Consider the following 222,997-nt stretch of genomic DNA (forward strand, 5'->3'; position numbering starts at 1 on the left):
TGGCCGCACCCGTTACCCCCCGCGCCCACCCCCCCCCCCCCCCCCCCCCGCAACAGGCTACCAGCTCGGCGCAACAACGATCACAACGCGCCGGGTGAAAGCGATACTGTCCGCCATCAGCTCCCTTCCTCCCGCATGAGCGCCACTGCTATCATGGGAAAACTTGCAGAGCGGAACATGTCAGCACTGCGGATCGGGGAGCGCGGATGCAATCAAGGCAACACCAGTTGGCCAAACTGCTGCAGCACCGGCACGTCAAGGGCCTGGCCATCGGCGCCGGCCTGCTGACGCTGGTGCATATCGCCGGCACGCTGGGATACCATTACCTGGGGCGGCCCAACGCCTCCTGGATCGACAGCTTTTACATGACCTTTATTACCGTGGCCACCATCGGTTATGGCGAGACGGTCGACTTGAGCCACCATCCGATGGGGCGCCTGTTCACCGTGTTCATCGCCGTGCTGGGGATCGGGGCGATGAGTTATGTGTTTTCCACCGTGGTCGCACTGCTGGTGGATGCCGATTTGAATGCGCAACGAAGGAGAAGGCGGATGGAAAAGGAAATCGCCCGGCTGTCCGGCCATTACATCGTCTGTGGCATTGGCCGCGTCGGCAGCAATGTGGCCAAGGAGCTGGTCACCACCCGGCGCCGCTTCGTGGTGGTCGAAAGCGAGCGGCCGTCGCTCGATGCGTGGCTCGAGTACCACCCGCACTGCCTGTACGTGCATGATGACGCGGCCGATGACGCCGCCTTGCTGCGCGCCGGCGTGATGGGGGCGACCGGCGTGTTCGCCGTCACTGGCGACGACAGCCACAATTTGATGATCGCCATGTCCGTCAAGATGCTCAATCCCCACGCTCGGGTGGTGGTGCGCCTGCACGATGTGCGCAATACCAAGAAGGCACGCCATGCCGGCGCCGACGAAATCGTCTCGCCCGATTTTACTGGCGGCATGCGCATCGCCTCGGCCATGGTGCGCCCGCACGTCGTCAATTTCATGGACCAGATGCTGCGCAGCGAAGGCGCCTTGCGGGTGGAAGAACTGGTGTTGCCAGACACCATGACGGCGCTGCCACTGGGCCAGCTGTTGCCGCGGTCACCCGCCTACATGCTGATGGCGACCTACCAGAACGACCGGTGGACCTTCAATCCCCCCGACGACTTGCTGGTCGGCGCCGGCGTGACGCTGGTGCTGATGGCCGATCCGGACGGGCGCGCATTTGCCGAAGAACGGGTCCGCAAGCATAGTTGAACGGCGCCTGTGCCGCCACGCCACAGTGCCATTTGTTGTCCGACCGGCATGGTCGTGCGCACCAGCGGAGGCAGTTTGTTGCGCCGTGTTCTCAACAAGTAAGAAATACTTCGGTGTAATTGTTCGTAAGTGTAAGATCCAGCGAGACATGAAACGATTCCATGGTGTGATCCACTGGGACGGTTTCATGGCGATCACTTAACGTACTCGAGGAACTGAAAATGATGCAATCGTTGAAGAAAATGTTCGTCCACACCATGATCACCGCACTGGTGTTCGTCGGCTTCACCCAGACTGTACAAGCAGCCATGATCAGCACCGAGCAAGTCGTCTCGGCCGCCGCCGCCCAGCAAAACCGGGTGAAAATCGCGGCGACGTTTGATCGCGCCGATGTCCAGGTCGAGCTGCAAAAGATGGGTATCAGCGCTGACGAAGCCAAAGCCCGCGTGGCCGCGCTGACCGATGCCGAAACCGTCTCGATCGCCCACCGCGTCGATTCGATCCCGGCCGGCGGTGATGGCATCATTGGCGCGATTATTTTCATCTTCGTGCTGCTGCTGGTAACCGACATCCTCGGCCTGACCAAGGTCTATCCATTTACCCGCTCGCTGCGCAATTAACTTTGCTGCAATTAAGAATGCAATGAGACGGATGCAATGAGGCGTACATGGTGTCGCTCGCTGCCGGGGCTGGCCCTGGTGCTGGGACTGCTGTCCGGTTGCGCCGCACCGCAAACCACGGCGCTGCTGTCCGCGCCGCGCGTGGGGATGGCGCGCCAGATCGAGCTGCAGGCGACACCTTTCATTGCGCAGGAGCGTTACCAGTGCGGTCCGGCGGCACTGGCCATGGCGCTGCGTGCGGCCGGTTTTGCCATCGATGCCGACACCCTGGTGCCGCAAGTCTACCTGCCGCAACGGCAGGGCAGCCTGCAGGTGGAGATGATCGCTGCCGGCCGCCGCAACGGCGCCATCAGCATGACGATTGCCCCGCGCCTTGAGGCGCTGCTGTCAGAACTGGCGGCCGGCAACCCGGTGCTGGTCCTGCAAAATCTCAGCCTGCCGCTGGTGCCGAAATGGCACTATGCGGTGGCGATTGGCTACGATCTGGATCGCCGCGCCATTATCCTGCGCTCGGGCACCACCGAACGGCTGGTGATGCCGCTGTCCACCTTCGAGCATACCTGGGCGCGCAGCGCGTTCTGGGCCATGGTGACCCTGCCACCGGGCCGGCTGCCGGCGACGGCAGAACCGGCAACCGTGGTCGATGCCCTGGTCGCCTTCGAAAAAAGCAGCCCGCCGGGCGCTGCCCGCGCCACCTATGCGCTGGCGGCACAGCGTTGGCCAGAGAACCTGACGCTGGCACTGGGCTTGGGTAACAGCGCCTACGCCGCCGGCGACCGCGCGGCAGCGGCCGCAGCGTTCAGTCGCGCCAGCGAACGCCACCCCGACAGCGGCGCAGCATTGAATAATCTTGCAGTGGTCCTGATGGACTTGGGCCAGTTGCCGGCGGCCCGCGCGGCGGCCGAACGGGCGCTGGCGCTGGGCGGGCGCTGGCGCGAGGCGGCGCAAGATACCCTCAACACCATTGCGCTGGCAGAAAAAAACCGGCAACAGTGACCGCCTCGCGGGGAAGACCCTATACAGGCGCTCGCGTTGACGCATCAAACGGGCGAGCCGCCGTCCCAGCACGGTCACGCCGATACCCGCAGCCCCCGGCACGGCAATGACGCCATCGTCGCTGGTACTCTTGGTCTTGCTGATGTTGACCTGATGCAATATCTTTCCATCCGGCATCCTGCTACGATGTCAGCTCCGCTTCATGCAGGGAGATAACGTGGCTGTGATTATCGGTATTATCATCGTGCTAAGCGCGATCTTCGGCGGCTTCATCCTCGAGGGTGGCCATCTTGGGCCGCTGTTTCAACCCTATGAACTGTTGATGATCGGCGGCGGCGCGCTCGGTGCATTTGTCATATCGAATGACCGCGAATCGCGCAACGCCACCTTCAAGGCGTTGTCGACGATATTTCAATCAGCCAGGCAAAGCCGGGAACTGTATCTTGAATTATTGTCCTTGCTGTTCGAGATATTTTCAAAGGTCCGCAAGGAAGGACTGATGTCAATTGAGTATGATATGGACCATCCGTATGAAAGTCCGCTGTTTGAAAAATATCGCCTGGTAACCGCAGATCACCATTTGGTCGAATTCATCTCCGACTATTTTCGATTAATGGTATCGGGGAATATGGACCCGTTCCAGATTGAAAATTTGATGGACAATGAAATCGAGGTGCATCATCAGGATGGCGAAATTGCCATTCATGCCATCAACAAGCTGGCCGATGGACTGCCTGCCTTCGGTATCGTGGCCGCCGTCATGGGGATCGTGCACACCATGGGATCAGTCGGCATGCCGCCGGCTGAACTGGGCAGCTTGATCGGCGCAGCACTGGTCGGCACATTTCTGGGGATCTTGCTGTCCTATGGCGTCTTTAGTCCCCTCGCCAATTTGCTCGATCGCAAGCTGCAAGAATCGACAAAAGTGTATCAGTGCATAAAAGTCGCCATGATCGCCAGCATGAATGGCTACGCCCCGACGCTGGCGGTGGAATTTGGCAGGAAACTGGTGTCGAGCAGCCGGCGGCCGAATTTCCGGGAACTGGAAGAGCATCTGCGGCCAGCGAAGAAAGCCGGCAACCGCTGAATCAACGCGTGATCCCGTGCAGGCCTGAGCCTGAGATCACGCTCGACCGCCTGGCGAATGCCTTTGGCCGTCGACCTTTATTTCTGCGCTAACACCCACTTCACCAGCGTCGTCGCTTCCGCTGGCGACACCTGGGCATTGGCCGGCATCGGCACCGGCCCCCAGACGCCGCCGCCGCCCTTCATGACTTTCTGCGCCAGCTTGCTCTCGGCATCTTTCTGGCCGGCGTATTTCGCTGCGACGTCCTTGTAAGCGGGGCCCACCAGTTTCGCGCCAACCGCATGGCACGCCATGCAGTTTTTCGCTTTGGCCAGGTCGAGGCCAGGATCAGCGAGGGCGACATTGGCCGCCGCCATGCTGACAAACATGCCAGCGCTGAGACACAACAGGGTAGATCGTTTCATGTATTTCTCCAATGGGGAACCGAACCTCCATCATGGCCTATTTTCGGGCTCAGCTGGCAGCGTCGTTGCATTTTTCGCCGTTCCAGCACGCAGACGGTCGATGCTTTGTCTTGCCTCGCACATCATCGGCGTACGTCAGATGCTTGCCATGCGCCTTGTTGGCTGGATGCCAGATCAGTGTCTGCAGGGGCCGTGCGCGCTCCCCGGTCGCCGCTTGACCGCTCGTCAAACCGGTGTTTGTCTGATAGACCCGGGCGCGATCGTATTGCTGCACGACGCGAAAGCCAAGCGCATGCGGACCGAGGTCCAGCAGCAAGCCGCTTGCACTGACCGTGGCTGAGGCGGCTTGTACACTGGCTGTGAACGCAAGCAGGACCATTGCAGTAAAAGAGCGCATCGAATCTCTCTTTTTGGCGGGTAATTGGATAACAAGATTCGAAAGATAACAGTTCAACCGCTGACGCACGGCAGCATGCGATGAGCTGCACAAACACCATACTGAACTGCAGCGGGACCGGCTTTGCTTGCGCGTGACTGCTGCGCGCGCTGGCCTGATCGGCTCGGGCTGGTCTTAGCCGGCGGCGCTGGCAGGCGTGGCTGGCGGCGCTGCAAAGGTCGTCGCCAGCCACGCCTGCCAGCGCGGCCGCTCGCGCTCGAGCGCCGCCTGCGCCTGCGCGCCATAGTGATAGACGTTGATCGCCACCATGCTCTGCCCGCCATAGTTAAAGGCGCCGAATGCGGCCACGCCGGGCCCCGGCTGCGCCAGGCGCAGCAGGGCGTCGTACGGATCTTCGCTGAGGTATTCGACGACCCCGCCCAGCGTCGGCACACCGGCGCGCGCCTGCCATGGCTGGCCAACGGTGATATCGTGCAGTCCCAGCGCCGTGCACAGTGCCTGCCAGGCTTGCGCCGCGCTGCCGGCAACCGGCACCACCAGTTGCAGCAGGCTTGCCGGCTGGCCGCGGAAATGGCGCAGATACAGCTGCAGGGTGCGAAAGAACGCGGGCCAGCCCTGCGCTGTGGCGTCGAGCTGGGCGTCCCAGTCGGCGACCTCGGTCAGCATGCTGTTAATGACGTGGACGGTGCAGTGGCCGTCGGCGCCGGCTTCCACCCGCCATTGGCTGGCAATCGGCGGCGAGCCGCCCCAGCCATCGCCCTGCACGGTGAAGGCGTGCGGCGGCTGCCACGCGGTGATGGCCGAGCGCGGCGCCATGCCGGGGCCGAAATTGAACTGCACCGCAACGGGCGTGCCGTCGACTTCCTCGAACGCGGTGGGCACGAACCACGACGAGATGCCCGGTCCGCTGGCAATCGCCCGCCATACTTCCTGCGGCGTGCCGGGAACTTCGACCGAGACGTGCACTGAACGACGCCCTGCTTCGATGGTGACAGGCATGATGGCTCCCCGACGTAGTGGTTGTGAGGCGATTTTAATGCGTATGGCGGTGATGGGTATCGGGAAAATGCGCATGCGTGTGCTGCAGTTCTTCATGCGCGTGCGCGTGCGCATGCGGCTCGACCCCGTCCCAGTCGAAGCCATGCTGATGCTGGTGGTGGGCGTCGTGGCGGTGGCTGTGCGCGTGGGTCTGCGGCAGGTGGGTGTGCGGATGGGCGTGGCGCTCGGTCAGGTGCAGTGCGATGCCGGCCGCCATCAGCGCGCCACCGAGCCAGAAGCCGGCGGCGGGCGACTCGCCCAGCAGCAGGGCGACGGTGACGCCGACAAACGGCGCCGCCGAAAAATACGCGCCGCTGCGGGCGCTGCCCAGCGTGCGCAGGGCCAGCACGAATAGCACCAGGCTCAGGCCATAGCCACAAAAGCCGACCACGCCGATCGCTGCGATGGTCGGCAGCGGTGGCATGGGGGTGTGCAGCGTCAGCGCGATCGCCAGGTTGACGGCGCCCGCTGCCAGGCCCTTGATGCAGGCGATCTGCACGGCGTCGCTGTCGGCCACCTTGCGCGTCAGGTTGTTGTCGATGGCCCAGCACAGGCAGGCACCGAGCACGGCCAGCGCCCCCCAGCCGGGCGTTGCCAGCGTCAACAGTGTGCCTGCCGCCGCCGGTTGCCACGCCAGCACGGCGCCGCCGGCGACGATCAGCAGCATGCCCAGCAAGATGCGGCGGTCAAAATTTTCCTTAAAAACGCACCAGGCCAGCAGCGAGGTCAGCACCCCCTCCATGTTCAGCAGTAGCGACGCCGTCGCCCCGCTCAAGGAGCGCAGTCCCACCATCAGCAGCACCGGCCCGGCCACCCCGCCAAAGGCAATCGCCGCCGCCAGCCATGGCAGGTCGGCCGGGCGCAGATGGACGGCAGTTGCCGGCGCCCGCTGCAGCGGGCGGCCCGGCAGGCGGCCGAGCATGCGGCGCAGCAGCGTCAGCGCCAGCAGGCCAAGGCCGCTGCCCAGGTACAGCAATGCCGCCAGCGCCAGCGGCGCCACGCTGCCCACCAGCAGCTTGGCGAACGGCGTGCTGGCGCCAAAAGTGGCGGCGGCCAGCAGCGCATACAAGATGCCGCGGTTCATGGACTGCATCCTTGCGCAGCCGATGCTGGCATCGGCGCCGCGCTGGCCGCCTGCTTCAAAATCTGCTCGACGCTGACCAGGTCGGCCGGCTTGGTCAGGTGGCAGTCAAAGCCGGCCGCCTGCGAGCGCTGGCGGTCTTGCTCGGCGCCCCAGCCGGTCAAGGCCACCAGCGTGGTTTGCGCCAGCCCCGCCAGCTGGCGCAAGCGTGGTGCCACCTCGAAGCCGCTCTGGTCGGGCAGGCCGATATCGAGAAACACCACCTGCGGCAGGAAGTGGGCGGCCAGCGCGATGGCGGCGGCGCCGTCGTGCACCATGCGCACCGTGTGGCCGTGCAGGTGCAGCAGCTCGGCCAGCATGTCGGCGGCGTCGACGTTGTCGTCGACGTTGTCGTCGACCACCAGCACCCGCAGGGCGGCGCCAGCGGCCGGCGCGCCCGCTGCGCCAGCCGCATCGAGCAGCGCCAAACCAGCTGCTGCAGTGGCGCCATCGAGCGGCAGGCGCACGGTAAAACAGCTGCCCTGGCCGGCGCCGGCGCTGTCGACCTGCACTGTGCCGCCGTGCAGTTCGACCAGCCGCCGCACCAGGTTCAGACCCACCCCGAGGCCGCCGATTCCCACGCCTTGATGGCGGTGCGCCTGGGCGTACATGTCAAATACCAGCGGCAGCATGGCGGCGTCGATGCCGATGCCATTGTCGCTGACCGCCACGGCGATGCTGCCGTCCTCGATCGTCGCGTTGATGCGGATGCGGCCATGCGGCGGGGTGTACTTGGCGGCGTTGTTGAGCAGGTTCGACAGCACCTGGGCGATGCGGTGGCGGTCCACTGCCAGTGACAGCGGGGTGGCCGGCAAGTGCTGCTCGAGTTGATGGTGGCCGCCATCGATGAGCGGCATGCTGATCTCGATGGCGTCGGCGATCACCTGCGCCAGCGTGACCGCTTCGAGCCGCAGTTCGACCTTGCCCTCGGACAGGCGCGCCATGTCGAGCAGGTCGTCGACCAGATGGACCATGTGGTCGACCTGGCGCCGCATCATCGCCTGCACTTCAATATTGCCCTGCGCCGCCGGCCGCAGGCGCATCAAATCGAGGCCGCTACGGATCGGTGCCAGTGGATTGCGCAGTTCGTGCGCCAGGGTGAACAGGAATTCGCTCTGCATGCGGTTTTTTTCCGCCAGCGCATCGGCCAGCCGTTGCAGTTCGTCGGTGGCGTGCCTGTGCGGGCTGATGTCGAAAGTGACCCCGTCAAAGCGCGTGGTCTGGCCCTGGTCGTCCAGATCGCACCAGCCAATCGCGCGCAGCGAGCGCGCTTCGCGGACATTGTAGAACTCCAGGTCGAGCGCGGCGCCGCCCTGTTGCGCGGTGTCGATGGCGTCGCGCAGGCGCGCCTGGTCGCCCGCCGCCAGCGCCGCCAGCAGCGCCGCCAGCGACACCGCACGCGCCGCGCCCAGGCCCAGGTGGCCGGCCATCTGCTCGTTGATTTGATAGTGGTGGAACGGCGCGTCGGCATACCAGACGCCGATGTCGCCGGCGCGCGCCACCTGTTCGAGGCGCTGCTGCAAGGTGGTGCGCGCGTGGATGTCGGCGACGGTGCCGACGAAGCCGGCGAAGCGGCCATCTTCGTCGAAGCGCGGATTGCCGGTGTCGACGAACCAGGCATAGCTGCCATCGCCGCGGCGCAAGCGGTAATCGATGGAGAACGCCTGTTGCGCCGCATTGGCCGCCATGAACAGGCGGCGCGCTGCCACGCTGTCGTCGGCATGGAGGTTGTCGAACCAGCCGAAGCCGAGGTCGTCGGCGGCGCTGCGTCCGGTGTAGTCGCACCAGCGCTGGCTCAGGTAAGTGCAGGCACCGCTGGCATCGGTGGTCCACAACATCACCGGCGCCAGATCGATGAGCGAGCGGAAGTAGGTTTCGCGCAGGCGCAGGGCCTGCTGCTGCAGGCGCCGTTCGCGACCCAGTTCAACCTGGCGGCGCACCCGCGCCAGCAATTCGTTGGCGGCGAACGGCTTGACCATGTAATCGTCGGCGCCCGCCTGCAAGCCTTCGATCTTGGCTTCTTCGCCGGCGCGCGCCGACAGCAGCATCACCGGCAGCGTCTGCAGGTCGGCATCGGCGCGGATGCGGGCGATCAGGCCGAAGCCATCGAGCCTGGGCATCATGACGTCGCTAAGTAGCAGGTCATACGCGCCCGCCTGCAGCAGTGCGAAGGCCGCTTCGCCGTCGGCGCAGGCAGTGACCTGCCCGTGCGGCGCCAGCAAAGCCGCCAGGTAGGCGCGCATGTCGTTGTTGTCGTCGGCGACGAGCACGCGCGCGGCGGCGCCGGAGGGCGCTGGCGCCGCCGTCGCTGCGACTGCCAGGGACGCCGGCAAGGGCGCCGGCACGCTGTCCGGCAGCCAGCGCAGCGCTTCTTCGACGAAGGCGGCGCCGGTACGGTCTTCGAGGACGGCACCGGCGGCCGGCGCTTCGAGCAGCCGTTCGGCCGGCAGGTGCGCATGGCCGAACGGCAGGTCGACATCGAAGCGGGTGCCTTCGCCCACCACGCTGTGGACGCTGATGCTGCCGCCGTGCAGACGCACCAGCTCTTCGATCAGGGCCAGGCCGATGCCGGTGCCTTCGTAGGTACGCCCCGGTGCGCCCTCGATGCGGTGAAAGCGCTCGAACAGGCGTGGCAGTTCGTGCCGGGCGATGCCGCTGCCGCTGTCGGCCACCGACAGCCGCGCCATGCCGCCATGCTCGCGCAGCGTCACGCTGACCGCGCCCTGCAAGGTGAACTTGAAGGCGTTCGACAGCAAGTTAAAAACGATTTTTTCCCACATGTCGCGGTCGACCCACACCGGCTGCGGCAGGGTATCGAGTGCGACGTGGTACGCCAGGCCACCCTTGGCCATGGCTGACTCGAACACGGCGGTCAGGTCGGTGGTCAGGCGCGCCAGGTCGAGCGGCATGTAGGCCGCCTGCACGCGGCCAGCTTCGATGCGCGAAAAATCGAGCAGCGAATTGACCAGTTTGAGCAGCCGCAGGGCGTTGCGGCGGGTCACTTCGATGCGCTGGCGCTGCGCCGGTGCCAGCGCATCGTCGCGGTCGGCCAGGGCGTCGTCGAGGGGGCCGAGGATCAGGGTCAGCGGGGTGCGAAATTCGTGCGAGACGTTGGAAAAAAACGCCGTCTTGGCACGGTCGATCTGCGCCAGGTCGTCGGCACGCTGCTGCTCTTTTTCGTAGGCGACGACGTTGCCGACGGCAGTGTTAATCGTCGCACCCAGCAAATCGTAAAAATGCAGGTAAGCGGCGTCGATGGCGCGCGCGGCGCTCACGCCTGCGACCACGAAGCCATACAGGTCGAGCCGGCCCGGCACCGTAATCGGCAGCACCAGTGCGGCGTCAGGGGCATTGTCGTACGGCCCGCACGGCGCCGCACCGAGGCGCGCGGCCAGGCCTTCCACCAGCTGCGCCGCGCGGCTGGCGGCAACGCCGGCAAACGGCCAAATGGTGTCGTCGATGGTGGCCACCGGCGGCGCCATGGCGGCATGCGCTTCGAGGCCGGCGCCACCGCGCAGCAGCAGCTCGCCGCTGGCGGCATCGATCTGGTAGAGCAGCATGAAGGGCAGGTCGAGCAGCGCGCCCGGCTCGTCGCCCTGATACTGCGCTTCGATGTGGCGACCGATCGCGCCGATGGTGCGGGCGTCGGCAATCGCCGTGCTGAGCTCGCGCAGGCAGCGGCTGCGGCGGGCGTTGAGCACCGCCGCGGTTGCCTCTGTGATCGGATGGAAAATGCCGCCCACCTCGCCCGACTCGTCGCGAATCGGCGAGAACGAGAACGTCATGAAGGCTTCCTCGCGGTAGCCGTAGCGATCGAGGAACATGCGCTGGTCCTGGACGAAGGCGCCGGCGCCCTGGCGCGCGCTGTCGAAGGCGTCGCCGACCACCGGCAGCGCGCTGACCCAGGTGTGCTTGAACGGCGCGCCCATCGACGCCGGGTGCAGGCCGCCGCAGATGGGACGGTAGGCGTCGTTGTAGATCTGGATGTCGCTCGCCCCCCATGCCACCATAATGGGAAAGGTCGACGACAGGCACAGGCTGACCGAGGTGCGCAGGCTCTGCGGCCACTGCTGCGGCGGTCCGAGGGGCGTGCTGGCCCAGTCCATCGAGCGGATCAGCGCGCCCATCTCGCCGCCACCGGACAGCCAGCTGAGGTCATCGTTCGATGGGGAAGGATTGCTGGTCAGGGACATGAACAAACGCCGATCAAATGGGAGAGGACGGTTTGCGTGCCCCGGGCGCCCATTGTAAGACTTCCGCCTGGCGGGCGCGCTGATTATCGCGTCTGCCAGCGACGCCTTTACAGCCGCAGGCTGCCGTCGACACAGGTGACGGCATGACCGCCGACGCCAATGGCGGCTTGGCTGATCGACAGCCGGATCAGGCCCGCGCGCCCGACCACGGCGCCCTGGCTGGCCAGCAGGTCGGCGCCGAAACGCGCGCGCTGGCCGCTGTGGCGGATGAAGGCGGCGATGGCGCCATTGCCGCTGCCGCAGACGGGGTCTTCGGCGATGCCGTGGGCCGGCGCGAAGGCGCGCACTTCGATGGCGCTGGCGTGGCCGGGCGCATGCGGGCCAAACAGGGTGACACCGGTGTGGCCGCCATTGGTGTCGAACAGTTTCATGCGCTGCAGATCTGGCACGCAGGCCAGCACCGCGCTGGCGCTCTGTAACTGCGCCACCACCCAGCGCGGTCCCACATCGACCAGCTGCGGCGTGCCGACGATGGCGCAGTCAGCGCCCAGCAGCGCTTGCAGTTCCAGGGCCGCGGCCGGCGCCAGCGCGCTGATGCGCGCCGCGGGCAGGGTGAAGGCGATGGCGCGCTCGCCGTCATCATCGACACTCACCGTCAAGCCGATCAGACCAGCCTTGCACTGCTGGAGCAGCACGCCGTCCGTGGGCGCGATCAAGCCCGCTTCCAGCAGGGCGTGGGCAGTGCCGATGGTAGGGTGACCGGCGAACGGCAATTCGGCGCCCGGGGTAAAAATGCGCAAGTGGTAGTCGGCGCCGGCCGCAGTGACCGGCACCACGAAGGTGGTCTCGGACAGGTTGGTCCAGCGGGCGATCTGCTGCATCTGCGCAGTCGAGAGGGCGCCGGCATCGAAGACGACGGCGACCGGATTGCCCTGAAAAGGAACGCGGGTAAACACGTCGACGGTTTTGAAGGGGAGGGTGGTCATGGGGCGATCTGTAATTGCTAACGGTGATAGACACTGGTGTGGCGGTCCGACGGCGTCAATTTTTATGGCGCCGGCTGCGCCCTGAGTTACCATTCTGCCATTGCCGCAGCGCGGCGGCTTCGTTTGATTCACCCCCTGACCACGCCCACCGACCACCGCCCACCGACCACCGACCACCGACCCCTGACCATGCTCCCACCATTTCCGCGTCACCCCTTGCTGCTTTGCCTGTTGAGCGCCGTGCTTGCCGCTGCTGCCTTGTTGACACCGGTGGTGGCGGCGCCGCTGGCACCGTCAAGCGCTCAAGCCAGCGCCCAGGCCAGCAGCCGCCTAGACGGCCTGGCCGTGGCCTTCTACAAAGCGCGCGCCAGCTTCGATCCGCTGATGATCACCGCCAATGGCGACGCCCGCTACGACGATCAGCTGGGCCTGAATATCAGGCCGGCCGTGCGTGCTGCCCACTTCCAGCGCTACCGCCAGTTGCGCCGCCAGCTGGCGGCGCTGCCGCGCGCCCGCCTCGATCAAGCGCAGCAGCTCAATTGGGATCTGCTGGCCTATGAGCTCGACGCCGAGCTGGCGCTGGCGCCATTCCCCGCGCACCTGCTGCCGCTCGACCAGTTCGACAACGTGCCCGGTACCCTGGCCAATTACGCCAGCGGCGCCGGCTCGCAGCCCTTGACCAGCGTCGCCCAGTACCGCGCCTATCTGCATCGCCTGCGCCAGTTGCCTGCCTGGCTGGACCAGGCGGTGCGCAATATGCGCGAGGGTATCGGCCGCGGCATCGTGCAGCCGGCCGCGATCAGCGCGGCGATGCTGCCGCAGATGCGCGACATGGGTAGCAGCACGATTGAGGCGAGCGTGTTTTATACGCCCATCAAACAGCTGCCAGCGGGTTTTTCGGCGGCCGACAAAGCGGCCCTGACGGCGGCTTACCGCCAGACCATCGCCGCCGGCATCAACCCGGCGCTGGCGCGCCTGGTGCGCTTTCTCGACCAGGACTATCTGCCGGCCAGCCGCGCCAGCAGCGGCTGGAGTGCGCTGCCTGACGGCGCCGCCTGGTACCAGGCCTTGATTACCCACCGCACCAATCTGGCGCTCACGCCCGAGGCGATCCACCAGACGGGTTTGCAGGAAGTGGCGCGCATCGAGCAGCAGTGGGCGCTGCTGGGCCCCCGGCTGGGCTACACGGGCGACCCCAAGATGCTGCCGCAGTGGGTGGCCGCGCAGCCGCAGTTCAAGCCGTTCGACAGCGAGCAGCAGGTGCTCGACGTTTATCGCCAGCTCGATGGCACGGTCAAGGCCAGGCTGCCCGCCTACTTCAAGCACTTGCCAAAGTCGGCGCTGGAGATCTTGCCAGAGCCGGCCTTGAGCCGCGCCACCGCGTCCGATCATTACACGCCGGCCGCCGCCGATGGCTCCCATCCGGGCGTATTCTGGGTGGTCGTCAACGATCCCAAAGATTATGGGCGCGCCAGCATGGCCACCCTGTTCCTCCACGAAGCGCAGCCGGGCCACCATTTGCACGCCGGCCTGCTCAAGGAACTGGCGCTGCCCGATTTCCGGAAATTCAATACCGAATACATGAATAGCGCCGCCTTCACCGAAGGCTGGGCGCTGTATGCGGAGACGCTGGGCAGCCAGTTCGGTTTATATGACGATCCGCTGTTTTATTTTGGTCACCTCAACGACGAACTGCTGCGCGCGGTGCGGCTGGTGGTTGACACCGGCATCCACGCCAAAGGCTGGAGCCGCGAGCAGGCCATCGCCTACATGCGCGACACCCTGGGCGTGAGCGAGGCGCGCGCCACCAACCAGGTGCAGCGTTACATGGTGTGGCCGGCGCAGGCGCTGAGCTACAAACTGGGCGCCATGCAGATCCTGGCGCTGCGCGAGAAGGCGCGCGCCGCGCTCGGTGACAAGTTCAGCCTGGCCGACTTCCACGACGTCGTGCTCGGCGAAGGGACCGTGCCGCTGCCAGTGCTGACGCAGCGGGTCGAGCGCTGGATCGCTGCCAGCCGCTAACGATCGGGGGGCATGCTGTCACGCCGCCTTGAGCTGGGTGCGTCGTGCCGGCGACTTGAGCGCCGGCCGCGTCGCACTGGCGGCGCCGCCCACCTTGAACACACTCACTGCCAGCGCCAGCCGCACTGCCTGGTCGTTCAGGGCAGCGGCAGCGGCGGCAGCTTGTTCGACCAGCGCCGCATTTTGCTGGGTCACCTCGTCCATATGGACCACCGCCTGGTTGACCTGATCGATACCGTCGCTCTGTTCGCGCGAAGCGGCTGAAATGTCGCCGAGGATGACGGTGACGCGTTCGACCGCTTCGACGATATTGCTCATGGTGGCGCCGGCGCGGTTGGCCAGTTCGGTGCCGGTTTTGACCTTTTCGGCGGAGACGTCGATCAGCGACTTGATCTCGCGCGCCGCCGCCGCCGAGCGCTGCGCCAGGTTGCGCACTTCGCCGGCGACGACGGCAAAGCCGCGCCCCTGCTCGCCGGCCCGGGCCGCTTCCACGGCGGCATTCAAGGCCAGGATATTGGTCTGAAAGGCGATGCCATCGATAAGCGAAATGATTTCGGCAATTTGCACGGACGAGGTGCGGATGTCTTGCATGGTCGCCACCATGTTTTGCACGGCGCTGCCGCCTTCGCGCGCCACCGTCGAGGCCATCGCCGCCATCTGGTCCGCTTCGACGGCCGAGGCGGCATTGTTTTTTACGGTCGCTGAAAACTCTTCCATGCTGGCCGCGGTCTGCTCGAGGCTGGCTGCCTGCGCTTCGGTGCGCTTGGACAGGTCGAGGTTGCCCGAGGCGATTTCGCCGGTGCCCTGCTGGATCGAATGGACGTTGGCGTGGACGTCGCCGATGATCGCCGTCAGGTTCACCGTCATTTGCTGCAAGGCGCGCAGCAACTGGCCCACATCGTCATTGCGCAGGGTGCTAAAGCGGCTCGACAGATCGCCGGCGGCAATCGCGCGCGCCAGCGAGACGGCCTGGCGCAAGGGCGCGATGATGCTCGAGTGAATGCTGGCCCACAGATACAGTGCGACGCCGATCGACAAGGCGCCGGTGCTGGCTACCAGCACGCGGTCGGCACCCGAGGAGATGGCCGATACGCCCAGCAGCACGATCGCCAGCATCAACACGCTAATTGCACCGCCCATGCGCTTGGCCAGGCTGAGGTCACGCCAGCGCTGGCCGATGCTGGTCAAGCCGACCGGCACCAGCGCGCCGTGACGGATCGCCATGCCGTGGGCTTTTTTCTCGCGCACCAGGCGGTAACCGTGTTCGGCGCTGTCGATGGCGCTGCGGCTGGCGCGCGTGCGCACTGACATATAGCCGACTGCCTGGCCGTCTTCGCGCACCGGCGTGACATTCGCCAGAATCCAGTAAAAATCGCCATTCTTGCAGCGGTTCTTGACCATGCCCGTCCATGGCTCGCCCGCTTGCAAGGTATGCCACATATCGGCGAACGCTTCGACCGGCATGTCCGGGTGACGCACGATATTTTGCGGGGCGCCCAGCAGTTCGAGCTCGCTGTAGCCGCTCACTTCGACAAAGTAAGGATTGACGTAGGTAATATTGCCCTGCAAATCTGTTTTGGAGACAATCGATTCGCCCTCGCGGATGAGACGCTCGGTGGCGGTGACCGGAAGATTTGTGCGCATGGTGTTCCCTGGGTGATAAGAATGTGCGATTGGCGCCAGCGGCGGCGCGGTGGCACAAGGCGTCGTCTCACGCTGAGCGATCGGCGCGGAGTCGAGGCGCTTGGGATGTTGTCCTAGGACAATATAAGCGTCTTGAGTAAATTCGACAACAATCCAAACGGATTAGTGTGTTGCCGCACATGCACGTTCAGCGTGCCGAGTATCTTGCTTGCCGAAAAATCTATCTTCATGAAGTTCAATTACTCCACAAAAAAATTACCCCAAAACTATTGAACCAAATCAATTTCCCTACGTCAAAGTATTACACCCACCCGATGTAAGGAAGTTCCAAATGAACACCATCAACACCATCAACACCCTCAACACCCTCAAGACCGTCGCCCTTACCGTCGTCATCGCCGGTACTGTCAGCGTGGCCCACGCCCACGTTCACAGCCGCGCTGGCGCTGGCGTCGTGCCAGCCAGCCCGGTCGCGGACGTCGCCGCCAGTATTTACCACTTGTATGTCTCTCCCAGCGGCAGCGATAGCAATTCCGGCAGTATCAGCGCACCGTTTCGCACCATCGGCAAGGCCGCTGGGGTGGCCAAGCCATCGACCACGGTGCACGTGGCGCCTGGCAGCTATGGCAATGTCAGCAACAGCAAATCGGGCACCGCCGTCGGCCGTCTGCGCTTTGTTTCCGATACCAAGTGGGGCGCCAAGATCGTCGGCACCGGCACCGAGGCGCATTTCACCAACAGCGGCAGCTATGTCGATATCGTCGGTTTTGATATTGCCGGCAGCGGCCGCCTCGGCATCCTCAACTATGGCTCCTTCACCAGCATCGAAGGCAATCACGTCCACGACCTGAAGATTTCCGGCGGCTGCAACGGCGATGGCGGCGCCGGCATCGTCGATGCCAATTACACCGCCACCGACGACGATATCATCGGCAATGTGGTGCACGATATCGGCGTGCCGGGCAGCTGCAACGGCGTGCAGGGCATTTATCACTCTAATTTACGCGGCAAGATTTACAACAACATCGTCTACCGCGTATCGGCCTGGGGCATCCATTTGTGGCATGCCGCTAATAATGTGGTGATCGCTAACAATACGGTGTTCCGCAACGGCAGCGCATCGATGGGCGGCGGTATCGAGGCCGGCAGCGGCGATTCGCCCGGCGGCATCGTCCTCAACAACACCACGATTGCCAATAACGTGGTCTATGACAATCCGGGCGCCTCGATCACCCAGTATTGCTACGACGGCGTCGCTTGCATCGGTTCGAGCAACGTCACTGAAAACAACCTGGTGTACGGCAATGGCCGCGGCGTTGCGCTGCGGGTGGGCACGGCAGTCGCCACCGTCGCCAGCAACCCCCAGTTCGTCAATTACCTGGCCACGGGCGCGGGCGACTACCGCCTGAAAAGCACTTCGCCGGGCGTCAACAGGGGCTCGTCGCGCAATGCGCCGCTGGTCGATATCGATGGCCGCGCCCGTCCACTCGGCGGCGCAATCGATATCGGTGCCTATGAAAATTACTGAGTGACAAAGGCTGGCGCCGGACGCGGCGCTTGTTGACTTGGGTTTTGACGAAAAAAAACGATGGCAGCGATGCCATCGTTTTTTTGTGAGGGCCGGCGGCGGGCCGGCCGTGCTCAGGCGGCGATGGCCGGGCGGCGCGGCGTTGCCCGCGGCCGTGCAGGCGCGCGCTGTTGCCGGGTTTGCTGGGCTTCCTGGTGCTGCAGTTTGAAAATACTCACCACTGCCGACAGCGCCTGGGCTTCGTCCTGCAACTGGGTGGAGGCGGCGGTGGCCTGCTCGACCAGGGCGGCGTTGCGCTGGGTGGCGTCATCCATCTGGCCGATCGCTTCATTGACCATGACGATGCCTTCGGTCTGCTCCTGGCTGGCCACGCTGATCTCGTTCATGATGTCAGTGACCCGTTTGACGCTCTGCACAATATCTTCCATGGTGCTGCCGGCCTGGTCGACCAGACGGGCGCCGCTCTCGACGCGGCGCACCGAATCGCCGATCAGCGACTTGATTTCCTGCGCCGCCGCAGCCGAACGCTGGGCCAGATTGCGCACCTCGGTAGCGACGACGGCAAAGCCACGGCCTTGTTCGCCAGCACGGGCCGCTTCGACGGCGGCGTTCAGCGCGAGAATATTGGTCTGGAAAGCAATGCTGTCGATGACGCTGATAATTTCAACAATCTTCTTCGACGAATCGTTGATCGAAGCCATTGTCTCGACCACTTGCGACACCACGCTGCCGCCCCGCACAGCCACTTCCGAGGCCGATTCGGCCAGCACATTGGCTTGCCGCGCATTGCTGGCATTCTGGCGCACCGTCGCCGTCAACTCTTCCATGGCGCTGGCGGTTTTTTCCAGGGTATCGGCCTGCGATTCGGTGCGGCCGGACAAATCCTGGTTGCCGGCGGCAATCTCCACCGATGCCGTGGCAATATTCACCGTGCCCGCGCGGACCTGGGAAACGATATTGACCAGGCTGTCGCGCATGCCCTTCATGGCAAACACCAGGCTGCTGTTGTCACCGGCGCGGGTATGAATCTCGACTGCCAGGTTGCCGGCGGCGATGTTGCCGGCGATTTGCACGGCGTAGCCGGGCTCGCCACCGAGTTCGCGCAGCAGGCCGCGGCTGATAAACCAGGCGGCCGTTGAACCGATCGCCACGGCGATGGCGCACAGGGCGAACATCCAGTACTGGAACGAGTGCGCCAGTTCAGTCGCGTTGGCGGCTTCGCCCTTGTTCATGTTCTCTTCGAGGTCGATCAAGCGGTTAATGCTGGCCAGCCAGGCGACGAAGGCGGGACCGGCCTGTTTGGCCAGCACGCCATTTGCTTCGGCCACATTGTCGGCCTGGCGCAGGGCGATCACCTTGGCGATCAGGGGCTGGGCCTGCTGCTCGGCGGCCTTGATGCCGGCCAGTGCTGCCTTTTCCTCGTCCGATACCACGCTGCCGGGCGCGAACATGGCGTCCAGCGGCCCTGAGGAATCCGTGTATTTTTGCGCCAGCCGCTTGATCAGTTCCAGATTGCTGTCGAGGGTGGCCGCCTCGCTGGCCAGCACCACATCGCGCACGGCGATGGCACGGTCGTGCACGCTGCCACGGAAATTGATGGCGTAGCGCTGCTTGACGTTATTGAGGTTGTTAATGCGGTTGAGCGTGTCGTCGATGCGGTTGACGCGCATGCTGGCAAGCAGGGTGAGAATCAGGAGCAGGGCGAACACCGCGCCAAAGCCCCAGGCGAGGCGGGTACGAATGGTAGTGCCGTTCATAGTATTTTTTTCAGGTGAGGTTCAGAGGGTGCTGGTCGCAGAAACCAGTGACTATTGCTTATTGATAAGTGCCGCGACTTTAGCATGCCTGAAAGAAAAATACTTTCCGCACGGAAAACTAAGTGTGTTAAACAGACATAAAATTGTTAGTTATGCAAACTATCGAAGGTTTGTTGTGGTGTCGCAAGAAACTTTGCGCTTGGGCGACAGTATCTGCCATGTCGTACGCATGGCCAGACTGGCGCTGGCAGCGGTGCCGCTGTCAGCGTTGTCGCTACGACCCTGGTGCTGCTGCGCCGGCCGTAGCGACGATGATCAGTTCGTCATCAGTTCGTCGCTGGCGGTGCGGCCACGTCCGCTGCCGGTTTAACGGCGCCCCGCTGGCCTTGCATGTCCTTGTGATGGCGCATGCCGTGTTTGCGCATGTGGTGACGGTGCATGCGATCGCCACGGCCCGTGTGTTCGCCAGCGGCTGGCGCTGCCGTGGGCTGGGCGCCCAGTTCCTGGGCATGGCGCTCGATGGCGGCGATGCGTGCCGGATCGGTGATTTCAACGGCGGTTTGTGCGTTGGCCACACCGCACAGGGTCAGGATGGATGCCGATAACAATATGTTGAGTTTCATGGTTCGCCTCGCTGGTAGATGCACAATCTGAACGATCTGAACAATCGTGGATACGGTTTTCGTCGACGCCAGCTGGCGTGGCGAAAGCGACGGTATCACCTTACTCCGATTGTCAAAACAACAGCGCACGGCGCGGTTCAAGGCGCGAGGACGACGGCAGCGCTCAGCCACCAGCGGTATAGCAGCGCCGAGATCAGCAGAAAAATCCAGTAATCGGCCGGTGCCACCCACCACCAGATCTTGTGCCAGTGGGCGAACTGGCGGTTAAAGCGGCGCCAGCCGGCTGCCGGGTTAATGACAAACCACAGAAAATCTTCCGCTACCCAGAACAGCATCAGCGAGGCCAGCACGCGCGCTTCGGCGTGCCAGGTCCAGATCCCGCTAAATACCAGCGGCAAGTGAAAAAACAGGGCGATACAGGAAAACACCCAGGCATGGTAGCCGGTCATGGCACGGCCGCCCCAGAACAGGTCGAGCAGGATGTGTTGCTCGATGCGCCAGGTGGGCAAGTTGGCGGCCCAGCCGTGCGGACCTTCGATGTGCACTTCGACCTTGGCGAAGAAAAACGCCAGCAGCACAGTAAATACGATGGTCGCGGCCAGCTGGGCGGCGGGAGAACTGAGGATCACGGGGCAGCTTTCAGTTGGGTGACGATGGTGTCGATGGCATCGATGATGTGGCGGGCGGCGTCCGGCCGGCCCAGCGCGCGCGCCTGCCGCGCCATCTGGCAGCGCTGCTGCGGCTGCGCGAGCAGATGGCGCAGGCGCCAGGCGAGGGTGGCGGCATTGATTGCCTTGAGGGCCACGCCCTGTTCGAGGAGGTAATCGGCGTTGCGCTCTTCCTGGCCGGGAATCGGCGCATTGACGATCATCGCCACGCCGACCGCCAGGCACTCGGCGGTGGTGAGGCCGCCCGGCTTGGTGATGACGATATCGGCGTCGGCCATCAGCGCGGCGACCTGGTCGGTGTAGCCGAGTGCGCGCAGGCGGCCCGGCCAGTGTGGCGCCATCGCCTGCAGGGCCGCCAGGGCAATGCTGTTGCGCCCAGCCACCACCACCAGCCGGAAGCCGTCGGCGTCCTGTAATAATTGTTCGGCCACCTGCGCCAGGCCGCCGAAGCCGCCGCCGCCGCCCATCAGCAACACCGTCGGCAAAGTTTCCACGTCAGCGTCGTTGCCGTCAGCTGGTCGCTGGGGCGGCGTCAGCGGGCGAAAAGCCGGCATCACCGCCAGGCCTGTGACCGTGATGCGCGCCGCCGCCACGCCGGCGCGGCGCAGTTGAAACGCCACTTCCTCGCAGGCGACAAAGTAACCATCGATGGCGGGCTGCACCCACATGGCGTGCAGATCGAAATCGGTGACGTGGACAAACAGCGGGCACGGACAGCTGGTGGCGAGCAGTTCGGCTGGCAAAAAATGGGTGCAGACAATCGCATCGGGTGCCAGCGCGCTGACCTCGGCCAGCCAGCGCGCGCTGACCCGGCGCTCCAGCAGGCGCCGGCAGCGCTGCAGTATCCCGCTGCCGGCGCTGTGGTTCATCGATCCGTACAGCCAGGCCCACAACAGCGGCGCGCGGTTCACCAGCAGTGCGTACAGGTCGGCGTACAGCCAGCGAAACCAGGCGGGCGAGCGCTGCATGACATCGATGTGGGTGGTCAGCAGGCCGGCTGCCTGCGCTTGCTCGCAGAGGGCGGCGGCAGCGCGTACGTGGCCAGCGCCAGCCGAGACGCTCAGCACCACCAGATGGCGGGGCTTCATCCCTGCGCGGAAATAGCCAGGCCGTTGAGGACACGCTGGCAGAGGGCGTCGGGGGTGCGCGAAATGAGTTCATCGGGCACCTCGAACTTGCTGGTCAGGCGCTGATGATCTTCGAATCCATAAGACACCATGAAGGGATGCATGCCAGTCTGCACGGCGGCAAAATAATCCTTGTGTTCATCGCCGCAGATATAGCTGCGCGCCGGGTTGATGCCATAGTGTTCGCGCAGCGCGCGGAAGGTGGCGGTTTTTTCCTGCTTGAGGGGAATGTGGGTGAGAAAGCCCAGCTGGTCGACATCGATGCCGTGACGTTCGAACAGCATGCGCAGGGTGTCTTCGGGGGCGTTGGTGATGTTGCGGGTGACGATACCCACCACCAGGTCGGGGGTGGCGATCAGCCGCTGGATCAGGTTGGCGATCCCCGGGTACAGGCGCGCCTCGCTGCGGTACACCTCGGTGAGGGTGCCAATCAATTCGCGCCGGCTTTGTTTGCCCAGCTGCTTTTTGAGATTGGTAGGAAATTCGCGCAGGCCGCCCAGGTACTTGAACAGGCGGTGGCGTTTTTGAAAACGGTCTTCGTCGCCCAGCGTCATGCCATGTTGCAGGAAAGTTGCTTCAATGGCGCTGTAGGCATCGATGGTGGTGCCATCTGCATCGAGGATCAAAAGGCGCTTGGGGTGGGTGGTCATAGTCACCGTACAAAGGATCGAAGCGGACTCGCACAGGCGAGGTACTAGGCTTGATCATAAGTGGCGAATATGACTGCGGCGTGACATGCACAACCGTTCAGATGACCGGGTGCAGGCGCGGCTTCGCTGGCGGCGCCTGCAGTCCCGTTGGTAACTACTTACTTCTTTGGCGGCACTGTTGGCGCTGGTGCTGGCGCGGCCGTCTGTGCCTGGGCTGCTGCCTGTTGTTGTGCCGCTTGCTCTTTTTCTTTTTTCTTGCTCATGTGATGGCCGACGGCGCAGCCAGCGGCGGCGCCCACCAGGCCGTGGCTGCCCGCCACGTGCCCGGCGACGCCGCCGACGACGGCGCCTTTCAGGCAGCCTGCACTGGCGAAGCCGGAGGTGGCGGCAAGGGTGAGGGCGAGAGTGATTGCAGCGAAGGCGGTTTTCATGACAGATGTGCTTTCAGAGTGGGGCGGGATGGAATGATCGGCGGTGTGGAGGTGGTTGTGTTACTTGATTGTGTTACTTGATTGTGTGACTTCGGACTTAGGCCGTGCTTAACAGTGCAGTGGACGTACGTTGTCATGCGCAACTGGCTGTGAGCATACTGGGCGCGTCGTCACCAGTATGTGCGACAGCCCACTTATTCAATAAAGCAAGCACGCCAGCTTGCACGCGGGTGGCGGCATTACTGCCTGTTCATGGCGGTGGCGTGGTGGCCGCCGCGCTGCGTGGCGGTAGTGCGAACTGGGCGCAGAGGAAGGCGGCGATGCGGGTCTGGGTGGCGTCCAGATAGGGAATGTTCAGATGATCGGAATCGGGCACGATTTCGTCGAGGTGCAGGGTGCCCAGTTGTGCCACCAGCAAATCGGTGTGCGAGTGGGGCACGATGTCGTCGACGGCGGCGCGCAGCACATAGGTGGGGGCCAGCAGCGCGGCGGCGTATTTGATCGACTCGAAACGGTGGCGCAGCACGTATTCGATGGGCATCGTGCGAAAGCGCCGCTTGGCGATGGCGAGGATGGAATCGTAGGGGGTGATCAGCACCAGTGCATGGGCTAGCCGCTGTATCGCCACCTGCACGGCGACGCCCGAGCCGAGGCTGCGGCCCACGATGGCCACGCGCTGCGCATCGACATGGGGGCGCGCAGCGAGCCAGTCGAACAGCATGCAGCCATCGTCGACCATCAATTGTTCATCGGGATTGCCCTGTGAGTTGCCATAGCCGCGGTAATTCACGGCCAGCACTGTCATTCCAGGGAATAACTTGCCGGCATCGCGTGCCACCCACGACACTTCTTCCGAGCGCCCGCCAAAATACACCACGGCCGGGCGCGGGCCGACCACCGACGGCGTCATCAGCCAGCCCGCCAGCTTGGTGCCGTCGTGCGCACGCAGCACCACCGAGCGGGTGCGGTGACCGCTGCTGCGGGGCCGTTCCACTTCGCGCTTGATGTTGGGATTAAATACCAGTCGCCGCTGGCTGGCGGCAACCGCCGTGACGAGGCCGAGCCATACGACGCTGGCCAGACCTGCTAAACCGGCAACTTTTTTCGTATTGTTCATAGGCATTAGTCTACTCGTCAGTGCATGATGGTGGCGCCAGATTGTGGCAGGATCGTGGCGGCAGCGCCACGCCGGCAGGTACTGCGCGGATGAGCGGTACGCCAGCAAAACGGCGCTAACCAACACAATCTTGTCGTGATAGACTTTAAAAAAACGCTTAAGGTGCGGCGATGATGGTTGATTCGGATCAGGCCGGATAAAGGGGGCTGTATGGCCGATGTGGTGCTACTCACGGTGCATGGCATGGGTGAAACCCCACGCGACTACGCGGCTGATCTTGAACAGCGTCTGCTGGCGCAGATCGGCGCCCGTTTTAAGCAACAGGTTGATCTGCGGCCGGTGTTTTACCAGGACATCCTGCAGCCCAATGAGCGCGAGGTATGGGAGCGCATCACTGCCAGCGCTGGCGGCCAGAAGACCGTGCGCTTTGCGAATTTGCGCAAATTTTTGCTGTTCGGCTTCGGCGATGCCGCCGGCCTGGAAAATCGCAAGGAAGATGCCGGCTCCGTCTACGAACTGGCACAGATGGAAATCGCCAAGACCCTGCTCGACGCTTTCCGTGCCAACGGCGCGGACACCCCGCTGGTCTTGCTGGCCCATTCGCTGGGCTGCCAGGTACTCTCGAGCTATATTTACGATGCCCAAAAAGCCAAATCCGGCCTGCCCGTGGCCGCCGGCGTCTGGCGCGACATCGATCACTGGTCGCATGCGCTGCAGGGGCGTGCCCTGAGCGCGGCCGAAAAAAGTTTTCTGCGCTGTGAAAGCGCGCTGGGCTGGATCACCACGGGCTGCAATATCCCGATCTTCGTTGCCGCTCACAAGGAAATGACGATCATCCCCATCGCGCCGCCGCGCGCGAGTTTCAAATGGCTCAATCTGTACGACCCCGACGACGTTCTCGGCTGGCCGCTGCAGCCTTTGTCGCAGGGCTACCGCCAGCTGGTCGAAGACCGCGCCATCAATGCCGGGCACGGGGTGATCGACCTGATCGTGCGCAGCTGGAATCCCTTATCGCACGAAGTGTACTGGCGCGACAAGCAAGTCCTTGCAGCGCTGGGGCTGATGTTGACGCAGCTGATGCGCTGACCGTAGCGTGCAGCGCTGCCCCATCAAGTTAGCGCAGATCCTGCAGGTGGACGATGGCGCGTAGCTCGCCTACTTTTCTGCCGCGCACGTTCAACAGGGGCGGCGCCCGATAGGGTTCGAGCAGGGCGCGCTGACGGCCATCAAGCAAGCCCAACTGGTCGAGCACGGCGAAGGTCGCCGTTTGCAGGCTGCCCGTCGCACCATCGGCCAGTTTGATGGCGATGCCCAGGCCGGCCGAACGAATACCGATGGTTTGCACGGCATCGGCGCCCACCTTGCTGACCCAGTCACCAGCGCCGGCTTGCATATACGCCAGATCGCAGCGGGCCTGACCGGACACCAGGTCTGGCCGCGTCGTCATCGCCTCGAACAGGTCGCCGAGTGGGGCGCCCAGTTGCGGATCAGCCGCACCGTGCGCCAGGCGGGCGTACAGATGGGCCAGGCGCGACAGCGGCAAGGCATAGTTGGGTGCCGAACAGCCGTCCAGTCCCACCGGCATGGCGCTCGCCGGCAAGCCGGTCAACTCGCTCATGGTGGCGCGCACCGCTTGCTGCAGGGGATGGGCGCGATCGACATAGCCGTCGATGGGCGCGCCATGCAGCCGGCACCATGCGAGAAAGCCGCTGTGCTTGCCCGAACAGTTGTGGTGTACCTGCCGCCAGGGCTGGTCGGTGGGCGCGGCGCGGCCGACGCTGTCGTAGTACAGCGGCGCGTGGCAGCCGCAGGCGAGGCAGTGTTCGTCAAGACCAATCTTGTTGAGGATGGACTCGACCGCCGCCACGTGCATGGCCTCGCCCGAATGACTGGCGCACAGCAGGGCCACTTCGGCCACGCTCAAGCCGTAGCGCGCCGGGCCGTCGGCGCGCAGGAAGGGCAGCGCCTGAAAAGGTTTGATCGCCGAGCGCGTGAAGGTCGTGGTGTGCGGATCGCCCGCCGCCCACAGCAAGGTGCCGTGGCGATCGACGACGGCGACGGAGCCGAGGTGGACGTTTTCTACGGTGTAGCCGCTGTCGGCAAAGCCGCGCGTTGTTTCGACGAAAGGAACCGCAAGCATGACGCTACCTCGTGACTGAAAACAGCTACTGTAATCGAGTTTGCGGTGCGTGGCCGGCAGACGGTGGACGCAAGCGCGGCCAACAGAGAACCATGGCAGACAAGTTGCCGCTGGCATTCTCCGCAACGGCACGCCGCGCAGCCGGACTGATCGACCGGCGCCGTCGCGCCAGTGGCCGCAGGTGCGCCGTGGCGCCGTTGTGGGGGATCAGCTCAGGGGCCAACAGCTGGGCCAAAAGCTGGTCTAAAAACTGGGCCAAAAGTTGATCTGAAAGCTGATCCAAAAGCTGATCTAAAAGCTGGTCTAAAAGCTGATCCAAAAGCTGATCTAAAAGCTGGTCTAAAAGCTGGTCTAAAAGCTGGTCCAAAAGCTGGTCTAAAAGCTGGTTGGGATGCGGATGGTCAGCGAGACATCAGGGGTATCGCGGGTCAGGCCAGCACCGATGGCGACATTGATGGTGCGCCTGTCGTTGAGGCGGTAGGAAAAGCCGACCAGCAGGGTGCCCAGCTGGGTGCGCACGGCGCCCGGTACGGCGACACCGTTTTGCTTGGTGCGGCCGATGGTGCTGTGATCGTAGCCGAGGCTAAATGAGGCCTTGTCATTGAGTGCCATGCCCATGCCGAAGTTAAAACCAATCACATCGCCCGGCTTGATTTCGCCCAGCGGCTCGCGCTCGCCGTCCAGCACCAGGCGGCTGATGCCGCTGCGCTTGAGATTGTGGAGATAGCTGACGCTGCCGAAAAACACTGCCGGGTCCGACGGCAGCAGCCAGGTCAGGCTGGGCTGCAGTGAATAAAAGCCCGAGCCGGTCGGCAGCGCCAGCGGCAAGCCGGTACCGGTGGCGTTATCGCCGACGCAGCGGCGCGTGCAGTCGGTGACGACGCTAAACGGATCGCGACCGCTGCGGCTTTTAAAGCGCAGCCCGCCCACAAAATATGGCTTGTCGGCACCACCATCATTGAGCTGATAGCGCAGCGCCGCCTCGATGTCGCCCAGCGCGTGGCCGCTGCTGTCAAACACGCGCTCGACCGCCGTCCCGGTGAACAGCTCGCGGCTGACGGTGGAGTCGGATCGATAGACATAAGGCACCTTGATTTCAGCCTCGAGACGCTTGCTCAGACCGACACGACCGGTGAGGGCGGCGGTCAAGGTATTGCGTTTGACTTCGCGCACGTCGATCAGGCCGATCAGCAATGCCGGGATGATGGTGTAGCCGACCAGGGCCACCCGGTTGCTCGAAGAGTAAGCAAATTGCAACGATGGTTCCAGTACGTATTTGCCGCGCGGCGTCAGCACCCCGGGTTGCTCGAACAGGGGCGCCACGGCGGGCGGGCGGCTGTCGCGTGGCGGTGCCTGACCGACCGCGCCCGCTGCGGTCTGTGGGGCGCCGTTGATCGCTGCCTGCCGGCGTGCCGCTGCACGCGTGGCAACGGCGCCGGCGGCGCCAGTCATCGTTGCCTCGCTCACCTCGACAGCAGCGACAGCAGCGACAGCGGGCGATGCTGCGCCTGCGGCTGCAACCGTGCCGCCGGCGGCCACCGTGCCCGGTGCTGTTGCCGGTGCTGTTGTCGCTACTGTTGCAGGCACTGCAGCCGCTACTGCGCTGGCGGACGCTTGCTCAACCGGTGCGTCCGGCGCCCCTGCTGTGCCGGCGCCGCGCAGGCTTTGCAGTTCGCTGGCGCTGCTGCTTGCGGCGTCCGTCGCCCATGTTGCCGGCGCCGCCGTCTCGGTGGCCAGCGCTGCCTGCAAGGCCTTGATGGCTTGCTGCTGTTGCGCCAGTTGCGCCTTCAACTGCCTGATTTGCGTCGGCAAGTCATCGCTGACCGGCGCTGCTTGTGGCAGCGCTTGCGGCCGTGCCAGCGCGAGCGGCGTCAATAGCAGCGCCGACAGCGAGGCCCGCCGTAGTCGAACCGCGGATAGTGTCTGCATGCTTCCTCCATAGCGCTAAAAAGCTCAGGGTTGACCGACGACGCGGGTGAGCGCATCGTGCACGGTGGCGTGAAAATTGAGCGTGTTGAGCAGGCCAGCACTGTTGACCGTCGAACGGATGACGGTGTCGGTGCGGATCAGCTGGTTGTCCAGACTGTTTTGCACGACCATGCCGCCCAATGCCGCGCCCGGGTCGCCAGCCCGATAAATATTCTCACCACCGCTCTGAACCAGTTTGACGGCCGACAGTGCCTCGCTGGTTTGCCTGGCCTGCTCCGCGCTGATGCGGCTCAGATCGGCAATATCGATACGCGTGTGAGCGAGTACATCGCCATTGATCGACACTAGCCGGTCGATACCGAGCGATACCAGCAAACCGTCGGCGCTGGTGAAGCCGCCGCGTGCACCTTCGAGCGTGCCATCGTCGACCCGCGACCAGTCGCCTGGGGCGATGGCCCTTGTTGCCATGTTGTGCAAGGCTGCGAGGCTGACCGTGTCCATCGCATGAATTGCGTCGGCGTCGGCGGCGTCGGCGGCGTCGGCGGCGTCGATTGCATCGACGATCGCGGGCGCATCGAGACTGTCCGCGATATCGGTTGCCCCGAGCGTTTGACCCGCATCGAGCGTATCACCCGCATCGAGCGTCATGGCCGTGTCGGCCGTCCCATCCGCAACAGTGGCATCAGCTGCGCTAGGCAGTGCGGTGGCATCGTCAAGGTTGTCGCGCTGCAGGACCACCAATGGCACGGCGCTTGCCATTGTCGACGCCTGGTGCGCAGGCGTGCCGGCGATGGTGGGCGTCGCAAAGCCGGCTGCGGCCAGCCACATGCCGACGTGCCACAAGCCGAACTGACGGCCATCTATTTTGTGCATTGCTCTCTCCACGTTAGTAGTCGCCCGGGCCATTGCGGCCGAGGGCCAGGCCGCGCAGGGCATCCTGGTACAAGGCCGTATCGAGCGGTGCAGCAGGCGCGGCGCGCCAGTGTTCGGGCTGGTTGAACAGGGGACGCTGGGGGCTGCCGTGAATAAGGAACAGAAGTTTGTTGGTCCACAGCTGTTCAAACGCCGCACGCGCCATCGCCCGCGTGCCGGTGGCAGGATCGCCCAACAGGATGCGGCCATCGGCAGCGCCCTGGATGACGACGAAATGCTGATAGCCTTTTTCGGCGATCAGCACAATGGCAGGCAGTTCGGCATCGAGCAGTTTTTGTAAGGGCTGGCGAAAGCCGTCCGCCGTAAAACCGCGGCGTTCCAAAAAGCGCTTGATGTCCAGCAGAGAAAAACCTTCACGACGAATTTTTGCCTGGTCGCCCCGCACAAACATGTCGGAGAACACGGTGCGTTCGTCGATCGGGGTGCCGTAGTGGAAGGTGAGCAGCGTTGCCACTGCGGCCGAGCCACAGCTGAAATCGTACTGCTGGTGCAGGGTGTGCGCAAAGCGTACCGCCTTCAGGCTGGTGACCGGCACATTGAAGCGGCCGCCGCCAAGAGACAAGTCGAGCGCGCTGGCGTTCGGGCCCAGGCCGCCCAGCGCGGCGCCGAGCAACGCTGTTTTGAGCACGGCGAGGACAGGGCGGCAAGCCATGGCTATTGCAACTGCAGGTGGATGACGGTGGCGTTTTGGATCAGCACGTTCGCACCGGAGTTTTGCACGATGATCGGGATGCCCGTCATGTTGGCGAACGCGCCGCCGTTGATGACGTTCCAGCCCGTTTGCACATTGTTGGCAACGTTGCCGCTGACTTCGCCCGTGAGGCGGGTATCGACCGTGGTGCCGTTGCCGCCCCGTGCAGTGTCGAGCTCGGTATCGCCCGCCAGCGCAGGCGCACCGACAAAGGGTGGCGCTGCCGCTGGCGCCTTGGTGACTGCGGCGACATTGCTGTCTGTTCTGTCTGTTGTCGACGCGCTGTCAGACGGCGCAGTGGTCGACGGCGCCGCATCAGCCCGTGCGCACACGGCGGCCAGAGCAGCATAGCAGAAGGCATGTCGCCAATTGCAATGGGTATGAATATTCATGGCGCTCCTTTGTTCAATGCGGCCGGTGTTGGCGTTGCCTTGACGGCAGCCTCACCGGCCTTCGGGTGCATATTAACGGCCGCCCACGTTCAAGTTGGCTTGCACATTGACGCTTTGCTGGACGAGCGAGGAGATGCCGCTGTTCTGGCTCATGACGACAATCCCGGCGGCGCTGGCAGCGACGTTGCTCATGTTGTTGGACAGGTCGAAAGTGCCCGCATCGACGGTCGTGGTACCGGCATTGCCGCCTGCTGCGCCATTACCGGCACCACCAGTGGCGGCACCGCCCGTATCGGTGCCGCCGCCGCCGCCCGCGCCGCCGGTATTGCTGCCGCCGCTACCACCAGCGCCGCCATTGCCGGCGGTGGCGTCACCGACGACCGGACTGCCGTTGGTGGCGCTGCCGTTGGTGGCGGCGCCACCTGCCGCACCATTGCCAGCAGTATTGGCGACAGTGCCGGAATTACCGCCCGTCGCGCCGGCGCCACCGGCACCGGCAACGCCGCCAGTGGTGCTCGCGCTGGCACCAGCGCCGCCGCTGCCAGCCGTGGCGGCAGCGCCAGCGCCGCCTGTGCCGCTGGCAGCGCCGCCCGGCCCACCGGCGCCACTGGTGCCGCCGCTGCCGCCTGCACCACCGGCACCGCCGTATCCGCCAGCGCCACCGGTGCCGCCGGTGGCGGCGCCACCGCTGGCAGTCGCACCGCTGCCGCCGTCGCCATAGCCAATCGCCAGGCCGCCCCAGGTGGCACCAGTGCCACCACCGGCGCCACCGGCACCGGCGGCCGCGCCGGCAGCGCCATTGGCCGAGCCGCTGCGTCCGCCCAGTCCGCTCGTGTTGTAACCAGCGCTGCCACCGGCGCCACCAGTGGCCAGGCCGCCGGCGCCGCCGGCGCCACCCGTGGACGGACCGACGTCGCCATGCCCACCACCGGCGCCGCCATAGCCGCCGGCACCGCCAGCGCCGCTGCTGGCATCGCGGGCGGCACCACCGCGTCCGCCAGCACCACCGTTGGCGTCACCGACATAAGCATCGCCATTGCTGGCCCAGCCGTTATTGGTGGCATTGCCACCGGTTGAGCCAGAGGCGGCGTTGGCGCCGCGGCTGGCACCGCCCGCACCGCCCGCCGCGCCGGCTGAGCGGCCGCCGACGGCGATGCCGCCAAGGCCGGCGCCGCCATTGCCACCCACGCTGTCGCCGTTCTGATGGGCGACGTTGCCGATGTTGTAGACGGTGTTGCCGGTGACGGTGCCGGTGAGTGCTGAGCTGGCGGTGGCAGTGGAGGTGTTGAAGGAGTCCGACAACGTGGCGGTGGCGGTAGCGCCGTTGTTGGCGGCAGTGCCGTAGGCTTCGCTGGCAGCGTAGCCGCTGCTATTGTTTTGCGCGCTGTTGTCCTGGGTCGAGGTGGAATTTTCGTTGGCCTGCGCGCCCGTGCCTTTTTGCGCATTGGTGGCGACGGCGATCTGGCCCAGGGTGGCGCTGCCAGCATCGCTGCCTGTTGCAGCGGCGGCAGGAGCGGTGATGGTGCCGGTGTTGGTTGGATTGGCGCTAGCGCCAGCGCAATAGATCAGCGCGATGGCCGCAGCCAAAATGCTTGGTTTCATGTTATCCCCTTTAAGATAGCTGTCTGGTAAAAGATTGAACCGGTCGTCGACGGGCAACTGGTCCGGCAAGGGAAGTGCTTGCAAATTCGATGCCAGCGCTATGGCGGCGTCGCCGGCCCCCGGACGCTGGGCGGGGGACGCTGGGCGGGTTGACCAACTGGGCGCGTGCCCTCGCGGAAAACGACTGCAGAAATGTATCGATGGTGTGACGACTCGGCCGTGGCGGCGGGCACGCTCTCCCACCCGTTGCTCAGGGATCTGTGCCATTGTTCCGGCCCGCTGCCCAGTAAGACGGCGCTGTATCGATGGCGTGACAATGCGCTGCGCGCGGCTACTCTGCAGGGCCGACAGTGGTAACGAAGTTGAGACAGACCGACCCTATGGTTCGATGCCGTGTTTTGCCAGCAGGCGATACAGGGTCATACGCGAGACGCCGAGGTCGCGCGCCGCCTGGGTGATATTGCGGCCGGCGCGATCGAGGCTGGCGCCAATGGCGGCGCGCTCGGCATCGATGCGCGTGGCGTCGAGGCCGCCTGCGCGGGTGGGCAGCGGGGCCAGCCCGAGGTCGTGGGCGCCGATCAATCTGCCCTCGGAGAGCACCATGGCGCGGCGGGTGCGATTGATCAGTTCGCGCACATTGCCAGGCCAGTCGTGCTGGCGGATGGCGTGCAGGGCATCACTGGCGAAGCCCTTCAGGCGCGGCGCTTTTTCTGCCGCATACGTGTGAAAGAAGTGGTAGGCGAGCATGTCGAGGTCGGCGCGCCGTTCGCGCAGGGGCGGCACATCGATGGGCAAGACGTTGAGGCGGTAATACAGGTCTTCGCGGAAGTCGCCCCGTGCCACTGCCTGCTGCAAATTGACGTGCGAGGCGGCGATCACGCGCGCGTCGACCGTGATGGCACGGGTGGCGCCGACCCGATAGATGGTCTTTTCCTGTAAAAAACGTAGCAGGTTGGACTGCAGGTCTTTGGGCAGGTCGGCGATTTCATCGAGAAAAATGGTGCCGCCACTGGCCGACTCGATCAGGCCGGCCTTGTCGCGGGCGGCGCCGGTGAAGGCGCCGCGGGCGTAGCCAAACAGCTCCGACTGAATCAGCGACGGCGGCATGGCGCCGCAGTTGATCGGCACGAAGGGGCCGCCGGCTCGCGGCGAGCGCGCATGGATCGCCTGCGCCGTCAGTTCCTTGCCACTGCCGCTTTCGCCCCAGATCAGTACCGGTGCATGCGACTGCGCCACTTTGACGATGTGGGCGCGCAGGCGCGCGATCGCCGCACTGCAGCCCGTGAGCGCCATGGTGTCGTCGCTGGCGGCCGCCGCGCTGTGCGGCTGCGCCCGCAGCATGGCGACGCCGTGCGCATGGCCGATGGTGTAAGCCAGGCGCACGGCATCGATGGGGTGGGTGTAGTAGTCCATCAGGTAGTTGGCGGCCACTGCGCGACAGGCCGGCATGGCCAGCGCGGCGCGCTGAAAGGCGCCGATCCATTCGATATTCCAGTGTTCGCGAAAAAATTGTTCGGCTGCGGCGACGCCTTCGGCGCCCGGCAGATCGAAGGCGACGCCGACCAGGCAGGGGTTGCTGCGCAACAGGCGGCCTGCTTCGCGCCAGCTGCTCGCGTGCAGCAGCTGCCAGCCGGCCAGCGCGTCAGCGAGCGTGTCGATGATTGTGGCACTGCAGGCATCACCCAATAGCTGGTCGCATGCGGCGCCACGTACTGCTGACGGCTGCGCCCGCGGCGCAGCAATACAGAGCAATGATTTGGCGGTCATGACGGACTCGGAGAGGTGCACTCAGATGAGATTTTCAGTGCACTTATAAGTTCGTCCCACACCATTGATGCAGGCCCCGGTGTCGAATCGATTTTAAAGGAAGGCAATTCCACGCTGGTGCGCTTGCGCGTGGTACCGGTCCAGATAATATGCATGGCAGTCCATCGGTCATGGCATTTTGACGTTCTGTCGCGCCATTCGACGCTTTGGTCGATGGGGCAGGATGAGATCGGGGTAGCGCCCTAGACTGGTTTCATCGCCAGGCCATGCAAGGCCCTGGCGAACCGCGACCGGGCCAGCGAGCGCAGTGCAGTTTGCCACGGCAAACACGGCAACCGCCAGCCATCACTCACTTTTATATGGATTGGAATAATCATGCGTATTTTTGTTCAGCTTGCCATTGCCACCGTCCTTGGCGTCGCTGCCAGCAGTGCCGGTGCCGCCCGCGCCACGCAGGTCGACGCCGCGCCGTCGTCGATGTCGCTACAAGCCATGGTTGCCGTCCCCGGGCATCGGCCGGCTGCCGATGCCGCCAGTCTGGCCGGCGTGTACGGTTTGCCGAGCGGGCAACTGTTGCGGGTCTCGTACCAGGGCCGTCGCCTGTTTGCTGAACTGGGCGAACGCAAGGGCGAGCTGGTGCCTGTCGGTGGCGACCGCTTTGCCATCCGCGGCAGCAGCGTGCGCCTGACGTTCGAGGTGGCGCCGTTTGCCACCGATGTCGTCATCACCGGTCATTGACGCCACGCCGTCACAACGGTGCGCCGAAACGTCCCGCCTGGTAGTCGGCGATCGCCTGGTTGATTTCCTGGCGGGTGTTCATGACGAACGGACCGTGCGACACCACCGGTTCGCCGATCGGGCTGGCGTGGCCGAACACCACCAGGCTGTCGTCGTCGGCAACCAGATCGATGGCGTCGCCTTCTTCGTTCATTTCGACCAGGGTGGTGCCGGATACCCGCTGGCCGACGATGGTGACGGCGCCCCTGACGACGTACAGGAAAACGGTGCGGGCCCGCAGGGCGTCGATGCGCAGTTCGGCGCCGGCCGGCAGTTCGATGGTACTCATGAAAACGCCGGTGAGCGAGGCGACCGGTCCGTCCTGGCCCTGCCAGTGGCCGGCGATCAGGTGCATGGTGGCGCCAGTGCCAACCGCCAGCGCCGGAATCTGTTCGCGCTGCAAGCCCGTGTAAGCTGGTGGGCTCATCTTCAAAAGACCAGGCAGGTTGACCCACAGCTGCAGCAGTTCGATGGGGCCGCCGTGGTCGAGGAACGCTTGCGGCGAGATCTCGGCGTGCACGATGCCCCGTCCGGCCGTCATCCACTGGACGCCACCGGCGCGGATGATGCTTTCGTGGCCGGCGCTGTCCTGGTGCGTCAGCATGCCATCGAGGATGAAGGTGACCGTTTCAAAGCCCCGGTGCGGATGGGGCCCGAACGGTAGTCCATGGTTATGGGCCGGATACGTCTGCGGGCCGTGGTGGTTGAGGAACAGGAAGGGATCGAGTTGCGCCAGGTGCGCATTGGGAAGGGGGCGCTGCGTGAGCAGGTCGCCGATATCGTCGCGCACCGCCTGATGCAGTTTTTTGATGGTCTTGTCGCTCATGCCGTCGTGGTCCCTACATTTAAAATGGTATGAACAAGACAGTACCTCAAAGTGCCGGCGCGTGGCGCAATGGGCCGTGCGCGTGCCTTGCGCAAATAGCCAGGCGGGCGGGCACGCAACAGCGGCGTCGCGGTGGCTGCTGTTGCACCGCGACACCGGGGGCGCGCTATGCCGCCCTGATTTGCTATTTGCTATTTGCTATTTGCTATTTGCTGTTGGCTCTCTGCTATTGGCTGATGGCGCCGGCAGCCAGGTTGACGCGGTCGCCCGTGCGGAAACCGGGTATGCCGTCCTGGTTGATGACGCGGGTGGTGCCGTCATCCATGCGCACGGTGATGCGGTACATGCGGCCTTCGCCGGCTGCAGTACCGGCGCTGCTAGTGCCGGTGCTGCTACTGCCGGCAGTGCCGCTGCTGCCACTGCCAGCGCCGCTGGCGCGCGGTACCGATTCGATCAGTGTGACGGTGGCGTTGGGCATGGCGGCGTGCGAGGCGCCGCTGGCGCTGGCCGGTGTGGACGACTGCGCGCTGGAGGCAGCGTCCGCTGCCCCGGTGTTGCTGGCGCCCTCCGTGCTGCTGCTGCCAGTCATGCTATTGGTGGAACTCGTGCTGGCGGCGCTGCTGCTACTGTCGCCACCGGGGCTGGCCGCCGCTGGGCTGCGGCTCATGGCGGAGGTGCTTGCGCTATCGCTGCTGCCGTAGGTGCTACAGCCTGCCAGCGCGATCGCCAGCATGCCCGCCAGTACGACGCTCTTTGATTTTCGATTCATGTTCGACTCCTTCTGTTGGTATCGCTACAGTGGGTGTGCGTGACGATCCTGCTGGCCACCTACATCAGAGCGACGAAAGCCGGCGGCGTTCAGGCGTGACCAGCAGGTTCTGACCCGCATCAAATAGTTGTTATCGCAAGCTTGCAGCGCTGAAGCAGATGGCGACAGCGTTACAGTTGCCGAACGTAACTTGGTGCGTGATGCGTGATGCGTGATGCATGGTGCGTGGCGAAGCATGCAGCGTGACGGTGCGACCGAGCCACAGCTCTAGGAGTGGCCGGTAGCGCATCAGGTTCAGTCAGCTTTGGCGGGGTTTGTGGCGGATCAAATGCCGGCTTGGACGGCCGACGCCTGTCTCAGGGGCGGCGGGCGGGCGCCAGCGCCAGTCGGTTCAGGCGCGGCCACAACAGGTAAAGGATGGCCGCACTGCCCAGCGCAGCGCTGCAGTCGACCAGCCAGTCACCGATGGCAGCGCCGCGGTAGGGGAAGAAGCTTTGCACGAATTCGTCGAAGGCGCCCATGGCGGCCACCGCCAGTACCGCAGTGAGGGCGCGGCGGCGTGCACTGCCGTCCGTGCCGCAATAAATCAGCATGGTCAGACCGGCGTAGGCAGTCAGGTGCAACACCACGCCGCTGGCGACATGGCCGATGTCGGCGCGCGCGCCGGGGACCGATCCGAGAACCAGGATGGTAAGGTAGGCAATGGCAGCGATCCGGATGCGCATGCGTGCGAGTGCAGGATCAACCAGCAGAAAGCGTAACAGGGTCGTCATGCAAGTGGTGGTGGCGGCAAAGCGCGAGGATACCATGCCCGCCTGCAGGCGCGCTGCGCCCGCGCGTGCGCCGGCCCCGGCAGATCGTCAGATCGTCAGGGCCGGGGCGCCGCCCGCATAGTGGGCGTCATAGCAGCTGCGGCAGTCGGCGCAAAACAGGTGGGCGGTGCGCACAGTGTCCTGGCGCAAAATCAGATTCAGGCGGTTGGTGTGGCATTTCGGGCAGGGTTCCCGCACGGTACCAAAACTTTGCAGTTCGATCACGGTGTTGTGCGCGGCCGCATGGTCGACCACCGAATGGGGGTTGAGTTCGGTCAGCAGCAGCGGCTCGCAAGGTTGACCGCGGCGACGACCGAGCAGCGCGTCGGTGGGATTGGCGAAAGCGGGGGGAAACGGCGGTTGGCTCATACGATCACTCCTTCGCTCGTTGGATGAGGCGGACAGGGCAACTGCCGCGCTTCCACTTCACTATAGTGGATCGGCGACAGCCTTCAAATACTTTCGGAGAAAAATGTCACCTTAAGTCGTTGAACGGTGGCGCGCGGCGGCAGGCGCACACCGTTCCCGCAGACGGGGAAGGCAGCCTGCGGGTGACGGTCCCCCCTGCGGCGCGCTCAACGATAGAGCGGAGAAAATTCGGATGGCGCGCCACTGGGGCGCGCCTGGCTGCGACCACGCATATCGGTTACGTGTATGGCAGATGAGTCGAGTATAGGCAGCCAATATGACGCTGGAATGACATTGTTCGTCAAAACGGCAGGCGCGGGTGGGACGTACTCGGGGCAAAAAAAAAGCCCGCTGATCAAAGCGGGCTGAAGACTATTTTCTTGGAGGAGAATAGTGGAGACGAGTAGATTATGCTGCAACGCACGATATTCGTCTAATTGTCATTTCAGATAACAGATATATATTTTATCTATGTCATCACACTGCCGAGATGGCAACCTCGATGTTGCCGCGTGTCGCGTTCGAATACGGGCACACTTCGTGGGCTTTGGCGACCACGGCTGCTGCGGCGGCGGCGTCCATGCCGGGCGTGCTCACCTGCAGGCGCACGGCCAGGCCAAAGCCACCACTGCCGTTCGGGCCGATATCGACCTGAGCGGTAACGGCCGCATCCTGCGGCAAGGGGGTTTTGAGGGCGCCGGCGACAAACTTCATGGCAGAGAGGAAGCAGGCAGCATAGCCGGCGGCGAACAGTTGCTCAGGATTGGTGCCGACACCACCAGCACCACCCAATTGCTTGGGTGTGGCCAGTGCAACATCAAGGGCACTGTCGCTGGAGGCGACGCGGCCGTCACGGCCACCGGTGGCGTGTGATTGTGCGGTGTAAAGAACTTGCATGAGGATCTCCTTGGGGGCAATGGGGACGCTGTCACTGCAGCGCCGATAGATCAATGATAGTACACAATTTAATTGTGTGCAATTAAATTGATTTATCGCAGCTGCAGGGCGCGCTGCCTGAAACTTTAGCGGGCGGCGGCGTCCGCTTCGTCGATCGTTTTTAGCATGCTGTCACGCACGCTCGACAACGCCTGGCGCAGGGCGATCAGGGTGGGCGCATCCTTGCCGGTGGCGCAAAACATTTGTTGCGGCACGCTGCTGGCGCGGCTGCGCAACTGGCGGCCGGCGCTGGTAAGAGAAATACGCACCTGGCGCTCGTCGTGGGGATCGCGGCGGCGTTCCACCAGTCCGTTGCTTTCGAGACGCTTGAGCAGGGGAGTCAGGGTGCCGGAATCGAGAAACAGGCGGCTGCCGATCTCCTTGACGAGGATGGCGTCCTGCTCCCACAGCACCAGCATCACCAGGTATTGCGGGTAAGTCAGGCCGAGCTGGTCGAGCAGCGGCTTGTACGTCTTGGTGACCGCATGCGAAGCCGAGTACAGGGCGAAGCAAAACTGCTCGTCGAGTGCCAGCAGGTCAGCGGCACTGCGCTGGACGGGCTTGTCCGCTTCGCTCATGGCTTGACCTTGACGGTGTAGTTGAGCGCCAGCCGGCCGCCGTCGGCATAGATGGTTTGCCCGGTCATGTAGGAAGCGTCGTCGCTGGCGAGGAAGGACGCCAGTGCGGCCACTTCTTCCGGTTCGCCGCAGCGTCCCATGGGGGTGCGCGAGAGGATGGTGTGGCGGGCTTCTTCGCTGCCCAGCACGGCCTGCTTTGCCAGTTCGGTGAGGATGGTGCCGGGGCCGATGCCATTGACACGGATGCCGTGCGGCGCCAGGCTCAGCGCCATGACCTTGGTCAGCTGATTGACCCCGCCTTTTGACACCACGTAGGGTACCTGGTTGGGAATGGCCAGCTGCGCATTGACGCTCGACATATTGATGATCGCGCCGCTGCCCTGTTTGACCATCGCGCGGGCGGCGGCCTGGCCGCACAGGAACATCGATTTGAGGTTGACGCGCAGCACGCGATCAAAGTCTTCTTCGGCCAGCTCAAGAAAATCGGCGGCGTGGGTGACGCCAGCATTGTTGATGAGGATATCGATGCTGCCAAACTGTTGCAGGGTGCTGGCGATCATGGCGTCGACGTCGACCTTCTGGCTAACGTCGGCAGCAAAAAAACGCGCACCCTCGCCCAGTGCGGCGGCGGCGGCGGCGCCCTCCGGCTTGATATCGACCAGCATCACGCGGGCGCCATCGCGCAGCAGGCGCTCGGCGCAGGCCAGGCCAATGCCCTGGGTGGCGCCAGTCACAATGGCAACCTTGTCGGCTAATTTCATCATCGCTTTCATTCGATAAACACGCGCCAATTGTACTGGACGCCGCCTGCCTGCGTGGCCGTCGTCAGGGTCACATCAGCAGCGGGCGGTCAGGCAGCTCGTTGCTGCGCGGTCCCGTGCTGGGAAATTGTTCGCGCAACAGCTGATTGACGCGCTCGATGGCGGCGAGGGTGCTGGGCAGGAAGTCGCTGCGGGCGAAACCGGCCGCCAGGTCGGCGCACACGGCATTCCAGGTGGCGCCATCGATGCAGCGGCCAACGGCGCGGTCGGCGACGATGTCAACGGCGCGCTCAGCCAGGTTGATGTAGATCAGGATGCCGCAATTGTCTTCGGTGTCCCACACGCCGTGCTCGGCGAACAGGGCCAGCGCGCGCTGGCGGTTAGTGACGCCGGCCCAGACCAGCTCGACCGGCATCGCAGCCTCGACGATGAGACGCAGTTCGCTGCGGTGGGTCTGTTCGCCGGCGGTAATGGCGCTGGCAATGGCGGCCAGCGCTTCCTGCGGGAAGGCACGACGACCGGCGCCGCTGCCGCTGCGCAGGTGGCGCAGCGCGCGGCTGAGGCGGTTGACGGGCGGGGTGAGGGCGTTCATCACCAGTTCCCCGAGGCGCCGCCGCCATCGAAACCACCACCACCGCCGCCACCGAAGCCGCCGCCACCGAAGCCGCCGCCACCGCCACCGCCAAAGCCGCCACCACCACCACGGCCCAGACTGCCCAGCGCGGTGCCAAGAATAAAGCCGGTGGCATTGCCGCCCCAGCCGCCGCGCGAGAGCCGCGCGCCGCGCGGACGGAAGATGCTACCGATAAGGAAGATGCCGATCAGGATCATCGGCAGCCAGCCGATGGCGCCGCCGGCTGCCTTCGCTGGCGCGCCCTGCGCCGCCGGAAACTGTTCTTGATTGAGCAGGGTCGCCACCGCGCCGACCCCTGCCACCAGGCCCTCATAAAACTGGTCTTTTTGAAAGTAGGGGGCGATCACATCCTGCAGGATTTGCTTGGATTTGGCGTCGGTCAACACCCCCTGCACGCCGCGGCCCGCCTCGATGCGCAAGCGCCGCAGGCTGGCCGGATTGTCCTTGGCGACCAGGATCAGCACGCCGTCATCGACTCCCTTGCGGCCCAGCTTCCAGGCGTCCGTCACGCGGATACTGTATTGCTCGATCTGCTCGGGCTCGGTGGTCTTGACGGTCAGCACGGCGATCTGGCTGCCAGTGCGCGTTTGATAGTCGGTCAGTACGGTGTCGAGCTTCTGGCGCTGTTCGGCGTCCAGCATGCCGGCCTGGTCGGTGACGAGGGCTGTCAGTTTCGGCACCGGCTGCTGTGCCATGACGGCGCCCGCCATGCCGGCCAGCAGGCACAGGGCGATCAGCCAGCGGATGGCACGCAGCGTGGTCATGGCCTTATTTGCCGAAGTTGACGGACGGCGCGGTGGAAATGGCTTTTTCGTTTTCCACCGTAAACGCCGGCTTCGCCTTGTAGCCGAAGATCATCGCCGTCAGGTTGTTTGGAAAGCTGCGTACCGACACGTTGTAGTCCTGCACGGTGACGATGTAACGCTGGCGCGCCACGGTGATGCGGTTCTCCGTGCCTTCGAGCTGCGATTGCAGATCGCGAAAGCCGGCGTCGGCCTTGAGGTTGGGATAGGCCTCCGTCACCACCATCAGGCGCGACAAGGCCTGCGTCAATTGTCCCTGCGCTTGCTGGAACTTGGCAAAGGCGGCGGGGTCATTCAATACGTCGGGCGTGACTTGCATGCTGGTGGCCGAGGCGCGCGCCCGGGTGACTGCTTCGAGCGTGTCTTTTTCGTGCGAGGCATAGCCCTTGACGGTGTTGACCAGATTGGGAATCAGATCGGCGCGGCGCTGATACTGGTTGACCACTTCGCTCCACGCCGCCTTGGTCGCTTCATCCTTGGACTGGAACTGGTTGTAGCCGCAGCCGGACAGGAACGCCGACACCAGCGTGAAGGTAAGTAGCAGACGGGTCCAGCGCGCATATCCTGAAAAAATCATGGTGTAGTCCTGGCTCGTTGTCGAATGCATAAAAATATACCTGAATTGGGCAGCGGCCGTCGTTTTAATGGTGTGCGCTGGCGCGGTACAATGCGGCGGGTGTCACTTAACAGAAAACAGAAAGGCCGGACGTGAAATTCATCGACAAGCTGTCCACCGCGTGGACCGGCAACAATTCCTTGTTATGCGTCGGCCTCGATCCCGATCCCGCCCAGTTTCCCGGCGCCTGGCGCGGGCGGCCGCAGGCGATCGTCGATTTTTGCAAGGCCATCATCGATGCCACCGCCGATCTGGCCTGCGCCTTCAAGCCGCAGATCGCCTATTTCGCTGCGGTCGGTGCCGAAGACCAGCTCGAAGAAGTGTGCGTCTACCTGCGCAGCCGCTATCCGCACATCCCGCTCATTCTCGATGCCAAGCGCGGCGACATCGGCGCCACCGCCCACCAGTACGCGCGCGAAGCCTACGACCGCTATGGCGCCGACGCCGTCACCCTCAATCCCTACATGGGCTTCGATTCGATCGAGCCCTACCTGGCGTGGCAGGACCGCGGCCAGATTATCCTGTGCCGCACTTCCAACCCGGGCGGCTCCGACCTGCAGTTTCTCGATGTGGGCGGGCGTCCCCTGTACCAGCGGGTGGCCGAGATGGTCGCTGGCAGCTGGAACCGCAACGGCCAGTGCGCGCTGGTGGTCGGCGCCACCTACCCGCAGGAACTGGCGCAGGTGCGGGCGATCGTCGGTGACATGCCGATCCTGGTGCCCGGCATCGGCGCCCAGGGCGGCGACGTTGCCGCCACCGTGGCCGGTGGCAAGACGGCAGCTGGTAGCGGCTTGATGATCAGTTCATCGCGGGCGATTCTGTACGCCAAGCAGCAGGGCAGCGAAGACTTCGCTGCAGCGGCGCGGCGGGTGGCAATGGACACCCGCGACGCGGTCAACGCCTGCCGCTGAAGGCGCCGGCAGGCGCTTGAAGCCCTAGCGCCGGGTTGGGGCGATCGACTCGGCGTAGTCGTACAGCTCGCCCAAAATCCCCTCGGCGCGTTCGTCGGCGTCTTCCGACAGCAGATCGATTTCGGCGAACAACTGTTCGATGGTGCGGGCGGCGCCGGCGCCATCGAACAGGCGGGCGGCGCGGTGCTGTTCCCACGAAAACAGTTCAGCCTCGCCCAGGGTCTCGGGAAAATTGCGGGCACGAAAACGGAACAGCAATTCGTCGAGCCGCTCGTCATCGAAGGCGGGACGGGCGGCGGCCAGCTTGGCCGGTGTCAGCGCGCGCAGGGTGTCGAGGGTGCGGCGGTCGCTGTTGCCGATGAAGCCGCCATACAGGTCTTCGTCGACATCGAGCGGCGCCAGCGCCGGCCGCCGGTACACCTCCGCCCACAGGGCAGCCAGATCGGGGCCGTTGGCCACCGCCAGCGCATTGGCACGGTTCGCTTCGACGTCGATGCCCCAGCGCGCGGCCATGGCCGGACTCAAGGTCTTCAGGTTGGCCACCAGCATCGGCGACTTGTTGATATGGACGCTCTTGATGGGCAGCCGCGTTATCCCTGCCGGCAACTCGGCACTGCGCGTGAACATGCGCTGGCGCACCGTTTCGGCATCGAGCGCGAACAGTGCGGCGGGGTCGTGGGCGCAATCCCACACCAGGATTTCATTCTTGTTGGTGGGGTGGGCGGCGAGCGGAAAGACGATCGCCAGGCAGCCACGCTCAACCGGGAACATGCCGGAGACGTGCAGGAAGGGCTGGCGACTGGCGGGCGCCAGGTGCAGGCCGATTTCGCTGGCGACCTTGTCTTTCTTGTGCAGGCTCAGGCAAAAATCAAACAGCTTCGGCTGGCGCTGGCGGATCAGGCGCGCCAGCGCGATGGTGGCACGGACGTCGGACAGGGCGTCGTGCGCCGCTTCATGCAACAAGCCATTGGCGCGCGCCAGGTCTTCCAGCCGGAAACTTGGTTTGCCATCGTCGCGCAGCGGCCATTCGATGCCGTCCGGCCGCAGCGCATACGTCATGCGGACGACATCGAGCAAGTCCCAGCGCCCGCACTGGTGTTGCCATTCGCGCGCGTACGGGTCGATCAGGTTGCGCCAGAACATGAAGCGGGTCACTTCATCGTCGAAACGGATGGTGTTGTAGCCCACCCCGATGGTGCCCGCCTGGCTGAACGCGGCTTCTATGGTGGCGGCGAACTGGTGTTCGGGCACGCCCCGTTCGAGGCATTGCTGCGGGGTGATGCCGGTGATCAGGCACGCCTGCGGGTCTGGCAAAAAATCGGGCGCCGGCTGGCAGTACAGCATGATGGGCTCGCCAATTTCATTGAGCGCGGCATCGGTGCGGATGGCGGCGAACTGGGCCGGGCGATCGCGACGCGGCACGGCGCCAAAGGTTTCGTAGTCGTGCCAGAGAAAGCTGTTCATGGTGATTTTTTTCGGCGGTCAAAGTGGGCGGCCATATGGTGTCATGAATCGCGCCGCGCCGCCAGTGCCGGCCCGTGCCTCGGTTGCAACTGCGCTGGCGCCTAGCCGCTGACCCGGTTGCGTCCGGCTGCCTTGGCCCGATACAGGGCGGCGTCGGCGGCGGCGACCAGCGCACTGTCATCCATCGGCAGCAACAGGTTGGCCACCCCCAGCGAGCCGGTCAGGTGCGGCAGCGGCAGGCGCATGTCGCGGAACACCACCATCTGGCGCAGGCGCTGGCAGAGCCGCTCGGCCACCATGGTGGCCAGCTTTTCGCTGGTGTCGGGCAGAATCACCAGCATTTCTTCGCCACCGTAGCGGACGGCGAAATCGGACGGCCGCAGTGCCTTGGCGATGACGGCAGCGGCGCCGCGCAGGGCGTCGTCACCGGCCTGGTGGCCGTGGCTGTCATTGAAATGCTTGAAGTGGTCAAGGTCGATCATGACCAGCGAGAGCGGACAGCCCGTGCGCTGCGCCTTGCCCACCATTTTCGGCAGCATGTCATTGAGCCAGGCGCGGTTGTACAAGCCGGTCAAGCCATCGTTCATCGATAGCTGGCGGTAGAATTCGCCCACTTTCTGGCGCTTGCGGGCGGTGGCGCTGGCGGCGCGGATGCGAAAGGCGAGCATGCGCAGCAGGTTGCGCGCCACGCCATTCGAAGTATCGATCAGCTGCCAGACCAGGTCGCCATCGATGACCAGCAGGTCGCTGTCCTGCACCGCGCGGATCTCGGCCAGGTTGGTGCTCTCATCGAGCACCGATTGCTCGCCCACGCTTTCACCGGGCAGGATTTTGCTGACGGTGCCGTCGAGGGCAGTTTCGGCCAGCGCGCCACTGAGGACGATGAACAGGCGCGCTTGATACGTGTCTTCGAGGCGCTCGTCGCGCGGCAGGCGGCAAATGCTGCAGCCGGCCAGCAGCGCCTTTAACTGGTGTTCATCGGCGCCGTCAAACAGTTGCAGATCGCTCAGGCGATAGGAAGAAGTAGCGAAGGTGCCGATGTGATCCACAATGAGCCTAATAATTTCTATTCACAAAGCACGATGCTGGTTGGTGTCAGTATCATAACGCATTGCAAGGGAAGCAATAGGATAAGCATATCGACGCCGTTTTGCCGCTCTGCTAAAACGGCGCTGGCAGCGCGCGGCCATTGGTGTTTCAATGCGGGTGGTTGCATATGTTCTTTTTGACTCACCACACTGGCCCCCTCCATGGACCTTCGCACGCTCGCCCTCACAGACGCCATTGGCACCGTCCACAAACCGGCCGCCGGTGCCCGCATTGTCTGCCTGGTGCCGTCGATCACTGAATTGCTGTGCGAGCTGGGGCTGGCGCAGCAACTGCTGGGACGCACCGGCTTTTGCATCCATCCTGCCGCGCTGGTGGCCGCCATCCCCAAGGTGGGCGGTACCAAGGATGTCAACCTCGGCAAGATCCGCACGCTGGCACCGAGCCACCTGATCGTCAACATCGACGAGAACGAAAAGCCGACGGTCGAGGCGCTGGCAGAATTTGTCCCGCACATCGTGGTGACCCACCCGCTTGCGCCGCGCGACAACCTGGCGCTGGCGCGCCTGCTGGGTGCCATCTTTTGTGTGGACGAGGCGGCTGCGCGCTGGTGCGCGCAGTTCGAGGCCGAGCATGCGCTGTTGCGGGCCGCGCCGAAGGGGCCGCCGCAGCGCGTGCTGTATTGTATTTGGCAAGATCCGTGGATGGCGGTGTCGGCCGACACCTATATTGCGCGCATGCTGGCCGAAATCGGCTGGCGCGTGGCGCCGCTGGCCGATCCCGGCCGCTATCCGACATTTCAGTGGTGTGCCGCGCTGGTGGCAGGAATCGATCAAGTGCTGCTGTCGAGTGAACCTTACCGTTTCACGCAGGCGCATGTCGATGCGCTGGAACAGCAGATCGGCAAACCGGTGCAACTGGTCGATGGTGAGATGCTGTCGTGGTATGGCAGCCGCTCGGTGGCGGGCTTGCGCTATCTGCGCAGTCTGATCGGCTCAATCAGCTGAGCCGCCGGCGCGGCGGCGCTGGCGGCGCATGTTGTTATTCTTCTTCGTCGACGATGACGGCGGTTTTATGCAGCTGCTTGTCGTGCACGCGCCCGAGGGCGCTGTCGACGGCGCGTTTGAGTTTTTCGGCGGCACCGCTGATGGCCTGGTGCAAGGTGGCGGCATGTTCGGTGACGGCGATTGGCTGGTAATTGGTGACACGCGCTTCGAGCATGCAGCGGTTGCCGCCGTCAGCGGACTTGTGGCTGTTGTCATCGGACAGATGCACTTCGACGCGGGTGATCTGTTCGCCGAAGCGGGCGACGGCTGCCTTGACGACCGTTTCGACGTGCTCGTCGAGGCCGTTGTTGCGCTCGATGTTCTTGTCGGCATTGATGTGAATTTGCATAGTGGACTCCTTGGTTGTGTTCAACAGGCCCCAACCATGGGCTTGCTCAGGCGGCGGCGCGCCATCATCGGCGGCACCGCACGCTTCGAATCAATCTTACACCGATCTGCGCGCACGCCGGCGTACGCCAGCGCACTCAGGTTTTCAGCAGGCCCGCGGCGATGTTGATCGACAGTCCCAGGATCACCAGATTGAAAAAGAAATTGAGCACCGAGTGGCCCAGCACCAGCTTGCGCAGAGGCTTGCTCATCACTTGCACATCCGAGGTCTGCGCCGCCACCGAGATGGTGAAGGCGAAGTACATGAAATCCCAGTAATCGGGCTCGACGTTATCTTCGGGAAATTTGAGGGGTTTGTCGGGGCCGTCGCAGCGATAGTAGCTGTGGGCGTAGTGAAAGCAGAACAGCACGCCGACCAGCAGCCACGAACCGAACAGTGTCGCCACTGTCAGCAGATAGCGGCCGGCGCGCTCGCTGCCCTTGGCGTCGGACAGCTGGCCCAGCTCAAAAAAGATTGCCGTTAGGCTGCAGACGGAGGCAATCACCAGTAGCAGCAGCACCACGCCGGCGTTCTCGTCTTCGCTGTCGGCCTTGCGGTTGACGCGGTCGCTGTCGGCGACCATCACCACCCGCAACATGATCGCCAGAAAACACCAGACGGCGACATCCCACGCCGTCAGCGCCCGCGTCAGCCAGCGCATCTCGGCCGGCAGCAGGGCAGCAGTGACCAGGCCGACGATGGTGGCGGCCAGCAGGTTGGGGCGGCTGGTGACGATGCTGTGCCAATTGTTTGTTTGCATTGCGGGCCCGCGCGAGGAATGGAAGTAGCGAATTATTCCACAGCAATGATCCGTCGCACGGTTTAACTGCGGGCCTGGGTGCCTGCGCTGCTGTTCGGGCGGCGCAACAGTCACTGCTGGTGTCGGAATTCTTTACATCGGAGACATGAAAAGCCAGCGTGCCGTTTGCAAGTTGATGTTTCTATTGGGTAAAAATAGTTGGGCATGGTTATTGCTAAATACCTTTTAGAAATATTCGACTACGACATAACCCAGGAAACGCCATGAAGATCACCACCGTACTGCGCACTTTTATCGCCGCCGCCGCTTTCGCCAGCGCCTCCATCGCCAGTGCCACGGCGCTCTACTCATCGTATGCGGACCAGAGCAGTTTTTTGAGTGCGGTGAGCAATGCAAAAACGGACAACTGGGGTGGCGCATCGCAAAATTTGAACAATGCACAGATTAAGGCGATCTCGGCTGGCAGCATCGGCTACACGTCGACCGGTTTCAGCAACCATAATCTGGTGGGCAGTTACGGCCTGTGCTGGGGTTGCAATGGTTCCGGTGTCATGAACTTGACGAGCACCAACGTCGGTAGCGCAGACGGCGTGTACGGCTTTTCAACCACCTTGTCATTTGACAATGGCTATAACGCTTACATCACGTTTGGCGACAACAGCATCCTCAGTCTCACCAATTTGTCGGCCAACAGTTTCATCGGATTCACCTCGAGCAGCCTGATTAAAAGCGTGGAATTTGCCCATGCCATTGGTCAGCACTCCACCGATGGCTCGGTTGGGTTCAGGCAAGTGACGGTGGCAGCCGAGGGCGCAGCGGTGCCGGAGCCGACCAGCGTGTTCTTGTTGGGAATCGGCATGATTGGGGTGGTTGCCGCGCGCCGCCGCAAGCAGTGAGCGCTGCGCAGATCGTTGAGTGCAAAACAACCCCGCTTCGGCGGGGTTGTTGCTTGTCTAAGGCGCTTTCGCGCTAGCGGACGGGGCGCTTTCTTTGTCGTGATGGGGAAACCGGTCCATGCGCGAAAGCACGGGAAACAGCCAGGCCCACAGGCCCGTCACCACCAGGGTGGCGGCGCCGCCGACGACGATGGCGCGCACCAGGCCCAGCCAGCCAGCCGCCAGCCCCGATTCGAATTCACCGAGCTCATTGGAGGCGCCGATGAATACCGCGCTCACCGCGCTGACGCGGCCGCGGATCTCGTCCGGCGTTTCGTACTGCACCAGCAGGTGGCGGATGTAGACGCTGACCATGTCGCCGACCCCCAGCAAAAACAAGGCGCCGAGGGCGACCGGCAGGCTGGCGGTGGCGCCCAGTACCACCGTGGCTACGCCGAACAGGCCGACGCCGCCAAACATCCACAGTCCCACGCGGCGGCGGATCGGCCACAGCGCCAGCGCGATCGAGCAGATGGCGGCGCCGGCACCAGGGGCGGTGCGCAGCAGGCCCAGTCCGGTCGGCCCCGCCTGCAGCACGTCGCGCGCATACGCCGGCAACAGCGCGGTGGCGCCACCAAACAGCACGGCGAACAGGTCGAGCGAGATGGCGCCCAGGATGATGGGCCGCGAACGGACGAAACGCAGCCCTTCGAGCACCGTGTGCCAGCTGGCCGGCCCGCTGCTTTTTAGCTGGCTGGTGCTGCGGGTGCGCGTCATCAGCACGGCGGCCAGCAGCAGCAGGGCGCCGGCCACCAGGTAGACGCTGGTCGGCCCGGCCAGATACAGCAGGCCACCGAGCACGGGGCCGGTGATGACGGCGACGTGAAAGCTCGACGAACTGAGCGCGACCGCCTGGCTGAACTGGTCGAGCGGCACCAGGTTTTTCAGGATCGCTTGTGAAGCCGGCATCATGAAGGCGCGCGCGCTGCCAAACAGGACCAGGATAGCGAACACCGGCCACACCACGCCGCCGCTGTTACTGAAATTGAGGCTGAACAGCAGTAGCAGCAGCGACACCAGAAATTGCAGACCAAGGCAGGCAGCAATCACGCTGCGGCGGTTATAGCGGTCGGCGACATGGCCGGCTGGCAAGATCAACAGCAGGAAGGGCAGAAACTGGGCCAGGCCAATCAAGCCCAGATCGTACAGGCTGCCAGTGATGTCATACACCTGCCAGCCGATGGCCACACTTTGCATTTGCACGGCCAGCGTGCCCAGCACGCGCGACGATATATAAAAGGCGAAGTTACCATTGCGCAGGACGGCAAAGCGGCTGGCGGAGTCCGCCGTGGAATGTTCGGGCATGCTGGCTTTCGGAAAAGATTGCAGCACGGAATTATGCCCGAACTGGCCGCCCTCTGCAGCCGGCGGCAACCGTTGGACGGCGTGTCAGGACGCCGCCAGGTCCGCTTCACTGGTAAATGCATCGGCAAAAAACTGCTCGGCTGGCAAGCCACGGTGACCGATAAAATCGCGCTGCGCCGCTTCCACCATGACGGGGGCGCCGCAGGCATACACCTGGTAGCCCGACAGGTCGGCCAGGTCGTCCATGACGGCGGCGTGGACGAAACCGCGGCGGCCGCTCCAGTGGTCTTCGGGCAGCGGCTCGGATACCACCGGCACATAGGTAAAGCGCGGCAGAATTTGCGCCCACTGCTCGCACAGGGCATGCATGTACAGGTCGTGCGGCCGGCGGCCACCCCAGTAGAGGTGGACGGGGCGGGTCGATTTCAGGTGGATCAGGTGTTCAATGAGTGCCTTGACCGGCGCGAAGCCGGTGCCGGAGGCCAGCAGCACGATGGGCGCAGCGGCTTCTTCGCGCAAATAGAAGGTGCCCAGCGGTCCTTCGAAACGGACGATGTCGCGCTCTTTCATGGTCGAGAACACCTGGTCCGTAAACAAGCCGCCAGCCAAGTGGCGGATATGCAGGGTCAGCGGTGAGTCCAGGCTCGACGGTGCATTGGCGATGCTGTACGCGCGCCGCTTGCCATCCCTGAGCATGAATTCGATGTACTGGCCGGCGCGGTAGGCGAGCGCTTCGTTGGCTGGCAGTTGCAGGCTGATGACCATCACATCGGGCGCCAGCCGTTCCAGTTTGCTGACGCGGGCCGGCATCTTGCGCACCGGGTAATCGCTGCTGCCGGCCACTTCGCGCGCTGCAATGACCAGGTCAGCGTCGGTGGTGGCGCAGCAAAACAGGGCGAAGCCGGCGGCCGCTTCGTCGGCCGACAGTGCGCGCTGCTGGTGCGCACCGTGGCTGACGGTGCCAGCGATGACCTTGCCCTTGCAGGAACCGCAGGCGCCATTCTTGCAGCCGTAGGGCAAGCCGACGCCGGCACGGATTGCCGCGCCCAGCACGGTTTCGCCGGCCTCGCAGGCAAATTGGTGGCCGCTAGGCTCAACAGTGATCTGGAACGTCATACAATCTCCAACATGAAACAATTTATCAAACAAAAAAACCAGCAAACATTCAAGCGGCCCCGCTTGCTCATCATCGGTTGCGGCGATGTCGGCCTGCGCCTGTTGCCGCTGGTACGCGAACGCTTTCGCGTGTTTGCCGTCACCAGCAGCGTGGAACGCTGCGCGCCATTGCGCGCCGCCGGCGCCGTGCCGATCGTGGCCAATCTCGACGACCGTGCCAGCCTGGCCCGCCTGAAAGGGCTGGCGCCGTATATCGTGCATCTGGCGCCGCCGCAAGGGCAGGGCGCACGCGACCAGCGCAGCCGCAATCTCGCCGCCATTTTACCCGACGGCGCGCGCCTCGTTTATGTCAGCACCACCGGCGTGTATGGCGATTGCCAGGGGCAGCGCATCGATGAAACGCGGTCGCTGGCACCGCGCAATGCGCGCGCCATTCGCCGCGTCGATGCCGAGCGCGTGTTGCGCCACTGGGCCCGGCGCAGCGGCAGCGCGCTCGCCATCGTGCGCGCGCCCGGCATTTATGCGCGCGAACGCTTGCCGCTCGAACGCTTGCGACTGGGCACCCCGGCGCTGCGCGCGGCCGACGATGTGTACACCAACCATATCCATGCGGACGACCTGGCGCAGATCGTCGCCCGCGCGCTGCAGCGGGGCTTGCCGGGGCGTGTCTATAACGCCGTCGACGATAGCGACATGCAGATGGCGGCGTATTTCGATGCGGTCGCCGATGCGTTCGCACTGGCGCGGCCGCCGCGGCTGGCGCGTGCCGCGCTGGCGCAACAGGTGTCGCCGCAACTGATGAGTTTCATGAGCGAGTCGCGGCGCATCGATAACCGCCGCATCGGCCAGGAACTGGGGGTGAGGCTGGCGTATCCGCAGATCGTGCCGGCACTGACGGCGATGGCTGCAAGCGGCCCGGCCCGCTAACTGCGCGCTTACTTCTTTTGCTGGGCGCGGCGCTGCTGCTGCTTTTGCTGGGTTAATACCTTGTGCTGGCGCTGTTCGTACAGGGCCTTGGCATCGTCCTTGGCGCGCTCGAGCGTGCGCATGGCCTCGTGGTCATCGTGGGCGACAAAATAATCGGCATCCTGGGCGTCGACCACCAGCTTGATGGCGGCGGCATCGTCGAGTTCGTATATTTCGGTCAGCAGGGTGGTGACCTCGTCGAGGAATTCTTCGTATGTCATGGGGCGCCTTTTAGTGTGGGAGAGAAAACCCGGTGCGCGCCATTTTAACCGCAAGCGGCCGACCGCGCCGGCCAGCAATTGCCATTCGGAAATCCTAAATGCAAGCTGGGTCTTGCCAATAAGCTTCGCTTAAGTAATCGGCATTCGTGCGGTGTATGCTGGTTTTGTCTGCTGAGGCCAGCGCTACCCTGCAGTAGACACCCCCGTTTAATATGGCGCCGCTTGATCGGGCGCCAGCGATCACGAAAGGATGACGAGTATGAACAAGCAAGTTGCGAACATGGCCGTGTACAACCCGGCCAAGGTGCTCGATGCGATTATCGCCAAGCTCAAGTTAAAAAACGACGCCGCGCTGTCGCGCGTGCTGGAAGTGGCACCACCGGTGATCAGCAAAATCCGTCACCGCAGCCTGCCGATCGGCGCGACTATTTTGCTGCGCATGCATGAAGCGAGCGCCATCAGCATCCGCGAGCTGCGTGCACTGATGGCCAGTCCGATGGAGCCGTCGCCAGCCTGAGCGGCGCCGCCTTAACTGACGGCGGCGGCCATACTGCGGCGCGCCGCGGCGGCGCAGTATGCTACCGGCCGGGCCGGGCTGGCGCAGTAGGCTGCTGGTCTGGCCGGGCTGGCACAATAGCCTGCGCTGCTGGCGTCGCTGGCGGCGTCGGCCAGGGCGGCGGCGCGGGCAGGACTTGGCATCCTGTCGCGGGCACAATACGCCGCGGCGCCGCGCGCCGGTGCCAGGCGGCCGCCGGCGCCATCGTCGAACTCGACCTCCGGCTGGTGGTGCAGGAAATAGCCGAAGATGCGCGCGCAGTCGTCTGCATACTTCTTGGTGTCGAGAATGTGGAAGTGCCAGAAGTAATCGACATCGGCGCTGGGCACCGCCGCTTTCTGCGGCAACAATTTGGCAAACATCAAGAACTCCCGATAAGCGCTTTCGGCCGCCCGCGTGCGCGCCTCACTCCAGCCCAGTCCGGCATGGGGGTGCATCAGTCGCGTGCGTATGGTCGACAGATCAAGTGTTGCGATAGGGGCGATGGTTGCATCGATCTTCATCGTTTTCTCCTTGGATGGAAAAGCTGGTGGGTATGTGTGGAAAATCCGTCAAGTCTTGCGCTAGCCGAAATTGTTAGCCGGTTCAGAGTGACGCAAATCAAACTATCTTCCAGTTTGTTCCCGTAACATTGATTTTGATCAATGGTCGAATCATCCCGTGTCAAACTCAGCCGGATGCCGCAGCGCCAGCATGAAAACGCCATGGTTTTATTCGGCGCAATGTTGTTTTTATCGCGTGCGGGGCAGCACAGGGACGGGCAGTGCGGGGAGGATGGTGCGGCGCTGACCGCGGAGCAATCGCGGCGGTGCGCAGGGCGCCGGTGGGGCCGGCGCCCTTGTTACGTTCAAGCGGCCAGCAGTGTTACCTGGTTGGCTGCTGACAGCCAGGCGCTTTGCCTGAAATCGGGGCTGTGCGATTGCCAGGCAGTTTGCTGCGGGCGGGTGGCGGCTGGTGCCGAGCAGTACGCGGTTTGCAATGCGTGACCCGTTGCCGAGCAATACGCGGTCATTGGTGATTGGCCCACTACGGAGCAATACGCAATCTGCTTCGACTGCACCATTGCCGAGCAATACGCCGTGTGCTGTTTTCCGGTCACCGAGCAATAGGCCGTTTGCTGCTGGTCCAATTTCGAGCAATACGCCGTTTGCCGCTTGCCCAATTTCGAGCAGTACGCCGTTTGCTGCTTGCCGGTGACCGAGCAATACGCCGTTTGCTGCTGCTGGCCCGGTGCCGAGCAGTATGCCGTCGGTTGCACTTGCTTCAGCGCGTCGTCGGTGCTGGCGCCGACCAGGCACGGTTCGCCAAACGTGGCCTGATACAGTGCATGCATGCACGTACCGAACGCCTGGTGATCGGCGCCATCATCTGCGCCCAGACCGACGTAAGGATGGTGGTGAATGAAGCGGCCAAACACCTGCTGGCAATCGGCAGCGTACTTGCGGGTGTCGAGGATGTGATAGTGCCAGAAGATATCGACATCGAGCAGCGGCGCGAAATCTTCGTGCGGATACATTTGCAGCAGGCACAGGAAGCGGCGGTATTCCACTTCGACGGCGTCGGCGTGTTCTAGCGTCCAGCCCTCGCCCGACTCCCGGTGCATCAGTTTGAGCTTGATGGGTGTGAGGTCGAGTTCAGCGCATGTGCGCATTGCAGTGGTCGAGTCCATGTCGTCATCCTTCTGGTTGGCAATCGTATTTGTCGGTGAATTCCTGGCAGTGTCGGTGCGGCGGCTGGGACGATTACTTGCCTTCCTACCCTTCACGCTGCGACGCGTCACCACTTGGTCAGTCCCTGCTGTGGCGCCGTGTGCGCTTGGCAGTGAAGGCATTGTTGCTCACGGGAAGTTGTCCCGGCTTGAGCTTCATCAATGAATTTTGGGAAGTATTCCGATTGCGACGGAATGGTCCTATGTCGCGTTGCTGACTAGCGCGCTGGTCGTGTTGACCCTGCGCCGCCGGCAAACGAAGGCGGAAGGCATGCCTTAACCCCGCGGAAACTTAGACGAGCGCCAGTTGCGCCGTCTCTTCGTCGACGAAATGCAGGCCGGCGACGTCGGAATCGGCATTGACTGGCACCGAGATATGCACCGTGGTGCCGCCGCCCGGTGTGCTGACGAGGCGGAATACACCGTTGAGGATATTCATGCGCTCTTCGATGCCGACCAGGCCGAACGAGCTCTGTTTGCCGCGCGCGCCCTGTTGCAGGCCGACCCCGTTGTCGCTGACGGTCATGGAAATCCAGCCGCCGTCCACCCGCAGCTCCACCTTGACCCGGGTCGCCCTGGCATGGCGCGAAATATTACTGAGCGACTCTTGCAGGATGCGGAACAGGGCAGTGGCGCACTGGTCGCTGACCTTGATTTCGCCATGCGGCTCGATCAGCTGGCACTCAATCCCGGCGCGGCGCCGGAATTCGTTGATTTGCCAGTCGACAGCGGCATTGAGACCCAGGTCGAGGACGGTCGGCCGCAAGTCATTGATGATCTGGCGCACGCTGCGGATGGTGGCGTCGATCTGGTGCAGGGTCATTTGCGCGCGCGCATGCAGGCGCGGCTGGCGCCCGCTGGTGCGCACCGACAGCATGTCAGCCTCGATGCGCAAGGCCAGCAGGTTTTGGCCCAGATCGTCGTGGATCTCGCGGGCAATTCTCTTGCGCTCGTCTTCGCGGATGTTGTTGGCGTGCGCCGCCAGGCGCCGCAGGTTTTCGTTCGACCATTGCAGTTTTGCCTCGCTGGCGCGCAATTCTTTGGTCATGTTCTGGGCCAGCGCGATGGCGTGGCGGCGCGAGGACGAAAAGGTGCAAAACACCACGTACAGCAGGCCGGAGCTGCAGGCCCCCAGCAGCATGGCCACCCACGGCAGCCACAGATCGAAGTTGCTCATCAGGCGGCGCTTCTCCACGCTGATCTGCGCTTGCCAGCGGCGCTTGCCGAAATTCATTTCCAAGGTCTCGATGAAGGTGTCGCTGCGGGCCACCAGTGGCGTCTGCGGCACGCCAGGGCGGACCGCACTGTCGAACAACTGGCGCTGTTTGCCGTCGTCGTTGCGGCTGCCGCGGTCGTTGGTGATGTCGGTGATGACCATGCGCACGTCGCGCGCCGGTAACTGTTCGATGATGCCCACCACCAGTTTTTTGACCGAAAAGCCGATGCCGACCGAACCGAGGTAATAGGCGCGCCGGCTGGCAACGCTGTTGTCAGGCAAGTCTCTGCGGTAAATGGGCAGGCGCAGCGCCAGCCCCACCTTGAAGGGGCCGGACAGGGGGGCGATGGGGATGCCCGAGGCCGACAGTTCGCCCGTATCGCGCGCCAGTTCCAGCGCTTGCGCATTGCCGCGCGCTGAAATGTCCCAGCCGAAGCGGCGCGACGCGGCGGAAATCGGCTCGATATAGGTCAGCGCCGTGTAGTACGGCCGCCGGCCGGACGGGGTGATGTCAAAGCGCGGATAGCCTGCCGCTGAATTGGCCACTTCCCGGTTCATTTGCGCTTCGAAGCGCTCGCGTTCGGCGCCATCGATATAGCGGGCAAAGTTGATGGTCTCGATGCCGGGGAATTCGCGCTCGAGCTGAAGGCCTTCGACGTAGCGGTGGAACTGCTCGCGGGTCAGACCGTCGGACGTGGCGAACAGGCTGGCGCTGCCACGCAGCACGTCGGCGTAACTCTTGATGCGGGCGTCGAGTGTTGCCTTGACGCCACGCGACATGTTGGCAAAGCGCTGCTGGGCATCGCCCTCGATGCGGCCGGCAGTCATCGAATAAAACATCGTGCCCACCACCGTCGACAGCAGCAGCCCACCGGCAAGGGCACGCTCGCTGCCGAAGGAACGTGGCAAATAGCTGAGCAAAGGTCGCATGAGGCACCCTGCAGACGTGGTTGAACGGATGCTGTGCTACCAACATACGCGCCGGCCGGCAAGACCGAACCTAGCAGTTCTGCTAGTGAAGCGGGAGCGTCGATCACCCATGCAAAACGCCGGCAGCGCCGGCGTTTAATGCAACATTCGCTGAGCGCCACCCGGGCTTATTTTTGCTTGACCGCCCAGCCATCCTTCAAGGTCGTGATGCGGTTGAACACCGGCTTGCCCGGCGCGCTGTCGACGCGGTCGGCGACAAAATAACCGTGGCGCTCGAACTGGAAGCGCTGATCGGCCTTCGCCTCGCGCATGCCTGGCTCGAGGTAGGCGGTGATCACTTCGAGCGCTTGCGGGTTGAGGGCGGCGATGAAGTCCTTGCCGCCAGCATCGGGCTGGGCTTCGACGAACAGGCGGTCATACAGGCGCACCTCCGCTTCGACGGCGGTGGCGGCGCTGACCCAGTGGATATTGCCCTTGACCTTGTAGGTGTCGGAGCCGGGCGTGCCCGATTTGCTGTCCTCAAAATAGCGCACGTGGACGGCGCTGACGTTGCCGTCGGCATCCTTGTCGACGCCGACGCACTCGGTGACATAGCCGTGGCGCAGCCGGACCCGGCTGCCAGGGGCGTCGCCGATCGGTGGGAAGTAACGGAAATAACCCTTGGTCGGCACTGCCATAAAATCTTCCTGCTCGATCCACAGTTCGCGCGTGATGGGGAAATGGCGCACGCCCCGTTCCGGGAAATGGGGGTGCACGGGCGAGCTGCAGTCTTCCGAATGGTTTTCCGGGAAATTGTCGATGATCAGTTTTAATGGACGCAGCACGGCAGTGGCGCGCGGCGCCTTCGGATCGAGGTCGTCGCGCAGCGCCCCTTCGAGGGTGCTCATATCGATCCAGCCATCGGCCTTCGATACGCCAATGCGCTCGCAAAACAGCTGGATCGCCTCGGGCGTGTAACCGCGCCGGCGCAGGCCGACGATGGTCGGCATGCGCGGGTCGTCCCAGCCGCTGACGATCTGTTCGTCGACCAGCTGGCGCAGCTTGCGCTTGCTGGTGACGACGTAGGTCAGGTTGAGGCGGGCAAATTCGTACTGGCGCGGCACTGGCTGGGCAAAAAAGCCGCCCGCCGACAGGGTCGCCAGCAGCCAGTCGTAAAACGGCCGGTGGTCCTGGAACTCGAGTGTGCACAGCGACTGGGTGATGTGTTCGATGGCATCCGAAATCGGGTGCGTGTAATCGTACATGGGGTAGATGCACCAGGCATCACCGGTGCGGTGGTGGTGAGCGTGGCGAATCCGGTAGATGGCCGGGTCGCGCAGATTCATGTTGGGCGCGGCCATGGCGTCGGCGCTGATTTTGGCGCGCAGGATGTGTTCGCCATCCTGGTACTTGCCGGCCTTCATGTCGCGGAACAGTTGCAGCGATTCGGCCGCAGGGCGCTCGCGGAACGGCGAATTGGTGCCGGACGTGCCGAAATTACCACGGTTGAGCCGGATTTCGTCGGCGCTCTGGCTGTCGACGTAGGCAAAGCCGGCCGTGATCAGGTATTCCGCCATGGCGTACAGCTGCTCAAAATAGTCGGAGGCGTAGTGCAGGTGACTCTGACCGTCTTTTTCCCAGCTAAAACCGAGCCACTTGACGCTGTCGATGATGGTGTCGACGTATTCCTGCTCTTCCTTGGCCGGGTTGGTATCGTCAAAGCGCAGGTGGCAGACGCCGTGGTAATCGCGGGCGATGCCAAAGTTGACGCAAATCGACTTGGCGTGGCCAATGTGCAGATAACCGTTCGGCTCCGGCGGGAAGCGGGTGATCACTGGTGGCAAGCCCGTGTGGGCATGGGTGCCAGCTGCCAGGTCCGCTTCGACGATGGCGCGCAGGAAGTTCGAGGTCAGCGGCGGGGCTACCGTATTGTTTTTATCAGTGCTCATGGGAGGGGCGAAGGTGGATCGGATGGCGCCATTTTACCGTATTGAAGGGTGAACTTGGGCGCCGCCACGGCCTTGGTTCGGGCAGTCGCAGCGGTTCTATAGCATAATCTGCCTTTATGGGTTTTGGCTTGTTGCCGGAGTTACCACTTGGAAAATTTATACGCAGTGCTGGGCGTGGCGCCAAACGCCACGATGGACGAGATCAAAAAAGTCTACCGTTCGCTGGCCATGCGCTACCACCCGGACCGCAATGACGCCCCGGCCGCCGAGGTGCGTTTCAAAAGCGTCACCAAGGCGTACGAGATCCTGTCTGATCGCGCCAGGCGCAACGACTACGACCAGAGCGTCAATCACCGCATCATCCTCGACGCCGAAGCGGAAGCGTACGAGCTGGTGCGCTCCCTGTTCAGCCTCAACGGCGTGGCCTTGCCCGCCTGATCCACTTGTTTTGAAAGTAGTTAATGAGAAAAGTACACCCTGAATTTGCTTACCAGTCGCGCGAACTCGAAGGCCAGATCGACGGCATCCTGGGCGATCCGCCAGACCGCAAGAACTACAAGCTGATGCAGGATGCGCTGGCCGGCGAATACGCCGCCGGCGGTGGCATCGAAGACGTCAACATGATGAGCTTCGCGCTGGTCGACCATATCCAGTTCAGCGATCCCAAGGGCTTGCTGGCGGCCGCCGAAGACTACGACGAAGGCGACGCTGCCGCCGTCATCGGCATGGCCTCGTGCGAGGGTGACGCCGCCAAGATGTTCGAAGGCATGACCAGCGCCCACCCGGCGCTGGCGCGCCAGGCCATCATCACGGCCTTCCTGTTCAAGCACCCGCGCAAGTGGGACGACGACGACCAGTCGCTCGAACAACTGAGCCGTGATGACGACGGCGACGACGTCCACGACGACGACGACGTCACCGACGAATTCTCGCAAATGTTCGACAAGGAGGACTGACATGAGCCGCAACGCCTTTTTGCCAGCGCTGTCCAAGCAAGTCAGTGAACTGGTGCTGTCCGGTTCGCTGTCGCATGCCGAACAGGCGTTTTCCGACGCCGTCGAGGAACACGGCGATCTGGCCGTGGTCGAAGTGCTGGGCAACCTGCCACCGCAGGTGACGTCGCTGCACCTGTCCGGCTTTGATGGCGGCAAGACGTCGCTGGCCACCCTCCTGGTGCCGCCGCAGGCATGGGCTGACAGCCTGGCGTATTTCGCCGCCACCTGGTCGGACGACAATATCGAGGACGATCCCGAGCGCGTGGCCGAAAGCCTGTTTTCGCACGTCCACGGCATCGTCTTTTCCAGCGACGATGACGAGCGCCGCGCGGCCCTGCTGGAAGCGGCCTCGGCGAGCGACCATGGCGCCACCATTTTCGCCATCCTGTTTTCCATGGCACCGCGCGAGATTCTCGAAGTGGCCGAAGAAATCCTGTCGAAGGGCGTCTACATGACGGGCCAGACCTCGTCCGACAGTGACCTGGTGCCGCTGGCCATCGAACTGGCGCGCGCCAGCGAAGACGGCTGGGACCGCGCCCTGTTTGAACTGTTCCCCGACTTCCGCCACAGCGCCGACCTGGCTGACGCCGAATTTTCCGACGATCCCGACGACGAGCCCAACTTCATGCAGCGCTCGACCAAGGAATTGTTGTATCGCCTGCGCAAGCAGGTGCCGTCCACCCGCAGCGCGGTACCGCGGCGCGGCGCCCGCAAGAGCCTCGGCACGGACATCTTTTCGTGATGGCGGAACCGAGCTCATCCATCGCCCTGGTCGAAGAGCGCCTGCCGCGCGTGGTGCGGGCGATCCGCGCCGCCGCCAGGCGCAGCGTCGACGACGATGTCATCAATCTGGCCGACGAACTGTCCGGTATCACCGCCATGGTGGCCGAGAAATTTACCAACGATAAAACGGCAGAGGGCATCCAGCGCGCCTTTTTTCTCGCCATCGGCGGCGTCTCGCTGGGACTCGATCATGCGCTCGAGCACGAAGGTGACGAAGCGGCGCTTGATTTTCTGATCGAGCATGGCGCCGAGCACGCCTTTCAGGCCGGCTTCCGGCTGGTCAAGGAATTGTCCGGCCTGCCCGAGGACAGCCTGGTCAGCGAGTACGACGAGGATGTAGTGTACATGCAGCGGCGCCTGAAAGAGCTGTTTGTCGACCTCTGCTATGCCGATCCTGGCCAGAACTGGACCGGCTACGAGCGTTACCAGCGCCAGCTGAGCGAGCGCCAGGGCGTGCAGGCGATCGTGCGCGCCGCCGCCTGGCTGCGCCGTCACCACACGCGTGGACCGATCACCGATCCGGACCTGAACGCCGAGGGCGTGATCGCGGTGGCGATCATCTTCGCCGTCGACGGCAGCGGCCAGATCGTGGCCCGCACGGGACAGAAGGATTTTGAACGACTGGTCAAGTCGGTGCGCGCCAACAAGCCCGATTTCGAGGCCGGCTGGGCAGCGCTGATGGCACAGATTCCGCCGCAGCACCAGGCGGTGATGGCCGAGCGCATCAACAATTACCGCGAACACTGCACGGTGCTGCAAAAAATGCGCACGCGCACGGCCATGAAGACGCTCTTTGCCGAGCTGGAAAATTATGCGGGGTCGGAGCTCGAGGCCGATTATGACTAGGAGGACTGGCAGCGCCGGTGCCTGTCCTCCTCACTTGAACCGCCTTTGCCTTTGACTCAAACATCGGGACAGCCACCGCAGGTGCCGGTCCCCCCGGAGAACAGCTTTCCATGACCGTCCACGCTGGCAGCGCCGCCTTCAAGCGCATCAATCGCGCCATGGTGTTCGGTGGCTTTTCCACCTTCGCGCTGCTTTACTGCGTGCAGCCGCTGATGCCACTGATGGCAGCCGAATTTCATTTGACGCCGGCGCAGAGCAGCCTGTCGCTGTCGGTGTCGACCGCCGCCCTCGCCGTTTCCCTGGTACTGAGTAGCATCGTCTCCGACCGCGTCGGGCGCACGCCGATGATGGTCGGCGCCATGCTGGGCGGCGCCATCCTGACGCTGGCCTGCGCCTTTGCCCACACCTATCCGCAGCTGCTGGTGCTGCGCGCGCTGCTGGGGGTGGCGCTGGGCGGCATGCCCGCCATTGCGATGGCTTACCTGGGCGAAGAAATCGAGCCCGCCTCGCTGGGCCTGTCGATGGGTTTGTATATCGGCGGCAGCGCCTTCGGCGGCATGCTGGGGCGTGTACTCACCTCCATCGTCAGCGACTTTTATTCGTGGCGCTACGCGATCGCCGGCATCGGCATGGCGGGCCTGTACGCCGCCTGGGAATTTCGCCGCAGCCTGCCCGACTCGCGCAATTTTCGCCAGGGCCAGCGGGGCCTGGCGGCGCTGCGCGCCGGTCTGCGCCAGCACCTGCTCGATCCCGGTCTGCCGTGGCTGTTCGCGCTGGCGTTCTTGTTGATGGGCTGTTTCGTCAGCCTGTATAACTTCATCGGCTTTCGCATGCTGGGCGCGCCGTTCGGCTGGCGCCAGAGCGCCGTTGGCCTGCTCTCGGCCATGTACCTGCTGGGTATCTTCAGTTCCGTCTGGGCCGGTCGCCTGGCCGACCGCCTGGGCCGGCGCAATGTGCTGTGGCTGGTGATGGGCCTGATGCTCGCCGGCCTGCTGCTGACGCTGGCCAGTTCACCATGGCTGATCGTGCCCGGCATTGGCCTGTTCACCTTCGGCTTTTTCGCCTCCCACTCGGTGGCCAGCAGCTGGGTCGGACGGCGCGCGCAAGAGCCGAAGGCACTTGCCTCGGCCCTCTACCTGCTGTTTTATTACCTCGGCTCGAGCGTGGTCGGGTCCGTGACCGGCAGCGTCTGGAGCGCCGCTGGCTGGAACGGCGTGGTCGGCATGCTGGGGGCGATTCTGGCGGCCAGCTTTGTGATCGCACTGCGGCTGCGCAGTCTGCTGCCGCTGGCAGCGCCGCCGCTGGCAGCGGTGGCCTGAGCGGCAGCGCAGTAGCGACGTGCGCTGCGTGCGCTGCCCCTAACGGCAGGCGCGCATAATCGTTCGACGCTGTTCGTCCATGCCGTCCAGGCGAACGAAGCACAACACGGCGGACGGCTTACCTGAACGGGAGCCTCATCATGTTACAAATGAACGAAATTGCCCAACGTTTCAGCAGCATCCGCCGCACCATCGGCGACGCCGAACGCGCCAGCGAAGCGGCGCGCGATACCTCTGCCGCGCTGCGCGAACAGCTGCACAAGCTGGCCGACGAAGCGCGCGCGGCCGACACCATCATCGGCGCCGGCCAGCAGCAGCGGGTGGTCGAATGGATCGACCGTCTCGAAGACATGGGCGACGAAGCGCGCCGCCTGAGCCGCTGCGACGATCACATGTCGCCGCAGCTGGAAACGGCGGTGTCGAAAGTACACGCGGAACTGTCCTCGCTCAAGCACCAGCTGCACTGAGGTCAGCAGGGACGCTGCCAGCTACACCACGCCGCGCCCGCGCAGCGCCGCAATCTGTTCGGCGCTGCGCCCCAGCACCTCGCGCAGCACTTCATCGGTGTGCTGCCCCAGCAGCGGTGGCGCGGTGCCGGCACCGACCGGCGTGGCCGACAGTTTCATCGGATTGCGCACCAGCTTCACCTTGCCGGCAGTCGGGTGGGGCAGTTCGACGGCGATGCCGCGCGCACGCACCTGTTCGTTCTCGAAGACGTCGTCAATATCGTTGATGGGCCCACACGGCACGCCCACCGCTTCCAGGCGGGCGATCCAGTCATCTCTGCCATATTGCGCCACCATGGCGGCCAGCAGCGGCACCAGGGTCGCGCGGTGCTTTACACGCTGGGGATTGCTGGCAAAGCGTTCATCGTGCGCCAGTTCGGGGCAGCCGCCCGCCTCGACGAATTTGACATACTGGCTGTCGTTGCCGGTGGCGACGATGATGTGACCATCGAGGCAGGCGAAGCTCTGGTAAGGCACGATGTTGGCGTGGGCATTGCCGAAGCGCTTGGGCGCCACCCCGGTGGTGTGGTAGTTGCTCGCCATATTGGCCAGCATGGCCACCTGCACGTCGAGCAGCGCCATGTCGATGTGCTGGCCCTCTCCGCTGCGGTCGCGGTGGGTCAGCGCGGCCAGGATGGCGACGGTGGCGTACATGCCGGTCATCAGGTCGACGATGGCGACGCCGGCCTTTTGCGGGCCGCCGCCGGGCAGATCGTCACGCTCGCCCGTGATCGACATGAAGCCGCCCATGCCCTGGATCAGAAAATCATAGCCGGCGCGGTGCGCATACGGGCCGTCCTGACCAAACCCGGTCACCGAGCAGTAGACCAGGTCCGGCTTGATGGCTTTTAGTGAGGCGTAATCGAGACCATAGCGGGCCAGGTGGCCCACCTTGAAATTTTCCAGCACGACGTCGGCATGCGCGGCCAGTTCGCGCACCAGCGCCTGGCCTTCGCTGCTGGCGATGTCGCAGGTGACCGAGCGCTTGCCGCGGTTGGCCGCCAAATAATAGGCCGCTTCGCTGGTGTCGGCGCCAGTGGCGTCTTTGGCGTAGGGTGGCCCCCACGCGCGCGTGTCGTCGCCGCTGCCGGGGCGCTCGATCTTGATGATGTCGGCGCCGAGGTCGGCCAGGTTTTGCGAACACCAGGGACCGGCCAGCACGCGCGAGAGGTCGAGCACGCGGATGTGGCCGAGGGCCTTGGGCTGGCTGTGATGGATCGTGCTGCTCATATACATGCTTTCGTTGTCATCGCCACGGCCATGCCGCGACCAATGTGATTGACGTCGACCCGGCCTGGTGCCAGTGCTGCTTCGATGACGGCCAGCGCCAGTTGCGGCGCGCCGGCGCCGCACAGGAACATGTCGAAGGCGGCAAAGCCGAATTCGGGCCAGGTGTGAATCGACAGGTGCGATTCGGCCAGCAGCAGCACCCCCGTCACTCCCTGCTGCGGGCCGAAGCTGTGAAAGTGGCCGTGCAGGATGGTGGCGCCGGCGGCCAGCGCGGCGCGCCGCAGCAGCGTGTCGATGGTGCTCACTGAGGTGAGCAGGGCGGCGTCGACGCCGTGCAAATCGGCCAGCAGGTGCTGGCCGGCCGGCCGGTGGGTGGTGCTGCTCACTTGTGACCGCCACCACCACCGCCACCACTGTAGCCGCCGCCGTAACTGCCGCCACCGCCACCGCCGCTGGACCAGCTGCTGCCGCCCGCGCTGCCGCCGCTGGACGGCGCCGAGAACAGTTTGACCCAGCTGGTGCCGGTGGTGACAACGGTGACCAGCAGGGCGAACAGGAAGTATTTGGAATTCATGAACCCTCGGCGCCAAACAGATGTTCGGACAGATAAATGGCGACGATGGCGAGCACCACCCAGAAAATCGTGCCGGAAAAATTAAACAGCAGGGGAATGGCATTCAGACCGAGGATCCACAGGGCGAAGCGGCTGGCCAGGCGGGTGCCCGCTGGCGCTACTGCCTTGCGGGCGACGTCGCCGCGCAGGGCGGCGCCGAACCACGCGCGCAGCTGGTCGAGCGCCACCGGCGTCGAGCGCGACCAGGTCAGCTCGTCGGCGCTCAATTCCGCCGCCAGCGCCGCTTGCCCGCGCTGGAATTCATAGACCTGGACGACGTCGCCCGCGGCCACGCGCCAGTTGAAGGCGCCGGCAGCCCAGGTCACGGTGGCCGGATAATCAAACAGCTTGCTGTAGCTGGCCTGGTCGAGCTCGACGTGGTCGGCCTCCAGTGAAGGCCACTGCGGCCACGTCGCCATCACGCTCGAACGGCGCCATCCCTGCTCGCTGTCGACCAGCCAGAAAAAGCCGCCAGTGGTGTTGTAGAGCAGGTACTCGGTCCAGCTGCTGCCTTCGTTGTCACGGCGCGTCATGGCGCCGATCACGCGCCAGACGACCTTGTTGACGGTGGCGCTCGCCCCCAGTGGCAGGGCGGTGCGCACCTGTTCGACGCTGGCGCCGCTGGCGAGGATCTGCGCCTGCGGCCCGGCCGCATCGAGCTGCGCCTGGCAGCTCGGGCACACCAGCGAGGTGGTCACACCGGGCAGATAATGGATCGCGCTGCCGCACGAAGGACAGTCGAGCGCTTCGACGCGGCCGCGGTATTTGCCGGCGGTGGCGCGGATCTGTTCATCGTCGCGCAGCAGCTGGCAGGCCATCTGTTCGAGGGTTACCGAGACGCCCTTGTAGAGCTGCGGGCGCTCGCCGTCGGAATAATCGAGCGTGATAAAAGCGCCGCCCTGGCGCAGGTCGACCACGCGTGCCTGCCAGCCGTCGCCCACCTTGAACGGCAGCTCGCCCTGGCCGCCGATGCAGCTGGCGCGGCGCTTTTCGGCGGCCGTAAACCGCTCGCCATTGATGTCGTAGCAGCGACCGGGCGTGATGGCGTCGAAGTCGGGCAGGGTAGCGCTGGCGGCCAGTTCGGTGGTGACGGTGTACAGGCCTGACGAATCACCGAGCCAGCCGTTGCTGCCATCGTCGAACAGCAAAAACCACTCGTTCCAAATGCCGGCCGCGTACTTGAGCTGGATGCGTCCGACCACCGTGAAGCCGCGTCCACCCTGCACGCCGGCGCTGCCGATCTGGATGCGGCTGAAGTCTTCCAGCACGGCCGACATCTTGCCGAGGTCGCGCACGGCGTCGGCATCTTTCATCACGGTGGTGCGGCAAAATGCGCACACCGCGACCACCGCGGCGTGCGACTTGAACTCGACCTGGGCACCGCAGCCGGGGCAGGCGACGATCTGCATGAAGCGCTTAACCGATCAGTTTTTTCAGCAGTTCAGCCTTGCTGCGGTCGTAGTCGTCGGCCGAGATCAAGCCCTTGTCGAGCAGGCCCTTGAGCTGGCCCAGGCGCTGTTCGATGGACTCTGCCGCCGCTGGCGCTGGCGCTGGCGCGAACGCCCCCGCCAGTCCCTGCGCCATCGCCTGTCCCACCGCCACCCCGGCGCCGAGACCGGCGCCGATGCCGGCCAGGCCGCCTTCGTTTTGCGCCGCCAGCGGAATGCTGCTGGCCACCTGGAACTGGGTAAAGCCTTTCACCTTGTCGGCCGCCAGGCCACCCTTCATGCCGGCGCCGATCCGTTCGTCGAGCGCCGCCTGCAGTTCTTCCGGCAGGCTGACCGAGCTGACATTAAATTCATCGAGGCCGATGCCGTAGCGGGCAAAGGCGGTGGCCAAATCGCCCTTGACCTGCTGCGCCATCAAGCCCTGGTTGGCGGCCATGTCGAGGAAGGCGACGTTCGAGCTGCCCAGCGAACTGGCCATGGTGGCGAGCATCAGGCCGCGCAGCTGGTCTTCGACCTGGTCGCCGGTGAAGATTTCGCGGGTGCCGCTGATCTCTGTAAAAAATATACGGGCATCGGCCACCCGGTACGAAAACATGCCGAAGGCGCGCACCCGGATCATGTCGAAATCCTTGTCGCGGATGGTGATCGGCTGCGGCGTACCCCACTTGCGGCCGGTCTGCACGCGGGTGCTGAAAAAATACACGTCCGATTTAAATGGCGAATCGAACAGCTTGTCCCAGTTTTTCAGGTTGGTCAGCAGCGGCAGGGTGTTGGTGGTGAGCTTGTGGGCGCCGGGGCCGAAGACGTCGGCGATGGTGCCTTCATTGACGAACACGGCGACCTGCGATTCGCGCACATTGAGGACGGCGCCGTTCTGGATTTCAAAGTCCTGCATCGGAAAGCGCCAGGCCAGCACGCCCTCGGTTTCTTCGTTCCATTGAAGGACGTCGATAAACTGCTTCTTGATGAATGAGCCAAATGACATGGTGGTCTCCGGTGAGGACTGAGCGGGATGGTGGGCAGAAAGCGCTTATGAAATGCAGCCGGCGTTGATCAGGCCAATCGATAACGAGATGGCGCCCAGCAGCACGCCGAAGGCCTTGTTGTCGGCCTCGATCTGGTCCTTCGACATTTTCAGCAGGCTGGTGGCGACCGCGTACACCAGGATCTGCACCAGCATGGCGCCGGCGGCCCAGCCAGCGAACTGGTAATAGTCGGCCGTGTGCAGCAGGCTCGAAGCGAGCGTCACGGCGAAGCCGACCAGCGCGCCACCGAGCGAAAACGCGGCCGCCTGATTGCCCTGGCGGATCAGCGTGACTTCATCAAAAGGGGTGACCCGTGTGTAGATCACAAAAAATACCAAAACCATGGCGGCAGCCGTCAAAAGGTGCAGCAGATAGGCTAGGATGGCGGGCATGAATTTTTCCCTAATAAGTATAGACAGGGTGACAGGGCGGAGCAATATTAGTTCAAAAGACGATTTATGACCAAACGAATTCTCATTCTCTCCGTCTTTGTGGTGGCCTCGTGCGGCCTGGCCTACGAGCTCATTGCCGGCGCCTTGTCGAGCTATTTGCTGGGCGACTCGGTGCTGCAGTTTTCCACCATCATAGGCTGCTACCTGTTCGCCATGGGCGTCGGCGCCCACTTTTCCAGGTACGTGCGCGACCAGGATGTACTGTCGCGTTTTATCGACATCGAGCTGGCCGTGGGTTTGATTGGAGGCCTGTCGGCAGCCCTGCTGTTCATGACATTCTCGTGGATGGCGGCGCCGTTTCGCACGCTGCTCTACGTGCTGGTGTTCATGGTCGGCGCGCTGGTGGGCATGGAAGTGCCGCTGGTGATGCGCGCCCTGAACGAGCGGCAGACCGAATTTAATGAGCTGGTCAGCCGCGTGCTGACCTTCGATTACCTCGGCGCGCTGGCGGTGTCGCTGCTGTTTCCGCTGGTGCTGGCACCGCAACTGGGACTGGTGCGCACCGGCTTTTTGTTCGGCATGCTCAATGTCGCCGTCGCCTTCTGGACCCTGCACACCTTCAAGCGCGAGCTGACCGGCGTGCCGGGTCGCGCGCTGCGCGCCGGCCTCGTCATGCTGGTACTGGTGGCCGGATTCGCGCTGTCTGACCGCATGGTCAAGTGGGGCGAGCACGGCCTGTTTGGCGACGACATCGTGTATGCCACCACCACCCCCTATCAGCGCCTGGTGATCACCCAATGGCGCGACGATACCCGCCTGTACATCAACGGCAACCTGCAGTTTTCGTCGCGCGACGAATACCGTTATCACGAAGCGCTGGTGCACCCGGCCCTCGAACGGCTGCCGTGGGCGCGGCGGGTGCTGGTGCTCGGTGGCGGCGACGGCCTGGCCCTGCGCGAAATTCTGCGCTATCCGAACATCGAACACGTCACCCTGGTCGACCTCGATCCAGCCATGACGGCGGCGTTTACCAGCCGGCCGGCGCTGGCAAAGCTCAATCACGGTGCGTTCTCGGACAAGCGCGTCACTGTGGTCAACGCCGACGCTGCCATCTGGCTGCAGCGCAGCGACGCCATGTTCGACGCCGCCATCATCGATTTTCCCGACCCCTCCAGCTTCGCTCTCGGCAAACTGTATTCGGTGCCGTTCTATGGCATGCTGAAAAAGCATATCGCCGCCAACGGCCTGATGGTAGTGCAGTCGACGTCGCCGTTTTTCGCCCCGCACGCTTACTGGACCATCGATGCCACCTTGCGCGAAGTCGGCTTGAAAACCTATCCGTACCACGCTTACGTGCCGTCGTTCGGCGAATGGGGCTTTGTGCTGGCCTCGCCCCAGCAAGACTACCTGCCGCCGGCCAGCTACCGGCTGCCGCTGCGCTTTTTGAATGGCGCCACCACGCGCGAAATGTTCGCCTTCCCGCCCGACATGCAAAAGCTGGAGATGGCGCCGAATCGCCTCAACACGCAGTCGCTGGTGCACGAATTCGAGCAGGACTGGCGCCAGGTGATTCGCTGATGGAGCGGCGCTCCTTCATCGGCGCCGCCGGTGGCGCCGCGCTGGCGGCAGCGGGCGGTGCTGCGCTGTTCCAGCGCTGGCAGGAAATCGACGCCAGCGTCCATTACCCCGGCCGCGCCGAGGGCCACTTTCTGCGCGATGGCGGCGCCGTGCCGCCGCCATCATCGGTGATCGATACCGATATCGTCATTGCCGGCTCGGGGATCGCCGGCTTGAGCGCCGCCTGGCAGCTGGCGCGCGACGGTCACCGTGACGCCCTGATGATCGATGGGCCACAGCCGTTCGGCAACGCTGCCGGCGGCAGCTTTGCCACCAGCGACGGCACGCTCGAATTTCCCACCGGTGGCCACTATCTGCCACTGCCATCGCCAGAATCGACCCATGTGCGCGCGATCCTGTTTGATCTGGGCATTCTGCAAAAGGACCCGTACGGCGACAAGCCCACCTACGACGAGCGCTATATTTTGCACGGACCGGAAGAGCGCCTGCTGTATCGCGGCGTGTGGCAGGAAGGGTTTTTGCCGACCCAGGGTGTGGCGGCGGCCGAACTGGCCCAGCACCGGCGCTTTTTTGCTGAAGTCGAGCGCCTGCGCGCGCTGCGCGGCAGCGATGGCCGCCGCCTGTTTGTGTTCCCTACCGTGCTCTCGTCCACCGACCCGGCCTTCGACGGTTTGGACCGCATCACCCTCAAACAGTGGCTCGAGCAGCGCGGCTACACGGCGCCAACCTTGCACTGGTACCTCAATTACTGCTGCCGCGACGATTACGGCAGCCGCTACGACAAGGTGTCGGCCTGGGCTGGCCTGCATTATTACTGCAGCCGCTGGGGGCAGGCGGCCAACGCCGGCAATGGCGCCTGGCTGACCTGGCCCGGTGGCATGGCGCCGGTGGCGCGGGCGCTGGCGCAAAAGTCCGCCATCGCCCGTCGCGCCGGCTCCGTGGTGTCGCTAAAAACCGTCGGCGGCGGCGTCGAAGCGCTGTGTTTGCGTTTTGATGATGGTCAGCCCGCCAGCTACCTGGTCAGGGCGCGCAAGGCGATTTGCGCCATGCCCTTGATGGTGGCGGCGCGGGTGGTCGAGAACATCGGTGCACTGGGCTTTGATGCGCGCCGCCACATGCCGGCTTACGCGCCATGGCTGGTAGCGAATTTCTTGATGAAGGATTTCCCCGCCGAGCTGCCGGCGCAGCCGCTGGCCTGGGACAACGTGGTCTACCAGGAACCGGGTCTTGGTTACGTGGTGTCGACGCACCAGGATATTCGCCAGACGCCGCCGGCAAAAACCGTGTTCAGTGCTTACGTGGCGCTGTCGGATCGCAGCCCCGAACAGGCGCGAAAATGGCTGATGATGGCGACGCCGGACCAGCTCGTCGAGCTGGCCAGCGCCGATTTGAAAAGCGCCTACGGCTGGAAGTTCGCGCCCTGTGTCGAGCGGGTCGACATCACCGTGCGCGGCCACGCCATGGCCGCGCCGCTGCCGGGCTTCCGCAGCAACGCCGGCGCACACGCGCTGCGCCAGCTCGATGGGCCGATCACCTTCGCGCACGCCGACCTGTCGGGCTTTTCGGTGTTTGAAGAAGCGGCATGGTGGGGCTGCGCGGCGGCGCAGAAGGCGGTCAAGGTTTAAAACCCTGCCAGCACCACCTTGCCCTGGGCCGCGCCGCTTTCAATGAAGGCGTGCGCGCGGCGCAGGTTGGCGGCGTTGATCACGCCGAAATTGTCGTTGGCGGTACTGCGGATGCGACCAGCATCGACCAGCGCCGCCACCTGCGCCAGCAGTTGGCCCTGCTGGTCCATGTCGGCGGTCTGGAACAGCGAGCGGGTAAACATCAATTCCCAGTGCAGCGAAATCGATTTGAGTTTGAGCTTGGTGGCGTCGAGCGTGACAGGGTCGTCGATCACCGCCAGCTGGCCCTGCGGCCGCAGGCATTCGATGATTTGTTCGTAGTGCGCTGCCGTCTGGGTCAGTGCGGCGACGGCGTCGACCGCCTCGATGCCGGCGCCTTTGAGTGCTGTCGCCAGCGGTTCGCGGTGATCGATGACGGCGTGCGCACCGAGATCGAGGCACCACTGGCGCGTGGCCGGGCGCGAGGCGGTCGCCACCACCCGCAGTTGGGTCAGCTGGCGCGCCAGCTGGATCAGGATCGAGCCGACGCCACCGGCACCGCCGATCACCAACAGGGTCTGGCCACTGCCGCCCCCCATCGGCATGCGCAGGCGGTCGAACAGCAATTCCCAGGCGGTGATGGCGGTCAAGGGCAGGGCGGCGGCGCTGGCGTCGTCGAGCGAGGCAGGAGCACGGGCGACGATACGCTCGTCGACCAGCTGCAGTTCGCTGTTGCTGCCGGGGCGGTCGAGCGCACCGGCGTAAAACACGCGCTCGCCCGGCTTGAAGGCGCTCACTGCGCTGCCGACCGCTTCGACGATGCCGACGGCATCCCAGCCGATGACGGCGGCCTGGCCAGCGGCGGGCGCGCGGCCGGCGCGGATCTTGACATCGACCGGATTGACCGACACCGCGTGGACGCGCACCAGCAGGTCGCGCGCGCCCGGGAGCGGGTCGGGCAGGGTGAGGTCTTCGAGCGCGTGCTCGGCGCTGATGGGCAAACAGGCGTGGTAGCCGACGGCTTTCATGGAGGGGCACCTTGGGTAAGTTGGACAGGCCGATACTGTAGCAAATGGGCGCCGATTGTGCTGCCGGCCTGCTGGCGCCCAGCGGACCGGCCCTCTTTGGGGCTGGCCCGGCGGCGAGCGGCCGCTTCGATTATCATTGCACGCAAGTCGGCCAGCCGGCCGGATATAAAGGAGATAGGAACTATGTTTAGTCACGTCATGCTCGGGTCGAACGACATCGAACAATCGAAGCGCTTTTATGACGCCGTGCTGGGTACCCTCGGTGCCGGCGAAGGCATGCGCAATACCGCCGATTCGGGCCACAAGCGGTTGTTTTATCGCCACGAAGGCAACAGCTTCGGCGTCAGTGAGCCGATCAACGGCGACAAGGCCTGCTTCGCCAACGGCGGCACCATCGGTTTTAAATGCAGCTCGCCCGAGCAGGTACAAACCTTTCACGACGTCGCCCTGGCCAATGGCGGCAGCACCTGCGAAGCGCCACCGGGCCTGCGCCAGAGCGGCATGGGTGCGATGCACCTGGCGTATGTGCGCGACCCCGATGGCAACAAGCTGTGCGCGATCTACCGCGTTAAATAAAGCCCGGTCACTGCTGCCGTCAGCAGGCCAGACTGGCCGCCGCTGGTGCTGGTGCTGGTGCCGCTGGCGCAGCGGCAAACAGATAGCGGCGCTCCAGCAGCGCCGCGATATCGTCGGCCGGCAGTGGCCGCGCAATGAAATAGCCCTGCACCTCGTTGCAGCCGAGCTTTTGCAGGATCGCCAGCTGTTCGGCGGTCTCCACCCCTTCGGCCACCACCGCCATGCCGAGCGCATGCGCCATCGACACGATCGCCTGAAAAAACACCTTGCCTTCGCGCGAGGCGTCGAGCTCCGAGGTGAACGCGCGGTCGACTTTGAGCACATCCATTTTCAGCCGCTGCAATTGCGACAGCGACGAGTAGCCGGTGCCGAAATCGTCGATGTGCAGCTTGATGCCGAGGGCACGGATGCCGGCCAGTTCGGCGACGATATCATCCTGGTCGCCGATCATGGCTGACTCGGTGATCTCCACTTCGAGCAGGGCCGGGGCGATGTCGTGGCGGCGCAGGGCATCCTGCAGCTGCTGGCGCACGCCACCGCGCTGGAACTGGGTGGGCGAGACATTGATCGACACCGGCACCGGCAGGTGACCGGCCTGGCGCCACGCGGCCAGCTGGGCGCAGGCGCGCTCGATCACCAGTTCGCCGATCGGTAAAATCAGGCCGCTCGCTTCGGCCAGCGGGATGAATTCGGCCGGCGGCACCATGCCCAGGCGCGGATGGCGCCAGCGCAGCAGTGCTTCCATGCTCACCAGTTCCCCCGTTTGGGTGTCGACGCGCGGCTGGTAGTAGAGCAGGAACTGGTCGTGGGCGATCGCTTCGAGCAGGCCGTGCTTGAGCTGGGCGCGCGTCTTGATGGTGGCTGACAGCGCCGGATCGAAAAAGCGGAACTGGCCTTTGCCTTCGCTTTTGCCGGCATACATGGCGATGTCGCTGTGGCGGATCAGGGTGCCGGCGTCAAGGCCGTCGCGCGGGAACACGGCGACGCCGATCGAGGCGCCCACCGCCTGCACATCCTCGCCGATGGCAAACGGCATCGATAGTGCATCGATGACGCGCCGCGCCACCGCGGCAATCTGCAGGTCGCCGCCGGTGGGCGCGAGCATGATGATGAATTCGTCGCCACCAAAGCGCACCACATGGTCGCTCGGGCGCAGCAGGGCGGTCAGGCGGCGTGCCACCGCCTTGAGCAGCTGGTCGCCGATGGTGTGGCCCTGGGTGTCGTTGACGTGCTTGAAGTCGTCGAGGTCGATGAACAGCACGGCAAATTCGCTGTCGTGCGCCGCCGCATCGGCGATGGCGCTGTCGATGAAGCCGAGGAACCAGTGGCGGTTGCGCAGGCCGGTCAGGCTGTCTTCATTGGCCAGGCGCTGCAGTTCGGCTTCATGGGCCTTGCGTTCGCTGACGTCGCGCAGGGTAACGGCCAGGCCGTTGCCGACCCTGACCAGGCGGCGGTGCCCCCAGCGGATGTTCAGGCGGTTATCGAGCGGCATGCGGCGGTCGTCTTCCAGAAAGCCCTGTTCCATGGCGCCGCGGTAGGTCTCGACCAGGTCTTCGCCGAAGCGGCCGCGGTCGATGTGCGACAGGCGCCGGCCCAGCAGGTCATGGCGGTCCATGCCATAAAAGAAGGCGCCCCGTTCATTGCAGTCGATGATTTCAAAGTCGACGATGGCGCCCTGGCGGTCGCGCACGGCGGCGGCCATATAAAAGCCGTCGTTGGCGCTTTCAGTGGCGGTGCGGTAGGCGCTGCGCACTTCTTCCTGCTCGCGCATGCGGGCTGCGGCGCGCGCCGCCAGCACGCTCGCCAGCGCCGCCAGCGCCAGCAGGCCGATGGTGGCGATGATGGCACTGGTGCGGCCGTCGACGGCTGACTGACGTGCCGCCGCCAGCGCATCGGCGCGCGCCAGACCGACCACGGCGAGCAGCGGATAGGCCGACGAATGGCGCCAGGCCAGCGCCCGTTCGACGCCGTCATCAAAATGCGGTTCGCTGTCAGGCAGCTGGCGCGGCACCCCGCCACCCCAGGCGGCGTCGCTCGGCAGCGTGGCATTCGGTTCGACGCGGGCGACGCCGTCGCCGCGCCGTTGCAGGCGCAGGCCGCTTTCGATGGCGGCGACGGCGACGATGCCGCGCGCGCCGAGGGTATCGGCGCCGACGAAGGTGGTGAAATAACTGGCGCGCACGGCCAGCAGCACGACACCGGCGAAGGCATCGCTGCTGCTGTCGAGGCGGCGGGTGAACAGCACGACGTCGGCTGGCAAACCGAGTTCCGGCGGCGCCGCACCGATGCGCAGGGCGGACGAATTGTTGTTCTTGTGATCGGTGAAAAAGCGGGTGGCGGCCAGGCTGACGGCGGGCCGCGTGGCCTGGGTTGACGAGACGATGGCGCCATTGGCGCCGACGATGCTCACGGCAGCGTAAGCGTCGTCGGTGAACATGCCATCGCGGCGCTGGCGTTCGAGCAGTTCAAGCACGGCCGCATGCTCGGCGCTGTGCTTGAGCTGCATGATGATCTGGTCGATCTGGCCCACCGAGCGCGTCACATACTGTTCGTAGGCGTCGGCCAGCGCACTGGCCTCGCGCTCGACCAGCGCACTGGCGCGCTGCTGCTCGGTGTCGGCATGGTTCCAGGTCAGGCACCAGACCAGCACACACACCAGCAGCGCCAGCAGGGGCCAGAACAGGCGGTGGAACAGATTGATGGTCTTGAAGGTGGGCATGGGGAAGCTTGCAGCGCCCGTGTTTTGGGGGCAAAAAAAAGCGTGTAAAAGAAAATTCTGACGGTGATTTGCTACCGGCTCATGACATCGCCAGGCGCTGCCGGCGCAAGGAAGGGGCGCTGGCGGTGCTGGCCATCGTGGCGCTGTGCGTCTGCGCGGGCGCCTGCATGGGGCCATCGTCGATGCTGAAAAAGCCGACCAGCTGCGCCAGGCTGGCCGCAGCATCCTGCACGGCGGCGGCGCTGGCGGTGGCCTGTTCGACCATCGCGGCGTTTTGCTGGGTGTCGTTGTCCATGGCGGCGATGGCGCCGTTGACTTCACTGATGCCGCTTTGCTGTTCGGCGCTGGCGGCGGCGATGTGCGCCATGATCGCCGTCACCCGCGCCACGCTGTCGACGATGACGGCCATGGTGTCGCCGGCGGCGTGGGCCAGCACGCTGCCGCTGTCAATCTGGCTGACCGATTCATCGATGAGCAGTTTGATTTCGCGCGCGGCGGTGGCCGAGCGCTGCGCCAGGTTGCGCACTTCAGCGGCGACGACGGCAAAGCCGCGTCCCTGTTCGCCCGCGCGCGCCGCTTCGACGGCGGCATTCAAGGCCAGGATATTGGTCTGGAAAGCGATGCCATCGATGACGCTGGTGATCTCGACGATTTTTTTGGCGGCGGCGCTGATCGCATCCATGGTGCGCACGACGTCGCGCACCACGGCGCCGCCTTCGCTGGCCACCTGTGACGCCGACAGCGCCATGTCGTTGGCCTGGCGCGCGTTATTGGTGTTGTCGCGCACCGCCGCCGTCAATTCTTCCATCGACGACGCCGTCTCTTCCAGCGCGCCGGCCTGGTGTTCGGAGCGGCGCGACAGGTCGAGATTGCCGGCGCTCAGTTCGCGGGTGGCGGTGTCGATGGTGACGGCGCCATCGCGTACCTGGCGCACGGTTTGCTGCAGGCGCGCGCTCATGTGGCGCAGGGCGTCGAGCAGCTGACCGAGTTCGTCGCTGCGGCGTGGCGCATCGATGGCGCGCAGGTCACCCTCGGCGACGCGGGCGGCGATGGCGACCGCCTGGCGCAGCGGTACCACCACGCTGCGCGTCAAGGCCCAGGCCAGCGCAGCGCCGGTGGCCAGCGCCACCACGCCGAACGCCAGCAGGGTGGCGACGCTGCGCTGGTATTGCACGGCCGAGGCCAGCACCAGCTGGTGCGCCTGGGCCGACTGGTAATCGAGCATCTTGGCCAGGATGGCGGCGTAGCTGGCGAAGGTGGTTTTGAGCGTGCTGTCGGCCAGCTGTTCGACTTCCTGGGTGCGGCCGCTGTCCTTGAAGAGGAACAGCTGGCGGCGCACCGCCAGGTAGGCTGCGTGGGCCTTGCCCAGATCCTGCAACAGGGCCGCTTCCTCGGCGCTGTGCGGGAACGCCGCCAGTGCCTTGGTCAGTGTGGCGCCGCGCAGGTCGCCGGCGTCGAGCTGGGTCTGGAAGTATTCGGCAGTTTCCGCGCTGTCGCTCTTGGCGATCGACAGTGCGCTGTTGCCATTGAGGGTGGCGGTGCCCAGCAGTTCTGAGGTCAGCAGCTGCTTGGCCAGCTTGTCCTTGACCAGGTATTCGGTGTTTTGTTGCGCCGCCTGCAGGCGCCAGACGGCGATGCCGGTGATCAACGCCATGACGATCAGCACCAGGGCGAACGACCACAGCACGCGTGGTCCGGTTTTTAATTGTGGAAAGGTCATGGGACGCAGCCGGGAAGAGAGCGGGATTGGGGATCAATGCTCGGAAGGTGGCAGCGTAACGGCTGCGTGTGACAAGATCATTACATCTGGTCACTTAAAATTGACTATTAGAAAGTTTTGGTCGTCGCCGTCGGCATTCAAAAAAAACGGCCCGCAGCGCGTTTCGCGTACTGCAGGCCCAATCACATGTCGAGGGACAGGTAGATCGTAACGTGCGCGTGTGACCGCAGCATGACCTGGGCGCATAATGAATCGAGACGCTAGGGGGGGGCTACAGTTCCGCGTCGCTGCTTCGGCTTTGCGTCGCGTCAAGGACAGTGCAACGCTGCCGCCGTGGCCCGCACTTCAGGGCCGGCCGACGGTCGAACATCGATGTAAAAACGCCAGGAGATCGCCATGGAAGTAGAGCTCAAGCTGCAGGTCGATGCGCAATACAGCGACGCCATTCTGGCGCACCCGCTGCTCAGCAGCCCGAACGCCGCGGCGCCGCGCGAACAAAAGCAGGTCGACATCTATTACGACACGCCCGAGCGGCGCTTGCAGCGCAAACATATTGGTTTGCGGGTACGGCGCATCAAGAATCGCTGGGTGCAAAACATCAAGGGCATGGACGCCAATGGCGGCAATGGTGGCGGCGGCCAGGGCAGCAACGGCGCCGGCCTGCTCAGCCGCGGTGAATGGGAGTGGCCGGTGACGGGGCCGGCGCCCGAGCTGGCGCATGTGCGCGATCTGGTCGACGACAAGCAGGTCAGGCGCAGCCTCAGTGCCGCCGGCTCCCTGCAAAAGCGCCTGGTGGCCGTGTTCGAAACGCGCGTCAAGCGCACCGTGTGGGATCTGCGCCTGCCTGAAGGCGTCCACATTGAATGTGCACTCGACCGCGGCACGCTCGAGTGTGGCGAAAAGGAAGTGGCCATCAGCGAACTCGAGCTGGAACTGAAAGCGGGCGATGCACGCCAGCTGTTCGACCTGGCGCTCGGTTTGCAGGAAGATATTCCCCTGCAGCTGGGTACCCGCAGCAAGGCTGAACGGGGCTATGCGCTGCTCGGTGCCGCCGATGCGCAAGCGGTCAAGGCGGCGCCCGTCACCCTGACGCGGCAGATGACGGTGGAACAGGCCTTCGTCGTCATCGCCGCCAATTGTTTGGCGCACATGCAGGGCAACGACCAGCGCGTGGCGAGAGAGCTCGATGTGGAAAGCCTGCACCAGATGCGGGTGGGCATGCGGCGGCTGCGCTCGGCGCTATCCATGTTCAAGGAGTTGTTGCACCTGCCGCAAGACATGCAGACCGAACTGGACTGGCTGGCCGGCGAGCTCGGTGATGCGCGCGACTGGGACGTGCTGTCCGGCTCGACGCTGCCGGCCGTGGCAAAAAAATCGCTCGACGGCAGCGACATCGCCGGCGTTCAGCATGCCGCCAGCGAGCAGGCCCATGCCCATCACTTGCGCACCGCGCAGGCGGTCGCATCACCCCGTTATGCGCGCCTGATGCTGCGGCTGGCGCGCTGGGTTACCACCATGGGCTGGCGCGAAGACAAGGTGGCAATGGCGGCGCACGGCGCCTCCCTGCAGCAGGCGGTGGGCAAATTCGCCCGCCAGGTGGTAAAGCGCGACCAGCGGCGCCTGCAGCGGCGCGCTGCCAAACTGGCAGGGGCGACCGCCGAAGCGCGTCACCGGCTGCGCATTGCCGCCAAAAAAACCCGCTACGCCGCCGAATTTTTCGCCTCGCTATTTGCGGCCAAAACAGTGCGTCCCTATGTCAAGGGCTTGAGCAGCTTGCAGGACGAGCTGGGCCTGATGAACGATTTCGCCGTCGCCGAGCGCTTGTTGTCGGGCCTGACGTCGACTTACCCCGACATCGAAGAGGGGGTCGGCTTTGTGCGCGGGGTGCTGGCGGCCGACAGCCACAGCGACGATAAAAAAATCGTGCGCTTGTGGAAAAACTTGGCGCCGCTGGCGGTGCCGTCATAGCAGGTGCTCAGGCCGGCAACGCTGGCGTCTACAGCGGGCGGGAGATTGCCGCATCAAACACTGCGCGCTCGCTGCTGATCACCTCGTCGAGTGCGGCCTGATCGAGCCCCATCGCCTCGAGCACGAAGGCGGACAATTGCAGGCTCGCTTCCAGCGTTTCCGGCACCACCACGGTGGCACCGGCCCCTTTGAGCAGGCGTGCCTGCTGTTCATCGCGTGCCCTGGCGAACAGGGGAATGGCGGGAAAGGCGCGGCGAATTCCTTCCACTGCCTGCAGTGACGATTGCGGATGGTCCATCGTCAGCACGATGGCGCGCGCGTGGCCGGCATCGACGCGGCGCAGCAGCTCGGCACGTGCGGCATTGCCAAAAAACACCGGGTGGCCCTGGGTGCGCAGGGCGGCCACCAGTACCGCATCTGCTTCGAAGGCCAGGTAGGGCAGGTGTTGCGCCGTCAATAGCTTGCCCAGCATCTGGCCGACTCTGCCATAACCGGCAATGATGATGTGACCGCCCGCCAGCGGTGGCGGGCCGTCGCGCTCGATGGCGCTCTGGTGTTGGCGGCGGGCGGCGGCGGCGCCCAGGCGCCGGCCCCAGCGCGCCAGCAGCGGCGTGATAAACAGGCTCAAGGTCACCACCAGCATCACCCGCTGCGCCAGTACGCCATCGAACAAGTGGCTGGCAACGCCGTAGCCAACCGCAATGAAAACGAATTCGCCGCCCTGCGCCAGCAGCAGGCCGCCTTCGAGCGCGCCGCTCCAGGGCAGGCCGCTCAGACGCAGCACCACGGCGGTCACCGCGGTCTTGAGCAGCACCAGGGCGAGCAGGGCGGCGGCCAGCAGGACGGGCGCCTGGGCGATCTGCGCGCTGTCGGTGCCCATGCCGACGGTCATGAAAAACAAGCCCATCAGCAATCCGCGAAACGGCTCGATCATCAGTTCGATCTCGTGCTTGAACTCGGTCTCAGCGAGCAGCACGCCGGCAATCAGCGCGCCCAGCGCCATCGACAGTCCGGCCGCCGCGCTCAAGGCGGCGATTCCCAGGGTGGTCAACAGGATCAGGGCCATGAACACATCGCTCTGGTGGTGCCGTACCAGCTGGCGAAACAGGGGCCGCACCACGCGTGCGCCGACCAGGTAAATCAGTGCGATGGCGGCGCCGGCCCTGGCGACGGTGCTCAGGGCCAGCATGACGGGGGCATCGCTGGCGTGACCGCCCAACACACCGATCAAGATCAGCAGCGGCACCACCGCCAGGTCTTGCAGCATCAGGATGGCAAAGGCGGCCTGTCCCAGCACGCTGGTGGTGGTCTGGCGCGCCGCCAGCAGCTGCATGACCACGGCGGTCGATGACAGCGACAGCACCAGGCCCAGCACGACGGCCGCGCGCCAGCCAAGGCCGCAGGCGGCGAGGGCGCTGCCCAGCACGGCCGCACTGATCAAAACCTGCGCGCTGCCGCTGCCAAAGACCTGGCGCCGCATGGCCCACAGGCGGGCCGCCGACAGTTCCAGGCCGATCATGAACATCAGGAACAGCACGCCCAGCTCGGCCAGCACATTGACCCCTTCCAGGCTGGGGACGGTGACATAGGCGAGCAGCCGATAGCGCTCTGCCAGCAGACCGAGGCCGAACGGACCGACGACGGCGCCCACCGCCAGAAAACCGAGCACCTGGTTGATGCGCAGGCGCTGCAGCAGTGGCATCAAAATACCGGCCAGCGCGAGAAACAACAGGATTTCGCGCAGGAAGGGGAAGGCGTGTTCTTGCAATGGGGCTCCGGCGGCGTCGATGGTGACCCATTCTAACGCTAGGGTGCGATCTGGCCGCTGGACGCCGCCGCCCGAAATGGGCTTGCTGTATCATGCGCCTTCCCCCGCGCTACCGAGAATCCGCATGCAAACTTTTATCCTTGGCAAAGACGCCGCCCTTGAGTCCACCATTGAAACCATGCAAGCCAAGCTGGCCGAGCGTGGCTTCAAGCTCAACGAATCGTCGCTGCTGCACGAAGTGGATGGTATCTGGTCCACCCACATGAAGGACAACGACTGCCCCATGCTGTTCTCGAACGGCAAAGGCGCCACCGAACTGGCGGCCCGCGCCAGCGCCTACGGCGAATTTTTCGAGCGCCTCGGCACCCATTATTTCTGGACCCACTTTCACCTCGGTGCAACGCGCGCCAACCGGCCTTTTGTGCACTACCCGCAAGAGCGCTGGTTCGCTCCCCTCGAAGACGGCGCCTGGCCGGCCGAACTGCTCAACCCGGAACTGCAGGCGTTTTATAACCCTGATGGCGACATCGATGGTGAAGTGCTGGTCGACCTCAATTCCGGTAACGTCGAGCGGGGCATTTGCGCGCTGCCTTACGTGCGCCTCAGCGATGGCGCCGAAACGCTGTTCCCGGTAAATATCATCGGCAACCTGTACGTCAGCAACGGCATGGCCGCCGGCAATACACCGAACGAAGCGCGTACCCAAGCCTTGTCGGAAATTTTCGAGCGCCAGGTCAAGTACCGCGTGATCGCCGAAGGCCTGTGCCTGCCCGAAGTGCCGGACGAGGTGGTTAACCTCTTCCCCAGCATCAAGGCCGGCATCGCCGGGTTGCGTGCGGCCGGCTTTGGCATCCTCGTCAAAGATGCGTCCCTGGGCGGCAAGTATCCGGTGATGAATGTCACCCTGATCCACCCGAAAGACCAGGGTGTGTTTTCCAGCTACGGCGCGCACCCCCGTTTTGAAATCGCGCTGGAACGGGCGATGACCGAATTGCTGCAGGGCCGCGCCCTCGATTCGCTGGAGGGATTCCCCGAGCCCGGCTTCGACATGAGCGAAATTAATGCCGTGGCCAACCTGGAAATTCACTTCGTCGATTCGAGTGGCGTGATCAGCTGGAATTTCATGGGTGATACGCCCGATTTCCCCTTCGTCGACTGGAACTTCAGTAACACCACCGACGAAGATTACCAGTGGCTGGTCGATTGCCTGCATGGCGAAGGCAAGCAGATTTATGTGGCCGATTTTGCCGAGCAGGGCGCATACAGCTGCCGTATCCTGGTGCCCGGTTTTTCGGAAATCTATCCGGTCGAAGACCTCGAGTGGGAAAACAATAGCGTCGGCAACGCCATCCGCCCGCAACTGGCACGCCTGCACGATTTGACCGAAGACGAATGCGCCGATCTGCTCGAACTGTTGCAGACCATGAACGTCAACGATGAGCGCCCCTTGTGGGAAATCCTTGGCCTGGCCATTCCGCTCGGCACGCCCTGGAAGTTGCTGCGCATCGGTGAGCTGAAAACCCTGCTGGGCTTGGCCACCGGCAACCAGGAAGCGGTGCTTGAAGGCTGCGACTGGATCCACCATTTCAAGGACTTGCCGCCAGCGCGCCGCCTGGTGTACCGCTGCATCGAATCGATGCTCAATGTCGACGATGTCGAGAACTACCGCCGCTCGCTGTTGCTGCTGTACGGTGCCGATACCGTGCGCCAGGCCGAAGCCCTGATCGACCGCAGCGAGCGTTTCTTTGGCTTGCAAACGCTGGGAGCCGATTTCGAAGGCAGCGACATGCACCAGACCTTGCTGGCGGCCTACGATAAACTGTTCAAATAAAACGGTTTAATTACAAAAAAATCCCCGCCGTACGTGAAGTAGCCGGGGATTTTTACCGTGGTGCCGGCCAGTCCCCCTGCTGCGCGCGGCAGGGCATGCAAGTGGCATGTTGCGACACTGGCGGTGGCGTTTGCTGGCGCAGCGGCGCATTTGCTGGCACCGTGGCGCCTTTAATAGCAGTCTTGCGTTCATTGTGGACAACACGGAGAACAGTATGGCCAAAGGATTGCGCTTGACCCAGACCTGGATGGAGCGGGGCTTGTGGCTGGTGGCGCTGGTGTTTGCAGCGTTTTTGATCGGTCTGGGCGGGAAAATCGTCGAGAACCTGTGGCAGGTGCAAGCGCCGCCGCCGGTCGAGAGCTATATCGCGCGGGCGCCAGGCGACGCCGCCCAGGCGGCCATCGGCCAGGCGCGCGACCAGCAAAAGCGCGCCGAAGCGGCGCTCGAGCAGGCGCAGCAGGCGCACAAGGTGGCCGTTGCCAATACCGCCAGCGCCCAGCAAAGTTTTCAAAACTGGCTGGCCACGCGCAGCGTCACCGCCCGCGCCGACCAGGATAGCGATCTGGTCGCCCGCACCCGCGGCCTCGACGCCTTTAAGGCCGCCGAGCGCAAGGCACTGGCCGCCATCGAGGCGCAGGAGCAGGTGGTGCTGGACGCCCGCCAGGCGCGTGAACGTGCCGACCAACAGTGGAATGAACTGGTGCGGGTGGCCGAGAACCGGCACGAGCTGGTCGAGCAAGCCCATGAAACACGGGTGTTCCTGTACCGGCTGGCGGTGACCCTGCCGCTGCTGTTGCTGGCCGGCTGGCTGTTCGCCCGCCAGCGCAAGAATGCCTACTGGCCGTTTGTCTGGGGTTTTATTATTTTTGCCCTGTTCGCGTTTTTCGTCGAGCTGGTGCCCTACCTGCCCAGCTATGGCGGCTACGTGCGCTATATCGTCGGCATCCTGGTCACCGCAGCGGTGGGGCGCTATGCGATTACTTCGCTGCAGGCTTACCTGGAACGGCAGAAACTGGCCGAAGCGCAACCGGAGTATCAGCGGCGCGACACCATGAGCTACGACATGGCGCTGGGACGGCTGGCAAAAGGAATTTGTCCCGGTTGCGAGCGCAGCGTCGATTTAAAAGATGGCAAGACCGATTTCTGCATCCACTGCGGCATCGGCCTGTATAACCACTGTCTCAAGTGTAGCGCGCGCAAAAATGCGTTTGCCAAATTCTGTTTTTCGTGCGGGACGCCGGCCGCCAGTCGGGAAACACTGCGCAACCCCGGCGAGCCGTCCGGCGCCACTGCCCGCAATTAATCCTTGAGATCGGCCGGCACCGTGCCGCCATTGGCCGCCACCTTGTTCATCACCTGGCGGTGCAGCCAGATGTTCATGGTGGCCGAATCACTGGTGTCGCCCGTGTAGTGCAGTTCCTGCGCCAACTCCTTGCGCGACTGCAGGCTGCTGTCAAGGCCAAGCAGCTTGAGCAGGTCGACGATCGAGGTGCGCCAGTTCAGGCCCGCCGCGCCAGGCATGTTGTTGAGAATGGCGGCGACATCGACGGCGGCGATGGCTGCTGCTGGCGCTGCTGCTGGCGGCGCTGCCGGCGCAGCGCTCGCCGGCGTGACCGGCGCGGCCGTCTCGGTAGTGGCGGGGTGCGACGCGGGGAAAATTTTGTGGAAAATATTGCTCAGTATGCCCATGGTGATCTGCCTTGTAGGTGAGGGAACGGTGCACTCAGTGAGTGCTCAGGAAAGCAAGGGTAGGGCGCTTGCGCGGCGCACTCTGTTCGCTACTGCACCGTGGGTGATGAAAGGGTATTGCTTGCTGTGCGCTGGTAAGATCAGGGTTTGAGGGGAGCGCCATGCTGCTTTTTCTTGTGGGTCTGTACGGAGTTGCCAGCCTGGTCAGTTTTGTCATGTACGCCATCGACAAGCGGGCCGCGCAGGCGGGGCGCCGGCGTCTTTCCGAGCGCAGCCTGCTGTGGGTGGGAGCGGCGGGCGGCTGGCCGGGCGCGGCGCTGGCCCAGCGCGTGTTGCGCCACAAGAGCGCCAAGCCATCGTTTCGCTGGCGCTTTATGGCGTCGGTCGTGCTCAACCTGCTGTTGCTGGCGGGGCTGGTCTACCTCACCCTGTACCTGGAGCAGACCTGAATGTGGCCTTACCCGACCATGCTGGCGCACCGCGGCGGCGGCACGCTGGCCCCTGAAAACACCATTGCCGCGCTCGCCTGCGGCTTCGCCTACGGCTTTCGCGCCGTGGAATTTGACGTCATGCTCGCGCGCGACGGCGTGCCGGTGCTGATGCACGACCCGTATCTGGGTCGCACGGTGGCCGCTGCCGGCCATGTGTTCGATTACGCCGCCGCCGAGTTGCAGCAGATGGATGCGGGCAGCTGGTTTGCCGCCCGCTTTGCCGGTGAACCGGTGCCGCTGTTTGCCGAGGTGGCGGCGTTTTGCCAGGCCCATGGCATCTGGATGAATATCGAGATCAAGCCGGCGCCCGGCTTTGAGGCCGCCACCGGCGCCGCCGTCGCCAGCGCCGCCGGCCGCCTTGCGGGCGCCCCCCTGCTGTCATCGTTTTCTGAAACTGCGCTGGCGGCGGCGGCGGCCGCCGCGCCGGCGACGGCGCGCGCGTTGCTATTTGACGCCGTGCCGGCCGACTGGCTGGCGCGCGCGCGCCGGCTCGGTGTGGTGGCCATCCACTGCAACCACAAGCGCCTCGATGGCGCCACTGCAGCGGCCATCAAGGACGCCGGTTTGGGTCTGCTGTGCTACACCGTCAACACGGTGGCGCGCGCCCGCAGCCTGTTCGCCATGGGCGTCGACGCTATCTGCACCGACCGGATCGACCTGTTGACGCCTGACCTGGCCTAAGCCGTGGCGGTCACCGGGCCCGCGCCCTGGGCTATAATCGCTGTTTTAAAGCATGCCGCTTTCACCGCCCAACTGCCTGCCAAGACTCCATGAAATCATCTGAAATCCGCGACAAATTCCTCGGCTTCTTCGCTTCGAAAGGCCACACGATCGTCCGTTCGAGCCCGCTCGTGCCGGGTAACGATCCGACCATGCTGCTTACCAACAGTGGCATGGTGCAGTTCAAGGACGTCTTCATCGGCACCGACAGCCGGCCCTACTCGCGCGCCACCTCGGTGCAGCGCTGCGTGCGCGCCGGCGGCAAGCACAATGACCTGGAAAACGTCGGCTACACGGCCCGTCACCATACTTTCTTTGAAATGCTGGGCAATTTTAGTTTTGGCGATTATTTCAAGCGCGACGCCATCCATTACGCCTGGGAGCTGTTGACCAAGGTCTACGGCCTGCCGGCTGACAAGCTCACCGTCACCGTGTATTTCGAGGACGATGAAGCCTATGACATCTGGGCCAAGGAAATCGGCGTGCCGGTCGAGCGCATCATCCGCATCGGCGACAACAAGGGCGCCCGTTACGCCTCCGACAATTTCTGGCAGATGGCCGACGTCGGCCCGTGCGGCCCGTGCACTGAGATTTTCTATGACCACGGCGCCGATATCCCCGGCGGCCCGCCGGGCTCGCCCGACGAAGATGGCGACCGTTTCATCGAAATCTGGAACCTGGTGTTCATGCAGTTTTACCGCGATGAAGCGGCAGTGATGAACAAGCTGCCCAAGCCCTGCGTCGATACCGGCATGGGCCTCGAGCGCCTCGCCGCCGTGCTGCAGCATGTACACAGCAACTATGAAATCGACCTGTTCCAGGCACTCATTGGCGCTGCCGCGCGCGAGACCGGCGCCGTCGACCTCGAGAGCAAGTCGCTGCGCGTGATTGCCGACCATATCCGCGCCGCCGCCTTCTTGATCGTCGACGGGATCATTCCCGGTCCCGAAGGCCACGGCTACGTCCTGCGCCGCATCATCCGCCGCGCGCTGCGCCACGGTCACATGCTGGGACAAAGCAAACCGTTCTTTTACAAGCTGGTCGACGACCTCGACGCCGAGATGGGCAGCGCCTATCCGGAATTGACGCAGGCGAAGCAGCGCGTCATCCAGACCATTCGCCAGGAAGAAGAGCGCTTTGGCGAGACGCTGGAAAATGGCATGAAGATCCTCGAAGCGCAACTGGCCAGGGATGGCAAGAACCTCGATGGCGCCACCGCTTTTACGCTGTACGACACCTACGGCTTCCCGCTCGACCTGACCGCCGACATTTGCCGCGAACGGGGCGTGACCATCGATGAGGCAGGCTTTGCCGCTGCCATGGAACAGCAAAAGAACACCGCGCGCGCTGCCGGCAAATTCAAGATGGCCGCCAGCGTCGAGTACAACGGCGCCAAGACCGCCTTTGTCGGCTACGATGCGCTGGTCCACAAGGCGGCCGTGATCGCCCTGTATACCGATGGCACTGCTGTGCAAAAACTGCACGCGGGCCAGAGTGGCATCGTGGTGCTCGACACCACGCCGTTCTATGCGGAGTCGGGCGGCCAGGTCGGCGACCAGGGCGTGCTGCGCGCTGCTGGTGGGCGCTTTGCGGTGGAAGACACGCTCAAGGTGCAGGCCGATGTATTCGGTCACCACGGCGTGCTGGTCGAGGGCGTGCTGCGCGTGGGCGACCAGGTCGACGCCGTAGTCGATGAAGCACTGCGCGGCCGTACCATCCGCAACCACTCGGCCACCCACCTGATGCACAAGGCGCTGCGCGAAGTGCTGGGCAGCCACGTGGCGCAAAAGGGCTCGCTGGTCGATGCCGACAAGACCCGCTTCGACTTTAGCCACAACGCCCCCGTCACCCAGGAACAGATCGCCCAGGTCGAAGCGATCGTCAACCGCGAAATTCTGCAAAACCATGCGACCAAGGCGCACAATATGTCGTTCGACGACGCCGTCAAGCACGGCGCCATGGCGCTGTTCGGCGAAAAATACGGCGACGAAGTGCGCGTGCTCGATATCGGTTCGTCGAAAGAGCTGTGCGGCGGCGTCCACGTCAATCGCACCGGTGACATCGGCCTGTTCAAGATTATCGGCGAAGGCGGCGTTGCCGCTGGCATCCGCCGCCTCGAAGCGGTGACGGGCGAGGGCGCGCTGGCGCTGGTGCAGACGCTCAACCGCCGCCTGCACGAAGCGGCAGCGACCCTGAAAACCCATCCGGAAGAGCTGACCACCCGCATCGGCCAGGTGCAGGAGCAGGTCAAAACGCTGGAAAAAGAACTGGCGGCGCTCAAGTCGAAGCTGGCCGCCGGGCAGGGCGATGAACTGGTCACGCAGGCGGTCGATGTGAATGGCATCAAGGTGCTGGCAGCGACGCTCGAAGGCGCCGACGTCGCCACCCTGCGCGAGACCATGGACAAGCTCAAGGACAAGCTGAAAACCGCTGCCATCGTGCTTGCCAGTGTCAACGACGGCAAGGTCAGCCTGATCGCCGGCGTGACGGCGGACGCCACCGCCAGGGTCAAGGCTGGCGAGTTGGTCAATTTTGTTGCCCAGCAGGTGGGCGGCAAGGGCGGCGGTCGTGCCGACATGGCGCAGGCCGGCGGTACCGATCCAAGCGGCTTGCCAGCGGCGCTGGCGGCGGTCGTTGCCTGGGTCGCACAACGCGCTTAAGCAAGGTCGCAAGGTTCCCGGCCAAAAAAGGCTGCCACCGCACCGTGGCAGCCTTTTTCTTTGGACAACCCCGGCGGGCGCCATTGCTATTTTCCAGCTGCAATTCCCTACTTAACGGGTAAAGCGCCAAAAAACCACAAGCATCACAAAAAAATCCATAAGGGCTTATATAAGTGCTTTAGTATTGAACCATGAAACAAGGACTCGGAACCCAATTGCGCCATCTCATCGACTTGCTCGACGGCGATGTGGCAGCCGCCTACGTTGACGCGGGGCTGGCCTACCGGCCGCGCTACACGCCGGTGATGCGGGTGCTGGGCGAGCATGGCAGTGCCTCGGTGGGCGAGATTGCCGCCTATGCCGGTATCAGCCAGCCGGCCGCCACCCAGACCGTGGCGCTGATGAAAAAAGAGGGTCTGGTCGACACTCGCAGCGGCGTCGATGGCCGCCAGCGGCGCGTGCAGCTCAGCCGTGCCGGCCAGGCCATGCTGCCCCGTCTGCGCCTGTGCTGGGCGGCCACTGCCGCTGCTGCCGCCAGCGTCGATGCCGAACTTGCCTTTCCGCTGTCGCAGTGCCTGGCCGAGGCCATCGCCGCGCTGCAGCGCCGTCCATTCAGTGCGCGCATCCGCGCTGCCCGTTCTACCAACGAGGAGTCTGCATGAACAGTCCATCCTTCAACCCTGGCGCCATGGCGCCGCCTGCCTCGTTCGCCAGGCGCATGCTGTACGCTGCGCCGGTGCGGATTGTCATCGGCATCCTCGCCATTGGCCTGACGGCGGCGCTGGCGTACGCCGCCGCCCGCGCGATGGCGCCGGCGCCGCGCCTGATCTGGCCCCATTTGCTGGCCGCCGTGCTGGTCACGCTGGTGTATGTTGGCTACGTGCGGCTGTTCGAACGGCGCGCCGTCACCGAGCTGGCGGCGGCCGGCGCGGCGCGCCAGTGGGGCGTCGGCACAGCGCTCGGCGCGGGCGCCGTGCTGGCGGTGATGGCGGCGCTGGCCGCCAGCGGCAGTTATCACTTCACCGCCTTGCGCCCGTGGTCGCTGGCGATCATCGCGCCACTGGCGGAAATGTTGTTTGCCGGGCTGTTCGAAGAAATCCTGTTTCGTGGCGTGCTGTTTCGCATCACCGAACGGGCGCTGGGCAGCTGGCCGGCGCTGCTGATCTCGTCCCTGCTGTTTGCAGCCGCCCACCTGGGTGACAGCATCACGGTAATCGGTCTGATCAATACGGCGCTGGCCGGCCTGATGTTGTGCGCCGCCTTCATGCTCACGCGCCGCCTGTGGCTGGGCATTGGCATTCACGCCGCCTGGAATTACACATTGGGTTCGATCTGTTCAATCGCCGTCTCCGGCCATGCCGGCAAGGGCTGGATGGCGGGAACCGTGAGCGGGCCCGACTGGCTAACTGGCGGCGCCTACGGCCTCGAGGCATCGCTGCTGACGACCGTGGTAATGGGCGTGCTGTTCGCCGCCCTGTACGGTCGCGCGCGCCGTGCTGGCCAAGTGCTGCGGCGGGGCGCGGCGTCACCAGTCATAACATGATTTAACTACAGCAAAGTTTTCATTTTGGATATGGTCGTTGTGCTTTCACAACGACCATGGTTTATTTTGGTGCGCTGCGTCATAATCCGGCAATTGGAGTAGTATGAATGAATGACTACCGCAACCAACATGAGCCCCCAAGCGATGAGCACAGCCACTTTTGATAACGACGTCACGGTTTTCCAAAAAGAACTCGATGCGCGCGGCCTGAATTGCCCTTTGCCTATCCTCAAGGCCAAAAAAGCGCTGGCCGAGATGCAAACGGGAGAAGTGCTGCGCATCGTTGCCACCGACTCCGGTTCGGTCCGTGATTTCCAGGCGTTTGCCAAGCAGACTGGCAACGCCTTGCTGGCGCACAGCCAAAACGGTCTCGAGTTCACCTTCTTGATGCGTCGCAAGTAAGCAGGCGCACATGTCCTGCGCTGCTGCCGGCCCCACGCCGGTGCAGCCCTGCACCGACAATGACCCCGTTTTAGGGGTTTTCTTCTACCCTGGAATCGCACGATCGTGCTTTAATTTCGTCGCAGCGGCGTTTTTCTCTTATAATCTAGGCCACTCGTCAGTCAACGCATTCCATTTTCAAAAAAGGTCCCCCATGAAAGTCCTGGTCCCCGTTAAGCGTGTGGTCGACTATAACGTCAAGGTCCGCGTCAAATCCGATGGCAGCGGCGTCGAAACCGCCAACGTCAAAATGTCGATGAACCCGTTCGACGAGATCGCGCTGGAAGAGGCCATGCGGCTCAAGGAAGCGGGCAAGGTCACTGAAGTGATCGCCGTCACCTGTGGCGTCACCCAGGCCCAGGAAACGCTGCGCACCGGCATGGCCATTGGCGCCGACCGCGCCATCCTGGTGGAAACCACGCCCGACCTTGAACCGCTGGCCGTGGCCAAGCTGCTCAAGGCGGTGGCCGACAAGGAACAGCCGCAATTGATCATCCTGGGCAAGCAAGCCATCGATGATGACTCCAACCAGGTCGGCCAGATGCTGGCGAGCCTGCTGGGCTGGCCGCAGGCGACTTTCGCCTCCAAGGTGGTACTCGAAGGCGACACCGTCACCGTCACCCGCGAAGTCGATGGTGGCCTGGAAACGCTGGCCTTGACCCTGCCCGCCATCGTCACCACCGACCTGCGCCTGAACGAGCCGCGTTACGTGACGCTGCCGAACATCATGAAGGCAAAGAAAAAGCCGCTCGACGTGTTGACCCCGGAAGCGCTCGGCGTGGATGTCACGCCCCGCCTGAAAACCCTGAAAGTGGTCGAACCGGCCAAGCGTTCGGCCGGTATCAAGGTGCCCGACGTCGCTACCCTGGTCGCCAAGCTGCGCACCGAAGCCAAAGTCATCTGATTGCGCGCGCGCCGTCTCACAAAAAGCATAGAAACAGACACGAATAGGACATTGCCATGGTCGCCTTAGTCATCGCTGAACACGACAACGCATCCCTGAAGGGAAGCACCCACCACACCGTCACCGCCGCCACCGAATGCGGCGGCGAGGTGCACATCCTGGTCGCCGGCAGCAATTGCGGCGCCGCCGCCGCGCAAGCTGCGGCGATCGCCGGCGTCAGCAAGGTGCTGGTGGCCGACGCCGCCCATTTTGCCGACGGCCTGGCCGAGAACGTCGCCGCCCAGGTGCTGGCGATTGCCGCCGCCTACTCGCACATCCTGGCCCCGGCCACCGCTTACGGCAAGAACATCCTGCCACGGGTGGCGGCGAAGCTCGACGTGGCGCAAATCTCGGAAATCACCAAGGTCGATGCGCCCGATACCTTCGAGCGCCCGATTTACGCCGGTAACGCCATCGCCACCGTGCAGTCGGGCGATGCCGTCAAGGTCATCACCGTGCGCGGCACCGGCTTCGATGCCGCGCCAGCGACGGGCGGCAGCGCCACCGTCGAAGCCATCAGCGCAGTGGCCGACAGCGGCAGCTCGCGTTTCGTTGCCCGTGAACTGGCCAAGTCGGACCGGCCGGAACTGACCGCCGCCAAGATCATCGTCTCCGGTGGCCGTGGCATGGGTTCAGGTGACAATTTTAAAATTCTCGAGCCGCTGGCCGACAAGCTCGGCGCCGCCATGGGTGCCTCGCGCGCCGCCGTCGATGCCGGCTTCGTGCCGAATGACTGGCAGGTGGGACAGACCGGCAAGATCGTCGCACCGGCCCTGTATATCGCCGTCGGTATTTCCGGCGCCATCCAGCACCTGGCCGGCATGAAAGATTCGAAAACCATCGTCGCCATCAACAAGGATCCGGAAGCGCCGATTTTTTCGGTGGCCGATTACGGCATCGTCGGCGACCTGTTCGACGTCGTCCCCGAGCTGGTCAAGCAGCTCGGCTAAACGCCCCGCGCTACGCCCTACCATGCTGACCACGACGTCGTTCCCGCTTCAGGCGCGAACGACGTTGTTCCATCCAGAACCGAATTGGAGACACCAGTGAGCTATCAGCCCCCCCTCAAAGACATGCTGTTCGTGATGAACGAACTGGCCGAACTGTCGACCATCAATACCTTGCCCGGCTGCGAAGACGCCACCGCCGACACCGTCGAAGCGGTGCTCGAAGAAAACGCCAAGTTTTGCGCCAACGTGGTGGCGCCGCTGAACTACCCCAGCGACGTCAAGCCCAGCTTCTGGCACGACGGCCAGGTCACCACCGCCGCCGGTTTCAAGGACGCCTTCAAAAGTTTCGCCGAAGCGGGCTGGCAGGGCGTGCAGCACCCGGTCGAATTTGGCGGTCAGGGCTTGCCCAAGCTGGTGGCCACGCCGTGCATCGAAATGCTCAATGCGGCGTCGATTTCGTTTGCCCTGGTGGCGCTGCTGTCGGACGGCGCCATCGAAGCGCTGATCACCGCCGGCTCCGATGCGCAGAAGGCGATTTACTTAGAACCGCTCATTTCCGGCAAATGGACCGGCACCATGAACCTGACCGAGCCGCAGGCCGGCTCCGACCTGGCCGCCGTGCGCACGCGCGCGGTGCCGCAGGACGATGGCACCTATAAAGTATTCGGCACCAAGATCTACATCACCTACGGTGAGCACGACATGGCCGACAACATCGTCCACCTGGTGCTGGCGCGCACCCCCGACGCCCCCGCCGGCGTCAAGGGCATCTCGCTGTTCGTGGTACCGAAATTCCTCGTCAACGCCGACGGTTCGCTGGGCGCGCGCAACGACGCCCACTGCGTGTCGATCGAGCACAAGCTGGGCATCAAGGCCAGCCCCACCGCGGTGCTGCAGTTCGGCGACCATGGCGGCGCCATCGGCACCCTGGTGGGCGAAGAAAACCGCGGCCTCGAATACATGTTCATCATGATGAATGCGGCCCGCTTCGGCGTCGGTTTGCAGGGCATCGGCCTGGCCGAGCGCGCCTACCAGCAGGCGGTGTGGTTCGCCAAGGACCGCGTGCAGTCGCGCGATGTGATCGGTTCGGCCGGCCCCGTCACCATCATTCACCACCCCGACGTGCGCCGCATGCTCATGTCGATGCGCTCGCAAACGGAAGCGGCGCGCGCGCTGGCCTATGTTGGCGCCGGCCTGTCCGACCTGGCCCACCACCATCCGGATGCCGCCACCCGCGCCAGCAACCTGGCGGTCTACGAATACCTGGTGCCGATCATCAAGGGCTGGTCGACCGAGATGGCGCAGGACGTCACCCGCGACGGCGTGCAGGTGCACGGCGGCATGGGCTTTATTGAAGAGACGGGGGCCGCCCAGCATTACCGCGACGCCAAGATCCTGACGATTTATGAAGGCACCACGGCCATCCAGGCCAATGACCTGGTCGGACGCAAGACAGTGCGCGATGGCGGCGCCGTTGCCAAAGCCATCCTGGCCCAGGTGCGTGCCACCGAAGCGCAGCTGGCCGAGGCCGGCGGCGCCCACTTCAGCGCCATTGGCGCCCAGCTGGCGCTGGGCAGCAGCGCCCTCGAAGACGTGGTCGACTTCATGGTCGCCAACATCAAGAGCGATGTGCAGGCGGTGTTCGCCGGCAGCGTGCCTTATCTGCGCCTGGCCGGCATCGTGCTGGGCGGCTGGCAAATGGCGCGCGCCGCCCTGATCGCCCAGCGCAAGCTCGACGACGGGCAGGGCGATGCCAGCTTTTATCAGGCCAAGATTGGCACCGCGCGCTTTTTTGCCGACCACATGCTGTCGCAGGCGGGCAGCCTGCGCGCCAGCATCGTCGGCGGCAGCGCCGGCGTGATGGCCTTGACCGAAGCGCAGTTTTAAACCGCTGCAGCACGCTGCATGCACGACAGGGCGTCCGCGAGGGCGCCCTTTTTTTCTGGCAAATGTGAACTCGCGCTGCAAGGCGGGAAGACAGCGCCGACCCACCTGTCTGTCGCCTTCACTAATTTATTCGCGTTGTTACCTTTCACGCATATTGGCGCTTTCTTTTGCGGTATCTTAACGGTCTTAACGGTCGGGTAAATTATTTTGAGCAACTCTTCGCTTCCCTTCCACGAGACAACAGGATTCTTGTGAACACCATCAAAACTGCATATCCGTATTCTTTGCGCGCGCTGGCCTGCGCCGTTTTTTTTGGCAGTGTGTTGAGCGCCTGCGGGGGCGGCGGCGGCAGCGGCGGCAGCGCCGCCACTCCCAGCCCGACGCCCAATCCGGGCAATTGCGTGGTGCGCATCGTCGCCGATGCCAGCGTGGCTGCCGGCAAGACCGCTGGCGCCACCGTGCAAGCCTGCAGCGGCCTTCTGGCCGACGTCAGCTGGGTCCAGGACAGCGGCGCCACGGTCGAGCTGCAGGCGGCCCGCAGCGCCACCGTGGCCTTCGAGCCAGCGGTGGCCGGCAGCGTGCGCCTGCGCGCCAACGTGGTGCTGGCCGATGGCGCCACTGCCAGCGCCACCGCCGACATCGCCGTCAGTGCGGCGCCCACTGGCAGTTTTGTGACCGTGCGCGCCGATCACTCGGTACGCGCCAATACCACCACCTCGCTGCGCGCCTGGCCGAGCCTGGCCGGCAGCGACACTGTCGCCGCCATCACCTGGACCCAGACCGCCGGGCCCAGCGTGACGATGGACACCAGCACGCCGCGCCTGCTGATCTTTACTTCGCCGCAGGTAACGGCGGACACGGTACTGAAATTTCGCGCCGTCATGACCACCAGCAGCGGCCAGCAGGATGCCGACGATGTCAGCGTGGGCGTTGAAGTGCAGGCTGCCAGGCCCAACGGTTATCTGTTCGATGCCACCGAGCGCGTGCACCCGTATCGCACCGCCAGTACCTATGCTGGCGTGCTGAGCCGTTGCACCTACGATATCGGCGTGTATTACGTCAACAGTAGCAACACCAACTTTTGCAGCACCGCCACGCTGCCGCTGTTGCAGACGGAAGCGGGCGCGGGCGCCATTCCCAGCGTCGCCCAGGTGATGGGGCGGGTGCTGGTGTCGCACGATTTCCTTGGCGCGAACTTTGAAAATTTCTTGACGACCCAGGACGTCAATGGCGACTTCCGCCGCCTGCTCGCTGGCGTCACCGCCATCGTCATTGGCTCGCACGTGCGGCCCAGCTATTACACCGAAGCGACCGGCGCCATTTACCTTGACGCCAACAACTTGTGGCTGACGCCGGCGCAGCGCGATGTCGTCACCGAAGTGCCCGACTATCGCATCGCTTTTGCCAACGGTCTCAATTTCAGTAATCTGGGCCGGCAAATCCGCAACAACGAGTATGCCCGCGCCAGCTACCCCACCACCAGCCGCAGCAGTCGCGCCACGGCTGACCTGATCAGCGATCTTGGCAGCCTGCTGTATCACGAACTGGCCCATGCCAGCGATTACTTCTCACCGGCCGACCGCGCCGTCAACCCGGCCCTGTCGGTGTACGCCAACGTGGCGCCGCGCGAAGCGGCGCTGAGCCTGCCGTCGGACGCGCTGGCGTTCCAGTATCCGCTGCAATCGAGTGAAATGAAGGCGCTGGCGCAGGTGCTCTACCAGGGCGCCACTGCCACTGCCCAGCAAAAGGCCTACAGCGCCACCGACATCGGCCGCCTGTTTGCAGCCGACCGCGCCTCCGACGACTACGCCTATTCGGTCAGCGGTAGCGGCAATTCGCGCGAAGACCTGGCCATGCTGTTCGAGGAATTCATGATGAGCTACCGCCACGGCATCGTCTTCGACTATGCCTACACCGACCTGATCCTCGATGGTCAGACGGCCCAGCAAGTACTGGTGCGCTGGGGTGAGCGCGGCCGCATTGGTGAGGCGAGCATCAAGCCGCGCCTCAAGCTGGTGCTGGCGCGGGTGGCGCCGTGGATCGACCTCAGCGCCGTCGACCGCCTGCCCGCGCCGATATTGATGACGCCGGGCGTGAGCTGGGAAGGCAATCGGGTGATCAGCCCGGTATTCGGGGTCAGCGCGTCAAGCCTGCGCGCCGGCACGCCGGCGAGCGCGCCGCGCAGTGTCAGCGAGGACCTGCAGGGGCGCCGTCGCCATTAAAAGGGGGGGGCAGCCCCCCTTTAACCGTAAGCGCCGCCCGTATAGAGCAGGTCAAACAGTCTCGCCATGGTCGAGATGAGCACCGTCGCCCCCACCAGCATGGTCGTCACCAGCAGCAGCGCCAGCGGCCAGCGCGAATTGCTGCGGCCTTCGCTGCCGGCATTGAAAGCGACATCGAAGGTCTCGTCCGGCATCACCCCCAGCACCAGCGCCTGCAAAAAGCCGGCGATCATCGACACCGTCAACGGCAGCAGCCGGTAAAACAGGTTTTGCGCTGGCACCAGCAGCAGCAACAGCAGCGCCGCCGCCAGCAGGGCCAGGTGCAGCCACAGCAGTACGTCGCGCACGCCGCGCAGATACAGGCGGTGCGCACCGGCCGCCCCCAGCACGGCGGCCAGCAGGGTGGCGAAGGTCTTGTTTTTATGGGGGCGCGGCAGGGCCATGGTGGCAGCGATGGATGTCTGTAAAGCATGCAGTATCGGCCAAATCCGGCGCCTGCCGTGATTTATTCGACAAAATGGCTTTGCCCGCCGGTGCCGAAATCGGCGATAATGTTTGACTTCGGACCGAATTGCGCGCCCTGATATCTTTACTGCTTGCTGCTGTGCGGCGTTGCGCGCTATAATAATCGGCTTTTTCCGCCCAGCATACGGGACGCACAAATTACCTGCTGCGCGTTGCACTGCAGGCTTGCGATGCTCGCTGTACCAGTCGTACAGTGGCGCTTCTCAGCCAGCCTTGCAGCCGCTCGCGACGGTGCTTTGAGCATCCCACAACTTTTTGGATTTTACTATGGTCGTTATTCGTTTAGCTCGTGGAGGCGCCAAGAAGCGCCCGTTTTTCAACATCGTTGCAACGGACTCGCGCAATCGCCGCGACGGCCGCTTCATCGAGCGCATCGGTTTTTACAACCCGATGGCATCCGGTGCCGAAGTCGGTCTGCGTATCACCGCTGATCGTCTGGCCTACTGGCAAGGCGTTGGCGCACAACTGTCGCCAACCGTTGCTCGTCTGGTTGCTCAGCAGCCAGCCGTCGCAGCAGCATAATTTAGCCAGGCAATCTTGACCGATTCAGCGGCAGCAGCGGGCGCACTTCCCGCCGACCTGGTTCAGGTTGGCTACGTGTCGGGTCCTTACGGTGTCGCCGGTTCGATCCGGGTCACGCCGTTTTCGACCGATGCCGATGCCCTGATGAGCGTCAAAACCTGGTGGCTGAGCAAGCCAGCCATGCAGGCCGTGCAAGTGCGGACTGCAAAAATCCACGGCGGTGACGTCGTGGCCCAGCTGACCGGCGTGGTGGGGCGCGACGCTTCGGAAGCACTCAAGGGTGCAGCCGTGTCGATTCCCCGCAGCGAGTTTCCGGCGCTGGCAGCTGACGAATTTTATTGGTCCGACCTGATCGGATTGAACGTCGTTAACCTGCAGGGCGAAGCGCTCGGCACGGTCAGCGACATGATGGACAACGGCGCGCAGTCGATCTTGCGCATCACCCCGGTGGCAGCAGACGATGCGCCCGCCGAGCGGCTGGTGCCCTACGTCGACCAGTACGTCAAGTCGGTTGACCTGAACGGCAAGTTGATTACCCTCGACTGGGGCCTCGATTATTAAGCCGCAGTCGCAGTGGTGCAAGGCACCGTCCTGGCAGGGAGTTGGCGATGCAATTTGATGTCATTAGCCTGTTTCCTGAAATGTTTGCCGCGTTGACGCAGTCGGGTGTCACCCGCCGCGCGCACGAGCAGCAAAAATGGGGATTGACGGTGTGGAATCCGCGCGATTTCACGCTCGACAATCACCGCACCGTGGACGACCGCCCATATGGCGGCGGTCCCGGCATGGTGATGCTGGCCAAACCGCTCGCCGCGGCCATCGCGGCGGCCAAACAGCGCCAGGTCGACGTCGGCTTGCCGGCGCCGCGGGTGCTGTTCATGTCGCCGCAAGGCGCGCCGCTGAACCATGCCAGGGTGATGGCATTGAAAGACGAGCCGGGCCTGATCGTGCTGTGCGGCCGCTACGAAGCGGTCGACCAGCGCCTGCTCGACAAATTGGTCGACGAGGAAATCAGCCTCGGCGACTTCGTGCTGTCGGGCGGCGAATTGCCGGCGATGGCGCTGATGGACGCGGTGGTGCGGCAGTTGCCCGGCGTGCTAGGCGACGATGCCTCGGCGGTCGAAGACAGTTTTGTCAACGGCCTGCTCGATTCGCCCCACTACACCCGTCCGGAAATGTACGAGGGCGTGGCAGTGCCGCCGGTCTTGATGGGTGGTAATCACGCCGAGATCGTCAAGTGGCGCCGCCAGCGCATGCTGGAAGCGACCGCCCGCAAGCGCCCCGATTTGCTGGTGGCAGCGCGCGCGGCAGGCCAGCTGAGCAAGCTCGACGAAAAGTTTTTGGCCGATGTCGCGAAAGCGGCCGATTAAGCAGTAATAGCAGTCGCACGGCAGTACCCGGCGGGCATGTTGCCCGTCCGTTGCAACCCCATCCTCTACTGGGCATGTGTACGCAGCGCCAGCATGATGGTAATAGGAGTTTTATAAAATGAATCTGATTCAAATCCTCGAGCAGGAAGAGATTGCCCGTCTGGGCAAGACCATCCCTGACTTTGCACCAGGCGATACCGTCATCGTCAACGTCAACGTCGTCGAAGGCACGCGCAAGCGCGCCCAGGCATACGAAGGCGTGGTCATCTCCCGTCGTAACCGTGGCCTGAACTCGAACTTCATCGTTCGCAAGATCTCGTCCGGCGAAGGCGTCGAGCGTACGTTCCAACTGTATTCGCCACTGATCGCTTCGATTGAAGTCAAGCGTCGCGGCGATGTCCGTCGCGCCAAGCTGTACTATCTGCGTGAGCGTTCGGGCAAGTCGGCACGTATCAAAGAAAAGCTGCCACAACGTCGCGTTGCAACGCCAGCAGTCGCCAAGTAATCGCGACAGCGTTGCAAACCGAAGACACCCCCCGGTGTCTGGAAAAGGCATCTTCGGATGCCTTTTTTGTTTATCAAGGACACGGTTTTGCCCAAGCTACCATTCGACCCCGAACAGCTACCCATCGATAGCATCGCCGGTGAGGCGCCCGTCGCCGCCGCCTTGCTGACCGCCGCCGCGCTGCGCCAGCGCTTCGCCACGCCGCCGCCGTGGCTGCCGGAGCAGCTCGATGAGTCGGTGGGCCGGCGCGCCGTGATGACCCCGGCAGCGGTGCTGGTGCCGCTGGTCGAGCGCGCACACGGCTTGACCATGCTGCTCACGCGCCGCACCGCCCACCTGCAGCACCATGCGGGCCAGATCAGCTTTCCGGGCGGCCGTGCCGAAGCGTGGGATGACGGTGCCGCCGCCACCGCCCTGCGCGAAGCGCACGAAGAAATCGGCCTCGACGCCCGCCACGTCGACATCCTCGGCACCTTGCCCGATTACCTGACCGGCACCGGCTACCATGTCGTTCCCGTGGTGGGATTAGTCACGCCGCCGTTCGCGCTGGCCGCCGAAAGCAATGAAGTGGCCGATATTTTTGAAGTGCCGCTGGCCTTCCTGATGGATGGCGCGCACCACCGGCGCCTCTCGTACGTGCTGCCAGCGGGCGACCGCCGGCGCTTTTATGCCATGCCCTACCAGCAGTATTTTATCTGGGGCGCCACTGCCGGCATGATCCGTAACTTGTTCCATTTCCTGCGAGCCTGAGCGGCGCCCGCCGCCCGCACCGGTATGCCAAGTTGATTCCGCACCTGCTCTGCGCTATCGTAGCGGGGCCGGGCAGGTTGCCGCCCATCAGTGTTGCCGCTTTTTACCAAGGACGTTCATGACTTTTCTCTCCATTCTGTGCGCGCTGCTGATCGAGCAGTTAAAACCGCTGCGCTCAGATAACATGATTTACGCCGAGATCAAAAGTTTCGCCATTCGCATGGAAGCCTGGTTCAATGCAGGCAGCCCGGCCGATGGCCGGCTTGGCTGGCTGCTGATGATGGCCGCCCTGATGGTGCCAACCGGCGCCATTTACTGGGTGCTCAGCCACTACCAATGGACCTTTGCGGCGTTCGCCTGGAATGTGCTGATCGTCTACCTGACGCTCGGCTTCCGCCATTACAGCCATTATTTTACTTCGATCCAGCTGGCCCTCAACAATGGCGACGAAGCGCTCGCGCGCAGCTTGCTGGCCGACTGGACCAAGAGCGACACGGTCGGCATGGAAAGCGGCGAGATTGCCCGCATCGCCGTCGAAAAGGCCCTGGTGACCACCCACCGCAATGTGTTTGGGGTGTTCTTCTGGTTCCTCATGCCGCTCGGCCCGGCCTGCGCGGTGATGTACCGCGTGGCCGAATACCTGGCGCGCGCCTGGAACGAGCCCGATCACATGCACAACGAAGCGTTCGGCCAGTTCGCCGCCCGCGCTTTTTACTGGATCGACTGGCTGCCGGTGCGGATGACGGCGGTGGCGTTCGCCGTGGTCGGCAATTTCGAGGACGCCATTTACGCCTGGCGCAATTTTGCCCAGCGCTGGTCCGAAGAAGCCAAGGGCATCATCCTGACGGCCGGTGGCGGCGCCATGGGTGTGCGGCTCGGTTCGCCCCATGAAAACGCCTCTGGCGTCCCCTTGACGGCCGACGCCGCCACCGTCGATTCGGCCGAGGCTGATGCCGATGTGCTGCCCGGCGTCGAGCCGACCGTGCGCGCCCTGCAAAGCACGGTGGGGCTGGTGTGGCGCGCCTTGCTGCTGTGGATGATGATACTGTTGTTGCTGTCGGGCGCCGTCTGGCTCGGCTGATAGCGCAGCACTGGCGGGCAGGGGAGACAGGCCGGCGTCGATGCAGCGCGCCGGCCATAAAGGGTACGTGAAGGGGACTTCAACTCTTCTATAAGATATAATACTGCGTCAGCTGCCCGAAGACTGTTTCGGGCCCTTCCACGCCGTATGCTCTCCGAGATCCGCCTCCCATGGCCGCAACACCGCAAACCAAGATCGATGTCGCCGAGGAGTTTTTTATCCTTGGCCTCACCAGCGACGGCAAGCAATTTCGTCCCAGCGACTGGGCCGACCGCTTGAGCGGCGCCATGTCCTGCTTCCAGCCGGAAGGCGCGCGCAATGCGCGCCTGGCGTTCTCGCCTTACGTGCGCCCGACCATGCTCAATGGCGTGCGCGCGGTGGTGGTCGACAAGGCCCTGCAAAGCATCGAGCCGCTGGCCTATCACTTCGTCGTCGACTTCGCCAAGGACAACGATCTGCAAGTGGTCGAAGCGTGCGAGCTGCCCGACAATCAACCGAGCACGCCGGCCACGCCGCGCCGCTAAGCCGGCAGCCACCGTCACGACGCCCGCGCGGCGCTCTGTCTGCTACTATCGAACCAGGCGCCAGCACAGGCGCCGCCCCGTCAATCGGCGCCAGCACCCTGTGCGGGCGCCAGTATTTGCTACGCGAGAATCCATGACTGTTTCCGTCTACGGGCGCCGGGTGCCTGCCTGCCTGCTGGCCGGCGCCCTCAGCGTCGCCGCCTGCCTGCCTGTCGTCGCTGCGGCGCTGCCGCTGCAGCTGCCGAAGGGCGTCACCGCTGGCCCTGCCGTCGAAGGCATCACCGAATACCGGCTGGCCAATGGCCTCAAGGTGCTGCTGTTCCCGGATGCCTCAAAGCCGACCATCACCGTCAACGTCACTTACCTGGTTGGTTCACGCCACGAGAATTATGGCGAGACCGGCATGGCGCACCTGCTCGAGCACCTGATGTTCAAGGGCGCGCCGCGCAACACCGACATCACCCGCCAGTTCGCCGAGCGCGGCATGCAGTTCAATGGCACCACGGCGCTCGACCGCACCAATTACTACGAAGTGTTCCAGGCCACCGGCGACAACCTGCAATGGGCCCTGCAGATGGAAGCGGCGCGCATGACCGGCTCGTTCATCGCCCGCCAGGATCTCGACAGCGAGATGACGGTGGTGCGCAATGAATACGAGAGCGGCGAAAACTCGCCCTCGTCGGTGTTGATCAAGCGCCTGCAAAGCGTCGCTTACGACTGGCACAGTTACGGCCGCGCCACCATCGGCAATCGCAGCGACATTGAAAACGTCGGCATCGGCAACCTGCAGGCCTTCTACAAAACCTGGTACCAGCCTGACAACGCGGTGCTGCTGGTGGCCGGCAAATTCGACGTCGCCAGCACGCTGGCGCAGATCGCCCGCCAGTTTGGCGCCATCCCCAAGCCGCGTCGCGCGCTGCCGAAGTACTGGACGGTCGAGCCGACCCAGGATGGCGAGCGCTCGTTCGAAGTGCGCCGCCAGGGCGATGTGCAGATCGTCGCCCTCGGCTATCACGTGCCGTCCGCGCTGCACGACGACAGCGATGTGCTGGCCTTCAGCGCCGACATCCTCGGCAACGGCCCCGCTTCGCGCCTGCACAAACTACTCATCGATAGCGGCATGGCCAGCGATGTGTTCTCGTTTGGCCAGACCGGTTACGCCCCCGGCCTGCAAGTGTTTGGCGCCGTTGTCAAGAAGGGCGATCGGCTCGACAAGGTCGCTGCCGTCATGCGGCAGGCGATTGAAAACTTCGCCGCCCAGCCGCCCACGGTGGAAGAAATGGAGCGCGTGCGGCGCAACATCAATAATGCGATCGACAAGAGCCTGAACGATCCGCAGCAGGTCGGCGTGGCGCTGTCGGAAGCGATCGCGCTGGGCGACTGGCGCCTGTATTTTGTCGGCCGCGAGCGTGTCAACACCATCACTGCGGCGCAGGTGGCCAGCGTGGCCGACGCCTATCTGCGGCGCGACAACCGCGTCAGTGGCTATTTTGTGCCCGATGACGCCCCGCGCCGCGCCGCCATCCCGGCCGCACCGGCGGTGGCCAGCCTGCTGGCGAACTTCAAGCCGAAGGCGGCCTCGCTGGTCTCGGAAGACTTCGATCCCAGCCAGGCCAACATCATGCGGCGTACCCGCCTGCTCACGATCGGCGGCGTGCGCGTGGCGCTGCTGCCAAAGAAAAACCGCGGCGAAGCGGTGTCGGTGGAACTGGTGCAGCACTTCGGCGACGCCACCAGCCTGTTTGGCAAGGGCGCAGTGCCAGCACTGACGGCGTCGATGCTCGCACGCGGCAGCGCTCAGTACGACCGCGTCGGCCTGACCGATGCGTTTGACCGCCTGCGCATGACGGGCGGGCCGCACCAGTTCGAAACCACCCGCGCCAACCTGGCTGAGGCCTTGAAACTGGCGGCCCAGGTGCTCAAGACGCCGAGCTTTCCGGCCGCCGAATTCGAGCAGCTGCGCGCGCAAATGCTGGTAGCGATCGAAGCGAACCGCAGCGAACCGCAGGCCTACGCCGCGCGCGCGCTGGCCGCCCATTTCAATACCTACCCGCGCGGCGACGTCCGCTACGAAACCACCATCGACGAAGACCTGGCCGACACCCGCGCTGCCACGCTCGAACAGGTCAAGGCCTTCCACCGCGATTTCTATGGTGCGGCGCCGGCCGAACTGGCCATCGTCGGCGACTTCGATGCCGACGCCATCGTCCCCGTCATCGAGCAGCTGTTCGGCCAGTGGCGTAGCGCGACGCCGGTGGCGCCGGTGCTGCGCCGCTTCGACGCGGTGGCGCCGCTGCGCCAGCAGCTCGACACGCCGGACAAGGAAAACGGTTTTTATATTGCCCGCCAAAACCTCGACCTGCATGTCGACGACGCCGATTACCCGGCCCTGATGATCGCCAATTACATTTTCGGTGAGGGTGGCCTCAAATCGCGCCTGCTCGAGCGCATCCGCCAGAAAGACGGCCTGTCGTATGGGGGCGGCTCGCAACTGTCGGCCGGTGAACTCGATCGTGCCGGCGCATTTACCGTCAGCGCCATCGCCGCCCCGCACAACCTCGCGCGGCTGGAAACGGCCGTCAGCGAAGTTCTGGCCAGTACCCTCAAGGGCGGCTTTACCCGGGCCGAACTGGCGGGCGCCAAATCGGGGCTGATGCAGCAGCGCCTGCAAAACCGCGCCGAAGACGCCGTGCTGGCGGCCGGCTGGACCGCCTATTTGTACCGCAATCAAACCTTCGACTGGAGCCGGGAATTTGAACAGCGGCTGATGGCGGTCACGCTGCCGCAGTTGAATGCGGCCTTTCGCAAGGCCATCGATCCGGCCAAACTGAGCGTGGTGACCGCGGGCGACCGTAAAAAGATTGCAACTGCAACAAAATAGCAGAAAGGGTGTTGCTTTACGGCACTAGCCTGATTGCTTACAACCGAAAGTAGCAGTATCATGTTGCGTTAAGGAACTCATCTGTTCCATGGCTCAACAACGGAGTAAGCGATGGTTGGCAAGATCAAGCAGCAGCACGAAAGAACATTTGACGGCAAGGTCGTCATGGTGACGGGAGCGGCAGCCGGCATCGGTCGTGCCGCCGCGCTCGCCTTTGGCCGTGCCGGTGCCTGCGTGGTGGTGGCCGACACCTCGGTCGACGGTGGCCACGCCACCGCGGCCATGATCGTCGAAGCCGGTGGCAAGGCCCTGTTCGTCCAGGCCAACGTCGCCCGCGCTGCCGAGGTCGAAGCGCTGGTCGACAAGACGGTGGCGTATTACGGCCGCCTCGACTGCGCCTTCAACAATGCCGGCATCGAAGAAGAATCGCAGCCGCTGGCCGATTGCGAAGAAGCGTTGTTCGACCGCATCATCGACGTCAACGTCAAGGGTGCCTGGCTGTGCATGAAGTACCAGATTCGCCAGATGCTCAAGCAGGAAGGCGGCGGCGCCATCGTCAACACGGCGTCGGTGGCCGGCCTGGTGGGCGCACCCACCCAGGCGGTGTACTCGGCCAGCAAGCACGCGGTGGTCGGCATGACCAAGACGGCGGCGGCTGAATACGGCCACGCCGGCATCCGCATCAACAGCGTGTGCCCGGGCGTGATCAACACCGCCATGCTCACGCGCGCGCTGGTCCGCGAGCCCTCGCGCGAAAAGCGCCTGAAACATTTGCACCCGATCGGTCGCTTCGGCGAAGTGTCGGAAATCGCCAATGCGGCGCTGTGGCTGTGCTCCGATCAAGCGTCCTTTGTCACCGGCCACCAGCTGACGGTCGATGGCGGCCTCACCGCCATCTGACTGCGAGCCGCCTGAACGGCCCGCCCGGTTGCATCATTTCGGGCGCGGCCGCCGCAAGTTGCGGTCCGGCGCCGACAGGCGGCCGGCGCGCAGCTCGCCGACCGCCGCCGACACGGCGCGCGCGACATTTCTCACTTCTTCCTGAAAGGCCTGGTCGGCATCGAACACGTCGTGACTCTCGGCGTAGGATTCGTAGTAGCCGATAAAGCGGTCGAGCCGCGCTGCGGCGCCGGCGTCGATCAAGCCCATCCAGTCGAGCCAGTCCGACAGCCCGCGCCGCACCCCTTCGATGCCGGCGACGTCGCCGTGCACCACCACGCCGTAAGCGCGTTCGGCCAGGTGCTTGGGATAGTCCCAGCCAGCCAGTTCGAGGTCCTTGGCGACGACCGCGTTCTTGCCGTGGGTGCTGCTCGGATCAGGATTGCCGCCGTCGGCGCACACCAGCCGGTCGATCATCAGCTTGAGCACGGACGGTGTCTGGTACCAGTAGACCGGGGTGACGATGATGATGCCGTGCGCGGCCACCCATTTTTCGTAGATCTCGTTCATCCAGTCGCCGGTCTGCTGCAGCGCGTGATTCGGGTAACAGCTGCACGGCCAGTGGCACAGCGGCATGGCGGTCGAGGCGCAGCCCTTGCAGGGGTGGATGCGGCGCTCGTAGTCGGAGGTCAGCAGGCTCAGGTCGAGCAGGTCGACCTCGATGCCGTCCGCTTCGAGAATTTTGCGCGCCAACACCGTCATGCGGAAGGACTTCGACATCTCGCCGGGACAGCTGCCATCGTTGCGCGCCGAGCCATTGATGAGTAGCACGCGCGAACGCGTGGCCGGGTCTTGCTGGCGCGCTGCGAGCGCCAGCAGCTTGTCGCGGCTGGCTTTCCATTCGATCGACAGGTCGTAATCCGGATCGGCAAAGCCGGCGCCGGCCTTGACGGTGACGGGGGCTTTTCGTGACTTTTGGTAGTTATCAAAAGCGATAGTTTCCACCTTTTGCAGTTCGTCGCGCACGGCGTCGAAGCGCGGGTCGGTGAACGAGCGCTGAAAACGCAGGTGGAATTCATCCTTGTCCAGCTTGGCGGGGGCTTGCCCGGTGCGTACGTTGGTCATCGCGGTCTCGATCCATGGTCAATAGTCTGGTATCGAGTATCGGCGATGTCGGCGCTGCACAAGGTACGCCAGCGCACGCAGGCGAGCACAGCGGGCGATTCAAGGTGGGGAGGGGGAGGGCCGTGCAGTTAAGCAACAATGGGGACCGGCGCGCAGGTGCCTGTCCCCATTTTCAGTCAACGCTGGTGCGGATCAGCCGGCAACGGCTGCCGGATTACTTGGCGGCGACCGCCATGCGGTTGACCCACAGCGTCCAGTAACGCGCCAGTTCGGTGGCGCCGTCGTCGCCCTTGATGGCGTCAAAGGTTTTCAGCGCATCGGCCTTGCGGCCGGCCTTGGCGTAGGCAATCCCCAGGCGCAACTTGTAGTCGTCGGGGCGCTTGTTGATGCCCTTGGCGATGCCCTGTTCCATCAGCGCGATGCCCTTGTCGAACTGGTCCATGGTGACATAGGCGTAGCCGAGGTTGACCAGGCCGACGCCATCCTTGGCCTTGGCGGCCGCCGCTTCGCCACCGGCGATATTCTTGGCGTCGTCGAGCGCACCCTTGGTAGCGCGGTCGCGCAATTGCTTGTGCTTGGCGGCGCTGGTGCCGGTGCCCAGCACGCCAGCAGCGTAACCGGCATCGATGGCTTTTTTCGCTTCGGTGGGGAAGCCGGCCAGCAGGCTCAGCTCGCCCAGCTCGACGTATTCTTCCGGCGCCATCTGCTTTTGTGCCAGCGCTTGCAGGCGCAGGATATCGATGTCATGGGCCTGGTTATAGCCAGCCTTGCCTGGCAGGCGATGCAGCAGGTCGGTCCAGTAGTCGTCGCTCGGGTACAGCGCCACCATTTTTTCCAGCGTGCTCACGTACACCGCATTGTCCTTGACCTTCGAGGCGGCGCTGGCAAGCAGGCGCAAGTCTTCCAAGGTGGGCGCCTGGCCGGCTTTTTCGGCATCGGCCACCAGCGGCAGCAGCATGGACTTGGCGGTGGCGAAGTCGTTGCTCAGGTAGTAGGAACGGATCAGCGCCGGCGTCGCCTTGGCCGGGGTGGCGCTGTCTTTCTGGTAGCGCTTGAACCATTCGATGGCTTTTGGATAGTTCTTGGCGTTGTAGTGATAATTGCCCAGCGCCAGCACGAATTCGGCCTGGTCCGGGGCCGGCATGCGGCCCGAGCCGATTGCCGCTTCCAGCCCCGCCATCACCATGGCTTCGTTGTTGGTGGCCGAGCCGAGCGCGATCTTCATGCGGTCGAGCACGTAGATTTCGTACGGGGTCTTGGCGGGGAAGGCATCGGCCTGGGTCACGCGGTTTTGCAGTTCGGCGTAATTCTTGTCGGTCAGCAGCTGCTTGACGGCGACCGGGTCGAGCAGCTTGTAGAGCTCAGGGCGCACGGTGTCGGCTGGGGCGGCGGCGGCCGGCGCGGCAGCCGGGGTTTTCTGCGCGTGGGCGCTGCTCATCAATGCAGGTGCTGCATTCAAGCCAATGGCGGCAAGCATCAGGCTGATGCGGGCAAGGCGGAACTGGGACATGGAAAACCCTTCATTCAAAGACAAAAAATAAAATGTGCTGGCAGCGCCTGTCTTCGCTGGTGCCAGTGTGGCCGGCAAAAAATGGCAAAAAGACAACGACGCGCGAAAGAGCGTATTGTCCCATAAAGGCTGGGTGCGCCGCTCGCAATTGTGTGCAACAGAGTGTGTCGGCCGCCGTCAGGCCAGGCCAGGCACCGGCGCCGTGCCGCTGGCTTCAACCTGGCCAGCCAGCCAGTCGTTGACGGCGGCCAGCGCCGGCGCGGCAAATCCATAGGTGATCAGTGCGGGGGCGTCGATATCGAGCGCCTGGTAGGGGTTCCACAGGGCCAGGTGCAAATCCGGCTTGAAGCGCGCGCGCGCCTGCGCGCCGTAGCGCAGCCGCGAAGTCGACGCCAGCACGGTGTACCTGCCATCGGCGGGCAGCGTCGCCCAGTCGAAGGTGTCGGCGTCGGCATAGGTATGCAGCTCGACCTGGTACAGCTGGCCGAGCGACGCCGCCAGCTGCGCCGCCGACACGCCAGCCTCGGAGACGCCGTCGCTGACGCGGTCCTGGCGCATCACCAGGCGCAGCGCGCTGCCGGCCGGTGGCCTGCGCACGGATCCGCGCACGGTCAGGGCGCGTTGCCAGCCCTCGGCCATCAGCAGGCGGTCAGCCGCTTCCTCCGGATAGGCGCCTGGCGCGCACGGATAGCCGGCGGCGAGCGCATCGAGCCGTGCCAGTTTGGCGGCGACGGCATCGGCTGTGAGGGTGCCGTCGCCGATGGCAGCGGCGATGGCGGCGATGGTTTGTTCCTGCGCCGCCGGCGATCCCAGTGCCATCACCATGTCGGCGCCGGCCAACAGCGCGCTGACGGCGGCGTCGCCGACACCGTAGCGGTGGGCGATGGCGTGCATGTCCATCGAATCGGTGATCACCACGCCCTGGTAGCCGAACTGCTCACGCAGCAGGCCGCTGATGATTCTGGGCGAGAGCGTGGCCGGCAGGTCGGCATCGAGCGCAGGGTAAATGATATGCGCCGTCATCATCGCCGGTGCGTGGGGTGCGGCCTGGCGAAATGGCGCCAGCTCGAAGCGTGCCAGTTCGGCAGCGCTCTTGTCGACGCTGGGCAGGTCACGGTGGGAGTCGACGCTGGTGTCGCCGTGGCCGGGAAAGTGCTTGACGCAGCAGGCCACGCCGGCGCTCTCGCTGCCGGCCATCCAGGCCAGTGCCAGCGCGGTGGCGCGCGCCGGCTCGGCGCCGAACGAGCGCTCGGCGATGATGGGGTTGTGCGGGTTGTTGTTCAGGTCGAGCACGGGCGCGAAGTTCCAGTTAAAGCCGAGCGCCTTGACCGCGCGGGCGACGCCAGCACCGGTGCGGCGCGCCAGATCGAGGTCGTCGGCCGCGCCCAGCGCCATCGCCGACGGTGGCGCCGGCACCCAGGTGGCGCGCACCACGGCGCCGCCTTCCTGGTCGAGGGCAATCAGCGCGCGCTCGCCCATCAGCGCGCGCAAGTCGGTGTTCAGGCGCGTGAGCTGGGTGGCGTCGACCATGTTGTTGCGAAACAGGCAGACGGCACGCACGCCATTGGTTTCGATAAAAGCGCGGCTGCTGGCACTGAGCTCGCTGCCGGTCAGGCGCACCATGATCAGGCGGCCGGCCTGCTGACGGCAGGACAGGGCAGCGGTGGTGGCGGTGGTGGAGGGCATAGGGTTGTAGATCCTAATTGGTGCGGGTGACTTTGCTCAGGTGGCGCGGGTGGTCCGGGTCCATGCCGCGGGCGGCGGCTAACTGCGCGGCCATCACATAAAACGCCTGCACGGCGACGATGGCATCGAGGTCGGCGCTGGCGGCGACCGGCAAGGTCAGGTCGCGCCCGGCGACGTCATTGGGCGCGGCCAGCAGCACGCGGGCGCCGCGTCCGCGCATCTCGGTCGCCAGCTGCAGCAGGCTGGCCTGGGCCGGCCCGCGGGTGGCAAAAATGAGCAGCGGGTAGCCGTCTTCGATCAGTGCCATCGGACCGTGCTTGATCTCGGCGCCGCTGAAGGCCTCGGCCTGCAGGGCCGAGGTTTCTTTCAGCTTGAGGGCCGCTTCGAGGGCGACCGGAAAGCTGATGCCGCGGCCCACCACCATGATATTGCGCGCCGGCGCCAGTACCTCGAGGGCGGCCGACCAGTCGGCACGGGCGCCTTCCGCGAGCGCCTGCGGCAGCGCCTCCAGGCCGGCTTTCAGTTCGGCGTCGTTCTGCCAGTGCGCCACCAAGCGTGCGCTGGCCACCAGGCTGGTGATGAAGCTCTTGGTGGCCGCCACGCTGCGCTCGGTGCCGGCATGCAGCGGCATGGCCCACTCGGCCGCCGCCGCCAGTGGCGAACCGATGTCGTTGACCAGTGCGACTGTGGTGGCGCCGCCATCGCGAAAGTAGGCGGTCGGTTCGACCACGTCGGGACTCTGGCCCGATTGCGAGATGGCGATGGTGAGGGTGTCGCGCGTGACCAGCGGCGATTTATACAGCGTCAGCAGCGACATCGGCAGCGAGGCGACCACCCGGCCCAGGCGCGCCATGATCAGGTAGGCGCAGTAGTTGGCGGCGTGGTCGGAGCTGCCGCGCGCAATCGTCAGCGCCGTATTGAAATTGGTCGAGCGCAGCTTGCGGCCCAGTTCAGCGTACCGCTCGCCGTCCTGCGCCAGCTGGCGCGCCACGCATTCGCCTGCGGACAGGGCTTCTTCCAGCATCTTAGAGCTCACAGGCTTCTCCTTCGGTGTAGACGGCGGCGATGGTCAGATCGCGTTTGAGGACCACGATATCGGCGTAGCAGCCGGCCGCCAGGCGCCCCCGCTCGGCTTCGCCCAGGTAGTCGGCGGCATTGGTCGAGACGCGCCGCGACGCTTCGGCCAGGTCGAGACCCAGCGTGTGCACCAGGTTGCGCAGCGCCTGGTCCATGGTCAGGGTGCTGCCGGCCAGGGTGCCGTCGGCCAGCCGCACGCCACCCATGCACTTGTGGACCACCTGGCGGCCCAGCATGTACTGGCCGTCCGGCATGCCGGTGGCGGCGGTCGAGTCGGTCACGCAGTACAGGCGCGGAATGGCGCGCAGGGCCACCTTGATGGCGCCCGCGTGCACGTGCAGCAGGTCGGGAATGATCTCGGCGTACTCGGCGTGCGCCAGCGCCGCACCGACCATGCCGGGGCTGCGGTGGTGCAGCGGGTTCATGGCGTTGAACAGGTGCGTAAAACCGGCAGCGCCGTGCGCCAGCGCCGCCACGCCATCTTCGTAGGTGCCGCTGGTGTGGCCGATCTGCACGCGCAGGCCGGCGTCGGTGAGCGCGCGCACCAGTTCCAGGTGGCCCGGCATTTCGGGCGCCACCGTGATCAGGCGCAGCGGCGCTAAAGCCTGCAGGGCGGCGACGTCGGCCAGGCTGGCAAGGCGCGCAAAATCGGGCTGCGCGCCCAGCTTGCCGGGATTGATGTACGGCCCTTCGAGGTGGACGCCAAGGATGCGGGCGGCGCCGCGGCGCGGCTGGGCGCACGCTGCGCCGACGGCGCGCACGGCGGCGAGGATGTCGGCCGGCGGCGCCGTCATGGTCGTCGCCAGCAGGCTGGTGGTGCCGTGGCGCGCGTGCACGGCAGCGATCAGGTGGGCGCTGTCGCCCCCTTCCATCACATCGCGGCCACCACCGCCATGCACGTGCAGGTCGATAAAGCCGGGCACGATGTAGGGCGCGTCATTGGCGTCCGGGTGATTGCTGCCGCCATCGATGGCGATGATGCGCGCATTGAAGTCGATGCTGCCGTGGACCCAGCCGTGCGGGGTGAGGATGTTACCGGACAGAGTGGTGTTCATGCGCTGGCCTTGATGGGTGGGCGTTCAGGCGAATCGAGGTGGGCGGCGATCAGGCGCAGGGCGCCGCTGGCGGCGTCGCCGCGCGGCGCCTGGCAGCGCGCCGCCAGCGGCGGCGGCAAATACGCGCGCAGCGATGCACCGAGGCCGCCGCACAGGGCCAGCGGCAGCACGCCGGCCGGGTCGAGCGCGTGCGCCAGCGCCGCCACTTCGGCGGCGGCGGCGTCGAGGATGGCGCGGGCGGCACTGTCGCTGGCGGCATGCGCCACCACGATCGGCGCCAGGCTGGCGTAGCTCGTTTGCGTGGCCTGGCCGAGCCAGCGGAAGATGGCGTCGCGGCTGCCGCCGCAAGCATCGATGAGCTGTTGCGCAAACGCTGAAGGGGCGGCGCGGCCATCGAGCACGCGTTCTGCCAGGCTGACCGCGCGCAGTCCCATCCAGCCGCCACTGGCTTCGTCGCCGGCCGGGAAGCCCCAGCCGCCCGCTTCACGCACGCTGCCATCGGCCAGCAGCGCCTGCGCCACGCTGCCGGTGCCGATGGCGACGATCACCCCGGCGGCGCCGCCATGGGCGCCCAGCAGGGTGGTGCTGGCGTCGGTGTCGAGCACGATGGCGCCGTAGCCCGGATCGGCGGCGATGAAGTCGGCCGCCCAGCCCTTGTGGTGGACCCCGGCCAGACCCAGGCCGATGGCAATGCTGGCGCGTGGCGCGGCGCTCAGGCCGGCGCCGGCCCAGGCGGCGTTGACGGCGGCGTCGACGGCGGCCCAGGCCGCGGCGATGCCGAGGGCCAGGCCGGACGGGCCGGCGCGGCCCTGTGACAGTTCAGTGCCGTCGGCACGCGCCAGCCGCACGCGGGTGCCGCTGCCGCCGCCGTCGACGCCGATCAGATAATCGATCATGGAAGGGTCTTGAAGAATGAAGTCGGGCCACTATAGGTAGGACACAATAGCCTGTCAACAGGTATTTAATTGGTATTAACTCAGATAAAGTGGTATTGCTTTTGCTTATCCATTTAATTTTCTAAGTCATTGATTTAAATATAGATAAAATTTATTCTAATCAAACTGGTTTGTTTGCTGGTATCAAGTGCGATAACGAAAAAAAACCGGGGCTGGCGCCTTGCGGCGCCCGCCCCGGTTGCGTCTTGCCCCACGCTGGCGTGGTAACGCTTAGCGCGCCGCTTCCACCACGGGCAGTTCGACAAAGCTCGAATGGTAAATCCGCTGGGTCGCCTTTTTGTAATCGGCTGGTGTGGCGTCGAAAATACTCGGCACGAAGGTTTGCGGATTGCGGTCGTACAAGGGGAACCAGCTGGACTGGATCTGCACCATGATGCGGTGACCCGGCAGGAACACGTGATTGGCCGTGGGCAGGCCGAACTTGTAGCTCAGTGGTTTGTTGGCCACCAGTGCTTTGGCCGTTTGATAGCTCTCGCGGTAGCGGCCACGGAAGATGTCGGCCGAGATCATCAGCTGGTAGCCGCCCATGGCCGGATTGCTGCCGACCTGGTCGGGATACAGGTCGATCACCTTGACCACCCAGTCGGCGTCGGTGCCGCTGGTGGAGGCGATCAGGTTGGCGATCGGTTCGCCGGCGATCTTGACGGGCGCCGTCAACACCTCGGTGGTGAAGGTCAGCACGTCGGTGCGGCCGGACGCTTCGCGCTGGTCGTCAGCCAGCCAGCGCGGCCAGGTCTGGCCTTTCGCTTCGTCGTAGCCGTACGTCATGGGGCGGGCACGGTAGGGCACCGGCTTGGCCGGATCGGCGACGTATTCGTCAAAGGCGCGCTCGGCGCCGGCGGCGGCGGCACCGCCCAGCAGCAGTTTTTGCGAGGCCGCCAGGCGCAGCGGCGTCGGCTTGATGGTGCAGCCGCTGGCGCAACCAGCTGGCCATGAGGGCAGGCTGCGCCACTTGTTGGTGCCCGTCTCGAACGCCGATACCGGCGCAATTTGCGCTGGGGCCGTGCTGCCCGCCGGTGCATCTTTCAGGTAGCGGTCGAGGAAGGGACGCAGGATCTCCTGGCGAAATTGCAGGGCGGTGTCGGCGTTAAAATTGATGGCGCCGAGTTTGCTGCCGTCGCCGATGCCGCCACCGTGCGACCATGGTCCCATCACCAGGAACACCTTGTCGTTGGCAGTGTCTTTCGGTTTGATGGCCTTGTAGACGGCGATGGCGCCGTAGATGTCTTCGGCGTCCCACAGGCTGTGCACCAGCAGGGTCGGCACGGTGACCGGCTGGCGCGCCAGGATCTTGTCCATCGCCTGTTCCTGCCAGAAGCTGTCGTAAGCCGGGTGGGCCACCAGTTTTTGCCAGAAGCCGCTTTGGGTCACGCCGCGCTGGCGCGCCAGCGCGCCCGCCGAACCGGCGCGCAGATAGGTATCGTAATCGTCGAAGGTGCCGGTGAACCACTTGGCGTCATTGCGGCGGGTGACCACCTGCTCGAGCACATACGACAGATTGATCTGGCGGAAGGCGCCGTGGTGGAACCAGTCGTCGCCCATCCAGCCGTCGACCATGGGATTCATCGGCACCGACACCTTCAACGCCGGGTGCGGATTGACCAGTGCCATCAGCGGCAGGAAGCCGTCGTAGGAAATGCCGATGATGCCGACCTTGCCGTTCGATTCGGGCACGTTCTTGGTCAGCCACTCGATGGTGTCCCAGGTGTCGGTCGAATGGTCGACCGGGGTCGGATTGAGGGCACCAGCGAGCGGCCGGTTCATCACGTAGTCGCCTTCGGAGCCGTATTTGCCGCGCACGTCCTGCACCACGCGGATGTAGCCGCCTTCGACGATGACGTCGGCGGCGTTGTCGTAGCCCTGCAGGATGGCCAGCATGTCGGAGCTGTCGGCGTGGCTGGTCAGGCCATTGGCGTCATACGGCGTGCGGGTGAGCAGCATCGGCGCGCCTTTGGCGTTGCGCGGGATGATGACGATGGTATTGAGCTTGGTGCCATCGCGCATGGGCACCATCAGCGTGCGCTTGATGTAATTGAAGCTGTCGGTGACGGGCTTGAATTCGGCCGGCGTCTCCGATGGGTAGTTCTGGTACAGCGTGGCCGTCGACGGCACCGTCTGGGCGTGGGCGGCAGCGGCCAGCACCATGACAGCGGCGAGCGCGATGGGGGTGAGGCGGCGGGCAAAACGTGACTGCATGGTGGGCCTTGTTAAACGGTTGTCGATGGGATGCGGCGGTAAATATGCCCTCGGGGCCATGCACTCGGCAGGCCGCGAATACAGTATCACAAACACAAGCGCCGGTGCGAGCTACTGGCGGAAGGTGACGGTATCGATAGCGCCATCACCAGCGGCAGCGGCGCCAGCCTCGCGCAGGCGTGACATGTCGCGCGTCGGTGCGCTGCCGAAGTGCCGCGCATACTCGCGGCTGAACTGCGAGGCGCTCAGGTAGCCGACCTTCTGGCCGGCCACGCCAGCATCGATGCCGGTAGCGAGCATCAGCCGGCGTGCTTCCTGCAGGCGCAGGGTCTTTTGAAATTGCAGGGGGCTCATCGAGGTATGCGACTTGAACTGCTGGTGCAGCGACGACGCGCTCATGTGCGCCATGGACGCCATGTCGTCGACCCGCAGCGGCTGATCGAAATGGTCGCGGATCCACGCCACCACCCTGGCCACCCGGTGCGACTGCGCACGCCCGAGTTGCGCCAGGCGCGGGCCGAAGTCACTGCGCAGCAGGCGAATCAGGATTTCATCGACGATCAGGGGCGCCAGCAGGGCGGCGTCCTGCGCTTGTCCGGCCAGCGCCGTCAGCCGCGCGGCGGCGTCGACGATCGCCGCGCTGGCTTTGACCACGTACACGGCGCGCTGCTGGCGGAGCGACGGCACACCGTCCGGATAAACCTGCAGGATCAGGGCAGCCAGGCGGTCGAGGTCGAAGTCCAGGCGCAGCGACAGGTAGGGCGCCGCCACGCTGGCCTGGCGGATCATGGCGGCGATCGGCACATCGAGTGAAAAAATCAGCATGCGCGCGGGATCGTAATCGACCGCTTCGTCGCCCAGCATCACCGTCTTGGCGCCCTGGGCGACGATGCACAGGGCAGGGCGGTGCATGCCGTGCACCAGTTCGCGGCTGATGGTCGAGGTGCGCACGGCGTGGGCGCCGCCCACCCCCAGCGCAAAGCTTCCATCGCGCGGCGCGGCCGCCTGCAGCAGCGCCGCCAGGCGGCGCAGGCCGACGTCGAAGGGGAGGGGGGCGGCAAAGGCATCGGCGTCCATGGCGGCAGCATACACGGGGCCGGCCTGCAGAATCAATTGCGATGATCGGTCGACGCTGACCACTGCGCGCTCGCCTGCGCCTCGGCGTGGCGCGCCGCCAGCGCTGCGGTGGTCATGGCGACGGCGTCGCTACCGGCGAGGAACTGGCGCGGCGGCCTGGCCATCGCCGCCAGTGCGACGATGGCCGTCGCCAGCCTGACCGGATCGCCCAGCTGCTTGCCGTGATAGGCGCCATACGCCTCGGCCACGCTGCCATGGGCGGCGTAGTCGTCGATCGAGGCGGCGCCGTAGCGCACCGACGAGGCGTCGAGAAAATCGGTGCGGAAGAAGCCCGGTTCGACCGCCGTGACAGCGATGCCGAAGCGCTGCAATTCCAGTGCCAGCGATGCCGACAGTCCTTCGATGGCGTATTTGCTGGCGCAGTAGACGGCTGCGCCGTCAAAGCCGGTGACGCCGGCCACCGATGAGATGTTGATGACGTGCCCCGCGCGCTGCGCGCGCATGACCGGCAGCACCACGCGCAGCACGTGCATGACGCCGTGGACGTTGACGGCGAACTGCTGCTCGATCTGCGCGCTGCTCAATTCTTCGAAATGGCCAAGCAGGCCGTAAGCGGCATTGTTGACCAGGACGTCGATGCGGCCGAAGCGGGCCATTGCCACCTTGACGGCATCGAGCGCGTCCTGTTCACTGGCCACATCGTGCTGCACCAGGGCGATGCGAGCGTCATCGATGTGACCATAGGCGGCCTGCAAGTGCGCCAGCTGGCGGGCGCTGGCGAGAACCCGATCACCCGCCGCCAGCGCCGCTTCGACGACACGCGCGCCGATGCCGCGGGCGGCACCGGTGACGAACCATACTTTACTGTTGCTCGATTTATTCATGTTGCTGCTCCGTTGATGAACCACCGGGGTGGCGACGACGAGCATGGTAAAAGGCGGCACGGCGCGCCGTTTGCCTGAAACTCCAGGGTGCTGACGCATTTGTGCGGATCGGCGCCGATCAAGACAGTGCAGCTAAAAAAAGGGCCCGGTCATAGTTGAGCGGGCCCTTGCGCGTGTGGTCGGCGACGCACGCTGGCGCCGCCGTGATGGATCGGTGTAAATTAATTTTTTGCCAGTTCCAGCTGCACTTCCAGCATGGTTTTGTAGTGGGCGACGAAATCGACTGCTTCGGCGTGCACGTCGGCGCGGCTGCGCGAAGCGGGCACGTTCACGCTGGTCATGCCGTTCACGCTAGGCAGGTTCAGGGCCTGGGCAGTGGCGCTGATCGCGGCAGCACTGCTGACGGGGGCAGCGCTGGCGCTCTGGCCGGCATCGGCGGCGAATGCCGGGCTGGCAATGATGGCAAACGCAGCGGCGGCAATGAGGGACTTGGTGTGCATGGTAGAGCTCCTGAAGATGGATGAGCGTGCAGCCAGCGGCTGCGGCGCGGAAGGCCGTTCGCCTTTCCATGTGAATCAGTCTACGCCTTGCAGTATCTGCAAAAAAGCCTAATAATCGCAATGCACAATTTCGTAATCCGCAATAATACTGCAGCCAGCCTGAGGGAAATACCATCGACCGCCTGATTTCCATGCGCGTATTTGTCCGGGTCGTTGAACTGGGCAGCTTCGCGCGTGCCGCCGCCGCCCTCGATATGTCGGCTGCCGTGGTCACCCGCAACGTCGCCGATCTGGAGGCGCACCTGGGCACGCGCCTGCTCAACCGCACCACACGCCGCCTGTCGCTGACGGAAACGGGTACCCAGTATGTCGAGCGGGTGCGGCACATCCTGGCCGACATCGACGACGCCGACGCGGTCGCCGCCAGCAGCGCGCGCCAGCCCAGCGGCACCTTGCGTATTTATTGTCAGCCCGGCTTCGGCAACGCCCAGCTGGCCGCGCTGCTGCCCCGTTTTGCCGCCCTGATGCCGGGGGTGGTGCTCGATGTCACCCTGTCCGATCACGATGTCGACCTGGTGCAGGAGGCCTATGACGTCGGCATTTTCATCGACCTGCAAAAATTCGACAGCAGCCTGATCGCCCGCCGCCTGGCCATGTCGACGGTGGTGCTGTGCGCCTCGCCCGACTACGTGGGGCGCCATGGCGCACCGGCCACCCCGCTCGAGGTGGCGGCCCACCCGTGCCTGAACTTCGCCTATGAACAGTTGCGGCACCACTGGATGATCGAGTGGCAGGGCAAGCAGGTCAGCGTGCCGGTGCATAGCCGCATGGTCTCGAACAGCGGCGAAGTGCTGCGCCAGGCGGCGCTGGCCGGCCTCGGCGTGATGCTGCAAACCTCGTATATGGTGAAGGACGATTTCGATCGCGGCCGGCTGCTACGGCTGCTGCCGGTACAGCGCCTGGGCCAGGTGTCGGTGATGATGGTCTATCCCAGCCGGCGCCTGCTGTCGGCCAAGGTGCGCGGCTTTGTCGACTTCATGAGCGCGCAGTTTCCGCAACCGGAGAGCGATCCGTGGTTGAGTGCCGGCGTGGCATAATGCGCCAGCAGCGAGCCCACCGTCCGGATATTTGCATGCCCCAGCCTATCGCCATGGCGCGCGCCGGCGTCGCACCGCGCCGCCTGGCCGCCCTGTTGTCTGTATTATTTGCCGTGCTGTGCCCGAGCGCCGCGCGCGCTGCGCCGTCCACTTTCGGCCCGGTGATCGGCAGCGCGCTGCTGTGCCGCAGTGGCCTCGACAATGCCTATTTTTACCGCTGGCTGATCGATAACGTCGGCCCCTCTTACAAGCATGAAGGCGGCGCCTACTGGTTCAAGGTCGACGCCACCCTGTGGGGCGCCGCGGTCAAAGAAGTGATGGTCAGCGACGACAGCAGCGAGGTGGTGTTCCTCGCCGCCGTCATCGATATGGCGCCCGACAAGCTCGATGAGGCTATCCGGGTCGCGGCCGGGCCGCGCCACCGCGCGCAGGATGCCGCGCGCTACCCGCAGCGCGAATCGCAGCCGGGCAGCCAGATTGTCTACTTCAAGGAAAAGGCGAAAATCTACTGCCTCAAATACAAGCCGCTGCCGACCCTTCCCTAGATCCGCCCATGTACACCCAATTTTTCAATCTCAGGCAGCCGCCATTTTCGATCGCCCCCGATCCGCGCTACCTGTTCATGAGCGAGCGTCACCGCGAAGCGCTGGCCCACCTGCTCTACGGCGTCGGCAGCGGCGGCGGCTTTGTGCTGCTGACCGGCGAGATCGGCGCCGGCAAGACCACGGTGTGCCGCTGCTTCATCGAGCAGATTCCCGCCAACTGCAGGCTGGCCTACATCTTCAATCCGAAGCTGTCGGTGGAAGAGCTGCTGCTGTCGATCTGCGACGAATTTGGCATTGCGCTGGCGCCCGCGGGGGCCGGCGCGGTCAGCGTCAAGGTCTACGTCGACGCCATCAACGCCTACCTGCTCGACAGTCACGCACAGGGCTTGAACAATGTGCTGGTGATCGATGAAGCGCAAAACCTGTCGGCCGACGTGCTCGAACAACTGCGCCTGCTGACCAACCTGGAAACGAGCGAGCGCAAGCTGCTGCAGATCATTCTGATCGGCCAGCCGGAATTGCGCACCATGCTGGCCCGGCCCGAGCTGGAACAGCTGGCGCAGCGGGTGATCGCGCGCTATCACCTGGGCTCGCTGTCGGCGCTGGAAACGCGCAGCTACGTGGCGCACCGGCTGGCGGTCGCTGGTGCTGGCGCTGGCAATCCGTTTTCGGCGCGGGTGACGGCGCTGGTCCATGCGCTCACCGGCGGCGTGCCGCGCCGCATCAACCTGCTGTGCGACCGCGCCTTGCTGGGCGCCTATGTCGAGAATGTGGCGCAGGTCAGCCGGCCTATTTTGCGGCGCGCTGCTGCCGAAGTATTCGGTGCCGGCGCGGGCGCGCCAACAGGGCGCCGCTGGCCGCTGGCGGCGGCCGCGCTGCTCGCCTGCGCTGTCGCCGCTGCGGCCGGCTGGCAGATCGCGCTGCAGACGGCGCCTGCGCCGCGCCCGCTGGCGCAGGCGCCCGTTAACATGCCGATGCCGGCGCCGATGCCGGCGCCGCGCACGCTCGCCGCGCCCACGGTGCCCAGCAAGGTCGAGCCAATTTCCGCCTACGGCAGCGTCGACGATGCCTTGCCTGAACTGGCCCTGCTGTGGCATGCCACGCTGGGCGCCGATGCGCCCTGTCAGGCCGCGCTGAAGGATAATTTGCACTGCTATCAGGGCAAGGGCGGCCTGTACGAACTGCGTCTGCTCGACCGCCCCGCCATTTTGAGCCTGCACGAGGGGGCGCAGGTGGGCTATGTGGTGCTGGTTAAACTGACGGAAACGACGGCCACCGTGCGCATGAAAGGGGTGACCCGGGAGTTGAGCGTAGCCGCGGTGGCGGCGCGCTTCGACGGCCAGTACACCACCCTGTGGGCGGCGCCGCGGGCGTTTCGCGATCAGTTCGGCGTCAGCGACAGCGGCGCCGATGTCGACTGGATCGGCGCCCGCCTGGCTGAACTCAATGACCTGAAAGCGCCGCCACTGGGGCAAGCGTTCGACAGCCGCACGCGCGCGCAGCTGCGCAAGTTCCAGGGCCAGCAAAATTTGAAGGCCGATGGCGTGGCGGGACCACGCACGTATATGCGGCTCAACCAGTTGAGCGGGGTGATCGAGCCGCGCCTGCTGGCGATGACACCGCGGGGACGCTAGATGTCGTACATTCTCGAAGCTTTGAAAAAGGCCCAGGCCGAACGGCAGCTGGGCACCGCGCCGACCCTCACCGCGGTCGCGGTGGGCGCGCCGACAGCGGCGCCGCGGCGCCGCGTGCCGCTGCCCGCCATCGGCGCTGGCGCAGTGGTGGCAGTGGCGCTGGTGGCGCTGGCGGCGGCGCTGCTGCGGCCAACGCCGCTGCCGACACCGGCACCAGCACCGATAGCTGCGCCGGCGCCGGCAGCACCGGCCCCGAGCGCGGCCGCGCCGGTGAAGGTGGCGGCGCCAGTGCTGGCAGTCGCGCCGCCGTCGAAGCCGCTGCCACCGGCGGTGTCCGTTGCACCGGCGGCGCTGCGCGCTGCGCCCGTGCTTGCCACGGCAACTGCCACGCCCGCCAAGCCGAGCGCCGCCAGCGCCGATGACGGCGTGCCAGCCCTGCGCGATTTGCCCGAGCAGTTACGCGCCGCCATTCCGCCACTCCACTTCGGTGGCTATATGTATTCGAACAATCCGGCCGACCGCCTGGTCCTGATCGACAAGGTGCTACGGCACGAAGGCGAAGAAGTGGCGCCCGGGCTGGTGCTGGAAAAACTGCTGCCGAAGGCGGCGCTGATGAATTACAGGGGAACCCGCTATAAAGTCGCCTACTAATACCAACATCACCACCATCCTGGGCGTGGTTGGCTGGTCCGGCAGCGGCAAGACCACGCTGCTCGAATACCTGGTGGCGGCGCTGGCCGCGCGCGGGCTGCGCATCAACGTCATCAAGCACAGTCACCACGACGTCCTGCTCGAGCCGCCGCACAAGGACAGCGCGCGCCTGCGCATGGCCGGCGCTGCCGAGGTCATGCTCGCTTCGCCGTTCCGGCTGGCGGTCATGCGCGAACTGCGCGGGACGCCTGAACCGTCGCTAATGGAACATGTGGCGCGGCTGGCGCCGGCCGACCTGACCGTGGTGGAAGGCTATAAATGGGAGCCGATCGACAAGCTCGAAGTGTTCCGTCCGGCGCTCGGCAAGCCGGCCCTGTACGTCAACGACAGCCATATCGTGGCGGTGGCGTCGGATGCGCCGCGGCCGGCCGATGCCGGGCCGGCGCTGGTCTGGCTCGACCTCAACGATCCGCACACGGTACTAGCCTGGTTGAATGCACGGCTCGCCTAAAGTTCTGGCGACGATCGTCGTTAACAGTGCAGAAGTCCACCACTGGAGACTGCCATGGATATCACCGGAATTGCAAAACTGTCAACGAGCATCGCCGAAACCGGCAATGCCCAGGAAATCGGCCTGGCCATGCTGAAGAAATCGCAGGACATCGCCGCGTCGACCGCCACCCAGCTGCTCGATGCCGTGCAGGCGGCGCCGTCGGTGCAAAATTTGCCTGCGCACCTGGGTAACACCATCAATACCAAAGCCTGAGTCATACAGCAGGCAGGCAGGGCGCCCGACGGCGGGCGGCCAGCGCGCTGATCGGGTACGGCAGGTGAGCGGCGTCAGTGTAAAATTGCGTCATCTTGATCAGGAGTCTGCCATGAACCAACGCCATCTTCTTCTCGCTGCCGCCCTCGCCAGCGTGTGCACCGCTGCCGCTGCCGATGAGAAAAAAATCGACAATGAACAGTGCTTTGGCGTTGCCAAGGCCGGTCAAAACGATTGCGCCGCCGCCGACGGCTCGCATGGCTGCGCCGGCATGGCCAAGACCGACAACAGCGTTCACGAGTGGAAGTATGTGGTCAAGGGCAGCTGCCTGAAAGCAGGCGGCAAGCTGGCCAGCGCCAAGGGCGGCCCGGTGATGGGCGACGGCGCCAAATAAGTCGGCAACGCTGGCAGCCGTCGATGCCGAAGCCGATGTTTGCGGGCGGCGTCGGTGTCGGCCTGCGCGCGCCGCACTACCGCGAGTTCCTGCAGGCGCCGCAGCGGGCGGTCGACTGGCTCGAAGTTCACGCTGAAAATTATCTGCACCTGTCCGGCTGGGATGGCCATGTGCTGCAACGGCTGCGGCGCGACTATCCTGTCAGCTTGCACGGCGTCGGTCTGGGCCTCGGTTCAGTACACGGCTTTTCCAGCGCTCATCTGGAACGGCTGCGCCGGCTGGCCGGGCGCATCGAACCGGTCCTCATTTCCGAACACTTGAGCTGGAGCGCACTGGCCGAACAACAGCTGTGCGACTTGCTGCCGCTGCCCCTGGCGCGCAGCGCCTTTGACCTGTTGGTCTGCCGCATCGATCAGGTGCAGCAGGCGCTCGGCCGCACCATCCTGCTGGAAAACGTCTCGACCTACGTGCGGTATCACGCCGATGCGATGAGCGAGGCGCAGTTTCTCGCCGAGCTGGCGCGCCGCACGGGCTGCGGCGTGCTGCTCGACCTGAATAATCTGTACGTCAACCAGTGCAACCATGGCGAAGACGCCTTGTCTGCCATCGCCACCCTGGCCAGGCTGGCGCCGGGCGCGGTGGCGGAGATCCACCTGGCTGGCCACCTGGTCACGCCGGTGGCGCTGGTCGATCATCATGGCGCCCCGGTGTGCGCCGCCGTCTGGGAACTGTACGGGGCGGCCCTGCGCGCGTTCGGCCCGACCCCGACCCTGATCGAGTGGGACACCGATATCCCTGCCTTGTCCGTGCTGCTCGCTGAAGCGGACAAGGCGCGGGCGCTGGCGGCCACGCTGACTGACGCTCGACCAGTCTCGACATGGCGTACCGATGCCGCTGCACCTGCATGGCCGTCGACCAGCACCGGGTTGGCCGCCAGCCAGCGCCAGTTTGCTGCCGCCCTGCGCGATGCGGCCGCCGCCGACATCAGCAGCTTTGCCGGTTCACAAGTGAGCCAGCGGCTCGCCATGTACCGGGGGCAGCAGCGCGGTACATGGCACAAGACCCTGGCGGCAGCCTTTCCCGTGCTGCAGCAACTAGTGGGCGACGAATTTTTCGCCGGCGCCAGCGCGGCCTTCGGACTGGCGCAGCCGCCGCGCGAGGCCGACCTGAATGCCTTCGGCGCCGCCTTTCCTGATTTTTTGGCCAATTTTGCACCGGCGGCCGACTATCCCTACCTGGCCGACATGGGCCGCCTCGAATGGGCGCTGCATTGCGCGTATTTTGCCGACGATGCCGTCGCCGTCAGCGCGCTCGACCTGGCCGGCTGGACCCCGCAACGCTTCGATGACGCCCGCTTTGTTCTGGCACCGGCGGTCACGCTGATGGCCGCGCCCTGGCCGCTGGCCAGTTTGTGGCACGCCCACCATGGCGGCCCCTGGCCGTCAACGATGGCCGCTTCTGAACAGTGGGTGGTGGCGCGGCCGCGCTGGCAGGCCACCCTGACGCCATTGACGCTGGCCAGTCTGGCGGCCCTGCGCAGCGTGCAGCAGGGCACAACCATGGGCGTTGCCATCGATGCCGCACTGGCGCTCGACGCCGGCTTCGACCTCGGCGCCGCGCTGGCCCAATGGCTCTCGCTGGGACTGCTGGTGCAGCGCCAGCACGCCACTTGCTAGCCGGCGCTGGCGGCCAAGGCGAAAAAAACGGCGCCACGCGGGCGCCGTTCATCAATGCGGATAGAGCGTTAGTGAAACGCCCGCAGCACGCGCGCTTCGCCGGTGCTGTCGGCATGCTGCACGCTGGCCGCATGGGTCGCTACCATCATCCGCTCGAGCTGGGCGTCTTCGAAACGGGCCAGTTCTTCGGTGGCGGCGTTCAAGGCCTGAGCCAGCTTTTCGCGCGCATTTTGGTACAGTCTGCTGGTGTACTGGTCCGTATTTTTGAGTAATTCTTCCGCATTTTCGATCACGACGCGCAGGTCGCCGATCAGCCGTTGCTGGCTTGGCTCGTTATCGTTGGGCCCGTTCATGGCATCCCCTTTGGCCGGTTAGTGACGTCTTATGATATGAGCAAGCAAGCCCGCGCGATGTTGTGACGCCGCAAACCGAAAGGTCTCCCGCTGTCCCACTTACCTCGAGCATGATAAATCGCAGCCTCAACCGCCTTCGGCAGCCGCTACCACGCTGATGCGCACATCGCCAAGGCTGACCGTCTGGCCAGCACGGATCTTGGCGGTCTTGCGCAGTTCCGTCTGGCCGTCGACATTGATGGCCCCGCTGGCCACCAGATTCTTGCCGGCACCGCCGCTGTCGACCAGGCCGACCAGCTTGAGCAGCTGATTGACTTCGACAAAGTCATCGTTGAGTTCGAATGTAAGTGATTGCATAGTATCTTATTGAAATATTAATCTTCGTTAAACCACGCACACATGGCTGTACATTAAACCATTATCCTGGACGGGTCATGGCGATCGGTACAATCCAGTCATCGAACTGTTGTTCGCTTACAAAACCCAGTTGCAGGGCGGCCTGCTTGAGGGTCAAGTCCTCGTGCTGGGCCAGCTTGGCGATCTGCGCCGCGCGGTCGTAACCGATGTGCGGCGTCAGCGCCGTCACCAGCATCAGTGAGCGATCCATCAATTCGGCAATGCGGCCGCGGTTGGCGCTGATGCCCTGCACGCAATGGCGGTCGAACGACAGCATGCCGTCGGCCAGCAGGCGCGCGCTTTGCAGGAAGTTGTGGGCAATCATTGGCTTGAACACATTCAATTCAAAGTTGCCCGAGGCGCCGCCGATGGTGATGGCGACATCGTTGCCGAATACCTGGCAGCACAGCATGGTCAGCGCTTCGCACTGGGTGGGGTTGACCTTGCCGGGCATGATGGAACTGCCCGGCTCGTTTTCCGGGAGACTGATTTCGCCCAGGCCCGAGCGCGGCCCGGATGCCATCCAGCGCACATCGTTGGCCATTTTCATCAAGGCGGTGGCCAGCGTCTTGAGGGCGCCGTGCGCCGCCACCAGTGCGTCGTGGCCAGCCAGGGCGGCAAATTTGTTGGGCGCCGTCATGAAGCCGATGCCGGTGCGCGCCGCCAGTTCGTTGGCGATGCGGCCGGCGAACTCGGGATGGGCGTTCAAACCCGTGCCCACCGCGGTGCCGCCGGCGGCCAGCAGCAGCACGCCGTGCAAGGCTTGCTGCAACAGGTGACCGGCGTACTCGAGCTGGGCGCCGTAGCCGGAAAACTCTTGCCCCAGCGTCAGTGGCGTGGCGTCCTGCAAGTGGGTGCGGCCGATCTTGACGATGTCGGCAAACTCGCCCGATTTCTGCTCGACCGTGCCACGCAATTGCGCCAGCGCCGGCAATACCGCGTGCACCAGAGAAATGGCGGCGGCGACGTGCATGGCCGTAGGAAAGATGTCATTCGACGACTGCCCCATGTTGACATGATCGTTGGGGTGCAGCAGGCGCCCCTCGCCCCGTTCACCACCGAGGATTTCCGAGGCGCGGTTGGCCAGCACCTCGTTCATGTTCATATTTGACTGGGTACCGGAACCGGTCTGCCAGACGGCCAGCGGGAACTGGTCGGCATGCTGGCCAGCGAGCACTTCGTCGGCGGCGGCGATGATGGCGTCGGCCAGCCGGTCGTCGAGCTTGCCCAGCGAGCGGTTCACTGCGGCGGCGCCGCGTTTGACCTGGGCCAGTGCGGCGATCAGTTCGGGCGCCATGCGCTCGGTGGAAATATGGAAGTGGTGCAGCGAACGTTCCGTCTGCGCGCCCCACAGGCTGGCGCCGGCCACCTCGATGGGGCCAAAGCTGTCCTTCTCGATCCGGTGTGTCATCGATGATCCTTTCTTTTAATTTTGCGCGGAACTAAAGAGTTTACTCCAACGCGCGTTAACGACTATGGGCGGCAGCGTTTGCCGTCCGCCTACCGACGTCAAAGATCATCTTAATGTATTTTCGCTATTGTTTATCGCTTGTCATGGTGATGCTGGCCGCTGCCGGCGGCCACGCCGCTGCCGTCGAGCTGGGCGAGCCTCAGGTGCGCTCCTTTATGGGCCAGCCGCTGTCGGCGGACATCGAACTGACCGGCCTGTCCAGCGACACGGCCACCATCCAGGCCGGCGTGGCGGACGCCGAGGTGTATCGCGCCGCCAGCCTGCAGATGCCGGCCGCGCTGGCCAATGCCATTGTCACCACCTTCCGGCGTGAGGGCCGCCGCTATCTGCATATCAGCGCGGCCACGCCGATCCGCGCCGATCATCTGCCGATTTTCTTTACCCTGACGGAAAATGGCCAGAAATCCGTGCGCCAGGTGACGCTGTGGCTGAGCGCCGATCCGAATCCGCCGCCGCCGCCGCCCGCACCACCGGCGCTGGTGATAGCTCCAGCTGTGCCCATGCCGCCGCCAGCGGTGGCAGCGGTGGCAGCGACCGTGCCGCCCGCGCACGTGGCGCCGCCGCTGCGGCCCTTGCAACTGGCTGCCCACGCCGATAGCGGGCGCCGGCTGCTGCAGTTGGCGCGGCCGGCAAGCGCCGCATGTCCTGCGCGCAACAACGCGACCGACACTGACGGCGACAGCTGCGCCGCGCTGGGCGCCAGCAATGCCGCCCTGACGGCCCACCTGAGCGAACTGGAAGACAAGGTCAAGCAGCTCAGCGTGGCCCTGCAAGGAACGACATTGCCGACAGTGGTGATAACGCCGCTCGCAGCGGTGGCGAAGGCGGCACCGCCCAAGCCGCTGCCACCCAAACTGGTGCCGATGGGCAGTAAAGCAGTCGAAACGACCAGCAAGCCATGGCTGGTGATCGCCATTGTCGCCGCCATCATCCTCAGCCTGATCGCCGGACTGGTCGTTGTGCTGCTGCGCCAGCGCGCCAAGGCCAGGCGCCGCCGCGCCGCCGAGACGCCGGCGGCCGCATCGGCGGCAGTGCGCATGCCCAATTTCATTGCCAAATTAAAAAGTCGCCTGATGCCGCGCCGCGCCGCCGCCGAAGTGGTCGCCGGTACCGAAGTGGCCAATACCGCGCCGGCGGGCTAATCTGGCCCGCCGATTCGGTACGGCAGAATTTGTCTACACAAGATTGTTTTTTCCGCTATACTTTATTTCATCACGCGACACGGGTCTGCGCAGTCACCAACGATAGGTGGCGCGAGTCACAGACAACCGTTGAGGAAACGCCTGTCGTGGAAGCAGTCCCACAGCCGGCCATGTGCTGCGGGGCGCCGGATGCAACCGGCCAGAGACGACGCCAGGAGATACCTGGCGCTCGGTCTCCAGAATTCGGATTGCGTCCGCCATCGCGGCGAATGCGACAATCCCGAGCCAGCATCAACGCCACGTTTGAATATTTTCCCAGGCTTTCCGCGCGTCAGCAGTGCAAGAGACGGGTTCGATGGCGCCTGGCGGCATCAACGGTCCTTCATGCGTTGAAGGTGACTTGCGCTGCACTTCCATTGAATCGGCGCCCGTCGACGTTGTTTGTTGTCACCGACCTATTTAGGCAGGCAGTCCGCCGCCCCGTGTTGGCTGGGCCATTCTTTCATGCGACGCGATATGAATTGGCGTGCCCTGTAAATTCTGGTGCGTACAGTATTCACAGACATCGTTCGCAGGCTTGAAATTTCCGCATAGCTGAGCCCTTCCATCACCCGCAATATCAGGGCGTCGGCAAATTTCTCAGGCATTTCCGCCAATATTCTCTCAACCGTCTGCAGTGCTTGCTTATACTCCAGCGCCAATGGTGGCGGCGGGCGTGGGCAGATCCGCTCCGTCGCCGCGAGGATGCCAGCTGCGTTGTCCCGTTCAGTTGAAAAATGCGCTTTGACCAACCAGTGGTGGCTACGGCGGTTTAGCGCGCGATTTAGGGCGATACGATACAGCCATGTGTAGAAGGCGGCCTCGCGGCGAAAAGTTGCCAGGGCCCTGAAGGCATGGATAAAGGTCTCTTGCGCGATGTCTTCGGCATCCTCGCGTTGCTTGAGCACGCCGAACGCCAATCGATAGATTCGTCCTTCATATTTTTCTACCAGTTGGGAAAAGCTCTCAAGATCGCCTTCGAGTGTTTTCTCTACGAGCACAAGATCATCCATGCAATCGTTCATTGCAGCCTCCCGCTTGCGTTTCGCCTTGGTGACAGTCAGATCGAATTTATATGTTGGAAAAATGACCAAGTAGAGATACCCCAAATTATTTTATATATTTTTTGATCGGCGCCATGTTTGAATTTTCTGATTAAAAAACGTCGCTTCGCGTCACGCTTTATTTGATGCACCTCAATGTAATGGTCAATCATTTATTTTTGATTTGGTGTATTTTTTTAACAGAAATATAGAATAACATATAATAATTTTATTTTCTAAAAAGAAATTAACTGGGTTTTATAGTGTCAGAGATGTAAATATTATTAACAATAAAGTAACTTAACCGAAAAGTTACGTGATTTTTTTTATTCAAAGAATGTTGAGCTAGGTGCCGAATGATGCGATTGGCATAATGAAGTGATGTTTTTTTGATTGAAGTCTATTTTTTTATGTCGTAAGAGTTAGTAGATCGGGTTAATCTGGTCACCCTCACATTTGACAGTAGAAAATTTCTCCGGCATAGAAGGACTAGCAGATTTCGAAGAAAAAACGAGAAACAATTAAGTTTACATTTTACAATATTTATGTTTAAAATAAAACTGTCAGATGATTTGTTAAATGTAAAATCCTATATTTCTTATTTAAATAATTTTATCAGAATTTATTTTAGAAAATTCCCTAATGTAAATTTCGCTCATCTGCCACTCTGCTTTAAAAAACGGAGATGTTATGAGATATTTCGATAAGTCTTTAAAAGCGCGGTTGAGTCATATTTTCTTTAGTCCATTGCTGGAAAAGGCCATTGAATTCCTTGCGGATCCAGTATTGATTATTGATAAGAATAAAAATATTGCTTGGGTGAATCGTGATTTTGAAAAGCTGACTGCATTTATGTACGACCAGGTCAGCGGCGTTTCTGTAAATTCCCTTATTTTCCAGCGCGGATCAGAAACATTGTGCAGGGATGTCTATTGTGCACTTAGCGAAGCCGTCCAGGACAAATCAACTCTGGATGTCAATGTGCGGTGCGCTGATGGATCAGTTTTTCGCGCAGATCAGGTTATTACCGTGATCCGCGATATGAATGGCGTCATCAGCCATTGGGTCTGCGTGCTACACGACCGTACTGAAGCGGATCATGTTTTGCAACTTGAGCGGCTCCGTGCCAGCCAAGATCCGCTCACGGGCTTGCCTGGTCGAACGGGGATCTTCGAATCCTTGCAATCAGGATTACAAAAAACGATGCCGACTCGAAGTCTGCTAGCCGTGATTTTTATCGATCTCGACGATTTTAAGTTGGTCAACGACCATTTTGGTCACTTGACCGGCGACTCGCTGCTGCAGGCAGTCGGCTTGCGGCTGCAAGGCGTGGTACGCAGCACCGATACGGTGGGCCGCTTCGGTGGCGACGAGTTCGTCGTGGTGCTTCCTTTATTAGGGTACCGTAGTGTCGCCCTCGATATTGCCAATAAATTGCTTGAACAATTGGCGCGGCCTTTTTCCATTCAAGCAAATGTCCATAGAATCAGCGCCAGCCTTGGTTTGGCATTTTGTCCCGACCATGGCTGCGGCGTCGATCGCTTGATCGAACGAGCCGACGCCGCAATGTATGAGGCAAAGCGCTTGGGCGGTCGTCGGCTGGTGGTGGCTGGCGAGGCATGCGGGATGGCGGCGGCTTGCCAGGAGCCAATCGGTTCGCCCGCAGTGTGCATCTCTGCGCCGCTGCGTGACTCCGCGATTGGGTCTTTTTTGTTCGATTGAAGTGGCGCCATGAAAAATAATAGCCAACTTACTGCCGGCGAATCGGCGACGCGCACTTCTTCGTCGAACGCTCGCTTCGATCGAATATCTGTCTCTGTGCTTGGGGACGATGGTTACCTGAAGTCGCGGCGCCGCACTGCCAGCAGGCGCCGGCAGGATGTCGCGCGGCAAGGTTTTCTTTCCTGCGAGCGCCGTCAGTTGGCTCAGCAAATCCATGATGACCTTGGCGCCGTGCTAACCGCCATCAAGGCGTGCATTTGTGTCGCTATTGCACGACAGACGCAGCTCGGCCTCGTCGCCAGTGATTTGCTGGAGGATGCTGCGGTGCTTGCCGATTGTGCGTTTGCCACAATTCGAAAGATCGGCGTTGATTTGCGCCCTGTTTTGCTTGAGAAAATGGGTGTATGGGCGGCACTCGAGTGGCAGGCGAAAAGCCTGGCAAGACGCAGTGGTTTGGCGGTGACGTTCTATACCGATGCCAGTCTTGAGGGACCTATTCTCCTCGACGAATTTGAACGCCTTGTGTACCGTGTTCTGAGTGAAGCAATGATTAATGCGGAGAAACACTCCGGGGGGAGTTGTTTGACGCTACGAATTTATCAATGTAACGGCACTGTGGTGTCCGTAGCCCAAGACAATGGTGTTGGTGCTCCAGTGGAAGAACTCGATGGCTTGAACTCACTCGGCTTGGTCAGCATGCGCGAACAGGCGACTGCGCTCGGTGCGAGCTTGACGGTCAGTATTCCCGCTGGTCAGGGCATTTGTCTGTCACTTGAATTTCCGTACGAGTATGCATATGCGCGCTGAACCAATTCGGGTGCTGCTGGTTGACGATCATCCGCTGGTGATTACCGGACTTCGTCAAATGCTCGGTACCGCTGATGACATTATTGTTGTGGGGCAGGCGCTGAGCGCAAATGCGGCAATGGCTGAACTGGACTGTCGCATGATCAATGTTGCACTGGTCGATATTGACTTGCCAGATGAAAACGGGCTGACCCTGTTGGCCCGCATCAAACGTCTTATGCCACACATTGGCGTCCTTGTCATCAGCGCCTACGGGGAAGAACTATATGCGTTGCGCTCTTTGCGGGCGGGGGCAGACGGCTATCTGAGCAAAGGCGCGTCCTTGCCTGACCTGGTCAGTGCAGTACGCAAGGTCGCCGATGGTGGCAAACACTTCAGTGAATTTCTGAGCGAATTATTGTTCAGGCAAGTACAGGGCCATTCGAAAAAAGGCCATACGGTGCTGACAGGACGAGAATTCGAAGTGATGATGCGAATCGTCGCGGGCGATAGCACAGGTGACATTGCTGCCCATTTACATCGAAGTCCAAAGACTATTTCGACTCACCGTACCCGCCTGTTTGAGAAATTGAACATCCATAGCAACGCGCAACTTGCCCGCTATGCGATGGAGCAAGGTCTGATCAGTTCGGTGATGGTCAACGAGAAAAACAATGATGGCTGGGAGGACAGCGATGATGCGTAAAGACGTCAAACATGGCAACACAGCAGGCAGTTTTTCCGCTGAGTCAGTAGATCAAGGCGCGGTACATTGTGCATTGTGTGGTGCCGCCAAGAGCTGCTTGCCGATGCTGTTTCATACCGGTGATGCCGAGATCCTCGACACGGTGCTAACCGGAAAGCGACGTGTCGAACGTAACGCAGTGCTGTGTAGAGAGAACGATAGATTTGACATGCTCTACGTTGTCCGTTCAGGTCAATTCAAGGTCTTAAGCCGCGATCCCGGCGGTACTTTACATGTAGTGAAATTCTATATGCCGGGTGACATTATCGGCATGGAGGCGATTGCTGCAGGCGTGCATGTGGCTCGGGTGATGGCCCTGGAAGACAGCGAGGTTTGCGAAATATCTTATCGGAATGTTAGGCAGGCGATGGCGAGCGCACCACAGTTGGGTGAGCAATTTCTTAAAATCATGAGCGGAGCGTTAGCAAATAATTACGAAAGGTCGTGTTTACTTTCCATGGCAAGCCTGGATGAGCGTTTTGCTGGCTTCTTGCTTGATCTGAGTAATAAATATGAGCGGCGAGGTTACTCGAGCCGATCATTCCGGTTGAGCATGACACGTAGCGATATCGGCAGTTATCTTGGGACTACCGTCGAAACGGTGAGCCGCTTGATTGCGCGATTTAACACGCAGCACGGGGTATCCATCAGCGGTAGGCTGGTTGAATTACACGACCGCGAGCAGCTGCGCGCAGTGCTCGACGGTAGTGTCGCATCGCTCCTACGCGGGCGAGGACAGCCTACTTGCGCTGGTTGATGCGACCTTGAAAAGTCGGAAATGTGGGCGCCTATCCCATCTCCCTGAAATACCTTAGCTGATCAAAATCGCGCTACCAATGCGACAGCAGGACGCTCGTGACGGTTATTCGAGCGTGCCTTGAGTGGCCCTTTGTCCGAAGCGGCAGTCAGCGCATTGCAGTTTCAAAAGCTGGCTGGTCACCGGCACGGCGGCGCTGTGCACTTTCCTGTGATCGACGGTGCGCCATCTCATGGGCTTTTGCCCACTGTGGCTGACAAGGCGTGGCCGGCAACACCGCAGGAAATCCCAAGGGCACGGTCCAGCTTTCGCGCATTGCAAAATTGGCATAGTCTGCGCAGAATCTATCAATGTCGAAGTTGCTAATCTTAAATTTTCGCAAGTTCACGATATGGCTTGCAAGTGAGGTAGCGACCGATGTAATCATTTCCTTGACGGAGCAGTTGGCAGGCACTTCCAGATTTGCATAGATATGCGCGGTGTGCGAGGCTTTCGCGTATTTTTTGGTCTCGCCGACAATTTCATGGGGTAAGGCGTGATGCCGCGCGCAATACTGTAGTTCAACCAGGCCGCTGCCATACGCCAGTTCGCCAAAGCGCTGATTGAATATCGGTTCCATGCGCGCTTTCGCCAAGGCGAACGTGGCCGCAAATTCGACGCTTTCGGTGCTTGAAGTCATCCAAATTTCCATGTGTCCTCCGCAGTTTTTAACAGCTGGCCCCGACAAGTGGCGCGCGCTCCAGCGTGCACGAACGGGAAGGTGCCGCGACAGCGGCGCTGGGGAATTTCCCCCCTTACTTCGTGATGCGTTCAAGGCGACCTTGAACAAGGTGCTGCGCACTTTGCCATCGTATCTACGTTACTCACCGCACATTCGTACAGTTCCGTTGATTAATGCAAGAGCCCCCTACCTGCTACGGTGTGTCAGGGCCGCCTGAAGTAAATATCTTTTATGAAAGTTGCGCCGACCATTTTCGGGAAGCAATAATTCAACGTGCTGCATTGATGTCCAGCCTGGTCGTAAAAAAATTATGCTATTCCCGTCGAACGACAGCTTGATGCATTCTTGTTCTGCAAAAAAATTTTTTGCGATCAGTCAAAATCCTGCAAGAAATTGCAGTGAAGAATTTAGCGGCTCTCAACCAACAGCTGGCACGACGGTCATCGCGCCTGTGCTCCATCAACGTAGGCCGCGCGAGCTTATGACGTTGCCGGCGATCCATGCAACGTCGGGATGCGGAGGTTTCAGGTCGTTGCGGTAAAGCCGTGCACTTGTGATGAACCGAAGGCGGACCTTGGGGTAGTCGCATGGAGCGGCCGCGGGGACTGCTGCGGAAGGGAGAGCGAATCACCGACGCGGTCGATGGCCGTCAGCGGCAGGGCGCTGGGGCGCCAAGCGCGACCACGGGCAGCTCCCGGTCTGTCGGGGACAAAATCGTTGCGCGGCGACGCCAGATGACGTGAGAAGGTACTTGAGTCGACTTTGAAAATTGTTATGCGAGTCCGCTGTGTCCGGCCCCTTACTCACCGTACATTCGTACTAATGTGCTAGAAGACCCGAATCATTGCGATTAGGCGCCGCCCGCCACGGTGTTTCGGGGACACCTTAATGGACGACGCCGGGGATCGCATGGTTAATCCAGGATTCCGTGACATCACGGATGGCGCGGTCGTTGGCCATGATCTGCTTGAGCAGGGCGATCTTGCGGCTGCGCGCTTCGCCCGTCAGCGGCGGCACACCCGCCTGCACGGCTTGCTGATGGCTGGCGCACTGGCGCTCGAGGGCGGCCAGCGACGTCCAGTCACCAGCCTGCGCGGCCAGGCACATCTGGGCGCTCAAGCCAGCAAGTTGTTCATACATGCTTACTACGTCGTTCGAAGTCATGGTCGCACCACTGTCTGTTCAATCGGATTGCCGCGTGTCTCTCCATAACGGCCCGTTCCGGCCAAACTTTAGGGTGGCGACGATAAAAAATCCAATTTCTTTCAATTTGTTACGAAGGTGCGAGGACGGTGCTATAAACGGGCAAAATATTTCCAATTTGCATAATTAGCGTGGCGATATCGCGTTCATGCCCTTTTATTGACGTTTTGCCCTCATTATTCGCATTCCATCGCGTCGGCCCCGAACTCTGCCCGGCGCGGCGCTACAGTGCTGGCTGGGTTATGTCGCCACAATGGTGACCGCGCCCAGCAACCATACCCGAGACCCGTATGAGAATGTTCCACCGAATGATGAGCGTGGCCGTGCTGGCATGCGCTGCGCTGGCGGCGCGTGCCGAGGCACCGTTCAATTTCGCCACAACGCCGGGCACGCTGCCAAAAGAAGTGGTGCCGGTCCAGTACGCCGTCCATTTGACGCCGAATTTGAAGGACCACACCTTTCTGGGCGCCGAAACGGTGGCCATCGACGTCCTGGCGGCGACCTCGATCATCGTGCTGAACGCCGTCGACCTCGACATCGATAGCGCCACCCTGGCCGGCCGCCAGATCGGCGAAGTCAAGCTCACGCCGCTGCTCGATGCCCAGCAACAAACCCTCAGCTTTCACCTCGACAAGCCGCTGGCGCCTGGACGCTACGCGCTGGCGCTGAAGTTTCGCGGCCTGATCAATCGCGCAGCGCGTGGCATGTTTCAAGTGACATATCAAGTCGCTGCGCGCGAAAAAATCCTGCTGGCGACGGCCTTGGCAGCGCCCGCCGCCCGCCGCCTGCTGCCGAACTGGGATGAGCCGGCGTTTCGCGCCACGTTTAAACTGACCGTCGATTTGCCAGCGACCTTCAAGGCGTATTCGAACACTCCCATCGACAAGCAGGAACGCCTCGAATCGGGCCTGCAACGCAGCTCGTTCGCCATCACCCCGAAGATGCCCAGCTACCTGCTGGTGCTGGTGGCGGGCGAACTCGAGCGCCTGTCGGGCAAGCAGGATGGGGTCGATATCGGCATCGTCACCACCGAGGGCAAACTGGGCGCCGCCGCCTACCCGCTGGCGGTGACGGCCGACGTCCTGCAGTATTACAGCGACTACTTTGGCGTAGCGTATCCGCTGGCCAAGCTCGACCAGATTGCCATACCCGGCGGCTTGCAGGGCGCCACGGAAAACTGGGGCGCCGTCGTCTACAACGAATCGGCCCTGCTGGTCGATGCGCTCAGCAGTCCCGACGCCGTCCGCCAGCTGCGCTTTGCCGTCAACGCCCACCAGGTGGCGCACCAGTGGTTCGGCGACCTGGTGAGCATGGCCTGGTGGGACAACCGGTGGCTCAACGAAGCCTTCGCCGGCTGGATGGCAGTCAAGGCAAGCGAGCACTTTCACCCCGAGTGGCGGTCCGCACTCGATGCCCAGCTCAGCCGGGAACAGATGCTGGACCTCGATGCCGGAACGACCAGCCGTCCGATCCACAGCGCCATCGCCACCGAAGCCCAGGCCAGCGATGCCGTCGATGCCATCGCTGACGACAAGGGGCAGGCCTTGCTGCGCATGCTAGAAGCCTATCTGGGCGAGGCGCCATTTCGCGCTGGCATCCGCGCGTATCTGGCGCGCCACAAGTATTCGAACACCACCAGTAACGAGCTGTGGGCCGCACTCGAAGCGGCCGCCGGCAAACCGCTGCAACAACTGGCGTCCGACTGGACCACCCAGGCCGGCTTTCCCGTCATTCAAGTGAGTCAGCAGTGCAAGGATGGCAAGCGTGAAGTGACCCTGCGCCAGCAGCCGTTTCGTCTTGACGAGCCGGCCGCCGACGGCATGCTGTGGCGCGTGCCGGTGCAGGTCGGCAAAGTCGATGGCAAGGCCAGCACCGTGTTGTTATCGAGCGCCAGCGCCACCGTCAGCCAGAGCTGCGATGGCGTGCTGGTGGTCGACGCCGACGCCGTCGGCCTGTTTCGCGTGCACTACGACCCCGCCTCGTTCGATGCGCTGGCACGCCAGGTCACCCGGCTGCCCGACGCCACCCGCCTGAAGTTGCAGGCCGATGCCTGGGCGATGGTGCTGGCCGGGCGTTTGCCACTGGCATCGTACCTCACCTTGGTCGGTCAGTATGCCAAGGAAAACCGTGGCGCCGTCTGGGGCGCCATCCTCGCCAATCTGGGCAGCCTCGACGCGCTGGCCGCTGGCACCCCCGAACAGGCGCTCATCCGCCGCTTCATCATCAAGCTACTACAAGCAAAATTTGCCAGCCTGGGCTGGGAAGAACGCAACGGCGAACCGGTCGATGAGCGCGCATTGCGCGCGCAGCTCGCTGCCATGCTGGTGCGCGCCGGCGACCCCGCCGCGATGGCCGAAGCGCAGCTGCGGTTTGAGCGCTACGTGCGGCGGCCGGCCAGCGTCAGTCCATCGATGCTCGACGTCGTACTCAGCGCGGCCGGCCACGATGCCAATGGCGCCACCGTCGACCTGCTGATCGCGCGCCTGCAGGCAAGCTCCAGCGACGCCGAGCGCAAGCGCTTGACGCGCGCCCTGGTGCAGGTGGCCGATCCGCGCCAGGCGGCGCGGGTGCTGCAACTGGCGCTGTCGCCGCAGTTGTCGCCGCAGTTGTCGCCGCAGTTGTCCGTACAAGCAGCAATGCCCGTCGTTGTCGCCGTCGCCGCCAACGCGCACCTCGCCCAGGCCTGGGACTTTGCGGTCGCCAACCGCGAGCGCCTGATGCAAGACCAGGATGCGATCGGCCGCGGCCGGGCGTTTGCTGACATCGTCGCCCCGTCTGCCGATGCGGGCGACGCCGCGCGCATGGAGGCTTATGTCAGCGAGCACTTTGGCGCCGCTGCCCTGGTCGAAGCGCAACGGATCGGCAATGGCGTGCGCATGCGCGCGGCACGCAAGGCACGTTTGCTACCGCAAGTACGCGCCGCATTACAATAACGTGACGGCGCAATAAGGGCGCTCGATACCGTCTATTTCATTTCTTCAAGGGACACCATGAACACCAGCTGGACTCCGCTCAAGACCGCCATCACCGTTGCCCTGTGCAGCGCCGCCTGCAGCTTCGCCCAGGCGCAAACGCCAACGCCAGCCCAGGCTGCGCCGGCTGCCAGCAGCATCGTCCGGCCGGCCGCCACGGCCTTGCTGCCGGGCGACGATTTTTTCACGTACGCCAATAGCGAGTGGCTGGCGAAGACGGAGATTCCGGCCGATCGCAGCAGCTGGGGCGCGTTCGCCTCGATCGCCGAAGACACCAATGCGCGCATCGTCAAGATGTTCGACAGCATCAACGCCGACCCCAAGGCCAAGCCTGACGCCCGCAAGGTGGCCAGTTTTTACCAGACTTTCATGGATGAGTCCGCCATCGAGGCGAAAGGCGCCGCACCCCTCAAGCCGCTGCTGGCGAACATCGCTGCGATTTCCAGCAAGGCGCAACTGACGCGTGCGCTGGGGGCATCGCTGCGCGCTGACGTCGATCCACTGAACAACACCAATTTTTTCACTGAAAATATTTTTGGTTTTTGGGTGGCACCGGGCCTGGCCGACCCGACGCGCAACGTGCCCTTCCTGCTGCAAGGGGGCCTCGGCATGCCCGATCGCGCCTACTATCTGACCGACAACGCCAACATGGCTGAGCTGCGTAGCAAGTACCAGCAGCACATCGCCGCCATGCTGGCGCTGGCCGGGTTCGGTGACAGCGAAGCGCGCGCCGTCAAGGTGATGGCGCTGGAAACGGCGATCGCCCAGGCCCATGCCAGCCGCGAAGATTCCGCCGACGTCTTAAAAGCCAACAACAGCTGGACCCTGAAAGACTTTGCCAGCAAGGCCCCCGGCATGGACTGGGCGGCGTTCTTCAAGGCCGCCGGGTTGTCCGGCCAAAGCACGTTCATCGTCTGGCATCCGGGCGCCGCCACGGGTGAAGCGGCGCTGGTGGCGTCGACCGATCTGGCCACCTGGAAGGATTATTTGGCTTTCCACCAGATCAACCATGTCGGCGGCAGCCTGTCGAAGGCCTTTGTGGATCAGCGCTTCGCCTTTTATGGCAAGGCCTTGTCGGGCACGCCGCAACAGTCGCTGCGCTGGAAGCGTGCGCTCGCTGCCACCAACAGCGCCCTGGACCAGTCAGTCGGCCGCGTCTATGTCGAGCGCAATTTTGCCGCCGCCGACAAGCTGCGCATCCAGCACATGGTGACCAATATCATTGCTGCCTTCAGCCAGCGCATTGACAAGCTCGACTGGATGGCACCGGCCACCCGCGCCCAGGCGCAGGAAAAACTCAAGACCCTGTATGTCGGCGTGGCTTACCCGGACCGCTGGGATTCCTACGCCGGCTTGCGCGTGGTGCCGGGCGATGCCTTCGGCAACGTGGTGCGCGCCGAGGCATTCCAGACGCGCCAGCAGCTCGCCAAGCTGGGCAAGAAAGCCGACAAGTCGGAATGGGCCATGCCGCCGCAGCTGGTCAATGCCGTCAACATGCCGCTGCAAAATGGCATCGTGTTCCCGGCAGCCATCCTGCAGCCGCCGTTCTATGATCCGAAGGCGTCCGACGCCACCAATTACGGTGCCATCGGCAGCGTGATCGGCCATGAAATCAGCCACAGCTTCGACGACCAGGGTGCGCAGTTCGACGCCCAGGGCCGCCTGCGCGACTGGTGGACCACGCAGGACAAGGAACATTTTACGCAAGCCTCGGCCAGGCTGGCGACGCAGTTTTCGGCGTATAAACCGTTTGCCGATCTGGCCGTCAATGGCAACCTGACGCTCAGCGAAAACCTGGCCGATCTGGCCGGCGTCGCCGCCGCTTACGATGCCTACCGTACCACCCTGGCGGGCAAGAGCGCACCGCTCGATGGCGACAAGGATTTCTTCCTCGGCTATGCCCACAGCGAGCGCAGCAAGATGCGCGACGCCCAGTTGCGCCGCATCGTGCTCACCGATGGCCATGCGCCGTCGCAGTACCGCGCTGCCACCGTGCGCAATCTCGATGCCTGGTACCAGGCCTTTGACGTCAAGCCGGGGCAGTCGCTGTATCTGGCGCCGACAGAGCGGGTGCGGGTCTGGTGATGCCTTAGGATGGCCGCTGCCATGAACGACGCGCTCGACGCCATTGCCCGCAGCACCGTGGCCCATTACAACGATCGTGCCGAGAGCTTCTTTGCCGGCACCATCGGCCACGATGTGAGTCAGAACATCGCGGCCTTTTTAGGCGCGCTGGCGGCGCCAGCGCCGCTGTGCCTGCTCGATCTTGGCTGCGGCCCGGGGCGCGACCTGAAAACCCTGGCGGCGCTTGGTCACCGTGCCATCGGCATCGACGGCGCCGATCAGTTCGTGCAGATGGCGCGCCACTACAGCGGCTGTGAAGTGTGGCAGCAAGAGTTTCTCCATCTTGCGCTGCCGGCGGCGCAGTTCGATGGCGTCTACGCCAACGCTTCGCTGTTTCACGTTCCCCGCGCCGCCTTGCCGGCCGTATTGCGCAAGCTGTACGACGCGCTGAAAGCGGGTGGCGTGCTGTTCAGTTCGAATCCCCGTGGCGACAACCAGGAAGGCTGGAGCGGCGAGCGCTACGGCAGCTATCATGACCTGGCAGGATGGCGTGCTTTTATGGAAGAGGCCGGCTTTCTCTATCTCGACCATTACTACCGGCCCAGTGGCGTGCCGTCGTCCGAGCAGCGCTGGCTCGCCAGCGTCTGGCGCAAGCCTGATCGGGCCGTTATGTTAAGTGGCGAACAGAAGTAGCGAAGGCGTGGTCGTAAGGTGGTGCTCCCAACCACCAGCAAGCGAGGTACCCGAAATGAACGAGGACCAAGTCAAAGGCAAGGCCAAGGATATCGGCGGCAAGATCCAGGAAAAAGTCGGCCAAGTTGTCGGCAGCAGCGAGCAGCAAGCCAAGGGGCAGATCAAGCAGGCCGAGGGCAAGCTGCAGGAAAAAGCGGGCGACGCCAAGGAAGTTCTGAAGGACGATTTGCCCAATCGCGGTAACCGCTGAGTGAGCGTATGGTAGTGCCATTGAGCCGCGTTCGACGCGGCTTTTTTTTGACGCTTTCACCGCTAACTCCGGAAAACCCCCAGCGCCGCTCTGAGGAAGCTTTCGGCGCAGTCGATGCGGTTGCCGTCAATGGCCCAGCGCCAACCCAGATAATTCGCCACATAGCGGGTGGCGACGCCATTAAAATGGCCTAGCCAGCCCTTAAAACGGCTGTGATAACCATTGACGTTTTGCACGTGAATAGCGCCATCGACGCGGATTTTGCGCTTGAGATTGACGGCGCGGTGGGCAATGCCGGCGTCACGGGTAAACCGGCGGTAGACCGGATTGCCATCGCTGACCAGCAGCACATCTGTCTGCAGTGTTGGCAGCAAATGACGCTGCAGACTCGCCGTTTTTAAGGCGCCACGGCCGCCGATAAAATCAATGGTATTGCCGGCGCGGTCGCGCGCCACCACGATCGTGACCTGGTCGGCCGAAATGCCGCGCCGGCTGGCGACGCCGCCGCGCCGGCGCGCAGGTCGTGTTAACTGCTTCGCGCCCTTTTGCGACTCGAATAAAAACGTCTCGTCAACTTCGACGATGCCCTGCAGGCTGCGCGGCCGGTCGTACTTGGCCCAGTCGAGAAAACGGTGGCGCCACCGAAAACTGGTGTTTGCATGCACCCCCACTTTTTCTGCCGCCCGGTGCACGGTACACGCCTGATCGCGCAAACAATCAAAATAACTGAGCCAGCGATCTTTATGGCGCAGACGCGCCAGCAGGGTGCCGGTCAACGCATTAAATGAGCGGCCGCATTGGCGGCAGCGATGGCGTTGCAAGCCATTGGCGCTGCCGTCGCGATACAGCCTGGTGTTCTGGCAACGTGGACACTGCAAGCGGTCCTGGCCGGCCTGCTCGATCAGGGCGCAAATGCGCTTGCCGTAAATCGAGTGGGCCATCTCCAGGCACACTTCCTCGCGCTCGTGCAGGCCCAATGCCCGCAGGCGTCGCAACAGCCGGTCGAAGGCGGCGCGGTCCATATCACTCTCCTGATCGATGGTCGAGTAACTTGGAGTCGCGTTTTAAAAATGAAGTTCCAGCGCTGCCCGGACTTAACGGGTAATGCGCCCTTTTTTGCCGGCCTGTCCGCATCGCATCGTCAACTTATTGTTGAGCCAGCGTTCGCTCGCTAACAGACGCCATGCCGCGCCTGCCATATTCTGAACCCACTGCATGAGCACATCGCCATGCCCTTACCAAACACAGGAGCTCCACCATGAACAGCGATCAAGTCAACGGCAAAATGAAAGACATCGGCGGCAAAATTCAGGAAGAGGCTGGCAAGCTGGTCGGTAGCACCGAACAGCAGGCAAAAGGCCTGGCCAACCAGGTTGAAGGCAAGACCCAGGAAAAAATCGGCGACGCCAAAGAAGTACTGAAAGACGCCACCAACTAAGCATGGCCCATGCTGGTTGGAGCAGATAAAAAAAAGCCGCGATATCGCGGCTTTTTTGCAGCGATGAAGCAAGGCAAGATTTAACTGCCGTCAGCCTTGTCACCAATATGCTTGCGGAAAAATGCTTCGATGGTTGAGTACACATGACGCTGGCCGGCGCGCGAAGAAATACCATGCTTGGCGCCGGGGTAAGTCATCAGTTCGAACTTGATGTTGCGGTTCACCAGGCTATCGATCAGCTTGGTGGTATTGGTAAACAGCACATTGTCATCGGCCATCCCATGCACCAGCAACAGGGGCGACTTCAAGCCATCGAGGTGGGCAAACACACCGCTGTTGGCGTACGCGGTCGGGTCCGACTTCGGCGTGGCGCCGACGAACTGTTCCGTGTAGTGGGTGTCATACAGCGACCAGTCGGTCACCGGTGCCACCGACACCCCCATGGCGATCTTGTCCGACGCTGCCGACAGCAGGCGCAGGGTCATGAAGCCACCATAGCTCCAGCCGAACACGCCGACCCGCTTGGCATCGACAAAACTCTGCTTGGCCAGCCAATCGATACCCGTCACCTGGTCTTCCACTTCGTGCTTGCCCAGTTCCTTGTAAATCACATCGGTGAACTGGCGCTCGCGCCGCGAGGAGCCGCGGTTATCGAGGCGGAACACCACATAGCCCTGCTGCGCCATGTACTGGTAAAACTGGTTATCCCACTTGCGCGTGACTTGCTGCGCGTGCGGGCCGCCGTAGGTGTACAGGAACACCGGGTAGCGCTTTTCCGGATTAAAATTGGCCGGCTTGATCATCGAGTAGTACAGGGTCTGGCCATCGTTGGCCTTGATGGTGCCAAACTCGGTAGGCAGCATGTCTGCCTTGTACTTGCCGTACGGGTGCTTGTCGTTCAATTCATTCTGCTCGACCCAGCCCACCATGGCGCCATCGGCGCTGCGGATCGACACCTGCGGCGGCGTCGATGGATCGGAGAAGGTATCGACGAACACTTCGCCGTTGCGGGCGAAGTTCGCTTCGTGCCAGCCGTCCGCCTTGGTGATCCGCAGCGGCTTGTCGGCCAGGCTGCCATCGAGTGCCAGTGCATAGATCTGCTTGTCGACGACATTGTCGCGGTTCGACGACACGAACACGCGGCCGGTCTTTTCGTCGACCGCCTGGACGTTATCGATGCCCCATTCGCCGCTCGAGACGGTGCTGAGCAGCTTGCCATCCATGCCGTACAAATACAGGTGATTGCGGCCGCTGCGCTCGGACGACCACAGGAAGGCGTTCTGGTTTTTCAGGAAGCGCAGGTCGTCGCTGATGCTGACCCAGGTTTTCGACGTTTCGGTCAGCAGGGTGCGCTGCTTGAGCGAACTGGCATCGACGGCGATCAGGTCGAGCGTCTTCTGGTCACGGCTCTGGCGCTGGTAGACCAGGGTCTTGCTGTCGCCCGACCAGTCGGCGCGCACCAGGTAGATATCCTTGTTGGCGCCGATGTCGACCTTGCGCGGCGCGCCGCTGACGGGCGAGACGATGAACAGTTCAGCGATCACATTGGCATCGCCGGCGGCCGGGTAGCGCTGCTCGACCACATCGGTGCGGTCGGCAAAAATTTCAAAGCGGCGCACCACGGGCACCGGCGCTTCGTCAAAGCGTTTATAGGTCACGGCCGAATCGTCCGGCGCCCAGTAGTAACCGGTGCGCTGGCCCATTTCTTCCTGCGCCACGAATTCCGCTTCGCCATTGTGGACAGTGCCCTTGCCGTCGTGGGTCAGCTGTTTTTCCTTGCCGGTGGTCAGATCGATGACGACGATATTCTGGTTGCGGATGAAGGATACATAGCGTCCCTTTGGCGAAATTTTCGGGTCAGCCACATTGCCCGAGGCAACTTTGCGGGCCTTGTCCGGATGGGCGGCCTCGACCAGATAGAGGTCGCCGGCGATCGGTACCAGCAGCTGCTTGCCGTCCGGCGACCAGCTGTAATTCAGGATGCCCGACAGGCTGGCCGTACGCGCCCGTTCGCGGCGGGCTTTTTCTTCCAGCGAAATTGATTCGTTCGGTACCAGCACTTTCGAGTCGACCAGGCGGCGCGTGGTCTTGTCTTTGGTGTTGAATTCCCACAAGTCCAGCTGGAACTGGTTGTCATCGCGGCCGCGCAGAAAAGTGATGTGCTCGCCATCGGGCGACACGCGCAGATTGCGCACGCCGGGACCGGACAGGGCGGGATCGGCCTGGATGCGGTCCAGGGTCAGACGTTCAGCGAAAGCGGGCGCGGCCAGCAGGGCAGCAATAAGGCATAGCGAAAGGCGCATGGATCGTCTCGGTAATGGTTGAACAAGAACAACTCAGGACGATACCAGAGTCCGCCCGCAAAAGCTGTAATTACGCCGCCGGGACGCTGATAGCGGGCACGCGCGCCCGCGCCAGCCGCGCCAGCGCGGCCGTCAGCAGCACGGCGGCGACACTCAAGCCCAGCACCAGGCCGATCCAGAAACCGAATACCTGCATGGGCGCCGCCGGGCCGAATGGCAGCCAGGCGGGCGCCAGCCCCAGCACGATGCCCAGCGGCAGCGAGACGAGCCAAAACGCCACCAGCTGAATCACCATCGGTGCGCGCGTCACCTTGTAGCCGCGAATCGCGCTCGAGGTGGCCACCTGGATGGCGTCCGACAGCTGGAACAGGGCGGCAAACAGCAGCAACTGCACGCACATGGCTTGCACCGCAGGGTCGGAGGTATAGGCGCGCGCGATCGGCCAGCGCAACAGCGCCACCAGCACCGCCGACAGCAGCCCGAAGCCGGCTGACATCGCCACCCCCACCCAGGCCACATGGCGTGCCTTGCGCGGCGCCCCTTCGCCCAGCGCCTGGCCGACGCGGGTGATCAGGGCGATGCCAAAGCTCAGTGGCACCATGAAGGTCAGCGAAGAAAAATTCAGGGCGATCTGGTGCGCCGACACTTGCACCACGCCAAAGCGCGCCACCATCAAGCCGACCAGGCCGAAGGCGCTCACTTCGGCAAAATACGTCACCCCGATGGGCAGGCCGAGGCGCAGCATGCTGCCAATTGCGTCCCAGTGCGGCCCCTCCCAGCAGCCGAAGGGATTGGTCTGGCGGTAGGCCGGGGCAATTTTTATCCACCACAGCATGGCGCCCAGCATTAGCCAGGTGCCGACCGCCGTGCCCACCGCGCAGCCGAGCGCACCGAGGCGCGGCAAGCCCAGGTTGCCAAACACCAGCAGCCAGTTGACGACAATATTAAACGCCAGGCCGCCCAGCGCAATCACCATCACCGGCTTGGTCTGGTTGATGCTGGCGGTGTAGCCATACAGCGCCCGATAGCAGGCAAAGGCTGGCATGCCGATGCTGATGATGTGCACGAACAGTGCCGCCTCGGCCGCCACCGCTGCGTCCAGCCCCAGGTGAGAAAATAGCAGGGCGCAGCCATTGGCGGCGGCGCAGGCGACGATGCCGACCAGCAGTCCCTTCCACAGCGCCTGGCGCACCGCATGGCCGATGGCATCGAAGCGGCCGGCGCCCACTTCGTGCGCCACCACCGAGTTAATCGCCATCATCACCCCCATCACCGTCACCAGGACGATCGACCAGATCGACGTGCCCAGGGCAACGGCGGCCAGTTCATCGGCATTTACATGGCCCGTCATGGCAACGTCGGCCACGGCCATGCCGATGGTTGCCACCTGGCCCACCAGCACGGGCCAGGCCAGTTGCCAGATGGCGCGGATTTCGGCAATGACGGCGTAGCGGGAGCTGGCGGAGGACGGCATGAGGGCGGATGTATAAGTAAAAGAACTATTTTACTGGCAATATCCGGCCATCGAATATACTCCTTGCCACCTTTGCCACCACCAGCGCCACCGCCATGTCCACCGACCAGCCCGTCATCACCGCCCGCTTCAACCCCCTGATCAAACCGTTTTTGGTGATGTCGATCGGCTTGACGATGATGGCCACGGTAATTGGCATCCCGCTGGCGCTGGTGTGGTTCCTGGGCGTCGGCCGCTGGTGGGCGCAACATTATTTCGACCGCCTCGAATGCCAGCTGGGGCCGCACAGCCTGCGTTACCGCAAGGGCATCCTGGTCACCACTGAAAAAACCATCCCGCTGGAAAATATCCAGGATGTGACCTTCGTCGAAGGGCCGATCCTTCGTCATTTTCACTTGAGCACCTTGAAATTCGAGACCGCCGGGCACAGCGCGGGGCAGGCGTCCGACATGCACCTGACGGGGATTATTGATGCGCAGGCATTTCGCGCGCAGATCATGGCCGCGCGCCAGGCCCTGCGGCACAGCGTGCCAGAGCAGGGCGCCGACGCCCAACTGGTGGCGTTACGGGCGATCGAGGCCAGGCTGGCCGACGTGGTCGAGTTACTGCGTGCAAAGCAGTGATGCCGCAGCGCCCGGCAGGCGGCAGGGCGCGGCCGTCGCCACCGTCAACATGGTCGAATGCATCGACGGCGGTACGCGTACTGGCTGAGAACTCTCAGCGCTCACGTAGCACTTATCCCGGTAGGTAGGAAGAAACGGCTTGCGGCGTGTGTACAGGCAATGCATGGCAGCCGAGCACAAGGCGTGAAAATAAGGCATGGCGCGCCATGCCAAGACGATGGAGTCACTATGACGGCACACCATCGCTTGCCAGGCGCGCAGGCAGCGACTCCACCCTGACGCGATAGATTGTTAGCCGTCCGCCGGCGGCGGCAACGATTTTAGATACACAAACAGGGCTTGCAAATCGGTGTCGTTCATCTGGCTGAGCGATTCGAACGGCATCACCTTGCTGATCGGGGAACCATCCGGGCGCTTGCCACTGCGCATGGTCTGGACGAACTGGTCGGCGGAGACATAGCGCAACATGACGCTGCCTTTGCCGGGAGCCAGCCTGGCGCTGGCGGGCCAGCCGGGCGGCGCGCCCGGGATCTTGCCGCCCGCCAGTTGCGGGCCATGGCAGCCCATGCAGACATTGGCGACATAAGCGCCGTGCGCGACCGATACGGCGGCCACCACCGGCCTTGACGGCGGGAGGCTGTGGTCGATGCGCTCGGCCGCATCCTTGATGAGGCCGACGCCGTACAGGGCCTTGAGCGGCAGCGGCAACTGCAACACAGCGGCCCGGCCGGGCACCGGCGGCAGCGTGCCCAGGTAGGCCAGCAGCGCCGCCATGTCGTCGTCGCTGAGGCGGTTGTAGTCGTCGCTGGGCATGATCATTAACGGCGTGCCGTCCGGCTTGACGCCATGGCGCACCGTGCGTACCCAGTCGGCAGCGCGGTAACGGCGCGTGACGCTATGTTCGCCCGGGCTGATATTGGGCGCCACCACCAGCATGGCGCCATCGCTGACCACGGTTTTGCCGGCACCCTGCGCGCCATGGCAGTCGGCGCAGCCACGTGTGTTGAACAGGTAGCGGCCGTGCTCGACCCGGCTGCTGTCGGCCGTGACCTGCAGCAGGGCCTCGGCGACGCTGGTCTTGCGCGCCATTTTGCGCTCGCCGAGCAGCTTGCCGGCCAGCGCCAGGGAGCTGCCGAGGCATGCCACAATGAGCAGTGCGATGCCCGTCCTTTTTGTCCATGTGTTCACAGCCGCCCCCGCATCCATGCACCATGCATAAAATCTAGCATCGCCGACAATGGCGCGATGTCGATTTGCGCAAACAGGCGCATGATGTTGAGGCTTGCCATGAAAGCATGCGATTGCTGTTTTATCGAGAAGCCGTGCGCCACAAGCGTCACCGCTGCGTTAGGATGAATAAAACAACCAGGGAGTGTCGCAACGTGGAATACAAGGATTACTACGCCAGTCTGGGCATCGACAAGAAGGCGTCGGCCGACGACATCAAAAAGGCGTACCGCAAGCTCGTGCGCAAATACCATCCCGACGTCAGCAAACTCAAGGATGCCGACAGCAAGACCAAGGAAATCAACGAAGCGTATGGCGTGCTGGGCGACGCCGAAAAGCGCGCTGCCTACGATGAGCTGGGCAGTGGACGGCGCGCCGGGCAAGAGTTTCAGCCACCGCCGAACTGGGGTGGCGGTGGCGGCGGATTTGGCGGCGGGGCCGGCATGGACAGCGATTTTTTCTCCGATTTGTTCAACAACGTTGGTAAGCGCGGCCGCGGCGGCGCCGGCTTTCAGATGCGCGGCGAAGACATCCACGCCAGCATCGCCATCGACTTGCACGACGCCTTTCACGGCGCCACCCGCACGATCAGCATGCGCGTGCCGCAGCCAGATGGCGGCGGTCGCGCCGACAAGTCGCTCGACGTCAAGATTCCCAAGGGTGTGCTGCCGGGGCAGCAGTTGCGCCTGTCCGGCCAGGGCCATCCCGGCAGGGGTGGCGGACCGAACGGCGATCTGTACCTGGAAATGACCCTCAATGCCGATCGCCGTTACCGCGTCGAGGGTAGCGACGTCTATGAAACGGTGCCGGTCACACCGTGGGAAGCGGCGCTCGGCGGTGCGATCGGCGTGCCTACGCCGTCCGGGAACGTCGAAGTCAATGTGCCGCCGGGGTCGCAGACGGGGCGCAAGCTGCGCCTGAAGGGGCGCGGCATTCCGGCGCCGGCGCCGGGCGACCTGTATCTGGTGCTGGAGGTGGTGCTGCCGCCGGCGCACGATGACAACGCCCGCAAACTGTACGAACAGATGGCGCGCGAAATGGCGTTCAATCCGCGCGAGCCGCAGCGGCCCTGAAGACGGGCGCTGAACACACGGGCACACAGAGCCACACAAAATCACACACAGTCACACAGAGGCACACTGAGCGTGAAACAGCGCGTAAAACGGAGCGTAAAGCATGGGTCATAATTTACCACTCTCCGGGGTACTGCTCGACGACGTCGCGCTAACCCTCGATGAACTGGCGCTGGCGTGCCAGGTCGAACCGGACTGGGTCATTCGCCACGTCAGGGCCGGCGTACTGGGCGAAGATGGCAGTGTTGAACTGACCACCATCCGCTTTCGCAGCGGTGACCTGGTACGGGCGCGCCGTCTGCGCAATCTCGAACAGGCATTCGACGCCAACGAAGACATCGCCGCCCTGGTTCTCGACCTGGGCGATGAAATTCACCGCCTGCGCACCCGCCTGCGCGTGGTCGGCGCCGAATAAGCGCCGCCAGCTGACCTGCCTGCGCCGGACACGCGGCACGCCGGTGCCGCGTGTCCGGCGCTGCGGCCCTCGCCGCTTGTGCTGACATCCTCTGGCGCGCGGCTGCCACAGCCTCGTCCCATTTTGCCGCACGGAACGCTCGCGACAGGCGCAGGGGAGCGCATTACAATCGGTAGGAGATCGGCACCAACCATTCAGGTATCACCGTACAAGGAGCTTTTATGCGCATGCAAGATGCATCCCTCAGGGGCAAAACCATCGCCGTCTTGATGACCGACGGCGTCGAACAAATTGAATTTACTTCACCGCGCGACTACCTGCTGGCGCAGGGCGCGCGTATCGAAGTGCTCTCCCCCAAGGGCGCCGGCGCCCACGTGCAAGGAATGAATCACGACAACAAGGGCGACCAGTTTCCCGCCGACCGTGCCGTCGCTGACGCCAGTGCTGTCGCCTACGATGGCTTGCTGCTGCCTGGCGGCGTCGCCAACCCGGATTCGCTGCGCACCGACGCGGCGGCGGTCGCCTTTGTGCGCGCGTTTGCCGCCACCGGGCGGCCGATTGCCGCCATCTGCCATGGACCATGGACATTGATTGAAGCGGGCGTGGTGGCCAGGCGCCAGGTGACCAGCTGGCCCAGCCTGCAAACCGACTTGCGCAATGCGGGCGCCGAATGGACCGATGCGGAGGTGATCGTCGATGGTGGCCTCATTACCAGCCGCAAGCCGGACGATCTGCCGGCGTTCAACGCGGCATTTGCCAAGGCATTGGCACAGTCTGCGGTGGTCGAGGCGCGATCGGTGGCGTGACGGTGGCGGCGCTGGGGGCGGCGCTGATCGCAGCGCCGACGCCATTCTCCCTGCGGACATACAGGCCATCGCGGGCGGCGCAAGGCCGCCCGCGATGGGTCCGTTTCAGGAAATTTTCAGCGGCTTTCGGAAGCGCGTTGTGCGTTTGGTTCGCACTGGCCTGCCGGTCAGTACACCGGTGTACCCGCTCACACGCTTGCCGATGACGGTGCGGCCATCGACGATGTCGTAAAAGCGCATGTCCTTGCTGTGATCGCTGCCACGCACCTTGACGACCGAGAGCACGCGGCGGAACTGTCCATCAAGTTCCATGTAGCGCTGGTTGACGATGGCGTCAGCCAGGAAGGCGTTGCCGTACGAACTAAAGCGCAGCATGTCGTAACGGTCTTCCAGTTCCGCCGTCATCAATACCGTCACGCCCTTGGCGGTCAGAATCGCCACCAGACGATACATCGCTTCGCGGTAGTCATCGCGGAAAATTGATGACAGTGCCAGCTCAAAGCCGGACAGGGAATCGATGACCACGCGGCGCGCCTTGGTCTGGTCGATCATTGCCACCAGGTCGTGCAGGATTTCATCGATCGACAGGTCCAGCGCCCGCGTGTTGATGACCCCCACCATGCCGGAGCTAACCAGTTCATTGAGCTGGTGGCTTAATAGTTGGTTGGGGCTTTTTTCAAACTCGGCAATGATGCCATGTTCGCCGCGCCGTGCCCCTTCGGCCAGGAACTCGGTGGCCAGGATGGTTTTGCCAGAGCCACTGGGGCCGGCCACCAGCAGCGAATAGCCGGCCGGCACGCCGCCGCACATCATGGCGTCGAGTTCGGCGACACCGGTGGAGACGCGCTCTGCACTTAACGGCATGGCGGGCATGAACGGCGTTTCCATGACGGCACGCGGAAAGATGCGTACGCCGTCGTCATCGATGCGGAAGGTATGTGCCCCCAGTTTCTGGGCGGCGCCGCGCATTTTGACGACTTGAATCTTGCGGACCATCGAGTCACCGCGCACCAGTTGTGACAGCCACAGGATGCCATCGGCGACGGTGAAAATGGGGCCCGATTCCTCATCTGGCTGCAAGTACTCGCCGATCAGGAAGGTGGTCGCTTGCCAGCTGGTCATTTGCATGCCCAGCTGCTGCACAAAATGCTGCAGATCGGAAAACCCCTGGTCACCCGAGGGCGCTGCCTGCGCCACCGAACGGAACGAGTCGACGAACACTAGGCTGGGCGAAAATTCTTGCACTTCGTCGATGATGCGGGCGATCACACGGTCGAAGTTGCCATCGACCATATCAGCAGCCACATTGACGAAGCGGATCGAGCTTTCCAGTTTGTCGAAGTCAAAGTACGAAAACTGTTGTTGGTAACGCAGCATTTTCAGTGGCGGCTCGCCCAGCACCGTAAAAAACAGGGCGCGGCGTTGCGGGTTGGCCAGCGAAAACATGATTTGGTGGGCGAGTGTGGTCTTGCCGCTGCCGGGAGTACCGGCGATGAGATTGAACGAAAATTCGGGGACGCCGCCACCAACCAGTTCGTCGAACCCGGGCACGCCTGAAACCAGCTTGCCAATGTGTACTCGCTTACCCATTCTGCTGCTCCTTGCTTTTGTTTCCGGCGCCGGCGTGTCCTAGCGCTGGCTGCACGATTAATGTGGTCATGTGCTCACCGATGAGAACCGCGAGTATGTCGATCAACGTGGTGAGTAATAGTTCGCTGGCCGCGTGCGTCTGCGCCGCGGAGTAGCCTTCGAAGCACTCGCGCAGCAGATTGAACTCGGGGTCTGGTGGGCGCGTGCGGGGGTCATAGAGCAGCCAGGGGAAGTCGAGATTGACCCGGTGTGCGCTGCGATAAAGCAAAGTTTCGAAACCTTGCTCGCCAATGATCCCTACCAGGCTGTTGGCCAGCAATTCCAGCACCTCGATGCTCTTGTTGACCGCGTCATCGGGGTCGCTTGCTAGCAGCCTTGTGATTATGGCCCGGGGTGAATCCTCGTCTGTTGCCATGATTTTGCCGGAGTGATGAATGTCGAATTTGGGCTATTCTAAAACAAAAAGTAACAATTGAGGCGCTTCCTTGCATCAATAGTTTACATATTTGAACGTCCCGCCGATGGACCAATGGTTCATTGGGAAAAATTGTTTAATTTAAGTTGTCGATGGGCGTCATTTCCGTCATTTATATGCTTAGCATTGCTTCTAAAAATACACAATTTTCACTAATGCGGATGAATGATTTGTGAGATATTTTGGTCCGTCGACTGATAAAATTTCGCATAAGCAATAATATCTCCTTTGTCAATGGTGCCAGCGCCCACCGGTTGCGCCGCTGTCGTGTACGCGCGCACCGTCTTGCTTCGCCGAGTGTAATGGCTGCACCGCTATTGCGGCATGAGTAAAAATCACTAGTAACAATGGCGCTTCGACGGCCAAGAACAGGGGCGGCGTGTGTACCGTAAAAACCTTGTTTTTCGAGTATTTATGTCATCATTGCACATTGCACATTGCACATTGCACGACGCAGTCTGCCCTGCCAGCAGTACGCCACGATGGCTTTATTTCGTCAAGTTTTTGAATCCCTGGCCCTGCTGCCCTCCCAAAGTGCCGAAGGCGGATTGACAATGGAAGGGGGTAAATGATGCAGCCGATTACAACGATGCCTTCAGCGGGGACCTCGCACGGGCAACCGTTGGCGCTTGACGACGTTGTCGCAACATCTGTGTTGCAGCACCGTCCTCACCGCGCGGCAGACCACCGCAGCGAATGCCTGGCACTGGGCAGCCTTGCACAAATACTGGCAGACTCCCCTGCGCTTGCGCTGCAGGCGGTGGCCGACACGCTGCTGCACGTCCTTGCAGCCGGCTCAGCCGGCGTGAGCCTGCTGTCGAGGGACGGTAGCGGGCTGGTCTGGCAGGCAGTCGCCGGTGAATGGCAGCGCTACGCCGGCACGACCCGGTTGCGCGGCCTGGACCCTTGTGGGGCGGTCATTGCCGACGGTCTTGCCCTGTTGTTTACGCGGCCTGAAAATACCTTTCCCGCATTACTGCACGCCGCGCCGGTGGCACAGGAATTTCTCGTTGCGCCTTTCTATATCGACGGCCACATCGCTGGCGCGCTCTGGGCCGCCTCGCACGGCTCGCATGAGGCGGCGCGATTGTTCGATGGAGAAGATTTGCGCCAGCTGACGAGCCTGTGCCGCTGCGCGGCCGCTGCGGCCATGGCCGGTCGAACCCACGCCCTGCAGCACGATACCGAAGAGCGCTGCGGCGCGTTCCTCACGGCCGGCTCCGACGTCGTCTATCGGATGAATGCAGACTGGAGCGAGATGCGGCAACTGGTCGGGCGCAATTTCATTGCCGATACCGGGGCGCCCGATGGGGGCTGGCTGGCAGCCTACATTTATCCGGAAGACCAAGCGCAGGTGTTGCAGGCGATTGGCGATGCGATTGCCCGTCAAAGCATGTTCGAGATGGCGCACCGGGTGATGCGTATCGATGGCAGCGTTGGCTGGACCATCGCGCGCGCGGTACCCCTGCTTGACGGGGGCGGGCTGATCGTCGAGTGGGTCGGCTTCGCCAGTGACGTCACTGCCAGCAGGGACGCTGCGCGCGCGCTGGCCAGTTCGGAAGCGCGCTATCGCAGCCTGTTTGAGTCCATGGACGAAGGCTATTGCCTGATCGATGTTCTGTTTGACGAGAACGACCATCCGATCGATTTTACTTACCTCGAAGTCAATCCCGCGTTTGAAAAACTTACCGGCATGCACGGCGCCGAAGGCAAGCGCGTGCGCGAATTTTTTCCCGATCTGGAAACCGCGTGGTTCGACATCGTTGGCAGTGTCGCCTTGACGGGCGAGCCGGTGCGCACGATCAGCGAAGCGAAGCCGATGCATCGCTGGTTCGATTTATATTGTTTTCAGATAAAGGGAAATAGCGGCAGGAGTGTCGCCGTGTTATTTAACAACATCACCGAACGCCGCCGCGCGGAAGCCGCCCTGCTGCATTCGGAAGCCTTGTATCGCGATCTGTTTAACTCCATCGACGAAGGTTTTTGCGTCATTGAAATGATCTTCGATGCATACGGCGACGCGGTCGATTACCTGTTCCTGGAGGTCAATCCCATATTTGCCGCGCAGTGCAATTTGCACGATGCGCCAGGCAGGCGCATGCGCGAGATCTCGCCCGCGCATGAAGATTTTTGGTTCGAGATGTATGGCAAAGTCGCGCTCACCGGCGTGGCGGTGCGTGTGCAGGCCGAGTGCACTGCCTTGCAGGGCTGGTTCGACATCCAGGCGTTCCGCGTCGGTGGGCCCGGCAGCTGCAAGGTCGCGGTGATATTTAATAATATTACCGAGCGTCGCAGCACCGATCAGCAACTGCAGGCGCACGCGCACGCGCTGGCAGACCTTGATCGCCGCAAGGACGAATTTTTGGCCCTGCTCAGTCACGAATTGCGCAATCCGCTGGCCGCCCTGGCAACTGCCGCGCAGTTGCTGCGATCGCGGCAAACAGACGATGCGGTCGAGCTGCATGCCTGCGCCCTCATCGAGCGCCAGGTGGGTCGGCTCAAGTACCTTGTCGATGATTTGCTTGAAATCTCTCGCATCACCAGCGGCCGCGTCCAGTTGCATCTCGACCGCGTCGAACTCAATGATATTGTTGCGCGCGCCGTCGAAACGACGCAACCGGCGATGGCCACACACCGGCACACGCTGACCGTCATGCCGTCGGTGCAGCCACTGTGGTTGCACGCTGACGCTGCCCGACTGGAACAGGTGGTGGTCAACCTGCTGGCCAATGCAGCCAAATACACCGATGCGCGTGGGCACATCACGCTGACGGTCGAGCAAGAAGGGCAGGAGGCGCTGGTGCGGGTGCACGACAACGGTATCGGCATCGAGGCAGAATTACTGCCACGTATTTTCGAGCTGTTCTCGCAGGCCGATCGCTCGCTGGACCGCTCGCAGGGCGGGCTGGGCATCGGCCTGTGCCTGGTGCAGCGCCTGGTGATACTGCACGGTGGTAGCGTTGCGGTGGCCAGCACGCTGGGGGAGAGCAGCGAGTTCATCATACGTTTGCCCATCATGGCGCTCGAGCAGGCGCCGCTGGCGCTGCCACCGTATGCGGCCATTATGCCGCCGGCGGCAGCGGGACGAGGCATCAACATCCTGGTGGTCGACGATAATGAGGACCTGGCGCAAAGTCTGGCCATGCTGCTTGAGCTCGAAGGCCATGAGGTGCGCACCGCCCATGACGGTCCGGCCGCGCTGGAGGCCGCCGCCGCCGGGCGTCCGCAAGTGATGCTGCTCGATATAGGCTTGCCGGGACTTGACGGTTTTGAGGTTGCCAGACGAATCCGCCAGTCGAGCAGCATGCAGGATGTCGTGCTTGTTGCAATGACAGGCTGCGGGCAGGAGGCCGATCGGCAGCGGTCTCTGCAGGCGGGGTTTGATTACCACCTGGTCAAGCCTGCTGAATTTGCGGCGCTGCAGGAAATTCTTGCGGGGATTAGGTAGGGCGGGCCACGCGATGGCCGTGTGGCTAGATATCATTTTAGCAAAGTGCTATGCTCACCGGCGGACGCGCATCCGCTAGCAGTCACTGCAAAGCGGTGCGCCTTACCCGCAGTTGTGCAATGGCAACCACCGGCTGCGCCGCTATGACATTTTTAACTGATCAATTCCACATTCACCATCTGGAGTCGTCATGTTCGGCAATTTATTTAAAATAAAAGCCGTGCCGAAGAATGAAGTCGCCAAGGCGTTCATCGTCGTGCAACTCAACGCGCGCCTGCAACCCATGCATCGCGCCGAATTCTTCGAAGATCCCCTGGACGACCTCCTCACAGCGCATGGCATCGGCGAAATCAGCGGCGGCGGCACGCTGCAGAGCAAGAGCGGGGAGATCGAGTTTTGTGATATCGAAATTGAGGTCAGCAACGCTACTGAGCAGACGGTGCAAGCGATCATTCACCGTTTGGAGGAGCTCGGCGCACCGAAAGGATCCAAGCTGACGATCGGCGCCAGCGACCGTGAAATCGCTTTTGGCGCCAGCGAAGGGATGGCAGTGTATCTCAATGGTTCCAGTCTGCCTGACGAGGTTTACCGGGAATGCGATTCAAATTTTGTGTACAGCGAATTTGATCGCTTGCTCAATGGCAGTGGCCGCGTGCTCAGTTACTGGCAAGGGCCAACTGAAACTGCCTGCTACCTGTGTGGCGGTTCGTTTGTCGAGATGAGAGAGAAGATTTCGGGATTCATCGCACGTTATCCGCTTTGTCAACAATGTCGGGTTGTGCAGATCGCGTAGTGGCTAACAAGAGATGCAGGCAGAGGTCGATGGCGCGTTTGAATGAATGCCCGCAGGCTCGCCGCATGCGGCTCGAAACCCCTGCTACGCCCCGCGGCTTCGATTCCCGCCGCCTTTGGGGCCGACGAAAAAAAACCGTCCACAGGACGGTTTTTTAGGATGCGATGGTGGAGGCGGCGGGAATCGAACCCGCGTCCGAAAGCACTCTACAGACAGTTCTACATACTTAGCACTGCCATTTAATTTAACCGGTACAACGCGGACGTGCACGCTGTGTACAAGCGAGTTACCTATTATTTAGTCGAATACTAAGTAACCCAGTATCAGACGAGTCCCTGTAAATGACTCTAGAGCGTTTGACGGCCCACCCCAGGGACGAGGTGTTCTAGAGCTAACAGCAATTAAGCTGCCAGTGCGTACGAGTTATCGTTTGCAGTTAAGTTTTTTCAGGTTGTATTTACGAGGTGACCCGCCCTCGGTATGCCCTGCGCTGCTTTGCAACCCCCGTCGAAACCAGGTCGCCCCCACAGAACTTCCATTGTAGCGCAAAGCGTCCGCCCATGTGCGCCACACGCCACCGCAACAACACACTCAGGCAGGCGAAGCAGTCAGCTCCTGCAAGGTGCTCAATAATTTCAATGGCGACTCCAGCAGGAAGTCGGCGCCCCAATGCACCGGGTCGAGCTCGCCGCAATAGCCCCAGGCGCAAGCCACTGTGACCATGCCGGCGGCACGGCCCGCTTCGATGTCGCGGACGTCGTCGCCCACATACCAGCAGTGTTCCGGGGCCACATCGAGACGGCGCGCGCCTTCGAGCAGCGGGGCAGGGTGGGGCTTGGCAAAGCCGGTGGTGTCGCCAGAGACAATGCAGCCGGCATGCGCCAGGCCAATTTGCGGCATCAGCGGATCGGTGAAGCGCGATGGCTTGTTGGTCACCACCCCCCACGCCATGCCGGCCGCGTGGATGCCGTCGAGCAGTTCAACGACGCCGTCGAACAGCGTGCTCTCTACCGCCATCGCCGTTTGATACCGCTCGAACCACTGGACCCGCAACTCTTCGAAGCCATCGTCGGCCGGTTGCAGGCCAAAGGCGGCGCCGATCATGCCACGCGCACCGGCCGACGCCGTGGGCCGCAGCACAGCATACGGGGTCGGCGCCAGGCCCCGCTCAGTGCGCAGGAAGTTGACCGCCGCCGCCAGGTCCGGTGCAGTGTCGGCCAGAGTGCCGTCGAGGTCGAACAGGATGGCGCGCGGCGCAGCCATCGGGAGAGGTCGGTTCATGGATGTGGTGGTCGAAAAGAGCGGCGATTGCAGGTTAAACAGCACAGCGGAGGATGCCGGCATCAACGCCGGCGCGCTGCGCCGGCCAGCGCGCGGCAGCACCGCCAGCGTGGCCAACGCGGCCAGCGCGGCCTTTATAGCGGCTTGGTGCAGGCGATCATGTAATTGACGCTGGTATTGCTGCCCAGCGAATACACCTTGGTAAACGGGTTGTAGGTCATGCCCTTCACGGCGTCGACCTGCAGGCCCGCCTGACGGACAAACTGCGACAGCTCGGCCGGGGTGACGAATTTGGCGTAATCGTGGGTGCCCTTGGGCAGCAGCCGCAGCACGTATTCGGCGCCAATGACGGCAAACAGATAGGACTTGGGGTTGCGGTTGAGGGTGGAGAAAAACACCCGCCCGCCCGGCTTGCACAGGGCCGCGGCGGCGCGCACGATGGCAGCCGGGTCGGGCACGTGCTCGAGCATTTCCATGCAGGTGACGACGTCGTACTGGCCCGCTTCGCGCGCTGCCATGTCTTCGGCCGAGATCAGTTCGTAGCGCATGTTCATGCCCGCTTCGAGGCTGTGCAGGTCGGCCACTTTGAGGGCTTTTTCGGACAGATCGATACCGGTGACGTCAGCACCCTTGCGGGCCATCGATTCGGCCAGGATGCCGCCGCCGCAGCCGATGTCGATGGCCTTGCGGCCATGCAGCGGCACGCGCGCGTTAATCCATTCGAGGCGCAGCGGATTGATGTCGTGCAGGGGGCGAAATTCGGAGGTCGGGTCCCACCAGCGGTGGGCAAGGTCACTGAATTTCTGGATTTCGTGGGGGTCGGCGTTTGCGTTCATGGGGGAATAATAACGGGTATTTGCGGGAGCGGGCGAATGACTGCCATTTTGCCCGGGTCAGACGTAAAAAAACCCCGCCGCAGCGGGGTTTTCTGATAGCGGCAGCGCCAGTGGCGCCGCGCTGCTCAGCAATTACTTGTTGCGGGTGCCGACGACTTCGATCTCGACGCGACGGTTCTTGGCGCGGCCATCAGCGGACTTGTTGTCAGCCACTGGTGCTTTTTCGCCTTTGCCTTCGGTGTAGATACGGTTCGCTTCGACGCCTTTGTCTTGCAGGTACGCCTTGACAGCTTCAGCACGACGCACCGACAGTTTCTGGTTGTAGTCGTCGGTACCGACCGAGTCGGTGTGACCGACGGCGATGATGACTTCCAGGTTCATGCCTTGCAGTTTCGAGCCCAGATCGTCGAGGCTGGCTTTGCCGGCTGGCTTGAGGACGGCCTTGTCGAAATCAAAGAAGGCATCCGCCGAGTAGCTCACTTTTTCCGACACGATCACTGGGGCGACGACGGGCGCTGGTGCCGGTGCTGGCGCAGGCGCTTCCACCGCGACTGGTGCCGGCGGTGCCACACATTTGCCGTTTTCCAGTTTCTCTGGCTCGACGCACAGTGGCAGGTCGCAACCTGGCACGGCATCGGCCGGGGTCCAGTAACCAGTGCGCCAGCACAGGCCGAACGGGTTGCGGGTGATGATACCGCGTGCATCTTGCACGTAAGCGCTGTAAGGGGAGTTGGCCTTCAGGTCAACCGTCAGGGGCGCGTACGGTGGGGCGGTAGGCGCGCTGCTCTGGGCGAACGCGCTGCCGGCCATCGCTGCGGATGCGGCGAGAACGAAGGTGGCTAATTTATTCATATTTCTTCTTCCTTTCGGGGGGTAATATCCGCAGCAAACACTGCGCAACTGGCGTGCATGGACAGAATAGTAACATCAACATTTGCGCTATTCGCAGTCTGCTTGCGAAACAGGCAATTGAATTCCCGGCCATTTTGCCACACCCTGACAAGCAGCACGATGGCGCCGTAGTTCTTTCACTAGCCCTTTTTCAGTGCACGTTGTTTCCATGCAACATGGTTGAAATGCACCGTGAAGGTGCTTGACAAGTCCATCGCTGGTGCGGATTTGTCCATCTTGCCCAGCTGCGGAATTGTTCTATGGCTATTCGTGACATGGTAATATCGGCGTTCGCTCGTTCCGTAGCAGCGCTTTAACAGTATCGCTTGAAGCATAACCACCTATAGCCTGAGACCAGCCCCCCGCAATGGATCAATTCGCAAAAGAAACAATTCCGATTTCCCTCGAAGAAGAGATGCGCAAGAGCTACCTCGATTACGCCATGAGCGTGATCGTTGGCCGCGCCCTGCCGGATGTGCGTGATGGCCTCAAGCCGGTGCACCGCCGCGTGCTCTTCGCCATGCACGAGATGAACAACATCCACACCCGGCCGTACGTCAAGTGCGCCCGCGTGGTCGGGGAAACCATGGGTAAGTACCACCCCCACGGCGACGCCTCGATCTACGACACGCTGGTGCGGATGGCCCAGGATTTTTCGCTGCGCTACACCCTGGTCGATGGCCAGGGCAACTTCGGTTCGATCGATGGCGACTCTGCCGCCGCGATGCGTTACACCGAGTGCCGCCTCGACAAGATTGCCAGCGAGGTGCTGGCCGATATCGACAAGGACACGGTCGACTTCCAGCCGAACTACGATGGCAAGGAAAAAGAGCCGACCGTCTTGCCGACCCGCATCCCGAACCTGCTGATCAACGGTTCGTCCGGCATCGCGGTCGGCATGGCCACCAATATCCCGCCGCATAACATCACCGAGACCATCAACGGTGCCCTGCACGTGCTGCGCAACCCCGATTGCACGATCGATGAACTCATCGAGATCATCCCGGCGCCGGACTTTCCGACCGCCGGCATCATCTACGGCGTCTCCGGCGTGCGCGATGGCTATCGCACCGGCCGTGGCCGCGTCGTCATGCGCGCCAAGACCCACTTCGAAGAATACGGCAAGGATGGTGGCCGTATCGCCATCATCGTCGACGAACTGCCCTACCAGGTGAATAAAAAATCGCTGCTCGAGCGCATCGCCGAAAACGTCCGCGACAAAAAGCTCGAGGGCATCAGCGACATTCGCGACGAGTCGGACAAGTCCGGCATGCGCGTGGTCATCGAGCTCAAGCGTGGCGAGGTGCCCGAAGTGGTGCTGAACAACCTGTATAAACAGACCCAGCTGCAAGACACTTTCGGCATGAACATGGTGGCGCTGGTCAACGGCCAGCCGAAGCTGCTGAACCTCAAGCAGATGCTCGAATGCTTCCTGGCGCACCGCCGCGAAGTGGTCACTCGGCGCACCGTGTTCGAGTTGCGCAAGGCGCGCGAACGCGGCCACATGCTCGAAGGCCTGGCCGTGGCGCTGGCCAATATCGAAGATTTTATTGCCATCATCCGCGCGGCACCGACGCCGCCGGTGGCCAAGACCGAGCTGATGGCGCGCTCGTGGGATTCGTCGCTGGTGCGTGAAATGCTCACCCGTACCGCTGCGGGTGGCACCGTTGGCGGCATCGAAGCGTTCCGTCCCGAGCACCTGCCCAAGCACTACGGCATCCAGGCCGATGGCATGTACCGCCTGTCGGACGAGCAGGCGCAGGAAATTCTGCAGATGCGTCTGCAGCGCCTGACCGGTCTCGAGCAGGACAAGATCGTCGCCGAGTACAAGGAAATCATGGAGCACATCGCCGATCTGCTCGACATCCTGTCGAAGCCATCGCGCGTAACCACCATCATCACCGACGAACTGACCGTCATCGTCAACGAGTACGGCACCGGCAACAAGGACGTGCGCCGCTCGACCATCGAGATGAACGCCACCGACCTTGAGACCGAAGACTTGATCACCCCGCAAGACATGGTGGTCACCCTGTCGCACACGGGCTACATGAAGTCGCAGCCGATTTCCGAATACCGCGCGCAAAAGCGCGGCGGGCGCGGCAAGCAGGCCATGGCGACCAAGGAAGAAGACTGGATCGATCAGCTGTTCATCGCCAATACCCACGATTTCATCCTGTGTTTCTCCGACCGTGGCCGGATGTACTGGCTGAAGGTATGGGAAGTGCCGCAGGGTTCGCGCAATTCGCGCGGCAAACCGATCGTCAACATGTTCCCGCTGCAGGACAACGAAAAGATCACCGTGATCCTGCCGCTGTCGGGCGTCAACCGCAGCTTCCCCGAAGACCATTATGTGTTCATGGCGACCTCGCTGGGCACGGTCAAGAAGACGCCGCTGAAGGATTTTAGTAATCCAAGAAAAGCCGGCATCATCGCTGTCGACCTCGATGAAGGCGACTTCCTGATTGGCGCCGCACTCACCGATGGCGAGCATGACGTCATGCTGTTCTCCGATTCGGGCAAGGCAGTGCGCTTCGAAGAAACCGATGTGCGTCCGATGGGCCGCACGGCGCGCGGCGTGCGCGGCATGAATCTCGAAGAGGGGCAAAACGTGATCGCCCTGCTGGTGGCTGAAAACGAGCAGCAGTCGGTGCTGACGGCGACCGAAAACGGCTACGGCAAGCGCACCCCGATCACCGAGTACACCCGCCACGGCCGCGGTACCAAGGGCATGATCGCCATCCAGACCAGCGAGCGTAATGGCCGCGTGGTGGCGGCCACGCTGGTCGAGCCGAAAGACGAGATCATGCTGATCACCACCGGCGGCGTACTGATTCGCACCCGCGTATCGGAGATCCGCGAAATGGGCCGCGCCACCCAGGGCGTCACCCTGATCGCGGTCGAAGATGGCACCAAGCTGTCAGGCTTGCAGCGGATCGTCGAGACTGACCTGGAAGAGGTGGTGCTGTTGCCGGGTGCACTGCAGGCGCAAGAGCCGGAGATGCGCTCGCCGACGGTGGGTAATCCGCCGCCGCCGGACCAGCCGGCCAGCGACTTGCCGCCGGACGACGCGCCCGACGCCGAGTAAGGCAACCGAGGGGAGAGCGCAGCTTTCCCCTTTTTTATTTATACTGGAGTGCGGCCCAGGTGCTGTTCATCGCGCCGGTATCGCTTTGACGGGGGAATCGCTGTGACCCACATCTACAATTTTTCTGCTGGTCCCGCAGTGCTGCCGCATGCCGTGCTGGCGCAAGCCGCCGCCGAGATGCTCGACTGGCAGGGCAGCGGCATGTCCGTCATGGAAATGAGCCACCGCGGCCCCGAATTCATCGCCATCTACCAGCAGGCGGTGGCCGACCTGCGCGAGCTGCTGACGGTGCCCGACAATTACCGCATCCTGTTCATGCAGGGCGGCGGGCTGGCGGAAAACGCCATCGTGCCGATGAATCTGCTGGGCCGCGCCGCTGGGCCGGCAACCATCGACTTCGTTCACACCGGTTCCTGGTCCGGCAAATCGGTCAGGGAAGCGGCGCGCTACGCCACCGTCAATGTCGCTGCCAGCGCCGAACAGAGCGGGTTTGCCGGCGTGCCGCCGCAGCAGTCGTGGCGCTTGACACCCGGCGCCGCCTATCTGCACGTGTGCACCAACGAGACCATCGACGGCGTCGAATTCGATTTCGTGCCGACCATTCAGGGCGATACGCCGCTGGTTGCCGATATGTCGTCGCACATCCTCTCGCGGGTGATCGACGTGTCGAAATATGGCGTGATTTTTGGCGGCGCGCAGAAAAACATCGGTCCCGCTGGTCTGACCGTGGTCATCGTGCGCGACGATTTGCTGGGCCACGCGCTGCCAATCTGCCCGTCGGCCTTCGACTGGAAGATCGTCGCCGACAATGACTCGATGTACAACACGCCGCCCACCTACGCCATTTATATCGCTGGCCTGGTCTTCGCCCACCTGAAAAAACTCGGTGGCGTGGCCGCCATCGAAGCGCTCAATATTGAAAAAGCGCGCCTGCTGTACGCCGCCCTCGACGCTGACGACTTTTACGTCAACCGGGTGGTGCCAGCGAACCGCTCGCGCATGAACGTGCCATTTTTCCTGCGCGACGAAGCGCGCAACACCGAATTTTTGGCTGGCGCCACCGCGCGCGGGCTGCTGCAACTGAAGGGCCACAAGTCCGTCGGCGGTATGCGCGCATCGATCTATAACGCGATGCCGATCGAGGGCGTACAAGCCCTGGTCGATTATTTGAACGACTTCGCCGGCCGCTCGCATCGATAGCGAGCCGGTGTCCACTCGAACCAATGTAAGCGGACCATGACAGACAAACTCACACCATTGCGCGTACAGATCGATGCGATCGACGCGCAACTGCTCGATTTATTCAACCAGCGCGCGCGCCTGGCGCAGCAGGTTGGCCACGTCAAGGCCGAAACCAGGGCGCCCGTATTTCGCCCGGAGCGCGAAGCGCAAATCCTGCGCGGGGTCGCCGAGCGCAATCCCGGCCCCCTCAAAAACGCCGACCTGCAAACGATTTACCGCGAAATCATGTCGGCCTGCCGCTCGCTGGAAAAGCGCGTGGTGGTGGCCTACCTGGGCCCGGCCGGTACCTTTTCCGAGCAGGCCGTCTATCAACAGTTCGGCGGCGCCGTCGATGGCTTGCCGTGCGTGTCGATCGATGAAGTGTTCCGCGCCACCGAAGCGGGTACCGCCGACTTTGGCGTCGTCCCGGTGGAAAATTCGTCGGAAGGGGCGATCAACCGCACCCTCGACCTGATGCTCGCCACCACCGCCCTGATCAGCGGGGAGGTGGCAATTGCCGTCCACCACAGCCTGATGAGCAAGACCGGGGCGATGGAGGGCGTCACCGTGGTGTGCGCCCATTCGCAGGCGCTGGCGCAGTGCCAGGGCTGGCTCAATCAGCATTACCCGCAGCTCGAGCGGCGCGCGGTGGCGTCGAACGCCGAGGCGGCGCTGATGGCCGCTGGCGACGCCGGCATCGCCGCCATTGCCAGCGACATGGCGGCCGAACAGTACCAGCTCGGCGTGGTGCAGGCGCACATCCAGGACGACCCGCACAACCGCACCCGCTTTGCCATCATCGGCCAGCTGCAAACCAATCCGTCTGGCCTGGACAAGACCTCGATCGTGATGGCGGTGCCGAACAAGGCCGGCGCCGTCTACGACATGCTGGCGCCGCTGGCCACCAACAGCGTGTCGATGACGCGCTTTGAATCGCGGCCGGCGCGCATCGGCACCTGGGATTACTATTTTTATGTCGACATCGAAGGCCATCTGTTCGATCCTGCGGTCGCCAAGGCGCTGGAGGAATTGAAGGACAACGCCGCATTTTTCAAGGTGCTGGGTTCCTACCCGGTCAGCCTGTAGTTTTTTGGAGAGTCCTTTCATGAGCAAATCCGAAGTTTCCTCTTTTGGCCCCGACTATGTGCGTGCCATTGCCCCCTACCAGGCCGGCAAACCAATCGCCGAAGTAGCGCGCGAATTTGGCCTCGATGAAGCGGCCATCGTCAAACTGGCGTCGAATGAAAACCCGTTCGGCGTGCCGGAGTCGAGCCGCCAGGCGATGGCCGCCGCCGTCGCCGAACTGGGGCGCTACCCCGACGCCAACGGCTTTGCCCTGAAAGCGGCACTGTCGACGCGCTACGCCGTACCCGCCGACTGGATCACCCTCGGCAATGGCAGCAACGACATCCTCGAAATCGCCGCCCACGCCTTCGTCGCTGCCGGCCAGTCGGTGATCTATTCGCAGTATTCATTTGCCGTCTACGCCCTGGCCACCCAGGGCGTCGGCGCGCGCGCCATCGTGGTCCCGGCCACCGACTATGGCCATGACCTCGATGCCATGCTGGCCGCCATCGCGCCCGATACCCGGCTGATTTTTATCGCCAACCCCAACAACCCGACCGGCACCTTTATTCCTGCCGCGCGCATGCAAGCCTTTCTCGACCAGGTGCCGGCGCAGGTCATCGTCGTGCTCGACGAAGCCTACAACGAATACCTGGCCGCCGAACACCAGTTCGAGTCGGCCGAGTGGGTGCGCAGCTACCCCAATCTGCTGGTCTCGCGGACGTTTTCAAAAGCCTACGGACTGGCCGGCTTGAGGGTGGGTTTTGCCATCGCCCAGCCGGGCTTGACGGACTTGATGAACCGTATCCGCCAGCCGTTCAATGTCAATTCGCTGGCGCAGGCCGCTGCCGTCGCCGCCCTCAACGACAGTGCGTTCCTCGCGCAGGGCGCAGCCAACAACAGCGCCGGTTACCGCCAGTTTGTCGAAGCGTTCGACGCCCTCGGTCTCGAATACGTGCCCTCGTTCGGCAATTTCGTGCTGGTGCGGGTGGGCGACGATCCCGAAGCGGGCGCGCGCGTCAATCTGGCGCTGCTCAAGCTGGGCGTGATCGTGCGACCGGTCGGCAATTACGGCTTGCCCAACTGGCTGCGTGTGTCGATCGGCCTGCCCGCCGAAAACGCGGTCTTCATCGCGGCGCTCAACAGTGTGATGAACAAGGTGCTGCGCTAATGCTCGACAAGGTCGTCGTCATCGGCGTCGGCTTGATCGGCGGCTCGTTCGCGCTGGCTGTCAAGCGCGCTGGCGCCTCCCGCGAAGTGGTCGGCATGGGGCGCTCGCGGCAGGTGCTCGAACGCGCGCTGGCGCTCGGCCTGGTCGACAGCATCACCACCTCGGCGCAAGACGCCATGCGCGGCGCGGCGCTGGTGCTGATCGCCGCGCCGGTGGCGCAAACGGGTCCGATCCTGGCGGCGCTGCTGCCGTACCTGGAAGCGGGCACCGTCATCACCGACGCCGGCAGCACCAAGGGCGATGTGGTGCAGGCCGCGCGCGCAGCGCTGGGCGCGCGCATCGGCCAGTTCGTGCCGGGCCACCCGATTGCCGGGCGCGAGTCGAACGGCCCGGAGGCTGCCATCGTCGACCTGTACGCCGGCAAAAAAACGGTGCTCACGCCGCTGCCGGAAAACCGCTTTGGTGACGTCGAACGGGTCGCTGCCGCCTGGCAGGCCTGCGGCGCCATCATTCACACCCTCAGTCCGCAGCAGCATGATCAGGTGTTCGCCGCCGTCAGCCATTTGCCGCACCTGCTGGCGTTCGCGCTGGTCCATGACATCGCCAATAAACCGCACGCCGAGCTGCTGTTTCAATATGCCGCCAGCGGCTTTCGCGACTTCACCCGCATCGCCGCATCGTCGGCAGAGATGTGGCGCGATATTTCGCTGGCCAACCGCGACTGCCTGCTCGCTGAGCTGGACGCCTACCTGGCGCAGTTGACCACCCTGCGCGGCTATCTCGCCAGCGAGGACGGCGCCGCCATCGAAGCGGTGTACGCCAATGCCGCGCGCGCGCGGCGCGCCTGGAGCGGCGCCATCGAAGCGGGCGAGCCTGCCGCAGCCGGTAGCGCCCCCACACCCAAGGATCAACAGCATGAGCCAAACTAAACACTACCCCGCCCACATCGACCTGCGCCCGGCCATTCACGCCGCTGGCACGGTCACCCTGCCGGGCTCGAAATCGATTTCCAATCGCACCCTGCTGCTGGCGGCCCTGGCCGCAGGCAGCACCACCATCGTCGGCCTGCTGGCCTCCGACGACACCATGGTGATGTTGGGCGCGCTGCATTCGCTGGGCATCGCCTGGCAGCAGCACGATGCGCATACCCATCTTGTGCACGGCGGCGGCGGCGCACTGCCCAATCAAGCCGCCGATCTGTTCATGGGCAATGCCGGCACCGCCATCCGCCCGCTGACGGCGGCGCTGGCGGTGATCGGTGGCGACTACACCCTGCACGGCGTCTCGCGCATGCACGAGCGTCCCATCGGCGACCTGGTCGACGCCCTGAACGCCGTTGGCGCGCAGATCGACTACACGGGCGAAGCCGGCTTTCCACCGCTGCGCATCCGCCGCGGCCACATCCACGCGGCGGCCATGTCGGTGCGCGGCAATGTATCGAGCCAGTTCCTCACCGCGCTGCTGATGGCCGCGCCGCTGATGGCGCGCGAGCATGCGGTGACCATCGCCGTTGAAGGTGAGCTCATCTCAAAGCCGTATATCGAGATCACCCTGAACCTGATGCGCCGCTTCGGCGTCACCGTCGAACAGGATGGCTGGCAGTCGTTCACCGTACAGCCGGGACAAAAGTACACCAGCCCCGGCACCATCCACGTTGAAGGCGACGCCTCCTCGGCCTCGTATTTTCTGGCTGCCGGCGCCATTGGCGGCGGTCCCGTGCGGGTGGTGGGTGTCGGCGCCGCCAGCATCCAGGGTGATGTGCGCTTTGCCGACGCCCTGGAAAAAATGGGCGCCACCATCACCCGCGGCGACGACTGGATCGAGGCCTCGGCCGCGCATCCGCTGCAGGCGATCGATATGGATTTCAACCATATTCCGGATGCCGCCATGACCATCGCGGTGGCCGCCCTGTATGCCGAGGGCACCACCACCTTGCGCAATATCGGCAGCTGGCGCGTGAAGGAAACCGACCGCTTGAGCGCGATGGCGACCGAATTGCGCAAGCTGGGGGCGACGGTGGAGGAGGGCGCCGACTTCCTGCGGGTGACGCCGCCGGCCACCATCGCTGCGGCCACCATCGATACCTATGACGATCACCGCATGGCCATGTGTTTTTCGCTGGCCTCGCTCGATGGCAAGGCGCGCCGTGGCAATGCCATTCGCATCAACGATCCGCACTGCGTGGCCAAGACTTTCCCTGATTATTTTGAAGCGTTCGCCGCCATCGCCAAGAACGAGCTGTTTTAGTTGTTGCCCCCTTTTTTAACGACCCTGTCATGCACCCTACTGCCCACCCAGCCGCCGCCATCCCCGTCATCGCCATCGATGGTCCCACCGCCTCCGGCAAGGGCACGGTTGCCCACAAGGTGGCCGACCGCCTCGGTTTCCATTATCTCGATTCGGGCGCCCTGTACCGCCTGACGGCATTGTCGGCGCTGCGCCGCGGCACCGATCTGGGTGATGAGCATGCGCTGGCCAAGCTGGCCGAACATTTGCCGGTGCACTTTGCCGGCGCCGCCATCCTGCTGGCCAACGAAGATGTCAGTGGCGCCATCCGCGCCGAGCAGGTGGGTAATCTTGCATCGAAAATTGCTGCCTTGCCGGCCGTGCGCCAGGCTCTGTTCGCCCTGCAGCTGGGCTTTCGCAAGGCACCCGGGCTGGTGGCCGATGGCCGCGACATGGGCACGGTGATTTTTCCCCACGCGCCCCTCAAAATTTTCCTCACTGCAAGCACTGAGGCGCGCGCGCAACGGCGTTATAAGCAATTGATTGACAAGGGAATTTCTGCTAACATGGAAGACCTCCTGTCAGATCTGAAAGCGCGCGACGATCGCGATATGCATCGCGCCGTAGCGCCTTTGGTGCCGGCAGAAGGGGCTCACCTGCTCGATACTTCCAATATGACGGCCGATCAGGCCATTGAGGAAGTGCTCACATGGTGGGCACAACGAAGCGCTGGTTGAGGGCGGATCTTTGCGCCTGTGATCGAGTCCCGCGTTTCACCCGCAGCGCCCCAGGCTGATGCTATCAATATGACGGCCGAAGCCGGCCCCGGCCCGGCCCTTGAGGTAGTGAGGATCGCGGCGCAGCGAGAAGTGGCAAGTAGTAAACAAGCGGTAAAAAAGCAGTGAAAAAGCAGTAACGGTAATAAAAATGCAATAGCGTGGTGCCCGCCGCGGCAATGGTGTCGTCGGCAGGCGTGGTTCAACCTCAACCCAGTTTAAGTCGCCTCCTGCGAACTCTGCTGGCTAACTCGTGTACAAACTATGTCAACAGCAACAACTGAAGCAACCGGTATGGAAAGTTTTGCAGCGCTCTTCGAGGAATCGTTGTCGCGTCAAGATATGCGCTCCGGCGAAGTTATTTCCGCTGAAGTCGTGCGCCTCGACCACAATTTCGTGATCGTCAACGCCGGCCTCAAGTCCGAAGCTTTTATTCCCATCGAAGAATTCAAGAACGACCAGGGTGAACTGGAAGTTCAAGTCGGCGATTTCGTTTCCGTAGCGATTGAATCGCTGGAAAACGGTTTCGGCGACACCATCCTGTCGCGCGACAAGGCCAAGCGCCTGGCGTCGTGGCTGGCGCTGGAAAAAGCCATGGAATCGGGCGAAATCGTCATCGGTACCGTCAATGGCAAAGTCAAGGGCGGTCTGACCGTTCTGACCAACGGCATCCGCGCGTTCCTGCCCGGTTCGCTGGTCGACACCCGTCCAGTCAAGGACACCACCCCGTTCGAAGGCAAGACCCTGGAATTCAAGGTCATCAAGCTCGATCGCAAGCGTAACAACGTCGTGCTGTCGCGTCGTGCCGTCATCGAAGCATCGATGGGCGAAGAGCGTCAGAAGCTGATGGAAACGCTCAAAGAAGGCACCGTCGTTACCGGTATCGTCAAGAACATCACCGACTACGGCGCCTTCGTCGATCTGGGCGGCATCGATGGCCTGTTGCACATCACCGATCTGGCATGGCGTCGCGTGCGTCACCCGTCGGAAGTGCTGACGGTTGGCCAGGAAATCACTGCCAAGGTCCTGAAATACGATCAAGAAAAGAACCGCGTCTCGCTGGGTGTCAAGCAGCTCGGCGACGATCCTTGGACCGGTCTGTCCCGTCGTTACCCGCAAGGCACCCGCCTGTTCGGTAAAGTCACCAACCTCACCGACTACGGCGCATTCGTCGAAGTCGAGCAGGGTATCGAAGGCCTGGTCCACGTGTCGGAAATGGACTGGACCAACAAGAACGTCGCCCCTAACAAAGTCGTCCAGCTGGGCGATGAAGTTGAAGTGATGGTCCTGGAAATCGATGAAGAGCGTCGCCGTATTTCGCTGGGCATGAAACAGTGCAAAGCAAATCCGTGGGATGACTTCGGCGTGACCCACAAGAAGGGTGACAAAGTCCGCGGCGCCATCAAGTCGATCACCGACTTCGGCGTGTTCATCGGCCTGGCTGGCAATATCGACGGCCTGGTGCACCTGTCCGACCTGTCGTGGACCGAAACCGGCGAAGAAGCCGTGCGTCGCTTCAAGAAGGGTGACGAACTCGAAGCCATCGTGCTGGCCATCGATGTCGAGCGCGAGCGTGTTTCGCTGGGCGTCAAGCAGCTCGAAGGCGACCCGTTCAACAACTTCGCCGCGATGAACGACAAAGGTTCGCTGGTCACCGGTACCGTTAAATCGGTCGAGCCTAAGGGCGCTGTGATCGGTCTGTCGGAAGAAGTCGAAGGCTATCTGCGCGCATCCGAAATCTCGCGTGACCGCGTGGAAGACGCCGGCACCCACCTTAAAGTGGGCGATTCGGTCGAAGCACTGGTCATCAACATCGATCGCAAAGCGCGCAGCATCCAGCTGTCGATCAAAGCGAAAGACAATGTCGAGACCCAGGAAGCGATGCAGAAAATGGCCGCCACCTCCGACAACAATGCAGCTTCGGGCACCACCAGCCTGGGCGCACTGTTGAAGGCCAAGTTCGATAACAAGAACTAATAGCCGGAAACACGTCAGATGACCAAGTCCGAGTTGATCAACCGCCTCGCTGAGCGTTACTCTCAGCTGGTGGCGAAAGATGCGGAGTACGCCGTCAAGACCATTCTCGATGCCATGACCAATGCCTTATCAACTGGTCAGCGCATCGAGATCCGCGGTTTCGGCAGTTTTGCATTGAACAGCCGTCCACCGCGCATCGGCCGCAATCCGAAGTCGGGCGACAAGGTGATGGTCCCGGAAAAACGGGTCCCCCACTTCAAGCCGGGCAAGCAGTTGCGCGAGCGTGTCGATGCGATGGTCGGCCAGCCGATCATCGAAGATTAAGTCCTCTGGCTGGTCTGCAGACAAAAACGGCGCCCTCGGCGCCGTTTTTTTGTTGTGTGAAGCGTACAGGGGACAGGCACCTTCGACGCCAGTCCCCTGTCCCCATTCTCAAACTCCGACAACGCCAGCACCCGGCACTTTGAATAAATCCCCCCAATGTGAGACACTTCGCATTTAGATACCAACAGGACCTGGCCGATGAAATTCGTCTCCACCCTCGCCGGATTGATCCTGTTTGTGCTGTTTTTCGGCTTCGCCCTGAAAAACACCCAGGAAGTCGATCTGCACTTCTTTCTCCACTACGAACTGCGTGGCCCGCTGGTGCTGATGCTGCTGGCCTTCTTTATCGCTGGCGCGGCCCTCGGCATCCTCGCGGTGACGCCGACGGTGTTCCGTCACCGGCGCGAGCGTACGCGCCAGGAAGACGCCCTGCAGGCCCTGCAAAACGCCCAGAGCGTTGCCGGCGCCCCACAGCCGGACAGCGTGGGGAGTGGCCGCTAAGCTGCCGCCCGCCCGATCAACATTAAAATAAAAACAATCCATGGAATTTGAACTCTGGTGGCTGCTTGGCATCCCCTTTTTTTTCACCCTCGGCTGGATCGCTGCCCGCGTCGACATCAAGCAGCTGCTCGCCGAATCGCGCAGCCTGCCGACGGCGTATTTCAAGGGCCTCAATTTTCTGCTGGCCGACCAGCATGACAAGGCCATCGATGCCTTCATCGACATCGTCAAGCTCGATCCGGAAACGGCCGACATGCACTTCGCCCTCGGTAACCTGTTTCGCCGCCGCGGCGAAATCGAGCGCGCCATCCGCGTCCACCAGAACCTGCTCTCGCGCCCTGACCTGCCGCTCGAGCAGCAGCAGCACGCGCGCTACGAACTGGGCATGGATTACCTGAAGGCGGGCCTGCTCGACCGCGCCGAAGAAACCTTCAATTTGCTGCTCGACGGCGCTTACGCGGTGCAGGCGCGGCGCGCCCTGCTGGAGATTTTTCAGCGCGAAAAAGAATGGCGCCGCGCCATCGACGCTGCGGTCGGCCTGCAGGAATCGGGCGCTGGCGCCCGTCAAAAAGAAATCGCCCAGTTCTACTGCGAGCTGGCGCAGGATGCGCTGGTGCAGATGCAGGTGCCGCAAGCGATCGCATTGCTCGACCAGGCCCTGCAAACGGACCGCAAGAACGTGCGCGCCACCATGCTGCTCGGTGACGCCCAGCTGGCTCAGGATGACGTCGAAGGGGCGCTGCTGACCTGGCGGCGCGTCGAACAGCAAAGCGTGCCGCACGTGGCGCTGGTGGCGGCGCGCCTGATGGATGGCTACCGTAAAGTAGGACGGCCGCAGGAAGGTGTCAACCTGCTGCGCGTGTACCTGGCCGAGGCGTCGTCGATCGACCTGATCGAAGTGGTGTTCAAGGCCGTCATCGAGCTCGATGGGGTCGATGCCGCCAAGCGCGTGGTGGTCGAAGAACTGCGCCGCACGCCGACCCTGCTGGGGCTCGACAAACTGCTCGAAGCGCGCCTGATGGACGCGCCGCCCGAAATCTGGGAAGAGTTATCGATGGTGAAGAACCTGGTGCACGGCTATACCCAAAAGCTGGCGCGCTACCAGTGCAGCCACTGCGGCTTCAAGGCCCGCCAGTTTTACTGGCAGTGCCCGGGCTGCAGCCGCTGGGAGACGTACCCGCCGCGCCGCACCGAAGAACTCAATGTAATGAACTGATAAAAAGTTGAAGACCCCGACATGAAAATTACGATTATTGGCACCGGCTATGTGGGCCTGGTGACCGGCGCCTGCCTGGCCGAACTGGGCAACGATGTGTTTTGCCTCGACGTCGATGGCGCGAAGATCGCCATGCTCAACAGCGGTGGTATCCCCATTCATGAACCGGGCCTGGCCGAAGTGGTGGCGCGCAACCGCGCCGCCGGCCGCCTGCAGTTTTCCACCGACGTCGCCGCCTCGGTGGCGCACGGCGACCTGCAGTTCATCGCGGTCGGCACGCCGCCCGACGAAGATGGCTCGGCCGACCTGCAGTATGTGCTGGCGGCGGCGCGCAGCATCGGCCGCCACATGACGGGTTTTAAGGTCATCATCGACAAGTCGACGGTGCCGGTGGGGACGGGCGAACGGGTGCGCGCCGCGCTCAATGAAACCATCGCCGCCGGCAGCGGGGCGACCTTCTCGGTGGTGTCGAATCCCGAGTTTCTCAAGGAAGGCGCGGCGGTCGAAGATTTTATGCGGCCCGACCGCATCGTCATCGGCCACGACAGCGACAGCGCCGGCCTGCGCGCGCGCGCGCTGATGAAAAAACTGTATGCGCCGTTTAACCGCAACCATGAACGCACCTACTGGATGGATGTGCGTTCGGCCGAATTTACCAAGTACGCCGCCAACGCCATGCTGGCCACCCGCATCTCCTTCATGAACGAACTGGCCAATCTGGCCGACCGCGTCGGCGTCGACATCGAGGCGGTACGCCACGGGATCGGCTCCGATCCGCGCATCGGCCACAGCTTTTTGTATGCCGGTGCCGGTTACGGCGGCTCGTGTTTTCCGAAAGATGTGCAGGCACTCGAGCGCACCGCCCGCAGTTACGAGCAGGACCTGCTGATCCTGCGCGCCGTCGAAGCGGTCAACGACCGCCAGAAACAGGTGCTGGGCCAGAAGGTGGTGGCCAGCTTCGGCGAGGATCTGCGCGGTCGCCACTTCGCCGTCTGGGGCCTGGCCTTCAAGCCAAATACCGACGACATGCGCGAAGCGCCGGCGCGGGTGCTGCTGCGCCAGCTGCTCGAACGCGGCGCCAGCGTCGCCGCGTTTGACCCGGTGGCGATGGCCGAAGCGCGCCGCGTGCTCGAACTCGATCTCGACGCCGACCAGTTTGCGCGCCTGCGCTTTGCCGCCACGCCGATGGACGCGCTGTTAGAGGCCGACGCGCTGGTCATCGTCACCGAATGGAAGGCCTTCCGCAGTCCCGACTTCGACGCCGTCAAGGCGCGCCTGAAAAGGGCGCTGGTATTCGATGGCCGCAACCTGTTCGAACCGGCGCAGATGGCCGAAGCGGGTTTCGAATACCACGGCATCGGCCGCTCGGTGCTGACCCGTCGCTAGGAGGCTTCGATGGAAAATTTTGCATCTGCATCTGCATCTGCATCTGCATCTGCATCTGCATCGGCATCGAGCCGCCTGCTCACGCCCGACAGTCATCCGCAGATGGCGGCGCCCGACCTGTCGGCCGTGCGCATCCTGGTAGTAGGCGACGTCATGCTCGACCGCTACTGGTTCGGTGAAGTCAACCGCATTTCGCCGGAAGCGCCGGTGCCCATCGTGCGCGTGGAAAAGCGCGAGGAGCGCCTCGGTGGCGCCGCCAACGTCGCCCGCAACGTCGCCTCGCTGGGCGCCCAGGTCGGCTTGTTGGGCGTGGTCGGCGCCGACGAGGCAGGCGAACAGGTCGCCGCCCTGCTGGCCGCCTCCAGCATCCACAGCTACCTGCAGCGCGACAGCGCCATCTCCACCATCATCAAGCTGCGCGTGATCGGCCGCCAGCAGCAACTGCTGCGCATCGACTTCGAGGACGCCCCCACCGACACCGTGTTGCGCGACAAGCTGACGGCGTTTAACAGCAAGCTGCCCGAGTACGACGTCATCATCCTGTCCGACTACAACAAGGGCAGCCTGGTCAACGTTGCCGACATGGTCAGGAGCGCACGCGCCGCTGGCAAGATCGTCATGGTCGACCCCAAGGGCGATGATTTTTCGCGCTATGCCGGTGCCACCATCCTGACCCCCAACAAGGCCGAGCTCAAGCGCATCGTCGGCAGCTGGAGCAGCGAGCAGCAGCTCACTGACAAGGCGCAGGCGCTGCGCCTCGAACTCGGTCTCGATGCGCTGCTGCTGACGCGCTCGGAAGAAGGCATGAGCCTCTACACCGCCAGCGACATCCTGCACATGCACGCCGCCGCCCGCGAAGTGTTCGACGTCTCCGGCGCCGGCGACACGGTGATCGCCACCATGGCCGCCATGCTGGGTGCCGGCATGCCGATGGCCGACGCCCTGATCGCCGCCAATCGCGCCGGTGGCATCGTCGTCGGCAAACTCGGCACCGCCACGGTGACGCGCGCAGAATTGTTCGGCGCCGGCGCCTGATCCCCTTAAGTGAGGTCAACAGTGCGCCGTCAACGCTGGCGCTGACGGCGCCGTTGTTGGACGCGGGCGGCATGTGCCGCTCGTGAACCCACAACGGAGACGCACGATGATCAAGCAAGTAGCGATGGCCCTGGCAGCGCTGGTGGCCAGCATGGGCTGTGCCCTGGCGCAGGTCGATGTCAACAAGGCAGACGCCGCCGCCCTCGATGGCATCAAGGGAATCGGGCCAAAAATGGCCAAATCGATTCTCGACGAACGGGGCAAGGGCGGGGCCTTCAAGGATTGGGCCGATTTCGAAAAACGGGTGCAGGGTGTGGGCGAAAAAAACGCCAGGCGGCTGTCGACGGCCGGCCTGACGGTGGGCGGCAAGCCGCTCGATGGCACTACGGTGGCGGCCGCCCCGAAGGCTGACGCCAAGAAAGCGGCAACCGCCAAATAAGCACCGCCGGTAGAGTAAGGCCACAGCGCAAAAACTAGCAAATTTGCGCAAGATGGTGCCGGCACCCTGGTGCCGGTTTCACGCTTTAAGGCACCGCACATCGGCGTCCCGCACGCGCACGCACGCGAACATGCGCGGCGGCATACAATGGCAGCTTGACCGAATAGCCAGAGAGACTCATGTCTTACAAGACCATCCAAGATACGATTGGCAACACGCCGCTGGTGCAACTGGTGCGCCTGCCGGGTGCCGATGCGGCAGCTCGCAACAACATTATTTTAGGCAAGATGGAAGGCGACAATCCCGCCGGTTCCGTCAAGGACCGGGCGGCGCTGTCGATGCTGGTGCGCGCCGAGGAACGGGGCGACATCAAGCCGGGCGATACCCTGATCGAAGCGACCAGTGGCAACACCGGCATTGCGCTGGCCATGGTGGCGGCCATCCGCGGCTACAAGATGGTGCTGTTGATGCCCGACAATCTATCGATCGAACGCCGCCAGAGCATGGCCGCCTACGGCGCCCAGATCGTGCTGACGCCGAAAACGGGCGGCATGGAATATGCGCGCGACATGGCTGAACAGATGCAGCGCGAGGGCAAGGGCATCATCCTCGACCAGTTCGGCAACGCCGACAACCCTCGCGCGCATTACGACACCACCGGCCCGGAAATCTGGCGTGATACGGGCGGGCGCGTCACCCATTTCATCAGCGCCATGGGCACCACCGGCACCATCATGGGCGTCTCGCAGTACCTCAAAGAGCAAAACGAGAGCGTGCGCATCGTCGGCGCCCAGCCGGAAGAAGGCTCGTCGATTCCCGGCATCCGCAAATGGCCAGAAGCCTACTTGCCGAAAATTTTCGACAAGGCCAGGGTCGACCAGATCGAAAGCGTCAGCCAGGCCCAGGCCGAGCACATGGCGCGCCGCATGGCGGCCGAAGAGGGGATTTTCTGCGGTATCTCGGCCGCGGGCGCCTGCGAGATTGCCTTGCGGGTATCGCAAACGGTGGAAAACGCAACGATCGTGTTTATCGTCTGCGACCGCGGCGACCGCTACCTGTCGACCGGCGTATTTCCCGCCTGAGCGGGACGCAGAACGGCAAAAATAATGCCGACGTCCCGTTCGCGGGAGGTCGGCATTATTTTTCATCTCAGGCGCAGCGGACGGTTGGGCTGGCCTTGCCGGTACCTGACCGGCTCTTACGATCACGCCTGCGGTTCGCCTTCTTTAGGCTTGAACTGCTTGTCGCTGATGCGGAACTTGTTACGACGGTCACCCATCAGATAACGCAGGTCACGGATCGACAGGTCGCTTACTTCATGCATGCGAATGAGCAGCGAAGCGCCGACCGGCAAGCGGTGGTGGCGGATTTTGGAGATAACTGGCGGAGCCACTTCCAGCGCGCGCGACAGGGCTGCATCGTTTTTCAGGCGCAGATTTTCGATCAGCGTGTCAAGCAACCGGTTAGGGTTGTATTGCAACAGATCGTCTGAATCCGAATCACTGTTCATGTCAATGCCGACTTGGTTTGTCATTTTCGATCATTCCTATTTGAGTTGTGCCACAGGTTCATAGACTCGGCGTTCGCGCTGCTACAACCACGTAAATTGATTTCGAGTGCAATGGTTTCCGAGAACACTTTGGAAAATATATACACAATTGTACAAGACTTTCCAATGTAATACCTGACAGCAATAAAATTTTACGCGCAATGTGTAAATTTTTTGTTGTCGCTATGCAACGTAGCTACAATGCAATTCTCTCACATTTACGCGGCTTGGGAATTGTTTTATGTGTAAAGTTAAGCATAGGGCAATTGCCGATTATTGGCCGCACGAATGAAAACTTTTGTGGCATTATTGCAACATTCCGGGGAGTATCATCTTGGCAAGCCCGAATTTCATTGTTGAGTTTGCTATATCGGCAAAGATACAGGGGGGGAGTATGCTCGCGAAATTGTTAAAAAAATGCTGCTTTACCTCATTATTACGTTACAGTTAATTACAAAGATTCCTCTATCGCAAGCCCAGTTCAGCGCGTGCCAGGCGGATCGTCCGCCCCAAATCGAGCACCGACATCGCATAGAAGTAGCTACGATTATATTGAGTAATAGCATAAAAATTATCTGTAGCTAGCCAATATTCTGTTGCTTCCGCGCCATTTTGTAGGTCGATCAGCCCGAATTTCGTATCTGGAGGCAAGTTCTCGGCGCTCGTGACCCCTGCCGCCCGCAACTGTTCGGCGCTATAGCTCGCTTGCAAGCCCTGGCTGAGCATGCCCTCCCACGCCCGCGTGGCCGATAGCTGGGCCGCGACCACGGCACGCTGGTCGCCGGCGGGCCGCCAGCCGTGTTGTACCAGGAAGTTGGCGACGCTGCCGATGGCATCGACGGCGGAGCCGCGCAGATCGATGCTGCCGTCGGCATCGAAATCGACGCCATATGCCAGTATGCTGCCCGGCATGAACTGGGGCAGGCCGACGGCGCCGGCAAACGAGCCTATCAAGCTGAACGGGTCGATATTCGACTTGCGCGCCAGCAGCAGGGTATTTTCCAGCTCACCCCGAAAGAAAGCCTGGCGGGCCAGACGGTTGGGCGCATCGGGGTAGGCAAACGCCAGCGTGGTGAGGACGTCCAGCACCCGAAACCGCCCGGTGTTGCGGCCATACACTGTTTCAACGCCGATAATGGCGACGATGATTTCCGCCGGCACCCCGTATTCGGCTTGCGCGCGCGCCAGGGCGTCGGCATGGCGGTTCCAGAACTCCACACCGGCATTGATCCGCACCGGTTCGACAAAGCGCTGCCGGTATGCTTGCCAGTTTTTCGGCTTGCCCGGCGGGCCGGGTTTGACCAGCTGCACGGCCGAATCGATGTAATTGACTTGCTCCATCACCGCTTTCAGGGCGGCCGGCTCGAAGTTGTAATGTTTGACCATGTCGGCTTCGAAGTCAGCCACCGCCTGCCAGCCACGGAAATTGACCGGCTCGCCTTCGACATCGCTGGCGCGCGCGGCCGCTCTGGCTGTCACTTTGCTGGCCGGTTTGGCGGTGGTCTTGGCGTTGAGCCTGGCCTTGCTGGCGGCGGCACGCAGCGCCGCCACTGCTTTCGGATGGGTCGGATCGGCGGCCGCCTGCGCAGGACGCGCAGCGATCGTCGTTGCCAGCATGGCAACAGCGAGGGTCAGGGAAACGGTGGAAACAAGTGCGCGTGGATAGGGCTGTTGTAATGGCAGGGACGGCAACACGGTCATCGGAGTTTGGTCAGCAGATGTTTGAGGGTGGCGATCAGCCTGGGGGGCGCTGGCGGGGCGCCGTATTTATACGCAGTGTAGAGTCCCAGAAACGCCTGGGCAGCCTGCCTGCGCGCGCGGGTGAGGGCGGCGGCGTCGACGCGGCGGCCATAGGCCAGCGGACCTTCATCGCTGGCGCGGGTGACGCCGTGGCGCGCCAGTTGCAGGCACAGAGCCGAGTATAGCGCATCGACCGGATCGCCCCGCCGGCGCACGCGGCGCGCGTGCAGCGGCGCCGCCAGCGCTGCCGCTGTGGCCAGCGCAGCCCAGCTACGCGGATCGGTGACGGCGGCGCTGAGCGCCTCGATGGCGCTGCGCTGGCGCTCCGGCGTGTAGTTGAGCACCCACTGATTCCAGCCGTTGCTCAGCGCCGCCACCTGAAAGCGCAGCCGGCCCAGCAGCGAGTCACGGTCGGCCGCGAAGTCCATCAAGCCGTCCAGCGCCGCCAGGCCGAACGGCGGCGCGCTGCCGGCGCGACGACTGGCGCCGCTGAGCACCCGGCTCGGTGCCACCGCCGCCGTTGGATCGACCCGCACCCAGCCGCTCCCGGCCAGCCACACTTCGGCCCACGCATGGGCATCGGACTGGCGCACCGTCATGAAGCCGTCGACCGGATTGACTTCGCCGCCCTGGTAGCCGGTCACCACGCGCGCCGGCACACCGGCGGCGCGCATCAGAAACACGAAGGCGCTCGCATAGTGCTCGCAAAAGCCGCTGCGGGTGCGGAACAGGAAGTCGTCGACGCTGTCGCGGCCTAACTGTGGCGGCTCGAGCGTGTAGAAAAAATCACCCTGGCGAAACATGGCAAGCACGGCCTGCACGCGCATGGGCGCTTCGACTTGCGCCTGCAGGATGCGGGCGGCGGCCAGCGCGCGCGGGTTGCTGCCTGCGGGCAGGCGCAGCCAGCGCGCAGCGTCGGTCAGCGCGTCCTCGGCCTGCAGACGGTACTGGGGATAAGAGATGGCGTCATAGCGGATGCGCTGGTTAATGGCGTCGAGCGAGGACAGTTCCTGCGCCTCGCTCTGCGCGCTGGCCGCGTCGCGCAGGGTGGGGGCGGCGGCGGCCAGATCGAGCGCGAACAGCCAGCGCTGGCCGCTCGGCTCGAGGGTGATTTGCTGACGCACGGCGGCGCCTTGCCAGCTGCGCTTGATCGCGCTGACGGCGCCGGCGTCGTTCAGCGATGACGACGACGATGACAACGATGCCGCCGGCGCCGCACTGGCCTGGGTCCAGGTGCGGCCGTCGAAATCGGCCAGCACCACGCCGCGCCAGTACAGCAGCTGCGGCGCCGGCAGTGGATCGAAAAAGCGTACCCTAAACGCCACTTCGTCCGACTGCGCCAGCTTCGCCAGATTACCGGGTGCCATGCTGTTGGACATGCCGGTGCGACCGGCGTTTCCGTCTTCGGGCATGCCCCATAAGGGCCCCTGCAAGCGCGGGAACACCACAAACAGCAGTACCGCCAGCGGCGTGGCCAGCAGTACCAGGCGGGCCGACAGCCACAGGCGGCGGCGCAGCGGCGGTGGCGTGCCGGTAAACTGAAACGATAGCTGGGCGGTGAACAGGGTGATGATCGCCGCCATCATCAACAGTGCCGTGCCGATACCCTGTGCATAAAAAAACGTCGTCAGCAGCAGAAAAAAGCACAGGTAGATCACCACGAACAGATCGCGCCGCGCACGCATCTCCAGCATCTTGAATGCCACCAGCAGCACCAGCATGGCGACGCCGGCATCGCGTCCCAGCACGGTCTGGTAAGTGAGCCAGATGCCGCCGACCGCGGCGCTGGCCAGCGGCACCAGCAGAATTGCCGGCGGCAGCCGCGTGCCACGCACGGTGATCGCCATGCGCCAGCCCATGGTGGCCAGCGACAGCGCGGTGATCCACAAGGGCAGGTGCAGCGCGTGCGGCGCCAGCACCAGCAAGGCGCCGGCCAGCAGCAGCAGGGTGTCGGACTTGTCGCGCGGCAGCCGCTTGACGAACAGGGCCAGGCGCTGGCGCAGGGCTGCCAGCGGTGCGCGCGCCGTCATGGCGTTGTCCTGTTGCCGTACAGCGCCAGCGCCTTCAGGCATTCGGCCTGGTGGGCGGCGCCGGCGGCCGGCGGCAGCTGCACGCTGCCCAGCCGGAAGCCGTAAGGCTGGCCGCGCTGTTCGGCCATCAGCACCCAGCGCGTCAGCCGCGACAGGCGCGCTTCAACCGACAGGCTGGCTGGCAGGGTGGCGAAGTCGAGTACCAGTTCGTCGGTGCCGCCTCCTTCAAAGTGCTTGGTCACCAGCTGGCCGCCATGCTCGAGGTCGAGCCGGGCGATCTGGCGCCAGGCCAGGCTGCGCATCGAGTCGCCCGCCTGGTAATTGCGGATGCCGCCAAAGTCGTCCTGGCCGCCGCTGCCGCGGCCATCGTCCGCTGCGGCGCCGGCCAGTGGCAGCGGCGGCGCCTCGCTTTCGGGGAACGGATAGACCAGTGCGCGCATGGCTGGCTGCCAGTAGCCCCAGGCCCGAAACAGGCCCAGCGGGAAACGTGATACCAGCCGCACCTGTGGCGCCGGCAGCCAGCCGCGCCGGCTGCTGGCGCACGCCAGTTCGAGCAGCGCATCGGCAGCGGTCGGCGCATCGGTCAGATAGCGCGGGCCGGCACCGGCAAAATCGACGCCGATGGCGTAACGATCGAGCCCGCTGCGGTTGATCACGTGCAGTTCAAAGCGCGCTTCGGCGCCGGCGAAGACGGCGCCAACGCGGCCCGGCCGCAGGTGCAGGTTGGCCAGGTTGCGGTAAGTAAGCAGCATGTCGACGATGCCGCACGAGATCAGCAGGAAGGCCAGGCCAAAGCCCAGGCCCAGGTTGTAATTGGTGGCACCCACCAGCAGCACCAGCACCAACGCGCAAAACCCCAGGCCGGCCTTGGTGGGCAGAATGTACACGCGGCGGCGGTGCAGCAGCACTTCTCCCGCTTCAGCGCCCAGCTCGGGAAACAGCAACTTGCGCAGGCGCTGCTTGAGGCGGCCGCCAACGCCGCTGGGCCGCGGCGCATGGCCGGCGCGCCGCTCGGGGAGATCGGGGCCGCGCACGCTCATTTAAACGGGCACGGATTGCTGCAACTGCAGCACCAGGTCGCGGCTGGCCATGGCCACCCCGTGCGCCGACTTGAGCGGGCGCAGGCGGTGCGCGCAGACCGGCACCAGTACCGCCTGCACATCTTCCGGCACCACGTGGTCGCGCCCTTCCAGCGCCGCCCAGGCGCGCGCGGCCCGCAGCAGGGCGATGGCAGCGCGCGGCGACAGCCCTTCGGCGAACAGGCCGTCGTGGCGCGACGCGTGCGCCAGCGCCTGCACGTAATCGATCAGCGCGGCCGACGCATGGATGCTGCCCAGCGCCTGCTGCGCTGCCAGCAATTCGGCCGGCTGCATGGCCGCCGGCAGCGCGCGCAGCATGGCGCGGCGGTCGTCGCCCATCAGCAGCGCGCGTTCGGCGGCGGCGTCCGGATAACCGAGTGACAGGCACATCAGAAAACGGTCAAGCTGCGATTCCGGCAGCGGAAACACGCCCACCTGGTGCGACGGATTTTGCGTGGCGATGACGAAAAATGGGGTCGGCAGCGCGCGCGTGACGCCATCGGCGCTGATCTGGCGCTCTTCCATCGCTTCGAGCAGCCCGGACTGGGTTTTGGGGGTGGCGCGGTTGATTTCATCGGCCAGCAACACCTGGGTGAAAATCGGCCCCGGGTGAAACACGAAGGCATTGCTGTCGCGCTCATACACGGCGATGCCGGCAATGTCGGCAGGCAGCAGGTCGCTGGTGAACTGCACCCGGTTAAATTGCATGCCCAGTGAAATGGCCAGTGCGTGCGCCAGGGTGGTCTTGCCGACCCCGGGCACATCTTCGACCAGCAGGTGGCCGCCAGCGAGCAGGCAGGTCAGGGCCTGGCGCACCTGCAAATCCTTGCCAACAATAATCTGGCCCACTTGCTGGGCCACCGCGTGCATTTTCTTGAACATTGCCGCCTTTATTCAATTGTTTCAACGGAACGACGGGCCACTGCCCCCCGCGGTCGGCCGCTGGCGGCCGCACCGCGGTGCGCCGGCAGCGTCACCGGCATGGTAGATTAGCGCACCGACGCAGCTTTGTGCCCGTCTGACCGTCATCCGCAAGATTCTATAAGAGAACTGTTGCCGGTAGTCTGAAAAAAGCATGGCACCAGGACATATATATTACTTTATGAGTACAGCCATCTACAGCCATCCCGATTGCCTGCGCCATGAAATGGGCGACTGGCACCCCGAATGCCCGGGACGCCTGCAAGCCATCGAAGATCAATTGATTCGCGCCCGTCTGGACGGCTTGCTGGAGCGTCGCGAAGGACCGTTGGCCGAACTGCCGGCGGTGCTGCGCAACCACACGCTGGCCGCCGTCGCCGCCATTCGCGACAACTTGCCGGCAGTCGGCGATTATTATTCGATCGATGGCGATACCATCCTCAATGCCCACAGCTACCAGGCCGCGCTGCGCGCCGCCGGCTGTGCCATGGCGGCCACCGATGCGGTGCTGGCGGGCGACATCGACAATGCCTTTTGCGCCATCCGGCCGCCCGGACACCACGCGCGTCCCGGTAACGCCATGGGGTTTTGCCTGTTGAACAATGTGGCGCTGGCGGCGCTGCAGGCGCTTGATGGCCATGGCCTCAAGCGGGTCGCCATCGTCGACTTCGATGTCCACCACGGCAACGGCACGGCCGAATCATTCCATGACGATGCGCGCGTGCTGATGGCCAGTTTTTACCAGCATCCGTTTTATCCCTACAGCGAGCCGCAGCCGGAGAGCGCCACCGCCGTCAATATGCCGCTGCCGGCGCGCAGCGGCGGTGACGCCGTGCGCCAGATCGTCACCGAGCACTGGCTGCCGGCGCTGCACGCGTTCCGTCCCGAAATGATTTTCATTTCAGCCGGCTTCGATGCCCACCGCGAAGACGATCTGGGCGAAATGGCGCTGGTCGAGGCCGATTACGCGTGGATGACACGGCAAATGATGGCGGTGGCGGCCGAACACTGCCAGGGCCGCATCGTCAGCTGTCTGGAAGGGGGCTACAACCTGTCGGCGCTGGGCCGCAGCGTGGTGGCCCACGTGAAGGCGCTGGCGCAGCTTGATTAAGCACAAACGCTGCTGAGCGAGCCCGAACTTCTCCCCTGCCGCCGCACTCCAACCGTGCATCAGGATACGGGAGGCAGCCATGAACACGACGCTATTGCGGGTTGGTCTGTTTTTTTTGCTCATGCTGGGCGCGCTGCCGCTGTGCGCCTCGGCCGCCAATTACACCCTGTGGGTCAATGGCCGCGGCGCCGGCGGGGTGCCGGGCAACTATCAGGACTTCAGCTACTGGGGGCCGGCCGCCGTCAACGCGGGCGTCAACAAACAAGCCGTCAACTGGGACGGCGCCGGCAGCATCGCCGAACAGAGCGGCATCGTGCGCAATGCCCTCGACTGTTTTTGCACGGGCAGCAACTGGTGCTATATCGCCGCCTACAGCGCAGGCGACCCCATCGTCGGCTACAACCTGGCCCACTACGGCAGCTCCCAGCGCCCCGTCACCACGGCCGTCGCCAATGCGGCAGGAGTGTGTGCGCCAGCCGGCGGCGGCGCACCTACCCAAAGCGGCTGGAACATCAAGTGGATACGGGTGGCCGCTGGCGCCGGCGGCGGTACTGAACTGGCTGACGTCGGCGCCTGGGCCCTGGGCGAAGCGCTGGCGCGCGACCTGCGCACCGCCACCGTGCGCGCGATGTACAACCACAACAGCACGGGCGGCGTCATGTTCTATATGTATGCGGGCGCGCGTGGCACCCTCTACTCTTTTCTGTTGCCGGGCCAGGATGACGAGGTGGTGGCCTATCACAGTTCCGGGGGCGTTTCGGGGTCGTCTGGCGGCGCTTACTGCAATCCCGGTGACTGGTTCTGTCGCGACCTGACCCTCGGTGAACAGGTCAACGAGGGCGGCGTGCCGAAGTGGAGTTATCACGCGGTGGTGCTGCGCGACGATGGCGAGCGCTACACCCATTATTTGCAGAAAAACTGGCAGGGGATCGCCGCGCCGATGCGCGCCGATGTCGAGGCGAGTGCGCTGTAGCGAGCGCTCCAGGGTGCCTCGGGCTACCTTGGCGCACCTGCGTCGGCGCTGATATTTGCCGCTCACCTGTCAGCTGCCGGCGCGGGATTTGCCGGTGGACGCGTGCTGCAGCAGACATGGCTGCGAGGCCACGCGCACCGGCGCCATCGTACTGGTACCGATGGCCGGTTTCGCGCTGTCGACCGATAGCTTGCGCGGCAATCTGCTGTGGCTCGCCACCTTCGTTGCCTGCAATTTTGTGCCGGTGCAAATCGTCATGACCCCGGTGCGCCAATTGTCGCTCGACTTCGGCGTGTTCAACACGGTAGGCGCACCGGTGCTGTTCCACACGGGGTTCCAGACGGGTTTTTGCACGCTCTTGCTGTGTATCTTTATCAAGCAGCTGCCGTTCAAATTGATCGAAGCGGCGCGTATCGAGGGCGCCGGCGAATGGACCGTGTTCACCCGGGTGGTCCTGCCGCTGATCCGGCCGGCGCTGGCGGCGCTGGGCATCCCGGTGTTTACCTTCGTGTGGAACGATTATTTCTGGGCGCTGGTGCTGACCCAGGGCGATTCGGCAGCGCCCGTCACGGTGGGCGTGGCCCGCTTGAACGGGCTGTGGACGACGTCCCGGAACCTGGTCTCGGCCCGCGCCATCCTGGCGGCGCTGCCATCGGTGCTGATGTTCTTCCTGATGCACAAGCATTTTGTCGCCGGCCTGCCGTTCGGCGCCACCAAGGGGTAGCTCCCTTGAATCAGCCCGACGCCAGCGCCATCAGGCTGGCCAGCGCGGCACGGCGGCGTTCGCGTGCGCTCAAGCGTTTGCCTTTGATGACGACCTCGGCCGCCGTCGTCGGCGCCGCATGGAGCTGGGCCGGGGCGGCGGGCCGGGCGCGCGCCGCTGCCCGCGCCTCATGCCGGGGCAGGGCAGCGACCAGCAGGGCGGCGATGGCAGCGATGCCGAACAGGGTTTCCATGTGTTTGAGGGCTGTCATCGGCGGTCCTTGGCATCGAAAACGCCATGCTTGGCCTTTCTGGTGGGGAATAATTTGCGTCCGATCAAGCCTCTGCAGGGCCGCTGGCATCGCCTCGTTGCAGCTGAAAGTCATGGCGGCGGTGGCGACCACGTAAAATAGGGGGATTGTCCAAGAGTGAAAGCACAGCATGTCGATTCAATGGTACCCAGGCCACATGAACGCCGCCCGCAAGAAGGCGGCCGAACAGATGGAGAACACCGACCTGGTGATCGAAGTGCTCGATGCCCGCCTGCCGGAAGCTAGCTGCAATCCCATGGTGGAAGAATTGCGCCTGTTCCGCCAACGCCCCTGCCTGAAAATTCTTAACAAGGTCGATCTGGCCGATCCTGACGCCACCGCCGCCTGGAGCGCCTATTACGACGCCCAGGAAGGCGTCACCGCCTATCCTATGACGACCAAAAAGCCGGCCGACGTCGCCCGCATTCCCGCCCTGTGCCTGTCGCTGGCACCGCACCGGGGCGTGCCCACCAAGCCGCTGCGTATCATGATCATGGGCATTCCCAACGTCGGCAAGTCGACCTTGATGAATGCATTGTTAAAAAAGAAGGTGGCCAAGGTGGGCGATGAGCCGGCTGTCACCAAGATCCAGCAAAAGCTTTATCTGGGCAAAAACATCATCCTGGTCGATACGCCCGGCATGCTGTGGCCAAAAATTGCCCTGGCCAGCGACGGCCTGATGCTCGCCGCCAGTCACGCGGTCGGCTCGAACGCCCTGATCGAAGACGAAGTGGCGGTGTTCCTGGCCGAAGTGCTGCTGGCACGCTATCCGCACCTGCTGAGCGCTCGCTATGGCTTTGCTACCGAGGGGCTCGACGGCATCGGCGTCATCGAAGCGGTGGCGGCGCGCCGTGGCTATCGACAAAAGGGTGGCGACCTCGATTTTGAAAAGGCGGCGCACACTTTCTTGCAAGACTACCGTACCGGCACCTTGGGGCGGATCAGCCTGGAAACGCCGGCCACCCGCGCCACCGAGCTGGCGCTGCACGCGAGCGCGATGGCGGAAAAGGCGGCCAAGGCGGCGGCCATGGCCGCCGAAAAAGCGGCGAATGCCGCGCGCGGAAAACGGGGCGCTTGAAAACCGCGCCGCTTTAAACCGCGGCGCTTAACCGGGGCGCTTAGTCTGCTGAAATAATTCAGTCTGCCGCCGCCCCAAAGCGGAAGCTCGACACTGCCAGGTTGCCAAAAAACGCCTCTTCGTGATAGACGCAGGCCGCCATTTCCTGCTCGGCGGCGCCGAGCGCGACGAACAGCGGTACCAGGTGGTCTTCGCGCGGATGGGCCTGGCGCGCCGCTGGCGCTTCGCTCCAGTGCCGCAGCGCCGCGCTGCGCTGCGCGGGCGGCAGGTCGAGCAGGGCATGCTGCAGCCAGCCATCGAACTGTTGCGAGGCCAGCTGGCCGGCCGGGCCAAACTGGCGCAGGTTGTGAAACGACAGCCCGCTGCCGATGATCAAGATGCCCTCCGCGCGCAGGGGCGCCAGCGCGCGGCCCAGCGCCAGATGGGTTTCCGGATCATAGCCATGCTTGATCGACAGCTGTACCACCGGCATGTCGGCGTCCGGATAGACGGGATAGAGCATGGAAAAAGTGCCGTGGTCGAAGCCGCGCTGTTCATCCTGAGTGACCTCATGGCCGGCGCCAGCGGCGAGCTCGGCCACCCGCCGCGCCAGCGCCGGATGGCCCGGCGCCGGATAACGGATTTGATAAGTGTGCGGTGGAAAACCGCCGTAATCGTAGATCATCCCCGGGGCGGCGCTGGACGATACCTTGAAACCGGCTTCTTCCCAGTGACTCGTCACCACCAGCACCGCCTTCGGCCGCTGCCCCAGCTGGCGCGGCATGTCGACCAGCGACGCCTCCAGCGCATCGTAGAGGCTGCCCACTTGCTCTTTCATGAACGGCCATGGACCGCCGCCGTGCGAAACAAAATAAGTGGGCAAAATGACAGACATGGCGAACTCCAGAGAGGAAAAGGGCAGCAGCGACAGCTGACTGAAAACATTTTTAATTGGTACTAATTAGTACTATTATGCGCCTGTTACGGCAAAATTCAAGGGCAGTTGCCAGCATGGCGTTGCAGCGGCGCACCGCTGCCGGACCCCCCAAAGAATTGTTCACCGCAGTGCCCAGCAGATTGCCGGCACCGTCAACGACCCCAGCAGCCAACTGCACCTGTTCGTCGCGCCACTGCGATGGCAAGCTTTCTGACGGGCCTTTGCATCTATAATGGCAATGTTTTGGTGCCCGCCGGCGAGATCTCGCCGGCAGTTAAACGGGAAACACCAGGCCCTGGCGCTGCGCGCCCTGGCTTCACGTGTGCTGCCCCCGCAACGGTCAACCAGCGCCGGCCGACGTTTTTGTCGACCGGCAGCCGCCTCGAACACCACCGCGCGTATGCGTGGGAAGGTGAGGCGGTGATGCTGGTGAGCCCGGATACCGGCCAAACAGGGGGAGGCGCGATTGCGCTTCCATTGAATCCGGCTTGCGGGGACGCATGGCTGGAGACTTCATTTCAAAGACCGATCACCATGATGTTGACCACCGCCACGCGCGCCCGCGCGCTTTGCCCGTTCGCCCGCGCTAACGTTACCGTTCCCACCGTTACGACTGTTACCACCATTGCCGCCATCGTCGCCAGCATCTGCGCCGCCCCCGTGCTGGCCCAGAGCCTGAACGTTGCCAGCGTTGCCAGCGTTGCCAGCGTTGCCAGCGTCGCCAGCGACCTGCCCACCGTGCTGGTGACCGGCTCGCGCTTTGCCAGCCCGCTCGCCGCTGCGCCGATTGGCGCCACCGTCATCACCGAGGACGATATCCGCCGCGCCGGCGCCACCGACGTCAACCAGGCCATCCGCAAGGTCGCTGGCGTGTTCGGCCGCCAGAGCCTCGACGCCAGTCCCGATTTTTCGCTCGACCTGCGCGGCTTTGGCAGCAACAGCGCGCAAAACATGGTGGTGCTGGTCGACGGCGTGCGCCTGTCGGAGAACGAGCAAGCCAACCCGGTGCTCTCGACCATCCCCATCGACACCGTCGAGCGCATCGAGATCGTCCGCGGCGGCAGCAGCGTGCTGTATGGCGATGGCGCCACCGCCGGCGTCATCCAGATCATCACCAAGGGCGCCACCAAACGGGGCACCACCCACGCTTCGCTCAGCGCAGAAGTGGGCACCCTGCACGCCTACGATGCACGCGCCTCGGTGGCCACCGCCTTTGGCGGCGTCGCCGTCGATGCCGCCATCGACCGCCAGGGCACCGACAACAGCCGCGTCAACAGCCGCTTCCAGGGCAGCGCCTTTAGCGGCGGCGCGCAGATGGCACTGGCTGACGGCCGCGTCGGCGTGCGTGTCGACAGCGCGCGCCAGCATTCGCGCTTTCCCGGCTCGCTCACGCAAGCGCAGTTCGATGCCGATGCCGGCCAGAGCCTGACCCGTGACGACTTCGGCTCGCTCGACAGCGACCGCGTCAGCGCCTTCGTCGAACAGCGCTTCGGCAGCATCGACCTGGCCGCCGAGCTGTCGCACCGCGAAAAAACCGTGCGCTCGCATTACGTTGCTGACTTCGGCTTCGGTCCGTCGGTGTCGGACGCCCGCTACGACAGCCGGCAGACGCAGTTTTCGCCGCGCCTGCGCCAGCGCTCGCAGTGGGGCAGCGCTGTGGCGCCGCTGGACAATGAATTGATCGTCGGCGTCGATCTGCTGCGCTGGCAGCGCACCACGGCGTCGGATTTTTCCAGCGCCGAAGCGCGCCAGCGCTCCAAAGCCGTGTACGCGCGCGACGAAGTGCGCTTCGGCGCCGCTGCTGCCGGACGCCTCGCCGCCGGCGTGCGTCACGAAGTGTTCGACAAGGATACGGTCGATGCCCTGGCCTTTCCGCCGCTGGCCGACAAGGCCTCGCAAGCGCTCAATGCCTGGGACCTGCAGGGCAGTTACGCCGTGCTGCCGTCGCTCACATTGCACGCCAAGGCCGGCCAGAGTTACCGCCTGCCGAATGCCGACGACAACAGCTACCGTTCGTCGAGTGCGGTGCTGCAGCCGCAAACGTCGCACGATCTCGAACTGGGGGCGCTGTGGTCGGCCAGCGCAGCGCGGGCCGGTACGGCATCGGGCACCCAGTTCGGCGCCCGCCTGTTCCGTCACCGCCTGGTCAACGAGATTTATTATGACCCCACCATCTTGGTCAACGGCTTTGCCGGTGCGAATACCAACCTCGACCCTACCGAACGGCGCGGCATCGAACTCGATGGCCAGCTCAGTCTGGCCGCCGACTGGAGCGTCGCTGCCCATGCCCAGCACCTGACGGCCACGTTTACGAACGGCGTCAACAGCGGCCGCACGCTCACCCTGGTGCCCAAAAATATCGTCAACGCGCGCCTGAGCTGGTCGCCAAGCGCGCGCCTGCTGGCCGATCTGGGCGTGCAGTGGGTCGATCGCCAGCGCTTCGGCAGCGATTTTGCCAACAGCTGCGCGGTGCAGATCGCTTCGCACAGCAGCTTCGATGGCCGGGTGGCGCAGCGGGTCCGCCAGTGGGAATTCGCCCTGGCCGGCAGCAATCTCGCCGACAAGCATTTTTATAGCAATGCGTTTAGTTGCGGCGCCGGCATCTATCCGGAAAACGGCCGTCAGCTCAAGCTGTCGGCGCGCTATGATTTTTAAACGGCAGTTGCTGGCGCTTGGTGCGGCGCTGGCGCTGGCCGCTAGCGCCCCTGCTGCTGCCGGCGTCAGCGTCATCGACGACGCCGGCCTGCGCGTGACGGTGGCGACGCCGGCGCGCCGCGTGATCGCCCTGGCGCCCCATATCACCGAACTGCTGTTTGCCGCCGGCGGTGGCAGCCAGGTGGTGGGGGCGATGAACTACAGCGACTATCCAGCGGCGGCGCGCACCGTACCGCTGGTGGGCAGCGACACCCAGATCGACCTTGAACGGCTGATCGCCCTGAAGCCGGACCTGCTGGTGGTCTGGCAAAGCGGCAATACGGCGCGCCAGATCGAGCAGCTCAAGCAGCTGGGCATTCCGCTGTTTTTCAGCGAGCCGCGCACGTTCGAGCAAGTGGCCACCAGCATCGAGCGGCTGGGCGCCTTGCTGGGCACGGCGCCGCAGGCGGCCCGCGAAGCAGGGCGCTTTCGTGCCAGCATCGCGCAACTGAAGGCGCGCTATGCGGGGCGCGCGCCGGTGCGGGTGTTTTACCAGGTGTGGGACAAGCCGATTTATACCCTCAGCGATGCCCACATCATCAGCGACGCTTTTGCCACCTGCGGTGCGCGCAACGTGTTTGGCGCCCTGCCAGTGACGGCGCCCTCGGTGGGCATCGAAGCGGTGCTGCAGCAGGACCCGGAAGTGATCATCGGCGGCGTCCAGCGCGACGCCGACGACCGCGGCATCGCCATGTGGCAGCCGTACCAGCGCCTGCTGGCGGTGCGCCGCGCCAACCTGTTTCGCATCGACGGCGTGCTGCTCACGCGACCGGGGCCGCGGCTGGCGCTGGGGACGGCGCAACTGTGCGAGAACATCGCGCTGGCGCGCCAGCGGCGGCCGTAATTGCGTAAGCAAATGCAAAATACCCGCCTCTGCTGCAAGCGATGGGCGAAAAAGTGGTAATCTCGCGTCGTTCATTGATCTCATTCATAAGGATTTCCATGCGTTCCCTGCGTCTCCTGCGTCTTTCCTTTGCGGCCCTCGGCCTCGTTGCTGCCACCGCGTTCGCCTCGCCGGCCGACCCGAAACTGGGCGTCGATTATGTCCAGCTGGCCAGCCCGCAACCGGCCCAGGTGGTGGGCAAAAAAGTCGAAGTGATTGAATTTTTTATGTACCACTGCCCGCATTGCTATGTACTGGAACCATTCCTCGCCGAGTGGGTCAAAAAGAACGGTGACAAGGTGACTTTCAAGCGTGTCCACATGCCGTACCGCGGTGCTGCCGATCCGGAAGCGCACCTGTACCTGACGCTCGAAGCGCTGGGCAAGCTGGAAGAATTCCATCCGAAGGCCTTCAAGGCCATGCACGTTGAACGTGTCAACCTCGGTAACGACGACATCGCGCGCGATTGGGCCGTCAAGAACGGCATCGACAAGGTAAAATTTGCCGATGCATGGAATTCCTTCGGTGTGATGACCAAGCTAAAACGCCTGCAAGCGACTATGACCGCTTACAGGATCGAATCGGTGCCGACCCTGATCATCGACGGCCGCCTGATGACCTCGCCATCGGTGGTCGATGGCGGTAACAAGGGCATGAACGAAGCGGCGCTGTCGAAAGCGACCATCGAGGTGCTCGACAACCTGGTCAAGAAAGTGGCTGCGACCAAATGAACGACAAAGAAGCCAAGCTTCTGAAAATGTACGACGGCTCGATGCCGGTGGCTGAAGATCTGTTCGAGCACAGCTACGTCAATCACGTGGGCTGGACCCTGGCCGTGCTGTTTGGCGGCCTGGTCATCTGGCTGGCGATCGCCCTGGTCAATGCCGAAAACCAGCGCAATGCGCTGGCCACGGGGCAGTGCGCCGATCGCCTGTTCAAGGCCGAGATCGATCAAAAATGCCTGGTGATGGTACGCTCACGCGATCACTGGTGGGAACACCTGTGGTACGGCATGACTCATGTAAGGCAGACGGCCCTCAAGTAAGGCCGCCGTTACTGTCTTAGTTACTGTCTTAGTTACTGTCTTAGTTACTGTCTTAGTTACTGGCTTAATTACAGCCGCTTGCCCAAGCGGCTTTTTTGCGCCTTATTTTGCCGGCAATGGCAATGGCAATGGCAATGGCAGTGGCGATGGTAATAGCGGCGCCGGCGCAGTCAGCGGCAGGGTGATCACAAAGCGGGCGCCACCCAGCGCCGCCGCCGCCGCCTCGATGGTACCGCCATGCAGCAGCAAAGCCTTGCGGGCGATCGCCAGTCCCAGGCCGAAGCCTCCGGTGGCGCGGTCGCGGCTGCGGTCGAGGCGGTAAAACGGCTCGAAAATCTGCTCGCGTTGGTCAAACGGGATGCCGGGGCCGTCATCGTCGATGGTGATCTCGACGCCGCCCTCGTTGAGGCGCGCCCGCACTTCGATCATTGCGTGCGCATACTTGCTGGCATTGCGCAGCACATTGCCGATGGCGCGCGCCAGCAGGCGCTGGTCACCGTGCAGCTCGACGTCCGCAGCGGGCAACTCCAGGGTGCAGGGAAAGTCGAGCTGGCCCACGCATTGCCCGAGCAGCTCGCGCAGCGCCAGCGGCGCACTGCGCAGGGCGCCCGCCTGGCCCAGCTGCGCCATCCCCAGCAGTTCGCTGACCAGCCCATCGAGTTCGGCCAGGTCGGCCTCCATGGCGTCGAAGCGGGGGCCGAGCTGGGCGTCGGCCGCTTTGTCACGCAGTAATTCCATGGCAAACGCCAGCCGCGCGATGGGCGTGCGCAATTCGTGCGACACCGAGTGCAGCAGGTGGTCCTGGTTGGCCACCAGTGTCTCGATGCGGCCGGCCATGTCGTTGATGCGTTCACTCAAGGGGTAAATCGAGGCACTGGGCGGGCAGTCGGAACGGGCCGACAGGTCGCCGGCGCCGAAGCGGTCCGCCACATTCGACAGCGCCTGCAAGCCGCGCCAGTGCGAACGCGACCACCAGGCGATCGGTCCCAGCAGCACCAATGCCACGATGATGTAGCGCAGCACCTCCATCTTCAGCGCCAGGGTGACGTCGATCGGCAGGTTTTGCGCATACAACACATCATCGGCGCTGCCGACGTAGCGCTCGCCCGTCAGATCGACGCGCCGCAAAAAGCTGCGGCTGGCTGCGTCGAGCACCAGTTCGCCCCGCTCAAGCGCTGGCAGCGCGTGCGGCTCGACCAGCGCGCGCGCCGCGCTCAGCGGCACCAGGTCCAGGCGCGCCCGCGAAACTTCGCGCACCTTGTTCAGGCGCACCAGCCACTCGTTGTCCGCGGCCTGGTCGACGTATTGCTCGAGCAGGAAAATTTCGGCCGACGCCTGGCGGCGCGCCAGATCTTCCAGCGGATGGCCGAACAGCCGGATAATGGCGAAGTGGACGACAAAGGTCGCCACCGTGATGGCCAGCATCACCAGCACAAAAAAGCGGAAAAATAAGCGATTCACGGGAGGAAAATTACTTTCATACGCGCATTGTATAAGACCTTGCACAGTCTTGATCAGCTTACTTTTTGATGACAATTGCGCCGCCAGGTGGCAAGCTGGGCGGTCCCGGACGCCTATGTCCAGGACAGCACAATTTTTTGCGGGTCAATTGTGCGTCTCAATAAGCATGAATTGGTCGTCCCGGCTTTGCCACCATACAATAGCGGCGAACCAACTTTCGATCACCCGCAATGAACCGGTTTTTGTTTCCTTCCCTCGCCTGGCTGCCCGCCGTGGCCTGCGCCGCCAGCCAAACCCCGGCAGCGACCCGCATGCCTGACGGTAGCGGCGATATCTACATCGGCCTCGGAGCATCGGCGGCGCCGCGCTATGCGGGCGCCGACGCCAGCAAGATCAGCGCCGTGCCAGCGTTGCAAATGGCATGGAGCAATGGCGTGTTTGTGTCGGGCGCCATGCTGGGCTGGCATGTCAGTCAGTGCCCACTTCTCGAGTTTGGTCCCTTGCTGGCCTGGCAGCCGCCGCGCCGCGCCGATGGCGACGGCGCCAGCCTGGGCGCTGCCGGCGGCGCGCCGGTTGCCGTGGGCGACGTCCGCCATCTGACCTCCGCGCCGCGCGCCCTGGTCGGCATGGATGACATCCCGGCGCGGTTGCTGGCCGGCGGCTTTTTCAATTACTACCTGACGCCCGACTGGCGCCTGACCAACAGCGTGCTCGCTGGCGCTGCTGCCGCCCAAGATGGTGTGCAATGGCGGCTGGGCCTGCAGCGCATCGGCATCGAGCTTGGCCGCCACACGACCTTGACGCTCAATGTCGGTGTCGATTTTGCCAACCGCGCCTACAACCAGGCCTATTCGGGTGTGAGCGCGCGGCAGGCGGCGCGCAGCGGCTATGCCCCCTACCAGAGCGGCGGCGGCGTGCGCCAGTTACGCTTCGGCGCGCGCTGGAACTGGGCACTGTCGCCGGCCTGGCTGCTCACCAGCGGGGTCGACGCCAGCGGCCTGGTTGGCGCCGCCGGCCGCAGTCCGCTGGCCGTGCAGCCCGTCGGGGTGGGCTTGTCGACGGCGCTCGGCTACCGTTTCTAACCATGCGCCTTCTTCTCAATCAGGCTGTGCTGGCGCTCGGCACGCTGGCCCCGCTGCTGTGCCACGCAGCCGGCGCCGATAGCGACTGGATCAGTTACCGCGACGCCTACCGCGCCATGGTGGTATTCGAAAAATACGGCAAGCCGAAATCCCTGCTGCAACACCAGGTCCAGGTGGTGCTGGCCGAAAAGATGGCGCCGGGCGAGCCCCTGCGGCTGGTGTTGAACGGGCCGAACAGCCAGCTCAACCTGGTACTCGACGCCACCGGCCGCACCGTCTTTCCCTTGCTCAAGGCGGCGTACGACGACAACGCCGCCCTGATCCTCAGCCGCAAGCTGGGCCCCTTTAAAATGCGTGCGCGCGTCAGCCTGGTGGTGCGCGCCGATGGCATCTACGACATGGCCGAATTGCGCGCCGCCTGCGAGCAGGCGCTCGGTTACGCCAGATACCTCGATGCCACCTACGCCAGCCGCAGTTGCGCGGGGGTGCGTTTTGGCTTTAGCAAGACGGGGCCGCTGCCGACCCTGACCGTCAAGCGCGGGCAACCGGCCGAGACGACTGAGCTGAAAGTGCAGGAGGGCGCCATCTTCGGCGACGACGCCAGCGACGCATTCAGGGTCGCCAACCTGCGCTTTGGCGCCTATGCGGGGCGGGTGCAGGTCAGTACGCAGGAGGCGCCGCTGGCGATCGTGCCGCTGTTCGAAGGGGCGGCGGCGCCTACGGTACCGGCGCCATCGGCTGCATCGGCGGTGCCAGCGGAAGCTGCACGGTAAAAGTACTGCCCAGCCCCAGTCCAGGGCTGTGCGCGGCGACCGTGCCACCATGCAGCTCCACCAGGGTTTTCACCAGCGACAGCCCCAGCCCCAGGCCGCCCTGGACGCGGTCCGACGAGCGCTCGCCCTGGGTGAATAAATCGAATACATACGGTAACAGTTCAGCCGAGATGCCGACCCCGCTGTCGGCGATCTCGACGGTGGCCATGTGCGCTTGCAGCCGCAGTGTCAGGCTGATGCTGCCATGCTCAGCGGTAAATTTCGATGCGTTGTTGAGCAGGTTGGCGAAAATCTGGATCAGCCGCGTGCGGTCGGCGAGAAGCGTGAGTGGTTGCGCAGGCAAATCGAGTTGCAGTTGCTGCCCTCTCGTTTGCATGTGCACACTGGCCTGGTCGACGGCGTCGCGCACGATGGCCTGTAAATCGACCGCTTCCTTGCGCAGCGTGACCAGGCCACGGGTGACGCGCGAGACATCGAGCAGGTCGTCGAGCAACTCCTTCATGTGGGTGACCTGACGCGCAATGACGGCGCTGGCTTTGGCGACGATGGGCGCATTGCCGGGCGCGCGCGCGAGCAGCTCGGCGGCCGACGAAATGGGCGCCAGCGGATTGCGCAATTCATGCGCCAGCATGGCCAGGAACTCGTCCTTGCGGGCATTGGCTGCCTGCAGCTCGTGCTGGGCCAGCTGCAGCTGTTCAAACAACTGTTGCAGGTGGGCGTTTTCGGCCAGTTTATGGCGGTTCAGCAGCACCTGTTCGGTGGTTTCGGCCACCGCGCAAAACATCCCCTCGATGCACCCGTGCTCGCCCCACACCGGCGAATAGGAGAACACAAACCAGGCGTCTTCCTGCCTGCCATTGCGTTGCACCCTGAAATGGGCATCGCGGTGAAAAGTCGCCTTGCCGGCCAGCGCCTGCGCCACGATCGGTTCGACATCGGTCCAGATCTCGCGCCAGGTGTCGGCAAAACTGCTGCCGGCAGCCGCCGGGTGCTTGTTGCCGAGGATGTCGGCATAGGCGTCATTGTAGAGCAGGGTCAGCGCCGTGCCCCAGGCCACGAACATGGGGAATTTGGAGTGGAGCATCAGTGCCACCACCGTGCACAGGGGCTGCGGCCATTGCGCTACCGGCCCCAGCTCTGATGCTGACCAGTCGATGCCGCGCAGGATGGCGCCGCACTGGCCGCCGCCGGCCAGGCAGGGTGCAGGCTTGGAAGATGGATTCATAGACAATCACGAGGGATATTGCGTGGCGGCTGCCCGATGGCGCTCTGACCACGACTTTCTCGCCTTGATCGCAGTGTATTACATTTTCTTATTTTTTGTTATCTGACAAACATATGGAAAATACAACATGGTGAAACAAGCCATTGCAGCCGCGGTCAAGCCCACGCCGACGGCGAGAACAGATACCCTTCGCCCCACACTGTCTTGATCTTCTCCGACGTCGCGTCATCGAAGCGGCGGCGCAACTTGGAAATCGAGTTGTCGATGCTGCGGTCGAGGCCATCGAACTCGATGCCGCGCAGTTTTTTCAACAGGGCGTCGCGCGAGAGTACGTGGCCGGCGGCGCCGGCCAGCACCAGCAGCAGCTTGTATTCGGTATTGCTCAGCACGCAGGGTTGGCCGCGCCAGGTGACGCTGCGCTCGGCGCGGGCAATCGTCAGGTTACCAAATACCAGGGGATAATTTTCCGCCGTTTGCACGTTGGCGCGCCGCACCAGCGCGCGCAGGCGCGCCAGCAGCACGCGCGGCTGCACCGGCTTGTTGAGGAAATCGTCGGCACCCTGTTCGAGGCCACAGACTTCCTCATTGCTTTCTTCGCGGGCAGTGAGGATCAGGATCGGGACCTGGCTGATGTCGCGCATCTGGCGGCACAGCACCATGCCATCGGTACCAGGCAACATCAGGTCGAGCACCACCGCATGCGGGGCGATGTCGGCAAACGCGGCCAGTGCCTGGTCGCCGCGGCTGACGGTGTGAATACTGAACTCATAGTCGCTCAGGTACTCCGTGACCAGTTCGGCCAGCCTGACATCATCTTCCACCAGCAGTATTCGAAACATGGCAATTCTCCCCGAGCGACATTGTAGACCAAGGCAGGTCGACATAGAACTTTTTAGTTACTCATAAGATATTACCAAAAGTAGCAAGCGTAAAAAAATCCGCCGGAGCGGATTTTTTAAAAAACAATGAATGTTTCTTTTATTTAAGCTGCGTTGGCGCTGACCTGGTCCCAGTTCACCAGCGTCCAGAACGCTTCGACGTACTTGGCGCGGGCGTTGCGGTAGTCGATGTAGTAAGCGTGTTCCCAGACGTCGCAGGTGAGCAGGGGGGTGGCATCGGTGGTCAGCGGGGTGCCGGCGTTCGAGGTGTTGACGATCTCGAGGGCGTCGCCCTTTTGCACCAGCCAGGTCCAGCCGGAACCGAAATTGCCCAGTGCCGATTTGTTGAACTCTTCCTTGAACTTGTCGAACGAGCCCCATTTGGCAGTGATGGCGTCAGCCACCTTGCCGTTTGGTGCGCCGCCGCCTTGTGGCTTCAGGCCGTTCCAGTAAAAGGTGTGGTTCCACACCTGGGCGGCGTTATTGAACACACCACCGGAAGATTTTTTGATGATCTCTTCCAGCGACAGGTTCTCGAACTCGGTGCCCTTGATCAGATTGTTCAAGTTGGTCACATAGGTCGCGTGGTGCTTGCCGTAGTGATACTCGAGGGTCTCTTTCGAAATGGTTGGCGCCAGGGCGTCCATCGGGTACGGCAGTGGTGGCAGGGTATGTTCCATGGCTTGTCCTTGTTTTGATGTTGGGGTGAAAAAACGATACGGCTCTGCGTTGCTAATTCTCAAACAACCGTCATTGTAAAACGGATGCGGCGAAGCTGCTTATTTGACGCTGCGCTCACGCAGCGCCCAGGTGCGCCTGCACCGCCGCCACGCCGATATCGGCCGTGCCCTCGGCCAGCCGCACCGTCAGCACATCGTGCGGCTTGATTGCCTGCGTGCTGCGCAGCACGCAGCCGGCGCTGTCGCTGACGATGGCATAGCCGCGCTCGAGCGTGCGCTGGGGATTGAGCAGCTCGAGCTGGGCCGCCAGCGCTGCCAGCGCATGGCCGCGCGCGCGTAGCTGGCTGCCGAGGGCGGCACCAAAATGGCGCTGCTGCGAAGCGATTTCCTGGCGGCGCGCACGGACGTCGGGGCGCTGGCCGCGCCAGCGCGCGCGCAGTTGCTCCAGCACATAACGCTGCTGGCCCAGCGGCGCCCGCGCCGCGTGGGTCAGCGCCGTCGACAGCGCCTTCAATTGCAGGTGCTGGCCGCCGATGCGCGCCGACGGACTTTGCAGGCGGCGCGACAGGTTGTCGAGCGACTGGTTGCTGTCAGCCAGGCTGCGGCGCATGGCGCGGCGCAGGTCGGTAACATCGGCCGAGAGCGAATTGAGCCAGTCGGCGCGCGGCGTCACCGCCAGTTCGGCAGCGGCGGTGGGGGTGGCGGCGCGCACATCGGCGCTAAAGTCGGCGATGGTGAAATCGGTCTCGTGGCCGATGCCGGCAATTACCGGCATGCTGCAGCTGACGATGGCGCGGGCAACGATTTCCTCGTTAAAACTCCACAAGTCCTCGATCGAGCCGCCGCCGCGGCACAGCAGCAGCACATCGACTTCAGCGCGGCGCGAGGCGCTGGCGATCGCCGCGGCAATCTTGTCGGCGGCGCCCTGGCCCTGCACCGGTGCCGGATAGAGCACGATGGCCACGTGCGGTGCGCGCCGCCGCAGGGCCGCCAGGATATCGCGCAGCGCCGCAGCCTGCAGGCTGGTGACGATGCCGACGCTGCGCGTGAACAGGGGCAGCGGCCGCTTGCGCTCGGGGTCGAACCAGCCCTGCGCACCGAGCCGCTCTTTGAGGCGCAGGAAGGCTTCGAACAGGGCGCCGACGCCGGCGCGGCGGATCGCCTCGACATTGATCTGGTAATCGCCGCGCGCGCCGTACAGGGTGACCAGCGCGCGCACTTCGACCTTGTCGCCTTCGCGCGGCATCAAGCCGGCGTACTGGGCGCGGCCACGGAACATCACCGCGCGCACCTGGGCGCCATCATCCTTGAGGGTGAAATACCAGTGGCCGGAACTGGCCTTGGTGAAATTGGAAATTTCGCCACCGATCCAGGTCAGGGGGAAACTGCGCTCGAGCAGGCGCGCCACTTGCTGGTTGAGGGCGGTGACGGTGAGCACCGGGGCGCTGGACAACTCGGAGGGGGGCAGGGAATCGAAACTGGTTTGCATAATTGAAAATACTGTCCACAGAGGAAACGGGCGGTCATGCTTATGTCACAAAATCGCCGACACTTCAAGTTTTTAATTCAAGTGCTTGATTATTAAAGAAAATTGCTACTGCTTCTTTTTGTGTCAACGACCGGAAAGCGTTACAGATCAAGTACTTGCTGGAAAGTCCGGCGAGTTGCTCACAAAGTTATCCACATAAACTGTGCGCAAACAAGCAAGCGAAATCCAAGCCGGTACTGCCTATAATTTAAGCGCCATTGACATTCCTTAATGAAATCAATGGTTTGTCCTGCCGTCCCCGTGCTTGCGCACATTGTTATCCACATTTGGTGTGCAGAACCGCGCGGCGCTGGTGGCGCTGTCCCTCCGACAGCATGCCACAAGCGCGTGCACACCGGTTTTCGGCCGGATCAGGGCGCCAACGAGCGATTCGGGGGCAGTTGCCTGCTTTTTATGCAGGGTAAATTTTTCCTTAAGAATCAACGCACTTGGTGGGCAACGCTGCCCTTGCGCACAATCTTATCCACAAAACATGTGCAGAATAATCGCCCGGCTGCTGGAGAAGTCTGGCGGGCTTTTTTGACGGACCCTGCCTTGATTTGTTGCATTGTTAAATTTTCCTTTTGAATCAAGGTCTTGACTCGCCGATCCGATGCTTGCACACAATCTTATCCACATAAAGTGTGCAGAAGCGGGCGCCGCTGAAAAACGGAATAATATCGCTCAGCAGCGCGGTTTCACCGCAGCGCTGCGGGAGGGCGGGGCCAGCGGCCACCATTTGTATGGAAAATTCGTCGAATTACTACAGAAAAGCTGACTTGCCTTGTTTTTGTGCAAGTCGGGTTTTCCTTTAAGAATCAATAGCCTGGATCGTGCAGCGCCTGCTTGCACACATTCTTATCCACAGAAGCTGTGGTGAACTGCTCTTGCCGAGCGGCTAGCAACACGTTACATTGCCGCATTCGACCAGTGTCGCGTTCACCACCTTTGGGAGTTTCATTTGCTTGCCATCCTCCAAGCTGCCGGCTGGCCAATCTGGCTGTTGCTGATTGCCTCCATCGTCGCCCTGGCGCTGATCATCGAGCGCCTGATCTATCTTCGGCGTAGCAAGATCCTGCCGAAACAACTGCTCTCTGAAGTCATTCGCGTGTACCAGAAGGGCCAGGTCAGCAACGACATCATCGACAAGCTCGAGGGCAATTCGCCGCTCGGCGCCGTGCTCGCCGCCGCGCTGCGCAATATCGATGCGCCGCGCGACGTCATGAAAGAATCGATCGAAGAGGCCGGCCGCGGTGTGGCCCACGTACTCGAACGCTTTTTGACCACGCTGGGCACCATCGCTTCGCTGGCGCCGCTGATGGGCCTGTTTGGCACGGTGGTTGGCATGATCGAGATCTTTGGCGCGCAAAACGCCAGCGGCACCAATCCCGCCCAGCTGGCCCACGGCATCTCGGTGGCGCTCTACAACACCGGCTTCGGTCTGGCCATCGCCATGCCGGCGCTGGTGTTTTACCGCCACTTCCGCGCGCTGGTCGACTCGTTCATCATTGACATGGAAGGCCAGGCGGTCAAATTCGTCGACGTCGTCCACGGGGCGCGCAAATGATGGACTTCAGACGCGGCCGCAAGCGTGAGGATCCGGAGATCAATCTGATCCCCTTCATCGACGTCTTGCTGGTGGTGCTGATTTTCCTGATGGTGACAACCACCTACAGCAAGTTCACCGAGTTGCAAATCACCTTGCCGACGGCGGACGCCGAAAAAGCGCTCGACCGGCCGTTCGAGATCAACGTCACTGTCGATGCCAAGGGCAATTACACTGTCAATAACAAGGCGGTGGCGTTCAATTCGGTGGCCGGCCTGGCCGAAGACATGAAGGCTGCCGCGCAAGCGGGGCAGGGCGCCGGCGCAGCAGCGCCGTCGCCGGTGGTGATCGTCAATGCCGACCAGTTCGCCATGCACCAGATGGTCATCAACGTCCTCGAAGCGGCGCGTGTGGCAGGCTATGACAAGCTGACCTTCGCGGCGCAGACCGGCGCCAAAAAATAAAGCGCGGGCGGTGCTGTTCGCCCGCGTCCGCATGCCGGCGCCACCTTCCCTTGTCAACACACTGAGCCGCGCCTGGCTGCGGCGCGGGCCGCTGGCCTGCGCGCTGTGGCCGCTGTCGCTGCTGTTCGCGGTGCTGGGCGCCGCGCGCCGGCTGCTGTACCGGCGCGGCCTGCTGGCCTCGGAACGGCTGGCGGTCCCCGTCATCGTTGTCGGCAATATTTTTATTGGCGGCACCGGCAAGACCCCTTTGACCATCTGGCTGGCCGCCGCCCTGCGTGACGCCGGTTATGTCCCGGGAATTATTTCGCGTGGTCACGGCAGCGCCGCCAGCGCACCGCGGCCGGTGACGGCGGCGTCGCTGGCCGCCGAGGTCGGCGACGAGCCGCTGCTGATGGCGCGCCGTAGCGGCTGCCCGGTGATGGTGGGGCGCGACCGCCCGGCCGCCGCCCGCGCCCTGCTGGCCCAGTCACCGCAAGTGAACGTCATCATCAGCGACGACGGCTTGCAGCATTACGCCCTGCAACGCGATGTCGAGATCGTGCTGTTCGATGGCCGTGGCGCTGGCAATGGCTGGCTGTTGCCGGCCGGCCCCCTGCGCGAACCGCTGTCACGGCGCCGCGATTTTACGGTCGTCAATGGCGCCGCGGTCGACAGTGCGGGCATGGCCGGCGCGTTTGCCATGGTGCTGGCCGGCACCCACGCCGAGCAATTGACTGACCGCAGCAAGCGGCAGCCGCTGGCAGCCTTGCGGGGCCAGCGCCTGGTCGCTGCCGCCGGCATTGGCAACCCGCAGCGCTTTTTTGCCACCGTGCGGGCGGCCGGTCTGGCCTGCGTCGAACTGCCCTTGCCGGACCACCACGATTTCCTCGACGACCCGTTTGCCGCCCTGGACGCCGACATCATCCTGATCACCGAGAAGGATGCAGTAAAATGTGGGCAAATTGAAAATCTCAAACGCGACCCGAGACTGTGGGTCGTACCAGTGACGGCGCAGCTCGATGCCGCGCTGGCCGAACAAATTGTGGAGAAATGTCGTGGATGCTCGACTGCTTGATATCCTGGTCTGCCCTTTGTGCAAGGGCCCGCTCGAACATGACAAGAAGGCGCAAGAATTGATTTGCAAGCCGGACCGCCTGGCGTACCCGATCCGCGATGGCATTCCCATCATGTGGACCGATGAGGCGCGCAAGGTCGAGCTGGTCTGACGCCAGCGTGAAGTCTATTGTGAAGTCTGCCGTGAAGTTCAGCGTCATCATTCCGGCGCGGCTGGCGTCGACCCGCCTGCCCAACAAGCCGCTGGCCGACCTCGGTGGTAAACCGATGGTGGTGCGGGTCGCCGAGCGCGCCGCGCTGTCCGGCGCCAGCCGCATCGTCGTCGCTACCGACCACGCCGACATTGCCGCCGCCTGCGCTGCCCATGGGATCGAGGTGGCAATGACGCGCGCCGACCATCCGTCCGGTACCGACCGCATTGCCGAGGTGGCGCGCGCGCTGGCGCTGGCCGACGATGCCGTCGTCGTCAACCTGCAGGGCGATGAACCGCTGATCGAACCGGCCCTGCTGGCTGCCTGCGCCGGGCTGATTGGCGCCGGCGTGCCGATGGCCACCTGCGCCCACCCATTGACCAGCATGGACGAGATCTTCAACCCGAATGTGGTCAAGGTGGCGCTCGATCGCGCCGGCCGCGCGCTGTATTTTTCGCGCGCACCGGTTCCCTGGCACCGCGACGGCTTCGCTGCCTCGCGCCAGGCGCTGCCGGCGGGCTACGCAGCGCTGCGCCACATCGGTCTGTACGCCTACAGCAATGCCTTCCTGCAACAGTATCCCGGTCTGGAACCAGCGCCGCTGGAAGCTGTCGAAGCATTGGAACAGTTGCGCGTGCTGTGGCATGGCTTCCCCATCGCGGTCCATGTGACCGCGCACGCGCCTGCCGCCGGCGTCGATACGCCGGAAGATCTGGCACGCGTGCAAGCGCTGTATGCCTGAAGCGTTGATGGATTTTATCGGTCCTTTCCGCTAGTTACAATCATTTAGCGTGTTGTGCGAGCGTCGCCACCGCGCACTGGACGAAATCGAAAGCGGCCCGGATTCATATTCGCGCTGGCGTGCGCTTTTGTGGTAAGTTTCGTACCAGAGGTAGTCAGATATGCATCAATCGCGCCTCGTTTTCCGGGTGCGATTGCTGCCATTATAAAAATTATTCACATCTGTTTTAGGAATTTTCATGCGTCTCATTCTGTTAGGAGCACCCGGTGCCGGCAAGGGTACCCAGGCTAACTACATCAAGGAAAAATTTAACATTCCCCAGATTTCCACCGGCGACATGCTGCGTGCGGCCATCAAGGCTGGCACCGAGATGGGCATGGCGGCGAAAAAGGTCATGGATGCGGGCGGTCTGGTGTCGGACGACATCATGATCGGCCTGGTCAAGGACCGCCTGCAGGACGGCGACTGTGCCAATGGCTATCTGTTCGACGGCTTTCCGCGCACTATCGCCCAGGCCGATGCCATGAAAGATGCCGGCATCAATGTCGACTACGTGCTGGAAATCGATGTGCCTGACGATTCCATCGTTGAGCGCATGAGCGGGCGCTGGTCGCACCCTGGCTCGGGCCGCGTGTACCACACCAAGTTCAACCCGCCGAAGGTGGACCGGCTCGACGACATTACCGGCGAAGCGCTGATCCAGCGCGACGACGACAAGGCCGATACCGTCATGAAGCGCCTCGCGGTCTACCATGCGCAGACCGAAGTGCTGCTCGGCTACTACAACAAGTGGTCGCAGTCGGGCCTGGCCGGCGCGCCCAAGTACCGCAAAATTTCCGGTACCGGCGCCGTCGAAGCGGTGCGTGACGCCGCCTTCGCTGCCTTGCAAGACTAACAGTCGTTGCTCGCACGGCGGGCCTGCCGGTCCGCTGATGCCGGCGTTTGCGACGTGCCGAGCGTCCCCGCTTTTACCGCTTTTACCGTTTTTATTTAGATACAAGCTTTGCAGTACGCAGTGAGGTTGGTCGCATCGTGTTCGGTGCAGCCGTTCGATGTGTGTTGTTGTAGCAGGTTGTCATAAAAGCAGATAAAACAAGGGGACGACATGGCAGTGTATTCACTCATTTTTGCGCTCGTGTGCGGCGTCATTGCCGTGGTGTATGGCTTGTGGTCGCGTAGCTGGATCTTGCGACAGGACGCCGGTAACGCGCGCATGCAGGAAATCGCCACCGCCATTGAAGTCGGTGCCGCTGCCTATCTGGCGCGCCAGTACCGCACCATCGCCATCGTCGGCGCCGTGCTGTTCATCGCCATCTTCCTGCTGCTCAAGTGGCAGACCGCGTTCGGCTTTTTGCTGGGGGCGGTGCTGTCGGGCGCCTGCGGCTTTATCGGCATGGGGGTGTCGGTGCGCGCCAATGTGCGAACCGCCCAGGCCGCCACGCGCGGCATGAATGACGCCCTCAACGTCGCCTTTCGGGGCGGCGCCATCACCGGCATGCTGGTGGTGGGCCTGGGCTTGCTGGGGGTGACGCTGTTTTACTGGATGCTGACGGTGCTGGCGGCCGGCAGCAACATGAGTAGCCACGACATCATTGAACCGCTGATCGGGCTGGCCTTCGGCGCTTCCCTTATTTCCATCTTCGCCCGCCTGGGCGGCGGCATTTTTACCAAGGGCGCCGATGTGGGCGCCGACCTGGTTGGCAAGGTCGAGGCCGGCATTCCCGAAGATGATCCGCGCAATCCTGCCGTCATCGCCGACAACGTGGGGGACAATGTGGGCGACTGCGCCGGCATGGCTGCCGACCTGTTCGAAACCTATGTCGTCACCCTGATCGCCACCATGTTACTGGGGGCGCTATTAATCACGGGCGCTGGCACCGTCGCCATCTACTATCCACTGCTGCTGGGCGCGGTGTCGATTCTGGCATCGATCGTCGGCTGCTCGCTGGTCAAGGCCAAGCCCGGCAAAAAAATCATGGCAGCCCTGTACACCGGGCTGTGGTGGGCGGCCAGCCTGTCGCTGGCCGGCTTTGCGCTGGTCACCTGGCACGTGTGGGGAGCGGACATGCGCCTGCCCATGCTGGGCTGCGCGGTGGTCGGCATCGTCCTTACCGGCTTGATGGTGTACATCACCGAGTACTACACGGGCACCGATTTTGCCCCCGTGCGCCATATTGCCGAAGCCTCGACCACCGGCCACGGCACCAATATCATCGCCGGCCTGGGGGTTTCGATGAAGTCGACCGCCTACCCGGTGCTGGCGGTGTGCGCGGCAATTCTCGCGTCTTACCAGATGGGCCAACTGTACGGTATTGCGATAGCCGCCACGGCAATGCTGTCGATGGCCGGCATCATCGTCGCCCTCGACGCCTACGGCCCCATCACCGACAACGCCGGCGGCATTGCGGAAATGTCGCACATGGATGAGTCGGTGCGGGCGATCACCGATCCGCTCGACGCCGTTGGCAACACCACCAAGGCCGTCACCAAGGGCTATGCGATCGGCTCGGCCGGGCTGGCGGCACTGGTGCTGTTCGCCGATTACACCCACGCGCTCGATGCGGTGGGCAAGCACGTGCGCTTCGATTTGTCCGACCCGATGGTCATCGTCGGCCTGTTCATCGGCGGCCTGATCCCGTATCTGTTCGGCGCCATGGCGATGGAAGCGGTGGGGCGTGCGGCCGGCGCCGTGGTGGTGGAAGTGCGCCGCCAGTTCCGCGACATCAAGGGCATCATGGAAGGCACCGCCAAGCCCGAGTATGACAAGGCGGTTGACATGCTGACCGCGTCGGCAATCCGCGAAATGATCGTCCCTTCGCTGCTGCCGGTGCTGGTGCCGGTGGTGGTGGGCATGCTGCTGGGGCCGACGGCGCTGGGCGGCTTGTTGATGGGCACCATCGTGACCGGCCTGTTCGTCGCCATTTCCATGACCACCGGCGGCGGCGCCTGGGATAACGCCAAAAAATACATCGAAGATGGTCACTTCGGCGGCAAGGGCTCGGAGGCGCACAAGGCGGCGGTGACGGGTGATACGGTGGGCGATCCGTACAAGGACACGGCGGGGCCGGCCGTCAATCCCTTAATTAAAATTATTAATATCGTGGCGCTGTTGCTGGTGCCGCTGTTGCCGTTGAAGGGGTGGATTGCAGTGTCGGCGCCGCTGCCTGTGACCGTGCCGATGCCGGCCGCTGCGCCGCCGCTCGATCCGCTGCTAAGCAAACCGATGGCAGCTAGCGAGACGGCTGAGCCGCTGCCTTTAAAATAGGCGTTCGGTCAGCGGCACATGGGGACAGGCACCGGCGCTGCCAGTGCCCATGGCGATCCCCCGCTCACGCCACAAACCGCATCAGCGCATCGACGATCGCCCCCTCATCGATCTCGCCTTCGTACAGCACGCCATTGATGAACAGCGTCGGCGCACTGACCACCCCCAGCCGGGTGCCGCCACTGGCGCTGTTTTCGACGCGGGCGCGAAACGCCCGCTGCGTCACGTCTTCCATCAGCAGATCGGCATCGAGGCCCAGGCGCGTGGCCAGCGCTGGCAGCAGGGCCGGTTCAAAACTGTGCTGCACGGCGAACAGGGCATCGTGCATGCCCCAGAAATTGCCCTGCACGCCAGCCGCTTCGGCGCTCTCGGCTGCCAGTTCGGCGTACGGATGGCGGTCAGTTTGCGGAAAGTGCCGCGCCACCGTGCACAGCTGGCGACCCAGGCGCTGGTGCAGGTCGCCCAGCGCCAGGTGGGCGCTGCGGCAGGCGGAACACTGGTAATCGGCATACAGCACGATGGCGATGGCGGCCTGGGGATTGCCGCGGATGTGGTCGTCGTGCTGGAGGAAGGGGCTGTGTGGCATGGCGTCTCCTGGTAGCGGGTGCGTGTCCGCCAGTCTACGCCGCTGTGCGCCGAATCACGCCGAATCACCTCGAATCACGCCGGCGGCGACCTCAAAAGACGCACATGCGGTTGGCCGCCGCCCGCAATTCAGCCCGAAAATCCGGATGGGCAATTGCGATCAGCGCCTGCGCCCGCTGGCGCGCCGATTTGCCGCGCAGCTGGGCCACGCCATATTCGGTGACCACGTAATTGACGTCGTTCTTGCTGGTGGTAACGTGGGTGCCGGGCGCAATGGTGGCGACGATGCGCGAAATGCTGCCATCCCTGGCCGTCGACGGCAGCACGATAAACGATTTGCCGCCCCGTGAACGGTTCGCTGCGCGGACGAAATCGACCTGGCCGCCAGTACCGGAATAGGGCAGGTGGGCGATGCTCTCCGAGCCGCACTGACCCAACAAATCGACCTGCAGGCTGGCATTGATCGAAATGAGGTTGTCGTTCAGGCCGGCGTTATACGGGTCATTGGTGAAATTCGACGGGTGCATTTCGACCATGGGATTGTGGTGCATGAACTGGTACAGCTTGCGTGAACCGAGCGCGAACGTGGCCACCATGCGCCCCGGCAGCAGGGTTTTTTTGCGGTTGGTGATGGCGCCGCATTCGACCAGCGAGAGAATGCCATCGCCCAGCATTTCGGTATGGATGCCAAGGTCATGCTTGTCGGTCAGCTGCATGACGACGGCGTCGGGAATGCCGCCGTAACCGATCTGCAGGGTCGAGCCATCATCGATCATGTCGGCCACGTACTTGCCGATGGCTTCCTGTACCGGGCCGATGGTCGGCAAGCCCACTTCGATGACCGCTTCGCTGCTCTCGACCAGGCCATCGATGCGCGAGATGTGGACGTGGCAGGCACCGTGCGCAAAGGGGACGTTGGGATTGACTTCCAGCACCACCACGCGCGCTTTGGCCAGCGCCGCCATGGTGTAATCGGTGCCCAGGCTCAGTGAAAACCAGCCCTGCTCGTTCATCGATGAAGCCATGGCAAAGACCACATCGGCCGGCATCTGGCCCCGTTCGATCATGACGGGTATTTCGGAAAAATAATTGGGAATGAAATCGCACCAGCCGCCCTGGCCGCCGGCGCGCGAGGCGCCGCCGAAAAACAGGGCGGCGTGGCGCACATGGTGTGACGTGGCCTGATCGAAGTAGCCGAACTTGCGCATGGCCAGAATTTGCGCCACCTGGATGTCCTGAAAGCGCTGGCGCTGCGCCGACAGTGCCGTCAGCAAGGCCGGCGGCTCGCCGGCGCCGGTGGGCACGATGATCATGTCGGCGTCGCGCAGCAGGTCGAGGGCGTCGTCGGCCTGCATTCGTTTGGCAGCGTATTGTTGCGCTGGCGTTTGCCCAGTCGCCTTCGGTAAGCCTTGCATCATGGTCTCCTTCATTGTGGCTTGATCTTACCGTACGCATCGCCCCTTGTGCGCTGTTAAAACGCCCGCGGTGCTAGGCTGAGAGAAACCGTCGAAGGAATGTTATGCCCATCTGTTCTTTATTGTTGAAGGCCTTGCCCGCGCTGCTGGTATTGACCACGCAGCTGCCAGCGCTGGCGCAGACCGCGCCGCCGCCTTCGTGGGGGCCGACGCTGGCGCCGGCGACGCCGCTGGCGCCGCAGCCTGAGCGCGTCCCCGCAGTGCCTGCGAACGTGGCAGCGGCCCGCACAGCGCCTGCTGCCGGCGCCAGGGCGCCAGCGCGGCGCGCCGTCACCCAGCAGCTCACGCCCACGCCGCGCATTCTCGGCAGCAGTGCAACCCCAGCCATCGCCAGTCCCGGCCGGCCTGCAGTGCCAGCGCCGGTGCGGCAGCAAGGGTCGGTCCCCGCCACCTGCAACGGTGCTGGCTGCGTCGACGCGAGTGGCCAGCGTCTCGGCACCGGGGTGGGCAACGCCGCTGTCACGCCACAGGGCCAGCTGTGCACGCGCGGTCTCGTCGGCGTGCAATGTTTTTAATGTGGGGGCTGATCGTTTACTTACGGCCAACAAAAACTCGCTACAATCGCCGTAGTTGACGTTGACGTAAACGTAAACGTGAAACGACAGCGATCACCCGTCGTCCCTACAAAATTTCAGGAGAACCCATGCATATTCAAGACAATGTCTTCATCGTCACCGGTGGCGCTTCCGGCCTCGGCGCCGCCACTGCGCGCATGCTCGCCGCCGCCGGCGGCATCGTCGTGCTGGCCGACGTCCAGGTCGACGCCTGCACTGCCCTGGCTGCCGAGTTGAAGGGCCAGTTCGTCAAGTGCGACGTCACGCTCGAAGCCGACGGCATGGCAGCGGTCGCGGCCGCTACCGCGCTGGGCACCTTGCGTGGCTTGATCAACTGCGCCGGTGTCGCCCCCGCCGTCAAGACGGTCGGCAAGGATGGCCCCCATCCGCTCGAGGTGTTCCAGCGCACCGTCAACATCAACCTGGTCGGCACGTTCAATATGGCGCGCCTGGCTGCCGATGCCATGGGCAAGACGGCAGCGCTCGATTCGGGCGAGCGCGGCGTCATCATCAACACCGCTTCGGTGGCAGCGTATGACGGCCAGATCGGCCAGGCTGCGTATGGCGCCTCGAAGGCCGCCGTGGTCGGACTGACCCTGCCGATGGCGCGCGACCTGGCCCGCAGCGGCGTGCGGGTGATGACCATCGCCCCCGGCATTTTCGAGACCCCCATGCTGATGGGCATGCCCGAAGAAGTGCGCGACGCCCTCGGCAAGATGGTGCCGTTCCCGTCCCGTCTCGGTCGCCCCGACGAGTACGCGCATCTGGCAAAGACCATCATTGAAAATACCATGCTCAACGGCGAAACCATCCGCCTCGATGGTGCCATCCGCATGCAGCCGAAGTAAGGGCGCCGCCGTTGGACGGCCATTCGTGTCCATCGTCTGATGCGACGCAACAATTGATCAAATATTCAGGTACGATAGGGCCCCCCCCTTCACCCTGCTGCCGGAGTATCAATGATCAAGTTACGCACGCTGGCCCTCGCGGCCGCGCTCATGGGCGCCTGCGCCCACTTTCCCGCAATGGCCCAGGTCGCTACGACCCAGGAGGCGCCGGAAGTTGCCACCGCCTACCAGGACAAGGCTGGCTGGGCGGCGAAGAAATACATGGTGGCGGCCGCCAATCCGCTCGCGGTCGAGGCTGGCTACCAGATGCTCAGGAAGGGCGGCAGCGCCATCGACGCCGCCATTGCCACCCAGCTGGTGCTGACCCTGGTCGAGCCGCAGTCCTCGGGCATCGGCGGCGGCGCCTTTTTGATGTACTTCGATGGCAAGCAGGTACAAGCCTTCGACGGCCGCGAAACAGCGCCCGCCAGCGCTGACGAGCACCTGTTTCAGAACGCCGACGGCAGCGCGCTGTCGCGCACCGCCGGCGTGGTCGGCGGCCGCTCGGTGGGTGCCCCGGGCGTCTTGCGCATGCTCGAACTGGCGCACAAGCAGCACGGCAAGCTGGCGTGGAAAACCCTGTTCGGCCCCGCCATTGCGCTGTCCGAAAACGGTTTCAAGGTCAGCCAGCGCCTCAATGGCTTGCTGATGTTCGACCAGCACATCCGCAAGGACCCGCTGGCCGCCGCCTATTTTTATGATGCCGACATGCAGCCGCGGCCGATCGGCTACCTGCTGAAGAACCCGGCACTGGCGCGCACCTTGCGCGAAATTGCCGACGGCGGCGCCGATGCCTTCTACAAGGGGCACATCGCCCGCGATATCGCCGCCAAGGTGGCCGCCCATCCGACCAATCCCGGCAAACTGACCGCCGGTGACATCGCCGGTTACCAGCCGAAAGTGCGCACGCCCGTGTGCAGCGACTACCGCGCCTGGACCGTGTGCGGCATGCCGCCGCCGTCGTCGGGCGGCATCGCCGTGGCGCAAATGCTGGGCATGCTCGAAACGCGTGACATGGCGGCGCTGGCCCCCACACCGGGCGACGCGCCCGGCGCCGAAGCGGTGCACCTGTTTGCCGAAGCGGGCCGGCTCGCTTATGCCGACCGCAACCGTTACGCCGCCGACACCGATTTTGTGCCGCTGCCAGGACGCGGCGTGCCCGGTCTGATCGATAAACGCTATCTGGCCGCGCGCGCCAAACTGATCGGCGAGATGTCGATGGGCACGGCGCCGGCCGGCAATCCGCCTGGCATGGAAGTGGCGTGGGGCACGGACACCGCCATCGACAACCCGTCCACCTCGCACCTGGTGGTGGTCGACGGCGCCGGCCGCGGCCTGTCGATGACGACCACGGTGGAAGACCTGTTCGGCTCGCGCCAGATGGTCGACGGCTTTATCCTCAACAACCAGCTGACCGATTTCTCGTTCGAGTCGAGTGACAAGGACGGCCCCATCGCCAACCGCGTGCAGCCCGGCAAGCGCCCGCGCAGCGCCATGTCGCCCACCATCGTGTTCGACAAGGCCACCAGCAAGCTGATGCTGGTGACCGGTTCGCCCGGCGGCCCGGCCATCATCAACTATGTCGCCAAGGTGCTGGTCGGCACCCTCGACTGGAACCTTAACGTCCAGCAAGCGATCGCCTTACCGAATTTCGGCAGCCGCAACGGCCCCACCGAACTCGAAGAGCGCCGCTTTCCGCCAGCGACCATCGCGGCCCTCAAGGCCAAAGGCCATGTGGTCAAGCTGACCGAGCAAAATTCTGGCCTGCACGGCATCGAGCGCATCTCGATCCATGGCCAGGATGTCTGGTTCGGTGGCGCCGATCCGCGCCGCGAAGGCGTCGCCAAGGGCGACTGAGGCAGTCAGTGCTGAGCGGGGAGCGGGCGACCAGGATGCTACACTTGGCAACATTTCACTAGCCGCACCCCCGGCCAGCTGCTACTCTTGTCGGATGGAAACTCAAGAGAAGACCGGCCTGATCCTCACTGGTGGCGGCGCCCGCGCCGCCTACCAGGTCGGTGTGCTGCAGGCAATCTCGCAAATGCTGTGGGAGCGCGGCTGGCCGCCGGCGCGCAATCCCTTCGATATTATTTGCGGCACCTCGGCCGGCGCCATCAACGCCACGGCGCTGGCTTGCCGTGCCGACAATTTTGGCGAGGGCATCTTGCAGTTGCTCGACGTCTGGGAAAATTTCAAGGTCGAGCAGGTCTACCGTGCCGATCCCATCGGCGTACTGCGCTCGGGCGCGCGCTGGCTATCGATTTTGTCGTTCGGCTGGCTGCTGCGCAAGTGGCGGGCGGCGCCGCCGGCGTCGCTGCTCGACAACACGCCGCTGGCCGGCCTGCTGCACCGCCTGCTCGACCTGCCCCGTCTCGATGCTGCGCTGGCCAGCGGCCACCTGCATGCGCTGGCCGTCAATGCCTCGTCCTACACCGGCGGCCAGCACGTCACCTTCTACCAGAGCACGGCGCCGGTGGCGCCATGGGTGCGCATGCACCGCACCGCGCAGCGCGACCAGATCGGTGTCGAGCACTTGCTGGCGTCGTCGGCGATCCCGTTTATTTTCCCCGCCGTGCCCCTGTATGTCGATGGCCACCACGAATACTGCGGCGACGGCAGCATGCGCCAGCTGGCGCCGATTTCGCCGGCGATCCACCTGGGCGCCACCCGCGTGCTGGCGGTGGGGGCAGGGCGCATGCATGAACCGAAGCGCTCGACGTTGTCGCGCGCGCGCTATCCGACGCTGGCGCAGATCGCCGGCCATGCAATGTCCTCGATCTTCCTTGACAGCCTGGCGGTCGACATCGAACGGCTCACCCGCATCAACGCCACGCTGGCGCTGATGCCGGACGCCGCCCGCGCGCAAGGGGCGCTGCGGCCGGTGCGGCTGCTGGTCATTGCGCCATCCGAACGGCTCGACGACATCGCCGCGCGCCACACCGCCAGCCTGCCGGCACCGGTGCGCGTGCTGTTATCAGGCATCGGCGCCACCGAAGCGCGCGGCGCCGCGCTGGCCTCGTACCTGCTGTTCGAGGCCGATTACACGCGCGAACTGATCCGCCTGGGCCAGCGCGACACGCGCGCCCGCAAAGCCGATGTGCTGGCGTTTTTCGACGCATGAGGGGGCCGCGTTTGAAATTGAATCTGGTTGATCTGATCCCTGCGCTGCCGCGCGCCGGCCGGCGCCGGGCGTCCGTGCTGGGCGTGCTGGCGCTGCTGGTATCACTGCTGCTCGCCGGCGCATTCGCACCGGCGGCCGCCGCGCCGCCGCGCAGCCTGCGTTTCGAGCAGCTCAGCGTGGAACACGGGCTGGCGCAGGAATCGATCCTGGCGGTGGCGCAGGACCGCGACGGCTTCATGTGGTTTGGCAGCCAGACCGGCCTGTCGCGCTTTGACGGCTACCGCGTCACCACCTACCGCAATGACATCACCGATCCCACCAGCCTGGTCAACAACTGGGTGCGCGTCCTGCACGTCGACGGCGACGGCAAGATCTGGATCGGCACCGACGGCGGTCTCGATCGCTTCGATCCCGATAGCGGCAAGTTCAGCCACTATGCGCCGCCGCGCCAGGGCAACCGCGGCAACGGCGACCGTCACATCCACGCCATCGCCGACGACGGCAAAGGCAGCCTGTGGCTGGCCACCGCCGATGGCCTGCAGCGTTTCGACATCGCCAGCGGCAGCTTCACCCTGTGGCACAAGGACGACGGCGATGCCACCAGTGTGGCCTCCAACTCGGTCAACGCGCTGGCGCTGGAAGCGGGCGGCCGCCTGTGGGTGGGCACCAACCTCGGTCTCGACAGCCTGGCGCCGGGCGCCAGCGCTTTCGAGCACCACGCCTGGCCCAGTGGCGACGCCAAGACCAACAATGTATCGGCCCTGCTGATGGATGCCACCGGCACCCTGTGGATCGGCACCACCATGGGGCTGGAAACCTGGAAGGTGGCGGCCGGGCCGGCCGGGCGCCGCCGCCTGGGGGCGGCCGAAACCATCACTGGCGGCCACATCACGGTGCTGTTCCAGGACGGCGACACCACCATCTGGGCCGGCAGCCATGACGATGGCCTGTACCGCTGGATGCCGCAGCTGCGCCGCTTTGCCAACCACCGCAACCAGCCGACCGACAACCACAGCCTGGCCGACAATTTCGTCTCGTCGATCTACCGCGACCGCGTCGGCACCTTCTGGGTGGGCACCTGGTATGCCGGCGTCTCGCGCGTCGACCTGGGCAGCGGTGGCTTTACCCGCATCGTCAGGGTCGATGGCAGCGCCTCGATTTCCGACAACAAGGTACGCGCCATCGCCGACGGTGCCGATGGCAAGCTGTGGCTGGGCACCAACGACGGCCTCAATCACTACGACCCGGCCAGCGGTGCCAGCACGCTGCTGCGCCACGATCCGTCCAATCCCGCCAGCCTGGCGGCCGGCCCCATCAACGCCGTCGCGCGTGACCGCCATGGCCTGGTGTGGGTTGGCTCGCGCTCAGCGATCAGCAGCGTCGATCCGGCCACTGGCCGCGTGGTGCGCCAGCAGCTCGCCGGCGGTGATCCGGACGGCGAACTGGTACGCGCACTGCTGGTCGGGCGCGACGACCTGCTGTGGGTCGCCACCCGCGGCGGCCTGCACCGCTTCGATTTGAACAGCCGCCAGATCAAGACCTATCGCCACGATCCGCACGACCCTGCCAGCCTGGCCAACAACGTGGTGCGGCCGATGCTGGAAGACCGCCAGGGCCGCCTGTGGGTGGGCACCTTCGACGGTCTCGATCTGTTCGACCGCGCCAGCGGCAGCTTCCGCCACTTCCGCCACAACCCCGCCGATCGCACCAGCATCAGCCACGACGAGGTGCACCACCTGATGCAGGACCACCGTGGCGATCTGTGGATCGGCACCGCGGTCGGCCTGAACAAGATGATCACCGCGGCGGACGGCAGCATCAGCTTTCGGCGCTACACCACCGTCGATGGCCTGGCCGACGATGCCGTCGCCGCCATGCTGGAAGACGAGCAGGGCAACCTGTGGATCAGTTCGAGCACGGGACTGTCGCGCTTTTCGCCGCTGACCAATCGCTGGCGCACCTACAGCTCCGGCGACGGCACCATCGAAGGGGCGTACTTCGACAGTGCTGCCTACAAGGGCGCCGACGGTACCCTGTACTTCGGCGGCTTTAACGGCATCACCGCCTTCAATCCGCGCGCCATCAGCGACAACCTGATGGCGCCACGCGCCGTCATCACCGGCTTTCAGGTGTTTAACAAGCCGGTCGCCCAGGTCCATCCGGGCCTGCTCAACGGACCGATCGAACACGCCAGCGAGATTGTGCTGGCCGCTGCCGACTCGGTATTTTCGCTGGAGTTTTCGGCTCTCCACTACGCCGCACCGCAGCGCAACCGCTTCGCCTATCAGCTGGTGGGCTTCGACAAGGGCTGGGTCAACACCGATGCCAGCAAGCGCTTTGCCACCTATACCAATCTCGATCCGGGCAGCTACACCTTCCGGGTCAAGGCGGCCAACAAGGATGGCGTCTGGAGTCCGCAGGGCGCCAGCCTGAAGATCGTTATTTTGCCGCCGCTGTGGAAAACCTGGTGGATGCGCAGCATCGCCGCCTTGCTGGCGCTGGGGCTGGCCTACGCCGCCTACCGTTTCCGCATGCGCGCGCTGCGCCGCCAGAAGGCCCTGTTAGAAGCGCAGGTGCGCGCGCGCACCGCTGAAATCGGCCAGCAAAACCGCCTGCTCGAACGCCAGAAACTCGAGCTCGAAACGCGCCGCCGCGAAGCGGAAGACCAGCGCGCCGACGCCGAACAGCGCCACCTCGACGCCGAGCGGCAAAAGGCCGAACTGCAGCAGCAAAAGGAAAACGTCGAACTGGCGCACCGGAATATCTCGATCCTGTCGGAGATCGGCCGCGAGATGACCGCCACGCTCGATATGGAAACCATCATGGCGACCGTCTACCGCCATGTGCACCACCTGATGGACGCGCGCAGCTTCGGCATCGGCATCTATCACCCGGAGCGCGAAGAAATCGACTTCCCCTTCGCCATCGATGAAGGCGTGCGCATCCCCCGCTACCAGCGCTCGACGCGCCTGCCCGACCAGCTGGCGGTATGGTGTTTGACGCACCGGCGCGAAGTATTCATCAACGACCGCACGCTCGAATTCCCGCGTTACTTCGGCGCGCCGGAAACCGAGCACCTCACCGAGCTTGGTCGCATCGATGGCAGTCCGATTACCGCCACGCTGTCGACCATGTACGTGCCGATGCTGGTCAAGGACCGCGTGATGGGAGTGCTGTGCGTGCAGAGCGTGGAGAGGAATGCCTACCGCCGCGTGCACCTGGACATGCTGCAGACGCTGGCCGCGCATGCGGCGGTGGCGCTCGACAATGCGCGCGCTTACCGCCAGCTCGAACAGATGGAGCAGCAGGTGCGCCTGAACACCGAAGAACTGGCGCTGGCCAACCGCGCGCTGCAGGAAAACGATGAGCGGCTGCGGCTGGCCAAGCAGCGCGCCGAAGACGCCACCCGGCAAAAGTCCGAGTTCCTCGCCAATATGAGCCACGAAATGCGCACGCCGCTGGCGGGCGTCATCGGCATGCTCGGCTTCGCCCTGCGCGACGCCCGCTTGCAGGCCAGCACCCGCGAGCAGATCGTGCGCGGCCAGGCCAATGCCCAGGTGCTGCTGGCGATCATCAACGACCTGCTCGATTTTTCCAAGATCGAAGCGGGCAAGCTGGCCGTCGAGAGCATCGATTTTGCGCTGTCGGCCACCCTCGAGACGGTGGGCGCCCTGTTCGAAGAGCAGGCCGCCGCCCACAGCGTCAGCTTCGACATCATGGTCGCCCCCGACCTGCCGCGCTACGTGGTGGGCGATCCGGCGCGCCTGCGCCAGGTGCTGGTCAACCTGGTGGGCAACGCCTTCAAGTTCACCGAGCGCGGTGGCGTCTCGGTGCGGGTCGGCCATGTACGCGGCGCGCCGCCGCGGGCCGGCGTACACATGATCGAGTTTTCGGTGGCCGACACCGGCATCGGCATCAGCCGCGAGGCGCAGTCACGCCTGTTCCAGAAATTCGAGCAGGCCGACAGCACCACCACGCGCCGCTATGGCGGCACCGGCCTGGGGCTGGCGATCTGCCGCCAGCTGGTCGAGCTGATGGGCGGCGCCATCCGCGTCGACAGTGAGCCGGGCAAGGGCAGCTGCTTTAGTTTTGTGCTGCCGCTGGCCGATGGTGTCGCCCCGGTGGAAACGCCGGTGGTGCCGCTCACGCGCCACCGTCACAGCCTGCGCGTGCTGTGCGCCGAGGATTTCCCCACCAACCAGATCATCATCCGCATGATGCTGCAAGACCTTGGCCACCAGGTCGACATCGCCGACAATGGCCAGCTGGCGCTGGCCGCCTGCGCCGCCAGGCGCTACGACGTCATTTTGATGGATGGCCGCATGCCCGAACTCGATGGCGAATCGGCCACCCGCGCGATCCGCGCCGGCGGGCCGCCAGAGGCGCCGGTGCTGGACCGCGAACTGATGATCATCGCCCTCACCGCCAACGCCAGCGAGGAAGACCGCGCGCGCTACCTGGCGGCCGGCATGGACGATTTCCTCACCAAGCCGATCGACGAAGCGGCGCTGCACCAGCACATGACGCGCGCCATCGAACGCCAGCTGGCGCGCGGCATTGCGCTCATGCCGATGGCAGCGGCGGCGCCGGTGGCTGCCACTGCCATCGGTCTGGCCGATCTCGATGCGATGTTCGGTGTCTCGACCATGGCCACGCCGCCGGCCGTCGCCAGCGCGCTGGCCGATGGCGGCGGCCGCAGCGCTGCGCTGAAGGCGCGCATGCTGGCGGCGTTCGCTGCCGATCTGCCGGCACGGCGCGCCGAACTGGCCGCCGCCATCGCCACGCGCGATCACGACAGCGCCGCCCGCGTGCTGCACGGCATCAAGGGCAGCGCCGCCTACCTCGCCGACGAGGCCCTGCAACTGCTGGCGGGGGAGCTGGAAGTGGCGGCCGACCAGCAGCAGTGGCAGCAGATCGAGGCTGGCATGCCACGCCTGGGAACATTGCTGGAACGCTTTGATACCAGCCGGGCAGCATGATTTTAAAATTACCAGTGACACATCGGCAGGCCGGGCGCTTGCATCGGTTAGTGGGGACGCTGCAAGTGCCGGGCATGGGGCAGGGCGGGCCCTTGCCAGCGGCATTCCCCACTTAACGGGACAAGCGCCGTGCACCATCGGTGTAATATTTAGTGACGGCAATAAACGCAGGGAGCGCGCATGAAAGTATTGGTGGTGGACGACGATGTCGTCTCGCGCATGGTGTTGATGCATCTGGTCAACAGCTGCGGTTCGTATGAAATTTTCGAGGCTGAAGATGGCGAGGACGCCTGGGCCCAGCTGCATGGTGGCTTGCAGCCGGTAATCTGTTTTTGCGACCTGCGCATGCCGCGCCTGTCCGGCCTCGAGCTGCTGGCGCGCATCAATGGTGTGCCGGCGCTGGCCGCCATGCGTTTCGTGCTGGCGTCGTCAGCCAACGATCACGCCACCATGGCGCAGGCCAGCGGCATGGGTGCTGACGGCTACCTGGTCAAACCGTTCGAGCAGGGCCAGGTGCTGGCCGAGCTGGCCGGCCTGACGGCGCAGGCCAGCGCCGGCGCCGACGCTGAATCGGCGCGTGCCACCATGGCGCGCCTGGGCGTCGACAGCACGCGCCTGCTGGCCTATCTGGCCGGCTTCGGCCAGCAGCTCGGCGCCGCCGCCGACAGCTGGGCGGGCGCGAGCGCCGCGCCCACCGTGGCGGACCATGGCAGCGTGGAAAAACTGCACGCCGGCTGCATCACGCTGGGTCTGCAAAGCGCGGCGCGCCGCTTCGCCATGCTCGACGGCGCGACGGCGTCGCCCGCAGCGCTGGCCGCTGCGGTGGCGACGGCGCTCGACGAGGTCGGCCACAAGACGGCGGCGCTGCGCGCGCTGGCGCCGCCGGCCGCCTGATGGGACGGGCGGCGCGCCGGCGCCGACCGCCGTCGACCATCAAAAACATTCTCTCAGGAAAAAATTGGCCGGCACTGTTGCAATTTTCGGTAACCATCATTTGCTAGTAAATCTGCTGTCCGCGCGTCTGCAGGGGCGTGCGCCAGTGGCCCGCGCTGGCAGGGCTCAGCTTCTTCAAACATGGTCGCGCAGTCATGATATAAATAAATTTTCTGGGAGGGAATCATGTACAGCCACGCACCCCGTACCGACTTTGACACCGCCAGGAAAATTGATGAAGCGCTGGCCATGAAACAGGCCTTCGGTCTGGATGCCGCCCGCAAATTCCTGCAGCTGCGCGGCATCGATGCCGCCCTCACCGAGCGCGTGCTGACGGCGCCGCGCGAGCAGTTGCGTCATTAAGGCGATTCGTCGGGCCCGTGTGCATCGCTGGCGCGCTGCTTCATGCGGCCGCCTGCTGCGCCAGCCGGTGCACTGAATAACGGCCGCGACCGCCCTGCTTGGCGCGGTACAGGGCCTGGTCGGCCAGCTTGATGAAGTCGCCGACCAGCAAGCCTGCGGTCGGCCCGGCGCAGATGCCGACGCTGCAGCTCACCGGCAGCAGCAGTTGCTCGATGCGCATCGGTGGCGCCATCGCCGCGATGATCTTGTGGCCCAGCGCATCGGCGTCGGCATGGTCGCTGCAGCTGTCGAACACCACGGTAAATTCGTCGCCGGCCAGCCGCACCACGCTATCGGTGATGCGCACCGCCTGGCGCAGGCGGCGGGCAAATTCGACCAGCACCAGGTCGCCGATGGCGTGACCATGGGCGTCGTTGATCGCCTTGAAATGGTCGATGTCGAGATAGGCAATGGCCAGCATGCCCTTGCTGCGCGCCGCCCGCGCGAACGCCAGGGCGAAGGCGCGGTCGAACATGCGGCGGTTGGCCAGGCCGGTCAGCGGATCGGTCAGGGCCTGCGCCGCCAGTGCCGCTTCGGCCACCTGGCGCTGTTTCGACAGTGCGTAAAAGGCCCGGCTGAGACGGCCGAACTCATCCTGGCGGGTGACGTTGAACACTTCCAGATCGCTCTCCGGCGCGGCGGCCTGCTGCACGTGGCGCTGCAGTGCGCCCAGCGGGCGCAGCAAGCGCGAGATGCCGAACCAGCCCACCGTGCCGGCCAGCGCAGCGACCAGCAAGGCCGTCGCCAGTGCCTGGCTGGCCGCGCGTTCGAAGGCGGCGAATGCTTCGTGCACGGGGTAGACGCTGCCGACGATCCAGTCGTTGGTGTGCAGGCGCCGGTGGGTGACGATGGCCGGCACCCCGGCGCTGGTGGTGTCTTCCATCCAGCCCTCGAAGCCGCGCAGGGCGGCCGCGCGCGCCGCCTTGCCGCTGCCGTGGTCGTCGCTGGCGCTGGCCAGCAGGCGCCGTTTGTCGGGGTGCAGGATAAAAGTACCGTCGCCCGACATCAGCGTGGTGTAGCCGGTCAGGCCTGGTTTGACGGCATTGAGCTGGCCAAAGATGCGTGGGCTGGACAGATCGAGGGCGCCGCCGATGATGAACTTGAGGTGACCGGCCTGGTCGCTCACTGGTTGCGTAATGAGCACCACCGGGCGCCCCGACAGGCGACTGAGAAACGGCGCCGACACCACGCCTTCATGGTAGTTGACGGTATCGCGGAAGTAATCGCGCCGGGCCACATTAATTGGCTCGTCCGCCGACTGCTTGCTCAGGCCGGCAATCACATTGCCCTGGGGATCGAAGGCGACGACATTATAAAATTCTTCGCGCAGGCTGTTATTGCTGGCAAGGTAAGACTGCAGCAGCCGGCCGTCAGCGAGCAGGGCCGCCGGCAGTTGTTCGGCAGTGGCGCGCAGCAGCGTGCGTTTGGCATCGATATCGCGATCGATGTAGGCGCCAGCGGCCACCAGCGTGGCGTATTGCTCGGCGCCGACCACCGCCCGCATTTCGCGCCTGGCCAGCATCAGCGACGTCGCCGTGACGAGGCCAACGGCCAGAAAGACCAGCAGCGCGACGACGGCGGCGATGCGGGTTTTGAGGTTGACCGTTTTCTGAAGGAGTGACATCGTCAATTATGCTGCGAAAAACCGGCTAGAGATAGACCATGCAGCTTGGTGCAAGGCGGGATTGGGCGGGTAAAGCGCTGCGCACAGCGGTGATGGAGGCAGAATTTTACACGGGGTGGGGCCCGCTTCGTGTTCGCTTCGTGTTCGCTTCGTGTTCGCTTGCTGAAGTGACGTAGTAGATGGTGGGGCAGGCAAGTGGTGCGGATTACACTGGTCCCCCCGACAAGAATCAAGTAGCCCGTGGTTATTGGGCTACTTTCGACCGTGGGGAATTTATGGGGAGTTGCTTAGTGCTTTTCCTTGTAACTGTGCGCCCACTTCATGACCTCCCCGGCATTGTACAGCGGATGGGCGCGGCCCTCGCTTGGAAGGCGTATTGCCCTCGGGAACGATGGGAGGCAAGTCATTGTCTGCCGTACCACTTGCTTGTTACGGCGAAAATACTTGGCGACCTGCTCCACATCCCATAGCTGCACTTCGACTGGGATAGCGTTCACGGTGCGGATTGCAATTCGCTCCGCAAGGCGGTCCAACAGATCAACATCGTTCAGTTCCATCATTTCCCCTTCGTCTCGGCCAATAACGGATTGGTTGCCATAGCAACTAAGTCATGCCCGCCAGCAAAATATTCAAACTTACTACCAAGACTGCCATTTGGTTTAACAAAAACAGTTATGTGCCCGCTTTTCTCCTTTGGCCCGCAAAGCCTCTCCATCAACTGGAATGCCTCCTGCTTGCTTGTACGTTTCATTTGCCCCTCAGATTTTGAACAGTTGAGTTATTCGAATTGTTCGAGTAGCTGGCTTGGTTATCGGCCACCAGCGGCCATTTGCATTCACTCAGCACATGCGATCCACCGCACCTGGTGCAGCGCGGTGGCTTGCTAAAAATTGCCTCCCACGCTCCCGGCTTGATGTCACCCGGCCGGCGCGTGCTTCCTTTGCCTGCCTCGCTCATGCATCCCCCTGTGATGTGTCGGTGCCAGTGGCGCGCATAGCAGCGTCGATCAAGTCGCGCACGCCCTGCAATTCATGCTCTGGCGTAATTTCGTCATGCTTGCTCGCCTCCATCGCCCGAATCGCGTAATCGTACTTGTCCATCTCTATGCAGCCGAAACCGTCGATGTCCTGCATGGCGAACATCAGGCGCTTGGCGTCATCCGGCGAGGCTAGTGCTCCCTGTGGCGCCACCAGTGGGGCGGCTGGCACTGCTGGCGCGGTAGGGGCGGCGAGCTTGTGCGCACGGATGATGGTAGCAAGGTACTCCGCAACATCCTTCTCACTCTCCGCGTAGCAGCAGTCGCATACCTCTTCCTCAACAATCGCCGCAGCTTCCTCCAGTGCTTCATTGCGCACCACAGCAAGCGCATCAGTCACCGCAACCTCTGCGGCGGCGATGCCCGCATCCCGGTCTACCGCTGGCTCGCTGGCAGGCACACGGCGGTTCCAGGCGGCGATAGCGCGATCCATATAGGCCGAGTGCATGCTCGATGCGCCGCAGTTGTTGCACTGGATGTACTGCCAGCGCAGCGCGACGGGATCACTATGCTTCTCCGTGATGTTGGTGCTGCCGCAGTGCGCGCACGGCAGTAGTTCATTTTGCTCGCTCATACATTCCCTTTCTCAGCCATGGCAGCATCCCAATCCTTGCGGATTGAGGTCGCTATGCGCGCTACTGCTTCCGCCTGAACAAGTACGTGTGAAATGATATTTTCAGCGTTGCAATTACAATCCCACATTGCAAAGCGCATCGGATCGTCTGAATCTGGCTCGATGGCTTTGATGTGCGCCATCACTGAAATAAAGTCGTCTGCAAGGCTCATACATTCCCTTTCGTAACCAGTTCCAGCGCACCCACCGGGTAAATTTGCACAGACCCCTTGTGCGTGGACGACTCGACCGCGTAGCCCTCTGGCGTGATGCTGCTGCTGTAGGTGCCGACGATTGCGCCTTCCCACTCGGAGCCGGATTTTTTGCGCACGATGGTGCCGCGCGGCCATGTGGCGGGCTTGGCGCCGGCGAGAATTTGCAGCACTGCGCGCAACGTCGGGATGCTGGTAGCCGACACCTGCGTGGCGCTGAAGCCATGCTTGCTTGGGTAGGTATCCACGCCGCACGAGTGCAGCACTTCGATGATCTTTGCATCGGGCCAGTTCGCCTCGCTGCTGAT

General features: G+C 63.7%; 205 protein-coding genes, 1 other RNA gene, 2 pseudogenes and 1 riboswitch. Of the genes and pseudogenes, 107 read left to right on the forward strand and 101 right to left on the reverse strand.

The features are described 5' to 3' along the window. Positions 1-206 precede the first annotated feature (206 nt). The 4 genes from ACP7BZ_RS04775 to motA all read left to right on the forward strand — a co-directional run bounded on the left by ACP7BZ_RS04775 (position 207) and on the right by motA (position 3,956). Positions 207-1,253, forward strand: a complete 1,047-nt coding sequence (locus ACP7BZ_RS04775; RefSeq protein WP_426110581.1) for a potassium channel family protein — start codon at positions 207-209, stop codon at positions 1,251-1,253. A 221-nt stretch (positions 1,254-1,474) separates the two neighbouring features. Beyond that, positions 1,475-1,873: a PA2779 family protein gene (locus tag ACP7BZ_RS04780; RefSeq protein ID WP_426110583.1), complete on the forward strand. Its 399-nt coding sequence runs from the start codon at positions 1,475-1,477 to the stop codon at positions 1,871-1,873. 36 nt (positions 1,874-1,909) lie between these two features. Then, a complete protein-coding gene (locus tag ACP7BZ_RS04785; protein ID WP_426110585.1) occupies positions 1,910-2,869 on the forward strand; it encodes a PA2778 family cysteine peptidase in 960 nt (319 codons plus the stop codon). Positions 2,870-3,086: 217 nt separating this feature from the next. Then, the gene (gene motA / locus ACP7BZ_RS04790; protein WP_426110587.1) at positions 3,087-3,956 is read left to right on the forward strand and encodes a flagellar motor stator protein MotA; all 870 of its coding nucleotides are present in this window, start codon (positions 3,087-3,089) and stop codon (positions 3,954-3,956) included. Positions 3,957-4,033: 77 nt separating this feature from the next. Here the strand turns inward: motA and ACP7BZ_RS04795 are convergent, their stop codons facing one another. The 6 genes from ACP7BZ_RS04795 to ACP7BZ_RS04820 form a co-directional block, all read right to left on the reverse strand. Continuing rightward, a complete protein-coding gene (locus tag ACP7BZ_RS04795) occupies positions 4,034-4,360 on the reverse strand; it encodes a c-type cytochrome (protein WP_426110589.1) in 327 nt (108 codons plus the stop codon). Between the two features lie 49 nt (positions 4,361-4,409). After that, positions 4,410-4,757 (reverse strand): hypothetical protein, encoded by a 348-nt coding sequence (locus ACP7BZ_RS04800; protein ID WP_426110591.1) that lies wholly within the window; start codon positions 4,755-4,757, stop codon positions 4,410-4,412. Between the two features lie 174 nt (positions 4,758-4,931). Further along, positions 4,932-5,756 carry an SRPBCC family protein gene (locus ACP7BZ_RS04805; protein ID WP_426110593.1) on the reverse strand — a complete coding sequence of 275 codons (825 nt, stop codon included), beginning with the start codon at positions 5,754-5,756 and terminating at the stop codon, positions 4,932-4,934. 34 nt (positions 5,757-5,790) lie between these two features. Continuing rightward, on the reverse strand, positions 5,791-6,879 hold the full coding sequence (locus tag ACP7BZ_RS04810; protein WP_426110595.1) for an EamA family transporter: 1,089 nt from the start codon (positions 6,877-6,879) through the stop codon (positions 5,791-5,793). Then, entirely contained in the window at positions 6,876-11,108 is a 4,233-nt protein-coding gene (locus tag ACP7BZ_RS04815; protein WP_426110597.1) for an ATP-binding protein, read from the reverse strand. The genes ACP7BZ_RS04810 and ACP7BZ_RS04815 overlap by 4 nt, the downstream gene beginning before the upstream one ends. A 107-nt stretch (positions 11,109-11,215) precedes the next feature. Beyond that, positions 11,216-12,094: a PhzF family phenazine biosynthesis protein gene (locus ACP7BZ_RS04820; RefSeq protein WP_426110599.1), complete on the reverse strand. Its 879-nt coding sequence runs from the start codon at positions 12,092-12,094 to the stop codon at positions 11,216-11,218. Positions 12,095-12,283: 189 nt separating this feature from the next. On the opposite strand from ACP7BZ_RS04820, the gene ACP7BZ_RS04825 reads away from it, so the two are divergent. Further along, the gene (locus tag ACP7BZ_RS04825; protein WP_426110601.1) at positions 12,284-14,116 is read left to right on the forward strand and encodes a DUF885 domain-containing protein; all 1,833 of its coding nucleotides are present in this window, start codon (positions 12,284-12,286) and stop codon (positions 14,114-14,116) included. A gap of 18 nt (positions 14,117-14,134) precedes the next feature. Here ACP7BZ_RS04825 and ACP7BZ_RS04830 read toward each other — a convergent pair whose 3' ends face one another. After that, entirely contained in the window at positions 14,135-15,760 is a 1,626-nt protein-coding gene (locus ACP7BZ_RS04830) for a methyl-accepting chemotaxis protein (RefSeq protein ID WP_426110604.1), read from the reverse strand. Positions 15,761-16,091: 331 nt separating this feature from the next. Between ACP7BZ_RS04830 and ACP7BZ_RS04835 the strand changes: the two genes are divergently transcribed. Next, a complete protein-coding gene (locus tag ACP7BZ_RS04835; RefSeq protein WP_426110606.1) occupies positions 16,092-17,288 on the forward strand; it encodes a choice-of-anchor Q domain-containing protein in 1,197 nt (398 codons plus the stop codon). Positions 17,289-17,401: 113 nt separating this feature from the next. Here the strand turns inward: ACP7BZ_RS04835 and ACP7BZ_RS04840 are convergent, their stop codons facing one another. From ACP7BZ_RS04840 to ACP7BZ_RS04870, 7 genes are all read right to left on the reverse strand, one after another. Beyond that, entirely contained in the window at positions 17,402-19,045 is a 1,644-nt protein-coding gene (locus ACP7BZ_RS04840) for a methyl-accepting chemotaxis protein (RefSeq protein WP_426110608.1), read from the reverse strand. A 326-nt stretch (positions 19,046-19,371) separates the two neighbouring features. Continuing rightward, positions 19,372-19,668 (reverse strand): hypothetical protein, encoded by a 297-nt coding sequence (locus ACP7BZ_RS04845; protein ID WP_426110610.1) that lies wholly within the window; start codon positions 19,666-19,668, stop codon positions 19,372-19,374. Positions 19,669-19,805: 137 nt separating this feature from the next. Continuing rightward, entirely contained in the window at positions 19,806-20,297 is a 492-nt protein-coding gene (locus tag ACP7BZ_RS04850; protein WP_426110612.1) for a hypothetical protein, read from the reverse strand. After that, positions 20,294-21,424 (reverse strand): MGDG synthase family glycosyltransferase, encoded by a 1,131-nt coding sequence (locus ACP7BZ_RS04855; RefSeq protein WP_426110614.1) that lies wholly within the window; start codon positions 21,422-21,424, stop codon positions 20,294-20,296. Before ACP7BZ_RS04855 ends, ACP7BZ_RS04850 begins: the two co-directional genes overlap by 4 nt. Next, positions 21,421-22,113: an HAD family hydrolase gene (locus ACP7BZ_RS04860; RefSeq protein WP_426110616.1), complete on the reverse strand. Its 693-nt coding sequence runs from the start codon at positions 22,111-22,113 to the stop codon at positions 21,421-21,423. Before ACP7BZ_RS04860 ends, ACP7BZ_RS04855 begins: the two co-directional genes overlap by 4 nt. Before the next feature lie 158 nt (positions 22,114-22,271). After that, on the reverse strand, positions 22,272-22,544 hold the full coding sequence (locus tag ACP7BZ_RS04865; protein ID WP_426110618.1) for a hypothetical protein: 273 nt from the start codon (positions 22,542-22,544) through the stop codon (positions 22,272-22,274). A gap of 250 nt (positions 22,545-22,794) precedes the next feature. Then, positions 22,795-23,661, reverse strand: a complete 867-nt coding sequence (locus ACP7BZ_RS04870; protein ID WP_426110620.1) for an alpha/beta hydrolase — start codon at positions 23,659-23,661, stop codon at positions 22,795-22,797. A gap of 243 nt (positions 23,662-23,904) precedes the next feature. Between ACP7BZ_RS04870 and ACP7BZ_RS04875 the strand changes: the two genes are divergently transcribed. Then, complete coding sequence (locus ACP7BZ_RS04875) at positions 23,905-24,747, forward strand: hypothetical protein (RefSeq protein WP_426110622.1); 843 nt, start codon at positions 23,905-23,907, stop codon at positions 24,745-24,747. Between the two features lie 28 nt (positions 24,748-24,775). Here the strand turns inward: ACP7BZ_RS04875 and ACP7BZ_RS04880 are convergent, their stop codons facing one another. The 8 genes from ACP7BZ_RS04880 to ACP7BZ_RS04915 all read right to left on the reverse strand — a co-directional run bounded on the left by ACP7BZ_RS04880 (position 24,776) and on the right by ACP7BZ_RS04915 (position 33,115). Then, a complete protein-coding gene (locus ACP7BZ_RS04880; RefSeq protein WP_426110624.1) occupies positions 24,776-25,801 on the reverse strand; it encodes an asparaginase in 1,026 nt (341 codons plus the stop codon). Positions 25,802-25,826: 25 nt separating this feature from the next. Beyond that, on the reverse strand, positions 25,827-26,168 hold the full coding sequence (locus ACP7BZ_RS04885) for a hypothetical protein (protein WP_426110626.1): 342 nt from the start codon (positions 26,166-26,168) through the stop codon (positions 25,827-25,829). Between the two features lie 8 nt (positions 26,169-26,176). Continuing rightward, positions 26,177-27,730, reverse strand: a complete 1,554-nt coding sequence (locus tag ACP7BZ_RS04890) for an acetate kinase (RefSeq protein ID WP_426110628.1) — start codon at positions 27,728-27,730, stop codon at positions 26,177-26,179. A 24-nt stretch (positions 27,731-27,754) separates the two neighbouring features. After that, on the reverse strand, positions 27,755-28,603 hold the full coding sequence (locus ACP7BZ_RS04895; RefSeq protein WP_426110630.1) for a hypothetical protein: 849 nt from the start codon (positions 28,601-28,603) through the stop codon (positions 27,755-27,757). Positions 28,604-28,616: 13 nt separating this feature from the next. Further along, entirely contained in the window at positions 28,617-29,315 is a 699-nt protein-coding gene (locus tag ACP7BZ_RS04900) for a C39 family peptidase (RefSeq protein ID WP_426110632.1), read from the reverse strand. A gap of 2 nt (positions 29,316-29,317) precedes the next feature. Further along, a complete protein-coding gene (locus tag ACP7BZ_RS04905; protein ID WP_426110634.1) occupies positions 29,318-29,746 on the reverse strand; it encodes a hypothetical protein in 429 nt (142 codons plus the stop codon). Between the two features lie 72 nt (positions 29,747-29,818). Then, positions 29,819-31,348, reverse strand: a complete 1,530-nt coding sequence (locus ACP7BZ_RS04910; protein WP_426110636.1) for a hypothetical protein — start codon at positions 31,346-31,348, stop codon at positions 29,819-29,821. 378 nt (positions 31,349-31,726) lie between these two features. Beyond that, entirely contained in the window at positions 31,727-33,115 is a 1,389-nt protein-coding gene (locus tag ACP7BZ_RS04915; protein WP_426110638.1) for a sigma 54-interacting transcriptional regulator, read from the reverse strand. 375 nt (positions 33,116-33,490) lie between these two features. On the opposite strand from ACP7BZ_RS04915, the gene ACP7BZ_RS04920 reads away from it, so the two are divergent. Continuing rightward, the gene (locus ACP7BZ_RS04920; RefSeq protein ID WP_426110640.1) at positions 33,491-33,853 is read left to right on the forward strand and encodes a hypothetical protein; all 363 of its coding nucleotides are present in this window, start codon (positions 33,491-33,493) and stop codon (positions 33,851-33,853) included. Positions 33,854-33,863: 10 nt separating this feature from the next. Here the strand turns inward: ACP7BZ_RS04920 and ACP7BZ_RS04925 are convergent, their stop codons facing one another. From ACP7BZ_RS04925 to ACP7BZ_RS04970, 10 genes are all read right to left on the reverse strand, one after another. Then, positions 33,864-34,718 carry a pirin family protein gene (locus ACP7BZ_RS04925; RefSeq protein ID WP_426110642.1) on the reverse strand — a complete coding sequence of 285 codons (855 nt, stop codon included), beginning with the start codon at positions 34,716-34,718 and terminating at the stop codon, positions 33,864-33,866. Between the two features lie 226 nt (positions 34,719-34,944). After that, a complete protein-coding gene (locus tag ACP7BZ_RS04930) occupies positions 34,945-35,487 on the reverse strand; it encodes a hypothetical protein (protein ID WP_426110644.1) in 543 nt (180 codons plus the stop codon). Positions 35,488-35,843: 356 nt separating this feature from the next. Further along, positions 35,844-36,296: a VanZ family protein gene (locus ACP7BZ_RS04935; protein WP_426110646.1), complete on the reverse strand. Its 453-nt coding sequence runs from the start codon at positions 36,294-36,296 to the stop codon at positions 35,844-35,846. Positions 36,297-36,347: 51 nt separating this feature from the next. Beyond that, positions 36,348-36,668: a hypothetical protein gene (locus ACP7BZ_RS04940; protein WP_426110648.1), complete on the reverse strand. Its 321-nt coding sequence runs from the start codon at positions 36,666-36,668 to the stop codon at positions 36,348-36,350. Between the two features lie 516 nt (positions 36,669-37,184). Further along, the gene (locus ACP7BZ_RS04945) at positions 37,185-37,604 is read right to left on the reverse strand and encodes an organic hydroperoxide resistance protein (RefSeq protein ID WP_426110650.1); all 420 of its coding nucleotides are present in this window, start codon (positions 37,602-37,604) and stop codon (positions 37,185-37,187) included. Between the two features lie 125 nt (positions 37,605-37,729). Continuing rightward, a complete protein-coding gene (locus ACP7BZ_RS04950) occupies positions 37,730-38,221 on the reverse strand; it encodes a MarR family winged helix-turn-helix transcriptional regulator (protein ID WP_426110652.1) in 492 nt (163 codons plus the stop codon). Further along, positions 38,218-38,982: an SDR family NAD(P)-dependent oxidoreductase gene (locus tag ACP7BZ_RS04955; protein ID WP_426111656.1), complete on the reverse strand. Its 765-nt coding sequence runs from the start codon at positions 38,980-38,982 to the stop codon at positions 38,218-38,220. Before ACP7BZ_RS04955 ends, ACP7BZ_RS04950 begins: the two co-directional genes overlap by 4 nt. A 70-nt stretch (positions 38,983-39,052) precedes the next feature. Continuing rightward, positions 39,053-39,574, reverse strand: a complete 522-nt coding sequence (locus tag ACP7BZ_RS04960) for a TPM domain-containing protein (RefSeq protein WP_426110654.1) — start codon at positions 39,572-39,574, stop codon at positions 39,053-39,055. After that, the gene (locus ACP7BZ_RS04965) at positions 39,574-40,380 is read right to left on the reverse strand and encodes a TPM domain-containing protein (protein WP_426110656.1); all 807 of its coding nucleotides are present in this window, start codon (positions 40,378-40,380) and stop codon (positions 39,574-39,576) included. The genes ACP7BZ_RS04960 and ACP7BZ_RS04965 overlap by 1 nt, the downstream gene beginning before the upstream one ends. A gap of 4 nt (positions 40,381-40,384) precedes the next feature. Then, positions 40,385-40,996 carry a LemA family protein gene (locus tag ACP7BZ_RS04970; protein WP_426110658.1) on the reverse strand — a complete coding sequence of 204 codons (612 nt, stop codon included), beginning with the start codon at positions 40,994-40,996 and terminating at the stop codon, positions 40,385-40,387. Between the two features lie 131 nt (positions 40,997-41,127). Here ACP7BZ_RS04970 and pyrF point away from each other — a divergent pair, with 131 nt between their 5' ends. Then, positions 41,128-41,946, forward strand: a complete 819-nt coding sequence (gene pyrF, locus ACP7BZ_RS04975; RefSeq protein ID WP_426110660.1) for an orotidine-5'-phosphate decarboxylase — start codon at positions 41,128-41,130, stop codon at positions 41,944-41,946. A gap of 24 nt (positions 41,947-41,970) precedes the next feature. On the opposite strand, the gene sbcB is transcribed toward pyrF, so the two are convergent. Both sbcB and ACP7BZ_RS04985 read right to left on the reverse strand, forming a co-directional pair. Further along, positions 41,971-43,410 carry an exodeoxyribonuclease I gene (gene sbcB, locus ACP7BZ_RS04980; protein WP_426110661.1) on the reverse strand — a complete coding sequence of 480 codons (1,440 nt, stop codon included), beginning with the start codon at positions 43,408-43,410 and terminating at the stop codon, positions 41,971-41,973. A gap of 101 nt (positions 43,411-43,511) precedes the next feature. Beyond that, on the reverse strand, positions 43,512-44,459 hold the full coding sequence (locus ACP7BZ_RS04985) for a GGDEF domain-containing protein (protein WP_426110663.1): 948 nt from the start codon (positions 44,457-44,459) through the stop codon (positions 43,512-43,514). A gap of 201 nt (positions 44,460-44,660) precedes the next feature. On the opposite strand from ACP7BZ_RS04985, the gene ACP7BZ_RS04990 reads away from it, so the two are divergent. Beyond that, positions 44,661-45,464: a helical backbone metal receptor gene (locus tag ACP7BZ_RS04990; RefSeq protein WP_426110666.1), complete on the forward strand. Its 804-nt coding sequence runs from the start codon at positions 44,661-44,663 to the stop codon at positions 45,462-45,464. Positions 45,465-45,498: 34 nt separating this feature from the next. Here ACP7BZ_RS04990 and ACP7BZ_RS04995 read toward each other — a convergent pair whose 3' ends face one another. Both ACP7BZ_RS04995 and ACP7BZ_RS05000 read right to left on the reverse strand, forming a co-directional pair. Next, positions 45,499-45,852 (reverse strand): HPF/RaiA family ribosome-associated protein, encoded by a 354-nt coding sequence (locus ACP7BZ_RS04995; RefSeq protein WP_426110668.1) that lies wholly within the window; start codon positions 45,850-45,852, stop codon positions 45,499-45,501. Positions 45,853-45,988: 136 nt separating this feature from the next. Beyond that, positions 45,989-46,651: a DUF1345 domain-containing protein gene (locus ACP7BZ_RS05000; protein WP_426110669.1), complete on the reverse strand. Its 663-nt coding sequence runs from the start codon at positions 46,649-46,651 to the stop codon at positions 45,989-45,991. A 263-nt stretch (positions 46,652-46,914) separates the two neighbouring features. Here ACP7BZ_RS05000 and ACP7BZ_RS05005 point away from each other — a divergent pair, with 263 nt between their 5' ends. Beyond that, on the forward strand, positions 46,915-47,547 hold the full coding sequence (locus ACP7BZ_RS05005; RefSeq protein ID WP_426110671.1) for a PEP-CTERM sorting domain-containing protein: 633 nt from the start codon (positions 46,915-46,917) through the stop codon (positions 47,545-47,547). A 57-nt stretch (positions 47,548-47,604) separates the two neighbouring features. On the opposite strand, the gene ACP7BZ_RS05010 is transcribed toward ACP7BZ_RS05005, so the two are convergent. Together ACP7BZ_RS05010 and ACP7BZ_RS05015 are read right to left on the reverse strand one after the other, a co-directional pair. Then, the gene (locus tag ACP7BZ_RS05010; RefSeq protein ID WP_426110673.1) at positions 47,605-48,891 is read right to left on the reverse strand and encodes an MFS transporter; all 1,287 of its coding nucleotides are present in this window, start codon (positions 48,889-48,891) and stop codon (positions 47,605-47,607) included. Positions 48,892-48,975: 84 nt separating this feature from the next. Further along, the gene (locus ACP7BZ_RS05015; RefSeq protein WP_426110675.1) at positions 48,976-50,007 is read right to left on the reverse strand and encodes a CDP-6-deoxy-delta-3,4-glucoseen reductase; all 1,032 of its coding nucleotides are present in this window, start codon (positions 50,005-50,007) and stop codon (positions 48,976-48,978) included. A 12-nt stretch (positions 50,008-50,019) separates the two neighbouring features. On the opposite strand from ACP7BZ_RS05015, the gene ACP7BZ_RS05020 reads away from it, so the two are divergent. Beyond that, positions 50,020-50,934, forward strand: coding sequence for an NAD-dependent epimerase/dehydratase family protein (locus ACP7BZ_RS05020; RefSeq protein ID WP_426110677.1), 915 nt, complete (start codon positions 50,020-50,022; stop codon positions 50,932-50,934). A gap of 8 nt (positions 50,935-50,942) precedes the next feature. On the opposite strand, the gene ACP7BZ_RS05025 is transcribed toward ACP7BZ_RS05020, so the two are convergent. Then, positions 50,943-51,194 carry a hypothetical protein gene (locus ACP7BZ_RS05025; RefSeq protein ID WP_426110679.1) on the reverse strand — a complete coding sequence of 84 codons (252 nt, stop codon included), beginning with the start codon at positions 51,192-51,194 and terminating at the stop codon, positions 50,943-50,945. A gap of 259 nt (positions 51,195-51,453) precedes the next feature. Here ACP7BZ_RS05025 and ACP7BZ_RS05030 point away from each other — a divergent pair, with 259 nt between their 5' ends. Further along, positions 51,454-51,711, forward strand: a complete 258-nt coding sequence (locus ACP7BZ_RS05030) for a hypothetical protein (RefSeq protein ID WP_426110681.1) — start codon at positions 51,454-51,456, stop codon at positions 51,709-51,711. Positions 51,712-51,722: 11 nt separating this feature from the next. Here ACP7BZ_RS05030 and ACP7BZ_RS05035 read toward each other — a convergent pair whose 3' ends face one another. The 4 genes from ACP7BZ_RS05035 to ACP7BZ_RS05050 all read right to left on the reverse strand — a co-directional run bounded on the left by ACP7BZ_RS05035 (position 51,723) and on the right by ACP7BZ_RS05050 (position 57,532). Then, positions 51,723-52,253 carry a glycine-rich domain-containing protein gene (locus ACP7BZ_RS05035; RefSeq protein ID WP_426110683.1) on the reverse strand — a complete coding sequence of 177 codons (531 nt, stop codon included), beginning with the start codon at positions 52,251-52,253 and terminating at the stop codon, positions 51,723-51,725. A 344-nt stretch (positions 52,254-52,597) separates the two neighbouring features. Continuing rightward, entirely contained in the window at positions 52,598-53,419 is an 822-nt protein-coding gene (locus tag ACP7BZ_RS05040; RefSeq protein ID WP_426110685.1) for a glycine-rich domain-containing protein, read from the reverse strand. Between the two features lie 331 nt (positions 53,420-53,750). Then, entirely contained in the window at positions 53,751-55,604 is a 1,854-nt protein-coding gene (locus ACP7BZ_RS05045) for a CHASE domain-containing protein (RefSeq protein WP_426110687.1), read from the reverse strand. Positions 55,605-55,771: 167 nt separating this feature from the next. Further along, positions 55,772-57,532 carry a glutamine--tRNA ligase/YqeY domain fusion protein gene (locus ACP7BZ_RS05050; protein WP_426110689.1) on the reverse strand — a complete coding sequence of 587 codons (1,761 nt, stop codon included), beginning with the start codon at positions 57,530-57,532 and terminating at the stop codon, positions 55,772-55,774. Positions 57,533-57,679: 147 nt separating this feature from the next. Here ACP7BZ_RS05050 and ACP7BZ_RS05055 point away from each other — a divergent pair, with 147 nt between their 5' ends. The 6 genes from ACP7BZ_RS05055 (at position 57,680) to ACP7BZ_RS05080 (ending at position 61,942) form a co-directional block, all read left to right on the forward strand. After that, positions 57,680-57,970: a DnaJ domain-containing protein gene (locus ACP7BZ_RS05055; RefSeq protein WP_426110691.1), complete on the forward strand. Its 291-nt coding sequence runs from the start codon at positions 57,680-57,682 to the stop codon at positions 57,968-57,970. A gap of 23 nt (positions 57,971-57,993) precedes the next feature. After that, positions 57,994-58,488, forward strand: coding sequence for a hypothetical protein (locus ACP7BZ_RS05060; RefSeq protein ID WP_426110693.1), 495 nt, complete (start codon positions 57,994-57,996; stop codon positions 58,486-58,488). 1 nt (position 58,489) lies between these two features. Further along, complete coding sequence (locus tag ACP7BZ_RS05065; protein ID WP_426110695.1) at positions 58,490-59,269, forward strand: hypothetical protein; 780 nt, start codon at positions 58,490-58,492, stop codon at positions 59,267-59,269. Then, positions 59,269-60,156, forward strand: coding sequence for a hypothetical protein (locus ACP7BZ_RS05070; protein WP_426111658.1), 888 nt, complete (start codon positions 59,269-59,271; stop codon positions 60,154-60,156). The genes ACP7BZ_RS05065 and ACP7BZ_RS05070 overlap by 1 nt, the downstream gene beginning before the upstream one ends. Positions 60,157-60,266: 110 nt before the next feature. Further along, positions 60,267-61,475: an MFS transporter gene (locus ACP7BZ_RS05075; RefSeq protein WP_426110697.1), complete on the forward strand. Its 1,209-nt coding sequence runs from the start codon at positions 60,267-60,269 to the stop codon at positions 61,473-61,475. Positions 61,476-61,615: 140 nt separating this feature from the next. Then, positions 61,616-61,942 (forward strand): hypothetical protein, encoded by a 327-nt coding sequence (locus ACP7BZ_RS05080; protein WP_426110699.1) that lies wholly within the window; start codon positions 61,616-61,618, stop codon positions 61,940-61,942. A gap of 21 nt (positions 61,943-61,963) precedes the next feature. On the opposite strand, the gene ACP7BZ_RS05085 is transcribed toward ACP7BZ_RS05080, so the two are convergent. From ACP7BZ_RS05085 to ACP7BZ_RS05110, 6 genes are read right to left on the reverse strand one after another with little or no spacing between them, the layout of a single operon-like run. Next, positions 61,964-63,211, reverse strand: coding sequence for a CaiB/BaiF CoA transferase family protein (locus tag ACP7BZ_RS05085; RefSeq protein ID WP_426110701.1), 1,248 nt, complete (start codon positions 63,209-63,211; stop codon positions 61,964-61,966). Continuing rightward, positions 63,208-63,597, reverse strand: coding sequence for an adenosylmethionine decarboxylase (gene speD / locus ACP7BZ_RS05090; protein ID WP_426110703.1), 390 nt, complete (start codon positions 63,595-63,597; stop codon positions 63,208-63,210). The genes ACP7BZ_RS05085 and speD overlap by 4 nt, the downstream gene beginning before the upstream one ends. Continuing rightward, positions 63,594-63,785, reverse strand: a complete 192-nt coding sequence (locus ACP7BZ_RS05095; RefSeq protein ID WP_426110705.1) for a hypothetical protein — start codon at positions 63,783-63,785, stop codon at positions 63,594-63,596. Before ACP7BZ_RS05095 ends, speD begins: the two co-directional genes overlap by 4 nt. Continuing rightward, the gene (locus ACP7BZ_RS05100) at positions 63,782-65,233 is read right to left on the reverse strand and encodes a DUF4178 domain-containing protein (protein WP_426110707.1); all 1,452 of its coding nucleotides are present in this window, start codon (positions 65,231-65,233) and stop codon (positions 63,782-63,784) included. The genes ACP7BZ_RS05095 and ACP7BZ_RS05100 overlap by 4 nt, the downstream gene beginning before the upstream one ends. Before the next feature lie 7 nt (positions 65,234-65,240). Then, the gene (locus ACP7BZ_RS05105) at positions 65,241-66,257 is read right to left on the reverse strand and encodes an SPFH domain-containing protein (protein ID WP_426110709.1); all 1,017 of its coding nucleotides are present in this window, start codon (positions 66,255-66,257) and stop codon (positions 65,241-65,243) included. 45 nt (positions 66,258-66,302) lie between these two features. Then, positions 66,303-66,689 (reverse strand): DUF350 domain-containing protein, encoded by a 387-nt coding sequence (locus tag ACP7BZ_RS05110; protein ID WP_426110711.1) that lies wholly within the window; start codon positions 66,687-66,689, stop codon positions 66,303-66,305. A 66-nt stretch (positions 66,690-66,755) separates the two neighbouring features. Between ACP7BZ_RS05110 and ACP7BZ_RS05115 the strand changes: the two genes are divergently transcribed. Further along, the gene (locus ACP7BZ_RS05115) at positions 66,756-68,267 is read left to right on the forward strand and encodes a polyamine aminopropyltransferase (RefSeq protein WP_426110713.1); all 1,512 of its coding nucleotides are present in this window, start codon (positions 66,756-66,758) and stop codon (positions 68,265-68,267) included. Next, on the forward strand, positions 68,267-69,892 hold the full coding sequence (locus tag ACP7BZ_RS05120; protein ID WP_426110715.1) for an NAD(P)-binding protein: 1,626 nt from the start codon (positions 68,267-68,269) through the stop codon (positions 69,890-69,892). The genes ACP7BZ_RS05115 and ACP7BZ_RS05120 overlap by 1 nt, the downstream gene beginning before the upstream one ends. Here the strand turns inward: ACP7BZ_RS05120 and ACP7BZ_RS05125 are convergent. Then, positions 69,889-70,899, reverse strand: coding sequence for a zinc-binding alcohol dehydrogenase family protein (locus tag ACP7BZ_RS05125; RefSeq protein WP_426110717.1), 1,011 nt, complete (start codon positions 70,897-70,899; stop codon positions 69,889-69,891). The two genes, ACP7BZ_RS05120 and ACP7BZ_RS05125, sit on opposite strands and share 4 nt — an antisense overlap. 183 nt (positions 70,900-71,082) lie before the next feature. Between ACP7BZ_RS05125 and ACP7BZ_RS05130 the strand changes: the two genes are divergently transcribed. After that, positions 71,083-71,475 carry a VOC family protein gene (locus tag ACP7BZ_RS05130; RefSeq protein ID WP_426110719.1) on the forward strand — a complete coding sequence of 131 codons (393 nt, stop codon included), beginning with the start codon at positions 71,083-71,085 and terminating at the stop codon, positions 71,473-71,475. Positions 71,476-71,494: 19 nt separating this feature from the next. Here ACP7BZ_RS05130 and ACP7BZ_RS05135 read toward each other — a convergent pair whose 3' ends face one another. Both ACP7BZ_RS05135 and ACP7BZ_RS05140 read right to left on the reverse strand, forming a co-directional pair. Continuing rightward, positions 71,495-74,194, reverse strand: a complete 2,700-nt coding sequence (locus ACP7BZ_RS05135) for a bifunctional diguanylate cyclase/phosphodiesterase (RefSeq protein ID WP_426110722.1) — start codon at positions 74,192-74,194, stop codon at positions 71,495-71,497. Positions 74,195-74,273: 79 nt separating this feature from the next. Then, positions 74,274-75,914: a methyl-accepting chemotaxis protein gene (locus tag ACP7BZ_RS05140; RefSeq protein ID WP_426110724.1), complete on the reverse strand. Its 1,641-nt coding sequence runs from the start codon at positions 75,912-75,914 to the stop codon at positions 74,274-74,276. Positions 75,915-76,310: 396 nt separating this feature from the next. Here ACP7BZ_RS05140 and ACP7BZ_RS05145 point away from each other — a divergent pair, with 396 nt between their 5' ends. Continuing rightward, on the forward strand, positions 76,311-77,882 hold the full coding sequence (locus ACP7BZ_RS05145) for a CHAD domain-containing protein (RefSeq protein ID WP_426110726.1): 1,572 nt from the start codon (positions 76,311-76,313) through the stop codon (positions 77,880-77,882). Between the two features lie 28 nt (positions 77,883-77,910). Here the strand turns inward: ACP7BZ_RS05145 and ACP7BZ_RS05150 are convergent, their stop codons facing one another. Continuing rightward, entirely contained in the window at positions 77,911-79,650 is a 1,740-nt protein-coding gene (locus ACP7BZ_RS05150; protein WP_426110728.1) for a cation:proton antiporter, read from the reverse strand. 124 nt (positions 79,651-79,774) lie between these two features. Between ACP7BZ_RS05150 and ycaO the strand changes: the two genes are divergently transcribed. Further along, a complete protein-coding gene (gene ycaO, locus ACP7BZ_RS05155) occupies positions 79,775-81,481 on the forward strand; it encodes a 30S ribosomal protein S12 methylthiotransferase accessory factor YcaO (protein WP_426110730.1) in 1,707 nt (568 codons plus the stop codon). 214 nt (positions 81,482-81,695) lie between these two features. After that, complete coding sequence (locus ACP7BZ_RS05160; protein WP_426110732.1) at positions 81,696-82,784, forward strand: serine endopeptidase; 1,089 nt, start codon at positions 81,696-81,698, stop codon at positions 82,782-82,784. Here ACP7BZ_RS05160 and ACP7BZ_RS05165 read toward each other — a convergent pair. Then, on the reverse strand, positions 82,781-83,170 hold the full coding sequence (locus tag ACP7BZ_RS05165) for a DUF3597 domain-containing protein (protein WP_426110734.1): 390 nt from the start codon (positions 83,168-83,170) through the stop codon (positions 82,781-82,783). The genes ACP7BZ_RS05160 and ACP7BZ_RS05165 overlap by 4 nt on opposite strands. Positions 83,171-83,331: 161 nt before the next feature. Here ACP7BZ_RS05165 and ACP7BZ_RS05170 point away from each other — a divergent pair, with 161 nt between their 5' ends. The 10 genes from ACP7BZ_RS05170 (at position 83,332) to ACP7BZ_RS05215 (ending at position 95,027) form a co-directional block, all read left to right on the forward strand. Then, positions 83,332-83,619: a DUF1294 domain-containing protein gene (locus ACP7BZ_RS05170; RefSeq protein WP_426110736.1), complete on the forward strand. Its 288-nt coding sequence runs from the start codon at positions 83,332-83,334 to the stop codon at positions 83,617-83,619. Further along, complete coding sequence (gene ugpQ / locus ACP7BZ_RS05175) at positions 83,620-84,342, forward strand: glycerophosphodiester phosphodiesterase (RefSeq protein ID WP_426110738.1); 723 nt, start codon at positions 83,620-83,622, stop codon at positions 84,340-84,342. Positions 84,343-84,431: 89 nt separating this feature from the next. Further along, positions 84,432-87,041: an alanine--tRNA ligase gene (gene alaS / locus ACP7BZ_RS05180; protein ID WP_426110740.1), complete on the forward strand. Its 2,610-nt coding sequence runs from the start codon at positions 84,432-84,434 to the stop codon at positions 87,039-87,041. 215 nt (positions 87,042-87,256) lie between these two features. Next, positions 87,257-87,703: a MarR family transcriptional regulator gene (locus ACP7BZ_RS05185; protein ID WP_426110742.1), complete on the forward strand. Its 447-nt coding sequence runs from the start codon at positions 87,257-87,259 to the stop codon at positions 87,701-87,703. Continuing rightward, entirely contained in the window at positions 87,700-88,584 is an 885-nt protein-coding gene (locus tag ACP7BZ_RS05190; protein WP_426110744.1) for a CPBP family intramembrane glutamic endopeptidase, read from the forward strand. The genes ACP7BZ_RS05185 and ACP7BZ_RS05190 overlap by 4 nt, the downstream gene beginning before the upstream one ends. Positions 88,585-88,728: 144 nt before the next feature. Then, positions 88,729-88,986: a sulfurtransferase TusA family protein gene (locus ACP7BZ_RS05195; protein WP_426110746.1), complete on the forward strand. Its 258-nt coding sequence runs from the start codon at positions 88,729-88,731 to the stop codon at positions 88,984-88,986. Between the two features lie 193 nt (positions 88,987-89,179). Continuing rightward, complete coding sequence (locus ACP7BZ_RS05200) at positions 89,180-89,929, forward strand: electron transfer flavoprotein subunit beta/FixA family protein (RefSeq protein ID WP_426110748.1); 750 nt, start codon at positions 89,180-89,182, stop codon at positions 89,927-89,929. Between the two features lie 56 nt (positions 89,930-89,985). Next, positions 89,986-90,918: an electron transfer flavoprotein subunit alpha/FixB family protein gene (locus ACP7BZ_RS05205; protein WP_426110750.1), complete on the forward strand. Its 933-nt coding sequence runs from the start codon at positions 89,986-89,988 to the stop codon at positions 90,916-90,918. Positions 90,919-91,014: 96 nt separating this feature from the next. Further along, positions 91,015-92,805, forward strand: coding sequence for an acyl-CoA dehydrogenase (locus tag ACP7BZ_RS05210; protein ID WP_426110752.1), 1,791 nt, complete (start codon positions 91,015-91,017; stop codon positions 92,803-92,805). A 251-nt stretch (positions 92,806-93,056) separates the two neighbouring features. Next, positions 93,057-95,027: a hypothetical protein gene (locus ACP7BZ_RS05215; protein ID WP_426110754.1), complete on the forward strand. Its 1,971-nt coding sequence runs from the start codon at positions 93,057-93,059 to the stop codon at positions 95,025-95,027. 20 nt (positions 95,028-95,047) lie between these two features. On the opposite strand, the gene ACP7BZ_RS05220 is transcribed toward ACP7BZ_RS05215, so the two are convergent. Continuing rightward, the gene (locus ACP7BZ_RS05220) at positions 95,048-95,470 is read right to left on the reverse strand and encodes a hypothetical protein (RefSeq protein WP_426110756.1); all 423 of its coding nucleotides are present in this window, start codon (positions 95,468-95,470) and stop codon (positions 95,048-95,050) included. A 349-nt stretch (positions 95,471-95,819) separates the two neighbouring features. On the opposite strand from ACP7BZ_RS05220, the gene rpsP reads away from it, so the two are divergent. From rpsP to ACP7BZ_RS05265, 9 genes are all read left to right on the forward strand, one after another. Further along, entirely contained in the window at positions 95,820-96,074 is a 255-nt protein-coding gene (gene rpsP / locus ACP7BZ_RS05225; protein WP_426110758.1) for a 30S ribosomal protein S16, read from the forward strand. Between the two features lie 15 nt (positions 96,075-96,089). Beyond that, positions 96,090-96,635 (forward strand): ribosome maturation factor RimM, encoded by a 546-nt coding sequence (rimM, locus tag ACP7BZ_RS05230; protein ID WP_426110760.1) that lies wholly within the window; start codon positions 96,090-96,092, stop codon positions 96,633-96,635. A gap of 47 nt (positions 96,636-96,682) precedes the next feature. Next, on the forward strand, positions 96,683-97,444 hold the full coding sequence (gene trmD, locus ACP7BZ_RS05235) for a tRNA (guanosine(37)-N1)-methyltransferase TrmD (RefSeq protein WP_426110762.1): 762 nt from the start codon (positions 96,683-96,685) through the stop codon (positions 97,442-97,444). 118 nt (positions 97,445-97,562) lie between these two features. Next, on the forward strand, positions 97,563-97,949 hold the full coding sequence (gene rplS, locus ACP7BZ_RS05240) for a 50S ribosomal protein L19 (RefSeq protein ID WP_426110764.1): 387 nt from the start codon (positions 97,563-97,565) through the stop codon (positions 97,947-97,949). 87 nt (positions 97,950-98,036) lie between these two features. Beyond that, positions 98,037-98,699 (forward strand): CoA pyrophosphatase, encoded by a 663-nt coding sequence (locus tag ACP7BZ_RS05245; protein WP_426110766.1) that lies wholly within the window; start codon positions 98,037-98,039, stop codon positions 98,697-98,699. Positions 98,700-98,817: 118 nt separating this feature from the next. Beyond that, positions 98,818-99,780, forward strand: coding sequence for a CobD/CbiB family protein (locus tag ACP7BZ_RS05250; RefSeq protein WP_426110768.1), 963 nt, complete (start codon positions 98,818-98,820; stop codon positions 99,778-99,780). A gap of 170 nt (positions 99,781-99,950) precedes the next feature. Next, entirely contained in the window at positions 99,951-100,304 is a 354-nt protein-coding gene (locus ACP7BZ_RS05255; protein WP_426110770.1) for a DUF3579 domain-containing protein, read from the forward strand. 133 nt (positions 100,305-100,437) lie between these two features. Next, positions 100,438-103,185 carry a M16 family metallopeptidase gene (locus ACP7BZ_RS05260; RefSeq protein WP_426110772.1) on the forward strand — a complete coding sequence of 916 codons (2,748 nt, stop codon included), beginning with the start codon at positions 100,438-100,440 and terminating at the stop codon, positions 103,183-103,185. 111 nt (positions 103,186-103,296) lie between these two features. Further along, the gene (locus tag ACP7BZ_RS05265) at positions 103,297-104,085 is read left to right on the forward strand and encodes an SDR family oxidoreductase (RefSeq protein WP_426110774.1); all 789 of its coding nucleotides are present in this window, start codon (positions 103,297-103,299) and stop codon (positions 104,083-104,085) included. 33 nt (positions 104,086-104,118) lie between these two features. On the opposite strand, the gene ACP7BZ_RS05270 is transcribed toward ACP7BZ_RS05265, so the two are convergent. From ACP7BZ_RS05270 to ACP7BZ_RS05315, 10 genes are all read right to left on the reverse strand, one after another. Continuing rightward, positions 104,119-105,189 (reverse strand): flavodoxin family protein, encoded by a 1,071-nt coding sequence (locus ACP7BZ_RS05270; RefSeq protein WP_426110776.1) that lies wholly within the window; start codon positions 105,187-105,189, stop codon positions 104,119-104,121. 214 nt (positions 105,190-105,403) lie between these two features. After that, complete coding sequence (locus ACP7BZ_RS05275; protein ID WP_426110778.1) at positions 105,404-106,699, reverse strand: tetratricopeptide repeat protein; 1,296 nt, start codon at positions 106,697-106,699, stop codon at positions 105,404-105,406. A 177-nt stretch (positions 106,700-106,876) separates the two neighbouring features. Beyond that, complete coding sequence (locus ACP7BZ_RS05280) at positions 106,877-108,385, reverse strand: glycoside hydrolase family 3 protein (RefSeq protein ID WP_426110780.1); 1,509 nt, start codon at positions 108,383-108,385, stop codon at positions 106,877-106,879. A 13-nt stretch (positions 108,386-108,398) separates the two neighbouring features. Next, positions 108,399-109,409 (reverse strand): SIS domain-containing protein, encoded by a 1,011-nt coding sequence (locus tag ACP7BZ_RS05285; protein WP_426111660.1) that lies wholly within the window; start codon positions 109,407-109,409, stop codon positions 108,399-108,401. A gap of 1 nt (position 109,410) precedes the next feature. Beyond that, positions 109,411-110,517, reverse strand: coding sequence for an N-acetylglucosamine-6-phosphate deacetylase (nagA, locus tag ACP7BZ_RS05290; protein WP_426110782.1), 1,107 nt, complete (start codon positions 110,515-110,517; stop codon positions 109,411-109,413). Beyond that, a complete protein-coding gene (locus ACP7BZ_RS05295) occupies positions 110,514-111,413 on the reverse strand; it encodes a BadF/BadG/BcrA/BcrD ATPase family protein (protein WP_426110784.1) in 900 nt (299 codons plus the stop codon). Before ACP7BZ_RS05295 ends, nagA begins: the two co-directional genes overlap by 4 nt. A 270-nt stretch (positions 111,414-111,683) precedes the next feature. Beyond that, complete coding sequence (locus tag ACP7BZ_RS05300; RefSeq protein ID WP_426110786.1) at positions 111,684-113,669, reverse strand: CocE/NonD family hydrolase; 1,986 nt, start codon at positions 113,667-113,669, stop codon at positions 111,684-111,686. A 111-nt stretch (positions 113,670-113,780) separates the two neighbouring features. Beyond that, positions 113,781-114,746, reverse strand: a complete 966-nt coding sequence (locus tag ACP7BZ_RS05305) for an AraC family transcriptional regulator N-terminal domain-containing protein (protein ID WP_426110788.1) — start codon at positions 114,744-114,746, stop codon at positions 113,781-113,783. 32 nt (positions 114,747-114,778) lie between these two features. Next, a complete protein-coding gene (locus ACP7BZ_RS05310) occupies positions 114,779-115,630 on the reverse strand; it encodes an SDR family NAD(P)-dependent oxidoreductase (RefSeq protein ID WP_426110790.1) in 852 nt (283 codons plus the stop codon). Between the two features lie 221 nt (positions 115,631-115,851). Next, on the reverse strand, positions 115,852-116,130 hold the full coding sequence (locus ACP7BZ_RS05315) for a hypothetical protein (RefSeq protein ID WP_426110792.1): 279 nt from the start codon (positions 116,128-116,130) through the stop codon (positions 115,852-115,854). A gap of 173 nt (positions 116,131-116,303) precedes the next feature. On the opposite strand from ACP7BZ_RS05315, the gene ACP7BZ_RS05320 reads away from it, so the two are divergent. The 8 genes from ACP7BZ_RS05320 to ACP7BZ_RS05355 all read left to right on the forward strand — a co-directional run bounded on the left by ACP7BZ_RS05320 (position 116,304) and on the right by ACP7BZ_RS05355 (position 122,893). Further along, positions 116,304-117,227, forward strand: coding sequence for a LysR family transcriptional regulator (locus tag ACP7BZ_RS05320; RefSeq protein WP_426111662.1), 924 nt, complete (start codon positions 116,304-116,306; stop codon positions 117,225-117,227). A 35-nt stretch (positions 117,228-117,262) separates the two neighbouring features. Beyond that, on the forward strand, positions 117,263-117,772 hold the full coding sequence (locus tag ACP7BZ_RS05325; protein ID WP_426110794.1) for a hypothetical protein: 510 nt from the start codon (positions 117,263-117,265) through the stop codon (positions 117,770-117,772). 8 nt (positions 117,773-117,780) lie between these two features. Next, a complete protein-coding gene (locus ACP7BZ_RS05330; protein ID WP_426110796.1) occupies positions 117,781-119,406 on the forward strand; it encodes an AAA family ATPase in 1,626 nt (541 codons plus the stop codon). After that, on the forward strand, positions 119,407-120,057 hold the full coding sequence (locus ACP7BZ_RS05335; RefSeq protein ID WP_426110798.1) for a general secretion pathway protein GspB: 651 nt from the start codon (positions 119,407-119,409) through the stop codon (positions 120,055-120,057). It abuts the gene before it with no gap. 16 nt (positions 120,058-120,073) lie between these two features. Further along, positions 120,074-120,568 (forward strand): molybdopterin-guanine dinucleotide biosynthesis protein B, encoded by a 495-nt coding sequence (gene mobB, locus ACP7BZ_RS05340; protein ID WP_426111664.1) that lies wholly within the window; start codon positions 120,074-120,076, stop codon positions 120,566-120,568. 54 nt (positions 120,569-120,622) lie between these two features. Next, a complete protein-coding gene (locus tag ACP7BZ_RS05345) occupies positions 120,623-120,823 on the forward strand; it encodes a YjfB family protein (protein ID WP_426110800.1) in 201 nt (66 codons plus the stop codon). 112 nt (positions 120,824-120,935) lie between these two features. Then, positions 120,936-121,217: a DUF2282 domain-containing protein gene (locus ACP7BZ_RS05350; protein ID WP_426110802.1), complete on the forward strand. Its 282-nt coding sequence runs from the start codon at positions 120,936-120,938 to the stop codon at positions 121,215-121,217. A gap of 23 nt (positions 121,218-121,240) precedes the next feature. Next, positions 121,241-122,893, forward strand: coding sequence for a DUF692 family multinuclear iron-containing protein (locus ACP7BZ_RS05355; RefSeq protein ID WP_426110804.1), 1,653 nt, complete (start codon positions 121,241-121,243; stop codon positions 122,891-122,893). A gap of 68 nt (positions 122,894-122,961) precedes the next feature. Here the strand turns inward: ACP7BZ_RS05355 and ACP7BZ_RS05360 are convergent, their stop codons facing one another. From ACP7BZ_RS05360 to fumC, 3 genes are all read right to left on the reverse strand, one after another. Then, positions 122,962-123,246, reverse strand: coding sequence for a DUF883 family protein (locus ACP7BZ_RS05360; RefSeq protein ID WP_426110806.1), 285 nt, complete (start codon positions 123,244-123,246; stop codon positions 122,962-122,964). Positions 123,247-123,372: 126 nt separating this feature from the next. After that, positions 123,373-123,603, reverse strand: coding sequence for an RNA-binding S4 domain-containing protein (locus ACP7BZ_RS05365; protein WP_426110808.1), 231 nt, complete (start codon positions 123,601-123,603; stop codon positions 123,373-123,375). A 61-nt stretch (positions 123,604-123,664) separates the two neighbouring features. Then, on the reverse strand, positions 123,665-125,053 hold the full coding sequence (fumC, locus tag ACP7BZ_RS05370; RefSeq protein ID WP_426110810.1) for a class II fumarate hydratase: 1,389 nt from the start codon (positions 125,051-125,053) through the stop codon (positions 123,665-123,667). A gap of 143 nt (positions 125,054-125,196) precedes the next feature. On the opposite strand from fumC, the gene ACP7BZ_RS05375 reads away from it, so the two are divergent. After that, positions 125,197-126,255, forward strand: a complete 1,059-nt coding sequence (locus tag ACP7BZ_RS05375; RefSeq protein WP_426110812.1) for a hypothetical protein — start codon at positions 125,197-125,199, stop codon at positions 126,253-126,255. A 455-nt stretch (positions 126,256-126,710) separates the two neighbouring features. Here the strand turns inward: ACP7BZ_RS05375 and ACP7BZ_RS05380 are convergent, their stop codons facing one another. Beyond that, the gene (locus ACP7BZ_RS05380; protein WP_426110814.1) at positions 126,711-127,319 is read right to left on the reverse strand and encodes an RNA polymerase sigma factor; all 609 of its coding nucleotides are present in this window, start codon (positions 127,317-127,319) and stop codon (positions 126,711-126,713) included. A 708-nt stretch (positions 127,320-128,027) separates the two neighbouring features. On the opposite strand from ACP7BZ_RS05380, the gene ACP7BZ_RS05385 reads away from it, so the two are divergent. The 4 genes from ACP7BZ_RS05385 to ACP7BZ_RS05400 are packed head-to-tail and all read left to right on the forward strand — an operon-like array spanning position 128,028 to position 131,347. After that, positions 128,028-129,059, forward strand: coding sequence for a diguanylate cyclase domain-containing protein (locus ACP7BZ_RS05385; RefSeq protein ID WP_426110816.1), 1,032 nt, complete (start codon positions 128,028-128,030; stop codon positions 129,057-129,059). Positions 129,060-129,068: 9 nt separating this feature from the next. Next, the gene (locus tag ACP7BZ_RS05390; RefSeq protein WP_426110818.1) at positions 129,069-129,866 is read left to right on the forward strand and encodes a sensor histidine kinase; all 798 of its coding nucleotides are present in this window, start codon (positions 129,069-129,071) and stop codon (positions 129,864-129,866) included. Further along, positions 129,856-130,551, forward strand: coding sequence for a response regulator (locus tag ACP7BZ_RS05395; protein ID WP_426110820.1), 696 nt, complete (start codon positions 129,856-129,858; stop codon positions 130,549-130,551). The genes ACP7BZ_RS05390 and ACP7BZ_RS05395 overlap by 11 nt, the downstream gene beginning before the upstream one ends. After that, positions 130,541-131,347, forward strand: a complete 807-nt coding sequence (locus tag ACP7BZ_RS05400) for a cyclic nucleotide-binding domain-containing protein (RefSeq protein WP_426110822.1) — start codon at positions 130,541-130,543, stop codon at positions 131,345-131,347. The genes ACP7BZ_RS05395 and ACP7BZ_RS05400 overlap by 11 nt, the downstream gene beginning before the upstream one ends. A gap of 148 nt (positions 131,348-131,495) precedes the next feature. Here the strand turns inward: ACP7BZ_RS05400 and ACP7BZ_RS05405 are convergent, their stop codons facing one another. After that, positions 131,496-132,038 carry a hypothetical protein gene (locus ACP7BZ_RS05405; protein ID WP_426110824.1) on the reverse strand — a complete coding sequence of 181 codons (543 nt, stop codon included), beginning with the start codon at positions 132,036-132,038 and terminating at the stop codon, positions 131,496-131,498. A 915-nt stretch (positions 132,039-132,953) separates the two neighbouring features. Next, the gene (locus tag ACP7BZ_RS05410; RefSeq protein WP_426110826.1) at positions 132,954-133,232 is read right to left on the reverse strand and encodes a flagellar protein FliT; all 279 of its coding nucleotides are present in this window, start codon (positions 133,230-133,232) and stop codon (positions 132,954-132,956) included. Between the two features lie 329 nt (positions 133,233-133,561). Here ACP7BZ_RS05410 and ACP7BZ_RS05415 point away from each other — a divergent pair, with 329 nt between their 5' ends. Genes ACP7BZ_RS05415 through ACP7BZ_RS05430 form a run of 4 tightly spaced genes read left to right on the forward strand, consistent with a single transcriptional unit; the run spans position 133,562 to position 139,250 of the window. Next, positions 133,562-136,204: a M1 family metallopeptidase gene (locus ACP7BZ_RS05415; protein ID WP_426110828.1), complete on the forward strand. Its 2,643-nt coding sequence runs from the start codon at positions 133,562-133,564 to the stop codon at positions 136,202-136,204. Between the two features lie 57 nt (positions 136,205-136,261). Then, positions 136,262-138,328, forward strand: a complete 2,067-nt coding sequence (locus tag ACP7BZ_RS05420) for a M13 family metallopeptidase (protein WP_426110830.1) — start codon at positions 136,262-136,264, stop codon at positions 138,326-138,328. Positions 138,329-138,349: 21 nt separating this feature from the next. Then, on the forward strand, positions 138,350-139,000 hold the full coding sequence (locus ACP7BZ_RS05425; RefSeq protein ID WP_426110832.1) for a class I SAM-dependent methyltransferase: 651 nt from the start codon (positions 138,350-138,352) through the stop codon (positions 138,998-139,000). A 55-nt stretch (positions 139,001-139,055) separates the two neighbouring features. Further along, positions 139,056-139,250, forward strand: a complete 195-nt coding sequence (locus tag ACP7BZ_RS05430; protein WP_426110834.1) for a CsbD family protein — start codon at positions 139,056-139,058, stop codon at positions 139,248-139,250. Between the two features lie 62 nt (positions 139,251-139,312). Here ACP7BZ_RS05430 and ACP7BZ_RS05435 read toward each other — a convergent pair whose 3' ends face one another. Next, entirely contained in the window at positions 139,313-140,272 is a 960-nt protein-coding gene (locus ACP7BZ_RS05435) for an IS1595 family transposase (protein ID WP_426110836.1), read from the reverse strand. A gap of 236 nt (positions 140,273-140,508) precedes the next feature. On the opposite strand from ACP7BZ_RS05435, the gene ACP7BZ_RS05440 reads away from it, so the two are divergent. Beyond that, a complete protein-coding gene (locus tag ACP7BZ_RS05440; protein ID WP_426110838.1) occupies positions 140,509-140,688 on the forward strand; it encodes a CsbD family protein in 180 nt (59 codons plus the stop codon). Positions 140,689-140,768: 80 nt separating this feature from the next. Here the strand turns inward: ACP7BZ_RS05440 and ACP7BZ_RS05445 are convergent, their stop codons facing one another. After that, positions 140,769-142,991: an alpha/beta fold hydrolase gene (locus ACP7BZ_RS05445; RefSeq protein WP_426110840.1), complete on the reverse strand. Its 2,223-nt coding sequence runs from the start codon at positions 142,989-142,991 to the stop codon at positions 140,769-140,771. A 70-nt stretch (positions 142,992-143,061) separates the two neighbouring features. Beyond that, the gene (locus tag ACP7BZ_RS05450) at positions 143,062-144,465 is read right to left on the reverse strand and encodes an MATE family efflux transporter (RefSeq protein WP_426110842.1); all 1,404 of its coding nucleotides are present in this window, start codon (positions 144,463-144,465) and stop codon (positions 143,062-143,064) included. A gap of 95 nt (positions 144,466-144,560) precedes the next feature. On the opposite strand from ACP7BZ_RS05450, the gene ACP7BZ_RS05455 reads away from it, so the two are divergent. Next, on the forward strand, positions 144,561-145,088 hold the full coding sequence (locus tag ACP7BZ_RS05455; RefSeq protein ID WP_426110844.1) for a PH domain-containing protein: 528 nt from the start codon (positions 144,561-144,563) through the stop codon (positions 145,086-145,088). Between the two features lie 291 nt (positions 145,089-145,379). Here the strand turns inward: ACP7BZ_RS05455 and ACP7BZ_RS05460 are convergent, their stop codons facing one another. After that, complete coding sequence (locus ACP7BZ_RS05460; protein ID WP_426110846.1) at positions 145,380-146,234, reverse strand: c-type cytochrome; 855 nt, start codon at positions 146,232-146,234, stop codon at positions 145,380-145,382. 236 nt (positions 146,235-146,470) lie between these two features. Between ACP7BZ_RS05460 and ACP7BZ_RS05465 the strand changes: the two genes are divergently transcribed. The 3 genes from ACP7BZ_RS05465 to ACP7BZ_RS05475 all read left to right on the forward strand — a co-directional run bounded on the left by ACP7BZ_RS05465 (position 146,471) and on the right by ACP7BZ_RS05475 (position 148,609). Continuing rightward, positions 146,471-147,388, forward strand: a complete 918-nt coding sequence (locus ACP7BZ_RS05465) for a DnaJ C-terminal domain-containing protein (RefSeq protein ID WP_426110848.1) — start codon at positions 146,471-146,473, stop codon at positions 147,386-147,388. A gap of 103 nt (positions 147,389-147,491) precedes the next feature. Beyond that, the gene (locus tag ACP7BZ_RS05470; RefSeq protein WP_426110850.1) at positions 147,492-147,803 is read left to right on the forward strand and encodes a MerR family transcriptional regulator; all 312 of its coding nucleotides are present in this window, start codon (positions 147,492-147,494) and stop codon (positions 147,801-147,803) included. A gap of 221 nt (positions 147,804-148,024) precedes the next feature. Beyond that, a complete protein-coding gene (locus tag ACP7BZ_RS05475) occupies positions 148,025-148,609 on the forward strand; it encodes a type 1 glutamine amidotransferase domain-containing protein (protein ID WP_426110852.1) in 585 nt (194 codons plus the stop codon). Between the two features lie 105 nt (positions 148,610-148,714). Here the strand turns inward: ACP7BZ_RS05475 and ACP7BZ_RS05480 are convergent, their stop codons facing one another. Both ACP7BZ_RS05480 and ACP7BZ_RS05485 read right to left on the reverse strand, forming a co-directional pair. Then, complete coding sequence (locus ACP7BZ_RS05480) at positions 148,715-150,199, reverse strand: ATPase domain-containing protein (protein WP_426110854.1); 1,485 nt, start codon at positions 150,197-150,199, stop codon at positions 148,715-148,717. Further along, entirely contained in the window at positions 150,192-150,614 is a 423-nt protein-coding gene (locus tag ACP7BZ_RS05485) for a hypothetical protein (RefSeq protein WP_426110856.1), read from the reverse strand. The genes ACP7BZ_RS05480 and ACP7BZ_RS05485 overlap by 8 nt, the downstream gene beginning before the upstream one ends. 715 nt (positions 150,615-151,329) lie before the next feature. On the opposite strand from ACP7BZ_RS05485, the gene ACP7BZ_RS05490 reads away from it, so the two are divergent. Next, positions 151,330-154,122 (forward strand): hybrid sensor histidine kinase/response regulator, encoded by a 2,793-nt coding sequence (locus ACP7BZ_RS05490; protein ID WP_426110858.1) that lies wholly within the window; start codon positions 151,330-151,332, stop codon positions 154,120-154,122. A 190-nt stretch (positions 154,123-154,312) separates the two neighbouring features. Further along, the gene (locus ACP7BZ_RS05495; RefSeq protein ID WP_426110861.1) at positions 154,313-154,915 is read left to right on the forward strand and encodes a hypothetical protein; all 603 of its coding nucleotides are present in this window, start codon (positions 154,313-154,315) and stop codon (positions 154,913-154,915) included. 165 nt (positions 154,916-155,080) lie between these two features. Here the strand turns inward: ACP7BZ_RS05495 and ssrA are convergent. The 4 genes from ssrA to ompA all read right to left on the reverse strand — a co-directional run bounded on the left by ssrA (position 155,081) and on the right by ompA (position 157,884). Continuing rightward, positions 155,081-155,441, reverse strand: a transfer-messenger RNA (tmRNA) gene (gene ssrA, locus ACP7BZ_RS05500). A 65-nt stretch (positions 155,442-155,506) separates the two neighbouring features. Continuing rightward, complete coding sequence (locus ACP7BZ_RS05505) at positions 155,507-156,196, reverse strand: HAD family hydrolase (protein ID WP_426110863.1); 690 nt, start codon at positions 156,194-156,196, stop codon at positions 155,507-155,509. A 134-nt stretch (positions 156,197-156,330) separates the two neighbouring features. After that, entirely contained in the window at positions 156,331-157,032 is a 702-nt protein-coding gene (ubiG, locus tag ACP7BZ_RS05510) for a bifunctional 2-polyprenyl-6-hydroxyphenol methylase/3-demethylubiquinol 3-O-methyltransferase UbiG (RefSeq protein WP_426110865.1), read from the reverse strand. A gap of 132 nt (positions 157,033-157,164) precedes the next feature. Then, positions 157,165-157,884, reverse strand: a complete 720-nt coding sequence (ompA, locus tag ACP7BZ_RS05515) for an outer membrane protein OmpA (RefSeq protein ID WP_426110867.1) — start codon at positions 157,882-157,884, stop codon at positions 157,165-157,167. 406 nt (positions 157,885-158,290) lie between these two features. Between ompA and gyrA the strand changes: the two genes are divergently transcribed. The 15 genes from gyrA (at position 158,291) to cysM (ending at position 175,430) form a co-directional block, all read left to right on the forward strand. Then, on the forward strand, positions 158,291-161,011 hold the full coding sequence (gyrA, locus tag ACP7BZ_RS05520; protein ID WP_426110869.1) for a DNA gyrase subunit A: 2,721 nt from the start codon (positions 158,291-158,293) through the stop codon (positions 161,009-161,011). 102 nt (positions 161,012-161,113) lie between these two features. Next, positions 161,114-162,211 carry a 3-phosphoserine/phosphohydroxythreonine transaminase gene (serC, locus tag ACP7BZ_RS05525; protein ID WP_426110874.1) on the forward strand — a complete coding sequence of 366 codons (1,098 nt, stop codon included), beginning with the start codon at positions 161,114-161,116 and terminating at the stop codon, positions 162,209-162,211. A 36-nt stretch (positions 162,212-162,247) separates the two neighbouring features. Then, positions 162,248-163,318: a prephenate dehydratase gene (pheA, locus tag ACP7BZ_RS05530; RefSeq protein WP_426110876.1), complete on the forward strand. Its 1,071-nt coding sequence runs from the start codon at positions 162,248-162,250 to the stop codon at positions 163,316-163,318. Positions 163,319-163,337: 19 nt separating this feature from the next. Continuing rightward, entirely contained in the window at positions 163,338-164,468 is a 1,131-nt protein-coding gene (gene hisC / locus ACP7BZ_RS05535; protein WP_426110878.1) for a histidinol-phosphate transaminase, read from the forward strand. Continuing rightward, entirely contained in the window at positions 164,468-165,397 is a 930-nt protein-coding gene (locus tag ACP7BZ_RS05540) for a prephenate dehydrogenase (protein WP_426110880.1), read from the forward strand. The genes hisC and ACP7BZ_RS05540 overlap by 1 nt, the downstream gene beginning before the upstream one ends. Continuing rightward, the gene (aroA, locus tag ACP7BZ_RS05545) at positions 165,384-166,715 is read left to right on the forward strand and encodes a 3-phosphoshikimate 1-carboxyvinyltransferase (protein WP_426110882.1); all 1,332 of its coding nucleotides are present in this window, start codon (positions 165,384-165,386) and stop codon (positions 166,713-166,715) included. Before ACP7BZ_RS05540 ends, aroA begins: the two co-directional genes overlap by 14 nt. Positions 166,716-166,744: 29 nt before the next feature. Next, on the forward strand, positions 166,745-167,431 hold the full coding sequence (cmk, locus tag ACP7BZ_RS05550) for a (d)CMP kinase (RefSeq protein WP_426110884.1): 687 nt from the start codon (positions 166,745-166,747) through the stop codon (positions 167,429-167,431). A 303-nt stretch (positions 167,432-167,734) separates the two neighbouring features. After that, positions 167,735-169,447 (forward strand): 30S ribosomal protein S1, encoded by a 1,713-nt coding sequence (gene rpsA, locus ACP7BZ_RS05555; protein ID WP_426110886.1) that lies wholly within the window; start codon positions 167,735-167,737, stop codon positions 169,445-169,447. An 18-nt stretch (positions 169,448-169,465) separates the two neighbouring features. Further along, complete coding sequence (locus tag ACP7BZ_RS05560; RefSeq protein WP_072787195.1) at positions 169,466-169,771, forward strand: integration host factor subunit beta; 306 nt, start codon at positions 169,466-169,468, stop codon at positions 169,769-169,771. Between the two features lie 198 nt (positions 169,772-169,969). Next, positions 169,970-170,272, forward strand: coding sequence for a LapA family protein (locus ACP7BZ_RS05565; RefSeq protein WP_426110889.1), 303 nt, complete (start codon positions 169,970-169,972; stop codon positions 170,270-170,272). Positions 170,273-170,312: 40 nt separating this feature from the next. Next, a complete protein-coding gene (lapB, locus tag ACP7BZ_RS05570) occupies positions 170,313-171,488 on the forward strand; it encodes a lipopolysaccharide assembly protein LapB (protein WP_426110891.1) in 1,176 nt (391 codons plus the stop codon). A 21-nt stretch (positions 171,489-171,509) separates the two neighbouring features. Continuing rightward, on the forward strand, positions 171,510-172,874 hold the full coding sequence (locus ACP7BZ_RS05575; RefSeq protein WP_426110893.1) for a UDP-glucose dehydrogenase family protein: 1,365 nt from the start codon (positions 171,510-171,512) through the stop codon (positions 172,872-172,874). Between the two features lie 102 nt (positions 172,875-172,976). After that, positions 172,977-173,909 (forward strand): D-glycero-beta-D-manno-heptose-7-phosphate kinase, encoded by a 933-nt coding sequence (gene rfaE1, locus ACP7BZ_RS05580; protein WP_426111666.1) that lies wholly within the window; start codon positions 172,977-172,979, stop codon positions 173,907-173,909. Positions 173,910-174,015: 106 nt separating this feature from the next. Then, complete coding sequence (locus ACP7BZ_RS05585) at positions 174,016-174,348, forward strand: ComEA family DNA-binding protein (RefSeq protein WP_426110895.1); 333 nt, start codon at positions 174,016-174,018, stop codon at positions 174,346-174,348. 179 nt (positions 174,349-174,527) lie between these two features. Beyond that, a complete protein-coding gene (cysM, locus tag ACP7BZ_RS05590; protein WP_426110897.1) occupies positions 174,528-175,430 on the forward strand; it encodes a cysteine synthase CysM in 903 nt (300 codons plus the stop codon). Between the two features lie 122 nt (positions 175,431-175,552). On the opposite strand, the gene ACP7BZ_RS05595 is transcribed toward cysM, so the two are convergent. From ACP7BZ_RS05595 to ACP7BZ_RS05615, 5 genes are all read right to left on the reverse strand, one after another. Next, positions 175,553-175,858 (reverse strand): hypothetical protein, encoded by a 306-nt coding sequence (locus ACP7BZ_RS05595; protein WP_229413917.1) that lies wholly within the window; start codon positions 175,856-175,858, stop codon positions 175,553-175,555. A gap of 504 nt (positions 175,859-176,362) precedes the next feature. Continuing rightward, positions 176,363-177,598, reverse strand: a complete 1,236-nt coding sequence (gene mltB, locus ACP7BZ_RS05600) for a lytic murein transglycosylase B (RefSeq protein WP_426110900.1) — start codon at positions 177,596-177,598, stop codon at positions 176,363-176,365. Beyond that, the gene (locus ACP7BZ_RS05605) at positions 177,595-179,667 is read right to left on the reverse strand and encodes a transglutaminaseTgpA domain-containing protein (protein ID WP_426110902.1); all 2,073 of its coding nucleotides are present in this window, start codon (positions 179,665-179,667) and stop codon (positions 177,595-177,597) included. Before ACP7BZ_RS05605 ends, mltB begins: the two co-directional genes overlap by 4 nt. Further along, positions 179,664-180,707 carry a DUF58 domain-containing protein gene (locus tag ACP7BZ_RS05610; protein WP_426110904.1) on the reverse strand — a complete coding sequence of 348 codons (1,044 nt, stop codon included), beginning with the start codon at positions 180,705-180,707 and terminating at the stop codon, positions 179,664-179,666. Before ACP7BZ_RS05610 ends, ACP7BZ_RS05605 begins: the two co-directional genes overlap by 4 nt. Then, entirely contained in the window at positions 180,708-181,628 is a 921-nt protein-coding gene (locus ACP7BZ_RS05615) for an AAA family ATPase (protein WP_426110906.1), read from the reverse strand. 220 nt (positions 181,629-181,848) lie between these two features. On the opposite strand from ACP7BZ_RS05615, the gene ACP7BZ_RS05620 reads away from it, so the two are divergent. The 3 genes and pseudogenes from ACP7BZ_RS05620 to ACP7BZ_RS05630 form a co-directional block, all read left to right on the forward strand. Then, positions 181,849-182,778, forward strand: a complete 930-nt coding sequence (locus ACP7BZ_RS05620) for a histone deacetylase family protein (RefSeq protein WP_426110908.1) — start codon at positions 181,849-181,851, stop codon at positions 182,776-182,778. Between the two features lie 79 nt (positions 182,779-182,857). Beyond that, on the forward strand, positions 182,858-183,751 hold the full coding sequence (locus ACP7BZ_RS05625) for a hypothetical protein (RefSeq protein WP_426110910.1): 894 nt from the start codon (positions 182,858-182,860) through the stop codon (positions 183,749-183,751). 139 nt (positions 183,752-183,890) lie between these two features. Beyond that, a pseudogene (locus ACP7BZ_RS05630) lies at positions 183,891-184,475 on the forward strand (carbohydrate ABC transporter permease); the annotation flags it as partial. Positions 184,476-184,485: 10 nt separating this feature from the next. On the opposite strand, the gene ACP7BZ_RS05635 reads toward ACP7BZ_RS05630, so the two are convergent. Next, positions 184,486-184,725 (reverse strand): hypothetical protein, encoded by a 240-nt coding sequence (locus ACP7BZ_RS05635; protein WP_426110912.1) that lies wholly within the window; start codon positions 184,723-184,725, stop codon positions 184,486-184,488. 196 nt (positions 184,726-184,921) lie between these two features. On the opposite strand from ACP7BZ_RS05635, the gene ylqF reads away from it, so the two are divergent. Then, positions 184,922-185,842 (forward strand): ribosome biogenesis GTPase YlqF, encoded by a 921-nt coding sequence (gene ylqF, locus ACP7BZ_RS05640; RefSeq protein WP_426111668.1) that lies wholly within the window; start codon positions 184,922-184,924, stop codon positions 185,840-185,842. Between the two features lie 58 nt (positions 185,843-185,900). On the opposite strand, the gene ACP7BZ_RS05645 is transcribed toward ylqF, so the two are convergent. After that, a complete protein-coding gene (locus ACP7BZ_RS05645) occupies positions 185,901-186,716 on the reverse strand; it encodes a DODA-type extradiol aromatic ring-opening family dioxygenase (RefSeq protein WP_426110914.1) in 816 nt (271 codons plus the stop codon). 269 nt (positions 186,717-186,985) lie between these two features. Beyond that, positions 186,986-187,223, forward strand: a riboswitch (cobalamin riboswitch). Between the two features lie 69 nt (positions 187,224-187,292). Here ACP7BZ_RS05645 and ACP7BZ_RS05650 point away from each other — a divergent pair. The 4 genes from ACP7BZ_RS05650 to ACP7BZ_RS05665 all read left to right on the forward strand — a co-directional run bounded on the left by ACP7BZ_RS05650 (position 187,293) and on the right by ACP7BZ_RS05665 (position 191,380). Continuing rightward, positions 187,293-189,413, forward strand: a complete 2,121-nt coding sequence (locus tag ACP7BZ_RS05650; RefSeq protein ID WP_426110916.1) for a TonB-dependent receptor — start codon at positions 187,293-187,295, stop codon at positions 189,411-189,413. Further along, positions 189,403-190,296, forward strand: coding sequence for a cobalamin-binding protein (locus ACP7BZ_RS05655; protein WP_426110918.1), 894 nt, complete (start codon positions 189,403-189,405; stop codon positions 190,294-190,296). Before ACP7BZ_RS05650 ends, ACP7BZ_RS05655 begins: the two co-directional genes overlap by 11 nt. A 98-nt stretch (positions 190,297-190,394) precedes the next feature. Then, entirely contained in the window at positions 190,395-191,066 is a 672-nt protein-coding gene (locus tag ACP7BZ_RS05660; RefSeq protein ID WP_426110920.1) for a thiol:disulfide interchange protein DsbA/DsbL, read from the forward strand. Next, complete coding sequence (locus ACP7BZ_RS05665; protein WP_426110922.1) at positions 191,063-191,380, forward strand: hypothetical protein; 318 nt, start codon at positions 191,063-191,065, stop codon at positions 191,378-191,380. The genes ACP7BZ_RS05660 and ACP7BZ_RS05665 overlap by 4 nt, the downstream gene beginning before the upstream one ends. A 102-nt stretch (positions 191,381-191,482) precedes the next feature. Here the strand turns inward: ACP7BZ_RS05665 and ACP7BZ_RS05670 are convergent, their stop codons facing one another. After that, the gene (locus tag ACP7BZ_RS05670) at positions 191,483-192,841 is read right to left on the reverse strand and encodes an ATP-binding protein (RefSeq protein ID WP_426110924.1); all 1,359 of its coding nucleotides are present in this window, start codon (positions 192,839-192,841) and stop codon (positions 191,483-191,485) included. Between the two features lie 242 nt (positions 192,842-193,083). Here ACP7BZ_RS05670 and ACP7BZ_RS05675 point away from each other — a divergent pair, with 242 nt between their 5' ends. Together ACP7BZ_RS05675 and ACP7BZ_RS05680 are read left to right on the forward strand one after the other, a co-directional pair. Continuing rightward, a complete protein-coding gene (locus ACP7BZ_RS05675; protein WP_426110926.1) occupies positions 193,084-193,923 on the forward strand; it encodes a MipA/OmpV family protein in 840 nt (279 codons plus the stop codon). A gap of 2 nt (positions 193,924-193,925) precedes the next feature. Further along, positions 193,926-194,696 carry a hypothetical protein gene (locus ACP7BZ_RS05680; protein ID WP_426110928.1) on the forward strand — a complete coding sequence of 257 codons (771 nt, stop codon included), beginning with the start codon at positions 193,926-193,928 and terminating at the stop codon, positions 194,694-194,696. Here the strand turns inward: ACP7BZ_RS05680 and ACP7BZ_RS05685 are convergent. From ACP7BZ_RS05685 to xseA, 4 genes are all read right to left on the reverse strand, one after another. Beyond that, the gene (locus ACP7BZ_RS05685) at positions 194,641-195,921 is read right to left on the reverse strand and encodes an ATP-binding protein (protein WP_426110930.1); all 1,281 of its coding nucleotides are present in this window, start codon (positions 195,919-195,921) and stop codon (positions 194,641-194,643) included. The two genes, ACP7BZ_RS05680 and ACP7BZ_RS05685, sit on opposite strands and share 56 nt — an antisense overlap. Positions 195,922-196,076: 155 nt before the next feature. Continuing rightward, positions 196,077-196,760 (reverse strand): response regulator, encoded by a 684-nt coding sequence (locus ACP7BZ_RS05690; RefSeq protein WP_426110932.1) that lies wholly within the window; start codon positions 196,758-196,760, stop codon positions 196,077-196,079. A 143-nt stretch (positions 196,761-196,903) separates the two neighbouring features. Continuing rightward, entirely contained in the window at positions 196,904-197,479 is a 576-nt protein-coding gene (locus tag ACP7BZ_RS05695) for a superoxide dismutase (RefSeq protein ID WP_426110934.1), read from the reverse strand. 115 nt (positions 197,480-197,594) lie between these two features. Further along, positions 197,595-198,968 (reverse strand): exodeoxyribonuclease VII large subunit, encoded by a 1,374-nt coding sequence (gene xseA, locus ACP7BZ_RS05700; RefSeq protein ID WP_426110936.1) that lies wholly within the window; start codon positions 198,966-198,968, stop codon positions 197,595-197,597. A 1,000-nt stretch (positions 198,969-199,968) separates the two neighbouring features. Here xseA and ACP7BZ_RS05705 point away from each other — a divergent pair. The 7 genes from ACP7BZ_RS05705 (at position 199,969) to ACP7BZ_RS05735 (ending at position 206,268) form a co-directional block, all read left to right on the forward strand. Next, entirely contained in the window at positions 199,969-200,574 is a 606-nt protein-coding gene (locus ACP7BZ_RS05705) for a MotA/TolQ/ExbB proton channel family protein (protein WP_426110938.1), read from the forward strand. Further along, positions 200,574-201,017, forward strand: coding sequence for an ExbD/TolR family protein (locus tag ACP7BZ_RS05710; RefSeq protein WP_426111670.1), 444 nt, complete (start codon positions 200,574-200,576; stop codon positions 201,015-201,017). The genes ACP7BZ_RS05705 and ACP7BZ_RS05710 overlap by 1 nt, the downstream gene beginning before the upstream one ends. A gap of 31 nt (positions 201,018-201,048) precedes the next feature. Then, on the forward strand, positions 201,049-202,071 hold the full coding sequence (lpxK, locus tag ACP7BZ_RS05715; RefSeq protein ID WP_426111672.1) for a tetraacyldisaccharide 4'-kinase: 1,023 nt from the start codon (positions 201,049-201,051) through the stop codon (positions 202,069-202,071). Then, positions 202,052-202,222, forward strand: coding sequence for a Trm112 family protein (locus tag ACP7BZ_RS05720; RefSeq protein ID WP_426110940.1), 171 nt, complete (start codon positions 202,052-202,054; stop codon positions 202,220-202,222). The genes lpxK and ACP7BZ_RS05720 overlap by 20 nt, the downstream gene beginning before the upstream one ends. A gap of 31 nt (positions 202,223-202,253) precedes the next feature. Next, positions 202,254-203,003 (forward strand): 3-deoxy-manno-octulosonate cytidylyltransferase, encoded by a 750-nt coding sequence (gene kdsB, locus ACP7BZ_RS05725; RefSeq protein WP_426110942.1) that lies wholly within the window; start codon positions 202,254-202,256, stop codon positions 203,001-203,003. Between the two features lie 238 nt (positions 203,004-203,241). Continuing rightward, positions 203,242-203,898, forward strand: coding sequence for an adenylate kinase (gene adk / locus ACP7BZ_RS05730; protein ID WP_426110944.1), 657 nt, complete (start codon positions 203,242-203,244; stop codon positions 203,896-203,898). 210 nt (positions 203,899-204,108) lie between these two features. After that, positions 204,109-206,268 (forward strand): sodium-translocating pyrophosphatase, encoded by a 2,160-nt coding sequence (locus tag ACP7BZ_RS05735; RefSeq protein WP_426110946.1) that lies wholly within the window; start codon positions 204,109-204,111, stop codon positions 206,266-206,268. 64 nt (positions 206,269-206,332) lie between these two features. Here ACP7BZ_RS05735 and ACP7BZ_RS05740 read toward each other — a convergent pair whose 3' ends face one another. Further along, on the reverse strand, positions 206,333-206,854 hold the full coding sequence (locus tag ACP7BZ_RS05740; protein ID WP_426110948.1) for a DsbA family protein: 522 nt from the start codon (positions 206,852-206,854) through the stop codon (positions 206,333-206,335). 91 nt (positions 206,855-206,945) lie between these two features. Further along, on the reverse strand, positions 206,946-208,268 hold the full coding sequence (locus ACP7BZ_RS05745; protein ID WP_426110950.1) for an acetyl-CoA hydrolase/transferase family protein: 1,323 nt from the start codon (positions 208,266-208,268) through the stop codon (positions 206,946-206,948). 104 nt (positions 208,269-208,372) lie between these two features. Here ACP7BZ_RS05745 and ACP7BZ_RS05750 point away from each other — a divergent pair, with 104 nt between their 5' ends. The 7 genes from ACP7BZ_RS05750 (at position 208,373) to ACP7BZ_RS05780 (ending at position 219,165) form a co-directional block, all read left to right on the forward strand. Beyond that, complete coding sequence (locus ACP7BZ_RS05750; protein ID WP_426110952.1) at positions 208,373-208,843, forward strand: hypothetical protein; 471 nt, start codon at positions 208,373-208,375, stop codon at positions 208,841-208,843. Positions 208,844-208,971: 128 nt separating this feature from the next. Beyond that, entirely contained in the window at positions 208,972-209,730 is a 759-nt protein-coding gene (locus ACP7BZ_RS05755; protein WP_426110954.1) for an SDR family NAD(P)-dependent oxidoreductase, read from the forward strand. Positions 209,731-209,841: 111 nt separating this feature from the next. Beyond that, positions 209,842-211,626, forward strand: coding sequence for a gamma-glutamyltransferase (gene ggt, locus ACP7BZ_RS05760; RefSeq protein ID WP_426110956.1), 1,785 nt, complete (start codon positions 209,842-209,844; stop codon positions 211,624-211,626). 94 nt (positions 211,627-211,720) lie between these two features. Continuing rightward, the gene (locus tag ACP7BZ_RS05765) at positions 211,721-212,890 is read left to right on the forward strand and encodes a patatin-like phospholipase family protein (RefSeq protein ID WP_426110958.1); all 1,170 of its coding nucleotides are present in this window, start codon (positions 211,721-211,723) and stop codon (positions 212,888-212,890) included. Positions 212,891-212,901: 11 nt separating this feature from the next. Continuing rightward, on the forward strand, positions 212,902-217,869 hold the full coding sequence (locus tag ACP7BZ_RS05770; RefSeq protein WP_426110960.1) for a two-component regulator propeller domain-containing protein: 4,968 nt from the start codon (positions 212,902-212,904) through the stop codon (positions 217,867-217,869). Positions 217,870-218,049: 180 nt separating this feature from the next. After that, positions 218,050-218,763, forward strand: a complete 714-nt coding sequence (locus ACP7BZ_RS05775; protein WP_426110962.1) for a response regulator — start codon at positions 218,050-218,052, stop codon at positions 218,761-218,763. Between the two features lie 225 nt (positions 218,764-218,988). After that, positions 218,989-219,165, forward strand: coding sequence for a hypothetical protein (locus ACP7BZ_RS05780; RefSeq protein WP_426110964.1), 177 nt, complete (start codon positions 218,989-218,991; stop codon positions 219,163-219,165). 40 nt (positions 219,166-219,205) lie between these two features. On the opposite strand, the gene ACP7BZ_RS05785 is transcribed toward ACP7BZ_RS05780, so the two are convergent. From ACP7BZ_RS05785 to ACP7BZ_RS05810, 6 genes and pseudogenes are all read right to left on the reverse strand, one after another. Further along, positions 219,206-220,828, reverse strand: a complete 1,623-nt coding sequence (locus tag ACP7BZ_RS05785; protein ID WP_426110966.1) for a diguanylate cyclase domain-containing protein — start codon at positions 220,826-220,828, stop codon at positions 219,206-219,208. Positions 220,829-221,115: 287 nt separating this feature from the next. Further along, the gene (locus ACP7BZ_RS05790) at positions 221,116-221,385 is read right to left on the reverse strand and encodes a helix-turn-helix transcriptional regulator (RefSeq protein WP_426110968.1); all 270 of its coding nucleotides are present in this window, start codon (positions 221,383-221,385) and stop codon (positions 221,116-221,118) included. Then, the gene (locus ACP7BZ_RS05795; protein WP_426110970.1) at positions 221,385-221,579 is read right to left on the reverse strand and encodes a hypothetical protein; all 195 of its coding nucleotides are present in this window, start codon (positions 221,577-221,579) and stop codon (positions 221,385-221,387) included. The genes ACP7BZ_RS05790 and ACP7BZ_RS05795 overlap by 1 nt, the downstream gene beginning before the upstream one ends. Positions 221,580-221,781: 202 nt before the next feature. Continuing rightward, positions 221,782-222,438 (reverse strand): Lar family restriction alleviation protein, encoded by a 657-nt coding sequence (locus tag ACP7BZ_RS05800; RefSeq protein WP_426110972.1) that lies wholly within the window; start codon positions 222,436-222,438, stop codon positions 221,782-221,784. After that, a complete protein-coding gene (locus ACP7BZ_RS05805) occupies positions 222,435-222,650 on the reverse strand; it encodes a hypothetical protein (RefSeq protein ID WP_426110974.1) in 216 nt (71 codons plus the stop codon). The genes ACP7BZ_RS05800 and ACP7BZ_RS05805 overlap by 4 nt, the downstream gene beginning before the upstream one ends. Further along, positions 222,647-222,832, reverse strand: a pseudogene (locus ACP7BZ_RS05810) (hypothetical protein); the annotation flags it as partial. The pseudogene ACP7BZ_RS05810 and the gene ACP7BZ_RS05805, both read right to left, overlap by 4 nt. Positions 222,833-222,997: the final 165 nt, after the last annotated feature.

Source organism: Massilia sp. PWRC2 (assembly GCF_049896725.1).
Taxonomy (GTDB): Bacteria; Pseudomonadota; Gammaproteobacteria; order Burkholderiales; family Burkholderiaceae_D; genus JAFCUW01.

What these genes read in the sequence shown, in the direction of transcription:
- ACP7BZ_RS04775 (WP_426110581.1), top strand. Translation starts at nt 207, where the DNA reads ATGCAATCAAGGCAACACCAGTTGGCCAAACTGCTGCAGCACCGGCAC.
- ACP7BZ_RS04780 (WP_426110583.1), top strand. Translation starts at nt 1,475, where the DNA reads ATGATGCAATCGTTGAAGAAAATGTTCGTCCACACCATGATCACCGCA.
- ACP7BZ_RS04785 (WP_426110585.1), top strand. Translation starts at nt 1,910, where the DNA reads ATGAGGCGTACATGGTGTCGCTCGCTGCCGGGGCTGGCCCTGGTGCTG.
- ACP7BZ_RS04795 (WP_426110589.1), bottom strand. Translation starts at nt 4,360, where the DNA reads ATGAAACGATCTACCCTGTTGTGTCTCAGCGCTGGCATGTTTGTCAGC.
- ACP7BZ_RS04800 (WP_426110591.1), bottom strand. Translation starts at nt 4,757, where the DNA reads ATGCGCTCTTTTACTGCAATGGTCCTGCTTGCGTTCACAGCCAGTGTA.
- ACP7BZ_RS04805 (WP_426110593.1), bottom strand. Translation starts at nt 5,756, where the DNA reads ATGCCTGTCACCATCGAAGCAGGGCGTCGTTCAGTGCACGTCTCGGTC.
- ACP7BZ_RS04810 (WP_426110595.1), bottom strand. Translation starts at nt 6,879, where the DNA reads ATGAACCGCGGCATCTTGTATGCGCTGCTGGCCGCCGCCACTTTTGGC.
- ACP7BZ_RS04815 (WP_426110597.1), bottom strand. Translation starts at nt 11,108, where the DNA reads ATGTCCCTGACCAGCAATCCTTCCCCATCGAACGATGACCTCAGCTGG.
- ACP7BZ_RS04820 (WP_426110599.1), bottom strand. Translation starts at nt 12,094, where the DNA reads ATGACCACCCTCCCCTTCAAAACCGTCGACGTGTTTACCCGCGTTCCT.
- ACP7BZ_RS04825 (WP_426110601.1), top strand. Translation starts at nt 12,284, where the DNA reads ATGCTCCCACCATTTCCGCGTCACCCCTTGCTGCTTTGCCTGTTGAGC.
- ACP7BZ_RS04830 (WP_426110604.1), bottom strand. Translation starts at nt 15,760, where the DNA reads ATGCGCACAAATCTTCCGGTCACCGCCACCGAGCGTCTCATCCGCGAG.
- ACP7BZ_RS04835 (WP_426110606.1), top strand. Translation starts at nt 16,092, where the DNA reads ATGAACACCATCAACACCATCAACACCCTCAACACCCTCAAGACCGTC.
- ACP7BZ_RS04840 (WP_426110608.1), bottom strand. Translation starts at nt 19,045, where the DNA reads ATGAACGGCACTACCATTCGTACCCGCCTCGCCTGGGGCTTTGGCGCG.
- ACP7BZ_RS04845 (WP_426110610.1), bottom strand. Translation starts at nt 19,668, where the DNA reads ATGAAACTCAACATATTGTTATCGGCATCCATCCTGACCCTGTGCGGT.
- ACP7BZ_RS04855 (WP_426110614.1), bottom strand. Translation starts at nt 21,424, where the DNA reads ATGAAGCCCCGCCATCTGGTGGTGCTGAGCGTCTCGGCTGGCGCTGGC.
- ACP7BZ_RS04860 (WP_426110616.1), bottom strand. Translation starts at nt 22,113, where the DNA reads ATGACCACCCACCCCAAGCGCCTTTTGATCCTCGATGCAGATGGCACC.
- ACP7BZ_RS04865 (WP_426110618.1), bottom strand. Translation starts at nt 22,544, where the DNA reads ATGAAAACCGCCTTCGCTGCAATCACTCTCGCCCTCACCCTTGCCGCC.
- ACP7BZ_RS04870 (WP_426110620.1), bottom strand. Translation starts at nt 23,661, where the DNA reads ATGAACAATACGAAAAAAGTTGCCGGTTTAGCAGGTCTGGCCAGCGTC.
- ACP7BZ_RS04875 (WP_426110622.1), top strand. Translation starts at nt 23,905, where the DNA reads ATGGGTGAAACCCCACGCGACTACGCGGCTGATCTTGAACAGCGTCTG.
- ACP7BZ_RS04880 (WP_426110624.1), bottom strand. Translation starts at nt 25,801, where the DNA reads ATGCTTGCGGTTCCTTTCGTCGAAACAACGCGCGGCTTTGCCGACAGC.
- ACP7BZ_RS04890 (WP_426110628.1), bottom strand. Translation starts at nt 27,730, where the DNA reads ATGCAGACACTATCCGCGGTTCGACTACGGCGGGCCTCGCTGTCGGCG.
- ACP7BZ_RS04895 (WP_426110630.1), bottom strand. Translation starts at nt 28,603, where the DNA reads ATGCACAAAATAGATGGCCGTCAGTTCGGCTTGTGGCACGTCGGCATG.
- ACP7BZ_RS04900 (WP_426110632.1), bottom strand. Translation starts at nt 29,315, where the DNA reads ATGGCTTGCCGCCCTGTCCTCGCCGTGCTCAAAACAGCGTTGCTCGGC.
- ACP7BZ_RS04905 (WP_426110634.1), bottom strand. Translation starts at nt 29,746, where the DNA reads ATGAATATTCATACCCATTGCAATTGGCGACATGCCTTCTGCTATGCT.
- ACP7BZ_RS04910 (WP_426110636.1), bottom strand. Translation starts at nt 31,348, where the DNA reads ATGAAACCAAGCATTTTGGCTGCGGCCATCGCGCTGATCTATTGCGCT.
- ACP7BZ_RS04915 (WP_426110638.1), bottom strand. Translation starts at nt 33,115, where the DNA reads ATGACCGCCAAATCATTGCTCTGTATTGCTGCGCCGCGGGCGCAGCCG.
- ACP7BZ_RS04920 (WP_426110640.1), top strand. Translation starts at nt 33,491, where the DNA reads ATGCGTATTTTTGTTCAGCTTGCCATTGCCACCGTCCTTGGCGTCGCT.
- ACP7BZ_RS04925 (WP_426110642.1), bottom strand. Translation starts at nt 34,718, where the DNA reads ATGAGCGACAAGACCATCAAAAAACTGCATCAGGCGGTGCGCGACGAT.
- ACP7BZ_RS04930 (WP_426110644.1), bottom strand. Translation starts at nt 35,487, where the DNA reads ATGAATCGAAAATCAAAGAGCGTCGTACTGGCGGGCATGCTGGCGATC.
- ACP7BZ_RS04935 (WP_426110646.1), bottom strand. Translation starts at nt 36,296, where the DNA reads ATGGTATCCTCGCGCTTTGCCGCCACCACCACTTGCATGACGACCCTG.
- ACP7BZ_RS04940 (WP_426110648.1), bottom strand. Translation starts at nt 36,668, where the DNA reads ATGAGCCAACCGCCGTTTCCCCCCGCTTTCGCCAATCCCACCGACGCG.
- ACP7BZ_RS04945 (WP_426110650.1), bottom strand. Translation starts at nt 37,604, where the DNA reads ATGCAAGTTCTTTACACCGCACAATCACACGCCACCGGTGGCCGTGAC.
- ACP7BZ_RS04950 (WP_426110652.1), bottom strand. Translation starts at nt 38,221, where the DNA reads ATGAGCGAAGCGGACAAGCCCGTCCAGCGCAGTGCCGCTGACCTGCTG.
- ACP7BZ_RS04955 (WP_426111656.1), bottom strand. Translation starts at nt 38,982, where the DNA reads ATGAAATTAGCCGACAAGGTTGCCATTGTGACTGGCGCCACCCAGGGC.
- ACP7BZ_RS04960 (WP_426110654.1), bottom strand. Translation starts at nt 39,574, where the DNA reads ATGAACGCCCTCACCCCGCCCGTCAACCGCCTCAGCCGCGCGCTGCGC.
- ACP7BZ_RS04965 (WP_426110656.1), bottom strand. Translation starts at nt 40,380, where the DNA reads ATGACCACGCTGCGTGCCATCCGCTGGCTGATCGCCCTGTGCCTGCTG.
- ACP7BZ_RS04970 (WP_426110658.1), bottom strand. Translation starts at nt 40,996, where the DNA reads ATGATTTTTTCAGGATATGCGCGCTGGACCCGTCTGCTACTTACCTTC.
- sbcB (WP_426110661.1), bottom strand. Translation starts at nt 43,410, where the DNA reads ATGAACAGCTTTCTCTGGCACGACTACGAAACCTTTGGCGCCGTGCCG.
- ACP7BZ_RS04990 (WP_426110666.1), top strand. Translation starts at nt 44,661, where the DNA reads ATGGACCTTCGCACGCTCGCCCTCACAGACGCCATTGGCACCGTCCAC.
- ACP7BZ_RS04995 (WP_426110668.1), bottom strand. Translation starts at nt 45,852, where the DNA reads ATGCAAATTCACATCAATGCCGACAAGAACATCGAGCGCAACAACGGC.
- ACP7BZ_RS05000 (WP_426110669.1), bottom strand. Translation starts at nt 46,651, where the DNA reads ATGCAAACAAACAATTGGCACAGCATCGTCACCAGCCGCCCCAACCTG.
- ACP7BZ_RS05005 (WP_426110671.1), top strand. Translation starts at nt 46,915, where the DNA reads ATGAAGATCACCACCGTACTGCGCACTTTTATCGCCGCCGCCGCTTTC.
- ACP7BZ_RS05010 (WP_426110673.1), bottom strand. Translation starts at nt 48,891, where the DNA reads ATGCCCGAACATTCCACGGCGGACTCCGCCAGCCGCTTTGCCGTCCTG.
- ACP7BZ_RS05015 (WP_426110675.1), bottom strand. Translation starts at nt 50,007, where the DNA reads ATGACGTTCCAGATCACTGTTGAGCCTAGCGGCCACCAATTTGCCTGC.
- ACP7BZ_RS05020 (WP_426110677.1), top strand. Translation starts at nt 50,020, where the DNA reads ATGAAACAATTTATCAAACAAAAAAACCAGCAAACATTCAAGCGGCCC.
- ACP7BZ_RS05025 (WP_426110679.1), bottom strand. Translation starts at nt 51,194, where the DNA reads ATGACATACGAAGAATTCCTCGACGAGGTCACCACCCTGCTGACCGAA.
- ACP7BZ_RS05030 (WP_426110681.1), top strand. Translation starts at nt 51,454, where the DNA reads ATGAACAAGCAAGTTGCGAACATGGCCGTGTACAACCCGGCCAAGGTG.
- ACP7BZ_RS05035 (WP_426110683.1), bottom strand. Translation starts at nt 52,253, where the DNA reads ATGAAGATCGATGCAACCATCGCCCCTATCGCAACACTTGATCTGTCG.
- ACP7BZ_RS05040 (WP_426110685.1), bottom strand. Translation starts at nt 53,419, where the DNA reads ATGGACTCGACCACTGCAATGCGCACATGCGCTGAACTCGACCTCACA.
- ACP7BZ_RS05045 (WP_426110687.1), bottom strand. Translation starts at nt 55,604, where the DNA reads ATGCGACCTTTGCTCAGCTATTTGCCACGTTCCTTCGGCAGCGAGCGT.
- ACP7BZ_RS05050 (WP_426110689.1), bottom strand. Translation starts at nt 57,532, where the DNA reads ATGAGCACTGATAAAAACAATACGGTAGCCCCGCCGCTGACCTCGAAC.
- ACP7BZ_RS05060 (WP_426110693.1), top strand. Translation starts at nt 57,994, where the DNA reads ATGAGAAAAGTACACCCTGAATTTGCTTACCAGTCGCGCGAACTCGAA.
- ACP7BZ_RS05065 (WP_426110695.1), top strand. Translation starts at nt 58,490, where the DNA reads ATGAGCCGCAACGCCTTTTTGCCAGCGCTGTCCAAGCAAGTCAGTGAA.
- ACP7BZ_RS05070 (WP_426111658.1), top strand. Translation starts at nt 59,269, where the DNA reads ATGGCGGAACCGAGCTCATCCATCGCCCTGGTCGAAGAGCGCCTGCCG.
- ACP7BZ_RS05075 (WP_426110697.1), top strand. Translation starts at nt 60,267, where the DNA reads ATGACCGTCCACGCTGGCAGCGCCGCCTTCAAGCGCATCAATCGCGCC.
- ACP7BZ_RS05080 (WP_426110699.1), top strand. Translation starts at nt 61,616, where the DNA reads ATGTTACAAATGAACGAAATTGCCCAACGTTTCAGCAGCATCCGCCGC.
- ACP7BZ_RS05085 (WP_426110701.1), bottom strand. Translation starts at nt 63,211, where the DNA reads ATGAGCAGCACGATCCATCACAGCCAGCCCAAGGCCCTCGGCCACATC.
- ACP7BZ_RS05095 (WP_426110705.1), bottom strand. Translation starts at nt 63,785, where the DNA reads ATGAATTCCAAATACTTCCTGTTCGCCCTGCTGGTCACCGTTGTCACC.
- ACP7BZ_RS05100 (WP_426110707.1), bottom strand. Translation starts at nt 65,233, where the DNA reads ATGCAGATCGTCGCCTGCCCCGGCTGCGGTGCCCAGGTCGAGTTCAAG.
- ACP7BZ_RS05105 (WP_426110709.1), bottom strand. Translation starts at nt 66,257, where the DNA reads ATGTCATTTGGCTCATTCATCAAGAAGCAGTTTATCGACGTCCTTCAA.
- ACP7BZ_RS05110 (WP_426110711.1), bottom strand. Translation starts at nt 66,689, where the DNA reads ATGCCCGCCATCCTAGCCTATCTGCTGCACCTTTTGACGGCTGCCGCC.
- ACP7BZ_RS05115 (WP_426110713.1), top strand. Translation starts at nt 66,756, where the DNA reads ATGACCAAACGAATTCTCATTCTCTCCGTCTTTGTGGTGGCCTCGTGC.
- ACP7BZ_RS05120 (WP_426110715.1), top strand. Translation starts at nt 68,267, where the DNA reads ATGGAGCGGCGCTCCTTCATCGGCGCCGCCGGTGGCGCCGCGCTGGCG.
- ACP7BZ_RS05125 (WP_426110717.1), bottom strand. Translation starts at nt 70,899, where the DNA reads ATGAAAGCCGTCGGCTACCACGCCTGTTTGCCCATCAGCGCCGAGCAC.
- ACP7BZ_RS05130 (WP_426110719.1), top strand. Translation starts at nt 71,083, where the DNA reads ATGTTTAGTCACGTCATGCTCGGGTCGAACGACATCGAACAATCGAAG.
- ACP7BZ_RS05135 (WP_426110722.1), bottom strand. Translation starts at nt 74,194, where the DNA reads ATGCCCACCTTCAAGACCATCAATCTGTTCCACCGCCTGTTCTGGCCC.
- ACP7BZ_RS05140 (WP_426110724.1), bottom strand. Translation starts at nt 75,914, where the DNA reads ATGACCTTTCCACAATTAAAAACCGGACCACGCGTGCTGTGGTCGTTC.
- ACP7BZ_RS05145 (WP_426110726.1), top strand. Translation starts at nt 76,311, where the DNA reads ATGGAAGTAGAGCTCAAGCTGCAGGTCGATGCGCAATACAGCGACGCC.
- ycaO (WP_426110730.1), top strand. Translation starts at nt 79,775, where the DNA reads ATGCAAACTTTTATCCTTGGCAAAGACGCCGCCCTTGAGTCCACCATT.
- ACP7BZ_RS05160 (WP_426110732.1), top strand. Translation starts at nt 81,696, where the DNA reads ATGGCCAAAGGATTGCGCTTGACCCAGACCTGGATGGAGCGGGGCTTG.
- ACP7BZ_RS05165 (WP_426110734.1), bottom strand. Translation starts at nt 83,170, where the DNA reads ATGGGCATACTGAGCAATATTTTCCACAAAATTTTCCCCGCGTCGCAC.
- ACP7BZ_RS05170 (WP_426110736.1), top strand. Translation starts at nt 83,332, where the DNA reads ATGCTGCTTTTTCTTGTGGGTCTGTACGGAGTTGCCAGCCTGGTCAGT.
- ugpQ (WP_426110738.1), top strand. Translation starts at nt 83,620, where the DNA reads ATGTGGCCTTACCCGACCATGCTGGCGCACCGCGGCGGCGGCACGCTG.
- alaS (WP_426110740.1), top strand. Translation starts at nt 84,432, where the DNA reads ATGAAATCATCTGAAATCCGCGACAAATTCCTCGGCTTCTTCGCTTCG.
- ACP7BZ_RS05190 (WP_426110744.1), top strand. Translation starts at nt 87,700, where the DNA reads ATGAACAGTCCATCCTTCAACCCTGGCGCCATGGCGCCGCCTGCCTCG.
- ACP7BZ_RS05195 (WP_426110746.1), top strand. Translation starts at nt 88,729, where the DNA reads ATGAGCACAGCCACTTTTGATAACGACGTCACGGTTTTCCAAAAAGAA.
- ACP7BZ_RS05200 (WP_426110748.1), top strand. Translation starts at nt 89,180, where the DNA reads ATGAAAGTCCTGGTCCCCGTTAAGCGTGTGGTCGACTATAACGTCAAG.
- ACP7BZ_RS05205 (WP_426110750.1), top strand. Translation starts at nt 89,986, where the DNA reads ATGGTCGCCTTAGTCATCGCTGAACACGACAACGCATCCCTGAAGGGA.
- ACP7BZ_RS05220 (WP_426110756.1), bottom strand. Translation starts at nt 95,470, where the DNA reads ATGGCCCTGCCGCGCCCCCATAAAAACAAGACCTTCGCCACCCTGCTG.
- rpsP (WP_426110758.1), top strand. Translation starts at nt 95,820, where the DNA reads ATGGTCGTTATTCGTTTAGCTCGTGGAGGCGCCAAGAAGCGCCCGTTT.
- trmD (WP_426110762.1), top strand. Translation starts at nt 96,683, where the DNA reads ATGCAATTTGATGTCATTAGCCTGTTTCCTGAAATGTTTGCCGCGTTG.
- rplS (WP_426110764.1), top strand. Translation starts at nt 97,563, where the DNA reads ATGAATCTGATTCAAATCCTCGAGCAGGAAGAGATTGCCCGTCTGGGC.
- ACP7BZ_RS05250 (WP_426110768.1), top strand. Translation starts at nt 98,818, where the DNA reads ATGACTTTTCTCTCCATTCTGTGCGCGCTGCTGATCGAGCAGTTAAAA.
- ACP7BZ_RS05255 (WP_426110770.1), top strand. Translation starts at nt 99,951, where the DNA reads ATGGCCGCAACACCGCAAACCAAGATCGATGTCGCCGAGGAGTTTTTT.
- ACP7BZ_RS05260 (WP_426110772.1), top strand. Translation starts at nt 100,438, where the DNA reads ATGACTGTTTCCGTCTACGGGCGCCGGGTGCCTGCCTGCCTGCTGGCC.
- ACP7BZ_RS05265 (WP_426110774.1), top strand. Translation starts at nt 103,297, where the DNA reads ATGGTTGGCAAGATCAAGCAGCAGCACGAAAGAACATTTGACGGCAAG.
- ACP7BZ_RS05270 (WP_426110776.1), bottom strand. Translation starts at nt 105,189, where the DNA reads ATGACCAACGTACGCACCGGGCAAGCCCCCGCCAAGCTGGACAAGGAT.
- ACP7BZ_RS05275 (WP_426110778.1), bottom strand. Translation starts at nt 106,699, where the DNA reads ATGTCCCAGTTCCGCCTTGCCCGCATCAGCCTGATGCTTGCCGCCATT.
- ACP7BZ_RS05280 (WP_426110780.1), bottom strand. Translation starts at nt 108,385, where the DNA reads ATGCCCTCCACCACCGCCACCACCGCTGCCCTGTCCTGCCGTCAGCAG.
- ACP7BZ_RS05285 (WP_426111660.1), bottom strand. Translation starts at nt 109,409, where the DNA reads ATGCTGGAAGAAGCCCTGTCCGCAGGCGAATGCGTGGCGCGCCAGCTG.
- nagA (WP_426110782.1), bottom strand. Translation starts at nt 110,517, where the DNA reads ATGAACACCACTCTGTCCGGTAACATCCTCACCCCGCACGGCTGGGTC.
- ACP7BZ_RS05295 (WP_426110784.1), bottom strand. Translation starts at nt 111,413, where the DNA reads ATGATCGATTATCTGATCGGCGTCGACGGCGGCGGCAGCGGCACCCGC.
- ACP7BZ_RS05300 (WP_426110786.1), bottom strand. Translation starts at nt 113,669, where the DNA reads ATGCAGTCACGTTTTGCCCGCCGCCTCACCCCCATCGCGCTCGCCGCT.
- ACP7BZ_RS05305 (WP_426110788.1), bottom strand. Translation starts at nt 114,746, where the DNA reads ATGGACGCCGATGCCTTTGCCGCCCCCCTCCCCTTCGACGTCGGCCTG.
- ACP7BZ_RS05310 (WP_426110790.1), bottom strand. Translation starts at nt 115,630, where the DNA reads ATGAATAAATCGAGCAACAGTAAAGTATGGTTCGTCACCGGTGCCGCC.
- ACP7BZ_RS05315 (WP_426110792.1), bottom strand. Translation starts at nt 116,130, where the DNA reads ATGCACACCAAGTCCCTCATTGCCGCCGCTGCGTTTGCCATCATTGCC.
- ACP7BZ_RS05325 (WP_426110794.1), top strand. Translation starts at nt 117,263, where the DNA reads ATGCCCCAGCCTATCGCCATGGCGCGCGCCGGCGTCGCACCGCGCCGC.
- ACP7BZ_RS05330 (WP_426110796.1), top strand. Translation starts at nt 117,781, where the DNA reads ATGTACACCCAATTTTTCAATCTCAGGCAGCCGCCATTTTCGATCGCC.
- ACP7BZ_RS05335 (WP_426110798.1), top strand. Translation starts at nt 119,407, where the DNA reads ATGTCGTACATTCTCGAAGCTTTGAAAAAGGCCCAGGCCGAACGGCAG.
- ACP7BZ_RS05345 (WP_426110800.1), top strand. Translation starts at nt 120,623, where the DNA reads ATGGATATCACCGGAATTGCAAAACTGTCAACGAGCATCGCCGAAACC.
- ACP7BZ_RS05350 (WP_426110802.1), top strand. Translation starts at nt 120,936, where the DNA reads ATGAACCAACGCCATCTTCTTCTCGCTGCCGCCCTCGCCAGCGTGTGC.
- ACP7BZ_RS05355 (WP_426110804.1), top strand. Translation starts at nt 121,241, where the DNA reads ATGCCGAAGCCGATGTTTGCGGGCGGCGTCGGTGTCGGCCTGCGCGCG.
- ACP7BZ_RS05360 (WP_426110806.1), bottom strand. Translation starts at nt 123,246, where the DNA reads ATGAACGGGCCCAACGATAACGAGCCAAGCCAGCAACGGCTGATCGGC.
- ACP7BZ_RS05365 (WP_426110808.1), bottom strand. Translation starts at nt 123,603, where the DNA reads ATGCAATCACTTACATTCGAACTCAACGATGACTTTGTCGAAGTCAAT.
- fumC (WP_426110810.1), bottom strand. Translation starts at nt 125,053, where the DNA reads ATGACACACCGGATCGAGAAGGACAGCTTTGGCCCCATCGAGGTGGCC.
- ACP7BZ_RS05375 (WP_426110812.1), top strand. Translation starts at nt 125,197, where the DNA reads ATGGTGATGCTGGCCGCTGCCGGCGGCCACGCCGCTGCCGTCGAGCTG.
- ACP7BZ_RS05380 (WP_426110814.1), bottom strand. Translation starts at nt 127,319, where the DNA reads ATGAACGATTGCATGGATGATCTTGTGCTCGTAGAGAAAACACTCGAA.
- ACP7BZ_RS05385 (WP_426110816.1), top strand. Translation starts at nt 128,028, where the DNA reads ATGAGATATTTCGATAAGTCTTTAAAAGCGCGGTTGAGTCATATTTTC.
- ACP7BZ_RS05390 (WP_426110818.1), top strand. Translation starts at nt 129,069, where the DNA reads ATGAAAAATAATAGCCAACTTACTGCCGGCGAATCGGCGACGCGCACT.
- ACP7BZ_RS05395 (WP_426110820.1), top strand. Translation starts at nt 129,856, where the DNA reads ATGCGCGCTGAACCAATTCGGGTGCTGCTGGTTGACGATCATCCGCTG.
- ACP7BZ_RS05400 (WP_426110822.1), top strand. Translation starts at nt 130,541, where the DNA reads ATGATGCGTAAAGACGTCAAACATGGCAACACAGCAGGCAGTTTTTCC.
- ACP7BZ_RS05405 (WP_426110824.1), bottom strand. Translation starts at nt 132,038, where the DNA reads ATGGAAATTTGGATGACTTCAAGCACCGAAAGCGTCGAATTTGCGGCC.
- ACP7BZ_RS05410 (WP_426110826.1), bottom strand. Translation starts at nt 133,232, where the DNA reads ATGACTTCGAACGACGTAGTAAGCATGTATGAACAACTTGCTGGCTTG.
- ACP7BZ_RS05415 (WP_426110828.1), top strand. Translation starts at nt 133,562, where the DNA reads ATGAGAATGTTCCACCGAATGATGAGCGTGGCCGTGCTGGCATGCGCT.
- ACP7BZ_RS05420 (WP_426110830.1), top strand. Translation starts at nt 136,262, where the DNA reads ATGAACACCAGCTGGACTCCGCTCAAGACCGCCATCACCGTTGCCCTG.
- ACP7BZ_RS05425 (WP_426110832.1), top strand. Translation starts at nt 138,350, where the DNA reads ATGAACGACGCGCTCGACGCCATTGCCCGCAGCACCGTGGCCCATTAC.
- ACP7BZ_RS05430 (WP_426110834.1), top strand. Translation starts at nt 139,056, where the DNA reads ATGAACGAGGACCAAGTCAAAGGCAAGGCCAAGGATATCGGCGGCAAG.
- ACP7BZ_RS05435 (WP_426110836.1), bottom strand. Translation starts at nt 140,272, where the DNA reads ATGGACCGCGCCGCCTTCGACCGGCTGTTGCGACGCCTGCGGGCATTG.
- ACP7BZ_RS05440 (WP_426110838.1), top strand. Translation starts at nt 140,509, where the DNA reads ATGAACAGCGATCAAGTCAACGGCAAAATGAAAGACATCGGCGGCAAA.
- ACP7BZ_RS05445 (WP_426110840.1), bottom strand. Translation starts at nt 142,991, where the DNA reads ATGCGCCTTTCGCTATGCCTTATTGCTGCCCTGCTGGCCGCGCCCGCT.
- ACP7BZ_RS05450 (WP_426110842.1), bottom strand. Translation starts at nt 144,465, where the DNA reads ATGCCGTCCTCCGCCAGCTCCCGCTACGCCGTCATTGCCGAAATCCGC.
- ACP7BZ_RS05455 (WP_426110844.1), top strand. Translation starts at nt 144,561, where the DNA reads ATGTCCACCGACCAGCCCGTCATCACCGCCCGCTTCAACCCCCTGATC.
- ACP7BZ_RS05470 (WP_426110850.1), top strand. Translation starts at nt 147,492, where the DNA reads ATGGGTCATAATTTACCACTCTCCGGGGTACTGCTCGACGACGTCGCG.
- ACP7BZ_RS05475 (WP_426110852.1), top strand. Translation starts at nt 148,025, where the DNA reads ATGCGCATGCAAGATGCATCCCTCAGGGGCAAAACCATCGCCGTCTTG.
- ACP7BZ_RS05480 (WP_426110854.1), bottom strand. Translation starts at nt 150,199, where the DNA reads ATGGGTAAGCGAGTACACATTGGCAAGCTGGTTTCAGGCGTGCCCGGG.
- ACP7BZ_RS05485 (WP_426110856.1), bottom strand. Translation starts at nt 150,614, where the DNA reads ATGGCAACAGACGAGGATTCACCCCGGGCCATAATCACAAGGCTGCTA.
- ACP7BZ_RS05495 (WP_426110861.1), top strand. Translation starts at nt 154,313, where the DNA reads ATGTTCGGCAATTTATTTAAAATAAAAGCCGTGCCGAAGAATGAAGTC.
- ACP7BZ_RS05505 (WP_426110863.1), bottom strand. Translation starts at nt 156,196, where the DNA reads ATGAACCGACCTCTCCCGATGGCTGCGCCGCGCGCCATCCTGTTCGAC.
- ubiG (WP_426110865.1), bottom strand. Translation starts at nt 157,032, where the DNA reads ATGAACGCAAACGCCGACCCCCACGAAATCCAGAAATTCAGTGACCTT.
- ompA (WP_426110867.1), bottom strand. Translation starts at nt 157,884, where the DNA reads ATGAATAAATTAGCCACCTTCGTTCTCGCCGCATCCGCAGCGATGGCC.
- gyrA (WP_426110869.1), top strand. Translation starts at nt 158,291, where the DNA reads ATGGATCAATTCGCAAAAGAAACAATTCCGATTTCCCTCGAAGAAGAG.
- pheA (WP_426110876.1), top strand. Translation starts at nt 162,248, where the DNA reads ATGACAGACAAACTCACACCATTGCGCGTACAGATCGATGCGATCGAC.
- hisC (WP_426110878.1), top strand. Translation starts at nt 163,338, where the DNA reads ATGAGCAAATCCGAAGTTTCCTCTTTTGGCCCCGACTATGTGCGTGCC.
- ACP7BZ_RS05540 (WP_426110880.1), top strand. Translation starts at nt 164,468, where the DNA reads ATGCTCGACAAGGTCGTCGTCATCGGCGTCGGCTTGATCGGCGGCTCG.
- aroA (WP_426110882.1), top strand. Translation starts at nt 165,384, where the DNA reads ATGAGCCAAACTAAACACTACCCCGCCCACATCGACCTGCGCCCGGCC.
- cmk (WP_426110884.1), top strand. Translation starts at nt 166,745, where the DNA reads ATGCACCCTACTGCCCACCCAGCCGCCGCCATCCCCGTCATCGCCATC.
- rpsA (WP_426110886.1), top strand. Translation starts at nt 167,735, where the DNA reads ATGTCAACAGCAACAACTGAAGCAACCGGTATGGAAAGTTTTGCAGCG.
- ACP7BZ_RS05560 (WP_072787195.1), top strand. Translation starts at nt 169,466, where the DNA reads ATGACCAAGTCCGAGTTGATCAACCGCCTCGCTGAGCGTTACTCTCAG.
- ACP7BZ_RS05565 (WP_426110889.1), top strand. Translation starts at nt 169,970, where the DNA reads ATGAAATTCGTCTCCACCCTCGCCGGATTGATCCTGTTTGTGCTGTTT.
- lapB (WP_426110891.1), top strand. Translation starts at nt 170,313, where the DNA reads ATGGAATTTGAACTCTGGTGGCTGCTTGGCATCCCCTTTTTTTTCACC.
- ACP7BZ_RS05575 (WP_426110893.1), top strand. Translation starts at nt 171,510, where the DNA reads ATGAAAATTACGATTATTGGCACCGGCTATGTGGGCCTGGTGACCGGC.
- rfaE1 (WP_426111666.1), top strand. Translation starts at nt 172,977, where the DNA reads ATGGCGGCGCCCGACCTGTCGGCCGTGCGCATCCTGGTAGTAGGCGAC.
- ACP7BZ_RS05585 (WP_426110895.1), top strand. Translation starts at nt 174,016, where the DNA reads ATGATCAAGCAAGTAGCGATGGCCCTGGCAGCGCTGGTGGCCAGCATG.
- cysM (WP_426110897.1), top strand. Translation starts at nt 174,528, where the DNA reads ATGTCTTACAAGACCATCCAAGATACGATTGGCAACACGCCGCTGGTG.
- ACP7BZ_RS05595 (WP_229413917.1), bottom strand. Translation starts at nt 175,858, where the DNA reads ATGAACAGTGATTCGGATTCAGACGATCTGTTGCAATACAACCCTAAC.
- mltB (WP_426110900.1), bottom strand. Translation starts at nt 177,598, where the DNA reads ATGACCGTGTTGCCGTCCCTGCCATTACAACAGCCCTATCCACGCGCA.
- ACP7BZ_RS05605 (WP_426110902.1), bottom strand. Translation starts at nt 179,667, where the DNA reads ATGACGGCGCGCGCACCGCTGGCAGCCCTGCGCCAGCGCCTGGCCCTG.
- ACP7BZ_RS05610 (WP_426110904.1), bottom strand. Translation starts at nt 180,707, where the DNA reads ATGAGCGTGCGCGGCCCCGATCTCCCCGAGCGGCGCGCCGGCCATGCG.
- ACP7BZ_RS05615 (WP_426110906.1), bottom strand. Translation starts at nt 181,628, where the DNA reads ATGTTCAAGAAAATGCACGCGGTGGCCCAGCAAGTGGGCCAGATTATT.
- ACP7BZ_RS05620 (WP_426110908.1), top strand. Translation starts at nt 181,849, where the DNA reads ATGAGTACAGCCATCTACAGCCATCCCGATTGCCTGCGCCATGAAATG.
- ACP7BZ_RS05625 (WP_426110910.1), top strand. Translation starts at nt 182,858, where the DNA reads ATGAACACGACGCTATTGCGGGTTGGTCTGTTTTTTTTGCTCATGCTG.
- ACP7BZ_RS05635 (WP_426110912.1), bottom strand. Translation starts at nt 184,725, where the DNA reads ATGACAGCCCTCAAACACATGGAAACCCTGTTCGGCATCGCTGCCATC.
- ylqF (WP_426111668.1), top strand. Translation starts at nt 184,922, where the DNA reads ATGAACGCCGCCCGCAAGAAGGCGGCCGAACAGATGGAGAACACCGAC.
- ACP7BZ_RS05645 (WP_426110914.1), bottom strand. Translation starts at nt 186,716, where the DNA reads ATGTCTGTCATTTTGCCCACTTATTTTGTTTCGCACGGCGGCGGTCCA.
- ACP7BZ_RS05650 (WP_426110916.1), top strand. Translation starts at nt 187,293, where the DNA reads ATGATGTTGACCACCGCCACGCGCGCCCGCGCGCTTTGCCCGTTCGCC.
- ACP7BZ_RS05655 (WP_426110918.1), top strand. Translation starts at nt 189,403, where the DNA reads ATGATTTTTAAACGGCAGTTGCTGGCGCTTGGTGCGGCGCTGGCGCTG.
- ACP7BZ_RS05660 (WP_426110920.1), top strand. Translation starts at nt 190,395, where the DNA reads ATGCGTTCCCTGCGTCTCCTGCGTCTTTCCTTTGCGGCCCTCGGCCTC.
- ACP7BZ_RS05665 (WP_426110922.1), top strand. Translation starts at nt 191,063, where the DNA reads ATGAACGACAAAGAAGCCAAGCTTCTGAAAATGTACGACGGCTCGATG.
- ACP7BZ_RS05680 (WP_426110928.1), top strand. Translation starts at nt 193,926, where the DNA reads ATGCGCCTTCTTCTCAATCAGGCTGTGCTGGCGCTCGGCACGCTGGCC.
- ACP7BZ_RS05685 (WP_426110930.1), bottom strand. Translation starts at nt 195,921, where the DNA reads ATGAATCCATCTTCCAAGCCTGCACCCTGCCTGGCCGGCGGCGGCCAG.
- ACP7BZ_RS05690 (WP_426110932.1), bottom strand. Translation starts at nt 196,760, where the DNA reads ATGTTTCGAATACTGCTGGTGGAAGATGATGTCAGGCTGGCCGAACTG.
- ACP7BZ_RS05695 (WP_426110934.1), bottom strand. Translation starts at nt 197,479, where the DNA reads ATGGAACATACCCTGCCACCACTGCCGTACCCGATGGACGCCCTGGCG.
- xseA (WP_426110936.1), bottom strand. Translation starts at nt 198,968, where the DNA reads ATGCAAACCAGTTTCGATTCCCTGCCCCCCTCCGAGTTGTCCAGCGCC.
- ACP7BZ_RS05710 (WP_426111670.1), top strand. Translation starts at nt 200,574, where the DNA reads ATGGACTTCAGACGCGGCCGCAAGCGTGAGGATCCGGAGATCAATCTG.
- lpxK (WP_426111672.1), top strand. Translation starts at nt 201,049, where the DNA reads ATGCCGGCGCCACCTTCCCTTGTCAACACACTGAGCCGCGCCTGGCTG.
- adk (WP_426110944.1), top strand. Translation starts at nt 203,242, where the DNA reads ATGCGTCTCATTCTGTTAGGAGCACCCGGTGCCGGCAAGGGTACCCAG.
- ACP7BZ_RS05735 (WP_426110946.1), top strand. Translation starts at nt 204,109, where the DNA reads ATGGCAGTGTATTCACTCATTTTTGCGCTCGTGTGCGGCGTCATTGCC.
- ACP7BZ_RS05740 (WP_426110948.1), bottom strand. Translation starts at nt 206,854, where the DNA reads ATGCCACACAGCCCCTTCCTCCAGCACGACGACCACATCCGCGGCAAT.
- ACP7BZ_RS05745 (WP_426110950.1), bottom strand. Translation starts at nt 208,268, where the DNA reads ATGCAAGGCTTACCGAAGGCGACTGGGCAAACGCCAGCGCAACAATAC.
- ACP7BZ_RS05750 (WP_426110952.1), top strand. Translation starts at nt 208,373, where the DNA reads ATGCCCATCTGTTCTTTATTGTTGAAGGCCTTGCCCGCGCTGCTGGTA.
- ACP7BZ_RS05755 (WP_426110954.1), top strand. Translation starts at nt 208,972, where the DNA reads ATGCATATTCAAGACAATGTCTTCATCGTCACCGGTGGCGCTTCCGGC.
- ggt (WP_426110956.1), top strand. Translation starts at nt 209,842, where the DNA reads ATGATCAAGTTACGCACGCTGGCCCTCGCGGCCGCGCTCATGGGCGCC.
- ACP7BZ_RS05765 (WP_426110958.1), top strand. Translation starts at nt 211,721, where the DNA reads ATGGAAACTCAAGAGAAGACCGGCCTGATCCTCACTGGTGGCGGCGCC.
- ACP7BZ_RS05775 (WP_426110962.1), top strand. Translation starts at nt 218,050, where the DNA reads ATGAAAGTATTGGTGGTGGACGACGATGTCGTCTCGCGCATGGTGTTG.
- ACP7BZ_RS05780 (WP_426110964.1), top strand. Translation starts at nt 218,989, where the DNA reads ATGTACAGCCACGCACCCCGTACCGACTTTGACACCGCCAGGAAAATT.
- ACP7BZ_RS05785 (WP_426110966.1), bottom strand. Translation starts at nt 220,828, where the DNA reads ATGTCACTCCTTCAGAAAACGGTCAACCTCAAAACCCGCATCGCCGCC.
- ACP7BZ_RS05790 (WP_426110968.1), bottom strand. Translation starts at nt 221,385, where the DNA reads ATGGAACTGAACGATGTTGATCTGTTGGACCGCCTTGCGGAGCGAATT.
- ACP7BZ_RS05795 (WP_426110970.1), bottom strand. Translation starts at nt 221,579, where the DNA reads ATGAAACGTACAAGCAAGCAGGAGGCATTCCAGTTGATGGAGAGGCTT.
- ACP7BZ_RS05800 (WP_426110972.1), bottom strand. Translation starts at nt 222,438, where the DNA reads ATGAGCGAGCAAAATGAACTACTGCCGTGCGCGCACTGCGGCAGCACC.
- ACP7BZ_RS05805 (WP_426110974.1), bottom strand. Translation starts at nt 222,650, where the DNA reads ATGAGCCTTGCAGACGACTTTATTTCAGTGATGGCGCACATCAAAGCC.